Origin of the sequence: Enterobacter roggenkampii (assembly GCF_001729805.1) — a bacterium.
Taxonomy (GTDB): Bacteria; Pseudomonadota; Gammaproteobacteria; order Enterobacterales; family Enterobacteriaceae; genus Enterobacter; species Enterobacter roggenkampii.
The window spans coordinates 4,465,375-4,696,060 of sequence record NZ_CP017184.1 but is presented as its reverse complement, the minus strand read 5'-3'; the positions used below and the strand labels follow the sequence as shown (position 1 = coordinate 4,696,060).

191 protein-coding genes, 11 tRNA genes, 9 rRNA genes, 1 pseudogene and 1 riboswitch (2 of these 213 running past the window's edge) are annotated in these 230,686 nt (G+C 56.1%); of the genes and pseudogenes, 138 read left to right on the top strand and 74 right to left on the bottom strand.

Going from position 1 to position 230,686, the window contains the following annotated elements; translation table 11 throughout:
- Positions 1-1,385 carry the 5' portion of an ATPase RavA gene (gene ravA / locus BFV67_RS22045; RefSeq protein WP_025910786.1) on the bottom strand. Its footprint begins 112 nt before the window's first position, so 1,385 of the gene's 1,497 nt are visible here — the first part of the coding sequence; the start codon lies at positions 1,383-1,385; its stop codon lies beyond the left edge, outside the window.
- 222 nt (positions 1,386-1,607) lie between these two features.
- On the opposite strand from ravA, the gene kup reads away from it, so the two are divergent.
- The 7 genes from kup (at position 1,608) to rbsR (ending at position 9,544) form a co-directional block, all read left to right on the top strand.
- Positions 1,608-3,476: a low affinity potassium transporter Kup gene (kup, locus tag BFV67_RS22040; protein WP_021242659.1), complete on the top strand. Its 1,869-nt coding sequence runs from the start codon at positions 1,608-1,610 to the stop codon at positions 3,474-3,476.
- 215 nt (positions 3,477-3,691) lie between these two features.
- On the top strand, positions 3,692-4,111 hold the full coding sequence (rbsD, locus tag BFV67_RS22035) for a D-ribose pyranase (RefSeq protein WP_008503495.1): 420 nt from the start codon (positions 3,692-3,694) through the stop codon (positions 4,109-4,111).
- 7 nt (positions 4,112-4,118) lie between these two features.
- Positions 4,119-5,624 carry a ribose ABC transporter ATP-binding protein RbsA gene (rbsA, locus tag BFV67_RS22030; RefSeq protein ID WP_021242658.1) on the top strand — a complete coding sequence of 502 codons (1,506 nt, stop codon included), beginning with the start codon at positions 4,119-4,121 and terminating at the stop codon, positions 5,622-5,624.
- Positions 5,625-5,628: 4 nt separating this feature from the next.
- Positions 5,629-6,594 (top strand): ribose ABC transporter permease, encoded by a 966-nt coding sequence (gene rbsC, locus BFV67_RS22025; protein ID WP_021242657.1) that lies wholly within the window; start codon positions 5,629-5,631, stop codon positions 6,592-6,594.
- Positions 6,595-6,621: 27 nt separating this feature from the next.
- Positions 6,622-7,512, top strand: coding sequence for a ribose ABC transporter substrate-binding protein RbsB (rbsB, locus tag BFV67_RS22020; RefSeq protein ID WP_008503498.1), 891 nt, complete (start codon positions 6,622-6,624; stop codon positions 7,510-7,512).
- A 106-nt stretch (positions 7,513-7,618) separates the two neighbouring features.
- Positions 7,619-8,548, top strand: coding sequence for a ribokinase (gene rbsK, locus BFV67_RS22015; protein ID WP_046091982.1), 930 nt, complete (start codon positions 7,619-7,621; stop codon positions 8,546-8,548).
- Positions 8,549-8,551: 3 nt separating this feature from the next.
- Positions 8,552-9,544, top strand: coding sequence for a ribose operon transcriptional repressor RbsR (gene rbsR / locus BFV67_RS22010; protein WP_021242654.1), 993 nt, complete (start codon positions 8,552-8,554; stop codon positions 9,542-9,544).
- Here rbsR and mdtD read toward each other — a convergent pair.
- Together mdtD and BFV67_RS22000 are read right to left on the bottom strand one after the other, a co-directional pair.
- Entirely contained in the window at positions 9,510-10,943 is a 1,434-nt protein-coding gene (gene mdtD, locus BFV67_RS22005; protein ID WP_059359285.1) for a multidrug transporter subunit MdtD, read from the bottom strand. The two genes, rbsR and mdtD, sit on opposite strands and share 35 nt — an antisense overlap.
- Positions 10,940-11,647, bottom strand: a complete 708-nt coding sequence (locus tag BFV67_RS22000) for a FadR/GntR family transcriptional regulator (protein WP_021242652.1) — start codon at positions 11,645-11,647, stop codon at positions 10,940-10,942. Before BFV67_RS22000 ends, mdtD begins: the two co-directional genes overlap by 4 nt.
- Positions 11,648-12,100: 453 nt before the next feature.
- Here BFV67_RS22000 and BFV67_RS21990 point away from each other — a divergent pair.
- The 4 genes from BFV67_RS21990 (at position 12,101) to rrf (BFV67_RS21975) (ending at position 17,069) form a co-directional block, all read left to right on the top strand.
- A 16S ribosomal RNA gene (locus BFV67_RS21990) occupies positions 12,101-13,640 on the top strand.
- An 85-nt stretch (positions 13,641-13,725) separates the two neighbouring features.
- Positions 13,726-13,801 (top strand) — tRNA-Glu (locus BFV67_RS21985).
- Positions 13,802-13,983: 182 nt separating this feature from the next.
- Positions 13,984-16,887: ribosomal RNA gene (locus BFV67_RS21980) — 23S ribosomal RNA — on the top strand.
- 66 nt (positions 16,888-16,953) lie between these two features.
- Positions 16,954-17,069: ribosomal RNA gene (rrf, locus tag BFV67_RS21975) — 5S ribosomal RNA — on the top strand.
- The 16S, 23S and 5S rRNA genes sit together here with 1 tRNA gene alongside, the layout of an rRNA operon.
- 97 nt (positions 17,070-17,166) lie before the next feature.
- On the opposite strand, the gene mobB is transcribed toward rrf (BFV67_RS21975), so the two are convergent.
- Entirely contained in the window at positions 17,167-17,670 is a 504-nt protein-coding gene (gene mobB / locus BFV67_RS21970) for a molybdopterin-guanine dinucleotide biosynthesis protein MobB (protein WP_069598910.1), read from the bottom strand.
- The gene (gene mobA / locus BFV67_RS21965) at positions 17,667-18,251 is read right to left on the bottom strand and encodes a molybdenum cofactor guanylyltransferase MobA (protein WP_039025242.1); all 585 of its coding nucleotides are present in this window, start codon (positions 18,249-18,251) and stop codon (positions 17,667-17,669) included. The genes mobB and mobA overlap by 4 nt, the downstream gene beginning before the upstream one ends.
- Before the next feature lie 68 nt (positions 18,252-18,319).
- On the opposite strand from mobA, the gene BFV67_RS21960 reads away from it, so the two are divergent.
- From BFV67_RS21960 to dsbA, 3 genes and pseudogenes are all read left to right on the top strand, one after another.
- Complete coding sequence (locus BFV67_RS21960; protein WP_008501866.1) at positions 18,320-18,589, top strand: YihD family protein; 270 nt, start codon at positions 18,320-18,322, stop codon at positions 18,587-18,589.
- 75 nt (positions 18,590-18,664) lie between these two features.
- Positions 18,665-19,650, top strand: a pseudogene (locus BFV67_RS21955) (serine/threonine protein kinase).
- Between the two features lie 26 nt (positions 19,651-19,676).
- Positions 19,677-20,300 carry a thiol:disulfide interchange protein DsbA gene (gene dsbA, locus BFV67_RS21950; RefSeq protein ID WP_008501864.1) on the top strand — a complete coding sequence of 208 codons (624 nt, stop codon included), beginning with the start codon at positions 19,677-19,679 and terminating at the stop codon, positions 20,298-20,300.
- A 23-nt stretch (positions 20,301-20,323) separates the two neighbouring features.
- On the opposite strand, the gene BFV67_RS21945 is transcribed toward dsbA, so the two are convergent.
- Complete coding sequence (locus tag BFV67_RS21945; RefSeq protein WP_045408676.1) at positions 20,324-21,232, bottom strand: acyltransferase; 909 nt, start codon at positions 21,230-21,232, stop codon at positions 20,324-20,326.
- Positions 21,233-21,672: 440 nt separating this feature from the next.
- Here BFV67_RS21945 and polA point away from each other — a divergent pair, with 440 nt between their 5' ends.
- Together polA and spfP are read left to right on the top strand one after the other, a co-directional pair.
- Positions 21,673-24,465, top strand: coding sequence for a DNA polymerase I (gene polA / locus BFV67_RS21940; RefSeq protein ID WP_058654059.1), 2,793 nt, complete (start codon positions 21,673-21,675; stop codon positions 24,463-24,465).
- A gap of 166 nt (positions 24,466-24,631) precedes the next feature.
- Positions 24,632-24,679 (top strand): small protein SpfP, encoded by a 48-nt coding sequence (spfP, locus tag BFV67_RS24980; RefSeq protein ID WP_071892919.1) that lies wholly within the window; start codon positions 24,632-24,634, stop codon positions 24,677-24,679.
- A 98-nt stretch (positions 24,680-24,777) separates the two neighbouring features.
- Here spfP and yihA read toward each other — a convergent pair whose 3' ends face one another.
- A complete protein-coding gene (gene yihA / locus BFV67_RS21935; RefSeq protein ID WP_008501861.1) occupies positions 24,778-25,407 on the bottom strand; it encodes a ribosome biogenesis GTP-binding protein YihA/YsxC in 630 nt (209 codons plus the stop codon).
- Positions 25,408-25,987: 580 nt separating this feature from the next.
- Between yihA and yihI the strand changes: the two genes are divergently transcribed.
- Together yihI and hemN are read left to right on the top strand one after the other, a co-directional pair.
- Complete coding sequence (gene yihI, locus BFV67_RS21930) at positions 25,988-26,491, top strand: Der GTPase-activating protein YihI (RefSeq protein ID WP_069598909.1); 504 nt, start codon at positions 25,988-25,990, stop codon at positions 26,489-26,491.
- A 188-nt stretch (positions 26,492-26,679) separates the two neighbouring features.
- Positions 26,680-28,053 (top strand): oxygen-independent coproporphyrinogen III oxidase, encoded by a 1,374-nt coding sequence (hemN, locus tag BFV67_RS21925; RefSeq protein WP_069598908.1) that lies wholly within the window; start codon positions 26,680-26,682, stop codon positions 28,051-28,053.
- Between the two features lie 100 nt (positions 28,054-28,153).
- On the opposite strand, the gene BFV67_RS24310 is transcribed toward hemN, so the two are convergent.
- The 4 genes from BFV67_RS24310 to glnA form a co-directional block, all read right to left on the bottom strand.
- A complete protein-coding gene (locus BFV67_RS24310) occupies positions 28,154-28,264 on the bottom strand; it encodes a YshB family small membrane protein (RefSeq protein WP_032622955.1) in 111 nt (36 codons plus the stop codon).
- 110 nt (positions 28,265-28,374) lie between these two features.
- Positions 28,375-29,787, bottom strand: coding sequence for a nitrogen regulation protein NR(I) (gene glnG / locus BFV67_RS21915; protein ID WP_008501858.1), 1,413 nt, complete (start codon positions 29,785-29,787; stop codon positions 28,375-28,377).
- Positions 29,788-29,798: 11 nt separating this feature from the next.
- A complete protein-coding gene (gene glnL, locus BFV67_RS21910) occupies positions 29,799-30,848 on the bottom strand; it encodes a nitrogen regulation protein NR(II) (protein ID WP_008501857.1) in 1,050 nt (349 codons plus the stop codon).
- 170 nt (positions 30,849-31,018) lie between these two features.
- A complete protein-coding gene (gene glnA, locus BFV67_RS21905) occupies positions 31,019-32,428 on the bottom strand; it encodes a glutamate--ammonia ligase (RefSeq protein ID WP_008501856.1) in 1,410 nt (469 codons plus the stop codon).
- 376 nt (positions 32,429-32,804) lie between these two features.
- On the opposite strand from glnA, the gene typA reads away from it, so the two are divergent.
- Positions 32,805-34,628: a ribosome-dependent GTPase TypA gene (gene typA / locus BFV67_RS21900; RefSeq protein WP_008501854.1), complete on the top strand. Its 1,824-nt coding sequence runs from the start codon at positions 32,805-32,807 to the stop codon at positions 34,626-34,628.
- Positions 34,629-34,708: 80 nt separating this feature from the next.
- Here typA and ompL read toward each other — a convergent pair whose 3' ends face one another.
- The 7 genes from ompL to yihU form a co-directional block, all read right to left on the bottom strand.
- Positions 34,709-35,395 (bottom strand): porin OmpL, encoded by a 687-nt coding sequence (gene ompL, locus BFV67_RS21895; RefSeq protein WP_032635449.1) that lies wholly within the window; start codon positions 35,393-35,395, stop codon positions 34,709-34,711.
- A 74-nt stretch (positions 35,396-35,469) separates the two neighbouring features.
- Positions 35,470-36,894 (bottom strand): MFS transporter, encoded by a 1,425-nt coding sequence (locus tag BFV67_RS21890; RefSeq protein ID WP_008501852.1) that lies wholly within the window; start codon positions 36,892-36,894, stop codon positions 35,470-35,472.
- A gap of 42 nt (positions 36,895-36,936) precedes the next feature.
- On the bottom strand, positions 36,937-38,319 hold the full coding sequence (locus BFV67_RS21885; protein ID WP_025912315.1) for an MFS transporter: 1,383 nt from the start codon (positions 38,317-38,319) through the stop codon (positions 36,937-36,939).
- 45 nt (positions 38,320-38,364) lie between these two features.
- Positions 38,365-40,389: an alpha-glucosidase gene (locus BFV67_RS21880; protein WP_069598907.1), complete on the bottom strand. Its 2,025-nt coding sequence runs from the start codon at positions 40,387-40,389 to the stop codon at positions 38,365-38,367.
- A 16-nt stretch (positions 40,390-40,405) separates the two neighbouring features.
- Positions 40,406-41,647, bottom strand: a complete 1,242-nt coding sequence (gene yihS / locus BFV67_RS21875) for a sulfoquinovose isomerase (protein ID WP_069598906.1) — start codon at positions 41,645-41,647, stop codon at positions 40,406-40,408.
- Positions 41,648-41,661: 14 nt separating this feature from the next.
- Complete coding sequence (gene yihT / locus BFV67_RS21870; RefSeq protein ID WP_069598905.1) at positions 41,662-42,537, bottom strand: sulfofructosephosphate aldolase; 876 nt, start codon at positions 42,535-42,537, stop codon at positions 41,662-41,664.
- Between the two features lie 17 nt (positions 42,538-42,554).
- The gene (gene yihU, locus BFV67_RS21865; protein WP_069598904.1) at positions 42,555-43,445 is read right to left on the bottom strand and encodes a sulfolactaldehyde 3-reductase; all 891 of its coding nucleotides are present in this window, start codon (positions 43,443-43,445) and stop codon (positions 42,555-42,557) included.
- 155 nt (positions 43,446-43,600) lie between these two features.
- On the opposite strand from yihU, the gene BFV67_RS21860 reads away from it, so the two are divergent.
- Positions 43,601-44,497: a sugar kinase gene (locus BFV67_RS21860; protein WP_069598903.1), complete on the top strand. Its 897-nt coding sequence runs from the start codon at positions 43,601-43,603 to the stop codon at positions 44,495-44,497.
- Between the two features lie 34 nt (positions 44,498-44,531).
- Positions 44,532-45,326: a DeoR/GlpR family DNA-binding transcription regulator gene (locus BFV67_RS21855; RefSeq protein WP_069598902.1), complete on the top strand. Its 795-nt coding sequence runs from the start codon at positions 44,532-44,534 to the stop codon at positions 45,324-45,326.
- 40 nt (positions 45,327-45,366) lie between these two features.
- On the opposite strand, the gene BFV67_RS21850 is transcribed toward BFV67_RS21855, so the two are convergent.
- Positions 45,367-48,231, bottom strand: a complete 2,865-nt coding sequence (locus BFV67_RS21850; RefSeq protein WP_069598901.1) for an autotransporter outer membrane beta-barrel domain-containing protein — start codon at positions 48,229-48,231, stop codon at positions 45,367-45,369.
- Positions 48,232-48,302: 71 nt separating this feature from the next.
- Positions 48,303-48,920 carry a hypothetical protein gene (locus BFV67_RS21845; protein ID WP_045352966.1) on the bottom strand — a complete coding sequence of 206 codons (618 nt, stop codon included), beginning with the start codon at positions 48,918-48,920 and terminating at the stop codon, positions 48,303-48,305.
- A gap of 547 nt (positions 48,921-49,467) precedes the next feature.
- Here BFV67_RS21845 and BFV67_RS21840 point away from each other — a divergent pair.
- The 6 genes from BFV67_RS21840 to fabY all read left to right on the top strand — a co-directional run bounded on the left by BFV67_RS21840 (position 49,468) and on the right by fabY (position 53,661).
- Positions 49,468-50,211, top strand: a complete 744-nt coding sequence (locus BFV67_RS21840; RefSeq protein WP_032654221.1) for a winged helix-turn-helix domain-containing protein — start codon at positions 49,468-49,470, stop codon at positions 50,209-50,211.
- A complete protein-coding gene (locus BFV67_RS21835) occupies positions 50,175-50,678 on the top strand; it encodes a hypothetical protein (protein WP_235610611.1) in 504 nt (167 codons plus the stop codon). Before BFV67_RS21840 ends, BFV67_RS21835 begins: the two co-directional genes overlap by 37 nt.
- Positions 50,679-50,766: 88 nt before the next feature.
- Positions 50,767-51,366 carry a glucose-1-phosphatase gene (yihX, locus tag BFV67_RS21830; RefSeq protein ID WP_008501839.1) on the top strand — a complete coding sequence of 200 codons (600 nt, stop codon included), beginning with the start codon at positions 50,767-50,769 and terminating at the stop codon, positions 51,364-51,366.
- Positions 51,360-52,241, top strand: a complete 882-nt coding sequence (locus BFV67_RS21825) for a virulence factor BrkB family protein (RefSeq protein ID WP_021242790.1) — start codon at positions 51,360-51,362, stop codon at positions 52,239-52,241. Before yihX ends, BFV67_RS21825 begins: the two co-directional genes overlap by 7 nt.
- The gene (gene dtd, locus BFV67_RS21820; RefSeq protein WP_008501836.1) at positions 52,238-52,675 is read left to right on the top strand and encodes a D-aminoacyl-tRNA deacylase; all 438 of its coding nucleotides are present in this window, start codon (positions 52,238-52,240) and stop codon (positions 52,673-52,675) included. The genes BFV67_RS21825 and dtd overlap by 4 nt, the downstream gene beginning before the upstream one ends.
- 44 nt (positions 52,676-52,719) lie before the next feature.
- On the top strand, positions 52,720-53,661 hold the full coding sequence (gene fabY / locus BFV67_RS21815; protein ID WP_023326334.1) for a fatty acid biosynthesis protein FabY: 942 nt from the start codon (positions 52,720-52,722) through the stop codon (positions 53,659-53,661).
- A gap of 8 nt (positions 53,662-53,669) precedes the next feature.
- Here the strand turns inward: fabY and BFV67_RS21810 are convergent, their stop codons facing one another.
- From BFV67_RS21810 to fdnG, 5 genes are all read right to left on the bottom strand, one after another.
- Positions 53,670-54,590, bottom strand: coding sequence for an alpha/beta hydrolase (locus BFV67_RS21810; protein WP_069598899.1), 921 nt, complete (start codon positions 54,588-54,590; stop codon positions 53,670-53,672).
- A 219-nt stretch (positions 54,591-54,809) separates the two neighbouring features.
- Positions 54,810-55,739: a formate dehydrogenase accessory protein FdhE gene (gene fdhE, locus BFV67_RS21805; RefSeq protein ID WP_008501833.1), complete on the bottom strand. Its 930-nt coding sequence runs from the start codon at positions 55,737-55,739 to the stop codon at positions 54,810-54,812.
- Positions 55,736-56,371 (bottom strand): formate dehydrogenase cytochrome b556 subunit, encoded by a 636-nt coding sequence (gene fdoI / locus BFV67_RS21800; protein WP_008501832.1) that lies wholly within the window; start codon positions 56,369-56,371, stop codon positions 55,736-55,738. Before fdoI ends, fdhE begins: the two co-directional genes overlap by 4 nt.
- Positions 56,368-57,270, bottom strand: coding sequence for a formate dehydrogenase subunit beta (fdxH, locus tag BFV67_RS21795; RefSeq protein ID WP_008501831.1), 903 nt, complete (start codon positions 57,268-57,270; stop codon positions 56,368-56,370). Before fdxH ends, fdoI begins: the two co-directional genes overlap by 4 nt.
- Positions 57,271-57,282: 12 nt before the next feature.
- Positions 57,283-60,333: a formate dehydrogenase-N subunit alpha gene (gene fdnG / locus BFV67_RS21790; RefSeq protein WP_088728449.1), complete on the bottom strand. Its 3,051-nt coding sequence runs from the start codon at positions 60,331-60,333 to the stop codon at positions 57,283-57,285.
- Between the two features lie 371 nt (positions 60,334-60,704).
- Between fdnG and fdhD the strand changes: the two genes are divergently transcribed.
- On the top strand, positions 60,705-61,541 hold the full coding sequence (gene fdhD, locus BFV67_RS21780) for a formate dehydrogenase accessory sulfurtransferase FdhD (RefSeq protein ID WP_021242794.1): 837 nt from the start codon (positions 60,705-60,707) through the stop codon (positions 61,539-61,541).
- Between the two features lie 114 nt (positions 61,542-61,655).
- Positions 61,656-61,868 (top strand): YdgH/BhsA/McbA family protein, encoded by a 213-nt coding sequence (locus tag BFV67_RS21775; RefSeq protein ID WP_014072382.1) that lies wholly within the window; start codon positions 61,656-61,658, stop codon positions 61,866-61,868.
- Between the two features lie 40 nt (positions 61,869-61,908).
- Here the strand turns inward: BFV67_RS21775 and BFV67_RS21770 are convergent, their stop codons facing one another.
- The gene (locus BFV67_RS21770; RefSeq protein WP_069598898.1) at positions 61,909-62,232 is read right to left on the bottom strand and encodes an AzlD domain-containing protein; all 324 of its coding nucleotides are present in this window, start codon (positions 62,230-62,232) and stop codon (positions 61,909-61,911) included.
- On the bottom strand, positions 62,232-62,891 hold the full coding sequence (locus BFV67_RS21765) for an AzlC family ABC transporter permease (protein WP_023293608.1): 660 nt from the start codon (positions 62,889-62,891) through the stop codon (positions 62,232-62,234). The genes BFV67_RS21770 and BFV67_RS21765 overlap by 1 nt, the downstream gene beginning before the upstream one ends.
- A gap of 102 nt (positions 62,892-62,993) precedes the next feature.
- Here BFV67_RS21765 and BFV67_RS21760 point away from each other — a divergent pair, with 102 nt between their 5' ends.
- The 6 genes from BFV67_RS21760 to yiiM all read left to right on the top strand — a co-directional run bounded on the left by BFV67_RS21760 (position 62,994) and on the right by yiiM (position 69,621).
- Positions 62,994-63,542, top strand: coding sequence for a helix-turn-helix domain-containing protein (locus tag BFV67_RS21760; RefSeq protein ID WP_069598897.1), 549 nt, complete (start codon positions 62,994-62,996; stop codon positions 63,540-63,542).
- A 17-nt stretch (positions 63,543-63,559) separates the two neighbouring features.
- The gene (locus tag BFV67_RS21755) at positions 63,560-64,555 is read left to right on the top strand and encodes a LacI family DNA-binding transcriptional regulator (RefSeq protein WP_059363892.1); all 996 of its coding nucleotides are present in this window, start codon (positions 63,560-63,562) and stop codon (positions 64,553-64,555) included.
- Positions 64,556-64,658: 103 nt separating this feature from the next.
- Entirely contained in the window at positions 64,659-66,782 is a 2,124-nt protein-coding gene (locus BFV67_RS21750; protein WP_069598896.1) for an alpha-galactosidase, read from the top strand.
- Positions 66,783-66,826: 44 nt separating this feature from the next.
- On the top strand, positions 66,827-68,092 hold the full coding sequence (locus tag BFV67_RS21745; RefSeq protein ID WP_045416893.1) for an MFS transporter: 1,266 nt from the start codon (positions 66,827-66,829) through the stop codon (positions 68,090-68,092).
- Between the two features lie 162 nt (positions 68,093-68,254).
- A complete protein-coding gene (sodA, locus tag BFV67_RS21740; protein WP_003861999.1) occupies positions 68,255-68,875 on the top strand; it encodes a superoxide dismutase [Mn] in 621 nt (206 codons plus the stop codon).
- A 71-nt stretch (positions 68,876-68,946) separates the two neighbouring features.
- Complete coding sequence (gene yiiM / locus BFV67_RS21735) at positions 68,947-69,621, top strand: 6-hydroxyaminopurine reductase (RefSeq protein ID WP_069598895.1); 675 nt, start codon at positions 68,947-68,949, stop codon at positions 69,619-69,621.
- Between the two features lie 53 nt (positions 69,622-69,674).
- On the opposite strand, the gene cpxA is transcribed toward yiiM, so the two are convergent.
- Positions 69,675-71,048 carry an envelope stress sensor histidine kinase CpxA gene (gene cpxA / locus BFV67_RS21730; RefSeq protein WP_003862003.1) on the bottom strand — a complete coding sequence of 458 codons (1,374 nt, stop codon included), beginning with the start codon at positions 71,046-71,048 and terminating at the stop codon, positions 69,675-69,677.
- Complete coding sequence (gene cpxR / locus BFV67_RS21725; RefSeq protein ID WP_006179159.1) at positions 71,045-71,743, bottom strand: envelope stress response regulator transcription factor CpxR; 699 nt, start codon at positions 71,741-71,743, stop codon at positions 71,045-71,047. Before cpxR ends, cpxA begins: the two co-directional genes overlap by 4 nt.
- Positions 71,744-71,893: 150 nt before the next feature.
- Here cpxR and cpxP point away from each other — a divergent pair, with 150 nt between their 5' ends.
- The 6 genes from cpxP (at position 71,894) to BFV67_RS21695 (ending at position 78,011) form a co-directional block, all read left to right on the top strand.
- Positions 71,894-72,400 (top strand): cell-envelope stress modulator CpxP, encoded by a 507-nt coding sequence (cpxP, locus tag BFV67_RS21720; RefSeq protein ID WP_008501818.1) that lies wholly within the window; start codon positions 71,894-71,896, stop codon positions 72,398-72,400.
- Positions 72,401-72,552: 152 nt separating this feature from the next.
- The gene (gene fieF / locus BFV67_RS21715) at positions 72,553-73,446 is read left to right on the top strand and encodes a CDF family cation-efflux transporter FieF (protein ID WP_008501817.1); all 894 of its coding nucleotides are present in this window, start codon (positions 72,553-72,555) and stop codon (positions 73,444-73,446) included.
- Positions 73,447-73,620: 174 nt separating this feature from the next.
- A complete protein-coding gene (gene pfkA / locus BFV67_RS21710) occupies positions 73,621-74,583 on the top strand; it encodes a 6-phosphofructokinase (RefSeq protein ID WP_008501816.1) in 963 nt (320 codons plus the stop codon).
- Positions 74,584-74,792: 209 nt separating this feature from the next.
- Positions 74,793-75,782: a sulfate ABC transporter substrate-binding protein gene (locus tag BFV67_RS21705; RefSeq protein WP_069598894.1), complete on the top strand. Its 990-nt coding sequence runs from the start codon at positions 74,793-74,795 to the stop codon at positions 75,780-75,782.
- A 107-nt stretch (positions 75,783-75,889) separates the two neighbouring features.
- Complete coding sequence (locus tag BFV67_RS21700) at positions 75,890-76,633, top strand: CDP-diacylglycerol diphosphatase (protein ID WP_023293602.1); 744 nt, start codon at positions 75,890-75,892, stop codon at positions 76,631-76,633.
- Between the two features lie 73 nt (positions 76,634-76,706).
- Entirely contained in the window at positions 76,707-78,011 is a 1,305-nt protein-coding gene (locus tag BFV67_RS21695) for an SLC13 family permease (RefSeq protein ID WP_045336225.1), read from the top strand.
- An 81-nt stretch (positions 78,012-78,092) separates the two neighbouring features.
- Here the strand turns inward: BFV67_RS21695 and tpiA are convergent, their stop codons facing one another.
- Together tpiA and BFV67_RS21685 are read right to left on the bottom strand one after the other, a co-directional pair.
- A complete protein-coding gene (tpiA, locus tag BFV67_RS21690; RefSeq protein WP_003862019.1) occupies positions 78,093-78,860 on the bottom strand; it encodes a triose-phosphate isomerase in 768 nt (255 codons plus the stop codon).
- Between the two features lie 111 nt (positions 78,861-78,971).
- Entirely contained in the window at positions 78,972-79,568 is a 597-nt protein-coding gene (locus BFV67_RS21685) for a DUF1454 family protein (RefSeq protein WP_008501812.1), read from the bottom strand.
- A 112-nt stretch (positions 79,569-79,680) separates the two neighbouring features.
- Between BFV67_RS21685 and BFV67_RS21680 the strand changes: the two genes are divergently transcribed.
- Positions 79,681-80,100 (top strand): DUF805 domain-containing protein, encoded by a 420-nt coding sequence (locus BFV67_RS21680; protein WP_008501811.1) that lies wholly within the window; start codon positions 79,681-79,683, stop codon positions 80,098-80,100.
- Here the strand turns inward: BFV67_RS21680 and fpr are convergent, their stop codons facing one another.
- From fpr to BFV67_RS21660, 4 genes are all read right to left on the bottom strand, one after another.
- Positions 80,101-80,847, bottom strand: a complete 747-nt coding sequence (gene fpr, locus BFV67_RS21675; protein ID WP_021242807.1) for a ferredoxin--NADP(+) reductase — start codon at positions 80,845-80,847, stop codon at positions 80,101-80,103.
- Positions 80,848-80,943: 96 nt separating this feature from the next.
- Entirely contained in the window at positions 80,944-81,954 is a 1,011-nt protein-coding gene (gene glpX, locus BFV67_RS21670) for a class II fructose-bisphosphatase (RefSeq protein ID WP_023293599.1), read from the bottom strand.
- Positions 81,955-82,072: 118 nt separating this feature from the next.
- Positions 82,073-83,581 (bottom strand): glycerol kinase GlpK, encoded by a 1,509-nt coding sequence (gene glpK / locus BFV67_RS21665; RefSeq protein ID WP_008501808.1) that lies wholly within the window; start codon positions 83,579-83,581, stop codon positions 82,073-82,075.
- A 21-nt stretch (positions 83,582-83,602) separates the two neighbouring features.
- A complete protein-coding gene (locus BFV67_RS21660; RefSeq protein ID WP_014885705.1) occupies positions 83,603-84,448 on the bottom strand; it encodes an MIP/aquaporin family protein in 846 nt (281 codons plus the stop codon).
- A gap of 410 nt (positions 84,449-84,858) precedes the next feature.
- Here BFV67_RS21660 and zapB point away from each other — a divergent pair, with 410 nt between their 5' ends.
- A complete protein-coding gene (gene zapB, locus BFV67_RS21655; protein ID WP_008501806.1) occupies positions 84,859-85,098 on the top strand; it encodes a septal ring assembly protein ZapB in 240 nt (79 codons plus the stop codon).
- A 584-nt stretch (positions 85,099-85,682) separates the two neighbouring features.
- Here zapB and rraA read toward each other — a convergent pair.
- From rraA to priA, 7 genes are all read right to left on the bottom strand, one after another.
- Positions 85,683-86,168, bottom strand: coding sequence for a ribonuclease E activity regulator RraA (gene rraA / locus BFV67_RS21650; protein WP_008501805.1), 486 nt, complete (start codon positions 86,166-86,168; stop codon positions 85,683-85,685).
- Positions 86,169-86,260: 92 nt separating this feature from the next.
- Positions 86,261-87,181, bottom strand: coding sequence for a 1,4-dihydroxy-2-naphthoate polyprenyltransferase (menA, locus tag BFV67_RS21645; RefSeq protein ID WP_008501804.1), 921 nt, complete (start codon positions 87,179-87,181; stop codon positions 86,261-86,263).
- A gap of 68 nt (positions 87,182-87,249) precedes the next feature.
- A complete protein-coding gene (hslU, locus tag BFV67_RS21640; protein ID WP_008501803.1) occupies positions 87,250-88,584 on the bottom strand; it encodes an HslU--HslV peptidase ATPase subunit in 1,335 nt (444 codons plus the stop codon).
- 9 nt (positions 88,585-88,593) lie between these two features.
- Positions 88,594-89,124, bottom strand: coding sequence for an ATP-dependent protease subunit HslV (gene hslV / locus BFV67_RS21635; protein ID WP_008501802.1), 531 nt, complete (start codon positions 89,122-89,124; stop codon positions 88,594-88,596).
- 94 nt (positions 89,125-89,218) lie between these two features.
- Positions 89,219-90,208 carry a cell division protein FtsN gene (ftsN, locus tag BFV67_RS21630; protein ID WP_032675654.1) on the bottom strand — a complete coding sequence of 330 codons (990 nt, stop codon included), beginning with the start codon at positions 90,206-90,208 and terminating at the stop codon, positions 89,219-89,221.
- A gap of 93 nt (positions 90,209-90,301) precedes the next feature.
- Positions 90,302-91,327, bottom strand: coding sequence for a DNA-binding transcriptional regulator CytR (gene cytR / locus BFV67_RS21625; protein ID WP_021242811.1), 1,026 nt, complete (start codon positions 91,325-91,327; stop codon positions 90,302-90,304).
- A gap of 119 nt (positions 91,328-91,446) precedes the next feature.
- On the bottom strand, positions 91,447-93,642 hold the full coding sequence (gene priA / locus BFV67_RS21620) for a primosomal protein N' (protein WP_069598893.1): 2,196 nt from the start codon (positions 93,640-93,642) through the stop codon (positions 91,447-91,449).
- Positions 93,643-93,842: 200 nt separating this feature from the next.
- Between priA and rpmE the strand changes: the two genes are divergently transcribed.
- Positions 93,843-94,055, top strand: coding sequence for a 50S ribosomal protein L31 (gene rpmE, locus BFV67_RS21615; RefSeq protein ID WP_003862040.1), 213 nt, complete (start codon positions 93,843-93,845; stop codon positions 94,053-94,055).
- A 48-nt stretch (positions 94,056-94,103) separates the two neighbouring features.
- Here rpmE and metJ read toward each other — a convergent pair whose 3' ends face one another.
- On the bottom strand, positions 94,104-94,421 hold the full coding sequence (gene metJ, locus BFV67_RS21610; RefSeq protein ID WP_003862042.1) for a met regulon transcriptional regulator MetJ: 318 nt from the start codon (positions 94,419-94,421) through the stop codon (positions 94,104-94,106).
- Between the two features lie 276 nt (positions 94,422-94,697).
- Here metJ and metB point away from each other — a divergent pair, with 276 nt between their 5' ends.
- From metB to katG, 4 genes are all read left to right on the top strand, one after another.
- Positions 94,698-95,858 carry a cystathionine gamma-synthase gene (metB, locus tag BFV67_RS21605; RefSeq protein ID WP_021242813.1) on the top strand — a complete coding sequence of 387 codons (1,161 nt, stop codon included), beginning with the start codon at positions 94,698-94,700 and terminating at the stop codon, positions 95,856-95,858.
- A gap of 2 nt (positions 95,859-95,860) precedes the next feature.
- Positions 95,861-98,293 (top strand): bifunctional aspartate kinase/homoserine dehydrogenase II, encoded by a 2,433-nt coding sequence (locus BFV67_RS21600; protein WP_021242814.1) that lies wholly within the window; start codon positions 95,861-95,863, stop codon positions 98,291-98,293.
- 226 nt (positions 98,294-98,519) lie between these two features.
- A complete protein-coding gene (gene metF, locus BFV67_RS21595) occupies positions 98,520-99,407 on the top strand; it encodes a methylenetetrahydrofolate reductase (protein WP_069598892.1) in 888 nt (295 codons plus the stop codon).
- 147 nt (positions 99,408-99,554) lie between these two features.
- On the top strand, positions 99,555-101,735 hold the full coding sequence (katG, locus tag BFV67_RS21590) for a catalase/peroxidase HPI (protein WP_008501795.1): 2,181 nt from the start codon (positions 99,555-99,557) through the stop codon (positions 101,733-101,735).
- 91 nt (positions 101,736-101,826) lie between these two features.
- On the opposite strand, the gene gldA is transcribed toward katG, so the two are convergent.
- Genes gldA through ptsP form a run of 3 tightly spaced genes read right to left on the bottom strand, consistent with a single transcriptional unit; the run spans position 101,827 to position 106,121 of the window.
- The gene (gldA, locus tag BFV67_RS21585; RefSeq protein ID WP_063618344.1) at positions 101,827-102,930 is read right to left on the bottom strand and encodes a bifunctional L-1,2-propanediol dehydrogenase/glycerol dehydrogenase; all 1,104 of its coding nucleotides are present in this window, start codon (positions 102,928-102,930) and stop codon (positions 101,827-101,829) included.
- Positions 102,931-102,942: 12 nt separating this feature from the next.
- Positions 102,943-103,605 carry a fructose-6-phosphate aldolase gene (gene fsa / locus BFV67_RS21580; protein ID WP_008501793.1) on the bottom strand — a complete coding sequence of 221 codons (663 nt, stop codon included), beginning with the start codon at positions 103,603-103,605 and terminating at the stop codon, positions 102,943-102,945.
- A 14-nt stretch (positions 103,606-103,619) separates the two neighbouring features.
- Positions 103,620-106,121: a phosphoenolpyruvate--protein phosphotransferase gene (gene ptsP / locus BFV67_RS21575; RefSeq protein ID WP_069598891.1), complete on the bottom strand. Its 2,502-nt coding sequence runs from the start codon at positions 106,119-106,121 to the stop codon at positions 103,620-103,622.
- A 305-nt stretch (positions 106,122-106,426) separates the two neighbouring features.
- Between ptsP and BFV67_RS21570 the strand changes: the two genes are divergently transcribed.
- The 5 genes from BFV67_RS21570 to BFV67_RS21550 are packed head-to-tail and all read left to right on the top strand — an operon-like array spanning position 106,427 to position 111,390.
- Positions 106,427-107,506 carry a PTS fructose transporter subunit EIIC gene (locus tag BFV67_RS21570; RefSeq protein WP_069598890.1) on the top strand — a complete coding sequence of 360 codons (1,080 nt, stop codon included), beginning with the start codon at positions 106,427-106,429 and terminating at the stop codon, positions 107,504-107,506.
- A gap of 14 nt (positions 107,507-107,520) precedes the next feature.
- On the top strand, positions 107,521-107,841 hold the full coding sequence (locus BFV67_RS21565; RefSeq protein WP_023326311.1) for a PTS fructose-like transporter subunit IIB: 321 nt from the start codon (positions 107,521-107,523) through the stop codon (positions 107,839-107,841).
- 51 nt (positions 107,842-107,892) lie between these two features.
- On the top strand, positions 107,893-110,190 hold the full coding sequence (locus BFV67_RS21560) for a formate C-acetyltransferase (RefSeq protein WP_069598889.1): 2,298 nt from the start codon (positions 107,893-107,895) through the stop codon (positions 110,188-110,190).
- A complete protein-coding gene (locus tag BFV67_RS21555; protein ID WP_045372028.1) occupies positions 110,156-111,031 on the top strand; it encodes a [formate-C-acetyltransferase]-activating enzyme in 876 nt (291 codons plus the stop codon). The genes BFV67_RS21560 and BFV67_RS21555 overlap by 35 nt, the downstream gene beginning before the upstream one ends.
- 2 nt (positions 111,032-111,033) lie before the next feature.
- Entirely contained in the window at positions 111,034-111,390 is a 357-nt protein-coding gene (locus tag BFV67_RS21550) for a PTS fructose-like transporter subunit IIB (RefSeq protein WP_044597475.1), read from the top strand.
- On the opposite strand, the gene BFV67_RS21545 is transcribed toward BFV67_RS21550, so the two are convergent.
- From BFV67_RS21545 to argE, 3 genes are all read right to left on the bottom strand, one after another.
- Positions 111,377-112,225, bottom strand: coding sequence for a helix-turn-helix transcriptional regulator (locus BFV67_RS21545; protein ID WP_069598888.1), 849 nt, complete (start codon positions 112,223-112,225; stop codon positions 111,377-111,379). The two genes, BFV67_RS21550 and BFV67_RS21545, sit on opposite strands and share 14 nt — an antisense overlap.
- Positions 112,226-112,320: 95 nt before the next feature.
- Positions 112,321-114,972 (bottom strand): phosphoenolpyruvate carboxylase, encoded by a 2,652-nt coding sequence (gene ppc, locus BFV67_RS21540; RefSeq protein WP_008501791.1) that lies wholly within the window; start codon positions 114,970-114,972, stop codon positions 112,321-112,323.
- A gap of 246 nt (positions 114,973-115,218) precedes the next feature.
- Entirely contained in the window at positions 115,219-116,370 is a 1,152-nt protein-coding gene (argE, locus tag BFV67_RS21535) for an acetylornithine deacetylase (RefSeq protein WP_008501790.1), read from the bottom strand.
- 88 nt (positions 116,371-116,458) lie between these two features.
- Between argE and argC the strand changes: the two genes are divergently transcribed.
- The 4 genes from argC to oxyR all read left to right on the top strand — a co-directional run bounded on the left by argC (position 116,459) and on the right by oxyR (position 120,908).
- Positions 116,459-117,463, top strand: coding sequence for an N-acetyl-gamma-glutamyl-phosphate reductase (gene argC / locus BFV67_RS21530; RefSeq protein WP_008501789.1), 1,005 nt, complete (start codon positions 116,459-116,461; stop codon positions 117,461-117,463).
- Between the two features lie 6 nt (positions 117,464-117,469).
- On the top strand, positions 117,470-118,246 hold the full coding sequence (gene argB, locus BFV67_RS21525; protein WP_115423232.1) for an acetylglutamate kinase: 777 nt from the start codon (positions 117,470-117,472) through the stop codon (positions 118,244-118,246).
- A 74-nt stretch (positions 118,247-118,320) separates the two neighbouring features.
- Positions 118,321-119,694, top strand: coding sequence for an argininosuccinate lyase (gene argH, locus BFV67_RS21520; RefSeq protein WP_069598887.1), 1,374 nt, complete (start codon positions 118,321-118,323; stop codon positions 119,692-119,694).
- Positions 119,695-119,990: 296 nt separating this feature from the next.
- Positions 119,991-120,908: a DNA-binding transcriptional regulator OxyR gene (gene oxyR, locus BFV67_RS21515; RefSeq protein WP_023326303.1), complete on the top strand. Its 918-nt coding sequence runs from the start codon at positions 119,991-119,993 to the stop codon at positions 120,906-120,908.
- Here the strand turns inward: oxyR and sthA are convergent.
- Entirely contained in the window at positions 120,891-122,291 is a 1,401-nt protein-coding gene (sthA, locus tag BFV67_RS21510; RefSeq protein ID WP_039265649.1) for a Si-specific NAD(P)(+) transhydrogenase, read from the bottom strand. The genes oxyR and sthA overlap by 18 nt on opposite strands.
- Positions 122,292-122,487: 196 nt before the next feature.
- Between sthA and fabR the strand changes: the two genes are divergently transcribed.
- Complete coding sequence (gene fabR / locus BFV67_RS21505; protein WP_008501784.1) at positions 122,488-123,126, top strand: HTH-type transcriptional repressor FabR; 639 nt, start codon at positions 122,488-122,490, stop codon at positions 123,124-123,126.
- A gap of 9 nt (positions 123,127-123,135) precedes the next feature.
- Positions 123,136-123,495, top strand: a complete 360-nt coding sequence (locus tag BFV67_RS21500; protein WP_008501783.1) for a YijD family membrane protein — start codon at positions 123,136-123,138, stop codon at positions 123,493-123,495.
- A gap of 86 nt (positions 123,496-123,581) precedes the next feature.
- On the opposite strand, the gene trmA is transcribed toward BFV67_RS21500, so the two are convergent.
- A complete protein-coding gene (trmA, locus tag BFV67_RS21495) occupies positions 123,582-124,682 on the bottom strand; it encodes a tRNA (uridine(54)-C5)-methyltransferase TrmA (RefSeq protein WP_069598886.1) in 1,101 nt (366 codons plus the stop codon).
- 104 nt (positions 124,683-124,786) lie between these two features.
- Positions 124,787-124,962, top strand: a riboswitch (cobalamin riboswitch).
- A 66-nt stretch (positions 124,963-125,028) separates the two neighbouring features.
- On the opposite strand from trmA, the gene btuB reads away from it, so the two are divergent.
- The 9 genes from btuB (at position 125,029) to BFV67_RS21445 (ending at position 133,379) form a co-directional block, all read left to right on the top strand.
- The gene (gene btuB, locus BFV67_RS21490) at positions 125,029-126,876 is read left to right on the top strand and encodes a TonB-dependent vitamin B12 receptor BtuB (RefSeq protein WP_047748413.1); all 1,848 of its coding nucleotides are present in this window, start codon (positions 125,029-125,031) and stop codon (positions 126,874-126,876) included.
- The gene (gene murI, locus BFV67_RS21485; RefSeq protein WP_023293583.1) at positions 126,821-127,672 is read left to right on the top strand and encodes a glutamate racemase; all 852 of its coding nucleotides are present in this window, start codon (positions 126,821-126,823) and stop codon (positions 127,670-127,672) included. Before btuB ends, murI begins: the two co-directional genes overlap by 56 nt.
- A 381-nt stretch (positions 127,673-128,053) precedes the next feature.
- Positions 128,054-129,593 (top strand): 16S ribosomal RNA (locus tag BFV67_RS21475).
- Between the two features lie 69 nt (positions 129,594-129,662).
- Positions 129,663-129,739: transfer RNA gene (locus BFV67_RS21470), tRNA-Ile, on the top strand.
- Positions 129,740-129,782: 43 nt separating this feature from the next.
- Positions 129,783-129,858: transfer RNA gene (locus tag BFV67_RS21465), tRNA-Ala, on the top strand.
- Between the two features lie 172 nt (positions 129,859-130,030).
- A 23S ribosomal RNA gene (locus BFV67_RS21460) occupies positions 130,031-132,935 on the top strand.
- A 66-nt stretch (positions 132,936-133,001) separates the two neighbouring features.
- A 5S ribosomal RNA gene (rrf, locus tag BFV67_RS21455) occupies positions 133,002-133,117 on the top strand.
- 56 nt (positions 133,118-133,173) lie between these two features.
- Positions 133,174-133,250, top strand: a tRNA-Asp gene (locus BFV67_RS21450).
- A gap of 53 nt (positions 133,251-133,303) precedes the next feature.
- A tRNA-Trp gene (locus BFV67_RS21445) sits at positions 133,304-133,379 on the top strand.
- A gap of 98 nt (positions 133,380-133,477) precedes the next feature.
- Here BFV67_RS21445 and hdfR read toward each other — a convergent pair.
- Positions 133,478-134,299: an HTH-type transcriptional regulator HdfR gene (hdfR, locus tag BFV67_RS21440; RefSeq protein WP_021242824.1), complete on the bottom strand. Its 822-nt coding sequence runs from the start codon at positions 134,297-134,299 to the stop codon at positions 133,478-133,480.
- A 118-nt stretch (positions 134,300-134,417) separates the two neighbouring features.
- On the opposite strand from hdfR, the gene BFV67_RS21435 reads away from it, so the two are divergent.
- Complete coding sequence (locus BFV67_RS21435; RefSeq protein ID WP_008501577.1) at positions 134,418-134,756, top strand: MaoP family protein; 339 nt, start codon at positions 134,418-134,420, stop codon at positions 134,754-134,756.
- Between the two features lie 30 nt (positions 134,757-134,786).
- Here the strand turns inward: BFV67_RS21435 and BFV67_RS21430 are convergent, their stop codons facing one another.
- Positions 134,787-136,307, bottom strand: a complete 1,521-nt coding sequence (locus BFV67_RS21430) for a YifB family Mg chelatase-like AAA ATPase (protein WP_069598885.1) — start codon at positions 136,305-136,307, stop codon at positions 134,787-134,789.
- A 340-nt stretch (positions 136,308-136,647) separates the two neighbouring features.
- Here BFV67_RS21430 and ilvL point away from each other — a divergent pair, with 340 nt between their 5' ends.
- The 7 genes from ilvL to ilvA all read left to right on the top strand — a co-directional run bounded on the left by ilvL (position 136,648) and on the right by ilvA (position 143,198).
- Positions 136,648-136,746, top strand: a complete 99-nt coding sequence (gene ilvL / locus BFV67_RS23630; RefSeq protein ID WP_001311244.1) for an ilv operon leader peptide — start codon at positions 136,648-136,650, stop codon at positions 136,744-136,746.
- A gap of 86 nt (positions 136,747-136,832) precedes the next feature.
- On the top strand, positions 136,833-136,883 hold the full coding sequence (gene ilvX / locus BFV67_RS24535; protein WP_166792073.1) for a peptide IlvX: 51 nt from the start codon (positions 136,833-136,835) through the stop codon (positions 136,881-136,883).
- 2 nt (positions 136,884-136,885) lie between these two features.
- The gene (gene ilvG / locus BFV67_RS21425; RefSeq protein ID WP_069598884.1) at positions 136,886-138,532 is read left to right on the top strand and encodes an acetolactate synthase 2 catalytic subunit; all 1,647 of its coding nucleotides are present in this window, start codon (positions 136,886-136,888) and stop codon (positions 138,530-138,532) included.
- Positions 138,529-138,792 (top strand): acetolactate synthase 2 small subunit, encoded by a 264-nt coding sequence (gene ilvM, locus BFV67_RS21420; RefSeq protein ID WP_003860184.1) that lies wholly within the window; start codon positions 138,529-138,531, stop codon positions 138,790-138,792. Before ilvG ends, ilvM begins: the two co-directional genes overlap by 4 nt.
- Positions 138,793-138,810: 18 nt before the next feature.
- Positions 138,811-139,740, top strand: coding sequence for a branched-chain-amino-acid transaminase (gene ilvE, locus BFV67_RS21415; protein ID WP_021242827.1), 930 nt, complete (start codon positions 138,811-138,813; stop codon positions 139,738-139,740).
- Between the two features lie 60 nt (positions 139,741-139,800).
- Positions 139,801-141,651: a dihydroxy-acid dehydratase gene (gene ilvD / locus BFV67_RS21410; protein ID WP_069598883.1), complete on the top strand. Its 1,851-nt coding sequence runs from the start codon at positions 139,801-139,803 to the stop codon at positions 141,649-141,651.
- Between the two features lie 2 nt (positions 141,652-141,653).
- A complete protein-coding gene (ilvA, locus tag BFV67_RS21405) occupies positions 141,654-143,198 on the top strand; it encodes a threonine ammonia-lyase, biosynthetic (protein ID WP_039267211.1) in 1,545 nt (514 codons plus the stop codon).
- A 45-nt stretch (positions 143,199-143,243) separates the two neighbouring features.
- On the opposite strand, the gene ilvY is transcribed toward ilvA, so the two are convergent.
- On the bottom strand, positions 143,244-144,134 hold the full coding sequence (gene ilvY, locus BFV67_RS21400; RefSeq protein ID WP_023293577.1) for an HTH-type transcriptional activator IlvY: 891 nt from the start codon (positions 144,132-144,134) through the stop codon (positions 143,244-143,246).
- 152 nt (positions 144,135-144,286) lie between these two features.
- Here ilvY and ilvC point away from each other — a divergent pair, with 152 nt between their 5' ends.
- On the top strand, positions 144,287-145,762 hold the full coding sequence (gene ilvC / locus BFV67_RS21395; RefSeq protein WP_008501571.1) for a ketol-acid reductoisomerase: 1,476 nt from the start codon (positions 144,287-144,289) through the stop codon (positions 145,760-145,762).
- A gap of 85 nt (positions 145,763-145,847) precedes the next feature.
- Here ilvC and ppiC read toward each other — a convergent pair whose 3' ends face one another.
- Positions 145,848-146,129 carry a peptidylprolyl isomerase PpiC gene (gene ppiC / locus BFV67_RS21390; protein ID WP_008501570.1) on the bottom strand — a complete coding sequence of 94 codons (282 nt, stop codon included), beginning with the start codon at positions 146,127-146,129 and terminating at the stop codon, positions 145,848-145,850.
- An 85-nt stretch (positions 146,130-146,214) separates the two neighbouring features.
- Here ppiC and rep point away from each other — a divergent pair, with 85 nt between their 5' ends.
- Positions 146,215-148,239 (top strand): DNA helicase Rep, encoded by a 2,025-nt coding sequence (gene rep / locus BFV67_RS21385; RefSeq protein WP_045353411.1) that lies wholly within the window; start codon positions 146,215-146,217, stop codon positions 148,237-148,239.
- Positions 148,240-148,290: 51 nt separating this feature from the next.
- Here the strand turns inward: rep and gppA are convergent, their stop codons facing one another.
- Positions 148,291-149,775, bottom strand: a complete 1,485-nt coding sequence (gppA, locus tag BFV67_RS21380) for a guanosine-5'-triphosphate,3'-diphosphate diphosphatase (protein ID WP_021242833.1) — start codon at positions 149,773-149,775, stop codon at positions 148,291-148,293.
- A 6-nt stretch (positions 149,776-149,781) separates the two neighbouring features.
- A complete protein-coding gene (rhlB, locus tag BFV67_RS21375) occupies positions 149,782-151,050 on the bottom strand; it encodes an ATP-dependent RNA helicase RhlB (RefSeq protein ID WP_021242834.1) in 1,269 nt (422 codons plus the stop codon).
- Positions 151,051-151,194: 144 nt separating this feature from the next.
- Between rhlB and trxA the strand changes: the two genes are divergently transcribed.
- The 17 genes from trxA to BFV67_RS21290 all read left to right on the top strand — a co-directional run bounded on the left by trxA (position 151,195) and on the right by BFV67_RS21290 (position 166,350).
- The gene (gene trxA / locus BFV67_RS21370) at positions 151,195-151,524 is read left to right on the top strand and encodes a thioredoxin TrxA (RefSeq protein ID WP_006179218.1); all 330 of its coding nucleotides are present in this window, start codon (positions 151,195-151,197) and stop codon (positions 151,522-151,524) included.
- Between the two features lie 345 nt (positions 151,525-151,869).
- Positions 151,870-153,129: a transcription termination factor Rho gene (gene rho / locus BFV67_RS21365; protein WP_008501566.1), complete on the top strand. Its 1,260-nt coding sequence runs from the start codon at positions 151,870-151,872 to the stop codon at positions 153,127-153,129.
- A 238-nt stretch (positions 153,130-153,367) separates the two neighbouring features.
- Positions 153,368-154,471, top strand: a complete 1,104-nt coding sequence (wecA, locus tag BFV67_RS21360) for a UDP-N-acetylglucosamine--undecaprenyl-phosphate N-acetylglucosaminephosphotransferase (RefSeq protein WP_008501564.1) — start codon at positions 153,368-153,370, stop codon at positions 154,469-154,471.
- A gap of 13 nt (positions 154,472-154,484) precedes the next feature.
- Positions 154,485-155,531, top strand: a complete 1,047-nt coding sequence (wzzE, locus tag BFV67_RS21355) for an ECA polysaccharide chain length modulation protein (RefSeq protein ID WP_008501563.1) — start codon at positions 154,485-154,487, stop codon at positions 155,529-155,531.
- 56 nt (positions 155,532-155,587) lie between these two features.
- Positions 155,588-156,718: a non-hydrolyzing UDP-N-acetylglucosamine 2-epimerase gene (wecB, locus tag BFV67_RS21350; protein WP_069598882.1), complete on the top strand. Its 1,131-nt coding sequence runs from the start codon at positions 155,588-155,590 to the stop codon at positions 156,716-156,718.
- On the top strand, positions 156,715-157,977 hold the full coding sequence (wecC, locus tag BFV67_RS21345; protein WP_069598881.1) for a UDP-N-acetyl-D-mannosamine dehydrogenase: 1,263 nt from the start codon (positions 156,715-156,717) through the stop codon (positions 157,975-157,977). The genes wecB and wecC overlap by 4 nt, the downstream gene beginning before the upstream one ends.
- Positions 157,974-158,651: a dTDP-4-amino-4,6-dideoxy-D-galactose acyltransferase gene (gene rffC / locus BFV67_RS21340; protein ID WP_045353404.1), complete on the top strand. Its 678-nt coding sequence runs from the start codon at positions 157,974-157,976 to the stop codon at positions 158,649-158,651. Before wecC ends, rffC begins: the two co-directional genes overlap by 4 nt.
- A gap of 4 nt (positions 158,652-158,655) precedes the next feature.
- Positions 158,656-159,786 (top strand): dTDP-4-amino-4,6-dideoxygalactose transaminase, encoded by a 1,131-nt coding sequence (gene rffA, locus BFV67_RS21335; protein WP_008501559.1) that lies wholly within the window; start codon positions 158,656-158,658, stop codon positions 159,784-159,786.
- Between the two features lies 1 nt (position 159,787).
- Positions 159,788-161,038, top strand: a complete 1,251-nt coding sequence (gene wzxE / locus BFV67_RS21330) for a lipid III flippase WzxE (RefSeq protein WP_008501558.1) — start codon at positions 159,788-159,790, stop codon at positions 161,036-161,038.
- On the top strand, positions 161,035-162,114 hold the full coding sequence (locus tag BFV67_RS21325; protein ID WP_069598880.1) for a TDP-N-acetylfucosamine:lipid II N-acetylfucosaminyltransferase: 1,080 nt from the start codon (positions 161,035-161,037) through the stop codon (positions 162,112-162,114). Before wzxE ends, BFV67_RS21325 begins: the two co-directional genes overlap by 4 nt.
- Complete coding sequence (gene wzyE / locus BFV67_RS21320; RefSeq protein ID WP_008501555.1) at positions 162,111-163,463, top strand: ECA oligosaccharide polymerase; 1,353 nt, start codon at positions 162,111-162,113, stop codon at positions 163,461-163,463. The genes BFV67_RS21325 and wzyE overlap by 4 nt, the downstream gene beginning before the upstream one ends.
- 12 nt (positions 163,464-163,475) lie before the next feature.
- Complete coding sequence (gene wecG / locus BFV67_RS21315; RefSeq protein ID WP_008501554.1) at positions 163,476-164,216, top strand: lipopolysaccharide N-acetylmannosaminouronosyltransferase; 741 nt, start codon at positions 163,476-163,478, stop codon at positions 164,214-164,216.
- Between the two features lie 197 nt (positions 164,217-164,413).
- Positions 164,414-165,799 carry a bifunctional threonine/serine APC transporter ThrP gene (gene thrP / locus BFV67_RS21310; RefSeq protein WP_008501553.1) on the top strand — a complete coding sequence of 462 codons (1,386 nt, stop codon included), beginning with the start codon at positions 164,414-164,416 and terminating at the stop codon, positions 165,797-165,799.
- Positions 165,800-165,901: 102 nt separating this feature from the next.
- Positions 165,902-165,978: transfer RNA gene (locus BFV67_RS21305), tRNA-Arg, on the top strand.
- A 67-nt stretch (positions 165,979-166,045) separates the two neighbouring features.
- Positions 166,046-166,121: transfer RNA gene (locus BFV67_RS21300), tRNA-His, on the top strand.
- Positions 166,122-166,142: 21 nt separating this feature from the next.
- Positions 166,143-166,228: transfer RNA gene (locus tag BFV67_RS21295), tRNA-Leu, on the top strand.
- Positions 166,229-166,273: 45 nt separating this feature from the next.
- A tRNA-Pro gene (locus BFV67_RS21290) sits at positions 166,274-166,350 on the top strand.
- 506 nt (positions 166,351-166,856) lie between these two features.
- Here BFV67_RS21290 and BFV67_RS21285 read toward each other — a convergent pair.
- From BFV67_RS21285 to hemC, 5 genes are all read right to left on the bottom strand, one after another.
- Positions 166,857-168,068 carry an MFS transporter gene (locus BFV67_RS21285; RefSeq protein ID WP_069598879.1) on the bottom strand — a complete coding sequence of 404 codons (1,212 nt, stop codon included), beginning with the start codon at positions 168,066-168,068 and terminating at the stop codon, positions 166,857-166,859.
- Positions 168,069-168,240: 172 nt separating this feature from the next.
- Positions 168,241-169,440, bottom strand: coding sequence for a protoheme IX biogenesis protein HemY (gene hemY, locus BFV67_RS21280; protein ID WP_023293568.1), 1,200 nt, complete (start codon positions 169,438-169,440; stop codon positions 168,241-168,243).
- Positions 169,441-169,442: 2 nt separating this feature from the next.
- Positions 169,443-170,639, bottom strand: a complete 1,197-nt coding sequence (gene hemX, locus BFV67_RS21275) for a uroporphyrinogen-III C-methyltransferase (RefSeq protein ID WP_044597487.1) — start codon at positions 170,637-170,639, stop codon at positions 169,443-169,445.
- 20 nt (positions 170,640-170,659) lie between these two features.
- Positions 170,660-171,400, bottom strand: coding sequence for a uroporphyrinogen-III synthase (gene hemD, locus BFV67_RS21270; RefSeq protein WP_069598878.1), 741 nt, complete (start codon positions 171,398-171,400; stop codon positions 170,660-170,662).
- A complete protein-coding gene (gene hemC, locus BFV67_RS21265; protein WP_045408972.1) occupies positions 171,397-172,338 on the bottom strand; it encodes a hydroxymethylbilane synthase in 942 nt (313 codons plus the stop codon). The genes hemD and hemC overlap by 4 nt, the downstream gene beginning before the upstream one ends.
- A 349-nt stretch (positions 172,339-172,687) precedes the next feature.
- On the opposite strand from hemC, the gene cyaA reads away from it, so the two are divergent.
- Complete coding sequence (cyaA, locus tag BFV67_RS21260) at positions 172,688-175,231, top strand: class I adenylate cyclase (protein WP_008501547.1); 2,544 nt, start codon at positions 172,688-172,690, stop codon at positions 175,229-175,231.
- Positions 175,232-175,320: 89 nt separating this feature from the next.
- Here the strand turns inward: cyaA and cyaY are convergent, their stop codons facing one another.
- Positions 175,321-175,641 carry an iron donor protein CyaY gene (cyaY, locus tag BFV67_RS21255; RefSeq protein WP_025912240.1) on the bottom strand — a complete coding sequence of 107 codons (321 nt, stop codon included), beginning with the start codon at positions 175,639-175,641 and terminating at the stop codon, positions 175,321-175,323.
- 135 nt (positions 175,642-175,776) lie between these two features.
- Here cyaY and lptM point away from each other — a divergent pair, with 135 nt between their 5' ends.
- From lptM to corA, 8 genes are all read left to right on the top strand, one after another.
- Positions 175,777-175,980 (top strand): LPS translocon maturation chaperone LptM, encoded by a 204-nt coding sequence (gene lptM / locus BFV67_RS21250; protein WP_021242847.1) that lies wholly within the window; start codon positions 175,777-175,779, stop codon positions 175,978-175,980.
- Positions 175,981-176,015: 35 nt separating this feature from the next.
- A complete protein-coding gene (dapF, locus tag BFV67_RS21245; RefSeq protein ID WP_008501545.1) occupies positions 176,016-176,840 on the top strand; it encodes a diaminopimelate epimerase in 825 nt (274 codons plus the stop codon).
- On the top strand, positions 176,837-177,544 hold the full coding sequence (locus BFV67_RS21240) for a DUF484 domain-containing protein (protein WP_044597489.1): 708 nt from the start codon (positions 176,837-176,839) through the stop codon (positions 177,542-177,544). The genes dapF and BFV67_RS21240 overlap by 4 nt, the downstream gene beginning before the upstream one ends.
- Positions 177,541-178,443, top strand: a complete 903-nt coding sequence (gene xerC, locus BFV67_RS21235) for a tyrosine recombinase XerC (protein WP_008501543.1) — start codon at positions 177,541-177,543, stop codon at positions 178,441-178,443. The genes BFV67_RS21240 and xerC overlap by 4 nt, the downstream gene beginning before the upstream one ends.
- Positions 178,443-179,159: a 5-amino-6-(5-phospho-D-ribitylamino)uracil phosphatase YigB gene (gene yigB, locus BFV67_RS21230; RefSeq protein ID WP_023293565.1), complete on the top strand. Its 717-nt coding sequence runs from the start codon at positions 178,443-178,445 to the stop codon at positions 179,157-179,159. Before xerC ends, yigB begins: the two co-directional genes overlap by 1 nt.
- Positions 179,160-179,266: 107 nt before the next feature.
- Positions 179,267-181,429: a DNA helicase II gene (gene uvrD / locus BFV67_RS21225; RefSeq protein WP_069598877.1), complete on the top strand. Its 2,163-nt coding sequence runs from the start codon at positions 179,267-179,269 to the stop codon at positions 181,427-181,429.
- Positions 181,430-181,578: 149 nt separating this feature from the next.
- Positions 181,579-181,635, top strand: coding sequence for a YsgD/CorL family protein (gene ysgD / locus BFV67_RS24685; protein WP_212743980.1), 57 nt, complete (start codon positions 181,579-181,581; stop codon positions 181,633-181,635).
- Between the two features lie 150 nt (positions 181,636-181,785).
- Positions 181,786-182,736 (top strand): magnesium/cobalt transporter CorA, encoded by a 951-nt coding sequence (gene corA, locus BFV67_RS21220; RefSeq protein ID WP_008501540.1) that lies wholly within the window; start codon positions 181,786-181,788, stop codon positions 182,734-182,736.
- A gap of 83 nt (positions 182,737-182,819) precedes the next feature.
- On the opposite strand, the gene rarD is transcribed toward corA, so the two are convergent.
- Both rarD and yigI read right to left on the bottom strand, forming a co-directional pair.
- Complete coding sequence (gene rarD, locus BFV67_RS21215) at positions 182,820-183,716, bottom strand: EamA family transporter RarD (RefSeq protein WP_008501539.1); 897 nt, start codon at positions 183,714-183,716, stop codon at positions 182,820-182,822.
- Positions 183,717-183,767: 51 nt separating this feature from the next.
- Positions 183,768-184,235 (bottom strand): acyl-CoA thioesterase YigI, encoded by a 468-nt coding sequence (yigI, locus tag BFV67_RS21210; protein WP_008501538.1) that lies wholly within the window; start codon positions 184,233-184,235, stop codon positions 183,768-183,770.
- A gap of 163 nt (positions 184,236-184,398) precedes the next feature.
- On the opposite strand from yigI, the gene pldA reads away from it, so the two are divergent.
- The 3 genes from pldA (at position 184,399) to rhtC (ending at position 187,870) form a co-directional block, all read left to right on the top strand.
- A complete protein-coding gene (gene pldA / locus BFV67_RS21205) occupies positions 184,399-185,268 on the top strand; it encodes a phospholipase A (protein ID WP_008501537.1) in 870 nt (289 codons plus the stop codon).
- Between the two features lie 90 nt (positions 185,269-185,358).
- The gene (gene recQ / locus BFV67_RS21200) at positions 185,359-187,188 is read left to right on the top strand and encodes an ATP-dependent DNA helicase RecQ (RefSeq protein ID WP_021242852.1); all 1,830 of its coding nucleotides are present in this window, start codon (positions 185,359-185,361) and stop codon (positions 187,186-187,188) included.
- A 61-nt stretch (positions 187,189-187,249) separates the two neighbouring features.
- On the top strand, positions 187,250-187,870 hold the full coding sequence (rhtC, locus tag BFV67_RS21195; protein ID WP_010426287.1) for a threonine export protein RhtC: 621 nt from the start codon (positions 187,250-187,252) through the stop codon (positions 187,868-187,870).
- Here rhtC and rhtB read toward each other — a convergent pair.
- Positions 187,867-188,487 carry a homoserine/homoserine lactone efflux protein gene (gene rhtB / locus BFV67_RS21190; protein ID WP_069598876.1) on the bottom strand — a complete coding sequence of 207 codons (621 nt, stop codon included), beginning with the start codon at positions 188,485-188,487 and terminating at the stop codon, positions 187,867-187,869. The genes rhtC and rhtB overlap by 4 nt on opposite strands.
- A 109-nt stretch (positions 188,488-188,596) precedes the next feature.
- Here rhtB and pldB point away from each other — a divergent pair, with 109 nt between their 5' ends.
- The 3 genes from pldB to BFV67_RS21175 all read left to right on the top strand — a co-directional run bounded on the left by pldB (position 188,597) and on the right by BFV67_RS21175 (position 191,403).
- Positions 188,597-189,589, top strand: a complete 993-nt coding sequence (gene pldB, locus BFV67_RS21185; RefSeq protein WP_008501532.1) for a lysophospholipase L2 — start codon at positions 188,597-188,599, stop codon at positions 189,587-189,589.
- A 31-nt stretch (positions 189,590-189,620) separates the two neighbouring features.
- Positions 189,621-190,421: a sugar/pyridoxal phosphate phosphatase YigL gene (gene yigL, locus BFV67_RS21180; protein WP_021242854.1), complete on the top strand. Its 801-nt coding sequence runs from the start codon at positions 189,621-189,623 to the stop codon at positions 190,419-190,421.
- Between the two features lie 82 nt (positions 190,422-190,503).
- Positions 190,504-191,403 carry a carboxylate/amino acid/amine transporter gene (locus tag BFV67_RS21175; RefSeq protein WP_008501530.1) on the top strand — a complete coding sequence of 300 codons (900 nt, stop codon included), beginning with the start codon at positions 190,504-190,506 and terminating at the stop codon, positions 191,401-191,403.
- Here BFV67_RS21175 and metR read toward each other — a convergent pair.
- Positions 191,291-192,244 carry an HTH-type transcriptional regulator MetR gene (gene metR / locus BFV67_RS21170; protein WP_008501529.1) on the bottom strand — a complete coding sequence of 318 codons (954 nt, stop codon included), beginning with the start codon at positions 192,242-192,244 and terminating at the stop codon, positions 191,291-191,293. The two genes, BFV67_RS21175 and metR, sit on opposite strands and share 113 nt — an antisense overlap.
- Before the next feature lie 115 nt (positions 192,245-192,359).
- On the opposite strand from metR, the gene metE reads away from it, so the two are divergent.
- On the top strand, positions 192,360-194,621 hold the full coding sequence (gene metE / locus BFV67_RS21165; RefSeq protein WP_069598875.1) for a 5-methyltetrahydropteroyltriglutamate--homocysteine S-methyltransferase: 2,262 nt from the start codon (positions 192,360-192,362) through the stop codon (positions 194,619-194,621).
- A 44-nt stretch (positions 194,622-194,665) separates the two neighbouring features.
- Here the strand turns inward: metE and BFV67_RS21160 are convergent, their stop codons facing one another.
- Positions 194,666-195,472, bottom strand: a complete 807-nt coding sequence (locus BFV67_RS21160; protein WP_069598874.1) for a dienelactone hydrolase family protein — start codon at positions 195,470-195,472, stop codon at positions 194,666-194,668.
- A 255-nt stretch (positions 195,473-195,727) separates the two neighbouring features.
- Between BFV67_RS21160 and udp the strand changes: the two genes are divergently transcribed.
- The 9 genes from udp to tatD all read left to right on the top strand — a co-directional run bounded on the left by udp (position 195,728) and on the right by tatD (position 203,639).
- Positions 195,728-196,489 carry a uridine phosphorylase gene (gene udp / locus BFV67_RS21155; RefSeq protein WP_003860792.1) on the top strand — a complete coding sequence of 254 codons (762 nt, stop codon included), beginning with the start codon at positions 195,728-195,730 and terminating at the stop codon, positions 196,487-196,489.
- Positions 196,490-196,629: 140 nt separating this feature from the next.
- Complete coding sequence (gene rmuC, locus BFV67_RS21150; RefSeq protein WP_021242858.1) at positions 196,630-198,087, top strand: DNA recombination protein RmuC; 1,458 nt, start codon at positions 196,630-196,632, stop codon at positions 198,085-198,087.
- Between the two features lie 66 nt (positions 198,088-198,153).
- Positions 198,154-198,909 carry a bifunctional demethylmenaquinone methyltransferase/2-methoxy-6-polyprenyl-1,4-benzoquinol methylase UbiE gene (gene ubiE, locus BFV67_RS21145; protein WP_069598873.1) on the top strand — a complete coding sequence of 252 codons (756 nt, stop codon included), beginning with the start codon at positions 198,154-198,156 and terminating at the stop codon, positions 198,907-198,909.
- Between the two features lie 13 nt (positions 198,910-198,922).
- On the top strand, positions 198,923-199,528 hold the full coding sequence (ubiJ, locus tag BFV67_RS21140) for a ubiquinone biosynthesis protein UbiJ (RefSeq protein ID WP_008501524.1): 606 nt from the start codon (positions 198,923-198,925) through the stop codon (positions 199,526-199,528).
- Positions 199,525-201,165: a ubiquinone biosynthesis regulatory protein kinase UbiB gene (gene ubiB, locus BFV67_RS21135; protein ID WP_008501523.1), complete on the top strand. Its 1,641-nt coding sequence runs from the start codon at positions 199,525-199,527 to the stop codon at positions 201,163-201,165. Before ubiJ ends, ubiB begins: the two co-directional genes overlap by 4 nt.
- Positions 201,166-201,241: 76 nt before the next feature.
- Positions 201,242-201,496: a Sec-independent protein translocase subunit TatA gene (gene tatA, locus BFV67_RS21130; protein WP_008501522.1), complete on the top strand. Its 255-nt coding sequence runs from the start codon at positions 201,242-201,244 to the stop codon at positions 201,494-201,496.
- Positions 201,497-201,499: 3 nt separating this feature from the next.
- Positions 201,500-202,042: a Sec-independent protein translocase protein TatB gene (gene tatB, locus BFV67_RS21125; RefSeq protein ID WP_008501521.1), complete on the top strand. Its 543-nt coding sequence runs from the start codon at positions 201,500-201,502 to the stop codon at positions 202,040-202,042.
- 2 nt (positions 202,043-202,044) lie between these two features.
- Positions 202,045-202,815, top strand: a complete 771-nt coding sequence (gene tatC / locus BFV67_RS21120) for a Sec-independent protein translocase subunit TatC (protein WP_045909218.1) — start codon at positions 202,045-202,047, stop codon at positions 202,813-202,815.
- 41 nt (positions 202,816-202,856) lie between these two features.
- Positions 202,857-203,639, top strand: a complete 783-nt coding sequence (gene tatD, locus BFV67_RS21115; RefSeq protein ID WP_069598872.1) for a 3'-5' ssDNA/RNA exonuclease TatD — start codon at positions 202,857-202,859, stop codon at positions 203,637-203,639.
- On the opposite strand, the gene rfaH is transcribed toward tatD, so the two are convergent.
- Positions 203,636-204,127: a transcription/translation regulatory transformer protein RfaH gene (gene rfaH / locus BFV67_RS21110; RefSeq protein WP_021242861.1), complete on the bottom strand. Its 492-nt coding sequence runs from the start codon at positions 204,125-204,127 to the stop codon at positions 203,636-203,638. The genes tatD and rfaH overlap by 4 nt on opposite strands.
- 170 nt (positions 204,128-204,297) lie before the next feature.
- Between rfaH and ubiD the strand changes: the two genes are divergently transcribed.
- A complete protein-coding gene (gene ubiD / locus BFV67_RS21105) occupies positions 204,298-205,791 on the top strand; it encodes a 4-hydroxy-3-polyprenylbenzoate decarboxylase (protein WP_069598871.1) in 1,494 nt (497 codons plus the stop codon).
- A 42-nt stretch (positions 205,792-205,833) separates the two neighbouring features.
- Positions 205,834-206,535: an NAD(P)H-flavin reductase gene (fre, locus tag BFV67_RS21100; protein ID WP_008501516.1), complete on the top strand. Its 702-nt coding sequence runs from the start codon at positions 205,834-205,836 to the stop codon at positions 206,533-206,535.
- A gap of 161 nt (positions 206,536-206,696) precedes the next feature.
- Here fre and fadA read toward each other — a convergent pair whose 3' ends face one another.
- Positions 206,697-207,860 carry an acetyl-CoA C-acyltransferase FadA gene (gene fadA, locus BFV67_RS21095; protein WP_008501515.1) on the bottom strand — a complete coding sequence of 388 codons (1,164 nt, stop codon included), beginning with the start codon at positions 207,858-207,860 and terminating at the stop codon, positions 206,697-206,699.
- 9 nt (positions 207,861-207,869) lie between these two features.
- A complete protein-coding gene (gene fadB, locus BFV67_RS21090; protein ID WP_039025145.1) occupies positions 207,870-210,059 on the bottom strand; it encodes a fatty acid oxidation complex subunit alpha FadB in 2,190 nt (729 codons plus the stop codon).
- Between the two features lie 189 nt (positions 210,060-210,248).
- Between fadB and pepQ the strand changes: the two genes are divergently transcribed.
- The 12 genes from pepQ (at position 210,249) to BFV67_RS21025 (ending at position 222,780) form a co-directional block, all read left to right on the top strand.
- Complete coding sequence (pepQ, locus tag BFV67_RS21085) at positions 210,249-211,580, top strand: Xaa-Pro dipeptidase (RefSeq protein ID WP_008501513.1); 1,332 nt, start codon at positions 210,249-210,251, stop codon at positions 211,578-211,580.
- A complete protein-coding gene (locus tag BFV67_RS21080; protein ID WP_008501512.1) occupies positions 211,580-212,194 on the top strand; it encodes an IMPACT family protein in 615 nt (204 codons plus the stop codon). Before pepQ ends, BFV67_RS21080 begins: the two co-directional genes overlap by 1 nt.
- Positions 212,195-212,233: 39 nt before the next feature.
- A complete protein-coding gene (gene trkH / locus BFV67_RS21075) occupies positions 212,234-213,685 on the top strand; it encodes a Trk system potassium transporter TrkH (protein ID WP_008501511.1) in 1,452 nt (483 codons plus the stop codon).
- Between the two features lie 10 nt (positions 213,686-213,695).
- A complete protein-coding gene (gene hemG / locus BFV67_RS21070; protein WP_069598870.1) occupies positions 213,696-214,241 on the top strand; it encodes a menaquinone-dependent protoporphyrinogen IX dehydrogenase in 546 nt (181 codons plus the stop codon).
- A gap of 353 nt (positions 214,242-214,594) precedes the next feature.
- Positions 214,595-216,136: ribosomal RNA gene (locus tag BFV67_RS21060) — 16S ribosomal RNA — on the top strand.
- A 69-nt stretch (positions 216,137-216,205) separates the two neighbouring features.
- Positions 216,206-216,282 (top strand) — tRNA-Ile (locus BFV67_RS21055).
- Positions 216,283-216,324: 42 nt separating this feature from the next.
- A tRNA-Ala gene (locus BFV67_RS21050) sits at positions 216,325-216,400 on the top strand.
- Between the two features lie 170 nt (positions 216,401-216,570).
- Positions 216,571-219,474 (top strand): 23S ribosomal RNA (locus BFV67_RS21045).
- A gap of 69 nt (positions 219,475-219,543) precedes the next feature.
- A 5S ribosomal RNA gene (gene rrf / locus BFV67_RS21040) occupies positions 219,544-219,659 on the top strand.
- 124 nt (positions 219,660-219,783) lie between these two features.
- Positions 219,784-220,812: a UDP-N-acetylmuramate dehydrogenase gene (gene murB, locus BFV67_RS21035; protein ID WP_023294773.1), complete on the top strand. Its 1,029-nt coding sequence runs from the start codon at positions 219,784-219,786 to the stop codon at positions 220,810-220,812.
- Positions 220,809-221,771, top strand: a complete 963-nt coding sequence (gene birA, locus BFV67_RS21030; RefSeq protein ID WP_069598869.1) for a bifunctional biotin--[acetyl-CoA-carboxylase] ligase/biotin operon repressor BirA — start codon at positions 220,809-220,811, stop codon at positions 221,769-221,771. Before murB ends, birA begins: the two co-directional genes overlap by 4 nt.
- Positions 221,772-221,787: 16 nt before the next feature.
- Entirely contained in the window at positions 221,788-222,780 is a 993-nt protein-coding gene (locus tag BFV67_RS21025) for a family 8 glycosyl hydrolase (RefSeq protein ID WP_069598868.1), read from the top strand.
- A 54-nt stretch (positions 222,781-222,834) separates the two neighbouring features.
- Here BFV67_RS21025 and bcsG read toward each other — a convergent pair whose 3' ends face one another.
- Genes bcsG through bcsE form a run of 3 tightly spaced genes read right to left on the bottom strand, consistent with a single transcriptional unit; the run spans position 222,835 to position 226,260 of the window.
- Positions 222,835-224,514: a cellulose biosynthesis protein BcsG gene (gene bcsG, locus BFV67_RS21020; RefSeq protein ID WP_008503239.1), complete on the bottom strand. Its 1,680-nt coding sequence runs from the start codon at positions 224,512-224,514 to the stop codon at positions 222,835-222,837.
- A complete protein-coding gene (bcsF, locus tag BFV67_RS21015; protein ID WP_024908822.1) occupies positions 224,507-224,704 on the bottom strand; it encodes a cellulose biosynthesis protein BcsF in 198 nt (65 codons plus the stop codon). The genes bcsG and bcsF overlap by 8 nt, the downstream gene beginning before the upstream one ends.
- Positions 224,698-226,260 (bottom strand): cellulose biosynthesis c-di-GMP-binding protein BcsE, encoded by a 1,563-nt coding sequence (gene bcsE / locus BFV67_RS21010; RefSeq protein ID WP_023326268.1) that lies wholly within the window; start codon positions 226,258-226,260, stop codon positions 224,698-224,700. Before bcsE ends, bcsF begins: the two co-directional genes overlap by 7 nt.
- A 174-nt stretch (positions 226,261-226,434) precedes the next feature.
- Here bcsE and bcsR point away from each other — a divergent pair, with 174 nt between their 5' ends.
- The 4 genes in view from bcsR to bcsB are tightly spaced (at most 11 nt apart) and all read left to right on the top strand, a layout consistent with a single transcriptional unit that may run on beyond the window.
- Positions 226,435-226,623 (top strand): cellulose biosynthesis protein BcsR, encoded by a 189-nt coding sequence (gene bcsR / locus BFV67_RS21005; protein ID WP_008503237.1) that lies wholly within the window; start codon positions 226,435-226,437, stop codon positions 226,621-226,623.
- 11 nt (positions 226,624-226,634) lie between these two features.
- On the top strand, positions 226,635-227,387 hold the full coding sequence (gene bcsQ / locus BFV67_RS21000; protein ID WP_008503236.1) for a cellulose biosynthesis protein BcsQ: 753 nt from the start codon (positions 226,635-226,637) through the stop codon (positions 227,385-227,387).
- Positions 227,384-229,999: a UDP-forming cellulose synthase catalytic subunit gene (gene bcsA, locus BFV67_RS20995; RefSeq protein WP_021242136.1), complete on the top strand. Its 2,616-nt coding sequence runs from the start codon at positions 227,384-227,386 to the stop codon at positions 229,997-229,999. The genes bcsQ and bcsA overlap by 4 nt, the downstream gene beginning before the upstream one ends.
- Before the next feature lie 10 nt (positions 230,000-230,009).
- Positions 230,010-230,686, top strand: partial view of a cellulose biosynthesis cyclic di-GMP-binding regulatory protein BcsB gene (gene bcsB, locus BFV67_RS20990; RefSeq protein WP_069598867.1) — the start only. Its footprint extends 1,744 nt past the window's final position; only the first 677 of its 2,421 coding nucleotides appear in the window; it begins with the start codon at positions 230,010-230,012; its stop codon lies off the right edge, out of view.

Below are 230,686 nucleotides of genomic sequence, written 5' to 3'. Positions count from 1 at the left end.
GTGTGCTGCTGGTGCCATTCGGTGTCCAGCGCGTCCAGCTGCTGCTTAATCTCTTCGGGGACGCTCTCAGAGGCGGTTCCCGGAAGCGCAAGACGCGAGCCCTGCAGGCTGACGTCGCGGATCACCAGGTGCTGGCTGCTGTCTACTTCCATATTCAGCGGCTGCGCAAAACCAATGCCGTTGAGCTTTCCGCGGATCTCTCCGCCCTTATCCAGCCACTGCGCCAGCGCCTCGCGCTCAATCGTCACGTGCACCACCTGCATGTCATGCAGCTTGAGCGGCTGCTGGAGCAGCAGGGTCAGCGTCGTGCTGGTGAGTTCGGCGGGTAATTCATAGTGCGGTTTGCGGGCGAACATCCCCCCCAGGCGATTCACTTTCAGCGCGGTTTTATCACTTTGCTGCTGCTGAAGCTGGATGCGCCGCTGGGCAATCGCCCCCAGCTGATTGAGCATCGCCTGCTGTCCCCAGGCGTGTCCGGTCATCAAAACGTCGAGCTGCTGCTGCATCAGATTCATGCCTTCCGCGTCGTGCCAGAGGCAGTCTTTCAGCAGGATCAGATCGATGGGCGCAACGGCATCGCGACCGCTGAACAGGGCGCTGGCCTGCAGCAGGCGGATCGCTTTTTTCCAGCGGCGATCGGAGACATAGGGGGCAGAGGGCAGTAAATCAAGCTGCTGGCGCAGCATGAAGATCAGCTCGAAGACGGAATCAGGCAGCTTAATTTTACCGATCTCTTCCTGCCACTGGTAATACTCCTCGTCTGATACCTGCAATGACGCTGCTACCGGGTTCTCGTTCTCATCCTGCTGGCTGACCAGCATGGAACGGAAGTTGGACTTATCCTGCACTTTGTCCAGCCACAGGCGGATCAGCATACGGTCATACAGCGCTTCCAGGCTGCTGTCGGCTTCAGGCAGTTCGTTTGAGGCGGCCACCAGCAGGCGCATCGGGATTTTCTCTTCACTGGCGCCGTTGCGGAACCGACGTTCGTTTATCGCCGTGAGCAGGGTGTTCAGAATGGCCGGGCCGGCTTTCCAGATCTCATCAAGGAAGACAATTTCTGCCTCAGGCAGATACCCCGTCGTCAGGCGCTCGTAGCGTCCTTCATCTTTCAGCGCCTGAATGGAAAGGGGGCCAAACACCTCTTCCGGGGTGGAAAAGCGGGTCATCAGGTATTCAAACGCGCGGGCGTTCTTAAAAGCAAACTTAAGCCTGCGGGCAATCAGGCTTTTGGCGATGCCCGGCGGCCCAAGCAGAAACACGCTTTCACCGCTCAATGCTGCCAGTAAACAGAGGCGAATGGCGTGGCTACGCTCGAAAAGGCCTTTCTCCAGCGCGCTGCTGAGGCGGGAAATTCTTTCTGCTAATAAATGTGAGTGAGCCATAATAGTTTTGCATCCTTTCGCCGTCGTGGCGGCCAATTGAAGCGAGTATAGACGTTTCAGTCAGGGCTGGTAATAGGCTGAAGTGCGGCGCAATTTTCTTTGCGCTACATTAATGCGGTTGCATTTAGGGGTACGATTTTGCAATGAATCGTGCATACTGTGCGCTTTTTGTGGGCCAAGGGACCAGGAACACATTTGTTATTTAAACGAAAAGACTAGTCTATGAGCACTGATAATAAGCAATCATTACCCGCAATTACGCTTGCGGCGATCGGGGTTGTCTACGGTGATATCGGCACCAGCCCGCTTTATACGCTTCGTGAATGTTTGTCCGGCCAGTTTGGCTTTGGTGTTGAGCGCGATGCCGTGTTTGGCTTCCTGTCCCTCATCTTCTGGCTGCTGATTCTGGTCGTTTCCGTTAAGTATCTCTCCTTCGTTATGCGCGCTGATAACGCGGGCGAAGGCGGTATCCTGACCCTGATGTCCCTTGCAGGGCGCAACACCTCCGCCAGAATGACCTCCGTTCTGGTGATTATCGGCCTGATTGGCGGCAGCTTCTTCTACGGAGAGGTGGTTATCACGCCCGCGATTTCGGTCCTCTCGGCGATAGAGGGTCTGGAGATTATCGCGCCACAGCTTGATACGTGGGTGGTCCCGCTGGCGATAATCGTGTTGACGCTGCTGTTTGTGATCCAGAAGCACGGTACCGGGCTGGTGGGAAAACTGTTTGCGCCGATTATGCTGGCCTGGTTCCTGATCCTGGCGGCGCTCGGTTTACGCAGCATTATCGCGAACCCGGAAGTGCTGCATGCGCTGAACCCATACTGGGCCGTGCATTTCTTCCTCGAATACAAAGTAGTTTCCTTCGTGGCGCTGGGGGCGGTCGTGCTCTCCATCACCGGTGTGGAAGCGCTGTATGCGGATATGGGTCACTTCGGAAAGCTGCCTATCCGCGTGGCCTGGTTTTTGGTTGTGCTGCCGTCGCTGGTGCTCAACTACTTCGGCCAGGGCGCGCTGTTGCTCAAAAACCCGGAGGCGATCAAGAACCCGTTCTTCCTGCTGGCACCTGACTGGGCGCTGGTGCCGATGCTGATCCTGGCGACGCTGGCGACCGTCATTGCCTCTCAGGCGGTGATTTCCGGCGTGTTTTCTCTGACGCGCCAGGCCGTGCGTCTGGGGTATCTCTCACCGATGCGCATCATTCATACCTCAGAGATGGAGTCGGGCCAGATCTACATCCCGTTCGTTAACTGGCTGCTCTACTTCGCTGTTGTGATTGTTATCGTCAGCTTCGAGCACTCCAGCAACCTGGCGGCGGCGTACGGTATTGCGGTAACCGGCACCATGGTGCTGACATCGCTTCTCTCCACCACGGTGGCGTACCGTAACTGGCACTGGAATAAGTTCCTCGTGGCGATGATTCTGGTGGGCTTCCTGTGTATTGACGTGCCGCTGTTCTCCGCTAACCTCGACAAAATTGTCTCCGGCGGCTGGCTGCCGCTGACGCTGGGTCTGGTGATGTTCATCGTCATGACCACCTGGAAAAGCGAGCGCTTCCGCCTGCTGCGCCGTATGCATGAGCACGGGAATTCTCTGGAGGCGATGATCGCGTCGCTGGAGAAATCCCCGCCGGTCCGCGTGCCCGGCACCGCGGTGTACATGTCTCGCGCCCTGAACGTGATCCCGTTTGCGCTGATGCATAACCTCAAGCACAACAAAGTGCTGCACGAGCGCGTGATCCTGCTGACGCTGCGTACCGAAGATGCGCCATATGTTCACAACGTGCGCCGCGTGCAGATTGAGCAGCTCTCCCCGACCTTCTGGCGCGTGGTGGCAAGCTACGGCTGGCGCGAAACGCCGAACGTGGAAGAGGTGTTCCACCGCTGCGGTCTGGAAGGCTTAAGCTGCCGCATGATGGAGACGTCGTTCTTTATGTCCCACGAGTCGCTGATCATCGGTAAGCGCCCGTGGTACCTGCGCCTGCGCGGCAAGCTGTACCTGATCCTGCAGCGTAACGCCCTGCGCGCGCCTGACCAGTTTGAGATCCCGCCTAACCGCGTGATAGAGCTGGGTACGCAGGTCGAGATTTAAGTCCTTTCCAAAATGCCGGGTGGCGCTGCGCTTACCCGGCCTACCAAACCCGTAGGCCCGCGCAAGCGAAGCGCCGCCGGGCAATTTCTCCCACAATATTTCACTTAGCGAAACGTTTCGACGTCGATCACAAATCTGTTACGTCATGGTGGTTTTCTGAACATTTCTGAGGCTACACTTCTTTTAGCGAAACGTTTCGCTAGTGGAGCAAGAAAATGAAGAAAGGCACTGTACTCAACTCAGAAATTTCGTCGGTTATTTCCCGTCTTGGGCATACCGATACGCTGGTGGTTTGCGATGCAGGCTTACCGGTTCCGCGCAGCACAACCCGTATTGATATGGCGTTAACGCAGGGTGTTCCTTCGTTTATGCAAGTACTGGACGTGGTGACCGCGGAGATGCAGGTTGAGGCGGCCATTCTCGCGGCGGAAATCAAACAACATAATCCGCAGCTCCACGAAACGTTGCTCAGCCATCTTGAGCAGCTGCAACAACACCAGGGAAACACCATCGAAATTCGTTACACAACGCACGAACAATTCAAACAACAAACCGCAGACAGTCAGGCGGTGATTCGCAGCGGGGAGTGTTCCCCGTATGCGAATATCATTCTCTGTGCTGGCGTCACCTTCTGAGGCCATCATGGACGCATTACTGCAACTCAAAGGGATCGATAAGTCGTTCCCGGGCGTAAAAGCCCTCTCCGGCGCGGCGCTGAACGTTTACCCCGGGCGCGTAATGGCGCTGGTGGGCGAAAACGGCGCCGGCAAATCCACCATGATGAAAGTGCTGACCGGTATCTATCAACGCGATGCCGGTTCACTCCTCTGGCTGGGTAAAGAAACCACCTTCACTGGCCCGAAATCTTCTCAGGAAGCGGGTATCGGCATTATTCACCAGGAGCTGAACTTGATCCCGCAGCTCACCATTGCGGAGAACATCTTCCTCGGCCGTGAGTTCGTGAACCGCTTCGGCAAGATCGACTGGAAAACCATGTATGCCGAAGCCGACAAGCTGCTGGCGAAGCTGAACCTGCGCTTTAAGAGCGACCGCCTGGTCGGCGATCTCTCCATCGGCGATCAGCAGATGGTGGAAATCGCGAAGGTGCTGAGCTTTGAGTCGAAGGTCATCATCATGGATGAACCGACAGACGCCCTGACCGATACCGAAACCGAATCCCTGTTCCGCGTTATCCGCGAGCTGAAATCGCAGGGGCGCGGGATTGTCTATATCTCTCACCGTATGAAAGAGATCTTTGAAATCTGCGATGACGTCACCGTTTTCCGCGACGGGCAGTTTATTGCCGAGCGCGAAGTGGCCACGCTGACCGAAGATACGCTCATCGAAATGATGGTGGGACGTAAGCTGGAAGATCAGTATCCGCATCTGGATAAAGCGCCGGGTGAGATCCGCCTGAAGGTGGACAACCTCTGCGGTCCGGGTGTGAACGACGTGACCTTTACCCTGCGCCAGGGCGAGATCCTGGGCGTGGCGGGCCTGATGGGCGCGGGACGAACCGAGCTGATGAAAGTGTTGTACGGCGCACTGCCGCGCACCAGTGGGTATGTCACCCTCGACGGCCATGAAGTGGTCACCCGCTCCCCGCAGGATGGTCTGGCGAACGGCATCGTCTATATCTCCGAAGACCGCAAACGCGACGGCTTAGTGCTGGGCATGTCGGTAAAAGAGAACATGTCCCTGACCGCGCTGCGCTATTTCAGCCATAGCGGCGGCAGCCTGAAGCATAAAGACGAGCAGCAGGCGGTCAGCGATTTTATCCGTCTCTTTAATGTTAAAACGCCGTCGATGGAGCAGGCGATTGGCCTGTTGTCCGGCGGGAATCAGCAGAAAGTGGCGATTGCTCGCGGGCTGATGACGCGCCCGAAAGTGTTGATCCTCGATGAGCCAACCCGCGGCGTGGACGTGGGGGCGAAGAAAGAGATCTATCAGCTGATTAACCAGTTCAAGGCCGACGGTCTGAGCATCATTCTGGTCTCTTCCGAGATGCCAGAAGTATTGGGCATGAGCGATCGCATTATCGTCATGCATGAAGGGCATCTCGGCGGTGAATTCACTCGCGAGCAGGCCACCCAGGAAGTTCTGATGGCTGCCGCTGTGGGCAAGCTTAATCGCGTGAATCAGGAGTAAGAAGATGACTACCCAGGCTGTTTCTGGTCGCCGCTATTTCACAAAGGCGTGGCTGATGGAACAAAAATCGCTCATTGCCCTGCTGGTGCTGATCGCGATTGTGTCGACCATGAGCCCGAATTTCTTCACCGTAAATAACCTGTTCAACATTCTGCAGCAGACGTCGGTGAACGCCATTATGGCGGTCGGCATGACGCTGGTGATTTTGACCTCAGGGATCGATCTGTCCGTCGGTTCCCTGCTGGCCCTCACCGGCGCGATCGCCGCTTCGCTTGTCGGGATTGAAGTCAACGCGCTGGTGGCCGTGGCCGCGGCTCTGGCGGCAGGCGCGGCGATTGGTGCCGTCACCGGCGTGATTGTGGCAAAAGGGCGCGTTCAGGCGTTCATCGCGACGCTGGTGATGATGCTGCTGCTGCGCGGTGTGACCATGGTGTATACCAACGGCAGCCCGGTCAATACCGGCTTCACCGATAACGCCGATCTGTTTGGCTGGTTCGGTATCGGTCGCCCGCTGGGTGTCCCGACCCCGGTCTGGATCATGGCTATCGTCTTCCTGGCGGCGTGGTACATGCTGCACCATACCCGTCTGGGTCGTTATATCTATGCGCTGGGCGGTAACGAAGCGGCAACGCGCTTGTCCGGGATTAGCGTTAATAAAGTCAAAGTTATCGTGTACTCCCTGTGCGGTCTGCTGGCGTCACTGGCGGGCATCATCGAAGTGGCGCGCCTCTCTTCCGCGCAGCCGACGGCGGGTACGGGGTATGAGCTGGATGCTATTGCAGCAGTGGTTCTGGGCGGTACGAGTCTGGCGGGCGGTAAAGGTCGCATTGTTGGGACATTGATCGGCGCACTGATTCTCGGTTTCCTGAATAATGGTTTGAATTTGTTAGGTGTTTCCTCCTATTACCAGATGATCGTTAAGGCAGTGGTGATTTTGCTGGCGGTACTGGTAGACAACAAAAAACAGTAACTGACGACACTACAGGACATCTTAGATATGAACATGAAAAAACTGGCTACCCTGGTTTCCGCTGTCGCGCTGAGCGCAACCGTAAGTGCTAACGCCATGGCGAAAGATACCATCGCGCTGGTTGTCTCTACGCTGAACAACCCGTTCTTCGTCTCCCTGAAGGATGGAGCGCAGAAAGAAGCGGATAAACTGGGCTACAACCTGGTGGTACTGGATTCACAGAACAACCCGGCGAAAGAGCTGGCTAACGTTCAGGACTTAACCGTTCGTGGCACCAAAATTCTGCTGATCAACCCAACCGATTCTGATGCCGTAGGCAACGCCGTGAAGATGGCAAACCAGGCGAAAATCCCGGTGATTACCCTGGACCGTCAGGCAACCAAAGGCGACGTGGTGAGCCATATCGCGTCTGACAACGTGCTGGGCGGCAAAATCGCGGGTGACTACATTGCGAAGAAAGCCGGTGAAGGCGCTAAAGTCATCGAACTGCAGGGGATTGCCGGTACGTCTGCCGCCCGCGAGCGTGGCGAAGGCTTCCAGCAGGCGGTTGCAGCGCACAAATTCAACGTGTTGGCCAGTCAGCCGGCAGACTTCGACCGTACTAAAGGTCTGAACGTCATGCAGAACCTGCTGACCGCACATCCTGACGTGCAGGCGGTATTCGCGCAGAACGACGAAATGGCGCTGGGTGCGCTGCGCGCTCTGCAGACTGCAGGTAAATCTGATGTGATGGTTGTCGGATTTGACGGCACGCCGGATGGTGAAAAAGCAGTAAACGATGGCAAACTGGCTGCGACCATCGCTCAGCTGCCTGAGCAGATTGGCGCGACTGGCGTTGAAACTGCCGACAAAGTGCTGAAGGGCGAAAAAGTTCAGGCTAAATACCCTGTTGACCTGAAACTGGTTATCAAGCAGTAAAAGGCGAATCAGGCCGTCACTGGCGGCCTGAGGGACACCAATAAAGAAAAGTGTGGCATACGCCACCGGGTAACACCGGTGGCGCTCTCAGATGGACAACCCAACCATGAAAACCGCAGGCAACCTCGTCGTCCTTGGCAGTATCAATGCCGATCACATTCTTAACCTTGAATCGTTCCCTACACCGGGCGAAACCGTCACGGGTAACCAGTATCAGGTCGCATTCGGCGGTAAAGGGGCAAACCAGGCCGTCGCTGCCGGTCGCAGCGGGGCGAATATTGCGTTTATCGCCTGCACGGGTGATGACGATACCGGCGAGCGCGTACGCAAGCAGCTGGCGAGCGACAACATCGATATCGCACCGGTCAGCGTTGTTGCAGGGGAATCTACCGGCGTGGCGCTGATTTTCGTCAACGCAGAAGGTGAGAATGTCATCGGTATTCATGCTGGCGCTAACGCAGCGCTGACGACGGAGCGCGTGGAAGCGCAACGTGCAATCATTGGCGGCGCCGAGGCCCTGCTGATGCAGCTGGAGTCGCCGGTTGAAAGCGTGCTGGCCGCGGCCAAAATTGCGCATGAAAATCATACCACTGTCGTACTTAACCCGGCCCCAGCCCGAGTATTATCAGACGAGCTGCTGGCGCTGGTGGATATCATCACGCCGAACGAAACCGAAGCCGAAAAGCTGACGGGCATTCGCGTAGAAAACGATGACGATGCCGCGAGAGCCGCGCGTGCGCTGCACGACAAAGGCATCGGAACCGTGATCATCACCCTGGGCAGCCGTGGGGTATGGGCAAGCGTAAACGGTGAAGGCCGTCGCGTGCCGGGCTTTAAGGTGAAGGCGATTGATACCATCGCAGCGGGAGACACCTTCAATGGTGCGCTGGTGACCGCGCTGCTGGAAGGCAAGAAAATGGATGATGCGATCCGCTTCGCGCATGCCGCTGCCGCGATTGCGGTGACGCGCAAGGGGGCTCAGCCTTCCGTTCCGTGGCGTAAAGAGATCGATGAATTCTTAAGTCAGCAGGGGTAACGCTTGGCCACAATGAAAGATGTCGCCCGCCTGGCGGGCGTTTCTACCTCGACGGTTTCTCACGTCATTAATAACGATCGCTTCGTCAGCGAGGCGATTCGGGAAAAAGTCGAAGCGGCAGTAAAAGATCTCAACTATGCGCCGTCTGCACTGGCGCGCAGCCTTAAGCTCAACCAGACGCGTACGATCGGTATGCTGATCACCGCCAGTACCAACCCCTTTTATTCTGAGCTGGTTCGCGGCGTGGAGCGCAGCTGCTTCGAGCGTGGCTACAGCCTGGTGCTGTGCAATACCGAAGGGGACGAGCAGCGCATGAACCGTAACCTGGAAACGCTGATGCAAAAACGCGTCGACGGGCTACTGCTACTGTGTACCGAAACGCACCAGCCGTCGAAAGAGATTATCCAGCGCTATCCCTCCATTCCCACGGTGATGATGGACTGGGCGCCGTTCGACGGCACCAGCGACCTCATTCAGGATAATTCTCTGCTGGGGGGCGATATGGCCACTCAGTATTTGATCGATAAAGGCTATACCCGCATTGCCTGTATTACCGGTCCGCTGGACAAAACCCCGGCGCGTTTGCGTCTGGAAGGATATCTCGCCGCGATGGCGCGGGCGGGACTTTCCGTGCCGGAAGGGTATCGTATTACCGGTGATTTTGAGTTTCACGGTGGTTTTGAAGCGATGCAGACGCTGCTGGCGCAACCGCAGCGTCCGCAGGCGGTGTTTATCGGCAACGACGCCATGGCGTTTGGCGCCTATCAGGCGTTATATCAGGCCGGTTTGCGCGTTCCCCATGATATGGCGGTAATCGGCTACGATGATATCGAGCTGGCCAGCTATATGACGCCGCCGCTCACCACCATTCATCAGCCAAAAGATGAGCTGGGCGAGCTGGCCATCGATGTGTTGATCCACCGAATGGCTCAGCCCACGCTGCAGCAGCAGCGCCTGCAGCTTACTCCTGTTCTGATGGAACGCGGTTCGGTTTAGCTTTCTCTCTGTGACGCTCTTTAATCAGGTTTCGGCCGTCTTTCGGTTTTAACAGCATAAAGACCAGCGCTGAAACGACGGTGAGTGCGCCCATGGTGATAAAGGTATAGTGGAACTGCTCGACGGTGTTCGCGCTGTCGAAACCTTCATAAAACCGCAGTACCGCCGCGCTCACGGCAACCCCTAAACTGATCGACAGCTGCTGGGTGACTGCCAGCACGCTGTTGCCGCTACTGGCGTTCTCGTCGGTCAGATCCGCAAGGGTGATGGTGTTCATCGATGTGAACTGCGTCGACATCGCCATGCCCAGCACAAACAGCGGCAGGATCAGCATCCAGACGGGAAGCGAGGCGGACTGCAGCGAGAACTGCGCAATCATCAGACCGATAAAGACCGTCACGCCAACCAGCGTTTTGCGATAGCCAAACCAGCGTAGCACCTGCGTCACGGTCGATTTTGCCAGAATCGAGCCCATCGCCGTGGGCGCCATCATGCAGCCGGCAATCAGCGCCGGATAGCCGAAACCAACCTGCAGCATCAGCGGCATCAGGAACGGTACGCAGCCCGTCCCCAGACGCGAGGCAATGTTTCCCGCGATCCCGACGGAAAACGTTCGGGTGTTGAAGAGCCCAAGAGAGATTAACGGCGTCGGATGGCGGCGCGCGTGACGTATATAAAGAAGGAACAACAGAATTCCGGCGAGGATAACGGAGAGCGCGATCCACGTCGCGACGATCTTCTCGCCAAACAGCTCCATCCCGCTGGAGAAGAGCACCAGGCTCAGGCCAAACAGGAAGAAGCCGCCCATATCGAAACTGCGCCTTGGCGTGGTGAAGTTCGGCATATATTTGCGGGCATACAGCAACCCCGCTACGCCAATCGGAATATTAATCAGGAAGATCCAGTGCCAGCTTGCCCAGGTGACAAACACGCCACCGAGTACCGGGCCAAGTATCGGGCCGACCAGTCCCGGCATGGTGACGAAGTTGAGCACGGGAAGCAGTTCGCTTCGCGGGTAGGCTCGCAGCAGGGCAAGACGCGCCACGGGCATCATCATCGCGCCGCCAATGCCCTGTAATACGCGGAAGATAACCAGCTCCGTTAAGGACGAGGAGAGCGCACAGGCCAGCGAACCGAGCGTAAAGAGCGTTACGGCCAGCATGAAAACTCTGCGGGTGCCGAAGCGGTCGGCCAGCCAGCCGCTAACAGGGATCAGCATCGCGACCGTCAGGGTATAGCTGATGATGGCGGACTGCATCGCCAGCGGGGAACGGTTGAGGCTTTGCGCAATAGCGGGAAGCGCGGTGTTGAGGATGGTGGCATCCAGTGCCTGCATAAAAAACGCCATGGCTGCAATCCACGGCAATCCGGCCATGCTGCGCGCTTTTTTCTTTGTCATTTATTTACCTGCTGGTGGGTTGGCGCTGCCAGCAATGCCTGGCACGCACTCAGGGCTCGCTGCCCGTCGCTTTCCTGAATGGCATCCACTATCGCCTGGTGCCATTCCAGTTTTACCACGTCGTCTTGTGTAATAGAGGTAAAGTAAGTGTGGTACACCGAATGGAATAAAGAGGCAAAAGAGGTGAGGAACGGATTGGCGCTCATCATATAGATATGTTCATGCCAGGCCATATCGACCTCAACCCAGCGTTCGCGGTTGAAGTGTTTTTTCAGGAACACCATCTCTTCCATCAACGCATTAAGCTGCGCTTTCTGCTCCGCTGTTCCAAGCGTGGCAGCAAGCAGACATGCCTGAGGCTCAAGGCTACTGCGCATTACCAGAAAGTGATCGATCACCTGATGAAAGTTGTCTTCCGTCATCCACCAGGAGAGCAGCTCCTGATCGAGAAAATTCCAGTTACTTTGTGGCATCACGCGCGTGCCAATACGAGGGCGCGGAAGCACCATACCTTTTGCCGTCAGGGTTTTCACCGCTTCGCGCACGGCGGTACGGCTCACCCCAAACTGCTCACCCAGCTCCATTTCACCCGGCAGGATGCTTCCCGGGGCATATTTACCCGCTAAAATCCGCTGAGCCAGCTTTTCGGCCAGCACATAAGACAGGTTTTTTTGGGCGGCCAGCTGTTGCGCGCTTAATGGCATCGTTTTTATTCCTTAAAGATTCATGCTGATAATTATGCCACCGCGAATGTGATTGTGGTTGCAGATACATCAAATAGAACAATTTGTAGCTTGATTTCACCTCTGTTGGTGAAAAAAAACGCGAATGGAAACTTTTTTTAAATTTCCTCTTGTCACGTCAGAATAACTCCCTATAATGCGCCTCCACTGACACGGAACAACGGCACACACGCCGCCGGGTCAGCAGAGAATAGCGAAAATAAACGCTTGACTCTGAAGCGGGAAAGCGTAATATGCACACCCCGCGCCGCAGCGAAAACGAAGCGGCACTGCTCTTTAACAATTTATCAGACAATCTGTGTGGGCACTCAAAGTGACATGGATTCTTAACGTCCTCGGACGAAAAATGAATACCAAGTCTCTGAGTGAACATGCGTAATTCATTACGAAGTTTAATTCACGAGCATCAAACTTAAATTGAAGAGTTTGATCATGGCTCAGATTGAACGCTGGCGGCAGGCCTAACACATGCAAGTCGAGCGGTAACACAGGGAGCTTGCTCCTGGGTGACGAGCGGCGGACGGGTGAGTAATGTCTGGGAAACTGCCTGATGGAGGGGGATAACTACTGGAAACGGTAGCTAATACCGCATAATGTCGCAAGACCAAAGAGGGGGACCTTCGGGCCTCTTGCCATCAGATGTGCCCAGATGGGATTAGCTAGTAGGTGGGGTAACGGCTCACCTAGGCGACGATCCCTAGCTGGTCTGAGAGGATGACCAGCCACACTGGAACTGAGACACGGTCCAGACTCCTACGGGAGGCAGCAGTGGGGAATATTGCACAATGGGCGCAAGCCTGATGCAGCCATGCCGCGTGTATGAAGAAGGCCTTCGGGTTGTAAAGTACTTTCAGCGGGGAGGAAGGCGTTGAGGTTAATAACCTCAGCGATTGACGTTACCCGCAGAAGAAGCACCGGCTAACTCCGTGCCAGCAGCCGCGGTAATACGGAGGGTGCAAGCGTTAATCGGAATTACTGGGCGTAAAGCGCACGCAGGCGGTCTGTCAAGTCGGATGTGAAATCCCCGGGCTCAACCTGGGAACTGCATTCGAAACTGGCAGGCTAGAGTCTTGTAGAGGGGGGTAGAATTCCAGGTGTAGCGGTGAAATGCGTAGAGATCTGGAGGAATACCGGTGGCGAAGGCGGCCCCCTGGACAAAGACTGACGCTCAGGTGCGAAAGCGTGGGGAGCAAACAGGATTAGATACCCTGGTAGTCCACGCCGTAAACGATGTCGACTTGGAGGTTGTGCCCTTGAGGCGTGGCTTCCGGAGCTAACGCGTTAAGTCGACCGCCTGGGGAGTACGGCCGCAAGGTTAAAACTCAAATGAATTGACGGGGGCCCGCACAAGCGGTGGAGCATGTGGTTTAATTCGATGCAACGCGAAGAACCTTACCTACTCTTGACATCCAGAGAACTTTCCAGAGATGGATTGGTGCCTTCGGGAACTCTGAGACAGGTGCTGCATGGCTGTCGTCAGCTCGTGTTGTGAAATGTTGGGTTAAGTCCCGCAACGAGCGCAACCCTTATCCTTTGTTGCCAGCGGTCCGGCCGGGAACTCAAAGGAGACTGCCAGTGATAAACTGGAGGAAGGTGGGGATGACGTCAAGTCATCATGGCCCTTACGAGTAGGGCTACACACGTGCTACAATGGCGCATACAAAGAGAAGCGACCTCGCGAGAGCAAGCGGACCTCATAAAGTGCGTCGTAGTCCGGATTGGAGTCTGCAACTCGACTCCATGAAGTCGGAATCGCTAGTAATCGTAGATCAGAATGCTACGGTGAATACGTTCCCGGGCCTTGTACACACCGCCCGTCACACCATGGGAGTGGGTTGCAAAAGAAGTAGGTAGCTTAACCTTCGGGAGGGCGCTTACCACTTTGTGATTCATGACTGGGGTGAAGTCGTAACAAGGTAACCGTAGGGGAACCTGCGGTTGGATCACCTCCTTACCTTAAAGAACCTGCCTTTGCAGTGCTCACACAGATTGTCTGATGAAAAGTAAATAGCAAGGCGTCTTGCGATTGAGACTTCAGTGTCCCCTTCGTCTAGAGGCCCAGGACACCGCCCTTTCACGGCGGTAACAGGGGTTCGAATCCCCTAGGGGACGCCACTTGCTGGTTCGTGAGTGAAAGTCACCTGCCGTCATATCTCAAAACTGACTTACGAGTCACGTTTGAAATATTTGCTCTTTAAAAATCTGGATCAAGCTGAAAATTGAAACGACACATCTTAATGGTGTGTTCGAGTCTCTCAAATTTTCGCAATCAGAAGTGAAACATCTTCGGGTTGTGAGGTTAAGCGACTAAGCGTACACGGTGGATGCCCTGGCAGTCAGAGGCGATGAAGGACGTGCTAATCTGCGAAAAGCGCCGGCGAGGTGATATGAACCTTTGACCCGGCGATGTCCGAATGGGGAAACCCAGTGTGATTCGTCACACTATCGTTAACTGAATACATAGGTTAACGAGGCGAACCGGGGGAACTGAAACATCTAAGTACCCCGAGGAAAAGAAATCAACCGAGATTCCCCCAGTAGCGGCGAGCGAACGGGGAGCAGCCCAGAGTCTGAATCAGCTTGTGTGTTAGTGGAAGCGTCTGGAAAGTCGCACGGTACAGGGTGACAGTCCCGTACACGAAAGCACACAGGTTGTGAACTCGAAGAGTAGGGCGGGACACGTGGTATCCTGTCTGAATATGGGGGGACCATCCTCCAAGGCTAAATACTCCTGACTGACCGATAGTGAACCAGTACCGTGAGGGAAAGGCGAAAAGAACCCCGGCGAGGGGAGTGAAATAGAACCTGAAACCGTGTACGTACAAGCAGTGGGAGCACCCTTGTGGTGTGACTGCGTACCTTTTGTATAATGGGTCAGCGACTTATATTCTGTAGCAAGGTTAACCGTATAGGGGAGCCGAAGGGAAACCGAGTCTTAACTGGGCGTTAAGTTGCAGGGTATAGACCCGAAACCCGGTGATCTAGCCATGGGCAGGTTGAAGGTTGGGTAACACTAACTGGAGGACCGAACCGACTAATGTTGAAAAATTAGCGGATGACTTGTGGCTGGGGGTGAAAGGCCAATCAAACCGGGAGATAGCTGGTTCTCCCCGAAAGCTATTTAGGTAGCGCCTCGTGAACTCATCTTCGGGGTAGAGCACTGTTTCGGCTAGGGGGCCATCCCGGCTTACCAACCCGATGCAAACTACGAATACCGAAGAATGTTATCACGGGAGACACACGGCGGGTGCTAACGTCCGTCGTGAAGAGGGAAACAACCCAGACCGCCAGCTAAGGTCCCAAAGTCATGGTTAAGTGGGAAACGATGTGGGAAGGCACAGACAGCCAGGATGTTGGCTTAGAAGCAGCCATCATTTAAAGAAAGCGTAATAGCTCACTGGTCGAGTCGGCCTGCGCGGAAGATGTAACGGGGCTAAACCATGCACCGAAGCTGCGGCAGCGACACTATGTGTTGTTGGGTAGGGGAGCGTTCTGTAAGCCGTTGAAGGTGGCCTGTGAGGGTTGCTGGAGGTATCAGAAGTGCGAATGCTGACATAAGTAACGATAAAGCGGGTGAAAAGCCCGCTCGCCGGAAGACCAAGGGTTCCTGTCCAACGTTAATCGGGGCAGGGTGAGTCGACCCCTAAGGCGAGGCCGAAAGGCGTAGTCGATGGGAAACAGGTTAATATTCCTGTACTTGGTGTTACTGCGAAGGGGGGACGGAGAAGGCTATGTTAGCCGGGCGACGGTTGTCCCGGTTTAAGCATGTAGGCGGAACGATTAGGTAAATCCGGTCGTTTTTTAACGCTGAGGTGTGATGACGAGGCACTACGGTGCTGAAGTAACAAATGCCCTGCTTCCAGGAAAAGCCTCTAAGCATCAGGTAACATCAAATCGTACCCCAAACCGACACAGGTGGTCAGGTAGAGAATACCAAGGCGCTTGAGAGAACTCGGGTGAAGGAACTAGGCAAAATGGTGCCGTAACTTCGGGAGAAGGCACGCTGATATGTAGGTGAAGCCCCTGCGGGTGGAGCTGAAATCAGTCGAAGATACCAGCTGGCTGCAACTGTTTATTAAAAACACAGCACTGTGCAAACACGAAAGTGGACGTATACGGTGTGACGCCTGCCCGGTGCCGGAAGGTTAATTGATGGGGTTAGCGGCAACGCGAAGCTCTTGATCGAAGCCCCGGTAAACGGCGGCCGTAACTATAACGGTCCTAAGGTAGCGAAATTCCTTGTCGGGTAAGTTCCGACCTGCACGAATGGCGTAATGATGGCCAGGCTGTCTCCACCCGAGACTCAGTGAAATTGAACTCGCTGTGAAGATGCAGTGTACCCGCGGCAAGACGGAAAGACCCCGTGAACCTTTACTATAGCTTGACACTGAACACTGGTCCTTGATGTGTAGGATAGGTGGGAGGCTTTGAAGTGTGGACGCCAGTCTGCATGGAGCCGTCCTTGAAATACCACCCTTTAATGGCTGGTGTTCTAACGTAGACCCGTAATCCGGGTTGCGGACAGTGTCTGGTGGGTAGTTTGACTGGGGCGGTCTCCTCCCAAAGAGTAACGGAGGAGCACGAAGGTTAGCTAATCCTGGTCGGACATCAGGAGGTTAGTGCAATGGCATAAGCTAGCTTGACTGCGAGAGTGACGGCTCGAGCAGGTGCGAAAGCAGGTCATAGTGATCCGGTGGTTCTGAATGGAAGGGCCATCGCTCAACGGATAAAAGGTACTCCGGGGATAACAGGCTGATACCGCCCAAGAGTTCATATCGACGGCGGTGTTTGGCACCTCGATGTCGGCTCATCACATCCTGGGGCTGAAGTAGGTCCCAAGGGTATGGCTGTTCGCCATTTAAAGTGGTACGCGAGCTGGGTTTAGAACGTCGTGAGACAGTTCGGTCCCTATCTGCCGTGGGCGCTGGAGAATTGAGGGGGGCTGCTCCTAGTACGAGAGGACCGGAGTGGACGCATCACTGGTGTTCGGGTTGTCATGCCAATGGCACTGCCCGGTAGCTAAATGCGGAAAAGATAAGTGCTGAAAGCATCTAAGCACGAAACTTGCCCCGAGATGAGTTCTCCCTGAGACTTTAAGTCTCCTGAAGGAACGTTGAAGACGACGACGTTGATAGGTCGGGTGTGTAAGCGCAGCGATGCGTTGAGCTAACCGATACTAATGAACCGTGAGGCTTAACCTTACAACGCCGAAGGTGTTTTGGCGAAGAGACAGATTTTCAGCTTTGATACAGATTAAACAGAATTTGCCTGGCGGCTTTAGCGCGGTGGTCCCACCTGACCCCATGCCGAACTCAGAAGTGAAACGCCGTAGCGCCGATGGTAGTGTGGGGTCTCCCCATGTGAGAGTAGGGAACTGCCAGGCATCAAACAAGTGAAGAGGCCATCCGAAAGGATGGCCTTTTTGCGTTTATGCGCCAAAAAACGGTAGGCCGGGTAAGGCAAAGCCGCCACCCGGCAAGTCAGACCGCACTCCACGCCACAATAAACTGCGCAATCCCGTCCACATCATTTAAATCCAGCACCGGAACCTCAAGTTCCACTGCCACATCGCTGGCCACCGCAATCACATGCTCATCCAGTGTTAACTCGCTCATATCATGCCCGGCATCGCTTCTGAAAAGTAAGATCTTAGGCACGGCCTCATGCTTAAATCCCTCAACCAGCACCAGATCCAGCGTGGAGTGATCCATCCGGCTAACCAGATAAGCGAGATTCAGCGGCGCCTCATCCGGCGTTTCTGTCATTAACGCCCAGCGCTGAGGACTTGCTACCATCGTTTGTGCTGCTCCGGCCTTACGCAGCTCATGGCTGTCTTTTCCGGGCGTATCAATGTCCATGTTGTGATGACTATGCTTAATCAAACCAGGGCGAAGCCCTCTGGCACAAAGCGCAGGAATGAGCTTTTTCAACAGCGTGGTTTTCCCGGTCCCACTCCAGGCGGAAATGGCTACAACAGGTATCATCTTTTCTCCTGCATCATCTGCAAATCTTCACTCGTATTTACGTTCACAAACGCTGATTTCACATCGCTAAAATCAACGGAATGGCCGCCAGACTCACGCATAAAGACCATCACTCTGCGCTCTCCCGCGGCCAGGTAGGCCAGCAGAGCAGGTGCAAGCGATCGATGCATCAACGCGACAGCAGGATGGTCACGTTCGCCGTCATGCACCCAAACCACAGGCGCTGTACCACGAAGCAGGAACAGACGCTCGACAAGACAGGACGGAATAAACGGGGTATCGCAGGGGCAGAAGATAAACCACTCACCCTGCGACTGTTGCATGACCGAAAGCATACCGGCAAGCGGGCCCGGGTAATTCTCAAGGCTATCCTGATAAACGGCGTAGCCGCTGCGCCGGTAAGTGTCGATATGCCGGTTAGCGCTGATGGCTATAGTCGTCACCTGACCTGCGAGCGTATCGGCGACATGCTGCCACAAGGGTTTTCCATTAAGAAGCTGAAGCCCCTTATCTTTTCCGCCCATTCGCGTTGCTCTGCCGCCTGCCAGAACGACCCCGATGATTTCCTGGCTAACATTCACGAATATCGCCTCTTTTATTGTGGGATTGACCCTGCTAACGTGTCACTCTAAATGAAAGGAGCACCACCATGAAATGTAAACGTCTGAATGAAGTTATTGAACTCCTCCAGCCCGCCTGGCAAAAAGAGCCAGAGCTCAATCTGATGCAATTTTTACAGAAACTGGCAAAAGAGTCAGGTTTTGACGGCGATCTGGCAGACCTTTCTGACGACATCCTGATCTACCACCTTAAAATGCGCGACTCTGCCAAAGATGCTGTTATTCCTGGTATTCAGAAAGATTATGAGGAAGATTTTAAGACTGCATTGCTGCGCGCCCGAGGCGTAATTAAAGAGTAAAAGCTTGTAAGCGGCGGCACCGAAATCGCCACAAGATGATATCCTGAATCATTCGTATAATTTCCGGATGATCGGATGAACGACCAGGCTTTTACTTTCCAGACATTACACCCGGACACCATTATGGATGCCCTGTTTGAACAGGATATTCGGGTGGATTCCGGGCTAACACCGTTAAACAGCTACGAAAACCGCGTCTATCAATTTCAGGACGAGGATCGTCAGCGCTATGTCGTAAAATTCTATCGTCCTGAACGCTGGTCCGCTGAACAAATTCAGGAAGAGCATCAGTTCGCTCACGATCTGCTGGATGACGATGTCCCCGTTGCCGCACCGCTAAAATTCAATAACCAAACGCTCCTTACGCACGAAGGGTATTACTACGCAGTATTCCCAAGCCTGGGGGACGTCAGTTTGAAGCGGATAATATCGATCAGATGGAGTGGGTTGCCCGCTATCTTGGGCGTATACACCAGACGGGACGCAAAAAAGCCTTTATTGCCCGCCCGACTATGGGGATTCAGGAATACCTTCTTGAACCGCGCACAATATTCGAAACGTCTGCAATGATCCCCGCAGCGCTAAAGTATGATTTCCTCAACGCCACCGATAAGCTTATTGCTGCAGTGAAAACCTGCTGGCGCGATGATATTTCCGTCCTGCGCCTGCATGGCGATTGTCACGCCGGGAATATTCTCTGGCGTGACGGCCCGCTGTTTGTCGATCTTGATGATGCGCGTATGGGGCCAGCGGTTCAGGACCTGTGGATGTTGCTCAATGGCGACAAAGCCGAGCAGCGCATGCAGCTTGAAACCATTATTGAAGCTTATGAAGAATTTAGCCCGTTTAATTCAGACGAAATTGCCCTGATTGAGCCTTTACGTGCGATGCGTTTTGTTTATTATCTCGCATGGTTAATCAGGCGTTGGGACGATCCGGCATTTCCTCGTAATTTCCCGTGGCTTACCGGAGAGGATTACTGGCGTAGCCAGATATCTACATTTACTGAGCAGGTTAAGGTTCTTCAGGAGCCCCCTCTGCAATTAACGCCGATGTATTAATGGACACACCCAGGAGAGAGTTAATCATGAAAAAAATTTGGCTGGCGCTGGCAGGTATGATTCTGGCATTTAGCGCTTCTGCTGCACAGTTTACCGACGGCAAACAGTACATCACGCTGGAGAAGCCGGTCGCTGGCGAGCCACAGGTACTGGAGTTCTTCTCGTTCTATTGCCCACACTGTTACCAGTTCGAGCAGGTGCTGCATGTCTCTGACAACGTGAAGAAAAAGCTGCCGGAAGGCACCAAAATGACCAAGTACCACGTCGAGTTCCTGGGCCCATTGGGTAAAGACCTGACTCAGGCATGGGCGGTGGCGATGGCACTGGGCGTAGAAGATAAGATCACTTCGCCAATGTTTGAAGCCGTACAGAAAACCCAGACCGTTCAGACCACTGCGGATATCCGTAAAGTGTTCGTTGATGCCGGCGTGAAAGGTGAAGAGTACGATGCCGCATGGAACAGCTTCGTGGTGAAATCACTGGTTGCCCAGCAGGAAAAAGCGGCTGCTGACCTCCAGCTTCAGGGCGTTCCGGCGATGTTTGTTAACGGCAAATATCAGCTGAACATGCAGGGCATGGACACCAGCAGCATGGATATTTTCGTACAGCAGTATGCAGATACCGTGAAATACCTGGTTGAGAAGAAGTAATTTCGCTGATGTAAAAACGCCGGTCACTGACCGGCGTTTTTGTATGAAGACTTTATCTTGTCTATCTGTTCGTCTTTCTCTTTCCAGAGCGTATTAAGCCACTGCTGGAAACGACGTTTGAAGTTCTTATCGTTTACGTAATCACCGTGCAGTTCAGCGTCAATCGGGACCAGGTCGACGTGCACGACAATACGCGTCAGTTTGCCGCTGAGCATATCGAAGAACGGCGTCTTATCGTTTTCCGGATAGCAGAGCGTGACGTTAAGAAGTTTATCGAACTGTGCTCCCAGCACGTTAAGCGCCATCGCAATCCCCGCTGCCTTTGGCGGCAACAGATGCTGATAGGGAGAGCGCGTTTGCTGGCGCTTCTCTTCCGTAAACCGGGAGCCTTCAACAAAGTTCACGATGGTCGTTGGATGCGCACGAAACTTTTCACAGGAGCGGCGCGTGGTCTCCACATCCTTACCGCGACGTTCCGGATGACGAATCAAATAGCTGCGCGAATAGCGTTTCATAAACGGCATATCGAGCGCCCAGCAGGCCAGCCCGATAAAAGGCACCCAGGCGAGCTGCTGTTTCAGGAAATATTTGTTCATCGGGATGTGTTTGCGAAAAAGCACGCATAACACCACGATGTCCGCCCAGCTGTGGTGATTGCAGATCAGCAGGTACCAGTTCTTTTTGTTAAGGTTCTCCAGCCCTTTGACATCCCACTTCAGGTGCGGGTTAAGGCGCAACAGGATCGCCAGTCCTTCGCACCAGCAATACATCATGAAATTACAAAATGCGGACACGGCTCGCCACACCACGGATACAGGCAGCAGCAGTTTAATGATCCCGGCGAGAATGATCGGTACGGAACAGGCGATCGTCACCAGGATAGTTAAAATGATGCTTAGCAGTAATGTTATTGCAGCGAGAAATCTCGACATGATGAGCTTTTTCAGGTAGTTAGCTGTAAGTGAGCGACCGGCTAGTCGACGCTGGGCGCTGATTTTACCAGAAAACAGACAAATGAATGGCGCTTTCACAGGGTGATTTGGCGGCTTTTACCCCGGCGCAGAAGATTTCGCTGTCGTTCTGCGTAAATCAAGGCTTATATCCACATAGACCAAACTGCCATCAGTTGGCCATATAGAGGCGATCTCATATCATAACAATCTGATAATTAAGATCTAAATATTGCCTTATATGTAATTTTTACGTCTGTTATTCATATGAAGTGAAAATACTCACAAACTTATCCACAGTTTGATTTTTACGAGCGATCCTCACGATCGCAAAATCTTTTCCTGTATCGGGCCTGAATAACTGATGTTTTCATCCTTCTGTGGCATCCTTTACGCATAAATTGATTAAAGGCACGGACATTATGGTTCAGATCCCAGAAAACCCTCTTATTCTCGTCGATGGCTCTTCTTACCTGTATCGGGCGTACCATGCGTTTCCTCCTCTGACCAACAGCGCAGGGGAACCTACCGGCGCAATGTATGGCGTGCTGAATATGCTGCGCAGCCTGATCCTTCAGTATCAGCCAACCCATGCGGCCGTCGTGTTTGATGCGAAAGGCAAAACGTTCCGCGACGAGTTGTTTGAACATTACAAATCCCACCGTCCGCCAATGCCTGACGATCTGCGTGCGCAGATAGAGCCGCTGCATGCGATGGTGAAAGCGATGGGTCTGCCGCTGCTGGCCGTTTCTGGGGTTGAAGCGGATGACGTCATCGGTACGCTGGCGCGTGAAGCTGAAAAGATGGGTCGTCCGGTACTGATTAGCACCGGTGATAAAGATATGGCGCAGCTGGTGACGCCAGGGATTACCCTGATTAACACCATGACCAACACCATTCTTGGGCCGGAAGAGGTGGTCGCAAAATATGGCGTGCCGCCAGAGCTGATTATCGACTTCCTCGCGTTGATGGGCGACTCCTCGGATAACATTCCTGGTGTCCCTGGCGTCGGTGAGAAAACCGCGCAGGCGCTGCTTCAGGGGCTGGGCGGGCTGGATACGCTCTACGCGGAATCAGACAAAATCGCCAGTCTCTCCTTCCGTGGTGCCAAAACCATGGCTGGGAAGCTGGAAGAGAACAAAGAGGTGGCTTATCTCTCCTATAAGCTGGCCACAATCAAAACCGATGTTGAACTTGAACTGGGCTGTGAACAGCTGGAAGTGCAGCAGCCTTCTGCGGACGAGCTTCTAAGCCTGTTTAAGAAATACGAATTTAAGCGCTGGACCACTGACGTGGAAGCCGGTAAATGGCTGCAGGCAAAAGGGGCAAAACCTTCCACAAAGCCGAAGGAGACGATTGTCGTTGATGCAGAAGAGCAGGCGGAAGAAGAAGCCGTGGCGCTTTCCTTCGACAATTATGAAACTCTTCTTGAAGAGTCACAGCTCATTGCCTGGATCGAGAAACTGAAAAAGGCGCCGGTCTTTGCCTTTGACACCGAAACGGACAGTCTCGATAACATCTCTGCCAATATGGTAGGCCTGTCATTTGCGACAGCGCCAGGTCATGCGGCCTATGTTCCCGTGGCGCACGATTACCTGGATGCGCCGGAACAGATCTCCCGTGAACGCGTGCTTGAACTGCTGAAGCCGATTCTGGAAGACGAAAAGGCGCTCAAGGTTGGGCAAAACCTCAAGTACGACCGCGGCATTCTGCAAAACTACGGCATTGAACTGCGCGGGATCGCCTTCGACACTATGCTTGAATCTTACATTCTGGACAGCGTCGCGGGCCGTCATGATATGGATTCCTTATCTGACCGCTGGCTCAAGCACAAAACCATCACCTTCGAAGAGATTGCCGGCAAAGGGAAAAATCAGCTCACCTTTAACCAGATTTCTCTTGAAGAGGCAGGACGCTACGCGGCGGAAGACGCTGACGTTACGCTGCAGCTCCACCTGAAGATGTGGCCAAAACTGCAAAAGCACGAAGGTCCGCTGAATGTGTTCCAGCATATTGAGATGCCGCTGGTACCCGTGCTGTCCCGCATTGAACGCAACGGCGTGAAAATCGATCCAACGGTGCTGCATAACCACTCCGGGGAGCTGGCGCAGCGCCTGACCGAGCTGGAGCAAAAAGCGCATGAGCTTGCAGGCGAGCCGTTTAACCTCTCTTCACCGAAGCAGCTGCAAACCATTCTGTTTGAAAAGCAGGGCATCAAGCCGCTGAAGAAAACCCCTGGCGGTGCGCCTTCAACCTCTGAAGAGGTGCTGGAAGAGCTGGCGCTGGACTACCCGCTGCCAAAAGTGATTCTGCAGTACCGTGGTCTCGCGAAGCTGAAGTCTACCTACACTGATAAGCTTCCGCTGATGATCAACCCGAAAACGGGCCGCGTGCACACCTCATATCATCAGGCTGTCGCGGCGACCGGTCGTCTCTCGTCAACCGATCCCAACCTGCAGAACATCCCGGTACGTAACGAAGAGGGCCGCCGTATTCGCCAGGCTTTCATCGCACCAGAGGATTATCTGATTGTCTCTGCTGACTACTCGCAAATTGAGCTGCGCATTATGGCGCATCTGTCCCGCGACAAAGGCCTGCTGACCGCGTTTGCCGAAGGGAAGGATATCCACCGGGCAACCGCGGCGGAAGTCTTCGGCTTGCCGCTGGACAGCGTGACCAACGAACAGCGCCGCAGCGCTAAAGCGATCAACTTCGGTCTGATCTACGGCATGAGCGCGTTCGGCCTTTCACGCCAGCTCAATATTCCGCGTAAAGAGTCGCAGAAGTATATGGATCTCTACTTCGAGCGCTACCCGGGCGTGCTGGAATATATGGAACGTACCCGCGCGCAGGCGAAAGAGAAAGGTTACGTTGAAACCCTGGACGGCCGCCGTCTCTACTTACCGGACATCAAATCCAGCAACGCGGCGCGCCGCGCGGGCGCAGAGCGTGCCGCGATCAACGCCCCGATGCAGGGGACCGCGGCGGACATTATTAAGCGTGCAATGATCGCCGTGGATGCCTGGCTCGAGAAAGAGAAACCGCGTGTGAAAATGATCATGCAGGTACACGATGAACTGGTATTTGAAGTGCACAAGGACGACCTCGACGCCGTGTCGAAGAAGATCCACGAACTGATGGAAAGCAGCATGACGCTGGACGTGCCGTTGCTGGTGGAAGTGGGAAGTGGTGAAAACTGGGATCAGGCTCACTAAGGGTTCTTCGCATAACGCGCTTTTTATGTAAGTTTGCAACATGGCAACGCGCGTTTTGTGACGATCATTAGAATTCCCTATGTAAAGAATGAAAAAAAACTACAAAAAGTGCTTTTTCTGCAACACAAAAAGGGGTAGAGTTATCGGCGTAGGGTACAGAGGTAAGATGTTCTATCTTTCAGACCTTTTACTTCACGTAATCGGATTTGGCTGAATATTTTAGCCGCCCCAGTCAGTAATGACTGGGGCGTTTTTTATTGCGGCAAAGAAATGTTCAGGCAAAAAAAAGCGCGGCCATTGCCGCGCTCGGTATTACTCTTCTTCCGCTTCCGTCGCGGGTTCCAGCTCGCTAAACCAGGTGTCGAGCTTCTGACGCAGCTTGTCCACGCCCTGCTTTTTCAGCGAGGAGAACGGCTCAACCTGCACATCACCGTTGAACGCCAGCACCGCTTCGCGAACCATATTCACCTGCGCTTTACGCGCGCCGCTTGCCAGCTTATCGGCTTTCGTCAGCAGCACCAGCACGGCGATATCGCTTGCCACCGCCCAGTCGATCATCTGCTGATCGAGATCTTTCAGCGGATGGCGAATATCCATCAATACCACCAGACCTTTCAGGCACATGCGTTTTTCGAGGTATTCACCCAGCGCACGCTGCCATTTGATTTTCATCTCTTCGGGTACCTGCGCATAACCGTACCCCGGTAAGTCGACCAGGCGTTTGCCCTCTGCGACTTCAAACAGGTTGATCAGCTGGGTACGGCCAGGTGTTTTTGAGGTACGCGCCAGGTTCTTCTGATTGGTCAGCGTATTCAGGGCGCTGGATTTCCCCGCATTAGAGCGGCCAGCAAAGGCCACTTCAATACCGGTATCAGAGGGGAGGTGGCGAATATCGGGCGCACTGGTGACAAAATGCGTCTGTTGGTAGTTCCAGGTAGTCACGTGGTCGTCTCCAAAAATCGTAATCTGAGGGGGATTATACCTGAATGCGGGCAAAAGACTTTTTTCATTGCACTCAGCCTGTAGGCTTAAGCCCTGGCCGCTGTGAGAGATTGGCTATACGTACTATGGGAGATTTCAGAGAAATCGCAGGAGCAAGAAAAAGGCAAACTGTTTTAAATCATCATCTTATTTCCAGGTAATTATCTGAAAATCCGTTTTTGTACCGTTTCGTTGCTTGTTAGTTTAAGCGAACACGGTAAAGTATGCGGCAAGGCGAGGAAGCCAACAGGATGATGACTTAAGGATAAGGGTCAGGAGCGCCAGGAGGCGAAGACGCAGGATTGTCAGGACGACCAGCGCCTGGAGGCGTTTTAACAGGAAATGGAACCGTATCACGGACGGTATTAGCCAAGGGATAAACAGGGTTTGTTGTTGGCAAACATGGAATGTCTGACCCGTTAAGGGTTGTGAGTCAGGAAAAAAGGCGACAGATTGCTCTGTCGCCTTTTTTCTTTGCTTGCTTTCTGCTAGATTTCGCCGCAATTCTATACTGAAGAAAACGACTTAAAGATAAAACATCATGAAAAAACCAACCTCCGCTGCGGGCGCGAAACGCCCTGCAAAAGCACGCCGCAAAACGCGCGAAGAACTGAACCAGGAAGCGCGCGACCGCAAACGCGACAAAAAACATCGCGGTCATGCTGCGGGTAGCCGTGCCAACGGTGGTGGTGCAGCGGGCGCTTCTGCAAAAAGCAAGCAGCAGAAAGATCCTCGTATCGGCAGTAAAACTCCCATTCCACTGGGCGTGACAGACACCCCGGTCACTAAGCAGCACAAACCAAAGAGCGAGAAACCTATGCTTTCACCGCAGGCTGAGCTGGATTTGCTGGAGAACGATGAGCGCCTGGACGCGCTGCTGGAACGTCTTGAAGAGGGTGAAACCCTGACCGCTGAAGAGCAGTCATGGGTGGATGCCAAACTGGATCGCATCGACGAGCTGATGCAGAAGCTGGGTCTGTCTTACGATGACGAAGACGACGAAAAGCAGGAAGATATGATGCGTCTTCTGAAGGGTGGAAACTAACATTTGCACCCGGCAGGCACGATAGTCCTGCTTATAACCCTTCCGGTTATATGTTATCTGGTGTGGTTATTCGTTAAACTACGGCGGTTGTCGCGGCGACAGAAGTGGCTGCGCACCCGAATGATGGCCCGCAATGGGGTCAGAACGGGCCGCCGTATACGAACGCGACACCAACGGAAGGAGTGAGCATGTCAGCACCAACTATCGACTGGGATTTGGCCCTAATCCAGAAATATAATTATTCCGGGCCGCGTTATACGTCATACCCCACCGCGCTGGAGTTCTCCGATGCCTTCGGCGAGGAGGATTTTCAGCAGGCTGTCGCGCGCTATCCTGAGCGTCCGCTGTCGCTCTACGTCCATATTCCGTTCTGCCACAAGCTTTGCTACTTCTGCGGCTGCAATAAAATCGTGACCCGCCAGCAGCATAAAGCTGACCAGTATCTTGACGCGCTCGAACAGGAAATTGTGCATCGCGCGCCGCTGTTTAAAGGCCGTCACGTCAGCCAGCTTCACTGGGGCGGCGGTACGCCAACCTATCTGAACAAAGCGCAGATAAGCCGCCTGATGACCCTGCTGCGCGGCAATTTCAGTTTTAACGACGATGCTGAAATCTCGATCGAAGTCGATCCGCGCGAAATTGAGCTGGATGTGCTGGATCACTTACGCGCAGAAGGCTTCAACCGCCTGAGCATGGGCGTGCAGGACTTCAATAAAGAGGTTCAGCGCCTGGTGAACCGCGAGCAGGACGAAGACTTTATCTTTGCCTTACTCAACCATGCGCGTGACATCGGTTTCACGTCGACCAATATTGACCTGATTTACGGCCTGCCAAAGCAGACGCCGGAAAGCTTCGCCTTTACGCTGAAGCGCGTGGCTGAACTCAGCCCGGACCGCCTCAGCGTCTTTAACTACGCGCACCTGCCGACGCTATTCGCCGCTCAGCGCAAAATCAAAGATGCGGATCTGCCTTCTGCCCAGCAGAAGCTGGATATCCTGCAGGAAACCATCACCTCGCTGACCGAGAGCGGCTATCAGTTTATCGGCATGGATCACTTTGCCCGTCCGGACGACGAGCTGGCCATTGCCCAGCGCGAAGGGGTACTGCACCGCAACTTCCAGGGTTACACCACCCAGGGCGATACCGATCTGCTCGGCATGGGCGTCTCTGCCATCAGCATGATTGGTGACTGCTACGCGCAGAACCAGAAAGAGCTGAAGCTCTACTACCAGCAGGTAGATGAAACCGGCAACGCGCTGTGGCGCGGCATCGCATTAACCCGTGACGACTGCATCCGTCGCGATGTGATTAAGGCGCTTATCTGCAACTTCCGTCTCGATTTCAGGGACGTGGAAGCGCAGTGGGCGCTGAACTTCAGCGATTATTTCGCGGAAGACCTGAAGCTGCTGGCGCCGCTGGCGAAAGACGGGCTGGTGGACGTGTCGGAGAGCGCGATTGAGGTCACGCCGAAAGGACGTCTGTTGATCCGCAATATCTGCATGTGCTTTGACGCATACCTGCGTCAGAAAGCGCGTATGCAGCAGTTCTCGCGGGTGATTTAAACTGCAATGCCGGGTGGCGGCTTCGCCTTACCCGGCCTACAAAAGTGCGAAATGTAGGCCGGGTAAGCGAAGCGCCACCCGGCTTTTCATCGCCAACTCGCTAGCTAAACAGCCCAACCAGCGCCGCGCACAGCACCGCCGCAACGGCGGTTTGTGGCGTGTGGCTTTCAGCGGCTCCGCTAGAGAGCATATTCACGAATGTTTCCAGCATGATGTTCACCCCCAATTTCCGGGCACGATCATACAAAACTCATCGGAACAGTAAAGCGCAAAATAACGGCAATTTGCGCTCAATTAATAACCTTTACACAAGCGCGGATATTACTCCATTCCCAGCTCTTTCAGCTTGCGCGTCAGGGTATTGCGTCCCCATCCTAACAGGCGAGCGGCTTCCTGCTTATGACCCTGGGTATGACGAAGCGCGGTGGTCAACAGCGTACGCTCCATCTCAGGCTGAGCCTCAGACAGCAGGTTTTGATGACCGGAACGCAGCGCGCGGTCGGCCCACTGCGCCAGCAGCGTCGCCCAGCTGTCCGGCAGCGCGTGTCCGCTACTGCTTTCCGGCGCGGTCGCCTCAAACAGCTCGGCCGGTAAATCCTGAATCAGCACTTCCTGACCGGCAGCCATCACGGTTAACCAGCGGCAGGTATTTTCCAGCTGACGCACGTTGCCCGGCCACGCGAGGCGGGTGAGGGCAGCATCGGTTTCCGGGTGAAGCTGCTTGGCTTCTACGCCCAGCTCGCGGGCGGCCACCTGCAGGAAATGACGCGCCAGGCGGGGAATATCTTCCCGGCGTTCACGCAGCGGCGGCAGATGAACGCGAATGACGTTCAGACGATGGAATAAATCCTCCCGGAATTTGCCTTCCTGCACGCGCTGCTCCAGGTTCTGGTGGGTCGCGGCGATAATACGCACGTCCACCTTCACCGGCGCATAACCGCCCACGCGATAAAACTGCCCGTCGGCCAGCACGCGCAGCAGACGGGTCTGAACGTCCAGCGGCATATCGCCGATCTCATCCAGGAACAGCGTGCCGCCGTCAGCCTGTTCGAAGCGCCCCTGGCGAATGGTATTTGCGCCGGTAAACGCCCCTTTTTCGTGCCCGAACAGTTCGGATTCAATCAAGTCCTTCGGGATCGCCGCCATATTCAGGGCGATAAACGGCGCTTTTGCCCGCGGGCTGTGGCGATGCAGGGCATGGGCCACAAGCTCTTTACCGGTCCCCGATTCGCCGTTGATCAAGACGCTGATGGACGAGCGGGACAGACGGCCAATAATGCGAAACACGTCCTGCATCGCCGGCGCTTCGCCGATGATGTCGGTGGTTGGCCCAAAATCGGGCGCGTGGCGCGGCTGCTGCTGCTCCTGGTAATGGCTAATCGCGCGCTCAACCAGCGCCACCGCTTCGTCGATATCAAACGGTTTGGGCAGATAATCGAATGCCCCTTGCTGGTAAGCGCTCACCGCGGCATCCAGATCGGAATGAGCCGTCATTATGATGACCGGAAGCATAGGGTGGCGTTGTTTGATCTGCTTTAACAGCGCCAGCCCGTCCATGCCCGGCATACGGATATCCGACAGCAGAACATCGGGCGTTTTAGTGGTGAGTGCGTCGAGCACTTCGCTGCCGCTCTCAAACGTCGTGCAGCTTAATCCTGCCCCTGTGAGCGCGCGTTCAAGCACCCAACGGATGGAGCTATCGTCATCGACTACCCAGACTATCCCTCGTTGCATAAACGTCACCTTTATTTTTTAATCGGCAGGAAAACCGAAAACTCGGTATGTCCCGGCCAACTGGTAAATTCAATTTTTCCAGAGTGTTGGTCGATCAAACTGCGGGCAATGGATAAGCCCAGGCCGGTTCCGCCTTCGCGGCCGCTGACCATCGGGTAGAACAGAGTGTCCTGAAGATGCGATGGAATACCGGGGCCGTTATCCTCGACGTCGATACGGGCCGCAAGCCGATAGCGCACGCCGTGTAACGTGAGCTGGAAGGCGGTACGGGTGCGTAAAATAATCTCGCCCCCTTCCGGTCCCAGCGCCTGCAGGGCATTGCGCACAATGTTCAACAGGACCTGCTCAATCTGATCCGGGTCATGGGCCAGTTCCGGCAGGCTTGGGTCGTAATCACGCACCAGCGTGACGTTCTCTGGCAGCTCCATCGAGACGAGCTTCACCACCCGCTCGGCCACTTTATGGATGCTTTCTGTGACGTGCATTCCCGGCTGCTGTGGCCCGAGAAGACGGTCAACCAGATTCCGCAGGCGGTCCGCCTGCTCGATGATGACGTTGGTATACTCCGCCAGCGCAGGGTCGGGCAGCGCCTTGGTCAGAAGCTGCGCCGCGCCGCGTAACCCACCCAACGGGTTTTTGATTTCATGCGCCAGGCCGCGCACCAGGTCTCGGGCGGCAATTTGCTGCGCATGCTGAAGCTGCTCCTGGCTCAGGCGACGCTGATTATCCATCGGCGCCATTTCCAGCAGGATCAAGCCTTCGGGAAGACGTTGCGCGGTCAGCGACAGAATGTGCGAGCGCCCGTCGATCACCAGCGTCACTTCGTTATCGGTGAAACCCTGGCCCGCCTGTAAACTTTCCTGCATCAGGCCAATATTCAGCGAAAAATAGCTCAGAAGTTCCGGAAGCGGGGTGCCGAACAGTTTGCGTGCGCTTTGGGCGAGCAGCTGCTGTGCCGCCGGGTTGGCGTAATGAACGGCCAGCTCGTCATCCACCAGCAAAATGCTGTTAATCAAAGAATTGAGGATCTGCCCAGCATCGGGCAGCGTGCCAGTTGCCATTCAGCAGTCTCCTGGAGTCGTTTGCACTAATTTAGTGCAGTATAGCGTTTTCGGCGTCAAAAGCGCGTGAGATCAGGTTGTTGGTGGAGAAAAAAGCCCATCCGGAGATGGGCTAAAAGTTTCCACGGCAACTACTCCCGGCGCTTGTCACGCCGGGTAAAACAACTTAATTAAACGCTGTAGTACAGTTCGAACTCAACCGGATGCGGCGTCATACGCACGCGGTCGTTCTCTTCAGTACGCAGGGCGATGTAAGCATCGATAGCGTCGTCAGTGAATACGCCACCTGCGGTCAGGAACTCACGGTCTGCGTCCAGCGCCTGCAGGGCTTCTTCCAGAGAGCCAGCAACCTGAGGGATCTCTTTCGCTTCTTCTGGCGGCAGGTCGTACAGGTTTTTGTCCATCGCTTCGCCTGGGTGGATCTTGTTCTTGATACCGTCCAGACCGGCCATCAGCAGTGCTGCGAAGCACAGGTATGGGTTAGCCGCTGGATCCGGGAAGCGAACTTCGATACGACGCGCTTTAGGAGACGCCACCACCGGGATACGGATAGAAGCAGAACGGTTACGCGCAGAGTAGGCCAGCATCACTGGCGCTTCGTAGCCCGGGACCAGACGCTTATAGGAGTTGGTGGTTGGGTTCGCCAGGGCGTTGATCGCTTTAGCGTGTTTGATTACGCCGCCAATGTAGTACAGCGCCTGCTCGGACAGACCGGCATATTTGTCACCAGAGAACAGGTTGGTACCGTTCTTGGACAGAGACATGTGGCAGTGCATACCGGAACCGTTGTCGCCAAACATTGGTTTTGGCATGAAGGTCGCAGTTTTACCGAAACGGTGCGCAACGTTGTGCACAACGTATTTGTAGATCTGAATTTCGTCCGCTTTTTTGGTCATGGTGTTGAAGCGGGTAGCCACTTCGTTCTGACCCGCAGTCGCCACTTCGTGGTGGTGAGCTTCAACAACCAGGCCCATCTCTTCCATCACCAGACACATGGTGGAACGAATGTCCTGTGCAGAGTCGACCGGAGGAACCGGGAAGTAACCGCCTTTCACGCCTGGACGGTGACCTTTGTTACCGCCTTCGTATTTGGTGGAGGAGTTCCATGCGCCTTCGATGTCGTCGATAGCCACGTGGGAGCCAGAGATAGAGGCACCAAAACGGATGTCATCGAACAGGAAGAACTCTGGCTCTGGCCCGAACAGAACGGTGTCCGCGATGCCGGTAGAACGCAGGTACTCTTCAGCGCGTTTCGCGATAGAACGTGGGTCGCGGTCGTAGCCCTGCAGCGTGCCTGGCTCGAGGATGTCGCAACGGATGATCAGGGTAGGTTCTTCGAAGAACGGATCAATGACCGCAGTGGTTGCATCTGGCATCAGAACCATGTCGGATTCGTTAATGCCTTTCCAGCCACCAATGGAGGAGCCGTCAAACATTTTGCCTTCTTCAAAGAATTCGGCGTTCACCTGATGAGCAGGGATTGTGACGTGCTGTTCTTTACCTTTGGTGTCGGTGAAGCGGAGATCAACAAACTTCACTTCATGTTCGTTCAGCATCGTCAAAACGTGTTCAGCGGACATACTTAACTCTCCAGATTGGTCATTGTCGTCGTGGTAACGAGGTCTTCAGTTTCTGTTTGTACTGGCTGTTGCCATGTAATTTTTATAAAGCGAAATCTGTGCCAACTTTTAAAACACCCCAAAAAGGCGTTATCATGCGCACCATAGTGCAAAAGGGCTGCACCACAATGGTAATGTTGCACCAGTATAGTGCTTCAGTGTGAACACCGAGCACCATATTGGTGCAATTTTCGTTAAAGTGCCCTTTTTCGCTCCGTGAAAGCGATCACAAAGCATCTCTGCGATACTTGTTTGCGGAGGATGTTTGTGATCCTGTTTTGTAGTGCGATTAATCCGTGTACAATAACGCGCTATTTCTAATGCCTGAGGCAAAGTTGTGATCGAAAATTTGCGTAACATCGCCATCATCGCGCACGTTGACCATGGTAAAACTACCCTGGTTGATAAGCTGCTGCAGCAATCCGGTACGTTTGATGCACGTGCCGAAACTCAAGAGCGTGTGATGGACTCCAACGATTTGGAGAAAGAGCGTGGGATTACTATCCTCGCGAAAAACACCGCTATTAAATGGAATGACTACCGTATCAACATCGTTGATACCCCAGGGCACGCCGACTTCGGTGGTGAAGTTGAGCGCGTGATGTCCATGGTGGATTCCGTGCTGCTGGTGGTTGACGCATTTGACGGCCCAATGCCGCAAACGCGCTTCGTGACCAAAAAAGCATTTGCCCATGGCCTGAAACCAATTGTTGTTATCAACAAGGTTGACCGTCCTGGCGCACGTCCTGACTGGGTTGTTGATCAGGTATTCGACCTGTTCGTTAACCTCGACGCGACCGACGAACAGCTGGACTTCCCTATCATTTACGCTTCGGCGCTGAATGGTATCGCGGGTCTGGACCACGAAGATATGGCGGAAGACATGACCCCGCTGTATCAGGCGATTGTCGATCACGTACCGGCACCGGATGTTGATCTGGATGGTCCACTGCAGATGCAGATCTCCCAGCTGGACTACAACAACTACGTTGGCGTCATCGGTATCGGTCGTATCAAACGCGGTAAAGTGAAGCCAAACCAGCAGGTTACTATCATCGATAGCGAAGGCAAAACCCGCAACGGTAAAGTTGGCAAAGTGCTGACTCACCTGGGTCTGGAGCGTATCGACAGCGATCTGGCTGAAGCGGGCGACATCATCGCGATCACCGGTCTGGGCGAGCTGAACATCTCTGACACCATCTGCGACCCGCAGAACGTGGAAGCGCTGCCAGCCCTGTCTGTTGATGAACCAACCGTTACCATGTTCTTCAACGTCAACACCTCTCCGTTCTGTGGTAAAGAAGGTAAGTTCGTGACCTCTCGTCAGATCCTTGACCGCCTGAACAAAGAGCTGGTGCACAACGTTGCGCTGCGCGTTGAAGAAACCGAAGACGCTGATGCCTTCCGCGTATCCGGTCGTGGTGAGCTGCACCTGTCTGTTCTGATCGAAAACATGCGTCGTGAAGGTTTCGAGATGGCGGTTTCCCGTCCGAAAGTTATCTTCCGCGAAATCGACGGCCGTAAACAAGAGCCGTTCGAAAACGTGACGCTGGACGTTGAAGAGCAGCACCAGGGTTCTGTGATGCAGGCGCTGGGCGAGCGTAAAGGCGACCTGAAAAACATGAATCCAGATGGCAAAGGCCGCGTACGTCTCGACTACGTGATCCCAAGCCGTGGCCTGATCGGCTTCCGTTCTGAGTTCATGACCATGACCTCTGGTACCGGTCTGCTGTACTCCACCTTCAGCCACTACGACGACGTGCGTCCGGGCGAAGTGGGCCAGCGTAACAACGGCGTGCTGATCTCCAACGGTCAGGGTAAAGCGGTTGCGTTTGCGCTGTTCGGTCTGCAGGATCGCGGTAAGCTGTTCCTGGGTCACGGTGCTGAAGTTTACGAAGGCCAGATCATCGGTATTCACAGCCGTTCTAACGACCTGACCGTAAACTGCCTGACCGGTAAGAAACTGACCAACATGCGTGCGTCCGGTACTGACGAAGCAACGGTTCTGGTTCCACCGATCAAGATGACTCTGGAGCAGGCTCTGGAATTCATCGATGACGACGAACTGGTAGAAGTGACTCCGCTGTCTATCCGTATCCGTAAACGTCACCTGACCGAGAACGATCGTAAACGTGCTATGCGCGGTGCGAAAGAAGAGTAATTCGGTTATGCCGTAGGCCGGGTATGCGCATGCGCCACCCGGCAACGAAAAAGCCGCTGAGCGATCGGCGGCTTTTTTTATTAGAACGAATACCGTAGCCCTAAACGGATCCGGTACTGCTCCCGGTTGTAATCATTCCATCGGTCCAGCCACTGCAGTTCGAGGTACGGCAGCCAGTTTCTGTCGATCCTGTAACTGAATTTATTGGTAATTTCCCAGTGATGGTCTTTGCCATTTTTGCTGTGGTAGTCATTCACCCGCTGGAAAAAGTGCGGTTCAAAGGTGTAGAAAAATGCATCCGTTACTTTGAAATTCCAGTAGTTGGCAAATTCGTGCGTGTCGTTCTTATCCATCTGCCCGTTATAGTCCGGCGTATCGTAGTTGTTATGGTTATAGCGATAGCGGAACGTCAGATTAAACCAGTCTGTAAATTTGTAGTTGGTATCTAAATAAACCGCGCCACCCGAACCGGCGCTGCTGTCGTTAATCAACCCGCCGGGCTGGAAGGTGAGTTTATCGGTTGGCTTAAAGAGCGGATACCACCCCTCGATTTCGTTATAGCTGTGCTTAAGTTCATCCCATTTACCCACGTTATAGGCGTTGGTGAACATCAGTCCCGCGCCCATATCGAAGTTATAACCCGCACGCAGGATCACCTCGTGCATCTCTGAGGCCGTATTGTAGGCTTCACGCGTTTCGACATAGGCCCCGGCAAATACCGGGCAGGACACAGACGACACGATCAGTACAGTGATGATTCTTTTCATAATTTGTCCATGTATCAGGTACAGAAAGGCCTCCCTCCTGATAAACAGGAAGGACATAGTGGCCGGATTTATTGTTATAAAGTGACTGCTGACGCTTTATTGTTGGTGGTTATCTCAGGGGTATTCGCGGTTTGTTTCTTCCGTTTTCCAATCTCCTCGATAATAAAGGCGAAGCGCGCTTCGTTGAGTTTATAAAACAGCCCCATGGTCACGGCAGCAACAATCGCCAGGCCGCACGGCCAGAGGAAAATCAGCTGACGCAACCCAAGCAGCGTGCCCGCGCTCTGCACGGCATGGGGAACGTAGCCAATCTGGGTCAGCATAATGCCAGGCAGGAAACCGGCGAGCGCGGCGGAGATTTTGCGCGAGAAGGTATAGCCGGTATACACCGACCCTTCGGCGCGAATGCCGGTTTTCCACTCGCCGTAATCAACGGTATCCGGCACCAGCGCCCAGTTCAGGCTGTTCACAAACGCCGTGCCGAAGAAGGCCATGCAGGAAAACAGCACGAACAGCAGGGAACTGGTCCCCCAGAAGAAATTCAGCACGTCGCCCACCGCCCACAGCGCCAGCCCGCCCAGATAGACCGGTTTCTTGCCAAAGCGCTTTACCGCGCCGGGCACCAGAAACACGCCAATCAGAATGCAGCCCATGCTGAAAAAGCCCATCCACGACAGCAGATGCAGATCGTTCAGCACGTACTGGGTGTAATAGACCTGAATCGCCAGCTTGATGTTGAAGGCGGCGAGGGTACACAGGTTGGCGATGCACAGCACCAGCAGCGGTGGATTGCGGAAAATCGCGCAGAATGATTTCAGAATGCCGGGCTTATGGTGATCGGGTGTGAGCTCCACGTAGCGCTCTTTCACCCCGCTGTAGCACCACCACATGCAGAACAGGCCGCCGGTAACGAACACCAGCGCGGCCACCAGATAGCCGAGTGAGGGCTGGTGGACGAACAGCGCCTGAATCGGCATAAAGCCGACGGTGCAGAGCAACAGTCCTACCGTTGCGCCGCCCTGACGCCACGCCGCCAGCTGCGCGCGCTCGTTCGGGTTTTTGGTGATGGCCGGGACCATCGCACCGTAGGCGCAGTTCATCAGGCTATAGCAGAGGCCAAACATCATGAAGAGCACGGTGGCGAGAGCCGTTTTCACCGTCAGGCTAAAGTCGTTGGCCATAAACTGCGCCGTCGCCACCAGCGCCACCGGAACGGAGGCATAAAGAATGAACGGCCGGAACTTCCCCCGCGCGCCGATGTTACGCCGTGAGTCGAGCAGCACCCCGGTCAGCATGTCGGTAAAGGCGGTGAAAAACTTCGCGACGAGGAAAATAATGCCGCCGTAGAACGCCGGCATGCCCAGTTCATCGGTGTAAAACTTCAGCAGATACAGCGTGCCAATACACAGCATCAAGTTCGAGCCAAAATCGCCCATCCCGTAGGCGCACTTCTCTCGCAGGCTCAATTTCAGGGTTAACGGATCAGTATTATGTGTCATGGTCGATCCTCAAAGCGCCCCGCAGGGCGCTCTATCACGTCATTATGCCGTACGTTTGCGCAGTTCGATCTCTTCGACGATGCGCACATACATCTTCTCGTTGAGGTTGTAGAAGCAGCCCATCGCCACGATGGTGATAACCGCCAGCAGGCTCGGGTAGATAAATATCAGCTGCCGCAGCCCTTCAACCGTGCCACTGGATTGCACCACGTTGGGCACATAGCCGATCTGCGTGAGCATGATCCCCGGGAAGAAGCCCGCCAGCGCCTGGGAGACCTTCCGGAAGAAGGTAAAACCGGTATACACCGTTCCTTCGGAGCGCACGCCGGTGCGCCACTCACCGTACTCCACGGTATCGGACACCAGCGCCCAGTTCAGGCTGTTCACGAACGCGGAGCCGAAAAAGGCCAGGCAGGAGAACGCCACAAAGCTCACCGAGCCGCCGCCGAAGAAGTAGTTGAGCAGATCGCCCGCCACCCAAATCATCAGCCCGCTGATGTAGACCTTTTTCTTGCCGAAGCGCCGCACCGCGCCGGGCATCATAAAGACGCCGATAAAAATGCAGCCCATGCTGAAGAAGCCCATGTACGACAGCAGGATCGGGTCGTTCAGCACGTACTGCGTGTAGTAGACCTGAATGGCGAGTTTGACGTTAAAGGCGCCCAGCGTGCACAGGTTGGCGATGCACAGGATAAACAGCGGACGGTTCCCGGCGATGGCGCGAAACGACTGCAGCAGCCCCGGTTTTTGCGCCGGGTTGGCGGGTTGCGCCTCGACGTAACGCTCGGTCACCCCCTTGTAGCACCACCACATAAAAAACAGTCCGAACAGCGAGAAGAGGGTGGCGGCAAAGATATAGCCAAGCTGGTCATTGCCTTCAATCAGGTTCATCACCGGAACAAAACCCACGGTACAGAGCAGCAGGCCCAGCGTAGCGCCGCCCTGACGCCAGGCGGCCAGCGAGGCGCGCTCGTCCGGGTTTTTGGTAATGGCGGGCACCATCGCGCCGTAGGAGCAGTTCATCATGCTGAAGAACAGGCCGTACAGCATGAACAGCACCGTCGCCATCACCGTTTTACCGGTGATTTCAAACGGCGTGCCAACGAAGTTGGCAATCGCCAGTAAGGTCACCGGGAACGCCGCATAGAGCACGAACGGGCGGAATTTCCCTTTCGGGCCGATCTTGCGCCGGGAGTCGAGCATGATCCCGGTGCCCATATCGGTGAAGGCGGTAAAGAACTTCGCAATCAGGAAGATAATTCCGCCGTAGGTGCCCGGCAGGCCCAGCACGTCTGTGTAAAACTTCAGCAGATAAAGCGTGCCGATATCCAGCAGGATGTTTGAGCCGAGATCGCCCATCCCGTAGGCGAGTTTTTCTTTAAACGGCAGGCGTAGGGTAGCCGGATCGGAAGTATGTTGACTCATTATTGTTCTCCGTCTGCCCGCAGGTTGCCCCGCGGGCGAGCCTTATCAGATATGACGTAAGGTGCTAAACAGATCTGCCCATTCGCTGTGCTGGCGGTAGAAGACCGGCGGCTTGCCGAGCGGGGCATCTACGGTCACGTCACCGCCCCGGCAGATTTCCCCGGTCCACGCATTCACCCAGCTGTCCTGCGGCAGATAGAGCGACCAGTTGCGGCGCCCCTCTTCATGAACCGGCGCTACCAGCAGATCGCGGCCAAACAGGTACTGGTATTTCAGCGTGTAGGCGCGCGCGTCGTCTTCATAGTGCAGGAACAGCGGGCGCATCACCGGCAGGCCGCTTTTCGCGTTCTGCGCGACCGCGGCTTTGATGTACGGCTTCAGGGTGGTGAAGACGGTGGTCATGCGCGCGAAGTGCGCGATGGTTTCCGCGTCGCCGTCGAACTGCCAGTTATCGCCTGGACGGTTGCCCTCATGGGTACGCATCATCGGCGTAAAGGCGCTGAAGTCGCACCAGCGCAGCAGCAGCTCTTTGCTGCGCTTCATCTCGAACAGGGTCGTATAGCCGCCGATGTCGCTGTGGTGCAGGCCGTGCCCGGTCATCGCCAGCGACAGCGCCGCAGGGATGACGGACGCCAGACCGTCGTCCAGGCTCCAGTCGACGTTCTGATCCCCCGCCCACATCATCACCGAGTGCTTCTGGCTGCCGGTATAGCCCGCGCGCATGAAGAACAGGATCTCGCCGAGCTTGCCGGTCTCCTGAAGCGCTTCGTAGTTACATTTGGCCCACAGGGCAGGCCAGGCGTTATGCATGATCTCCGCGCTCACGCCGTTATGCAGGAAGGTGTCGGTCGGCAGGTACTCCCCGAAATCGGCCATCCAGCCGCCGCAGCCCAGTTCGATCAGGTTCTTTTTAATGACCTCTTTGTACCAGTCGTAGGCTGCCGGGTTGGTCAGGTCGATAACGCCCGCGTAGAACTCGCCGAACTCGACGTGGTAGTCCTCGCCGTTGGCGTTTTTGGTCAGATAGCCGCGTTTCGCGGCCTCTTCGCAGAGATCTTTATCGCTGGCGACGTACGGGTTGATATAGGAGAGGAACTGAACCCCTTCCTCTTTCCACTTCGCAATACGCGCATCAAGCTGCGGATAGAGCGCGCTGTTCCACTTCCAGTTCCACATCACGCGTTTGCCAAAGGAGGTCATGCGAATGCCGGACCAGTCCTGCGCCCAGATGCCGTTGACCTTCACGCCGCCCTCGCGCATGGCGTCGAGCTTCTGCTGGCACACCTCGGTGCCGCCCTGAATGCCCAGCGTCACGCCGTCGTACACCCAGTCCGGCAGCTCCGGCTGACGCCCCAGCAGGCCGGTCAGTTTTTCCAGCAGATCGACGTACGTTTGCGCACATTCGAAGCGCAGCGTGGCGTTATCTTCCCAGAACGCCAGCTCGTGGAAGTCCGGGGCGCTGAAGTCAAAGTTCATGTAGCAGCTGTTATCCACGTGGCAGTAGTACTTCTGGGTGCTCACGAAGGTAGGCTGCGGGAAGAAGGTCCAGTAGTAGTCGCCGCCCGCGTTCTCTTTGCAGTCGGCCTGCCAGGTGACGTAGGTCTGCTTATTGCGGCCCACGCCCTGCTCGCTGGTCCACAGCGGGAACGGCTTGCCGCGCAGGTCGAAGTACGAGAACTGCTCGCCGCAGCCGTAGATATGATCTTCCGGCTGAGCTGCCAGCCGCAGCCAGATGCGGTTATGGCTGGCGGCGTCATTTTTCAGCTTCAGCTCCAGACGGCCTTCCGCATCCACGCCCACCAGCAGCGTCGCGCTTACGGCATCGCCGCGGGTAAAGCGGATCGCCCAGCCCGCGCTTTGCTGCGTGACGGTCGCGTCCGTCAGGGCAATCTTTTCGTTGAGCTTGTCTTTGATGCTGAAGTTGCCGCGAAACATCTCGATATCCGCCTCGCCTGCGCCAATCCACAGGCAAGGGGCATCCGCGGTGTGGGATAAAATCAGACGGTCCTGCCAGCGCAGGGTGAAGCCACTTTCGTTATTTTTCAGGTCAATATTGTGTAGGGTACGCATAAACACTCCGTCTTTATTATTTGGCCAGGCTATCCAGTAATCCGGCGGCGACGGCAGGGGCTAAGCCCGGGGCCAGCGGCAGGCGGGGGATCACCAGGCAGTGCAGCAGGTGGTAAATATCCTGCTTGCCGTCCCAGACTTTGGTGGTCACTTCGTTGTTGGTGTCCAGCTCCTGCCACCACGAACCGTTTTCGTAGTCCATCAGGTACTTGATGCAGTAATCCCACCACTTCTGATACCAGGCTTCGTACTGCGCTTCGCCGGTCACGGTATAGAGGGCATAGGCCGTACCCATCGCCTCGACGATTGGCCAGCGCACGCGTTCGCGGACGATTGGCTTGCCGTCCCAGCCCACGGAATAGACAAACCCGTCGGCGCCGTCGGGTGCCCAGGCGTCGCGGATGGTGGCGTGGAACAGGCCTTTTGCATCTTCCAGCAGCCAATCTGGCGGGGTTTCAAAGCGCGCTTCCAGCGCGGCGCGCAGGTGCAGCATCAGGCGGCCCCACTCAATCCAGTGCCCCGGCGTGCCGCCGTAGGCGCGGAAGCGGTGGGCGGGATTATCAATGTTGTAATCGCGGATCGGATTCCAGCTGGTGTCGAAATGCTCGTTAACGCGATACTCCCCTTTGCGCGCCACGTCATGAATAATTACCGACGCGATGCGCAGGGCGCGGTCGAGCCACTTACGATCGTGGGTCACGTCATAGACGATGAGGAAGGCTTCCACGGCGTGCATGTTGGCGTTACCGCCGCGATAGTCTTCCGTTTTGCTGAAGGCTTCATCCCAGGACTCCAGGCACATCTGCTCCTGTTCGCTCCAGAAGTAGCGCTCAATCACCTCGATGGCATCGTCCAGCAGCCTGCGCGCCTGCGGATGGCCAGTAGTGACGGCGCTCGCCGCGCCCAGCAGGACGAAGAAGTGCTGATAGCCCTGCTTGGAGGCGTCAATGACGCCTTCATCGTTTACGCAGGCGTACCAGCCGCCGTGCTGCTTGTCGCGCAGCGGGCCGTTCAGGGCATTAATGCCGTGCTCAACCAGCGCATATGCGCCGGGGCGTCCCATGTTCGCCGCCACCGCGTAAACGTGCAGCATACGCGCGGTGATCCACAGATGCGTGCCCATATCGCTGCGCACCTGGCCGTTATTGCCCAGCCAGCCAAAGCCGGTCGGTACGGCGGCGTTTTTACCGAAATCGAGAATGCGGTCGGTCTCTTGCTCGAGCCAGCGGTTATGGCTCAGGGTGTTAAACCATTTCATGTTCGGGTCCTTTCTTAACGGCGAGCCATCATTTCGTCGACGATCTCACCCAGACGCTGAAGTTTGGGGACGGAGATATCACGTAGCATCAGCTCGGTGTCCGGCAGGCCAATCACAGAGGACCAGACGGCGCGACCGGCTAAAAAGCCCGATGCCCCAGCCTGCATCGCCACGCTCACGGCGCGCGGGAACAGCTTATCGTCCACGCCGGAGGAGAGGATCACCCACGGCATGGCGATGTTCTCGTTCAGCTTCTGCGAGGCCGTCAGCAGTTCCTGCTGCGTGCCCTTACCAAACAGCGGCATCTCCACCTTATAGAGGTCGGCACCGCTGTCGCCCAGCTCTTTCGCCGCATCGATAATCGCCTGTTCGCGGTTAAATTCGGCTCCGCGACGCGGCGGACGCACCACCGGCTCGATAATGCTCAGCAGCCCGTTGTCGTGGCACAGCGTATTGAACGCTTTCACCATCTCCAGGCGCTGCTGCGGATCTTCATCGCTGCGCCACAGCACCAGCAGCTTCAGCGCTTTGCCGCCATCGCGCTTGACCGCCTGCGCGTCGACGTTCTTGTCGATCGCCACGCTGTCGACCGGAATACCGTTCCCCGGAATAAATTCGTCGGCGGCCACAATCATCGCGCAGCTTTTGGCCACGGCCTGCTGCTCGACAATCTGGCGATAGCAGAACTGCTGGTCGACGAGAATGGCCGAGGCGTACGGCGACAGAATTTTTGCCGCGTTGACCTTAAAATCGGTCAGGTGCTGGTCGGTTACCGGCACCGGCGCGCCTGCGGCGGCAAACATCAGGCGCATCGCTTCGCGCTGATCCACGGCCAGCATCGCAAAACCGCCGGAAGGTCGGGTGATATCTTTCAGGGTGTACATCGTCATTCCTCAGTCCTTTCGTATCAGTGTGTTTTTTTCAGCCCGGCAGATGCGCGAACCTGTTCAAGAATGGCCGTCCAGTCTTCGCGCCCGCGCCCGGCGGCGCGTGCCTGGTTGTAAACTTCGCGGGAGGCCGCGCCCAGCGGCATCGGAACGTGGAGCTGGTTGGCCACGTCGAGGGCGATCCCCAGATCTTTATGCGCAAGGTCGATCATGAAGGCGGGAGAAAGATCCCCTTTCAGCACCTTGTTCGGCCAGGATGTTGTGAAGTGGCCTTTACCCGCAGGCGTACCGCTCATGACCTTGAGCGCCACGTCAAAGGAGAGGCCAAGCGCTTCGCACAGCACGGCGGCCTCGGCGGAAAGGGCGTTCAGGGCAATGCTCATGTAGTTATTGATAAGCTTCACGCGGATGCCCATGCCTGGCCCGCCGGCGTTAATCAGCTCATTGCCCATCGCCATTAAGACCGGGGTGGCGCGCTCAACCTGCTGCGCCGTGCCGCCTGTCAGCAGGAGCAGCGTGCCGGCGATGGCATGGTCAGAGGTGCGCCCGACAGGCACGTCCATCAGGCTGAAGCCACGCTCAGCCATGTCGCGGATCAGCGCGTCGGTTTGCAGCGGGTGAATGGTGGACATATCAATCACCAGTGCGTCGCGGGATAACCCTTCGCACACGCCGTGCTCGCCGAACAGGACGCTGCGTACCAGGTCGCCGTTTGGCAGCATGGTGATCACGAATTCGGTGTCCGTTGCTGCCTGCGCGGGCGTTGCCGCCGCCCGAGCGCCGCTCTCTGCCAGCGCCTGAACCGCCTGCGGGTTCACGTCAAAGACGTTAAGCTGGTGGCCTTGCTTCAACAGATTCTTCGCCATTGGCGCGCCCATCTGCCCTAAACCGATAAATGCGATTGCTGACATGCCTTTCTCCTGTCACATCGTGTCAATTTTTGCGCGTTTATGTTGTCTGTTTTTGATCGTATTTGTAATTTATAGTCAAAAAATTGACACGGGTCACTTTTTAAACATTTGGTGAAATTAAAATGAAGGCATCAGAAATCGCAGAAGGAATCACCATGACTCGCATCGTTTGTGTCGGCATTACCGTGCTGGATCGCATCTGGTATCTCGATGATTTACCAAAAGAAGGTGGGAAATATGTCGCAAAGGACTATAAGGAGGTGGGCGGCGGCCCGGCGGCAACGGCGGCAGTGGCGGCGGCGAAACTGGGCGCGGAAGTGGATTTTATTGGCCGGGTGGGTGATGACGATACCGGCAGACGGCTGCTCGCGGAGCTGGAATCCCTGGGGGTGAAGACCCGCTACACGCGCGTGTTTAAGGGTGCCCGATCGTCACAATCGGCGGTGCTGGTGGACGCAGGCGGAGAGCGCGTTATTGCCAACTACCCCAGCCCCGATCTCCCTGCGGCGGCAGACTGGCTGCAAGAAATCGACTTCTCGCAGTGGGATATTGTCTTAGCCGATGTGCGCTGGCATGACGGGGCAAAACAGGCATTTACCCTGGCCCGTCAGCAGGGCGTTCCGACGTTGCTGGATGCGGATGTCACCCCGCAGAACATCGCGGAGCTGATCGCTTTAAGCGATCACGCGGCCTTCTCCGCGCCAGGGCTGCGGCGCCTTACGCAGCGGGACGAAAAAGAAAATGCCCTGAGAAAAGCACAAACGCTCACAAATGGACATGTGTATGTTACGCAGGGGCGAGACGGGTGCTTCTGGCTGGAAAACGGCGCATTGTGTCATCAGCCCGGCTTTGAGGTGAACGTGGTGGATACCACCGGGGCGGGCGACGTGTTCCACGGTGCGCTGGCGGTCAGCCTGGGGCAGCAATTGCCCGCCGCAGACGCCGTGCGTTTTGCCAGCGCCGTCGCAGCGCTGAAATGCACAAAGCCCGGTGGACGCGCGGGTATACCCGACTGTGATCAAACCCGCTCTTTTTTGTCACTTTTTGTATAAAATGCGGGGCGTGATGGTTTTCAGAGGACAGCCCATGAGCCTTACCGAACTGACCGGCAACCCGCGTCACGATCAGCTGCTGACGCTGATTGCCGATCGCGGCTATATGAACATTGATGAACTGGCGCAGCTGCTGGATGTCTCCACGCAAACCGTGCGCCGGGATATCCGTAAGCTCAGCGAGCAGGGGCTGATCACGCGTCATCATGGCGGGGCGGGCAGGGCATCCAGCGTGGTGAACACGGCGTTCGAGCAGCGTGAAGTCTCGCTTACCGAAGAGAAGCGGGCGATTGCCGAAGCCATTGCGGACTATATTCCCGATGGCTCGACTATTTTCATCACCATCGGCACGACCGTAGAGCACGTTGCCCGGGCGCTGCTCAACCATAACCACCTGCGCATTATCACCAACAGCCTGCGGGTGGCGCATATTCTGTATAAGAATCAGCGCTTTGAAGTGATGGTGCCTGGCGGCACGCTGCGCCCGCACAATGGCGGGATTATCGGGCCTGCGGCAACGGCGTTTGTGTCTGGTTTTCGGGCGGATTATCTCGTGACCAGCGTGGGGGCAATTGAGCACGACGGCGCGATGATGGAGTTTGACGTCAATGAAGCCAGCGTGGTGAAAACCATGATCGCCCACGCTCGCCACATTCTGCTCGCAGCCGATCATACGAAATTTACCGCATCCGCGGCGGTAGAGATTGGCAACGTGGCGCAGGCCACGGCACTCTTCACCGATGAGATGCCTGGCTCGGCTCTGCAAACTCACCTGAAATCCAGTAAGGTTGAAATCATCCTGGCCAGTACCAGCGATGATATTGCCTGAAGCAAAAAAAGCCGCTGAGCAAACAGCGGCTTAAATATTTTTATTTGAAGCTGTATTTCACCCCTAACATCCCCTGCGTATCGCTGTAGCCTTTATCGCCTATCTGCTGAGCCACGTTGCCCCATACGCTAAGCTGCGGCGTAATCTGCCCCTCTACGCCGGTCTTGAGTTCACCGATATTGCGCGTACCACGCATGTCATTGCTGATGTCATCCATGCGGATACGCGTGGTCTGGGTGTTGTGGATCCAGTTCGCTTCGATAAACGGCTGGAAGGTCCGTGATTTACCGTCGTCAATCGCGTTATGTCCGCTGATGTAGGCCTTCACGCCGAGACGTGTCATCAGGTTGCCCTGAGTCTCGTCTTTCACCCGCGTGCCGTTGCGCTCGCGATGATCGTCAGCCTGCACGTCCATCCAAACGGCCTGCGCTTTCGGCTGGAACCAGTAGCTGTTGCGGCTGCTTTCGCCCACCTTAACGCTATAGCCCGCTTCGACAGAGGCGGTCACGCCGCTGGAACGATAACTCTCAGTGGCCTGATCCTGTCCCATTACCTTATTGTCGAACCAGTTATACAGCACCCAGCTATCAATGTAGGTGCCACTTTTATCCGCCTCGTTTGCGTACCAGGTACCATACAGACCGACGCTATAGCCATTCACTTCACCGCGTGAGCGATAGCCGGTCAGGCTGGAAGCGCTCCGGCTCTGGCTGTTGCCGTAGCCTGCCATCAGGCCAAGATGCCAACGGTCCAGGCCATCGGTGCTCCACTGGGCGACATCACCACCCAGCTGCAGCACGTAGCGATTGGCGGTGGTTTTTAGCTGGCTGCTGCCGTCGTTAAAACGCGTATGACCGCCGACGTTACGCATCCACAGGCTCGTCACTTTCTGCTCGCCCGTAAGCATGTCGGTGTATTGCGTTTCACCCAGACGATCGTGCAGACGGGTCATAAACAGCGTATTGGCCGCATAGCTGTTTGCCAGATAGCTGCCAAATTCCGGGCGATACTGGTGCTCGCTTTTCGGTGGTGCGGCTGGGGGGACCGGCTCTTGCGGCGGGATCACCGGGTCAACGGGCGGATCTACCGGGTCCACTGGGTCAACAGGTGGATCTACGGGGTCGACCGGTGGGTCTACAGGATCAACGGGCTCGACCAGGCTGGTCAAAAACCAGTTTTTACCTTTTTGCACAACGTTATAGTCATAGCCCCCCGCCACGATACGGCTGGCCTTCTCAAACGTCCCCTCAGAGTTGCCGCCAACGCTGACAATTTCAATCCCTTCTACGGTTTGCGCGCCGGCACCGCCAATGTTGTTCACTTCCACCCCGGTATGACCGGAGGTGTTGCCTTCAACGATCAGTTTGTCCGTTTCCGAAGTGTCGTCAAACAGCACGGTATTGAAGACCAGCTTGCCGCCGTTGCCGATAAAATCATCCTTGATGGTCAGCGTTTGCCACGCCGCGTCCTCTGCATGCTGGAAATTAATCGTGCCGCCCGCATTCAGCGTCAGGCTGGTCAGCGTGGAGCTGTCGCGCAGATTCCAGACGGCATCATTCATCGTCAGTGCGATAGTACCGGTACCCGCGGCGTTGCTCTCAATGAAGGACGCTCCGTTCCACAGGGAGTTGTCATCCATAGTCAGCGTAATGGTACTGTTTTGTGCCGGAAGCGCGCTGGTGGCCGCGACGCCGCCTGCGGAAAGGATATCGCCGTTGAGGATGAACTTGCCTCCTGCGGACGCATCAATCACCCCGCCGTTACTGGCGTTCAGGGCATAGCTACCGCTGTCGCGCTGGCCTGCGGTGGTAATGGTTGCACCACCCGCGAGCGCTATCACGCCGCGCGACCAGGCATACATCCCGTGCGGCGCCTGCGCGGAGCTGCTGGTTTTCTCGCTGCTGTTTACCGCAATGGTGACGTTATCTCCCAGATTCACCGCACCGGTGTACGCGTAGACGCCGTGCGCACTGGCACCGTTGGTCGTAATGGTGGCGCCTTTATCAAGGGTAATGGTTGACGAGCCGGTAGAATAAACCCCGGAGGCACTGGCCGCGTCGGTGGTAATCGTCGCGCTTTTGCCTAGCTCAATTTTTGACGCAGAACCCGCGTACAGGCCATAGGCCGATGTGCCGTACGTTTCGATGGTCGCCTCATCGCCCAGCCGGACGTATGAGCCGCTCTGGTTGGTACGAATTCCCTCAGCGTAAGTCCCGCGCGTCACAATATGCGCACGATCGCCGACGATAACGTTATTTTTTGCCTTTGAGGCATCATTCAGTGCATAAGCGCTAATCCCGCGCCCGGTGCTGCCCGTGGTTTCGATATAGAGATCGTCACCCACATAAATATTGGCGGAGCCGAGAGAACCCTGACTGAAGGAGCTGTACCCGGCATTAATACCGTCACCGCTTTGGCCGTTAACGTAGATATGGGTGCGGTCGCCGGTAATGATAAATACCGGGTTGGCCGGCGTGTTCATCCCGTGGGTACGAATACCGTCGACGTCTTTACCATTATTGGCAGCCACTTTTGACTGGGTGCGAATAGTCAGATCGTCACCAAATATCACCCCCGGGCTGCCGGACGTGGAGTTCTGAATAACGGTAACGGAATGCTCAAAGGCTTCCGCCCCAGGCCCTTCGAGGGTGATCCCATCTCCGTAAATCGGGATATTCCCCGGGCTGTACTGGTAGACATAGTTAGGATCGCCGGTATTTTTGCTAAAGTTCGCGTTTGCCGTTGCGGGTATCAGTGCCTGTATTTCTGCAGGCAAATCCGTTACCGCTCCGGAGGCAGGTAAATTAGCAAAATCTATTACCGCTGCATGTGCGGTAAATAGCGCTGACGTTAACGCCAGCGAAATCGCAGCGGCGACTGGTGAGTGTTTCATTAAATATGGCATGACTGCCCCCTTTCTTTCAGGCGTAGAACATCCTCCACACCATTAGATGTGGGTAGGTAAACAGGTTGAAATTACAAAATAGAAACGAGAACTTTATGAATACTGGTGCCTAACTTCCTCTCAAGTCGTATTTTATGAACATAAATTTTTTTAACATCAATGCCGTCTGATTTTATAATCTCCTGGAGGCAAGCACCTGACAAAAATCTGTTCAGTAACGTAAATTCAACAGCGTTCAACATGCTGCCGCGTCTGCTATTTAACCGTCTCCCGGAGAAAAGATGGCTGATTTTCTCTTTTAATATAAAGTCGTTATCATTCGAATAAATAATTCCCTTTATTTCACTGCGCTGCATGAAAAAATAATTGGCCAATGCTTCCAGCTTGCGGTCTGTGATAATCACGATGTTCATGTTAGTTCTCACCAGACGTTCAATCCATTGCGGATCGGCAAGTACGCGCAGGTTGCAAAACGAAAAGTCAACAAATATAAAGCCGCGTAATAAGTGATTCTTGTTTCCTTGCAATATTTTATTTTCTACTGCAATCTGCAGGAAATGGTTACCACCAGGCCAAACTGCGAATGAGGCATTTCCACAATATTGTGAACGTACTGCGTTATCTGGAAATAACTGACAGGACAATTCACAGCTCATACAGCGGACAACCTTATGCGACGATGTCATCATCCAGTCCACTCCTGTCTTATTTTCACTGTCAATATTTCACTGCCATCCAAATGTGTCAATCTTGAAACATATCCCGTGCCCCTCTCTTGTTTATGATAAATAGTGGTGAAGAATATAAATTCCTGGTGATGTCTATTTTGTCAGGCCGTAGCCATAGCGAAAGGACATACTTTGGCCATCGTATTCCAGGACTATTCTTCAGCCCCTTAAGATTATTCGACAAAAAAAATCCTGGAGGACGATTTACGAAATAGCACTAATAGCTAAAGATTCGTTTCTTAAATCGGCTGTAACGACAGTCTTTTCGCGACTTGGGGCTCAATATAATGAGTGGGCCGGGCGAAGTGTAATGAAATCTCATTATGTCGTTTTAGATGAGAGAAACCTAAGAAAACTGCCTTTTAACTGATTGAAAAACAATATGTTATTCTTAATCTTAGTTGGGGTGGTATCGCGTCCTGATCCTTCTGACCTATACTGTTGTTAAATATACGTATATCTTTCTGGTGTATATAGTTAAGGGTTGTTATTGCTGAGGAAAGGAAAATTGTATCTTATTAACAAATTGGTCGAGTATGATCCAGAAAACAAAAACCTGGTAAATCATATTACCGGGCGCTCGATACAATTGCAGCTTCCTGCCAACCTCTGTTTTCTTTATCTCATCACCCATCCCGGAGAAATAATTTCGCAAAACCAGTTAATGGTGGTGGGATGGGGGGAGCGCAATGACGTCACTACGCCGAATACCTTTTACCAGGCTATTTTGACATTACGTAATGCCCTCGCTGAGGTGGGCTTACCGCGCGATACGGTAAAAACGATTTCGCGTCGCGGGCTTATGCTTTCCGAGGCTACCGAGGTTGAATTATTTGTCCCAACCGCTGAGCCAGTCATAGCCAATAAAGACGTGCTCGTTGCCAAGGGCGCCGCAAGGCAGAGGCCAGCCTGGCTGATAATAACGACCGCAACGCTTTTGTTGATCGCGCTTATCAACGGGGGAATATTATATAAAAAGCACCAGAACATGCCGTTTAGTCACTACATTCCCCTTTCAACGGGCAGCACGACCCAGGCCTGCCAACTTTTTTATGCACCTAACGAACATATTCAGGATCATTACGTGCGCTTGCTAAACAATAATCCCGGTCTGTGTGCCGAAAAACGATACGTTTTTCTCGTCGGCTATAGTAAAACGGAGCGAATCGCGGCGTTTGTCTGTAATAACGATGCGCGAAGGGACGCGACGGCGTTATGTACCACCCATTATTTTTGGGCGCACGAAAAATGATGACTCTCCGGAACCGTATCATTTTGCTGGCGGCATTTCTGGCGGCCGCTGTCAGCAGTGGCTGGTTAGCTTATTCGCATTTATCGAGTACGCCGATACGCTGTACGGGAGATGTGGAATGGACGATTGGTAAAAACCGATTTGTGGGTACGGTTTCCTGGCGGATGCAGCATCGGGAGGGGGCTACGGTTATTAACGGTAAATTATTTGGTCAGACGGTTACTGAAGTTAATCGTACCATCTATTTTCACTACAGTGACCATGAGAACGCGCGCGTGTTAAATAACAATCGTATTGTTAAAACCTTTGCCGATAATGCGGATGAGGCTGATATCAACGCAACGCTACCGGGTTTTTACCGCACGCCGGGTAGGGAGCTGAGCCTGATGATCGATGAGTATCGGGGGGCCTGGATTTTTGCCGCGTCAAACGTCCCTTCGCTTTACTGTCGTAAAAACGCGCCGTAAAAATCGATCGCACACCTTAGACCGCATCCATAGTCAAATCTCTTTATTCCCGCTACAGTTACCTCTCCACGGCGAGCAGGAGATAAACATGCTTTATATCTTTGATTTAGGAAACGTCATCGTCGATATCGATTTTAATCGCGTGTTGGGTGCATGGAGCGATTTTAGCCGCGTGCCGCTGGCGACCTTAAAGCAGAACTTCGCGATGGGCGAGACCTTCCACCAGCATGAGCGCGGTGAAATCAGCGATGAAGCATTCGCTGAACGTTTCTGCCAGGAGATGGGGCTTTCGTTAAGCTATGAACAGTTTTCCCACGGCTGGCAGGCGGTATTTGTGGCGGTTCGCCCTGAGGTGATCGACATCATGCACAAACTGCGCGAGCAGGGGCATCGGGTCGTTGTGCTGTCAAACACCAACCGACTGCACACCACGTTCTGGCCTGAGGAGTACCCTGAAGTTAAGGCGGCGGCAGATAAGATCTACCTCTCGCAGGAGATGGGGATGCGTAAGCCTGAAGCGCGAATCTATCAGGCTGTTCTGCAGGCAGAGGGATTCACCGCGGCCGATGCGGTCTTTTTCGACGACAACGCCGATAATATAGAGGGAGCTAACCAGTTGGGTATTACGTCAATTCTGGTGACCGGAAAAGAGACGATACCAGACTACTTTGCGAAGCAGCTATGCTAAAAACCGTTCATCAAAAAGCCACGCACCATACTCGCCCGCTGCGGGCCTGGCTGAAACTGCTCTGGCATCGGATTGATGAGGACAATATGACCACGCTGGCGGGTAACCTCGCCTACGTGTCGTTGCTCTCATTAGTGCCTCTGGTGGCAGTCATCTTTGCCCTGTTTTCCGCCTTTCCGATGTTTGCGGATGTCAGCCTGCAGCTTCGTCATTTTGTCTTCGCGAATTTCATTCCGGCAACCGGGGATGTCATCCAGAACTACATTGAGCAGTTTGTTGCTAACTCCAGCAAGATGACGGCAGTGGGGGCATGCGGTCTTATTGTCACCGCGCTGCTGTTGATGTACGCCATCGATAACGCGCTGAACACGATCTGGCGGAGTAAAAAAGCGCGGCCAAAGGTCTATTCCTTTGCCGTGTACTGGATGATCCTCACGCTGGGGCCGCTGCTGGCCGGGGCGAGCCTCGCGATCAGTTCGTATCTGCTCTCCCTGCGCTGGGCGAGCGATTTAAACGGCGTGATTGATAATGTGCTTCGCATCTTTCCGTTGATCCTGTCGTGGCTCTCGTTCTGGCTGCTCTATAGCGTGGTGCCGACCACGCGCGTGCCTAACCGCGATGCGGTCGTGGGGGCGCTGGTGGCGGCGTTGCTCTTTGAGCTCGGTAAGAAAGGGTTTGCCCTTTACATCACCATGTTTCCGTCCTATCAGCTGATTTACGGCGTGCTGGCGGTGATCCCCATTTTGTTTGTCTGGGTCTACTGGACCTGGTGTATCGTCTTGCTTGGTGCTGAAATAACTGTCACTCTCGGTGTATACCGCGAACTTAAAAAAGCAGCAGAAGCTGAAAAACAACAAGAAGCAGACCAACCATGATTGCATTGATACAGCGCGTAACCCGTGCCAGCGTCACCGTGGAGGGAGAGGTGACGGGTGAAATTGGCCCAGGACTTTTGGTGTTGTTAGGTGTCGAAAAGGATGATGACGAACAAAAAGCCAACCGCTTGTGTGAGCGCGTGCTGGGCTACCGTATTTTCAGCGATGCGGAAGGCAAGATGAACCTGAACGTCCAGCAGGCGGGCGGCAGCGTGCTGGTGGTTTCCCAGTTTACGCTGGCAGCGGATACCGAGCGCGGCATGCGCCCGAGTTTCTCGAAAGGCGCCGCGCCGGATCGTGCAGAAGCGCTTTACGAGTACTTTGTTGAGCGTTGTCGCCAGCAGGAAATGAATACGCAAACCGGACGATTCGCTGCAGATATGCAGGTATCGCTGGTGAACGATGGCCCCGTCACATTCTGGCTCCAGGTATGAGCATACTTACGGCGTGGCCGCGGGTAACAAGAGAGAGTACAGCTATGTATCACCTTCGAGTACCGCAAACGGAAGAAGAGTTAGAAGCCTATTACCAGTTCCGCTGGGAAATGCTACGCAAGCCATTACATCAGCCAAAAGGCTCTGAGCGCGACGCCTGGGACGCGATGGCCCACCATCAGATGGTGATGGACGAAGAGGGCAACCTTGTGGCCGTCGGGCGTTTGTATATCAACGCCGATAACGAAGCGTCTATTCGCTTTATGGCGGTTCATCCCTCCGTGCAGGACAAAGGTCTGGGGACGCTAATGGCGATGACCCTGGAATCCGTCGCCCGTCAGGAAGGCGTTAAGCGCGTCACCTGTAGCGCCCGCGAAGATGCCGTGGAGTTCTTCGCTAAACTCGGTTTTGTGAATCAGGGTGAAATCACAACCCCGCAAACCACCCCGATTCGTCATTTTTTGATGATCAAACCCATCGCCACGCTGGACGATATTCTGCATCGCGCCGACTGGTGCGGACAGCTGCAGCAGGCCTGGTATCAGCACATTCCGCTTAGTGAAAAAATGGGCGTACGCATTCAGCAGTACACCGGACAAAAATTTATTACCACCATGCCGGAAACCGGCAACCAGAATCCGCACCACACCCTGTTTGCCGGAAGTCTTTTCTCACTGGCCACGCTCACCGGCTGGGGGCTTATCTGGCTGATGCTGCGCGAGCGCCATCTGGGCGGGACCATCATTCTGGCCGATGCCCACATTCGCTATAGCGCGCCGATAAGCGGCAAGCCGACCGCCGTGGCCGATCTGGGATCTCTGGGTGGCGATCTTGACCGTCTGGCACGCGGTCGCAAGGCGCGCGTACAAATGCAGGTTGAACTGTTTGGCGATAAAACGCCGGGCGCGGTGTTTGAAGGCACCTACATTGTTCTTCCGGCGAAGCCTTTTGGCGCGTATGAAGAGGGCGGGAACGAGGAGGAGTAATCTCCTGTTTACGCTCCCCGGGCGTGCTGAATCCGCCCGGCGATATCCCGCATAATATCTCGCGCTGATTTGCTAATTCCACCAAGCTGGAAGAAGCCATGTATTACTCCCAGCCATCGCTGAGCGGTACACGTCACTCCTTGCTCCGTGAGGCGTTGAAACAGTGCCTCGCCTTCATCGCATAACGGATCGTACTCAGCGGTAACGATATGGACAGCTGGCAGGCCGCTGAAGTCTTCTCGCCACAGCGGGCTAACCTCAGGATGCTTACGGTCGGCTCCAGCCAGATATATTTCATAGCCGCTCAGCAGGGTATCGCGAGTTATTACGTAATCCAGGCCGTTGAGGGTATAGCTTTCAAAACTGGCCGTGGCGTCGAGCATGGGGTAGATAAGAATAAGCTGTACAGGCTGCCAGAGCCCTTTAGCCTTAAGCCGCAGCGCCGTTACCAGCGCAAGATGTCCCCCCGCGCTGTCTCCACAAAGTGTAATCCGGTTTTTATCCACGCCCAGTTTGTCCGCATATTGCCAGACCAGATCTGCACCTCTTTCCGCATCGTCATGTGCGGCGGGGAAGGTATGCTCCGGCGCCAGCCTGTATTGAATCGCAACCACCCGGCAATTGCCGTAGCAGGCTAACTGACGGAGCTGGTTGTCATGGGTATCAAAGCCGCCGCTGATAAAGCATCCGCCGTGGTAGTAGATGGCAGCAGGCAATAGTTCAGGCGCATTGAGAGGTGAAAATACCCGAATGGTAAGACCCTCAAGAACAAGCGTCTCCACCTGAACGCGCGTTTCGGTCTCCCCGGCAAGCCCTGTGCTGGCAATATAGCCTGCTCGTCGCACCTCAATGCTCTGGCGACGTGACGAGGGCCGCCCTGCAGCGATAAATCCCTGAACCAGCTGTGCAATACCCTTTTCCAGCGCCATGAATAATCCCTTTTACTGTATGGATGAACAGTTTTATAGCCTGGTTTGATTCAAAAGAAAACAAGAATAGTGTTGAAGGCAACAACCTGGAAAGCGGCTCGCAAAGGCGATAACGCGTCTCTCAACGAGAATGGAGAGTATCTGGCATGAAAGGCGGCGGGTATTGCTGTCGAATTACAGGCCGGGCAAGCACGCGCCGCCCGGCACTGTCACAGGGAATTACTCCCCTTCGCCCGGGAACAGGAACGGGTTAATCGAGCTGCGGGCAAAACCCTCCTGCTCCATCTTCGCGTCCAGAATCAGCGAGGCGAGATCGTCGGCCACCGCTTCGACTTTCGGGTCCTTTTCCTGATAGAGAATCTTCAGGTAGGTGCCGCAGTCGCCGCAGCTTTCGGCTTTCACCGCCGCGTCTTCGTTTTCCAGCGACCAGTAGTTCAGATCGCGGGTCTGCTCGCAGTTGCTGCACTTGATGCGCACCACGTGCCACTCGGTTTCACACAGGTTGCAGTGCAGGTAGCGCAGCCCCTGAGTGGTGCCGATTTGCACCATGCTCGATACCGGCATAGAGCCGCATACCGGGCAGAACTGGCGCGCCTCGCCGTATTCGGCGCGAGCTTTGCCCGGGATCAGGCTGGCCATTTGTGCCCAGTAGAGCGACAGGGCTGCCCAGATAAACGGCGCCTTATCGCTGCTGACCAGCGAGAAGTCGGACGCGAACAGCGCGCTCGCCATCTCTTCAAGCTCTTGTTCGGACGCTTTTTCCAGATTCTCAATGACCGCCAGCGCGGTTCCGCTCATTTCCGGCTTCAGCTCGGCAATCAGCGAATGCAGCAGCTTTTGCCAGTGCTTGTCGCGCGGCAGGACGTGAATGTCCAGCGGCGGCTTGCCCTGCGCGTTGGCTTCTTTGATCCGCGCGGTCAGGTCCATTTGCAGCGGGTGGTCGTACAGCACCACTTCCTGCGCGTGGGCGACCAGCGCGGCAAAACGCAGAAAATCGCCCAGCGGGTTGTTCTCTGCCAGCTCGCGCAGACGCTCTGCGCGGCGGTTGTAGAGGTTCTTGAGTCTGGGGAATAACAACGGCGGAATATAATCCGCCGTGCGTTTCTCGCTCGACCCCAGCTCATCTTGCGGGATTATGCGAATACTCATTCAGATGACTTTTCCTGTTTCTGGCGGACTTCACGGTACCAGCGCGGGTGATGTTTCTTCGCCCACGTGCTGGTGACCCATCCCTCCACCATCGCGGTAATGGTGCCTTTCACCCAGAGGGCGGCGTAGATATGCACCATGATAACCACAATTAACGCCACTGCGGCAAATGAATGCAGCATCAGCGCGAATCGGATCACCGGGATTGAGAAGGCAGGCGCAAAGTACGGACGCCAGATGATCACGCCGCTGACCAGCAACAGGACCAGGAAGATAATCGCCGCCCAGAATACGCATTTCTGGCCGAAGTTATAACGCCCGGTGTCACCCACTTCCTCGTTGACGACGATCTTACGAATATTCTTCGCCCAAAAGATATCATCCCGATTGATTAGGTTATGGTGCCAGTAGCGGAAAAACATGATGATGAACGACGCGAACATGATGACGCCCACAAACGGGTGCAGGATGCGCGCCAGCTGTGGTGTCCCCATGATCTGCATCAGCCAGTTGAAGGACGGGAAGAAGAACCCCAGCCCGCTTATCGCCGCCAGCATGAAGCAGAAGGCGGTGACCCAGTGGTTGATGCGTTCCGGCGCGGTGTAGCGCACGATGGTGTCACGTTTTCTCATTTGCGCACCTCGTCTTTCTCTTCATGCAGGTTGTCGTCTTCCTCTTCCGCGCGGTTCGGACCGACGCCGACGTAGTGGAAGATGCTCGCTGCAAAGGTGGCAGCAAAGCCCACCGCTGCCAGCGGTTTCCAGATGCCTTTCCAGAACTTCACGGTGGCGCTGATTTCCGGGTTCTCCGGCAGGCCGTGATACAGGTTCGGCTTGTCGGCGTGGTGCAGCACGTACATCACGTGCGTACCGCCTACCCCGGCCGGATCGTACAGGCCCGCGTTGTCGTAACCACGGGTTTTCAGCTCGCCCACGCGCTCTGCCGCCAGCGTTTTCATATCCTCTTTAGAACCAAAGTGGATGGCGCCGGTTGGGCAGGTCTTCACGCAGGCAGGCTCCTGGCCGACGGTAACGCGGTCCACGCACAGGGTGCATTTGTAGACGCGGTTGTCTTCCGGGTTCAGGCGCGGTACGTCGAACGGACAGCCCGCGATGCAGTAGCCGCAGCCAATGCACTGCTCGGACTGGAAGTCGACGATGCCGTTGGCATACTGAATGATAGCCCCTTCTGACGGACACGCCTTCAGGCAGCCCGGATCCGCACAGTGCATACAGCCGTCTTTGCGGATAAGCCATTCCAGCTTGTCGTTCTGCTCCACTTCCGAGAAACGCATCACCGTCCAGGACTTGGCGGTCAGGTCCGCCGGGTTGTCGTACACCCCGACGTTGTGACCCACTTCGTCACGCAGGTCGTTCCACTCAGAGCAGGCCACCTGACAGGCTTTACAGCCGATACAGGTGGTCACGTCGATAAGCTTCGCCACTTCCTGCTGGTGGTCCCGCGCCTGAGGCGCGGGCGTGAAACCGTTAGTCGCGGAACGACGGATAATGTCTTGAGATTGATAAGCCATAAGTCGTCTCCGTTACACCTTTTCCACGTTCACGAGGAAGGCCTTAAACTCCGGCGTCTGCGTGTTCGCATCACCGACGAATGGCGTCAGGGTGTTCGCAATAAACCCTTTCTTCGCCACGCCCTCATAGCCCCAGTGAATTGGGATGCCGATGGTATCCACCTGCTGACCGTGAACGTTCAGCGTGCGAATACGCTTGGTCACCACTGCCTTGGCTTTGATATAGCCACGGTTAGAGGAGACCTTCACGGTATCGCCATGGGCAATGCCGAGCTTGTTCGCCAGCTTCTCGCCGATCTCCACAAACTGTTCCGGCTGCGCGATGGCGTTAAGCAGCGCGTGTTTGGTCCAGTAGTGGAAGTGCTCGGTCAGACGGTAAGTGGTGCCCACGTACGGGAACTTGTCCTTTTTACCCAGCGCTTCAAAATCGCTCTTGAAGATACGGGCTGCCGGGTTAGAAACCACGTTCGGGTGCAGCGGGTTGGTGCCCAGCGGCGTCTCAAACGGCTCATAGTGTTCCGGGAACGGACCTTCCGCCATCTTATCGATAGCGAACAGACGCCCCATCCCTTCAGGCTGCATGATAAATGGCCCGACGTCGCTGCCTGGTGCGGCAGTGCTGTAGTCCGGAATATCCACGCCGCCCCATTTCGCACCGTCCCACTTCAGCAGCTGACGCTTCGGATCCCACGGGTTGCCCTGCGGGTCAGCGGACGCGCGGTTATAGAGGATACGGCGGTTGAGCGGCCATGCCCATGCCCAACCCAGCGTATTGCCCAGACCCGACGGGTCGGCGTTATCGCGGTTGGCCATCTGGTTGCCTTTCGGCGTCCAGCTACCGGCAAAGATCCAGCAGCCGCTGGAGGTGGTGCCGTCGTCACGCAGGTGCGCGAAGGTACTGAGCTGATCGCCTTTCTTCGCCAGCACGGTGCCGGTGGCCGGGTCGATAACGTCCGCCAGCGCCTTACCGTTGCTCTCCATCGCCACTTCTTCCGGCGCTGGGTTTTCCGGCGTCGAGTAGTTCCAGGTCATGTTCAGCACAGGCTCAGGGTTCGCGCCGCCTTCAGCCGCATACATCTTACGCAGGCGTAAGAAGATACCGGCCAGGATCTCGCCGTCGTTCATGGCGATGCCCGGGGCGTCCGCGCCTTTCCAGTGCCACTGCAGCCAGCGCCCGGAGTTGACGATAGAGCCGTTCTCTTCCGCAAAGCAGGTCGATGGCAGACGGAACACTTCGGTCTGAATCTTCGACGGATCGACGTCGTTCGATTCACCGTGGTTCTGCCAGAAGGTCGAGGTTTCGGTATTGAGCGGGTCAATCGTCACCAGGAACTTCAGTTTCGACAGCGACTCAACAACCTTGTTCTTGTTCGGGAACGAGGCAACCGGGTTAAAGCCCTGGCACAGATAGCCGTTCACTTTGCCCTGGTGCATCATCTCGAAATACTGCAGAACGTCGTAACCTTTATCCCACTTCGGCAGCCAGTCAAAGCCCCAGCTGTTTTCCGCCGTTGCTTTGTCACCGAAGAACGCTTTCATCATCGAGACGAAGAACTTCGGATAGTTGCCCCAGTAGTTCACCTGGCCTTCAAGCAGCGGTTTAGGCGTGCTGGCCGTCAGGTAGGTTTGCAGGTCGGTCTGTTTCTCGCTTGGCAGGTTCATGTAGCCCGGCAGGCTCTGAGACAGCAGGCCGAGGTCGGTCAGACCCTGAATGTTGGAGTGACCGCGCAGGGCGTTCACGCCGCCGCCTGCCATCCCCATGTTGCCGAGCAGCAGTTGCACCATCGCCATGGTGCGGATGTTCTGCGCGCCGATGGAGTGCTGCGTCCAGCCGAGGGCGTACAGGAACGACGCGGTTTTGTCTTTCGCGCTGGTTTCGGCGATCAGCTCGCACACCTTCAGGAAGTCCGCCTTCGGCGTACCGCAGATGTTTTCGACAACCTCCGGCGTGTAGCGGGAGACGTGCTCTTTCAGCAGGTTCCACACGCAGCGCGGGTGTTGCAACGTGGTGTCACGCTTCGCAAAACCTTTCTCATCCAGCTCGTAGTTCCAGCTGGTTTTGTCGTACTTGCGTTTTTCAGCGTCGTAACCGCTAAACAGACCATCTTCGAAGTGGTAATCCTCACGCACGATCAGGCTGGCGTTGGTATAAGCTTCGGTGTATTCGCGGTTGTATTTTTCGTTGGTCATCAGGTACAGCAGTACGCCTGACAGGAAAGTGATGTCAGTACCTGAACGAATAGGGGTGTAGAAATCCGCCACTGACGCTGTACGCGTGAAGCGGGGATCGATCACAATCAGTTTCGCACCGTTGTGGATTTTGGCTTCCATCGCCCAGCGGAACCCGACAGGGTGCGCTTCAGCGGCGTTACCGCCCATCACCACAATGAGGTTGGCGTTCTTGATGTCGACCCAGTGGTTGGTCATCGCACCGCGACCAAATGTTGGAGCAAGACTTGCTACCGTTGGTCCGTGTCAGACACGCGCCTGGTTGTCGACCGCGAGCATACCGAGTGCGCGCGTAAATTTCTGGGTTAAATAACCGGTTTCGTTGCTGGAGGCAGAGGCACACAGCATCCCGGTGGAGAGCCAGCGGTTGACCGTGACGCCGTCGGCGTTTTTCTCAACAAAGTTGGCATCGCGGTCTTCTTTAATCAGTTTAGCGATGCGGTCAAACGCCTCTTCCCAGCTGATTTGCTGCCATTTGTCGGAACCCGGCGCGCGGTATTCAGGGAATTTCAGGCGGCTTTCGGAGTGGATAAAGTCCACCAGACCGGCCCCTTTCGGGCACAATGCGCCGCGGTTAACCGGGTGATCCGGGTCGCCTTCGATATGGAAAATAGACGCTTTGGCGTTTTTAGCACCGTCGCCGAGGCTATACATCAACAGCCCGCAACCGACAGAGCAGTATGTACAGGTATTACGGGTTTCACGGGTGCGCAGCAGTTTATACTGCCGCGTTTCCGCCAGCGCTACGCCGGGTGCAAAGCCCAGTGCCGCTGCCGTGGTGCCTGCCATACCGCCAGCGCAGATCTTAAAGAACTGCCTTCTGCTGACCTGCATGGGTCACTCCTTGTTTCGACATTGCTTACATATGTAGTTTTGACTTCGCGGTTGAAGAATGACCGCAAAGGAAAAAATTTGCGTTAATCCCTCAATTCCACGAGGGATATCATCAGAATACCACATTGTCGGTACAGCTGTTCTAATGGCGTTAATACAAAGTGAACGTATTATCACCATGTTGATTATAAAGTGTGATATTGATCACGTTAACAGCTCTGCATGTTAAAGCGGTGTAGCCGGTGGCAGGTTGCACCCCTGCTAAATGAGTAGGAGAATGGTTGTCGAAAAGTTGATCCATACTATGCGTACAGCCTGTGGTTTATGCTGCAATAGCACGCTCGCTTCCGTGGTTGTTCAGGAATACCGCTGTGTCTAAACAAAACCGTGATCCCCACTCGTCACCCCTGCCTGCCGGCATTGTGGAACTGTCGGTACACCGACCGCCCCACATAACCGATGCCATACCCGATTTTCTGGCCGAAGAAGTGCCCGTTGCGCTCGTTTACAACGGCATATCGCATGTGGTGATGATGGCGTCTCCGAAAGATCTTGAGCTGTTCGCCATCGGTTTTTCCCTCTCGGAAGGCATCATTGAGCATCCGCAAGATATCTATGGCATGGACGTGGTGCAGGCCTGCAACGGCCTGGAAGTGCAAATCGAGCTCTCCAGCCGCCGCTTTATGGGGCTGAAAGAGCGTCGTCGCGCGCTGGCCGGGCGTACCGGCTGCGGCGTGTGCGGCGTTGAGCAGCTCAACGATATTGGCAAACCTGTTTCACCACTGCCGTTTACTCAGACCTTTAATCTGGCGCACCTCGATCCTGCGCTTGAGCACCTTAACGATGTACAGCCTATCGGCCAGCTCAGCGGCTGCACGCACGCGGCGGCGTGGGTATTGCCGTCGGGAGAGATTGCCGGTGGGCATGAAGACGTGGGCCGCCACGTGGCGCTGGATAAGCTGCTCGGTCGTCGTGCGCGTGAAAGTCAGATCTGGCAGCAGGGCGCGGCGCTCGTTTCCAGCCGGGCCAGCTACGAGATGGTGCAAAAGTCCGCCATGTGCGGTGTGGAAATTTTGTTCGCGGTGTCGGCGGCGACCACGCTGGCGGTAGAGGTAGCGGAGCGCTGTAACCTGACGCTGGTGGGTTTCTGCAAGCCGGGAAGGGCGACGATTTATACCCATCCTCAGCGATTAATAGTTGATCAGTAATTTTGAATGATATTAGCAAATCCTTCCGCTTTTAGTTGTTCGCGATGAGGTCTAGTATTTATCTCATCAAGGCACGGTGCCTTACCTGAACAACTTAATGAAAGGGTTTATATTATGAAAAGCATCAAAACTTTTGTCGCTGTAATCGCTCTGGCTACTTCTTTCGGTTCTTTCGCTGCGCAGACTGTGACCGCAACCGCCTCTACCATTGATGGTGCAGAAGCGAAAATCGCGGCTCAGGCTCAGGAAGCGGGCGCGTCATCGTACAAAATTACCCAGGCATTCTCCGGTAACCGCGTACACATGACTGCTGAACTGAATAAATAAGCGAGTCACACCGTCGAAAGAGCGCCCCCGGGGCGCTTTTTTAGTTTATGCCCGCCACGCGCAGCAATGCCGTCACCACCGCCGCGGCCACAATGACCACGATTAACGGCATTTTCCGCCAGGCCAAAAACACCGCAAACACCACGCCCAGCACGCGCGCCATGCCCGCGAAGTGTTCTCCCTCATAAAAGGTGGTCGCCAGCGCGACGGAGAACAGCAATACCGTTGCCGCATCTGACAGCAGCGCCTGAGAACGCTCCGACAGCGCCAGCCGGTTGCCGAGTTTGGCGCCGCCAAGGCGCATTAAATAGGTTCCGGCAGAAAGAATGGCGATGCCGAGAATAAAGATCGTCATGTTTTCCATTATTTTTTCCTCGCGGCAAGACCGAGTAAAGAGAGCAGTACCGGTAATCCCACCGGGGCAAACGGTACGGCGGCCAGCGATAACACGGCGCCGCTGCAGGCGCGGATCAGCGTGGTACGGTTTTTAAAAGCGGGAACCACTAATGCCAGCAGAATGGCCGGAAATACCGCATCCAGCCCGATGGTTTCTGGGTCCGGCAGCAGCTTGCCGACCATAGCCCCCAGCAGTGCGCCAAGCGGCCAGACGAGGGCGACGCCTAAGCCGCACAGCCAGTAGGCGGCTTTACGCTGCTCGGCGGTTTTTTGCGATAGGCCAAACACCACGCTTTCATCGTTCATGATGTGGCAGCCCAGCAGGCTCAGACCGCGCTTGCCCACCAGCTCTCGCACCGTCACGCCAAACGGCACGTGGCGCGCGTTGACCAGCAAACCTGCCGCCGCGGCCGCCAGCGGATTGCCGCCGCTCGCCACGATGCCGATAAACATGAACTCAGACGCGCCCGCCAGCACGGTAATGGAGAGCACAAACGGCACCCAGACCGGGAAACCGTAGGCCATCGCCAGCGAGCCGTAGGACATCCCGACCACGCCCACCGCCAGGCAGACCAGAATGATTGCTTTTATGGTGTCGCCTTTTAGACAAGAGAGATGATGCTTCATACAATTTTAGCCATATCGAACGTGTATCCATTATAATGAACGCAACGAAACTGATTTTCAAGACGAACGATTCGTTCGTTTTATAGAACAAGAGGCCGTTATATGACGCAGCCGATCAGCCTGATCGCCAAAAGTCTGGTGCGAGAACGCCTGCGAACCGGGCTTTCACTGGCGGAAATTGCCCGCCGTGCCGGGATCGCAAAATCCACGCTTTCCCAGCTGGAGTCCGGCAACGGTAACCCTAGCCTGGAAACGCTGTGGTCGCTCTGCGTGGCGCTGGATATTCCTTTCGCCCGTTTGCTTGAGCCACAGTTGCCGACCACGCAGGTGATCCGCCGTGGAGAAGGGACAAAAGTGGTGGCTGGACAGGCTAACTATGAAGCCATTTTACTGGCGGCATGCCCCCCCGGCGCGCGCCGCGATATCTATCTTCTGATGACCCAACCGGGAGCAGACCGTATTTCACAGCCGCATCCGCCGGGCTCGGTTGAACATATTATTGTGACGCAGGGGCGGGCGCTGGTCGGCCTGCTCGACGCGGCGGAAGAGCTCGGCGCAGGGGATTACATTTGTTATCCCGCCGATCAGCCGCATATCTTCAAGGCCCTGGAGCCAGACACTTACGCGCTGCTGGTGGCGGAACAAAACTAACGAAGATAGGGAAAATCATGTCGCTCAAAGCCATCGCCAAAGAACTGGGGCTCTCTGTTACCACCGTCAGCCGCGCCCTCAACGGATATGACGACGTCTCCGCCGAGACGCGCGCACGCGTGGAAGCAGAGGCCCAGCGCCGTGGTTACCGACCGAACACCTTCGCCCGCCGCCTGAAGATGGGCAAAATTGACGCCGTTGGGCTGGTGTTCCCGGTCCATCCTGTTCCGCTCAATAACAGCGTATTTATGGACATGGTCGGCGAAATTAGCCACGAACTGGCGCGACATGAAATCGATTTGTTGCTGATTGCCGATGACGATCTGGCCGATAAACACAGCTATATGCGCATGGTGCAAAGCCGCCGCGTGGATGCGCTGATCGTGGCACACACGCTGGATCGCGATCCCCGTCTTGAGCAGCTGCAGGCCGCCGGTTTTCCTTTCCTGGCGCTCGGGCGCAGCCATCTCCCGCAGCCGTACGCGTGGTTCGACTTCGACAACTATGCCGGTACGTACAATGCGACCCGCTGGCTGATCGGAAAAGGCCATCAGCGCATTGCCCTGCTGGGCGAAAGCAACAATCAGGCATTCATCACCCAGCGCCGTCAGGGCTATCTGGACGCGTTGCGGGAAGCCGGGCTTTCCAGCGAATGGCTGCGCGCCATGCCCCCTTCACGCCGGGTGGGGTATGCCACCACGAAAGAGCTTCTCTCGCTATCGCAGCCGCCCACGGCCATCATTACCGACTGCAACACCCACGGCGACGGCGCGGCGATGGCGCTGGCGGAGCTGGGCCGCCTGACCGGCGAGAACGCCGTTGCGCTGGTGGTTTATGACGGGCTTCCGCAGGACAGCATCGTCGACGCTGACGTGGCGGCAGTGATCCAGTCCACCCGTCAGGGCGTCGGGAAACAGATTGCCGATATGGTTCGCCAGCTGATCAACGGCGAGGCGATCGAGCAGCTCCAGGTGCTCTGGCAGCCCGAATTCTCTCCCGGCCAGACGGCCTGAATCTCTCCATTTTCTAAACCCGATCACAAATCCGAAACGTTTTGGTTTGTATCCGAAACGTTTCGGATCAAAACTCAAGTCATCCCATGACAGGAGATGTCTGATGCAAGATTCCATTTTACGACTCGAAAGCGCGACGGTGGATGTGGTGATAAAAACGCACCCGTTCGCCGAAATTATTTACTGGGGGCCGCATCTTCAGCACTTTTCGCCGCAGAATGCTGAAACCCTTTCCCGGCCAGTTGCCAACGGCAGGCTGGATGTGGATTCTCCGGTCACGCTGATGGCCGAGCTGGGGCACGGCCTGTTTGGGTCGCCCGGTATTGAAGGGCATCGTCTGGGCCGGGACGGTTCGCCTGTCTTTAGCACCACAGACGTCCAGCAGCAGGGCCAAACCCTGACGATTACGGCAGAAGATGAACATGCGGGCCTGCGGCTGACCAGCGAGCTGGCGCTTGACGCCAGCGGCGTGCTGGCGGTGCGTCACGGCTTAACCAACCTGAAAGCGCAGGCGTGGCAGGTGGACCGTTTTGCCATAACGCTACCCGTGGCCGAACGCGCGCGGGAGGTCCTCGCCTTCCACGGACGCTGGATCCGGGAATTTCAGCCGCACCGCGTGACGCTTGAGCACGACAGCTTTGTGATTGAAAACCGCCGGGGTAAAACCTCCCACGAGCACTTCCCGGCGTTGATTGCCGGTACGCCGTCATTCAGCGAAATGCACGGCGACGTCTGGGGCGTGCATCTGGGCTGGAGCGGCAACCACCGCCTGCGTGCGGAAGCCAAAACCGACGGCCGCCGCTATCTGCAGGCTGAAGCCCTCTACCTGCCGGGCGAAATGGCGATTGAGGAGGGCGACACGCTCTGGACGCCGCGCCTGTATGCAAGCTACTCCGCACGGGGCCTGAACGGCATGAGCCAGCAGTTTCACCATTACCTTCGCGACAACGTTATCCGCTTCCCCGAAAGCAAACCGCGCCCGGTTCACCTCAATACCTGGGAAGGCATCTACTTTAACCACGACCCGGACTACATCATGCGCATGGCCGACGAGGCGGCCGCGCTGGGCGTGGAGCGCTTTATCATCGACGACGGCTGGTTCAAAGGTCGCAACGACGACTACGCCGCGCTGGGTGACTGGTATCTGGACGAGAAGAAGTACCCGAACGGCCTCACGCCGGTCATCAGCCATGTGAAACAGCTCGGCATGGCGTTTGGCATCTGGGTTGAGCCGGAGATGATTAACCCGGATTCCGATCTTTATCGTGCGCATCCCGACTGGGTGCTGGCGTTGCCCGGCTACAGGCAACATACCGGGCGGCACCAGCTGGTGCTTAACCTGAACATTCCGCAGGCGTTTGATTATCTGGTGGAGCGCATGAGCTGGCTTCTGGGTGAACATGAGGTCGACTACGTGAAGTGGGACATGAACCGTGAGCTGGTGCAGCCGGGTCACGACGGGAAGGCCGCCGCCGACGCGCAAACCCGCCAGTTTTATCGCCTGCTGGACGTGCTGGGCAAGCGTTTCCCGCACGTCGAATTTGAATCCTGCTCCTCCGGCGGGGGGCGAATTGATTATGAGGTGCTGACGCGCTGCCACCGCTTCTGGGCCTCGGACAACAACGATGCGCTGGAGCGCAACGCTATCCAGCGCGGCATGAGCTACTTCTTCCCGCCGGAGGTGATGGGGGCGCATATCGGTCATCATAAATGTCACGCCACCTTCCGCCAGCACAGCATTGAATTTCGCGGTCTGACGGCGCTGTTTGGCCATATGGGGCTGGAACTGGATCCCCTTACCGTTGATGAGCAGGAGCGCGAAGGTTATCGCCGTTACGCCGCGCTGTATAAGCAGTGGCGCGAGGTTATCCATCAGGGCACCCACTGGCGCGTGGATATGCCGGATGCCACTACGCTGGCACAGGGTATTGTGAGCGAAGATAAAACGCAGGGACTGTTTATCGTGAGCCAGCTCGCCATGCCGGACTACACGTTGATGATGCCGCTGCGCATGCCGGGGCTTGAGGCCAGCGCGCAGTATCGTATTTCGCTGCTCGATCACCCTGAGATTCGCATCACCGGTGAGGGAGGCCATACCATGCGCAAGCTGCCGGCATGGATGGAGGCCCCGCAAACGGCGAGCGGTGAGTGGCTGATGCAGGCGGGCATTGCGCTGCCGATTCTCGATCCGGAAAGCGCCATCCTGATTGGCGTGGAACGCGTGTAAAGGTGACGGGCCGGGAAACTGGCCCTCCGTTGAGGATAAAAATAATGAACACAACAACCTGTACCCACAAAGACAACCCTAATTTCTGGATTTTCGGGCTGTTCTTCTTTCTCTACTTTTTCATCATGGCCACCTGCTTTCCGTTCCTGCCGATCTGGCTGTCGGATATCATCGGCCTCAATAAAACCCATACCGGCATCGTCTTCTCCTGCATCTCACTCTCGGCCATTGCCTTCCAGCCGGTGCTTGGGGTGATCTCGGATAAACTGGGGCTGAAAAAACACCTGCTGTGGATCATCTCCGTGCTGCTGTTCCTGTTTGCCCCTTTCTTCCTCTACGTCTTTGCGCCATTACTGAAAGCTAACATCTGGCTGGGCGCGCTGAGCGGCGGCATTTATATCGGCTTTGTCTTTTCGGCGGGCTCAGGGGCCATTGAGGCCTACATTGAACGCGTGAGCCGTAACAGTTTCTTTGAGTACGGCAAGGCGCGCATGTTTGGCTGCCTCGGCTGGGGGCTGTGCGCCTCCACGGGCGGGATCCTGTTCGGCATCGATCCGTCGTATGTTTTCTGGATGGGTTCGGCGGCGGCGCTGCTGTTGATGCTGTTGCTGGTGGTCGCAAAGCCAAGACCCAATCAGACGGCGCAGGTGATGAATGCGCTGGGTGCCAACCAGCCGCAGATCACCGCGAAAACGGTCTTTAGCCTGTTCCGTCAGCGCAGAATGTGGATGTTTATTCTGTACGTGATTGGCGTGGCCTGCGTCTACGACGTTTTCGACCAGCAGTTTGCTACCTTCTTCAAAACGTTCTTCACCACGCCGCAGGAGGGCACTCGCGCCTTTGGTTTTGCGACCACTGCCGGGGAAATCTGCAATGCGATCATCATGTTTTGTTCACCGTGGATCATTAACCGCATCGGCGCGAAAAACACGCTGCTGATCGCCGGGGTGATTATGGCGACGCGCATTATCGGCTCGTCGTTTGCCACCACCGCCGTAGAAGTGATTGCCCTGAAGATGCTGCACGCGCTGGAGGTGCCGTTCCTGCTGGTGGGGGCCTTCAAGTACATCACCGGGGTGTTTGATACGCGTCTTTCGGCGACTATCTATCTGATTGGCTTCCAGTTTGCCAAACAGTCGGCGGCAATCTTCCTCTCCGCGTTTGCCGGGAATATGTATGACCGGATCGGTTTTCAGGAGACATACCTGATGCTGGGCTGTTTCGTGCTGGCGATTACGGTGGTGTCGGCGTTTACGCTCAGCAGCAGGGAGGAGATAGCGGCGGGCAATAAGGCGCTAGAAGTCCATTAACACCCTGAACCCATTCACTATTCCGGCGTTGGTCAAAAAATGAATAACCTTATAAAAACTACGGCATTGATAATCATTTTCAATATCATTTAATTAACTATAATGAACCAACTGCTTACGCGGCATTAACAGCTGTGCCGCCCGACAATAATGGAGAGGATTATGAGTTATACACTGCCATCCCTGCCGTATGCCTACGACGCACTGGAACCGCATTTCGACAAGCAGACGATGGAAATCCATCATACTAAACACCACCAGACCTACGTGAACAACGCGAACGCCGCGCTGGAAAGCCTGCCTGAGTTCGCTAACCTGCCTGTTGAAGAGCTGATCACCAAGCTGGACCAGCTGCCAGCGGACAAGAAAACCGTGCTGCGCAACAACGCGGGCGGTCACGCTAACCACAGCCTGTTCTGGAAAGGCCTGAAAACCGGTACTACCCTGCAGGGCGACCTGAAAGCGGCTATCGAGCGCGACTTCGGTTCCGTTGACAACTTCAAAGCGGAGTTCGAGAAAGCCGCTGCAACCCGTTTCGGCTCCGGCTGGGCGTGGCTGGTACTGAAAGGTGACAAACTGGCCGTGGTTTCTACCGCGAACCAGGACTCCCCGCTGATGGGTGAAGCGATCTCTGGCGCATCCGGCTTCCCAATCCTGGGTCTGGACGTGTGGGAACACGCTTACTACCTGAAATTCCAGAACCGTCGCCCAGACTACATTAAAGCGTTCTGGGACGTGGTGAACTGGGACGAAGCAGCAGCGCGTTTCGCCGCTAAAAAATAAGGTTGCATTGACGCCTGTGAGAAGCGAGTCTGATGGCTCGCTTTTTTTGTATCTGCGTAATGGAGGCAGCGATGCATTATCCGGTGAATGTATTTACAGGCAAGGTAAGGGAGTACGACGGCAGCCGCCCGAGCGCCATCGCCAAAATTCAGGTCGACGGTGAGCTGACGTTAACCGACCTCGGGCTTGCGGGTGACGAGCAGGCCGAAAAGAAGATCCACGGTGGGCCCGAGCGCGCGCTGTGCCACTACCCGCGCGAGCACTATCAGTACTGGAAGGCGGAGTTCCCCGAGCAGGCGGATCTCTTCGCTGCTCCCGCGTTTGGTGAAAATCTCTCCACTGAAGGGCTCACCGAAAAGAACGTGTTTATTGGTGATATCTACCGCTGGGGCGATGCCCTGATTCAGGTGACGCAGCCGCGCTCGCCGTGCTTCAAGCTCAACTACCATTTCGGCATTCATGACATGTCGGCTCAGATGCAAAGCGTGGGTAAAACCGGCTGGCTGTACCGGGTGGTGCTGGCTGGGCAGGTTTCAGCGGATGCGCCGCTTGAGCTGGTATCACGCCTGAGTGAGGTGTCTGTTTACGACGCCTGCGCCATTGCGTGGCATATGCCGTTTGATGACGAGCAGTATCATCGCCTCCTGTCGGCGGCGGGGCTGTCGACCAGCTGGACAAGAACGATGCAGAAACGGCGTTTAAGCAGCAAGATCGAGGATAATTCGCGGAGGTTGTGGGGTAAATAGACCTCCGTAAAAAGTAGGCCGGGTAAGGCGAAGCCGCCACCCGGCACTAACAGCTACGAACGCTTATACAACGGTAGCCACAGCGTTAACCGCAGCCCACCCAGCGGGCTGTCGTCGGCTTTCACCCAGCCGCGGTGCTGCTGCATGGCGGTTTCCACAATCGCCAGCCCCAGTCCCGTACCGCCCGATTCCCGGTCGCGCGCCTCGTCGGTGCGGTAGAACGGACGGAAGATCTGCTCGCGGTCTTCCGGGCTGACGCCAGGACCGTCGTCGTCGACGATGACGGTGATCCCGTCTTTATCCACCGAGAACGCTACCTCAATCTTCGTGTGCGAGTAGCGCAGGGCGTTACGCACGATATTTTCCAGCGCGCTTTCCAGCGCGTTGGGGTTACCGTACAGCGGCCACGGGCCCGGCGGGAAGTTAACGGTGAAGGATTTGCCCATCTGCTCCGCTTCGAACGCCGCGTTATCCAGCACTTCATGCCACAGATGATTGGCTTTCACCGTTTCGCTCACCAGCGCGTTTTTCTGCTGATTGCGCGACATGACCAGCAGATCGTTGATCATGCTGTCCAGACGATGCGCTTCGGTTTCGATGCGCTCCAGCTCTTTGCTTTCTCCGCTGCGGCGACGCAGCAGGGCGGTACCCAGCTGTAAGCGCGTGAGCGGGGTACGCAGTTCGTGCGAGATATCCGACAGCAGGCGCTGCTGGGCCGTCATCATGCGATCGAGCGCGCTCACCATCTGGTTGAAACTGGTCCCGGCGGCCAGGAACTCCTGCGGTCCGGACTCCAGTTCCGGGTGCTGCCTCAGGTTGCCCTGCGCCACTTCGTCGGCGGCGTTTTTCAGCTTACGTGCGGGTTTTGCCAGGCTCCACGCCAGCCATAACAGCAGCGGCGAGCTGACCAGCATCGTGACAATCAGCAGCAGGAGAGGGCGGTCAAACAGCAGGTTGATAAAATCGGACTGGGAGCTGCTCGCGGGGCGAATCAGGTAGAGCTGATAGTTATCCTCGCCATCTCTGACGGAGAACGGCCCCACCATCTCTACGCGGCCATATTTTTTCTTCTGGGGGTGATCGGCATTATCTGCCTGGCCAATGAAGTTGCGGATGATCTGCATTTCATTGCGATCGGCGCCAATCACGCGGCCTTCGCTGGTCACCAGCAGCAGGCGTTGTCCGGGCGGCGCCCACTTGTCGATAGCGCGAAATAGCCTGCGCCACCACATCAAATCGTTTGGCGGATCGTTTGCCAGCTCGGCTTCCACGTGCTGCTCGATCATCACGCCCTGACGTTGCTCGCTGTCGAGCAGCTCCGTCATCTGGCGTGAGTCGAGTTTTGGCAACATCAGTACGAGCATTAAAACCAGTGCCAGCGTCAACCAGAAGATGGCGAAGATGCGGGCGGTTAAGCTTCCTATCATGAAGCGGAAACCATCAGATAACCGCGACCACGCAGGGTTTTAAACCATGGGTGACCGTCTTTACGCTCCGGCAGCTTACGGCGCAGGTTAGAGATGTGCATGTCGATGGCGCGGTCAAACGGGGTCAGACGTTTGCCCAGCACTTCCTGACTTAAATGTTCACGCGATACCACCTGGCCGAGGTGCTGCGCCAGCAGATACAGCAGGGTGAACTCGGTGCCGGTGAGTTCGAGCGTCTGGCCATCAAAGCTCGCTTCCTGGCGGCCCGGATTCAGGCTCAGGGAGTCGACTTCAAGGGTCGGTGAACTGTTGTCCGTATTTTGCTGCTGCTCGCTCCAGTGGGAACGACGCAGGATCGCGCGAATACGGGCGACCAGTTCGCGGTCGTTAAACGGCTTCGGTAAATAGTCATCCGCGCCCAGCTCAAGGCCGAGTACGCGGTCGAGTTCGCTGCCGCGCGCGGTCAGCATGATAACGGGAGTCTGGTGTGTCTGGCGAAGCTCTTTCAGCGTATCAATGCCGTTTTTCTTCGGCATCATCACGTCGAGCAAAAGTAAATCGATGCTGTCGTCAAGGAGACTCAGCGCCTGCTCGCCATCATGGGCAACCAGGACGTTGAAACCTTCCATGTCGAGCAACTCCTTTAAAAGAGATGTGAGCTCTCGGTCATCATCAACTAACAGGATTTTATTCATTGTTTAAATACCTCCGAGGCAGAAATTACGACATCAAGGCTGTCTAATCCATGACTTTACGTTGTTTTACACCCCCTGACGCATGTTTGCAGCCTGAATCGTAGACTGTCTCTCGTTGAATCGCGACACGAAAGATTTTGGGAGCAAGTGATGCGCAAAGTTACCGCTGCCGTCATGGCCTCAACGCTGGCGTTCAGTGCGTTTAGCCAGGCTGCTGTAGCTATCATCAGCGATAACGGTTCCTCACAAGAGGGCGCAACGCAGAACAGCAGCCAAAGCCATATGTTTGACGGCATAAGTTTAACCGAACATCAGCGTCAACAGATGCGAGATCTGATGCAGAGGGCGAGACACGACCAGCCCCCTGTTAATGTTAGCGAAATGGAGACAATGCATCGCCTTGTCACCGCAGAAAATTTTGACGAAAGCGCTGTGCGCGCTCAGGCCGAAAAAATGGCACAGGAACAGGTTGCTCGCCAGGTAGAGATGGCGAAGGTCCGCAACCAGATGTTCCACCTGCTAACGCCGGAGCAGCAAGCGGTTTTGAACACCAAACATCAGCAGCGTATGGATCAGCTGCGTGAGGTTGCACGGATGCAGCGAAGCTCAGAAACCTCGTTTTTCAGTAGCAATAGCAGTACCCGTAGTAACCAGTAAACCCTGTTTTCCTTGCCATAGACACCATCCCTGTCTTCCCCCACATGATGTGGGGGTTTTTTTTGCCCCACATTCTGTTTGTTAACCGTTTATTCATCCTTCGACTCCACATGCTTCCGTTATACTAGCGGCATGACATGACAGGAGCGTTTATGAATCAATCCTATGGAAGACTGGTCAGCCGGGCCGCCATCGCGGCGACCGTCATGGCATCCAGCCTGTTACTGATTAAAATCTTTGCCTGGTGGTATACCGGCTCGGTCAGTATTCTGGCGGCGCTGGTGGATTCGCTGATGGACATTGCCGCCTCATTGACCAACCTGCTGGTCGTGCGTTACTCGCTGCAGCCAGCGGATGAAGAGCACACCTTTGGGCACGGCAAAGCGGAGTCGCTGGCCGCATTGGCGCAAAGCATGTTCATATCCGGTTCTGCGCTGTTCCTGTTTCTCACCGGCATTCAGCATCTCGTCTCGCCGACACCGATGAACGATCCCGGCGTCGGCGTCGTTGTGACGGTCGTTGCACTTATTTGCACACTTGTTCTGGTAACGTTCCAGCGCTGGGTCGTTCGCAAAACGCAAAGTCAGGCCGTACGGGCGGATATGCTTCATTATCAATCTGATGTTATGATGAATGGGGCTATTCTTATTGCGCTCGGTCTGGCCTGGTATGGCTGGCATCGGGCCGATGCGTTGTTTGCGTTAGGGATTGGTATCTATATTTTATATAGCGCCCTGCGGATGGGGTATGAAGCAGTGCAATCGCTGCTTGACCGCGCCCTCCCGGACTCAGAACGTAATGAAATTTTTTCTATCGTGACCGCCTGGCCCGGCGTCAGCGGTGCACACGATCTTCGAACGCGGCAGTCAGGGCCGACCCGCTTTATTCAGATTCATATTGAAATGGAAGACAACCTGCCACTGGTTCAGGCTCACGTGATTGCTGAGCAGGTCGAGCAGGCGATTTTGCAGCGTTTTCCTGGTTCAGACGTCATCATTCACCAGGATCCCTGCTCGGTTGTACCCGGACATGTTGGGCTTTCGTAATTCGTTGTAAAAAAGTGAGCCAGGCCAGCATTTTGTGTATAAATTACCGCCATTTGGTCTGACCTGAATCAATTCAGCTGGAAGGGATTGATATACTATTTGCAGTATTCGTTGGTCGATAAGTTTCTTCCGGCAACAGATTTCAATTTTGCATTCCTAAGTTCAGAGGTAGTCATGATTAAGAAAATCGGTGTGTTGACAAGCGGCGGTGATGCGCCGGGCATGAACGCGGCAATTCGTGGGGTTGTCCGCGCGGCGCTGACGGAAGGTCTGGAAGTTTTTGGTATCTATGATGGTTACCTGGGTCTGTATGAAGACCGTATGGTTCAGCTCGACCGTTACAGCGTGTCTGACATGATCAACCGTGGCGGTACCTTCCTTGGGTCTGCGCGCTTCCCGGAATTCCGTGACGAACACGTTCGTGAAGTGGCTATCGAGAACATGAAAAAACGTGGACTGGACGCCCTGGTGGTTATCGGCGGTGACGGCTCGTACATGGGTGCAAAACGTCTGACTGAAATGGGCTTCCCGTGCATCGGCCTGCCGGGCACTATCGACAACGATATCAAAGGCACCGACTACACCATCGGTTACTTCACCGCGCTGGGCACCGTTGTGGAAGCGATTGACCGCCTGCGTGACACCTCTTCTTCCCACCAGCGTATCTCTATCGTTGAAGTGATGGGGCGTTACTGCGGTGACCTGACCCTGGCTGCGGCAATTGCGGGGGGCTGTGAGTTTGTCGTGGTTCCGGAAGTGGAATTCAGCCGTGAAGATCTGGTAGCTGAAATCAAAGCGGGCATCGCGAAAGGCAAAAAACATGCGATCGTGGCTATCACCGAGCACATCTGTGACGTAGACGAGCTGGCGAAGTACATCGAAACCGAAACCAAGCGTGAAACCCGTGCAACCGTACTGGGGCACATCCAGCGTGGCGGTTCCCCTGGCCCGTATGACCGTATTCTGGCGTCCCGTATGGGCGCGTACGCAATCGAACTGCTGCTGCAGGGCCACGGCGGCCGCTGCGTCGGTATTCAGAACGAGAAACTGGTTCACCATGACATCATCGACGCGATTGAAAACATGAAGCGTCCGTTCAAAGGTGACTGGCTGGACTGCGCGAAAAAACTGTACTGATTGGCTCTGTTGCCCGGTGGCGCTGCGCTTACCGGGCCTACAAAAGCACGACTCGTAGGCCGGGTAAGGCGTAGCCGCCACCCGGCTTTTTTATGCGTACACGCTTTTTTATTCCACTACGTTATAGCCAATCTTTTTTTATTCTTTAATCCTCGATTCGCTTTCTGGCACGCTGCATTCATCAAAACACTACACAAGAGAGCTGGGCGATGAATAAATGGGGCGTGGGTTTAACATTATTGCTGGCATCGACCAGCGTTCTGGCTAAGGATATCCAGTTACTGAACGTGTCATACGACCCGACGCGTGAACTGTATGAACAATACAACAAAGCGTTTGCGGCACACTGGAAGCAGGAAACCGGCGACAATGTCGTGGTTCGCCAGTCTCACGGTGGTTCTGGCAAGCAGGCGACCTCCGTCATCAACGGTATTGAAGCCGACGTGGTGACCCTGGCGCTGGCCTACGATGTTGACGCGATCGCCGAGCGTGGCCGTATCGACAAAAACTGGATCAAACGCCTGCCGGATAACTCCGCGCCCTACACCTCGACCATCGTTTTCCTGGTACGTAAAGGCAACCCGAAACAGATCCATGACTGGAATGACCTGATTAAGCCGGGCGTGTCAGTTATTACCCCTAACCCGAAAAGCTCCGGCGGCGCACGCTGGAACTATCTGGCCGCCTGGGGCTATGCACTGCACCACAACAACGGTGACCAGGCTAAAGCCCAGGAGTTCGTGAAAGCGCTGTACAAAAACGTCGAAGTGCTGGACTCCGGCGCGCGCGGTGCAACCAACACCTTCGTGGAGCGCGGCATTGGTGACGTGCTGATTGCGTGGGAAAACGAAGCCCTGCTGGCGACCAACGAACTGGGTAAAGATAAGTTTGAGATCGTGACCCCAAGCGAATCTATTCTGGCTGAGCCGACCGTCTCTGTTGTCGATAAAGTGGTTGAGAAGAAAGACACCAAAGCGGTGGCGGAAGCCTACCTGAAGTACCTCTACTCGCCGGAAGGTCAGGAGATTGCAGCGAAGAACTTCTACCGTCCACGCGATGCGGCTGTGGCGAAGAAATATGACAGCGTATTCCCGAAACTGAAGCTCTTCACCATTGATGATGTTTTCGGTGGCTGGACGAAAGCGCAGAAAGAGCACTTCTCTAACGGCGGCACCTTTGACCAGATTAGCCAGCGCTGAACATAAATAAACGACACGGTGACCCGGCGTGAGAAATCCGCCGGGTTTTTTATTTGGTCATCATTTTGCGTTACTCTTTTGCCTCTATTGAAAACAGGGAACGCGTCGTGAAAAAAATTATCTTATTGATCCTCATTGTCATCGCCCTTGCCGCTGGCGGCTGGTACTGGATGAAAGCGGGTAATCCGAATGCGTTGCGACATATCGTTCTCGACCAGTGCCTGCCGAATCAACTGCAACACCGTAACCCGGCACCGTGTGCGCAGGTGAAGCCTGACGCAGGCTATGTAGTCTTTAAAGACCGCAACGGGCCGCTGCAATACCTGCTGATGCCGACATATCGCATCAACGGCACCGAAAGCCCGCTGTTGACCGAAGCGCATACGCCGAACTTTTTCTGGCTGGCCTGGCAGTCGCGTAGCTTTATGACCCTGAAGCGTGGAAGCGAGGTGCCCGACAGCGCCATTTCACTGACGATTAACTCGCCGACAGGGCGCACGCAAAACCATTTTCACATTCATATCTCCTGCCTGCGCCCGGACGTGCGCGAGAAGCTGAACGCCGCGCAGGGAGAAATCAGCACCCAGTGGCTGCCCCTTCCTGGCGGCCTGGAAGGGCATGAGTATCTTGCTCGTCGGGTGACGGAGAATGAACTGGTGCAGCGCAGCCCGTTCATGATGCTGGCTGAAGAGCTGCCGGAAGCGCGCGACCATATGGGGCGCTTCGCGCTGGCAATGGCGCAGCAGTCAGATGGTTCGTTTGTGTTGCTGGCAACCGAGCGCAACCTGCTGATGCTTAACCGCGCGTCTGCTGAGGAACTGCAGGATCATCAATGCGCTATCCTGAATTGACCCCACCATAAATAGCGTTTACTCGCCCTGCCAGTCGCCGTAGACTTGCTGAAAAATTCTACAGGAGACAGGTATGTCGCTCTGGTCAACGTATCCTCTGTTGCTACCTTCACTGATTGTGGGCGTCACCATCGTACTATGGGCGACGTCGCTATTGCCTGAGTTCATTACCGCGCTGCTGTTCTTCACGGCGGCAATGACCGCGAAGATCGCCCCGCCGGAGACGATCTTCGGTGGTTTTGCCTCGTCGGCTTTCTGGCTGGTCTTCAGCGGATTCGTGCTCGGCGTGGCGATACGTAAAACCGGGCTGGCGGACCGGGCCGCCCGGGCGCTGTCGGCAAAGCTCACCGACTCCTGGGTATTAATGGTAGCGAGCGTGGTGCTGCTGAGCTATGCGCTGGCGTTTGTGATGCCGTCGAATATGGGGCGTATTGCGCTGCTGATGCCGATTGTCGCCGCAATGGCGAAACGCGCCGGTATCGCCGACGGCTCCCGCGCCTGGTTTGGTCTGGCGCTGGCGGTAGGGTTCGGGACGTTCCAGCTTTCGGCGACGATTCTGCCCGCTAACGTGCCTAACCTGGTGATGAGCGGTGCGGCGGAAGGCTCGTACGGCATCCATCTGAACTATGTCCCGTATCTGCTGCTGCACACGCCGGTGCTGGGCATTCTCAAAGGCCTGATCCTGATTGGCCTGATCTGCTGGCTTTTTCCCGGCAGCCCAAAACCGCCGAAGGAACAGGCGCCGTCTGAACCCATGGGCCGGGATGAAAAGCGTCTTGCCTGGCTGCTGGCGATAGTGCTGGGGATGTGGGTGACGGAGAGCTGGCACGGCGTGGGGCCCGCCTGGACCGGGCTGGCGGCGTCGGTCATCGTTATGCTGCCGCGCATCGGTTTTATCACCGGGGAGGAGTTTTCTGCCGGTGTGAATATGCGCACCTGTATCTACGTTGCCGGTATTCTGGGGCTGGCGATCGTCGTGACGCAAACCGGTATCGGCACGGCGGTGGGCGAGGCGTTGCTCCGTATTATGCCGCTCGATGCAGACCGACCGTTCACCAGCTTCCTTGCGCTGACCGGTATTACCACCGCACTCAACTTCATCATGACCGCCAACGGCGTTCCGGCGCTGTATACCACCCTGGCGCAGAGCTTCTCGGATGCGACCGGCTTCCCGCTGCTGTCGGTGATCATGATTCAGGTGCTGGGCTATTCTACGCCGCTGCTGCCGTATCAGGCGTCGCCGATCGTGGTGGCGATGGGGTTAGGAAAAGTGCCTGCCAGGGCGGGGATGGTGCTCTGTCTGGCGCTGGCGGTGGCAACGTATCTGGTGCTGCTGCCGCTGGATTATCTGTGGTTTAGCCTGCTGGGACGGCTGTAAAAAAGCCCGGTGGCGCTGACGCTTACCGGGCCTACAGAACCGTAGGGCGGGTTAGCAAAGCGCCACCCGCCACAAAGGCAATTACGCCTGTTTAGCCGCTTCTGCCGCTTTAACGATCACCGCAAAAGCGTCCGCTTTCAGGGATGCACCGCCAACCAGCGCGCCATCGATGTCTGGCTGGGTGAACAGCTCAGCAGCGTTAGACGCGTTAACGGAACCGCCGTACTGGATGATCACTTGCTCAGCCACTTTGGCGTCAGCTTTCGCAATGTGGTCACGGATGAATTTGTGAACCGCCTGAGCCTGCGCAGGGGTGGCTGATTTGCCGGTACCGATCGCCCAGACTGGCTCGTAAGCGATAACCGCGCCTTCGAACGCTGCTGCGCCCTGCGTTTTCAGCACTGCGTCGATCTGACGTGCGCACACTTCTTCAGTTTTGCCCGCTTCGTTTTCTGCTTCGGTTTCACCGATGCACAGAACCGGGATCAGACCCTGCTCTTTCAGCACGGCGAATTTCTTCGCGATGAACTCGTCGGATTCTTTGTGATAGGTGCGACGCTCGGAGTGGCCGATGATGATGTATTTCGCGCCGATATCTTTCAGCATTTCAGCGGACGTTTCACCGGTGAACGCGCCAGACAGGTTAACGTCAACGTTCTGCGCGCCCAGAATGATGTGGCTGCCGTCAGCGGCACGTTTAGCCAGATCCAGGTACATATCCGGCGGAGCGATAGCAACCGCGCAGCCGGTCACGCCAGCCAGCTCTTTACGCAGGTTCGCAACCAGTTCGTTTACCATGTGGCGGCTGCCGTTCAGTTTCCAGTTACCCATCACTAAAGGATGTCGCATTTCAATTCTCCACGCTCAATAAGCGAATTAAGGAATATGGCCACCCTGTCGGGCAGCATGGTCTGTGAATCAGTATAGAGATTTTCCCTCGAAAGGCTTTGCTTTTTGTCATTAATTCGCCCCGCCGAGAGTGTCAGATAGTGCCAGCTTAATCGGTTCAACAGCGAAGGTCAGTCCTTTTTCGCCGTTGTCCGCCACCACATAGCGGATCGCGCCTTCGGTATCGGCGTAGTAACGCTTATTTTTACCGGCGGTGAGGAGTTTTTGCAGCTTTTGCTGGCTTTGCTTTTTCGTCAGCGCAGGGGTAAACGCCTGCAATACCGCGCTCATGTACTCCAACGCTTTCGCCTTCGCGGCTTTCTGCTCTGGGCCCTGTATTGGCAGCCAGGTGATTTGCATGCTTTTGATTTTTAACGTCCCGCGCTCCAGCGCCGTGGAGGCATACAAATTCTCGTTAATCTTGCTTGCCGCACGGGTCAGGGTAGGCGTGTCGCGGGGGCCATCAATGGCACGAAACTCATCCAGTTGCAGCGTGGGATTGGCCTGATTGAAGGCTTCACGAAACTGGCTGATGGACTGATCGAACGACGGTGCGCCCGCCAGCAGGTACGGTGCTGTGGTCGGGGCTGTGGTTTCGGCGGCGTGCAGGGTAAAACCCGCGCTGAGCAGCGCTAAACACAGGAATAGAGAATGTGCCGAACTTTTCATCAACATTGCCCCTGGCCGTAAGTGCTCATGATTAAAACGATATCTGGTCGGCTTGTCAAAAGGTCACAACTCCAGGGTAAAATGCGGGCTAAACGATAATAAGGAACCTTACATGACCATACAGCAGTGGCTGTTTTCATTCAAAGGGCGTATTGGACGCCGTGATTTCTGGATCTGGATGGTGACGTGGGTTGTCGCCATGCTGCTTCTGTTTTTCGTCGCCTATAACGCGTGGCTGAGCACGCAAACGGCGGCCTTCGCGCTGGTCTGCCTGCTCTGGCCAACGGCGGCAGTCGTGGTGAAACGCCTGCACGATCGCGGCCGCTCCGGCGCGTGGGCATTTCTGATTATTCTGGCGTGGATGCTGGTGGCGGGAAACTGGGCGATGCTTCCGTCCATCCTGCCGTGGGTGGTGGGCAGGCTGCTGCCGTCGGTCATCTTCGTGATGATGGTTGTCGATCTGGGCGCGTTTATTGGCACCCAGAGCGAAAACAAATACGGTAAAGACACCGTTGAGGTGAAATACCGCTGATCACCAGTAGTGTTCGGCGGTCATATGGCCCGGTCGGCGGCGAAGATGTTTCGTCATCTGCCGGGTATCCTTCAGAAGCTGCTGCGTGTCGCGTACCATCTGCGGGTTGCCACACAGCATGACGTGGCTGGTTTCAGCCGTCATCGGTAAACCCACCGCCTCTTCCAGGGCACCATTCTCAATTAACGCCGGCACGCGACCGGTCAGCGTTCCTGCTACGGTTTCGCGGCTGACCACCGTCTGAATCTTTAACTTTCCGCCGTACTGCTGTTCCAGCGCCTGCATCTGCGGCAGGTAGCTCAGGTCTGCGGCGTAGCGCGCAGCGTGAACCAGCACGATGTTTTTAAAACGCTCCAGGTCTTTGCCGTACTGCAAAATAGAGAGATAAGGGCCGATGGCCGTACCGGTTGCCAGCATCCAGAGCGTGTCACAATCCGGGATCTCTTCGAGCACAAAGAAGCCTGCTGCTTCACTCACGATTTGCACGTCGTCGCCGGGCTTGAGGGCGGCAAGGCGCGGGCTGAGTTTACCGTCAGGTACGGTGACCAGATAGAACTCGAGATCCGGGTTATCAGGCGCGTTAACGTAAGAGTAGGCGCGCTGCACGCGCTCGCCGTCGACATCCAGCCCCAGCTTCGCAAATTGCCCGGCTTTAAACGGGTGGACGGGAGCATGCAGGGTGAGACTAAATAGCGCATCGGTCCAGAACTGTATCTTTGTGACTTTACCTGTTACCCAGTCCGCCATGATCTTCTCCTGTGCTGTTTCTCTGTTCTATCTTCCGTACTTAACGGGGAGATTTCCAGCCCATTTGGGCCGGAAAGCTCTATCGATCAAACGGTTTTACAGAATGTGCGTCTGTACGTCCGGGTCTTTGCGGTCGAGATAGTGGATAGACTGGATGCGGCGAATGGTGCGTGATTTTCCGCGGATCAGCAGCGTTTCAGTGGTGGCCATATTGCCCTTGCGGCTGATGCCGTCCAGCAGATCCCCTTTGGTGATACCTGTCGCCGAGAAGACCACGTTATCGCTGCGCGCCATATCATGCAGCGCCAGCACTTTGTTGGCCTCGATGCCCATCGCTTCGCAGCGTGCCAGCTCGTTTTCCCCGATACGGCGGTTCTCTTCGCTGTCGCCTTTCACCTCGTGGCGGGGCAGCAGACGAGCCTGCATATCGCCGTCCAGCGCGCGGATCACTGCCGCAGAGACCACGCCTTCCGGCGCGCCGCCGATGCCGTACAGCACGTCTACTTCGCTGTCCGGCATGCAGGTCAGGATCGAGGCGGCAACGTCACCATCCGGAATGGCAAACACGCGCACGCCGAGCTTTTGCATCTGCGCGATGGTGGCGTCGTGGCGCGGTTTGGCCAGAATGGTGACGGTGAGTTCGCTCAGCGGTTTGTTCAGCGCGCTGGCGACGTTACGCAGGTTCTCTTCCAGCGGCAGGCTAAGGTCGATTGCGCCTTTCGCGCCAGGACCGACAATCAGCTTTTCCATGTACATATCCGGCGCGTTGAGGAAGCAGCCCTTATCGCCCACGGCCAGCACCGCCAGGGCGTTGGCCTGACCCATTGCGGTCATGCGCGTACCTTCGATCGGGTCGACGGCGATATCCACGGCATCACCTTTGCCGGTACCGACTTTTTCACCGATGTAGAGCATTGGCGCTTCGTCGATCTCGCCTTCGCCGATCACGATGGTGCCGTCGATGTTGACCTGGTTAAGCACAATGCGCATGGCATGGACGGCGGCGCCGTCTGCGGTATTTTTGTCACCACGACCCAGCCACTTATAGCCTGCAAGGGCAGCCGCTTCGGTGACGCGGGAAAACTCGATAGCAAGTTCACGTTTCATGAGGTACTCGTACAATCAAAAGGAATTGCACGAAGTTTATCACAGAGTGGGGAGGGGCGAGGGGACCGGTGCGGTCCCCTCGCCCTGACCCTCTCCCCAGGGGAGAGGGAATATATGATTACTCTTCGTGCTCTTCCCACGCCAGGGCGCGTTTCACCGCTTTCTTCCAGCCGCTGTAGCGGAAGTTACGCTCGGTGGTTTCGATGCCCGGGCGGAATTCGCGTTCGATCACCGCTTTTTCCTGCAGCTCGTCCAGGTTCTGCCAGAAGCCTACCGCCAGACCGGCAAGGTACGCCGCGCCCAGCGCCGTGACTTCACGCACTTCAGGACGCTCAACGCGGGTGCCCAGAATGTCGGACTGGAACTGCATCAGGAAGTTATTCGCTACCGCACCGCCGTCCACGCGCAGGGCGTGCAGACGAATGCCGGAGTCCGCCTGCATCGCTTCCAGCACGTCGCGCGTCTGGTAGGCGATGGATTCCAGGGTGGCGCGAATAATGTGGTTAGAGTTAACGCCACGCGTCAGGCCAAAAATTGCGCCGCGTGCATACGGATCCCAGTACGGCGCGCCCAGACCGGTGAATGCAGGCACCACGTACACGCCGTTGGTGTCTTTCACTTTGGTCGCGAAGTACTCGGAGTCGAACGCATCGCTGATCAGCTTCATCTCGTCGCGCAGCCACTGGATAGACGCACCGGCCATGAACACCGCGCCTTCCAGGGCATAGTTCACTTCGCCGCGTGGTCCACAGGCGATGGTGGTCAGCAGGCCGTTTTCTGATTTCACCGCTTTCTCGCCGGTGTTCATCAGCATAAAGCAGCCGGTGCCGTAGGTGTTCTTCGCCATCCCTTCTTTGACGCACAGCTGGCCGAACAGCGCCGCCTGCTGGTCACCGGCAATACCGGCGATAGGAATACGGGTGCCGCCTTTACCGCCGATGTTGGTCTGGCCGTAAACTTCAGAAGACTTGCGCACGTCAGGCAGCATCGCACGTGGGATATCCAGCGCGTCCAGCATCTTGTCATCCCACTCCAGGGTGTTGATGTTGAACAGCATGGTACGCGAGGCGTTGGTGTAGTCGGTGACGTGGACGCGTCCCTGGGTCATCTTCCAGATAAGCCAGGTGTCGACGGTGCCGAACAGCAGCTCGCCGCGTTTTGCACGTTCGCGTGAACCTTCCACGTGGTCGAGGATCCACTTCACTTTTGTGCCGGAGAAATACGGGTCAACCACCAGACCGGTGGCGCTGCGCACGTACTCTTCCATGCCGTCGCGCTTCAGCTGCTCGCAGATCTCAGAGGTACGGCGGCACTGCCAGACGATGGCGTTGTAAATAGGCTTACCGGTTTCACGTTCCCAGACAATCGTCGTTTCACGCTGGTTAGTGATACCAATCGCGGCAATCTCGTCGGAACTGATATCGGCTTTTGCCAGCACTTCGACCAGCGTGGAGCTTTGTGACGCCCAGATCTCCATTGGGTCGTGTTCGACCCAGCCTGGACGAGGATAAATTTGCTCAAATTCGCGCTGTGACACGCTGACGATGTTCGCGTCATGATCCATTACGACAGCGCGGGAGCTGGTAGTGCCCTGGTCGAGCGCAACGATATATTTTTTTTCGGTCATGGTATGTGTCCCGTAGTCAGATTACAGCGAAGCTTTTTGTTGTGCGGTAGAAGTCGTTTCCTTCTCCTCTTCCACACAGGTGTCGCACGGTAAATGGCGACCAATTAATTTGCGGTAGCTGAACGCACCCAGCGCAGCCCCGACAACTGGCGCAAACAGCGGTACCAGGAAGTAAGGAATGTCTTTGCCACCGGTGAAGGCGACGTCGCCCCAGCCTGCGATAAAGGCGAACGCTTTAGGTCCGATATCACGCGCCGGGTTCATCGCGAAGCCGGTCAGCGGGCCCATGGAGGCACCAATCACCGCAATCAGCAGGCCAATCAGCAGTGGGGCCAGCGGGCCGCGCGGAATGCCGTTTCCGTCGTCGGTCAGCGCCAGGATAACGCCCATCAGAATAGCGGTAATCACCATTTCAACTGCGAACGCCTGCACAAAATTGATATGCGGGTTTGGATAGGTTGAGAAGATGCCTGCCAGATCCAGACTTTCGACGCTGCCGCGCACCATATGATGCGTCTGTTCGAAGTCGATGAAAAGATTGTAATAAAGCCCGTAAACTAACGCCGCTGCGCAAAACGCGCCGGCAAACTGAGAAAGAATGAAAGGAACTACTTTGCGTCCGTCGAAGCACGCGAACAGCCACAGTGCGATAGTCACCGCCGGGTTAAGATGTGCACCAGAAACCCCTGCAGTCAGGTAGATGGCCATCGCCACGCCCAGACCCCAGATGATACTGATTTCCCACTGACCAAAACTGGCACCCGCCACTTTCAGTGCAGCGACACAGCCCACTCCGAAGAATATCAACAACCCGGTACCAAGGAACTCGGCAATGCACTGGCCTTTTAAGGTTGATGTCTGACTCATAATCGGAATCCTGAAGAAATTGATGTTTATTGTTAGCATGGCCGCCCGTGACAGCCACGATGCCCTGTAGACATAGTGTTAATTTATCGTTAACGAGCAAAAACGAGAAATATCGAAATCGAAATGTGTGGTCTGTGTCAATAAAATGAGCGTTTTCGCGCCATAAAGCACATTTTTGCAGCAGTACAGGATCAGTACAGGAATGTGAGCTGAATCATTTCATTAACGAATCAGTTAACAATTTAGGGGTATATGACGCGAACGCACCAGGACCAGACCTAAAAGTGTTGCAAACCGCGATCTGCGCGGAGTGTCGCTGGACACAGAGCGCCGCGCTCCATACAATCGACGGTATATGTCGTGCGCGTTTACGTTAAAGCGTCGCCTTGCAATTCAGGAGAGGTAGCATCATGTCTTTAGAAGTGTTTGAGAAACTGGAATCGAAAGTACAGCAGGCGATTGACACCATCACCCTGCTGCAGATGGAAATTGAAGAGCTGAAAGAGAAGAACAACAGCCTGGCGCAGGAAGTACAGAACGCGCAGCACAGCCGCGAAGAACTGGAGCGCGAAAACAACCAGCTGCGCGAACAGCAGAACGGCTGGCAGGATCGCCTGCAGGCGCTGCTGGGACGTATGGAAGAAGTCTGATTCCCACTGGGATGAACTGAACAGGCCGGGTAAGGCGATGCCGCTACCCGGCTTTTTTTATGGTTCTCGCTGACTGACACCCAACCATAAAAAAGGCCGCCAAAGGCGGCCTGAACGCTACTTGTCCTGCGCTATCATAGTAAAAGCAACGAACACATTCGGTTCATCACTCTTTACAACGAGTACGCTGGCGACAATGAACGCGATACATAAATAGCGTTTCATTATGCGGTCCCTGCAGCTAACCGCTCCACCGTTCACCACCGGTGATAAGTCGGTGGACACAAGCCTGATCAAGGGTTGCTTTACGGTTGTGAAGACACCTTTCCCTGGACCGATGCCCATGTGCGAGATGGCGGAAAGGGACGCAGCATCATAGTCAGCAACAGCAGCGTAGTTAAGGTCTGTATAGATAATTAGGAATTTATAAAGGGTCGAGGGGATTACCTGAGATTTGAATCAGGGTAAGATAAAAACCCTGGTCAAAGGTTGCAAGCCTTCCCAACGGACCGCGAATCCCGAGGGACAAAAAAACCGCCACATTGCTGTTGGCGGTTTTTTTATGGTCCACGCTTACGGTTTTATTACTCGATATCCAGCGGATCTTCGGAAAGGATAATGCCGGTATTATCGGCGTAGAGATGGTCGCCGGAGAAGAAGGTCACGCCGCCGAAATTGACGCGCACGTCGCTTTCGCCGATGCCGTCACCTGCCGCCCCTACCGGTATGGCTGCGATGGCCTGAATCCCGATATCCAGGTCTTCCAGATCGTCCACCTGACGCACGGAACCGTACACCACAATGCCTTCCCACTCGTTTTGTGCGGCAATACCGGCCAGCTCAGCATCAATCAATGCGCGGCGTACGGAACCACCGCCATCGACCACCAGTACGCGGCCACGGCCGTTCTGTTCGAGCAGATCGTACAACAACCCGTTATCCTCGAAACATTTCACCGTGACGATCTGTCCGCCAAACGACGACCGCCCACCAAAGTTGGAGAACAGCGGTTCAACGACGTTGACATCTTCCTGGTAGATGTCACAAAGCTCGGAGGTATCGTATTTCATAGGTTTAACGCTCAGTTGCTGCGAATGTGTTCAGTATATCGTGCGAAATGCGTTGTTGGCAAAATCATCAATTGTTAATTGATATTTGTCAGCTAACTGAGCGTCTGGCTTAAGACAATCCCGATGACGAACAACAGGTTAGTCAGCAGCGCGCCTTTTACCGTGCGCTCCAGCATCGGCGGCATGGCGGCCGGGCTGCGTTCACGCATCACAAAACGGGCCTGCTTAATCAGCAGCGGCGCGGCAAGCACAAACAGCCAGCCCCACAGACTGTGCAGGGAAATCAGGTTAAACAGCGCCAGGCAGACCAGAGCACCCATCAGCAGGCAGGCATGGTAGCGACGCGCATTCACCGGCCCCAGACGGACCGCCAGGGTGTTTTTGCCGTTCTCCCGGTCGCTGTCGATGTCGCGCAGGTTGTTGATGTTGAGCACCGCGGTCGCCAGCAGACCGCAGGCGGTCGCAGGCAGGAACAGCGCAGGGATCACCGTATGCGCCTGTAAGTACCAGCTTCCCATCACGCTCAGCCAGCCGAAGAACACCAGTACGGAGATATCCCCGAGCCCAATGTAGCCGTAAGGACGCGTGCCGACGGTGTAGGTGATGGCTGCGATAATGGCCAATAAACCCAGCACCAGGAAGCCAATAAAATCGCTGGGGGTCTTAGACGCCACTGTCACCAGCGCCAGACCCGATAAACAGATCAGCACCACGGTGATAATCAGCGCGCGCTTCATCTGCGCCTGGGTAATCACCCCTTTTTGCATCCCACGCAGCGGCCCGATACGGTCAGGTTTGTCGCTGCCTTTCACCGCGTCGCCATAGTCGTTGGCGAGGTTGGAGAGAATTTGCAGCAGGCCGGCGGTAATCAATGCCAGCGCGGCAACCAGCGGATCGAAATAACCCTGCCACCAGGCAAGCGCCGTACCGACGATAATCGCGGCAAAGGCCAGAGGGAGTGTTTTAGGGCGCAGACTTTCGAGCCACGCCTGAGTACGGCTGATGTCAGTCATAAGTATTTAGCCAATAAAAATGGGGGCATTAGCCCCCATTAAACGTGATGAGAATCCAGTAACCGCGATTATAGGATAAAACGGCTCAGATCTTCATCTGCCACTAACGCATCCAGATGTTTACTCACATATTCTGCGTCAATGGTAACGGTTTGACCGTTCAGATCGCTCGCGTCGTAAGAGATATCTTCCACCAGGCGTTCCAGCACGGTATGCAGACGACGCGCACCGATGTTTTCGGTGGTTTCGTTCACCTGCCATGCGGCCTGGGCAATACGTTTGATACCGTCTTCGGTGAACTCGAGGTTCACGCCTTCGGTCGCCATCAGCGCTTTGTACTGAACGGTTGCAGAGGCGTTTGGCTCGGTCAGGATACGTTCGAAGTCTTCGGTCGTCAGCGCCTGCAGCTCAACGCGGATAGGCAGACGACCCTGCAGTTCGGGGATCAGATCCGACGGGCTGGCTACCTGGAATGCACCGGAAGCGATAAACAGAATGTGGTCCGTTTTCACCATGCCGTGCTTGGTAGAGACGGTGCAGCCTTCAACCAGCGGCAGCAGATCGCGCTGTACGCCTTCACGGGATACGTCCGGACCGGAGCTGTTGCCGCCGCGCTTACAAATTTTGTCGATTTCGTCGATAAACACGATACCGTGCTGCTCAACCGCGTCGATAGCGTCCTGCTTCAGCTCTTCCGGATTCACCAGCTTCGCCGCTTCTTCTTCAATCAGCAGCTTCATCGCGTCTTTGATTTTCAGCTTACGCGTTTTTTGCTTCTGACCGCCCAGGTTCTGGAACATGGACTGCAGCTGGCTGGTCATCTCTTCCATGCCCGGAGGTGCCATGATTTCCACACCCATTGGCGCGGCAGCGAGATCGATCTCAATCTCTTTATCATCCAGCTGGCCTTCACGCAGTTTTTTGCGGAACGCCTGACGCGCAGCGGACGGTTCCGCCTGCTGTTCAGCCTGACCCCAGTTGTTTTTTGCCGGTGGGATCAGCACGTCGAGAATGCGCTCTTCGGCCATCTCTTCCGCACGGTAGCGGTTTTTCTCAATGGCCTGGACGCGCACCATTTTGATCGCCGAGTCGGTCAGATCGCGGATGATGGAGTCCACTTCTTTACCCACATAGCCCACTTCGGTGAACTTGGTGGCTTCAACTTTGATGAACGGTGCGTTGGCCAGCTTCGCCAGACGACGGGCGATTTCGGTTTTACCGACGCCGGTCGGGCCGATCATCAGAATGTTTTTCGGCGTCACTTCGTGGCGCAGCTCTTCGTCAAGCTGCATACGACGCCAGCGGTTACGCAGGGCGATAGCCACGGAACGCTTGGCGTTATCCTGGCCGATAATGTGTTTGTTCAGTTCGCTGACAATTTCGCGTGGGGTCATTTCAGACATGGGAGATCCTTACGCTTTGGAGGTCAATTCTTCGATGGTGTGGTTGTGGTTGGTATAGATGCAGATATCACCTGCAATATCCAACGCCTTCACCGCGATATCACGCGCGTTCATGTCGGTATTTTCCAACAGTGCGCGGGCAGCAGCCTGGGCATAAGGGCCGCCAGAGCCGATGGCAATCAGGTCATTTTCCGGCTGAATCACGTCACCGTTACCGGTGATGATCAGCGAAGCGGTCTCATCGGCGACCGCCAGCAGCGCTTCGAGCTTGCGCAGCATGCGGTCGGTACGCCAGTCTTTTGCCAGCTCAACGGCGGCTTTCACCAGATGACCCTGATGCATTTCCAGTTTGCGTTCAAACAGTTCAAACAGCGTGAAGGCATCCGCCGTGCCGCCTGCAAAGCCGGCGATCACTTTGTCGTTGTAGAGACGACGCACTTTCTTCACGTTGCCTTTCATGACGGTATTACCCAGCGTGGCCTGGCCATCACCGGCGATTACCACATGGCCGTTACGGCGTACACTTACTATTGTTGTCACGAGCAGACCCCCTGGTTACAGAATCGGGAAACAGAAGCCCTGAGCCTGTGCCCAGGGCTGAATTAAATGATAGATGGGGGGGATTTTGGGGGTTTCAACCCCCGGAGGCGAGTCGAATGCAGTTTGTGTGACCGGCGATTTTCAAACGAGAAAGGGTGCCATCGGCATTTTCTTTGCCTTTGACCGGACCAATCACCACGCGATTCCAGCCGTTATTGGTGGTAATACGCGAATCAAACCCTTCAAAGGCCAGCTGCGCGCGCACCGTTTCCGCCTGCTCCGCACCTTTGAACGAACCGCACTGTACCATCCAGCGACGTTCGTCTTTTTTCTCCGCCGTCTGCTTCGGCGCTTCGGTCTCTTTCGTGACCGGCGCGGCCTGCTGCGTTTTCGGCTGCTGCGCAGTGGTGTGCGCTGGCGTCTGGAGCAGATCCTGATACGGCTGAGCCGCCTGCTTCTGCGGCTGCGCTTTAGGCTGCTGCTGGACAGGCTGAGACTGCACCGTACGCGTCGGCTGCTGATACGGCTGTTCCGTTACCCGCGGCTGTGCCTTCGGCTGCTGTACCGGCTGGGTTTGCGCCCACTGCTGTTGCTGCTGAATCTGCTGTTGTGCCTGGCGACGCTGCAGCGTTTGCTGACGCTGTTCCGGCGTCTGCTCATTCCACGGCACTTCGTTCAGCTGCGTAGGCTGCTGGCGCATATCGGCCTGCATTTGTGCCAGCAGCTGACGCTGTTCATCCGTAAGCTGATTCGCATTCTGCACTTCACCACCCGCAGAAGGTTCGGTTGGCGCACGTACCCCAGGCTGACGGCTTTCCAGCTCTTTGATATAGCGCCAGCGCTCTTCAGGCTTCGGAGGGAGGCCATTTCCGGCGACTTTACTGGCCTGAAGCGCCTCAGACTCTTCTTTTTTATGGTGCGTGATAAAGTACAGGCCACCAATAAAGGCGACGACTACAGCCGCAGCAATAGCGACCATTGCTGGCGAGACAGCAGGCAGGTTACGTTGCTTTTTTCTTGAGCTACTCTTTTTGCGTCGCGAAGGTGCCGGCTGGCCGCGACGTACATAATCTCGTTGTGCCACTATCGTTTCGCTGTATTTATTCGTTCGTCAGTCCGCCATGTTACTTAAGCGGCGGGGCTTTGACCAGATAAGGGTATCCGAAAGACGTTTACTTTAAGTCAATGCCTGGGTCGTGCCTCGGACGATCAGTTCGCAGTCCAGCAACCGTGAGCCGCTGCTAACTGTTTGACCGTGAAGCTGATCCAGCAGAAGCAGCATCGCTTCGCGGCCAATTTGGTAGCGCGGCTGAGCGACCGTTGAGAGCGGCGGATCGCAAAATTCCGAAAGCGAAATATTATCGAAACCGATGATGGATAAATCTTTCGGTATGCGAAGGCCGCGGCGTTTGGCATACGATAATGCGCCCAGCGCCATCACGTCGCTGTGGCAAAATACGGCGGTTGGCGGCTCAGGCAGGTCCAGAAGTTTCTCCAGCGCCTGTCCACCCGCAGCGAAGGTAAAATCACCGCGCGCAATGTAGTGCGGATCGACGGTCACGCCGGTACGGCGCAGCGCCTGAACGTAACCCTGCAAACGGTAGTGACACAGCGGCATCTCTTCCGGCCCGGCGATGCAGCCAATACGCTTATGCCCCAGCTCCTGGAGATAGTTTACGGCGTTGAACGCGGCGGTAAGGTTATCGATATGGACCGTCGGCAGCTCCAGCTCTGGCGCAAACTCGTTGGCCATCACCATCGGCGGTAAATTACGCTGCTCTTCGATGCTGGCATCAAACGGCAGGCGAGAGCCAAGCAGCAGCATGCCGTCGATCTGCTTGGTGATGATGAGGTCGATGAAGGTTTTTTCCTGCTGGTTCTGATGGGCGCAGTCGCCAATCAGCACCAGGTACCCCTGTTCCGCCGCGGTGACTTCAATACCGCGGATGATCTCGCTAAAGAAAGGGTCACAGATGTCCGGCACAATCACCAGGATGGTGCGCGACTCGTTGCGTTTGACGTTACGTCCCATTGCCTGCGGAAAATAGCCCACTTCAAGCGCAGCCTGCTCCACCCGGTTACGGGTCGCCTGGGAGACTTTATCCGGGTTCATTAATGCGCGGGATACTGTTGCCGTAGAGACCTGTGCTTTCTGGGCAACGTCTTTCATGGTCGCAGTCGCAACCTCTTTCCTGGACTTCAACGTCTTCTCCTCGCCTGAACACCGAACTTCTGACATCACCATTTTTACAGATAGTTAATGGAATCGGTTACAGAATTTTCATAAAAAGTGTGAGGAGCGTTAAATTTTTCGATCCAGCTTCAGCCTTCGATAGGGTCGACGTCCAGGACCCACTTCACTTTTCGCGCTTCGGGCAGGGTGTTAATCAGCACCAGCGCGCCGCTAACAATATGCTGAAGACGAATGCGCGAGGGGTGCTGGAGCAAGATCTGCCAGCGGAAACGGCCGCCGCGTTTTGGCGCGAGGGCAGGCACCGGGCCCAAAATCCACAGCTGACTATCCACCAGCGGGCTGGCCTGCAGGAGGTTTCTCAGCTGCTGCAGGAAAAGTGGCGCCTGCTGGTTGTTATGATCTTCCGCGCGGATGATGACGTGGCTGGTCCACGGCGGTAGCTGCATGGTCTGGCGTTCGGCCAGCGCCTGCTCGGCAAAGGCGTCATAGCCTTTGTGCAGCAGGGTTTGCAGCAGCGGGTGCTCCGGGTGGTGCGTTTGCAGCACCACTTCGCCCTGTTTACCGGCGCGTCCTGCACGTCCGGCAACCTGGGTGTAAAGCTGGGCGAAGCGCTCGGCGGAGCGGAAATCTGCCGAGAACAGCGCGCCGTCCACGTCCAGCAGGGCGACCAGCGTCACGTCCGGGAAGTGGTGGCCTTTGGCCAGCATCTGGGTGCCAATCAGGATGCGCGCGCCACCGCGATGCACTTCCGCCAGCTGCTGTTCGAGTGCGCCTTTGCGGCTGGTGGTGTCCCGGTCGATACGCGAAATCGGCACGTCCGGGAAAAAGGGCCCAAGCGCCTGCTCCAGCTGTTCCGTCCCCAGACCGACCGGCACAATATGCGTTGAGCCACACGACGGGCACTGGCGCGGCACCGGACGCTGGCTGTCGCAGTGGTGGCAGCGCAGATGACGCTGGGCCTGATGGAAGGTGTAGTAGTGATCGCAGCGCGGGCATTCGGCAATCCAGCCGCAGTCGTGGCACAGCAGGGCGGGTGCAAATCCGCGACGGTTGAGGAACAGAATGACCTGATTCCCCGCCTGCAAATGCTGGCGCATGCGGGTAATAAGCGCGGGCGCTAGCCCCGCCTGGACCTGCTGGCCTTTCAAATCCAGCACGTGCTGAATGGCCGGACGGGCATTCCCCGCGCGACGCGTCAGGCGCAGCATGTGGTATTTACGCTGGCGCACGTTGTGCAGCGTTTCGAGCGCAGGCGTGGCTGATCCCAGAACAATGGGAATTTGCTCGCTGTGCGCGCGGTAGACGGCCAGATCGCGGGCGTGATAGCGCCAGCCTTCCTGCTGTTTATAGGAGCTGTCGTGCTCTTCGTCGATCACGATAACGCCAAGATTTTTAAACGGCGTGAACAGCGACGAGCGGGTGCCGATCACAATCGCCGCTTCGCCGTTTTTCGCTTTCAGCCAGGCGCTGAGTCGCTCGCTGTCGTTCAGGCCTGAGTGCAGCACCTCAACCGGCGCGTTAAAGCGTTCGCGGAATCGGGCGATGGTTTGCGGCGTCAGGCCAATTTCCGGCACCATCACCAGCGCCTGTTTGCCCTGCGCGAGCACGTTTTCCAGCACGCTCAGGTAAACTTCGGTCTTGCCGGAACCGGTGACCCCCGCCAGCAGCCAGGCAGAGAAACGATCGGAGGCGCTATGAATTGCGCCTATCGCGGTGGCCTGCTCGGTATTCAGACGCAGGCGATCCCCTGAAACGGAGAAACTCTCCCGCCAGTCGTTAAGGGCAGGCGCCTCGCTTGCCAGGTCGCTCAGCCCTTTCTTTCTTAATGCCTGTAGCGCCGTTTCGCTGACCTCAAGCTCGTCGACCTGATGCCGCCAGATTTTCCCCTGACGCAGCGCCGCCAGCGCCTGCTGCTGTTTCTGCGAGCGCTTCAGGCTGTTGATGTCGACGGCCTGGCCTTCCTCTGTGGCAAACCAGTACCACATCGGCGCATGGCTGGCGCTCTTGCCTTGACGCAGCATAATTGGCAGGGCGTGGAACAGGACGTCGCCGATGGGGTGATGATAATAATCCGCCGCCCACAGCAGCAGTCGCCAGGTGCTGGTGGAGTAGACGGGCTCGCTGTCCAGCACCTCAACGACCGATTTCAGTTCGTTAAGCGGCAGTTCGCTCTTATCGCTGACGGAGACGACGATCCCCACGCGCTGCTGTTTGCCAAACGGCACGGTCACGCGACAGCCCGCTTTGGCGCTCATGCTGTCGGGCAGCAGATAGTCAAAGGTGCGGGGAAGCGGAACGGGCAGGGCAACGTGAGCGACGGGCATCGAATCTTCCTGACTTGAAAAGTGGCGCGTTAGTATACACATTAGTAAAAGCGGCGTGCGGATCAGTTTGCATACGTTGGTCAAATTCTGTATGATTCGCCGCCTTTGGTGTACTTTACGCCAAAGAACTTACAATCAACATCGCGTGGTGTCTGGCGTTAGGGCTGGAAGAGCGACGCGGCCTTAACTGAGGTTCCCCCATGAAAAAAGATATTCACCCGAAATACGAAATGATTACTGCAAACTGTTCTTGCGGTAACTCTATCCAGATCCGCTCTACCGTGGGTCACGATCTGAACCTGGACGTGTGCGGCAAATGCCACCCGTTCTACACTGGTAAGCAGCGTGATGTTGCAACCGGTGGCCGTGTTGACCGCTTCAACAAGCGTTTCAGCATCCCGGGCGCTAAATAAGTTTCCCGAAAAAAAGGCACCGCAAGGTGCCTTTTTTGTATCCGCTTCTCAGTATTCCCACGTCTCCGGGTCAATACCCAGTTCACGCATGATCACCTTCGCCTCTTCCGGGATTTCGTCACTACGCTCTTTGCGCAGATCGTCATCGTTCGGCAACGGTTGACCGGTAAACGCATGCAGAAACGCTTCGCACAGCAGTTCGCTGTTGGTTGCGTGGCGCAGGTTGTTCACCTGACGACGCGTACGTTCATCGGTGAGGATCTTCAACACCTTCAGAGGAATGGAAACCGTAATTTTCTTTACTTGCTCACTCTTCTTACCGTGCTCAGCGTATGGGCTGATATATTCGCCGCTCCATTCAGCCATGAGATACCTTTAATCCTCTCAGTCATTTATTTAAAGGTGCAAAACCGGTAACCACCCGTTTTGAACCGCAATCTTGCCTAGTTTACCGTAGAGACGATACCGTGGCACGGATATTGCCGCTGCAGCGTGCACTAAAGCATATAATTTTAACGGCTATTTGCGCATTGCTCAATCTATACGCAAAGAAGTTTAGATGTCCAGATGTATTGACGTCCATACTTTCAGTGTTTACTCTGGTGCCTGACTTTTCACCTCATTCGCCAGGAAGCCCTCACCATGACGCGTAAACAGGCCACTATCGCAGTGCGTAGCGGATTAAATGATGACGAGCAGTACGGCTGCGTTGTCCCGCCCATTCATCTTTCCAGTACCTACAACTTCACCGGATTTAATGAACCCCGTGCGCATGATTACTCGCGTCGTGGCAACCCTACGCGTGACGTGACCCAGCGTGCGCTGGCCGAACTGGAAGGTGGCGCAGGCGCCGTATTAACCAATACCGGGATGTCTGCCATTCACCTGGTGACCACGGTGTTCCTGAAGCCGGGCGATCTGCTGGTTGCGCCGCACGATTGCTACGGCGGCAGCTATCGCCTGTTTGATAGCCTGGCAAAACGCGGCTGCTATCGCGTGCTGTTTGTCGATCAAAACGATGAACAGGCGCTGAAACAGGCGCTGGCAGAGAAACCGAAGCTGGTTCTGGTGGAAAGTCCAAGCAATCCATTGTTGCGCGTTGTCGATATTGCGAAAATTTGTCAGCTCGCAAGGGATGCGGGAGCGATAAGTGTAGTGGATAATACGTTCCTCAGTCCGGCCCTTCAGAACCCACTCGCACTGGGTGCCGATCTGGTGTTGCATTCATGCACTAAATATCTGAACGGCCATTCTGACGTGGTGGCAGGTGTGGTGATTGCCAAAGATCCTGACGTTGTCACCGAACTGGCATGGTGGGCCAATAATATTGGCGTCACCGCAGGCGCCTTCGACAGCTACCTGCTGTTGCGCGGCATCCGTACGCTGTCGCCGCGCATGGACGTGGCGCAGCGTAATGCTCAGGCGATTGTCGACTTCCTGAAAACCCAGCCGCTGGTGAAGAAGCTGTATCACCCGTCGCTGCCGGAAAACCAGGGGCACGAGATTGCCGCGCGCCAGCAGAAAGGGTTTGGCGCGATGTTAAGTTTTGAACTGGACGGTGACGAGCAAACGCTGCGTCGCTTCCTGAGCGGGCTGTCATTGTTTACGCTGGCGGAATCCTTAGGTGGGGTTGAAAGCTTGATCTCCCACGCCGCGACCATGACGCACGCAGGTATGGCACCCGAAGCACGTGCCGCCGCCGGGATTTCTGAGACGCTGCTGCGGATCTCAACCGGTATCGAAGATTCTGAAGATTTAATTGCCGATCTGGAAAATGGCTTCCGGGTCGCAGCCAAGGGGTAATCATGAGTGTGATAGCGCAGGCAGGGGCGAAGGGTCGTCAGCTGCACAAGTTTGGTGGTAGTAGTCTTGCTGATGTGAAATGTTACCTGCGTGTCGCAGGGATCATGACGGAATATTCACAGCCGGGTGACATGATGGTTGTCTCGGCGGCGGGCAGCACCACCAACCAGTTGATTAGCTGGCTGAAACTGAGCCAGACCGATCGCCTTTCTGCGCATCAGGTGCAACAGTCATTACGTCGCTATCAGAGCGAATTGATTGCCGGCCTGCTGCCTGCGGACGTGGCGGACGGGCTGATCGGCGCCTTCACGCACGATCTTGAGCGTCTGGCCGCCCTGCTGGACAGCGGCATTACCGATGCGGTGTATGCCGAAGTGGTGGGCCACGGTGAAGTATGGTCCGCGCGCCTGATGGCTGCGGTTCTGCAACACCTGGGTGTGGACGCCGCCTGGCTTGACGCGCGTGATTTCCTGCGTGCCGAACGCGCCGCGCAGCCGCAGGTGGATGAAGGCCTGTCCTACCCGCTGCTGCAGCAGCTGCTGGTGCAGCATCCGGGCAAACGCATTGTGGTCACCGGCTTTATCAGCCGCAGCAACGCGGGTGAAACCGTGCTGCTGGGCCGTAACGGCTCCGACTACTCGGCGACGCAAATCGGTGCTTTGGCGGGCGTGTCCCGCGTCACCATCTGGAGCGACGTGGCCGGTGTTTATAGCGCGGACCCGCGCAAAGTAAAAGATGCCTGCCTGCTGCCGCTGCTGCGCCTGGATGAAGCCAGCGAGCTGGCGCGTCTGGCGGCACCGGTGCTGCACGCCCGTACGCTGCAGCCGGTTTCCGGTAGCGATATTGACCTGCAGCTGCGCTGCAGTTACACCCCGGATCAAGGCTCCACGCGCATTGAGCGCGTGCTGGCCTCCGGTACCGGGGCGCGTATTGTCACCAGCCACGACGACATCTGCCTGATTGAGTTCCAGGTTCCTGCGGGCCAGGACTTCAGGCTGGCACATAAAGAGATCGACACGATCCTGAAACGCGCCCAGGTGCGTCCGCTGGCCGTGGGTGTGCATAATGACCGCCAGCTGCTGCAGTTCTGCTATACCGCAGAAGTGGCGGACAGCGCGCTGAAAATTCTGGATGAAGCGGGCCTGCCGGGCGAGCTTCGCCTGCGTCAGGGGCTGGCGCTGGTGGCGATGGTGGGCGCGGGCGTCACCCGTAACCCGCTGCACTGCCACCGCTTCTGGCAGCAGCTGAAAGGCCAGCCGGTGGAGTTCACCTGGCAGTCGGAAGAGGGCATCAGCCTGGTTGCCGTTCTGCGCAAAGGGCCAACCGAAAGCCTGATTCAGGGTCTGCATACCTCTCTGTTCCGCGCGGAAAAACGCATCGGCCTGGTGCTGTTTGGTAAAGGCAACATCGGTTCCCGCTGGCTGGAGCTGTTCGCCCGCGAACAGGTCACGCTCTCGGCGCGTACCGGGTTCGAATTCATTCTCGCAGGCGTGGTGGACAGCCGCCGCAGCCTGCTGAACTACGAAGGGCTGGATGCCAGCCGCGCGCTTGCCTTCTTTAATGATGAAGCCGTCGAGCAGGATGAAGAGTCGCTGTTCCTGTGGATGCGCGCGCACCCGTACGACGATCTGGTAGTGCTGGACGTGACCGCCAGCGAACAGCTTGCCGATCAGTATCTTGATTTCGCCAGCCACGGTTTCCACGTCATCAGTGCGAACAAACTGGCGGGGGCAAGCAGCACCGATAAATACCGCCAGATCCACGACGCGTTTGAAAAAACCGGCCGTCACTGGCTGTATAACGCCACCGTGGGCGCGGGCCTGCCGGTAAACCACACCGTGCGCGACCTGATTGAAAGCGGTGACAGCATTCTGGCGCTGAGCGGTATCTTCTCCGGTACGCTCTCCTGGCTGTTCCTGCAGTTTGACGGCACCGTGCCGTTCACTGACCTGGTGGATCAGGCGTGGCAGCAGGGCTTAACGGAACCCGATCCGCGCGTTGACCTCTCCGGTAAAGACGTGATGCGTAAGCTGGTGATCCTGGCGCGCGAAGCCGGTTATGACATCGAGCCGGATTCCGTCCGCGTCGAGTCGCTGGTGCCTGCCGGCTGTGAAGAGGGTTCTGTGGATCATTTCTTTGAAAATGGTGAAGAGCTTAACGAGCAGATGGTGCAGCGTCTGGAAGCGGCGAACGAGATGGGGCTGGTGCTGCGCTACGTGGCACGTTTTGAGGCCAACGGAAAAGCGCGCGTCGGTGTCGAGGCGGTGCGTCCTGAACATCCGCTGGCGGCGCTGTTGCCGTGCGATAACGTCTTCGCCATCGAAAGCCGCTGGTACCGCGATAACCCGCTGGTGATCCGCGGCCCGGGCGCCGGGCGCGACGTCACCGCAGGGGCGATCCAGTCCGACATCAACCGTCTGGCTAAGCTGCTGTAAAAACTCAATTTCCCTCTCCCTGTGGGAGAGGGTTAGGGTGAGTGCAGTCTGATGCACTCACCCCCATCATGAATTTCCCTCACATTCCCTGAGCAAACCTCACCGTTATTGTTGATTATTTCTATTGACGTCCCTCCGCTTTTCCGTCATTTTTACATCTGGACGTCTAAACGTATAGAAGTTCACAACACAACAGACAATGACACGCGATTGATAGGGGTAGGGTATGAGCTTTTTTCACGCCAACCAGCGGGAAGCACTGAACCAGAGCCTGGCCGAAGTAAACGGTCAGATTAACGTCTCTTTTGAATTTTTCCCGCCGCGCACCAGTGAAATGGAGCAAACCCTGTGGAGCTCTATCGATCGTCTCAGCAACCTGAAACCAAAGTTTGTCTCCGTGACCTACGGTGCGAACTCTGGCGAGCGTGACCGTACGCACAGCATCATTAAAGGCATCAAAGATCGTACCGGTCTGGAAGCGGCGCCGCACCTCACCTGTATCGACGCTACCCGCGACGAGCTGCGTGCCATCGCCCAGGACTACTGGAATAACGGCATCCGTCATATTGTCGCACTGCGCGGCGACCTCCCGCCCGGCAGCGGCAAGCCAGAGATGTATGCGGCCGACCTGGTTGGGCTGCTGAAAGAGGTGGCAGATTTCGATATCTCCGTGGCTGCTTACCCTGAGGTTCACCCGGAAGCGAAAAGCGCCCAGGCGGATCTGCTTAACCTCAAGCGTAAAGTGGAGGCTGGTGCCAACCGCGCCATTACCCAGTTCTTCTTTGATGTCGAAAGCTACCTGCGCTTCCGTGACCGCTGCGTCTCCGCGGGCATCGACGTTGAAATTATCCCGGGCATTCTGCCGGTCTCTAACTTCAAACAGGCGAAGAAATTCGCCGATATGACCAACGTGCGCATTCCGCTGTGGATGTCCAAAATGTACGAAGGTCTGGATGATGACCCGGAAACCCGCAAGCTGGTGGGGGCCAATATCGCCATGGACATGGTGAAAATCTTAAGCCGTGAAGGGGTGAAAGACTTCCACTTTTACACGCTAAACCGCGCGGAGATGAGCTATGCCATCTGCCATACTCTGGGCGTTCGCCCCGCGTAAAACACCAAAAGCCCTCTTAAATAGAGGGCTTTTTAACAGGGTAAAAAGTTAAAAGGTATCAGCTATCGAATCTGTGGATTAATTCAACTATAACTTATTGCTAGTGGTGTATATCGTAACGGTAACACTGTAAAAGGGAGCATAGCGATGAGCACGTCAGACGAGACCAATAAAGCGGCATCAGTCGGCAAATGCCCGTTCCATCAGGGCGGCGTCGATCACAGCGCGGGCGCAGGTACAGGCAGCCGCGACTGGTGGCCAAAACAACTCCGCATCGATCTTCTTAACCAACATTCCAATCGTTCGAACCCGCTGGGTGAAGACTTCGACTACCGCAAAGAATTCAGCAAGCTTGATTACTCTGCCCTTAAAGGCGACCTCAAAGCACTTTTAACCGACTCTCAACCGTGGTGGCCTGCCGACTGGGGCAGCTATGCGGGCCTGTTTATCCGTATGGCGTGGCACGGTGCGGGTACCTATCGCTCCGTGGACGGGCGCGGTGGGGCAGGACGCGGTCAACAGCGCTTTGCGCCACTGAACTCCTGGCCGGATAACGTAAGCCTGGATAAAGCGCGCCGTCTGCTGTGGCCTATCAAGAAAAAATACGGACAAAAAATCTCCTGGGCCGACCTGTTTATCCTCGCGGGTAACGTGGCGCTGGAGAACTCCGGCTTCCGTACCTTTGGTTTTGGTGCCGGGCGTGAAGACGTCTGGGAACCGGATCTGGACGTGAACTGGGGTGATGAAAAAGCCTGGCTGACCCACCGTGACCCGGAAGCGCTGGCTAAGCGTCCTCTGGCAGCCACCGAAATGGGCCTGATCTACGTGAACCCGGAAGGGCCGAACGCCAGCGGTGAACCGCTGTCAGCGGCGGCAGCGATTCGTGCGACCTTCGGCAACATGGGCATGAACGATGAAGAGACCGTCGCGCTGATTGCAGGCGGCCACACCCTCGGCAAGACTCACGGCGCGGGTGAAGCCACCCACGTGGGTACCGACCCGGAAGCCTCACCGATTGAAGCACAGGGCCTGGGCTGGGCCAGCACGCACGGCACGGGGGTTGGTGCTGATGCCATTACCTCCGGTCTGGAAGTTATCTGGTCACAAACCCCGACCCAGTGGAGCAACTACTTCTTCGAGAACCTGTTCAAATACGAATGGGTACAGACCCGCAGTCCGGCAGGGGCGATTCAGTTTGAAGCCGTGGATGCGCCGGAAATCATGCCCGATCCGTTCGACCCGTCGAAAAAACGCAAGCCTACCATGCTGGTCACCGACCTGACGCTGCGCTTCGATCCGGAATTCGAGAAGATTTCCCGCCGCTTCCTGAACGACCCGCAGGCTTTCAACGAAGCCTTCGCGCGTGCCTGGTTCAAGCTGACCCACCGTGATATGGGGCCAAAATCGCGTTACCTTGGCCCGGAAGTGCCGAAAGAAGATCTGATTTGGCAGGACCCGCTGCCGCAGGCGGTGTTCAATCCGACGAAAGAAGACATTGAAAGCCTGAAGGCGGAAATCGCTGCCTCTGGTCTCTCCGTGAGCGAACTGGTTTCTGTTGCCTGGGCGTCAGCCTCGACCTTCCGCGGTGGCGATAAGCGTGGCGGTGCCAACGGCGCGCGTCTGGCGCTGGCGCCTCAGCGTGACTGGGACGTGAACGCTGCGGCGGTTCGCGCGCTGCCAGCCCTGGAAGCTATCCAGCGCACCACCAACAAAGCCTCCCTGGCCGATATCATCGTGCTGGCGGGCGCGGTAGGCGTTGAGCAGGCCGCAAAAGCGGCAGGTGTGTATGTCACCGTTCCGTTCACCCCGGGCCGCGTAGATGCGCGTCAGGATCAGACGGATATTGAGATGTTTAACCTGCTCGAACCGATTGCCGATGGTTTCCGCAACTACCGTGCGCAGGTGGATGTGTCCACCACGGAGTCTCTGCTGATTGATAAAGCCCAACAGCTGACGCTGACTGCGCCAGAACTGACGGTGCTGATTGGCGGCCTGCGCGTACTGGGTGCCAACTTTGATGGCAGTAAAAACGGCGTGTTCACCAACCGCGAAGGCGTGCTGAGCACTGATTTCTTCGTGAATCTGCTGGATATGAACACGCAGTGGAAGGCGACCGATGAGTCCAATGAGCTGTTTGCCGGAAGCGATCGCACCAGCGGTGAAGTGAAATATACCGCCACCCGCGCCGATCTGGTCTTCGGCTCTAACGCCGTCCTGCGCGCGCTGGCCGAGGTTTACGCCAGCGATGATGCGCATGAGAAGTTTGTCCGCGACTTCGTTGCCGCCTGGGCGAAGGTCATGGATCTGGATCGGTTTGACGTGAAGTAGCCAGTGTGCCGGGTGGCGGCTACGCCTTACCCGGCCTACAAATTAAAGTGCCATGTAGGCCGGGTAAGCGCAGCGCCACCCGGCTTTTTTATTACTCCCACTCCTGCAGGAATCGCTGTCCATACTGGTCTGCCACCAGCAGCGCCGCATACACCTGATCCGGCGTGACGCCTCCCGGCATGTTGTGGATCGTTTCTCCTTCCGCACATGAGGCTTCGGCAATCAGACGCATTTTGGCTGGAATATCCTCTTTGATGTTCAGCTGTGCCAGGGTGATCGGCAGCCCTACGCTGTGGCAAAGCGCCGCGACGGTCTCAATTTCTTCTACCGGCGCGTTTTCCAGCACCAGCTGCGTCAGCGTACCAAACGCCACTTTCTCCCCATGATAGAAGTGATGCGCGTCCGGCACCGCCGTCATGCCGTTATGAATAGCGTGTGCAGCCGCTAGCCCGCCACTTTCAAAGCCGACGCCGCTGAGATAGGTGTTGGCTTCGATAATGCGTTCCAGCGCAGGCGTCACCACATGCTGTTCCGCCGCCAGCATCGCTTTTTCACCCTCTTCAACCAGCGTGTTGTAGCACAGCTCGGCGAGCGCTAATGCCGCCTGTGTGCATTTACCCCCGGCCATAGTGGTCGCGCCGCTGCGCGAGCAGGCGCGTGCTTCAAACCAGGTCGCCAGCGCGTCGCCAATCCCGGCGGCCAGCAGACGTGCAGGCGCACCTGCTACCACTTTCGTATCCACAATGACCATGTTCGGGTTGTGCGGCAGCATCAGGTAGCGATCGAACTCGCCGCTGTCGGTGTAAATAACGGAAAGGGCGCTGCACGGCGCGTCGGTGGACGCGATAGTCGGCGCAATGGCGACCGGCACGTCCATAAAGTGAGCCAGCGCTTTCGCGGTATCAAGCGTTTTACCGCCACCAATACCCAGTACTGCCAGGCAGTCGGCGCTGTCGGCCAGCTTTTTCAGACGATCGATTTCATTTTGCGAACATTCGCCGCCAAACGGCGCAATTTCGGCATGCAGTTCGGCTTTTTTAAAACTCTTGCGCAGGGTCTCTTCGGCAAAACCCAGCACAAACTTATCGCCGACGACCAGCCAGCGGTTTGCCAGGGGTTTCAGATAGTCGCCGAGACGGGTCAGCACATTCGCGCCCTGGATATATTTCCCCGGCGATTGAATGATACGGTCCATAACAGTTCTCCCTTAGAGGTTGAGGTTACCAAACGCGTTTTTCCAGTCCTGCTCGAACTTCTCTATGGCTGACTCTACCGCCGGCGTACCGAGCATGTGTTGCGCTACGTCTAAGGGAAGCGTGATTGCTTCACATCCTGCCAACAGGCAGTCGAGCGCCTGACGCGGCGTTTTGAAGCTGGCGGCCAGTACTTTACTGCCCGGCGCGTGCAGCTCCAGCAGGGACTGCAGTTCCTGAACCATGCGAATGCCGTCACCTCCCTGCGCGTCGACGCGGTTGACGTACGGCGCGACATATTTCGCCCCTGCGAGTGCGGCGAGCAGGCCCTGCGCCGCGCTGTAAACGGCGGTGCCCAGCGTGGTTATCCCCTCTTTTTTCAAGGCCTTAATTGCGATAAGTCCCTGAGCCGTCACCGGGATTTTCACCACAATGCCCGGAATGGCGTTACTCAGACGTTTGGCTTCTGCCACCATGCCTTCGGCATCGCGGCTCATGGTTTGAGCAAACAGCGTGCCTTCCGGCCCGATGGCTTGTTGCAGGCGCGGCAGCACGTCCCAGATGGATTCACGGCTGGCGGCAATGATGCTCGGGTTGGTGGTGACGCCCGCAATGGGAAAAATGCGCGCCAGGCGTTCAACTTCCGCCACGTTGGCGGTATCCAGGTACAGTTCCATCACTCTTCCTCGTTTTACAGTTCTAATTCGTGTTGTAGCAGGGAAGCAATCGCCTCCCCTGAGATGGCGTTAACCAGCGCATTGCGAAAATCCTCATGCATGATGCGGCGTGCCAGGCGGGAAAAAATACGCATATGCTGATCGCCCGCGGCGTGTTTGTTCAGCGTTAGCATGATGATGAATTGTGCTTCTTCATCTCCCCACATGACGGGGGCTTTCAGGCGTGCAACGCTGATGGTGGATTGCTCAATGTGCTCTGATTTGCTGTGCGGAATAGCAAAGCTAAAGCCGAGCCCGGTGGAGAAGACTGCTTCGCGCGCCCACAGATCGGCCTCCAGTTTACGGGGGTATCGGCAACGTCCTGCGAGCAGCAGGTTATCGGTCATTCCTTTCATGACCTCTTCTTTGCTGTTCCAGTCATTGTCCAGTGAAATGCAGCGAGGTGTAACCAGAGGTGTGTCCTGCTGATTCATGCGGAACTGCGCCAGCAGGTGCTCAACTTCAAGTGAGGTGCGACACGCCATGGCCTGATTCAGCAACTGGCGGCAGGCGCGGCTATCAAGCTGAGCCAGACGCGCTTTGGTTGCCGGAATAGTGGGCGACCCCATGCTCAGCTCGTCCAAACCCAGACCCACCAGCAATGGCAACACCGAGCCTTTTGCACCCAGTTCGCCGCACAGGCCAATCCATTTCCCCTGGCGATGAACGGCTTGTACCGCGTAATCCAGCGCCCGCAGGAAGGCCGGGTTCAGGCTGTTGTAATGGCGTGTGACTTTGGCGTTATCGCGATCAACAGCCAGCAGATACTGCGTCAGGTCATTGCTACCGATGCTAAAGAAATCAATCTCTTCGCAACACTGGTCGATGATAAACATCACCGAAGGGACTTCCAGCATGATGCCAAGCGGGATTTTCTCATCAAACGGAATATGCTCAGCGCGGAGCTGTTGTTTCGCTTCGGCAAGTTTCTCTTTCACCCACAGGATCTCTTCCATGGAAGAGATCATCGGGATCATGATCTTCAGACTACCGTGAGCAGAGGCGCGCAGGATCGCCCGAAGCTGGGTGGTGAAAAGCACTGCATACTCTTCGTAAATACGTACGGCGCGGTAGCCGAGGAACGGGTTATTTTCGGCCGGGATCTTCAGGTACTCCACCGGCTTATCGCCGCCGATATCCATGGTCCGCACGATGATGCTGCGCCCGTTTGCACTTTCCAGTGCCTGACAGAAAATGTTGTAGAGCTCGTTTTCACCGGGCGCGCTGCTGCGGTCCATATAAAGCATTTCGGTGCGAAACAGGCCAACGCCCTCGGCGCCGTTCCCAAAGGCTGCCTGCGCTTCCACCGCATGGGCGATGTTCGCGGCAATCTCAACCCGCAGGCCGTCGGCGGTTCTGGCTTCCCGGTCCAGCCAGATGCCCTGCTGCTCGCGTAGTGCCTGTTGTACCCGTGCTTCCTGTCGGTAGTAGCGCGCCACCGCATCGCTGGCATCGACCACGACGGCACCAGCATTGCCATCGATAAATACGGATTGATTGCGCCACTGCAGCAGGCTTTCATTGTCGACGCCCACCAGCGTCGGAATATTAAAGGAACGTGCAAGGATAACGGTATGCGAGGTTGTTCCACCGCTTTTTAACAGCAGCCCTTTTAGCAAGGTTTTATCCAGTTCCAGAAACTGGCCGGGCGTGAGGTCGTCAGCAAGGCAGACGCTCGGCTGCATCAGCTGCCCCGGAGACGGGAAACGCGCTTCACCGTAGATATGCTGTAAAAGCTGATAGCAGACGTCGCGTACGTCCAGCACACGCTCCTGCAAATACGTGCTGCTGGAACGAGAGAACGTATCGCAGAAATGATTCGCCGTGGCGATGATGGCTTGGGCGCAGCTTAAGCCCCGGTTGACCCCTGACAGGAGGTGCTGGCGCAGCGAGGTATCCGTAGCCAGCGAACGATGGGCTTCAAGAATAGCGCCGGCGGTGCTGTCGTTGTCCAGCGCGCGCAGCTCAATGTTTTTCACCAGCAGGGTGAGACCATTATCCAGCGCTAACTGCTCATCTTCTTCGTCTCTCGCTTCGGGTAAATCTGTCAGTGCGTTGAGATCCAGCGAGGTCAGCAAGGTCAATACGCCCTGGGCGCTACCGCTGCAGACGGGCAGGGCGCGGAAAAGCGTTGGATTAAGGCGCGCGAGAGATTCTGGCAGCGGATCGCGCTCAATATTGATGGCTTCTGCGAGAGGCGCATCACAGTGTGGAAACTCTTCCCGGAGCCATTGTTCCAGTTGCTGATGGGCGTTCTGCTCATCTTCACCTTGGATCACCAGACGACAGGCGTCGCCTGCCAGCGTATCGGTGCCAATGACTGCCAGTGCGCTCTTGGCATTCCCTTTACGGTCTGTGCGCAGGTTGTGCCATTCGATTTGCGAGATAAACGTATTGCACAGCGTTTCCACATGACTTGCCGGACGCGCGTGAACACCGTTGGGTAATTCACAGGTAAATTCCACTACGAGAGCCATACACACTCCTGAAATCAATCCTCATTCATTGGGCAACAGCATACGAGTGTGTTGATGACGCGCGCCATGTGACAAATCTGCCAAAAGCTGGATAAATGTAATATCACGTAAAAAGTGAGATTTGACTCACAGGTTGTGGTTCTTTGTCTAATGCGTAACGTCTATCAGAAATGTCGAGGCGGATCGCATTTTTATTTCGACATTACAAAAATCCAGTAAATGGCCTTTTTGTCTCCTGTCCGCCGTCTTCCTGATTGCCTATTGTTTGCCACAACATCTTTATGGTTTTAGGCCAGGAGCGACATATGAAAGCGTTGGTGCATATTCTCAAGAACACGCGGCAGCATCTGATGACCGGGGTGTCGCACATGATCCCGTTTGTGGTCTCGGGCGGCATTCTGCTGGCGGTTTCGGTCATGTTGTATGGCAAAGGCGCGGTGCCCGATGCCGCAACCGATCCCAACCTGAAAAAGCTCTTTGATATCGGCGTGGCGGGGTTAACGCTGATGGTGCCATTCCTCGCCGCCTATATCGGCTACTCCATTGCAGAACGTGCCGCGCTGGCTCCCTGTGCAATTGCAGCCTGGGTGGGCAACAGCTTCGGTGCCGGGTTCTTTGGCGCGATTATCGCCGGGATTTTCGGTGGGATTGTCGTTTGGTACCTGAAAAAACTGCCGGTCCCGAAAGTGCTCCGTTCCGTTATGCCAATTTTCATCATCCCGATTATCGGCACGTTTATCACAGCAGGCATCATGATGTGGGGGCTGGGCGAGCCTGTAGGCGCGCTGACCACCGGCCTCACCCAATGGCTGCAAGGTATGCAGCAGGGCAGCATCGTCGTACTCGCCATCATTCTCGGTCTCATGCTGGCGTTCGATATGGGCGGCCCGGTTAACAAAGTGGCGTATGCCTTCATGCTGATTTGCGTTGCGCAGGGTGTCTATACCGTCGTTGCGATTGCCGCCGTGGCTATTTGCATTCCACCGCTGGGATTAGGGCTGGCAACGCTGATTAATCGCAAGAATTTTACCGGTGAAGAGCGTGAAGCGGGTAAGGCTGCATTAGTGATGGGCTGCGTGGGGGTCACCGAAGGGGCTATTCCGTTCGCCGCTGCCGATCCTCTGCGTGTCATTCCCTCCATCATGCTGGGATCCGCATGTGGCGCAGTGACGGCCGCCGTGATGGGCGCACAATGTTATGCCGGTTGGGGCGGGCTCATCGTTCTCCCTGTGGTGGAGGGCAAGCTGGGCTACATCGTGGCGGTTGCCGTGGGGGCTGTGGTGACGGCCATTAGCGTTAATGTGCTGAAGAGTTTTGCCCACAAGAATGCAAAACAGGTCGAGGAAAAAGAGGACGACCTGGATCTGGATTTCGAAATTAACTGAGTGAGGAAAAGAACATGGCCCGAATTATCGCAGTAACAGCATGTCCGTCAGGCGTTGCCCATACCTACATGGCGGCCGAAGCGCTGGAAAGTGCCGCCAAAGCTAAAGGTTGGGAAGTGAAGGTTGAAACGCAAGGGTCGATTGGCCTGGAGAACGAACTGACGGCAGAAGACGTTGCCGCCGCAGATATGGTGATCCTGACCAAAGATATCGGCATTAAATTCGAAGAGCGCTTTGCCGGGAAAACCATTGTACGCGTCAATATCAGCGACGCGGTAAAACGCGCCGACGCCATCATGAACAAAATTGATGCCCACCTGGCGCAAACCGCCTGACGCTCTCCCGCCCTTCGGGGCGGGCTCGTTTTCCTTTACAGGAGTTCCCTCATGACGAATCGTACCCAGCGTTTGAAAGACGCACTTTTTGCCAGCCCACGTGAAATCTCGCTTGAGCGTGCTTTGCTCTATACCGCCAGCCATCAGCAGACGGAAGGTGAGCCGGTTATCCTCAGGCGTGCAAAAGCCACGGCGTACATTCTTGACCATGTGAACATCGCGATTCGTGATGAGGAACTGATTGCCGGAAACCGGACCGTTAAACCGCGTGCGGGCATCATGTCTCCTGAGATGGATCCGTACTGGCTGCTTAAGGAGCTGGACCAGTTTTCCACGCGTCCGCAGGACCGCTTTGACATCAGCGATGAGGACAAGCAGACCTACCGCGACGTGCTGTACCCCTACTGGGAAAAACGGTCCATGAAGGATTTCATCAACAGCCAGATGACGGATGAGGTGAAAGCCGCTGTAGGGACGCAAATTTTCAGCGTCAACCAGACGGACAAAGGGCAGGGGCATATCATTATTGATTATCCGCGCCTGCTGAATAACGGGCTGGGTGCGCTGGTGGAGCAAATGCGAGAATATTGTGCCCGCGATGCGCAGAACACGTTCTATGCCGCCGCGCTGATTCTGCTTGAAGCCTCCCAGCGCCATATTCTGCGCTATGCTGCGCTGGCTGAAACGCTTGCGATCGGCTGTGATGACGCTTCACGGCGTGAAGAGCTACGAAAGATTGTCGAAATCTCGCGTCACAACGCGCAGCATAAGCCGCAAACGTTCTGGCAGGCGTGTCAGCTGTTCTGGTATATGAACGTCATTTTGCAATACGAATCTAACGCCAGCTCGCTTTCTATCGGGCGCTTCGACCAGTATATGCTGCCCTTTTATCAGGCCTCGCTCTCACAGGGCGAAGATCCCGCGTTCCTGAAAGAGATTCTGGAATCGCTGTGGGTGAAGTGCAATGACGTGGTGCTTTTACGTTCGACGAGTAGTGCACGTTATTTTGCTGGTTTCCCGACGGGTTATACAGCGTTGTTGGGCGGTTTAACGGAGAGCGGTCGTAGCGCAGTGAATGTGCTTTCCTTCCTGTGCCTGGATGCTTACCAGAGCGTTCAGCTTCCTCAACCGAACCTTGGCGTACGGGTTAACGAACTTATCGACCGTCCTTTTCTGCTTAAAACGGCGGAGACGATCCGCCTGGGCACCGGTATCCCGCAGATTTTCAATGACGAAGTGGTGGTGCCTGCTTTCCTGAATCGGGGGGTGTCGCTGGAAGATGCGCGCGACTACGCGGTGGTTGGCTGTGTAGAACTGTCTATTCCGGGTAAAACCTACGGTCTGCATGATATCGCGATGTTTAACCTGCTGAAAGTAATGGAAATCGCGATGCAGGAGAACGAAGGTAATGCTGCGCTGAGTTATGAAGGCTTGCTGGACCATATTCGCGCCAAAATTAATCACTACATTGCGCTGATGGTTGAGGGGAGCAACATCTGCGATATCGGCCATCGAGACTGGGCACCGGTACCGTTACTCTCTTCATTTATCAGCGATTGTCTTGAATCAGGGAAAGATATTACCGACGGCGGGGCGCGGTATAACTTTTCTGGCGTTCAGGGGATCGGGATAGCCAACCTGAGTGATTCACTGCACGCCCTGAAAGGGCTGGTCTTTGAGCAGCAGCGCTTAAGTTTTGATGAGCTCTTAGCCGTGTTGAAAGCGAACTTTGCTACCCCAGAGGGCGAAAAGGTGCGTGCAAGGTTGATCAACCGCTTCGAAAAATACGGCAATGATATCGATGATGTCGACAATATCAGCGCTGAACTGCTGCGCCATTACTGTAAAGAGGTCGAAAAATACCGGAACCCACGCGGCGGACAGTTCACGCCAGGCTCTTATACCGTATCGGCACACGTGCCGCTGGGGGCGGTGGTGGGAGCGACACCGGATGGCCGCTTTGCCGGAGAGCAACTGGCTGACGGTGGGCTCTCGCCGATGCTTGGGCAAGATATGCAGGGCCCAACGGCGGTACTTAAATCGGTAAGCAAGCTGGATAACTATCTGTTATCTAACGGTACGCTGTTAAACGTTAAATTCACCCCTGCGACGCTGGAAGGCGATGCCGGGCTGCAAAAGCTGGCGGATTTCCTTCGCGCTTTCACCCAACTTAAGTTGCAGCATATCCAGTTCAACGTGGTGAACGCGGAAACATTGCGTGAAGCGCAACAGCGCCCGCAGGATTTTGCCGGGCTGGTGGTGCGCGTTGCCGGCTACAGCGCCTTCTTTGTTGAGTTATCGAAGGAGATCCAGGATGACATTATCCGCCGCACAGCGCATCAGCTGTGACGTGGTTGAAACACGCGCTGAGGTGGCGCGTATTTTCAATATCCAGCGCTACTCATTGAATGACGGTCGCGGCATCCGTACGGTGGTCTTTTTTAAAGGTTGTCCTCACCGTTGTCCGTGGTGTGCGAATCCGGAGTCGATTTCACCGAAAATCGAGACGGTGCGTAGAGAAAGTAAATGTCTTCACTGCGCCCCCTGTTTGCGGGACGTCGATGAGTGCCCCTCCGGCGCATTTGAGCCTATCGGGCGGGATGTTACGCTGGAGGAGCTGATAAACGAGGTCATGAAAGACGATGTCTTCTTTCGTTCCTCGGGAGGCGGGGTGACGCTCTCGGGTGGCGAAGTGTTGCTGCAGGCGCCTTTCGCGACACAATTTCTACAGCGATTACGCCGTTTCGGCGTGCATACGGCCATTGAAACGGCAGGCGATGCCCCTTTGTCCCGACTCATGCCGCTGGCTCGCCAGTGTGATGAAGTGTTGTTTGATTTGAAGATTATGGACGCGGATCTGGCCCAATCGATTGTGGCAATGAATCTTCCCAGAGTGCTGGATAATTTCCGCCAGCTGGTGGCTGACGGGATAAACGTGATTCCTCGTGTGCCGCTTATTCCTGGCTATACGCTTAACGAAACGAACATGGCGCGCGTGCTGGCTTTCCTGCTACCTTCAGGAATACGGCAACTGCATTTATTGCCCTTCCATCAGTATGGGGAGCCAAAATACCGTCTGCTGGGACAGGAGTGGGGAATGCGGCAAGCGATCCCTCCGACAGAAGATGAGGTGTCAGCGATGCGTCAACTGGCAGAGCGCGAAGGTTTCAATGTTACCGTGGGAGGCTGAACATGACAGTGATAACGGGACGTCATCTGGTGGCGGTGACCGCGTGCGTCAGTGGCGTTGCACATACCTATATGGCTGCCGAACGGCTGGAAAAGCTCTGCCAGCAGGAGAAGTGGAGCGTTAACATTGAGACGCAGGGAGCGCTGGGCGTTGAGAGCGAGCTTACGGAAGACGACATCCGGCGTGCCGATGTCGTATTGCTCATTACCGATATCGAACTGGCGGGCAGTGAACGTTTCGAGCATACGCGCTACGTGAAGTGCGGTATTAGCGCCTTTTTACGCGACCCACAAAAGGTGATGGGGGCGGTGCGTAAAATGTTAGCCGCTCCGCAGCATACTCAGGTCATTCTGGACTAATCGCCTTCCCGGTGAGCTGGCTGTGATACTGGCGACGGTATTCTGACGGCGAACGTTCGGTGTTCTTACGAAACAACCGGCAGAAATAGTTGCTGTCAACAAATCCGCAGGCATGCGCCACCTCTTTCACTTTCAAATCATATCCTTTCAGCAACTGGCGCGCGTGTTCCAGTCGGGTGTGCGTCAGGTACTCATTGAAACCCACTGCGCCCGTTTTCTGGAACAGATGCGACAGGTAGTTTGGGGAGATATAAAACGCCTGCGCGACGGATTCCCGGGTAAGGGGAGTGGCGTAGTGTTCGTCAATATAGATCCGAATCGCTTCAAACAAAGCCTGGCTGCGGGAGGCGGTTTGGATCTGACTACCCAGCAGGTCGACGCAGTGGCTAAGCAGGCTGGCAATAATCAGCCGCGCGGTTTGTTGCTCATGCGGTTGCATCTGCATTTCATGAAGCGTCTGTAAGAGTAGCGATCCAATACGGGGACCACGACGGGCAACGTGTTGCTTTGTCAGGTTTCGAACGTCTATACCATTCCAGTGCAAAAGGCTAAACCCAAGCTGCTGTTTACCAAACAGGATGCTCAGCGTTGTTGCGGGTGCTTGCCATTGTGGATTATTCCAGCCGCCAGCCGGGACGTATAAAACATCACCCTGCTGTAAAACGCAGCCAGCCTGGTCTTTCATCGAACCTTCGATCGCGATCTCCAGACGTGGAAAATCGACCTGCAAGGCAAGTTCGGGGGCGGAGGTCGCGGAGTTTGCAAAATGCACCTGACGCAGCGGCGTTGTGCCGTTGATCAGGTTAGTCAGGATCTGGGTAATGTCGTGGTGCATGGTGTGGATACCAGGGTATTGCCGGGTGGCGCTAACGCTTACCCGGCCTACTTATCGTAGGCCCGTGCAAGCGCAGCGCCGCCGGGCGTAAAGCATTAGCCGGTGTTACGCATACCCGCCGCAACGCCCGCAATCGTCACCATCAGCGCCTGTTCAACGCGTGGATCCGGCTCTTTCCCTTCTTCTTCCGCCAGACGCGAACGGTGCAGCAGCTCTGCCTGCAGGACGTTCAGCGGGTCGGTGTAGATGTTACGCAGCTGGATAGACTCGGCAATCCACGGCAGGTCCGCCATCAGGTGTGAGTCGTTAGCGATGTCCAGCACCACTTTGATGTCGCCTTCCAGCAGTTCGCGCAGCTCTTTGCCCAGCGCCCACAGCTCGGGCTTCACCAGGCGCTGATCGTAGTATTCCGCCAGCCACAGGTCGGCTTTCGAGAAGACCATCTCCAGCATTCCCAGACGGGTAGAGAAGAACGGCCAGTCGCGGCACATGGTTTCCAGTTCGCTCTGTTTACCGTCTTCCACCACTTTTTGCAGTGCGGCACCGGCACCCAGCCAGGCGGGCAGCATTAAGCGGTTCTGCGTCCAGGCAAAGATCCACGGGATTGCACGCAGGGATTCAACGCCGCCGGTCGGACGACGCTTGGCAGGACGCGAGCCCAGCGGAAGTTTACCCAGCTCCTGCTCAGGCGTGGCTGAACGGAAGTAAGGCACGAAATCTTTGTTTTCACGCACGTAGCCGCGGTACAGATCGCAGGAGATAGCCGACAGCTCGTCCATGATGTGGCACCAGGAGGCTTTCGGCTCCGGCGGTGGCAGCAGGTTGGCTTCGAGGATCGCGCTGGTATAAAGCGACAGGCTGCTGATGGTCACTTCCGGCAGGCCGTACTTGAAGCGGATCATCTCGCCCTGCTCGGTCACGCGCAGGCCGCCTTTCAGGCTTCCCGGCGGCTGTGACAGCAGTGCCGCGTGTGCTGGCGCGCCGCCACGGCCAATGGAGCCACCGCGTCCGTGGAACAGGGTCAGCTCGATACCGGCTTTCTCGCAGGTTTTGATCAGTGCGTCCTGCGCCTGATACTGCGCCCAGGATGCCGCCATTACGCCCGCATCTTTTGCGGAGTCGGAATAGCCGATCATCACCATCTGTTTGCCCTGAATAAAGCCGCGATACCAGTCGATGTTCAGCAGTTGGCTCATCACGTCGTTGGCGTTGTTCAGGTCGTCGAGGGTCTCAAACAGCGGGGCGACAGGCAGGGCGTAGTCGATTCCCGCTTCTTTCAGCAGGAGGTGAACGCCCAGCACGTCGGACGGGGTTTTCGCCATGGAGATCACATAGGCGGCGACCGATCCTTTCGGTGCGTCCACGATCGCTTTACAGGTGTTGAGCACTTCGCGGGTATCGTTGCTTGGCTCCCAGTTGCGCGGCAGCAGAGGGCGCTTGGAGTTCAGCTCGCGGATCAGGAACGCCTGCTTGTCAGCTTCGGACCAGCTTTCATAGTCACCGATGCCGAGATAGCGGGTCAGCTCGCCCAGCGCTTCGGTATGGCGGGTACTTTCCTGACGCACGTCGATACGCACCAGCGGCACGCCGAAACACTTCACGCGACGCAGGGTGTCGAGCAGTTCACCGTTGGCGATGATGCCCATCCCGCAGGCCTGGAGTGATTTATAACAGGCGTAAAGCGGCTCCCAAAGCTGTTCGTTCTGGCTGAGCAGGCCTTCTGGTTTTGGCAGACGCTGGCCTTTCAGGCGCGCTTCCAGCCAGGCCTGAGTGGCCATCAGCTGACCACGCAGTTTTTTCATCAGGAAACGGTACGGCTCGCTGGCGCCTTCTTCACCGGCCAGCGCGCGCAGTTCCGGCGTCGCTTCTACCATCGACAGCTCGGAGATCAGCACCTGAATGTCTTTCAGGAACAGATCGGTCGCTTTCCAGCGGCTCAGCAGCAGGACGTGACGGGTGATTTCTGCGGTGACGTTTGGGTTGCCGTCGCGGTCGCCGCCCATCCAGGAGGTAAAGCGGACCGGCACAAAGTCGACCGGCAGACGGTAGCCCAGGTTCGCTTCCAGCTGTTCGTTCAGCTCGCGCAGGTAGTTCGGTACCCCTTCCCACAGGCTGTTTTCCACCACCGCAAAGCCCCATTTAGCTTCGTCGACCGGGCTTGGGCGATGCTTACGAATTTCATCGGTGTGCCAGGACTGAGCAATCAGCTGGCGCAGGCGGCGCATCAGCTGGTTGCGTTCATAGTCGGCAATGTCTTTGTTATCCAGCTGCTTCAGGCAGTTGTTCACTTCCACCATTTTGTGGATCAGGGTGCGACGGGTGATCTCGGTTGGGTGAGCGGTCAGTACCAGCTCCAGCGAAAGTGACTCCACCGCTTTTTTGATGGTGGCTTCGTTGAGGTCTGGCTGGTCTTTCAGTTTACGAAGGGTGCGGGCAATGACTTCCGGGTTGCTGGCCGCTTCGCCGTTTGGCGAAATGCTGTGGTATTGCTCAGCGGTATTTGCCAGGTTCAGGAACTGGCTGAATGCGCGTGCAACGGGCAGCAGCTCGTCGTTCGAGAGGTTCTGCAAGGTGGTGAGCAGCTCCTGACGACTGGCCTCGTTACCGGCACGGGAAGATTTAGACAGCTTGCGGATGGTTTCAACGCGGTCGAGGATGTTCTCCCCCAACGCATCTTTGATGGTATCTCCAAGCACTTTGCCGAGCATACTGACATTACTACGCAACGCGGAATATTGTTCGTTCATAAAAACCCAGTCACCCCATCATTTTTGTTTATGCCCAGGCGAAAATCTTCTGGACATTATTTTGTCATCTCCCTTTATAAAGCCACGTAAAACCCCCGTCGTCAATTGCTGCGAAAACGGTTCAGCAAACGAATAAATGTGGGCAATTTACGAAATTTAATTCGCATTGCGTCAGATAAGAGATGCTTATGGAAATGTGACGGAGATCGCGGGATTTTCCCCTCTCTTCCGAGAGGGGAAAGGTCATTAATGCCAGCAGAAATGATGTACAACCTGGGTAATCAGTTCGCGGGTGGGCTTGATAAAGCGGGTTTCAAGATACTCATCCGGCTGGTGCGCCTGGTTGATGGAGCCAGGGCCAAGAACCAGCGTCGGGCACAGCGTCTGAATAAACGGCGCTTCGGTGCAGTAATTCACCACGTCAGTTTTTTCACCGAGCAGCTTTTCCACCACTTCGACCAGCTGATGGTCCGGCGGGCATTCATAACCCGGGATCGGCGGGTGCAGTTCCGAGACCGTCAGACGGCCCGGCCAGCGCTCACTCACCGGGGCCAGCGCTTCGTTCAGTAAACCATCCAGATCGCTCAGGGTCATGCCCGGCAGCGGTCGGATGTCCATGTGCAGCTCGCAGCAGGCGCAGATACGGTTCGAGGCATCACCGCCGTGCAGGCTGCCGAGATTGAGCGTTGGATACGGCACGGTGAACGCCTCATAGTGGTAACGCTCTTTCAGATCGTCGCGCAGGGTCATGATGCGGCCGATGGCGTCATGCATCAGCTCAATGGCGTTGACGCCCCGCGCCGGATCGCTGGAGTGGCCGGACTGGCCGAGCACGCGCACGGCGGTAGAGATATGGCCTTTATGTGCGCGAATCGGTTGCAGAGACGTCGGCTCGCCGATGATCGCGCAATCCGGACGAATCGACGTGTTTTCTGAGAAGTAGCGCGCGCCCGCCATGCTGGTTTCTTCATCGGCGGTCGCCAGAATGTAGAGCGGCTTTTTCAGCTTCGTCACGTCCACGTCACGCAGCGCGTCGAGGATAAAGGCGAAGAAGCCTTTCATGTCTGCGGTGCCCAGACCGTAGAGCTTGTTGTCGTGCTCGGTCAGGGTGAACGGATCGCGCGTCCAGCGGCCATCGTCAAACGGCACGGTGTCGGTGTGACCGGCCAGCAGCAGGCCGCCCGCACCGGTTCCGGTACTGGCGAGCAGGTTAAATTTGTGACGAGTGCCGGGGACGGGCTGAACCTCAACGTTAAACCCAAGATCGCTAAACCAACCCGCCAGCAGATTGATTAAAGACTCATTGCTCTGATCCAGCGCTTCTTCCGTTGCGCTGATGGACGGTGTGGCAATCAGGGCGCGGTAGATCTCGATAAATGGCGGTAAGTTCATTTTCATTGTTGACACACCTTAGGTCGTGATAGTATCAATATTCATGCAATAAATGTGAATAAAAATACATTAACGTTGAGCATAAAGGAACCCGATGTTGAATACGCTGATTGTAGGCGCTAGCGGTTATGCGGGCGCAGAGCTTGTAAGCTACGTGAATCGCCATCCACATATGACCATAACCGCTTTGACCGTGTCAGCGCAAAGCAATGATGCAGGAAAGTTAATTTCCGATTTGCATCCGCAGCTTAAGGGCCTGGTCGATCTGCCTTTGCAGCCCATGTCTGACATCAGCGAGTTTACCGACGGCGTCGACGTGGTGTTTTTAGCCACCGCGCACGAGGTCAGCCACGACCTGGCGCCGCAGTTTCTGGCAGCCGGATGCGTGGTCTTCGACCTCTCCGGCGCGTTCCGCGTTAACGACGGCGCGTTCTACGAAAAATATTACGGTTTCACCCATCAGCATCCGGATCTGCTTGAAAAAGCGGTGTACGGCCTGGCGGAGTGGAGCGCAGATAAACTGAAAGAAGCGGATCTGATTGCCGTTCCGGGCTGCTACCCGACGGCGGCGCAGCTTTCCCTGAAGCCGCTGATCGACGCGGGCCTGCTGGATCTGAACCAGTGGCCGGTGATCAACGCCACCAGCGGCGTGAGCGGTGCAGGACGCAAGGCGGCGATCTCCAACAGCTTCTGCGAAGTGAGCCTTCAGCCGTATGGCGTGTTTAACCACCGTCATCATCCTGAAATCACGACGCATCTGGGCGCGGACGTCATTTTCACCCCGCACCTGGGCAGCTTCCCGCGTGGGATCCTCGAAACCATTACCTGCCGCCTGAAGCCGGGCGTGACCAAAGAGCAGGTGAATGAGGTCTTCACGCAGGCGTATGCGGACAAACCGCTGGTGCGCCTGTACGACAAAGGCGTGCCGGCGCTGAAAAATGTGGTCGGCCTGCCGTTCTGCGACATCGGCTTTGCCGTGCAGGGTGAGCATCTCATCGTGGTGGCTGCAGAAGATAACTTACTGAAAGGCGCTGCCGCTCAGGCAATGCAGTGTGCAAATATTCGTTTCGGTTTCCCGGAAACGCAGGCTCTTATTTAAGGTGTGATGATGAACCCATTAATTATCAAACTCGGTGGTGTACTGCTGGACAGCGAAGAAGCGCTGGAGCGTCTGTTTACCGCGCTGGTGAACTATCGCGAATCACACCAACGTCCGCTGGTGATTGTGCACGGCGGCGGCTGCGTGGTGGATGAACTGATGAAAGGGCTCAACCTGCCGGTGATCAAGAAAAACGGCCTGCGCGTGACGCCTGCGGATCAGATTGACATTATCACCGGTGCGCTGGCGGGCACGGCGAACAAAACCCTGCTGTCCTGGGCGAAGAAACACCGCATTGCTTCCGTTGGCCTCTACCTGGGCGATGGCGACAGCGTAAAAGTGACCCAGCTCGACGAAGCGCTCGGTCACGTTGGACTGGCGCAGCCGGGTTCGCCTAAGCTGATTAACACGTTGCTGGAAGGCGGTTTCCTGCCGGTGGTGAGCTCTATCGGCGTGACCGAAGAGGGCGAGCTGATGAACGTTAACGCTGACCAGGCGGCAACCGCGCTGGCGGCAACGCTGGGCGCGGACCTGATCCTGCTTTCCGACGTGAGCGGCATTCTGGACGGTAAAGGCCAGCGCATTGCGGAAATGACGGCTGAGAAAGCCGAGCAGCTGATTGCTCAGGGCATTATTACCGACGGCATGATCGTCAAAGTGAACGCCGCGCTGGATGCGGCGCGCACGCTGGGCCGCCCGGTTGATATCGCCTCCTGGCGTCACGCGGAGCAGCTTCCGGCGCTGTTTAACGGCACGCCGATTGGCACGCGTATTTTAGCGTAAGTTTTTAATGAATGACCGTAGGCCGGGTAAGCGTAGCGCCACCCGGCGGAACTAACGAATAAAGGAACGATGTTATGGCACTTTGGGGTGGGCGTTTTACACAGGCAGCGGATCAGCGGTTCAAACAGTTCAACGACTCTTTGCGCTTCGACTACCGCCTGGCCGAACAGGATATCGTCGGCTCTGTGGCCTGGTCCAAAGCGCTGGTGACGGTGGGCGTGCTGACCCCGGAGGAACAGCTGCAGCTGGAAGAGGCGCTGAACAACCTGCTGGAAGAGGTGCGTCTGGATCCGCAGCAAATCCTGCAGAGCGATGCCGAAGATATTCACAGCTGGGTGGAAGGCAAGCTGATCGACAAAGTCGGCCAGTTGGGTAAAAAGCTGCACACCGGGCGTAGCCGTAACGACCAGGTCGCCACCGACCTGAAGCTGTGGTGTAAAGATACCGTTGGCGAGCTGCTGGCGGCTAACCGTCAGCTGCAGACCGCGCTGGTGGAGACCGCACAGAATAATCAGGACGCGGTGATGCCGGGTTATACCCACCTGCAGCGCGCGCAGCCGGTGACCTTTGCGCACTGGTGTCTGGCCTACGTTGAGATGCTGGCGCGTGACGAAAGCCGTCTGCAGGATACCCTGAAGCGTCTGGACGTCAGCCCGCTGGGCAGCGGCGCGCTGGCGGGTACCGCTTACGAAATCGACCGTGAACAGCTGGCAGGCTGGCTGGGCTTTGCCTCCGCCACCCGTAACAGCCTGGACAGCGTCTCTGACCGTGACCACGTGCTGGAGCTGCTCTCCAATGCGTCTATCGGCATGGTGCACCTGTCGCGCTTTGCTGAAGATCTGATCTTCTTTAACTCCGGCGAAGCGGGCTTCGTTGAGCTGTCCGACCGCGTGACGTCAGGCTCATCCCTGATGCCGCAGAAGAAAAACCCGGACGCGCTGGAGCTGATCCGCGGGAAATGTGGCCGCGTGCAGGGCGCGCTGACCGGCATGATGATGACCCTGAAAGGGCTGCCGCTGGCGTACAACAAAGATATGCAGGAAGACAAAGAGGGGCTGTTCGACGCGCTCGACACCTGGCTCGACTGTCTGCATATGGGCGCGCTGGTGCTGGACGGCATTCAGGTGAAGCGTCCGCGCTGTCAGGAAGCGGCGCAGCAGGGCTATGCGAACGCGACCGAGCTGGCGGATTATCTGGTGGCGAAGGGCGTACCGTTCCGTGAAGCGCACCATATTGTCGGTGAAGCGGTAGTGGAAGCCATTCGTCAGGGTAAACCGCTGGAAGATCTGGCGCTGGCCGACCTGCAAAAATTCAGCGCGGCTATCGGGGATGATGTGTATTCGATTCTGGCGCTGCAGTCCTGCCTGGATAAGCGTGCGGCGAAAGGCGGCGTGTCGCCTAAGCAGGTGGCGCAGGCCATTGCGGAGGCGAAAAACCGCCTGATTTGATGCCTGAAACGTCGGGTGGCGGCTTCGCCTTACCCGACCTACAAAACCCCAGCCCAACCCTGAGTTGGGCTTTTTTACGCAAAAAAAAAGCGGACCACGGGGTCCGCAAAAGTTCACGTTGGCTTTAGTTGTTCGAGTTTTGAGAGAAACTCGCTGACGGTGGCGGGGACGTCAAGGGTCAAACACGTGCCGCCTCGTCTATGTGGTGTATTATTCAACAGAATGCTTGATAGGGATAATCGTTCGTTGCTATGCTATCTATCGCCATGAACTATCGTGGCGACGGAGGATGAATAATGAATATTCGTGATCTTGAATACCTGGTAGCGTTAGCCGAGCATCGTCACTTTCGCCGCGCGGCAGATTCCTGCCACGTCAGCCAGCCCACGCTGAGCGGCCAGATCCGCAAGCTTGAAGACGAGCTGGGCGTGATGCTGCTGGAGCGCACCAGTCGTAAGGTTCTGTTCACACAGGCAGGTCTTCTGCTGGTGGATCAGGCGCGCACCGTGCTGCGCGAGGTCAAAGTGCTCAAGGAAATGGCAAGCCAGCAGGGGGAGGCCATGTCCGGCCCGCTGCATATTGGCCTGATCCCAACCGTTGGCCCGTACCTGTTACCGCACATCATTCCGATGCTGCACCAGACGTTCCCGAAACTCGAAATGTACCTGCATGAAGCGCAGACGCATCAGCTGCTGGCGCAGCTGGACAGCGGCAAGCTCGACTGCGCCATTCTGGCACTGGTAAAAGAGAGTGAAGCCTTTATTGAAGTGCCGCTGTTCGATGAGCCGATGATGCTGGCGATCTATGAAGATCACCCGTGGGCGAACCGCGATCGCGTGCCGATGGCCGATCTGGCGGGTGAAAAGCTGCTGATGCTGGAAGATGGCCACTGCCTGCGCGACCAGGCGATGGGCTTCTGTTTCGAAGCGGGTGCTGATGAAGATACCCACTTCCGCGCAACCAGCCTGGAAACGCTGCGAAATATGGTCGCGGCGGGAAGTGGTATTACGCTGCTGCCTGCGCTGGCGGTGCCGCACGAGCGTAAACGTGATGGCGTGGTCTACTTGCCGTGCATTAAGCCAGAGCCGCGTCGTACAATTGGCCTGGTTTATCGCCCGGGTTCACCGCTGCGCAGCCGCTATGAGCAGCTGGCAGAGGCCATCCGCGGTGCGATGGATGGCCATTTTGACAACGCGTTAAAACAGGCGGTTTAAGCCGTTCAGCGCGGCTACCCGATAGGCTTCCGCCATGGTCGGGTAGTTAAAGGTGGTGTTGACGAAGTACTCAATGGTGTTACCACCACCTTTCTGTTCCATGATCGCCTGGCCGATATGAATGATTTCCGCGGCGCGTTCACCAAAGCAGTGAATCCCAAGGATCTCTTTCGTCTCGCGATGGAAAAGAATTTTCAGCGTACCCACGCTCATCCCCACGATTTGCGCCCGCGCCAGATGTTTAAACTGCGCACGACCCACCTCGTAAGGCACCTTCATTGACGTCAGCTGCTGCTCGGTTTTGCCGACTGAGCTGATTTCCGGGATGGTGTAGATACCCGTCGGGATATCTTCGATCAGATGCGCCGTCGCTTCGCCTTTCACCAGCGCCTGAGCCGCAATGCGTCCCTGGTCGTAAGCGGCGGAGGCCAGGCTTGGGTAGCCAATCACGTCGCCGACCGCGTAAACGTGCGGCAGGGCGGTCTGATACATGCTGTTGACCTTCAGCTGACCGCGGCTGTCGGTCTCAAGCCCGATATTTTCCAGCTTCAGAGAATCGGTGTTGCCGGTACGGCCGTTGGCGTACAGGAGGCAGTCCGCTTTCAGCTTCTTGCCTGACTTGAGGTGCATGATCACCCCGTCGTCGCAGCCTTCGATCTTCTCGTACTCTTCGTTGTGGCGAATCACCACGCCGCTGTTCCAGAAGTGGTAGGAGAGGGAGTCCGACATCTCCTGATCGAGGAAGGCCAGCAGGCGGTCGCGAGTATTGATCAGGTCAACTTTGACGTCCATTCCGCGGAAGATCGACGCATATTCGCAACCAATGACCCCTGCGCCATAGATAATGACGTGGCGGGGTTCATGGTGCAGGCTCAGAATCGAGTCGCTGTCGTAGACGCGCGGGTGCGAGAAGTCCACGTCGGCCGGATGGTACGGGCGTGAACCGCAGGCAATCACAAATTTTTCAGCGGTGATGGTTTCAACCGATCCGTCGTGGCATTCGAGTGCCAGGGTGTGTTCATCCACAAAATGCGCGTTGCCCTGCAAAATTTCACAGTGGTTACGCTCATAAAACCCCTGACGCATGCGCGTCTGCTGGTTAATGACGGTATCCGCGTGATTCAGGATGTCGGCAAAAGAGGAACGAAGAAGTCGGGAGTGGTCGCTGTAAAGAGGATTCTGGTTAAATTCGATAATGCGGCTAACGGCGTGGCGGAGGGCTTTCGAAGGGATGGTGCCCCAGTGGGTGCAACCGCCGCCGACATTATGGTAGCGCTCAATGACCGCTACTCTGGCTCCCTGTTTCACCAGACCCATAGCAGCGCCTTCGCCGCCGGGGCCGGAACCAATAACTATTGCGTCGTAATCGTAGGAATGTGGCATGGTAAGGCTTACCTGTTCTTATACATAAAAGCAACAGAATCATAACATCATTGCCAGAGTAACCCAATTATCGTTGTGCTTTTTTCCGGCAGTGGAGCACAAACCGCACGTAAACAATCATTCACAAAGCCAGGTAAACAGATTAATTTTATTCTCTGGTATAGTGCCATCAGGCCTTTGGAAGGATTCAACTATCGTGATGGGCGTAAGAGCACAACAAAAAGAGAAAACCCGGCGTTCGCTGGTGGAAGCCGCATTCAGTCAACTGAGTGCTGAGCGAAGTTTTGCCAGTTTGAGCCTGCGCGAGGTTGCACGCGAGGCCGGGATTGCGCCAACGTCCTTCTATCGTCACTTCCGTGATGTGGATGAACTGGGCCTGACCATGGTCGACGAGAGCGGTTTGATGCTGCGCCAGCTGATGCGCCAGGCGCGTCAGCGTATCGCCAAAGGCGGCAGCGTGATCCGCACCTCCGTGTCGACGTTTATGGAATTTATCGGCAATAACCCCAACGCGTTTCGTCTGCTTTTGCGCGAGCGTTCGGGCACGTCGGCAGCGTTTCGTGCCGCCGTCGCGCGCGAAATTCAGCACTTCATCGCGGAACTTGCCGACTATCTTGAACTCGAAAACCATATGCCGCGTGCGTTTACCGAAGCACAGGCCGAGGCGATGGTGACGATTGTGTTCAGCGCGGGTGCCGAAGCGCTGGACGTCAGCATTGAACAACGCAAGCAGCTTGAAGAGCGACTGGTATTGCAGCTCAGGATGATCTCCAAAGGCGCGTACTACTGGTATCGCCGTGAACAAGAGAAACTGGCACATCAAACCGAAGAGTGAAGGTGAGTAATGAAACAGTCAGGTCAGGATAAAGGGACGCTGTTGCTGGCATTGATCGCTGGCTTATCCATTAATGGTACGTTCGCCGCTATTTTTAGCTCCATCGTGCCGTTTTCGATTTTCCCGCTGATTGCGCTGGTGCTGACGGTGTACTGCCTGCATCAACGCTACCTGAACCGCACCATGCCGGTGGGGTTACCGGGGCTGGCCGCCGCCTGCTTTATTCTGGGCGTATTGCTGTACAGCACGGTGGTGCGCGCGGAGTATCCGGATATCGGCTCTAACTTCTTCCCTGCGGTACTGTCTGTTGCGCTGGTGTTCTGGATTGGCTCGCGCATGCGTAGCCGCAAGAGCCAGTTACCGGAGTAGAGAAGGGTTTTGTAGGCCGGATAAGCGAAGCGCCATCCGGCTTTTTGGCAGGTGGCGCTTCGCTTACCTGCCCTACAAGGTCTTCATTACTTCGCCGTGAGTAAAACGCCGCACTCCATATGGTGCGTATACGGGAATTGATCGAACAGCGCCAGACGTTCAACCTTGTGCGTCTGGCTTAACGTTTCCAGGTTTTTGCACAGCGTCTCCGGGTTACAGGAGATGTACAAAATACGCGGGTACGCCTGCACCATCTTCTCGGTTTCGCTGTCCAGGCCACTGCGCGGCGGGTCGACAAAAATCGTCTCACACTGGTAGCTCTTCAGATCGATTCCTTCCAGACGGTTAAACTGGCGTACGCCGTTCATTGCCTGCGTGAACTCTTCTGCGGCCATACGAACGATCTGCACGTTGTCGATATGGTTGGCGGCAATGTTGTACTGCGCGGCGGCCACCGACGGTTTGGCGATTTCCGTTGCCAGAACGCGATCGAAGTTACGCGCCATTGCCAGCGAGAAGTTGCCGTTACCGCAGTAGAGTTCAAGCAGATCGCCCTTAGACCCTTCCGTCGCCTTCAGCGCCCACTCCAGCATCTGCACGTTCATCGCGGCATTCGGCTGGGTAAAACTGTTCTCCACCTGACGATAGACCATCTCTTTACCCGCCACCGACAGGCGCTCGTCGACGTAGTCCTGATCCAGCATGATTTTGGTTTTTGTCGCACGGCCAATCAGGTGAACGTTGATGTTCTGCGCACGCAGCGCATCACGCAGGGCTTCGGCCTGCTCGCGCCACTCGTCGTTCAGGGCTTTGTGGTATAGCAGGGAGACAATCGCCTGGTTACTTTGCGTGGTCAGGTAGTCAATCTGGAACAGCTTGTGGCGCAGCACCGGGTTGTTACGCACGCCTTCAACGATCAGCGTCATCAGCTGATTGATAAGCTCGCTCGCTGCCGGGAAGCTGTCCACGCGAATGCGGGATTTCGTCTGCTGATCGAAAATGATGTGGTACAGGTCGTCACCGTCGTGCCAGATGCGGAACTCGGCACGCATGCGGTAGTGGCTGACAGGAGAGCGGAACACCTCGGGAACGGGCGCGTTGAAAGGCGTCATCATACTTTGCAGGCGGACGACTTTCTCTGCCAGCTGCGCGTCGTACTGTTCTGTCGGGAGGTGTTCTGGGGTCATGATGCGTCCTGAGTGATAAAGAATTACGCGGCGATTGTAGGCATTGTTCAGGGGATGTCCAGAGTTAATGGTCAATAGCTGTCTGGACATCCATACGTGTCTAATTGTAGCATTCTGTTTCCGGTCTCCTGAGAGTGAAAAGGGAATCCAGTGTAAATCTGGAGCTGACGCGCAGCGGTAAAGACTGGCGGGATGAGCGTTGTAGACACTGTGAAAATGGGAAGTCTTCATCCTTATATAGCCACCTAGCCCGAAGACCTGCCGGGATCACGTCGCATTTGGTTTCATCATCGCGTGCTATCGATGAGGCCTGCGGCATCCTTCTTATATTGTGGATGCTTTAACAATGATTAAAAAAGTATCGCTGTTGACGGCGCTGTCCGTCACGGCATTTTCGGGCTGGGCGCAGGATAGCGCAGACTCGTTGGTGGTGACGGCAAATCGTTTTGAACAACCTGAAAAAACTATTCTGGCTGCAACCTCGGTTGTGACGCGTGCCGATATTGACCGTTGGCAGTCGACCTCGGTGGTGGACGTTATGCGTCGCCTGCCCGGCGTGGATACGGCGCAAAGTGGTGGGATGGGGCAACTCTCCTCTCTCTTTATCCGTGGCACCAACTCCAGCCACGTCCTGATCCTTGTAGATGGGATCCGCCTTAACCAGGCGGGCGTCACGGGGTCGTCCGATCTCAGCCAGTTCCCAATCTCCCTGGTGCAGCGAATCGAATATGTTCGTGGACCGCGTTCGGCGGTATACGGCTCAGATGCGATTGGTGGTGTCGTAAACATTATTACTACTCGTGCGAAGGACGGTACCACGCTGAATGCTGGCGTAGGCTCACACGGCTACCAGAATTATGGCGGCAGTACTCAGCAAACACTGGGCGACAGCACGCGCGTCACGCTTGCGGGTGATTACACCTATACCAAAGGGTTTGATGTGGTTGCGGACGGCAACAATGGTGGCCTTGCCCAGACCGATCGCGACGGCTTTATGAATAAAACGCTCTACGGCGCACTGGATCACGCATTCTCAGACCAGTGGAGCGGTTTTGTTCGCGGCTTTGGCTACAGCAACCGTACGGCCTACGACGGCTACTACAGCTCCTTTACCCCTGACGTACTGGTCGATACCCGCCAGCTCTATAGCCAGACCTGGGATGCAGGATTGCGCTTCAACGATGACATCTTCCATTCGCAGCTGCTCACCAGCTATAGCCACAGCAAGGACTATAACTACGACCCAAATTTAGGCCGCTACGATTCGACAGCCACGCTGGATGAAATCAAACAGTACAACGTCCAGTGGCTCAACTCCGTTGATGTTGGCCATGGGAACATTGGCGCGGGCGTTGACTGGCAGAAGCAGAGCACCGAGCCGGGTACAAACTACGTGACCAACGGCTACGACCTGCGTAACACCGGCGTCTACCTGACCGGGCTGCAGCAGTTTGGTGACTTCACCCTGGAAGGGGCGGTTCGCAGCGATGACAACTCTCAGTTCGGTCGTCATGGCACCTGGCAAAGCAGTGCGGCCTGGGAGTTCGTGGAGGGTTACCGTTTCGTTGCTTCTTATGGTACGGCCTATAAGGCACCGAATCTGGGTCAACTCTACGGTTTCTATGGCAATGACCATCTTGATCCAGAAGAGAGCAAGCAGTGGGAAGGTGCGTTTGAAGGCCTGACGGCGGGCGTGAGCTGGCGCGTATCCGGCTACCGTAATGACGTTGATAATCTCATCGACTTCGATAATAACCTTCAGCAATATTACAACGTCGGTAAAGCGCGCATTAAAGGTGTGGAAGCGACAGCATCGTTTGATACGGGTCCGTTGACGCATACTGTTGGCTATGACTACGTAGATGCCCGAAATGCCGCAACCAACGAACTTCTGGATCGTCGTGCTAAGCAGCAGGTGAAATATCAGCTCGACACGCAGATCTATGATTTCGACTGGAGTCTGACTTATCACTATCTCGGTACGCGTTACGACACTGACTTTGGTACTTACCCGTCTGAGAAAGTAAAAATGGGCGGTGTAAGCCTGTGGGATGTCGCAGTTTCGTATCCTGTCACCTCACACCTTACAGTTCGTGGTAAAATAGCCAACCTGTTCGATAAAGATTACGAGACAGTTTATGGCTACCAAACTGCAGGACGGGAATACACCTTGTCTGGCAGCTACACCTTCTAATCCGCGCCCTACCGTGCTGGTGTTTGATTCCGGCGTCGGTGGGCTTTCGGTCTATGATGAGATTCGGCATCTCCTGCCGGATCTCCATTACATCTACGCCTTCGATAACGTCGCTTTCCCGTATGGGGAAAAGAGCGAAGATTTTATTGTCGAGCGCGTGGTGGAAATCGTCACTGCGGTACAACAGCGTTATCCCCTTGCGCTGGCCGTTATCGCGTGTAATACGGCGAGCACCGTTTCTCTTCCCGCCCTGCGTGAAAAATTCCAGTTCCCGGTTGTGGGCGTCGTCCCGGCAATAAAGCCTGCCGCGCGTCTGACGGCGAACGGCATTGTGGGCCTGCTGGCCACGCGAGGTACGGTAAAGCGTCCTTATACCCGCGAGCTGATCGACCGTTTCGCCAACGAATGCCAGATTGCGATGCTCGGTTCGGCTGAGCTGGTAGAGATGGCGGAAGCGAAGCTGCATGGCAAGGCGGTATCACTCGACGAGCTGCGTCGTATTCTTCGCCCGTGGCTGCGGATGCCTGAACCCCCGGATACCGTTGTGTTGGGCTGTACCCACTTCCCGCTACTCCAGGAAGAGCTATTAGAGGTGCTGCCGGAGGGGACTCGCCTGGTGGATTCCGGTGCGGCTATCGCCCGTCGTACGGCCTGGTTGCTGGAGCATGAGGCCCCGGATGCGAAATCTACGGATGCGAATATCGCGTTTTGTATGGCGTTAACAAAAGAAACTGAACAACTTTTACCCGTTTTACGCCGTTATGGCTTTGAAACGCTCGAAAAACTGGCGCTGTAGCACGGTTTTGAGCAAAAAAGAGACGGTTGAAAGTTTTTTTTTAAAGAGGGGTTGTCAACGTCTGAGAACTCCCTATAATGCGCCTCCACTGACACGGAACAACGGCTTACAGGCCGCCGGGTTAGCGGGGTTCAGAGATGAACGCCAACAGAGAAAAGCGAAAATAATCACTTGACTCTGAATGAGGAAAACGTAATATACGGGACCTCGCAACGGTGAGCGAAAGCCGCGTTGCACTGCTCTTTAACAATTTATCAGACAATCTGTGTGGGCACTCAAAGTGACATGGATTCTTAATGTCCTCGGACAATAAATGAATACCAAGTCTCTGAGTGAACATACGTAATTCATTACGAAGTTTAATTCACGAGCATCAAACTTAAATTGAAGAGTTTGATCATGGCTCAGATTGAACGCTGGCGGCAGGCCTAACACATGCAAGTCGAGCGGTAACACAGGGAGCTTGCTCCTGGGTGACGAGCGGCGGACGGGTGAGTAATGTCTGGGAAACTGCCTGATGGAGGGGGATAACTACTGGAAACGGTAGCTAATACCGCATAATGTCGCAAGACCAAAGAGGGGGACCTTCGGGCCTCTTGCCATCAGATGTGCCCAGATGGGATTAGCTAGTAGGTGGGGTAACGGCTCACCTAGGCGACGATCCCTAGCTGGTCTGAGAGGATGACCAGCCACACTGGAACTGAGACACGGTCCAGACTCCTACGGGAGGCAGCAGTGGGGAATATTGCACAATGGGCGCAAGCCTGATGCAGCCATGCCGCGTGTATGAAGAAGGCCTTCGGGTTGTAAAGTACTTTCAGCGGGGAGGAAGGCGTTGAGGTTAATAACCTCAGCGATTGACGTTACCCGCAGAAGAAGCACCGGCTAACTCCGTGCCAGCAGCCGCGGTAATACGGAGGGTGCAAGCGTTAATCGGAATTACTGGGCGTAAAGCGCACGCAGGCGGTCTGTCAAGTCGGATGTGAAATCCCCGGGCTCAACCTGGGAACTGCATTCGAAACTGGCAGGCTAGAGTCTTGTAGAGGGGGGTAGAATTCCAGGTGTAGCGGTGAAATGCGTAGAGATCTGGAGGAATACCGGTGGCGAAGGCGGCCCCCTGGACAAAGACTGACGCTCAGGTGCGAAAGCGTGGGGAGCAAACAGGATTAGATACCCTGGTAGTCCACGCCGTAAACGATGTCGACTTGGAGGTTGTGCCCTTGAGGCGTGGCTTCCGGAGCTAACGCGTTAAGTCGACCGCCTGGGGAGTACGGCCGCAAGGTTAAAACTCAAATGAATTGACGGGGGCCCGCACAAGCGGTGGAGCATGTGGTTTAATTCGATGCAACGCGAAGAACCTTACCTACTCTTGACATCCAGAGAACTTTCCAGAGATGGATTGGTGCCTTCGGGAACTCTGAGACAGGTGCTGCATGGCTGTCGTCAGCTCGTGTTGTGAAATGTTGGGTTAAGTCCCGCAACGAGCGCAACCCTTATCCTTTGTTGCCAGCGGTCCGGCCGGGAACTCAAAGGAGACTGCCAGTGATAAACTGGAGGAAGGTGGGGATGACGTCAAGTCATCATGGCCCTTACGAGTAGGGCTACACACGTGCTACAATGGCGCATACAAAGAGAAGCGACCTCGCGAGAGCAAGCGGACCTCATAAAGTGCGTCGTAGTCCGGATTGGAGTCTGCAACTCGACTCCATGAAGTCGGAATCGCTAGTAATCGTAGATCAGAATGCTACGGTGAATACGTTCCCGGGCCTTGTACACACCGCCCGTCACACCATGGGAGTGGGTTGCAAAAGAAGTAGGTAGCTTAACCTTCGGGAGGGCGCTTACCACTTTGTGATTCATGACTGGGGTGAAGTCGTAACAAGGTAACCGTAGGGGAACCTGCGGTTGGATCACCTCCTTACCTTAAAGAACCTGCCTTTGCAGTGCTCACACAGATTGTCTGATGAAAAACAGCAGTAAAAATCTCTGCAGGCTTGTAGCTCAGGTGGTTAGAGCGCACCCCTGATAAGGGTGAGGTCGGTGGTTCAAGTCCACTCAGGCCTACCAAACTCCTTTTAAAGGATGAGCGGTACAGAGATTGCAAAACGATGGGGCTATAGCTCAGCTGGGAGAGCGCCTGCTTTGCACGCAGGAGGTCTGCGGTTCGATCCCGCATAGCTCCACCATCTTTTACTGCGAACCCAAGAAAACTTCAGAGTGAACCTGAAAAGGTGCACTGCGAAGTTTTGCTCTTTAAAAATCTGGATCAAGCTGAAAATTGAAACGACACATCTTAAATGGTGTGTTCGAGTCTCTCAAATTTTCGCAATCATGAAGTGAAACATCTTCGGGTTGTGAGGTTAAGCGACTAAGCGTACACGGTGGATGCCCTGGCAGTCAGAGGCGATGAAGGACGTGCTAATCTGCGAAAAGCGCCGGCGAGGTGATATGAACCTTTGACCCGGCGATGTCCGAATGGGGAAACCCAGTGTGATTCGTCACACTATCGTTAACTGAATACATAGGTTAACGAGGCGAACCGGGGGAACTGAAACATCTAAGTACCCCGAGGAAAAGAAATCAACCGAGATTCCCCCAGTAGCGGCGAGCGAACGGGGAGCAGCCCAGAGTCTGAATCAGCTTGTGTGTTAGTGGAAGCGTCTGGAAAGTCGCACGGTACAGGGTGACAGTCCCGTACACGAAAATGCACAGGTTGTGAACTCGAAGAGTAGGGCGGGACACGTGGTATCCTGTCTGAATATGGGGGGACCATCCTCCAAGGCTAAATACTCCTGACTGACCGATAGTGAACCAGTACCGTGAGGGAAAGGCGAAAAGAACCCCGGCGAGGGGAGTGAAATAGAACCTGAAACCGTGTACGTACAAGCAGTGGGAGCACCTTCGTGGTGTGACTGCGTACCTTTTGTATAATGGGTCAGCGACTTATATTCTGTAGCAAGGTTAACCGTATAGGGGAGCCGAAGGGAAACCGAGTCTTAACTGGGCGTTAAGTTGCAGGGTATAGACCCGAAACCCGGTGATCTAGCCATGGGCAGGTTGAAGGTTGGGTAACACTAACTGGAGGACCGAACCGACTAATGTTGAAAAATTAGCGGATGACTTGTGGCTGGGGGTGAAAGGCCAATCAAACCGGGAGATAGCTGGTTCTCCCCGAAAGCTATTTAGGTAGCGCCTCGTGAACTCATCTTCGGGGGTAGAGCACTGTTTCGGCTAGGGGGCCATCCCGGCTTACCAACCCGATGCAAACTACGAATACCGAAGAATGTTATCACGGGAGACACACGGCGGGTGCTAACGTCCGTCGTGAAGAGGGAAACAACCCAGACCGCCAGCTAAGGTCCCAAAGTCATGGTTAAGTGGGAAACGATGTGGGAAGGCACAGACAGCCAGGATGTTGGCTTAGAAGCAGCCATCATTTAAAGAAAGCGTAATAGCTCACTGGTCGAGTCGGCCTGCGCGGAAGATGTAACGGGGCTAAACCATGCACCGAAGCTGCGGCAGCGACACTATGTGTTGTTGGGTAGGGGAGCGTTCTGTAAGCCGTTGAAGGTGTGCTGTGAGGCATGCTGGAGGTATCAGAAGTGCGAATGCTGACATAAGTAACGATAAAGCGGGTGAAAAGCCCGCTCGCCGGAAGACCAAGGGTTCCTGTCCAACGTTAATCGGGGCAGGGTGAGTCGACCCCTAAGGCGAGGCCGAAAGGCGTAGTCGATGGGAAACAGGTTAATATTCCTGTACTTGGTGTTACTGCGAAGGGGGGACGGAGAAGGCTATGTTAGCCGGGCGACGGTTGTCCCGGTTTAAGCATGTAGGCGGAACGACCAGGTAAATCCGGTCGTTTATTAACGCTGAGGTGTGATGACGAGGCACTACGGTGCTGAAGTAACAAATGCCCTGCTTCCAGGAAAAGCCTCTAAGCATCAGGTAACATCAAATCGTACCCCAAACCGACACAGGTGGTCAGGTAGAGAATACCAAGGCGCTTGAGAGAACTCGGGTGAAGGAACTAGGCAAAATGGTGCCGTAACTTCGGGAGAAGGCACGCTGATATGTAGGTGAAGCCCCTGCGGGTGGAGCTGAAATCAGTCGAAGATACCAGCTGGCTGCAACTGTTTATTAAAAACACAGCACTGTGCAAACACGAAAGTGGACGTATACGGTGTGACGCCTGCCCGGTGCCGGAAGGTTAATTGATGGGGTTAGCGGCAACGCGAAGCTCTTGATCGAAGCCCCGGTAAACGGCGGCCGTAACTATAACGGTCCTAAGGTAGCGAAATTCCTTGTCGGGTAAGTTCCGACCTGCACGAATGGCGTAATGATGGCCAGGCTGTCTCCACCCGAGACTCAGTGAAATTGAACTCGCTGTGAAGATGCAGTGTACCCGCGGCAAGACGGAAAGACCCCGTGAACCTTTACTATAGCTTGACACTGAACACTGGTCCTTGATGTGTAGGATAGGTGGGAGGCTTTGAAGTGTGGACGCCAGTCTGCATGGAGCCGTCCTTGAAATACCACCCTTTAATGGCTGGTGTTCTAACGTAGACCCGTAATCCGGGTTGCGGACAGTGTCTGGTGGGTAGTTTGACTGGGGCGGTCTCCTCCCAAAGAGTAACGGAGGAGCACGAAGGTTAGCTAATCCTGGTCGGACATCAGGAGGTTAGTGCAATGGCATAAGCTAGCTTGACTGCGAGAGTGACGGCTCGAGCAGGTGCGAAAGCAGGTCATAGTGATCCGGTGGTTCTGAATGGAAGGGCCATCGCTCAACGGATAAAAGGTACTCCGGGGATAACAGGCTGATACCGCCCAAGAGTTCATATCGACGGCGGTGTTTGGCACCTCGATGTCGGCTCATCACATCCTGGGGCTGAAGTAGGTCCCAAGGGTATGGCTGTTCGCCATTTAAAGTGGTACGCGAGCTGGGTTTAGAACGTCGTGAGACAGTTCGGTCCCTATCTGCCGTGGGCGCTGGAGAATTGAGGGGGGCTGCTCCTAGTACGAGAGGACCGGAGTGGACGCATCACTGGTGTTCGGGTTGTCATGCCAATGGCACTGCCCGGTAGCTAAATGCGGAAAAGATAAGTGCTGAAAGCATCTAAGCACGAAACTTGCCCCGAGATGAGTTCTCCCTGAGACTTTAAGTCTCCTGAAGGAACGTTGAAGACGACGACGTTGATAGGTCGGGTGTGTAAGCGCAGCGATGCGTTGAGCTAACCGATACTAATGAACCGTGAGGCTTAACCTTACAACGCCGAAGGTGTTTTGGCGAAGAGACAGATTTTCAGCTTTGATACAGATTAAACAGAATTTGCCTGGCGGCTTTAGCGCGGTGGTCCCACCTGACCCCATGCCGAACTCAGAAGTGAAACGCCGTAGCGCCGATGGTAGTGTGGGGTCTCCCCATGTGAGAGTAGGGAACTGCCAGGCATCAAATTTAGTAGTAAGCCGGTGCATTAATCCGGTGGTTACAAGCAGTCTTCGGTGGAGCGGTAGTTCAGTCGGTTAGAATACCTGCCTGTCACGCAGGGGGTCGCGGGTTCGAGTCCCGTCCGTTCCGCCACTTATTAAGACATTAAGCCTGCCTTACTGGCAGGCTTAATGGCAAAAAACTTTAGGGGCGTAGCTCAGTTGGTAGAGCACCGGTCTCCAAAACCGGGTGTCGCGAGTTCGAGTCTCTCCGCCCCTGCCATATAGAATCCTTTGCTTCGGCAAAGGATTTTTTTTGCCTGAAAGACTGTAAAAACGCCTCTTCTTACTATTCAGCCAGCATTCCTGCTGGCTGATGTATCAATCCATTACATTGATTTTTAACAGATCTTTTATCTGCGACTGCTTATCACTGTTTTGCAGCCAAATCGCATACAGCGGTCTGGTAAGCGTGGTGGAATCCATTACGGTATGCAGCCCAGCTTTAGTGTCTGCCCAGCGAACAGGTAACCAGGTACAACCTCTCAGCAAGGGCAGTTGCTGACAGGCGATCTCTGCAGAGCTGGTCGTTAACTGTGGGACGTCATCAGGTGCAATCAAGCCCGTCTCATGCTGCTGAAAATCAGGCCCCCATTCCAGGCGCAAATAGGTCAGGTCTGCCTTCATCATCGAAGGTTCAGAGGCATAAAGCGCCAGGCCAAACTGGCCCACAATCTGGCTGCTAAATTCGTCCATCTTGGGGGCTTCGGTTGTGATAAGAAGATCAAGCTGGCGCTCATGAAGTTGCTTAACCAGCGACTGCCGTTGCGCAATCCTGGCTTCAAATTGCAAGTGGCTATGAGATTGATAAAGCCGGGTAAGCCACTGACTTAGCATACATTCCCACAGGGAAGCGCTGGCCCCTATCGAGAACTCATTATGCCTCGAAGTATGGGCAACCTCTTTGCGTGCCGCCTGCCAGGTATTCATCAGCGTTTCTGCGTACGGCAGTAGTTTTTCGCCGGCGGGCGTGAGGCGGATATTGTTGCGATGGCGGGTAAAAAGATTCACCCCCAGTTGATTTTCCAGCTGTCGAATACGAAAACTGACTGCTGACTGCGTCAGGTAAAGGGCTTCAGCTGCTCGCCCAAAGTGGCGTGTTCTGCTCACTTCAAGGAAAGTTTTAAGCAATTCCGTATCCACATCTTTCTCCGCAAAATTATTTGTCGTTATGATTTAAATGTTTTGTTTTACACTCTGTCAAGCGTAACTAATACTCCGCGCCATAAATAGCTCGGCCAAAGAATTAGGAGCGTGTAGGATGGCGGAAAGCTTTACGACGACTAATCGTTTTTTCGACAATAAACATTATCCGCGCGGGTTCTCTCGTCACGGCGATTTCACCATCAAAGAAGCTCAACTGCTTGAGCGCCATGGTTATGCCTTTAACGAGCTGGATCTGGGCAAGCGTGAGCCTGCTACTGAAGACGAAAAACAGTTTGTTTCTGTTTGCCGTGGTGAGCGTGAGCCGCAGTCTGAAGCGGAACGTGTGTGGATCAAGTATATGGCACGCATTAAGCGTCCAAAGCGCTTCCATACGCTGTCTGGCGGTAAGCCGCAGATGGAAGGTGCAGAAGACTACACCGAGTCTGACGACTAAGATGATAAGAAGGGGCTACGGCCCCTTTTTTTATGCCAGCAACTTCTGCAGGTGCAGCAGCAAACGATCGATAGCGCGATAACTCAGCGCCTCCTGCAAGTGTTTCCTCTCAATGTCAGTACATCCCTCCACGTCAGCAATGGTTCTGGCCACTTTTAGCAAACGTTGCCACGCACGTATAGACAGCCCAAAGCGCGTCAACGTCTCCTCAAGCCATCCTGCATCTTCACTATTAAGCGAACAAAACTGCCGGATCCCGGCATTATCAAGCCGAGCATTCAGCCTGTTTTGGCGGGTGTATTGTCGTGCCTGGGCAGCGATCACCCGCTCGCGCACTTTTGCTGAGCTCTCACCCGTTATGCCCGTCTGCCTGAGCAGGCCCGGCGGCGGAAGGGGGATTTCGAGAGACAAATCGAAACGGTCGAGGAATGGGCCGGAAAGCTTTCCCAGATAGCGCAGCGTCTGCTCTGGCGTACAGCGGTTATGGTTGCCCTGATAATGCCCCGTGGGGCTGGGGTTCATCGCAGCGACCAGTTGAAATTGCGCGGGATAGCTTATTTTGGCCCGCGTGCGCGAGATATGTATTTCACCAGATTCAATAGGTTCTCTCAGTGCATCCAGCACGCGACGCTCAAACTCAGGCAACTCATCAAGAAACAGAATGCCATTGTGTGCCAGTGAGATCTCACCCGGTCCGGGGATAGACCCACCGCCGACCATTGCCGTCAGAGAAGCGCTATGATGTGGGGAACGAAAAGGGCGACGGCGCCACTGTTTTTGTAACGATGCCGAACTGATGAGGCTATATATGGCAGCGCTTTCCAGCGCTTCATGATTATTGAGCGGCGGGAGCAACCCACTCAGCCTGCTCGCCAGCATCGTTTTACCTGTACCAGGCGGGCCAATCAGCAGGAGATTGTGTCCGCCTGCAGCCGTAATCTCCAGCGCCCGTTTACCTTGCTCCTGTCCCATGATCTCACTGAGATCTTCTGGCGCATCTGCTACAGCCTCGTCGCACTCCTCCGGCTCGGACAGTTCATGTCGGCCTTCCAGCCAGGCACACACTTCCTGAAGATGCCCGGCGATGAGACACCCCTTTTCGGCAATAAGACTCACTTCTGATGCGTTTTCATTGGCGACAATGATTTGCCGCCCTGCACGAATGGCTTCCAGCGCTCCCGATATCGCACCGGGAACGCCTCTCAATGCGCCTGTGAGCGCGAGTTCACCCACGAACTCGTACGAGCCTAGCCTGGTCGTAGTAAGCTGCTCAGAAGCCGCGAGAAGCGCAATTGCGATAGGTAAATCGTATCGCCCGCCCTCTTTGGGCAGATCGGCGGGGGCAAGGTTGATGGTGATCTTCTTCGCGGGGAAGGTATAACCGCTATTTATTATTGCGCTGCGAACGCGATCCCTGGCCTCTTTAACCGTCGTTTCAGGTAACCCGACAAGCGTGAGTCCGGGCAGCCCATTACTCAAATGAACCTCTACGGAAACAAGCGGTGCCTTTACCCCGAGAGCCGCACGCGTATAAACAACTGACAGTGACATTTGCACTACCTCCTGGTGTGACTATGCCAGTACGCGTTATGCCTGTTTAGCGCTATTTAGCGAATTTACGCTGCCTGTTCAGGGATTTTAAAAGCACAATGAAACTATTGCACAATCGTGGAACCCTCCTCGCAGAGCGAAAAAAACCTGTTTTGACGGTTAGCGGAGGAGTAAAAAAGTGAAAAATATTCATTTTCTAATTTCCGTATATAAAACAACGATTTTAAGAAATATGATTCGCGGGCTAACCAAATCCGTCATAAATAAATCTTGTGTTTGATTTAAAAACTGTGATAACTCTTTAGGTATTCCTTCGAACAAGATGCAAAAAGAACTGAAAATGACAGCCCTTCTACGAGTGATTAGCCTGGTCGTGATTAGCGTGGTGGTGATTATTATCCCACCGTGCGGGGCTGCACTTGGACGAGGAAAGGCTTAGAAATCAAGCCTTAACGAACTAAGACCCCCGCACCGAAAGGTCCGGGGGTTTTTTTATGACTAAAAAACGTAAATGAGGAGCAGAGAATGACGACTAGCACAAAATTCTGTTTCTCCCGATTTATGACGGGGAACTAACTATGAATGGGGCACAGTGGGTAGTACATGCGTTGCGCGCGCAGGGAGTCGAGACAGTATTCGGTTATCCGGGTGGCGCAATTATGCCGATTTACGATGCACTGTATGACGGCGGCGTGGAGCACCTGTTGTGCCGACACGAGCAGGGCGCAGCGATGGCCGCCATCGGTTATGCTCGTGCCACCGGTAAAACCGGTGTCTGTATGGCGACCTCAGGCCCGGGCGCAACGAACCTGATCACCGGTCTGGCAGACGCGCTGCTGGATTCTGTTCCCGTTGTTGCCATCACCGGGCAGGTGGCGTCTCCGTTCATCGGCACCGACGCGTTCCAGGAAGTCGATGTACTCGGTTTATCGCTGGCCTGCACCAAACACAGTTTTCTCGTTCAGTCTCTGGAAGAGCTGCCGCGCGTAATGGCAGAAGCATTCGAGGTTGCCAGCTCCGGCCGCCCTGGTCCGGTTCTGGTCGATATCCCGAAAGATATCCAGGTCGCACACGGCGAACTGGAGCCGCACTTCTCCACCGTTGGAAACGACGACGCGTTTCCGCATGCGGAAGTCGAAGAGGCCCGTCAGATGCTGACGCAGGCGAAACAGCCGATGCTGTACGTTGGTGGTGGCGTAGGTATGGCGCAGGCGGTTCCTGCCCTGCGCGAATTTATCGCGGCAACGCAAATCCCTGCCACCTGCACGCTGAAAGGGTTGGGTGCGGTAGATGCCGATTACCCCTACTATCTGGGCATGCTGGGGATGCACGGCACCAAAGCGGCAAACCTGGCGGTGCAGGCGTGCGATCTGCTCATCGCCGTAGGCGCCCGTTTTGACGACCGCGTCACCGGTAAGCTGAATACCTTTGCGCCGAACGCCAAAGTTATCCATATGGATATCGACCCGGCGGAAATGAACAAGCTGCGTCAGGCGCACGTCGCGCTGCAGGGCGATCTCAACGCGCTGTTACCGGCATTGCAGCAGCCGCTGGATATCAACGCGTGGCGTCAGCACACCGCAGACATGCGCGCCGAGCACGCCTGGCGTTACGACCATCCCGGCGAGGCCATCTACGCGCCGTTGCTGTTGAAGCAGCTGTCCGACCGTAAGCCCGCCGACAGCGTGGTGACGACCGATGTCGGCCAGCATCAGATGTGGTCCGCCCAGCACATGGCCTACACCCGTCCGGAAAACTTCATTACTTCCAGCGGGTTAGGGACGATGGGCTTCGGTCTGCCAGCCGCGGTTGGCGCACAGGTTGCCCGCCCGAACGATACCGTTATCTGTATCTCCGGTGACGGCTCCTTCATGATGAACGTTCAGGAGCTCGGCACCGTGAAGCGCAAGCAGTTACCGCTGAAGATCGTGTTGCTCGATAACCAGCGTTTAGGGATGGTTCGCCAGTGGCAACAGCTGTTCTTCCAGGAACGTTACAGTGAAACCACCCTGACCGATAACCCCGATTTCCTCACCCTGGCCAGCGCCTTCGGCATTCCTGGCCAGCACATCACCCGTAAAGACCAGGTTGAAGCGGCACTCGACACCATGCTGTCAAGCGAAGGGCCATACCTGCTTCATGTCTCAATCGACGAGCTTGAGAACGTCTGGCCGTTGGTACCGCCCGGTGCCAGTAACTCACAAATGCTGGAGAAATTATCATGATGCAACATCAGGTCGCCGTGCAGGCTCGCTTCAACCCGGAAACATTAGAACGCGTTTTGCGCGTGGTGCGTCATCGTGGTTTTCAGATTTGCTCTATGAATATGGAGACGGCCACCGACGCGCAAAACATCAGTATCGAATTAACCGTTGCCAGCCCGCGGCCGGTCGACTTACTGTTTAGTCAGTTATCAAAGCTGGTAGACGTTGCCCATGTTGCCATCTGCCAGAGCACAACCACATCACAACAAATCCGCGCTTAAGCGTGACAGGACGAAAAAATGACGACAAAAAAAGCTGATTACATTTGGTTCAACGGTGAGATGGTTCGCTGGGAGGACGCGAAGGTCCACGTGATGTCCCACGCGCTGCATTACGGTACCTCCGTTTTTGAAGGCATCCGCTGCTACGATTCTCACAAAGGACCAGTGGTGTTCCGCCATCGCGAACATATGCAGCGTCTGCATGACTCAGCCAAAATTTATCGTTTTCCGGTTTCTCAGAGCGTGGATGAGCTGATGGAAGCCTGCCGCGAGGTGATCCGTAAGAACAACCTGACTAGCGCCTATATTCGTCCGCTGGTCTTCGTGGGTGACGTCGGCATGGGCGTGAACCCGCCAGCAGGCTATACCACTGATGTGATCATTGCCGCGTTCCCGTGGGGGGCTTATCTGGGTGCAGAAGCCCTGGAGCAGGGGATCGACGCAATGGTCTCTTCATGGAACCGCGTTGCACCAAACACCATCCCGACCGCGGCGAAAGCGGGCGGTAACTACCTTTCTTCCCTGCTGGTCGGCAGCGAAGCGCGCCGTCACGGTTACCAGGAAGGTATCGCGCTCGACGTGAATGGCTACATCTCCGAAGGCGCAGGTGAAAACCTGTTTGAAGTGAAAGACGGCATTCTGTTTACGCCGCCATTCACCTCGTCCGCGCTGCCGGGCATCACCCGTGATGCCATCATCAAGCTGGCGAAAGATCTGGGTATCGAAGTGCGCGAGCAGGTGCTGTCCCGCGAATCCCTGTACCTGGCCGATGAAGTGTTCATGTCCGGAACCGCGGCTGAAATTACGCCGGTGCGTAGCGTAGACGGCATTCAGGTGGGCGAAGGCCGCTGTGGCCCGGTCACCAAACGCATTCAGCAAGCGTTCTTTGGCCTCTTCACCGGCGAGACAGAAGATAAATACGGCTGGTTGGATCAGGTTAATCACTAAATATAAATTTGGGACGGCACGCACCGTCCCATTACATAGTCAGACGGGAGTAAATAAAGCATGCCTAAGTATCGTTCAGCCACCACCACCCACGGCCGTAACATGGCCGGTGCCCGCGCGCTGTGGCGCGCCACCGGAATGACCGACGCCGATTTCGGCAAGCCAATTATCGCCGTGGTGAACTCCTTCACCCAGTTCGTACCGGGCCACGTGCACCTGCGCGATCTCGGTAAGCTGGTTGCCGAGCAAATCGAAGCCTCCGGCGGCGTGGCGAAAGAGTTCAACACTATTGCGGTGGATGACGGTATCGCGATGGGCCACGGGGGCATGCTCTATTCACTCCCGTCGCGCGAGCTGATCGCCGACTCGGTAGAGTACATGGTTAACGCCCACTGCGCCGATGCGATGGTCTGTATCTCCAACTGCGACAAAATCACCCCGGGGATGCTGATGGCCTCCCTGCGCCTGAACATTCCGGTGATCTTCGTCTCCGGTGGCCCGATGGAAGCGGGGAAAACCAAGCTTTCCGACAAAATCATCAAGCTCGACCTGGTCGATGCGATGATTCAGGGGGCGGATCCGAAGGTTTCTGACGAGCAGAGTGACCAGGTGGAGCGCTCCGCGTGCCCGACCTGCGGCTCCTGTTCCGGTATGTTCACGGCGAACTCCATGAACTGCCTGACCGAAGCGCTGGGCCTCTCTCAGCCGGGCAACGGCTCGCTGCTGGCGACCCACGCCGACCGTAAGCAGCTGTTCCTCAGTGCCGGTAAACGCATCGTTGAGCTGACTAAGCGCTACTACGAGCAGGACGACACCAGCGCGCTGCCGCGCAGCATCGCCAGCAAAGCGGCGTTCGAGAACGCCATGACCCTGGATATCGCCATGGGCGGTTCCACCAACACCGTTCTGCACCTGCTGGCCGCCGCGCAGGAAGCCGAAATCGACTTCACCATGAGCGACATCGACAGGCTCTCCCGTAAAGTGCCGCAGCTGTGTAAGGTCGCACCGAGTACCCAGAAGTACCATATGGAAGACGTGCATCGCGCGGGTGGCGTCATCGGTATCCTCGGCGAGCTGGATCGCGCCGGGCTGCTGAACCGTGACGTGAAAAACGTGCTTGGCCTGTCGCTGCCTGAGTCGCTGAACCAGTACGACGTGATGCTGACCAAAGACGACGCGGTGAAAAAGATGTTCCGCGCGGGCCCTGCCGGTATTCGTACTACCCAGGCGTTCTCGCAGGACTGCCGCTGGGATACCCTGGACGATGACCGCGCTGAAGGCTGCATCCGCTCGCTGGAGCATGCCTATAGCAAAGACGGCGGCCTGGCCGTGCTGTACGGTAACTTTGCGGAAAATGGCTGCATCGTGAAAACCGCTGGCGTGGACGACAGTATCCTGAAATTCACCGGTCCGGCGAAGGTGTACGAAAGCCAGGATGAAGCGGTAGACGCCATCCTCGGCGGCAAAGTGGTGGAAGGCGACGTGGTGGTCATTCGCTACGAAGGGCCAAAAGGCGGGCCGGGCATGCAGGAGATGCTCTACCCGACCACCTTCCTGAAATCGATGGGCCTCGGTAAAGCCTGTGCGCTGATCACCGACGGTCGTTTCTCCGGCGGCACCTCCGGCCTCTCTATCGGCCACGTCTCGCCGGAAGCGGCAAGCGGCGGCAACATCGCCATCATCGAAGACGGCGACATGATCGACATCGACATTCCGAATCGCGGCATTCAGCTCAAGCTGAGCGACCAGGAGATCGCGGCCCGTCGTGAAGCGCAGGAAGCGCGCGGCGATAAAGCCTGGACGCCGAAAGACCGCCAGCGTGAAGTTTCCTTCGCCCTGCGCGCCTACGCGAGCCTTGCCACCAGTGCAGATAAAGGCGCGGTGCGCGATAAATCGAAACTTGGGGGCTAACGATGGCCGAGTCGCAACCCTTATCCGCCGCCCCTGAGGGGGCGGAATATCTCAGGGCGGTGCTTCGCGCGCCGGTCTATGAAGCCGTGCAGGTCACCCCCCTGCAGAAAATGGAAAAACTCTCTTCGCGCCTGGACAACGTCATCCTGGTGAAGCGCGAAGACCGCCAGCCGGTGCACAGCTTCAAGCTGCGCGGTGCCTACGCGATGATGGCCGGGCTGACCGACGAGCAGAAAGCGCGCGGGGTGATTACCGCATCGGCGGGCAACCACGCGCAGGGCGTGGCGTTCTCGTCTGCCCGTCTGGGGCTGAAAGCGCTGATCGTGATGCCGGTTGCTACCGCCGATATCAAGGTCGACGCGGTGCGCGGTTTCGGCGGCGAAGTCTTGCTCCACGGGGCCAACTTTGACGAAGCAAAAGCCAAAGCGATTGAGCTGGCTCAGCAGCAGGGGTTCACCTGGGTGCCGCCGTTCGACCACCCGATGGTGATTGCCGGGCAGGGCACGCTGGCGCTGGAGCTGCTGCAGCAGGATGCCCATCTCGACCGGGTCTTTGTCCCGGTGGGCGGCGGCGGTTTAGCCGCAGGCGTGGCGGTGCTGATCAAACAGCTGATGCCGCAGATTAAAGTCATTGCCGTGGAAGCGGAAGACTCCGCCTGCCTGAAAGCGGCGCTGGATGCCGGGCATCCGGTCGACCTGCCGCGCGTCGGGCTGTTTGCCGAGGGCGTGGCGGTGAAGCGCATTGGCGACGAAACCTTCCGCCTGTGCCGGGAATATCTCGACGATATCGTCACGGTGGACAGCGACGCCATCTGCGCGGCGATGAAAGATCTGTTCGAAGACGTGCGTGCGGTGGCGGAACCGTCCGGCGCGCTGGCGCTGGCGGGCATGAAAAAATACATCGCGCAGCACAACATCCGCGGCGAGCGTCTGGCGCACGTGCTTTCCGGGGCCAACGTGAACTTCCACGGTCTTCGCTACGTGTCCGAGCGCTGCGAGCTGGGCGAACAGCGTGAAGCGCTGCTGGCGGTGACCATTCCGGAAGAGAAGGGCAGCTTCCTGAAGTTCTGTCAGCTGCTGGGCGGTCGTTCGGTGACGGAGTTTAACTACCGTTTTGCCGATGCTAAAGACGCCTGTATTTTTGTCGGCGTGCGTCTGAGCCGCGGCGTGGAGGAGCGCAAAGAGATCCTCAACCTGCTGCATGAGGGCGGCTATAGCGTGGTCGATCTCTCCGACGACGAGATGGCGAAGCTGCACGTGCGTTACATGGTCGGCGGCCGTCCTTCGAAGCCGCTCAGGGAACGCCTGTTCAGCTTTGAGTTCCCGGAATCGCCGGGCGCGTTGCTCAAGTTCCTGCACACGCTGGGCACGCACTGGAACATCTCTCTGTTCCACTACCGCAGCCACGGCACCGACTACGGCCGCGTGCTGGCGGCGTTCGAACTGGGCGAGCACGAGCCGGATTTCGAAACGCGGCTGAACGAGCTGGGCTACGAGTGCCATGACGAAACCCACAACCCGGCGTTCCGCTTCTTCCTGGCAGGCTAAGGGCTGAGCGGCATGTAGGCCGGGTAAGCGCAGCGCCACCCGGCTTTAGTGGTTCGGCAGTATCGTCCAGAACGCATCAATAAGCGGCTCATGCAGCCGCTTTTTTTGTGCGCACACGCCAAGCTCAAACGGCGTTTTCTCGTCGCTGCGCTCTAAAATCATCACGCGATTGCGCACCGGCTCCGGGCTGTTGTCCAGCACCACTTCCGGCAGCAGCGCCACGCCGCAGCCCAGCGCCACCATCGACACCATCGCCTCATGGCCGCTGACGGTGGCGTAAATCGACGGGTTGCTGATTTTCTGACGGCGGAACCACAGCTCAATGCGGCGGCGAACCGGGCCCTGATCGGCCATGATAAACGGCACCGTGGACCAGTCCGGTTTTTCCACCGACACCTGGTTACGCACCGGGCAGGGCAGCGCGGGGGCAATCAGCACCACCGCCAGATTTTCCAGCATCGAGAACGCTACCGCGCCCGGCAGGGTTTCCGGCTTCCCGGCAATGGCGAGATCCGCTTCGCCCGTCACCACTTTTTCCATCGCGTCGGCAGCGTCGCCGGTAGTGAGCTTAATTTCAACCGACGGATGCGCCGCGCGAAAGCGGTCAAGGATGGGCGGCAGATGGCTGTAGGCGGCGGTCACGGAGCAGAAAATATGCAGCTCACCGGAGAGTGACGGCCCCTGCTGATCGATAGAGTGCCGCAGCTGCTGGTACTGCAACAGCGTCTGCTGGGCAAAAATACGCAGCTCTTCGCCCGCTTCCGTGAGGGTGACGGTGCGGTTATCGCGCACGAACAGCGGCTGGCCGAGGTCTTCCTCAAGGCGCTGGATCTGGCGCGAAAGCGTGGAGGGGCTGACGTGCATCGCCCGGGCGCTGCGGCCAAAGTGACGGCTTTCCGCCAGGTGCAGGAACATTTTCAGATCGCGTAAATCCACCGATTCCACTCCCTCTTTTTACATTGCATAAATTGCAATGTGACGTTGTGAATATATCAATTTCCGCAATAAATTTCCTGTTGTAATGTGGGTACATTCTCGCTGAAACGCGAACCGAACAATAAGACACACAACATCACGAGGTATCACCCATGGCTAACTACTTTAATACACTGAACTTGCGCCAGCAGCTGGCGCAGTTGGGCAAATGCCGCTTCATGGCGCGCGATGAATTTGCCGATGGCGCGAGCTACCTTCAGGGTAAAAAAGTGGTCATCGTCGGCTGTGGCGCACAGGGTCTGAACCAGGGCCTGAACATGCGTGACTCCGGTCTGGATATCTCCTACGCCCTGCGCAAAGAAGCGATTGCCGAGAAGCGTGCCTCCTGGCGCAAAGCGACCGAAAATGGCTTCAAAGTGGGTACCTACGAAGAGCTGATCCCGCAGGCGGATCTGGTGGTTAACCTGACGCCGGACAAGCAGCACTCAGACGTTGTGCGTTCCGTACAGCCGCTGATGAAAGACGGCGCGGCGCTGGGTTACTCCCACGGCTTCAACATCGTTGAAGTGGGCGAGCAGATCCGTAAAGACATCACCGTAGTGATGGTGGCACCGAAGTGCCCGGGTACCGAAGTGCGTGAAGAGTACAAGCGTGGTTTCGGCGTGCCGACGCTGATCGCGGTTCACCCGGAAAACGATCCGAAAGGTGAAGGTATGGCGATTGCCAAAGCATGGGCTGCGGCGACCGGCGGCCACCGTGCGGGCGTGCTGGAATCGTCCTTCGTTGCCGAAGTGAAATCTGACCTGATGGGCGAGCAGACCATTCTGTGCGGTATGCTGCAGGCCGGTTCTCTGCTGTGCTTCGATAAGCTGGTGGAAGAGGGCACCGACCCGGCATACGCGGAAAAACTGATTCAGTTCGGCTGGGAGACCATCACCGAAGCGCTGAAGCAGGGCGGTATTACGCTGATGATGGACCGTCTGTCCAACCCGGCAAAACTGCGTGCTTACGCGCTGTCTGAACAGCTGAAAACCATCATGGCGCCGCTGTTCCAGAAACATATGGACGACATCATCTCCGGCGAGTTCTCTTCCGGCATGATGGCTGACTGGGCGAACGACGATAAGAAACTGCTGACCTGGCGTGAAGAGACCGGTAAGACCGCGTTCGAAACCGCGCCACAGTACGAAGGTAAAATCGGCGAGCAGGAGTACTTCGATAAAGGCGTCCTGATGATTGCGATGGTGAAAGCAGGCGTTGAGCTGGCGTTCGAAACCATGGTGGATTCCGGCATCATTGAAGAGTCTGCGTACTACGAATCACTGCACGAGCTGCCGCTGATCGCGAACACCATCGCCCGTAAGCGTCTGTACGAAATGAACGTGGTTATCTCTGATACTGCAGAATACGGTAACTACCTGTTCTCTTACGCCTGCGTACCGCTGCTGAAAGAGTTTATGACCACTCTGCAGCCGGGCGATCTGGGTAAAGCGATTGCAGAAGGTGCCGTGGACAACGCGCAGCTGCGCGATGTGAACGAAGCGATTCGCAGCCACCAGATCGAGAAAGTGGGCCACAAACTGCGTGGCTACATGACCGACATGAAGCGTATCGCGGTAGCGGGTTAACAACTTTGTCGGGTGGCGCTTCGCTAACCCGACCTACAAAACCGTAAGATGTAGGCCGGGTAGGCGCAGTCGCCACCCGGCTTGTTTATTTGCGGTACAGCACTTTAATCACGTGGTAGCCGAACTGCGTGTGCAGCGGGCCGGTTGGCTCCAGCACCGGGCAGGAGAAGACCACTTTATCGAATGCCGGTACCATCTGACCCTGGCGGAATTCACCCAGATCGCCGCCGCGTTTGCCTGACGGACAGATAGAGTGCTTCTTCGCCAGCTTGCCGAAGTCGGCGCCGTTTTTGATCTGCTCCAGAAGATCCAGAGCCAGTTTCTCTTCTTTAACAAGAATATGCAGTGCTGCTGCTGTTTTTGCCATGATCGTGCCTTGAGTGGTATGGATTAGGCTCGCTATACTACCACGCTGTTATTCTCCCCTCCTGACTTTCATTGAGTGATCATTTATGCGTTTAAACCCCGGACAACAACAAGCCGTCGAATTTGTCACCGGACCGTGTCTGGTGCTGGCGGGTGCAGGATCCGGCAAAACGCGCGTTATCACCAATAAGATTGCGCACCTGATCCGCGGCTGTGGCTATCAGGCCCGGCACATTGCGGCGGTAACCTTTACCAATAAAGCGGCGCGTGAGATGAAAGAGCGTGTCGGCCAGACCCTGGGGCGTAAAGAGGCGCGCGGCCTGATGATCTCCACCTTCCACACGCTGGGGCTGGATATCATTAAACGCGAGTATGCTGCGCTGGGAATGAAGTCCAACTTCTCGCTCTTCGATGACACCGACCAGGTGGCGTTGCTCAAAGAGCTCACCGAGGGGCTGATCGAAGATGACAAGGTGCTGTTGCAGCAGCTGATCTCAACGATCTCAAACTGGAAAAACGATCTGATGACCCCGGCCCAGGCCGCGGCGATCGCCAAAGGCGAACGGGATCGGATCTTTGCCCACTGCTACAGTCTGTACGATGCACATATGAAAGCGTGCAACGTGCTGGACTTTGACGACCTGATTTTGCTGCCCACGCTGCTGCTGCAGCGGAACGAAGAGGTTCGCGAGCGCTGGCAGAACAAAATCCGTTACCTGCTGGTGGATGAGTATCAGGACACCAACACCAGCCAGTACGAGCTGGTGAAGCTGCTGGTGGGGCAGCGCGCGCGTTTCACCGTGGTCGGCGACGACGACCAGTCAATTTACTCCTGGCGCGGCGCGCGTCCGCAAAACCTGGTGCTGCTGAGCAAAGATTTTCCGGCGCTGCAGGTGATTAAGCTGGAGCAAAACTACCGCTCCTCCGGGCGTATCCTGAAGGCAGCAAACATCCTGATTGCCAATAACCCGCACGTGTTTGAGAAGCGTCTCTTCTCCGAGCTGGGTTACGGTACTGAATTGAAGGTGCTCAGCGCCAACAACGAAGAGCATGAGGCGGAGCGCGTGACGGGCGAACTGATCGCCCACCACTTCGTCAATAAAACCGAATATAAGGATTACGCGATCCTCTATCGCGGCAATCACCAGTCGCGCGTCTTTGAAAAGATGCTGATGCAGAACCGCATCCCCTACAAAATTTCGGGCGGTACGTCGTTCTTCTCACGGCCAGAGATTAAAGATCTGCTGGCCTATCTGCGCGTCCTCACGAACCCGGATGACGACAGCGCGTTTCTGCGTATCGTGAATACGCCGAAGCGCGAGATTGGCCCTGCGACGCTGCAAAAGCTGGGCGAGTGGGCGATGACGCGTAATAAAAGCCTTTTTACCGCCAGCTTCGACATGGGGCTGAGCCAGACGTTAACCGGCCGCGGTTACGATTCGTTAACACGATTCACCCACTGGCTCGGCGAAGTGCAGCGTCTCGCGGAGCGCGAGCCGGTGGCGGCGGTGCGCGATCTTATTCACGGCATCGACTATGAGTCCTGGCTGTACGAAACCTCGGCCAGCCCGAAAGCGGCTGAGATGCGGATGAAAAACGTTAACCAGCTCTTCAGCTGGATGACCGAAATGCTGGAAGGCTCTGAAATCGACGAGCCGATGACCCTGACGCAGGTCGTCACCCGCTTTACCCTGCGCGACATGATGGAGCGCGGCGAGAGCGAAGAAGAAGCCGATCAGGTTCAGCTGATGACGCTGCATGCGTCCAAAGGGCTGGAGTTCCCGTATGTGTATCTGGTTGGTATGGAAGAGGGATTGTTACCGCACCAGAGCAGCATTGACGAAGATAACGTCGACGAGGAGCGCCGTCTGGCCTACGTGGGGATCACCCGTGCGCAGAAAGAGCTGACGTTTACGCTGTGTAAAGAGCGCCGTCAGTATGGCGAACTCGTCCGCCCGGAGCCGAGCCGTTTCCTGCTGGAGCTGCCGCAGGACGACCTGATCTGGGAACAGGAACGCAAAGTGATTACCGCAGAAGAGCGGATGCATAAGGGGCAGGCTAACGTGGCGAACATTCGCGCCATGCTGGCAAAAGCCAAAGAGAAAGGATAATGATGAGTAGGCCGGGTAAGGCGAAGCCGCCACCCGGCAATGTTCAGCGTATTACTTCACTTCCAGCACCCAGTGCACATAGCTCTGCCACTGGCACTCCTGCTCGATCATCTCTGCCCCAAGCGGGTGACGTTCAATCCAGTTTTCCGGCAGCGTCAGCGACAGTTTTTCGTCATCGGCCACCAGATTGATTGCAGGCAGCAAATCATCGCGACGGCGGCTGGCAAACAGAATCGCCAGACGCAGCAGGCGGCACAGATGTTCGGCCACGCGCGGCGGAACGGCGTTTTGCTGATGCAAAGATGAAAGATCAACGGCGTTGGTCTGGTTCAGCAGCAGCGTTGCCAGCAGCTTTTTCTGTGCGGGCGTGTAGCCCGGTAAATCCAGGTTGCGAACCAGATACGCTGCGTGAGCGGGGGCCTGCTTAAAATCAATGCTCAGCCCCACTTCATGCAGCGCACAGGCGCTCAGCAATAAATCGCGGCTCAGATGATCAAGATCCCAGACGTTAGCGACCTGATCGGCGAAGCGAGATGCCAGCTGCGATACGCGTCCTGCCTGATCGATATCAACCAGAAAACGACGCTGTACGTTGCGCAGGGTTCGGCTGCGGATATCCTGATCGACCGACAGATGCAGCATCCCGTAGACCAGGCCTTCGCGCAGCGCGCCGCCGGCAAGGGTCATACACTGGATGTTGAGCTCGGTGAAAATGGCGATCAGAATGGCCAGCCCGCTCGGGAAGACCAGCGCGCGTTCCAGCGTCAGGCCTTCAATTTCCAGTTCTTCCAGGCGTCCGCACTGGATGGCGCGCTGTTTTAGCTGCTGAAGTTTGGCAAGCGTAATCCGCTCGTCCATTCCCTGCGCCATCATGATTTCCTGCAGGGCCTGCACGGTCCCCGACGCACCCACGCACACTTTCCAGCCGTGATAGCGCAGTTCGTCCATCACGGGACGTAATACCTCGCGCGCGGCATTTTCTGCCTCGTCGAAGTTCTCTTTACCCAGATTACGATCGGTAAAATAGCGCTCAAGCCAGGTCACGCAGCCCATCGACAGGCTGAACAGCGACGTAGCCTGCGCGCCGGTGCCGGTCACCAGCTCGGTACTGGCTCCGCCGATATCCACCACCAGGCGGCGATCGTCACCCCCCGTAGTGTGTGCAACACCCTGATAAATCAGACGCGCTTCTTCTTCACCGCTGATAACCTGAACCGGGCAACCGAGAATCTCCTGCGCTCTGGCAATAAAATCCACGGCGTTAACCGCCAGGCGGAGTGTCGCAGTGGCGACAACGGTGATTTGGGCGTGCGGGATATCCTGCAGACGCTCGGCAAAGAGTCGCAGGCACTGCCAGCCACGTTCCATGGCTTCAGGCGAGAGGTGATTGTCGCTGCTCAGGCCCGCCGCGAGGCGGACCTTGCGCTTAATGCGCGTCAGCGTTTGTATGCTTCCCGCCACCTCGCGCACAACCAGCATATGAAAACTATTCGAACCGAGATCAATTGCCGCATAAAGCGAGGTGGAGCTGAGCATATTTTCTTAACCTGAACGACGACGATTACGCGGTGCGCCGCCTGAACGACGCGGACCATTGCCGGAGCGTGGGCGGGTAAGACGCTTAGGCGGCGGCAGTTCGCTTAACAGCGCTTCCGGATTGTATTTGCTCTGCGGAATAGAGTGACCGATGTAGGTCTCAATGGCCGGAAGGTTCAGCGCATACTCTTCACACGCAAGGCTAATAGAGTGACCGCTTGCGCCCGCGCGACCGGTACGACCGATACGGTGTACGTAGTCTTCACAGTCGTCTGGCAGATCGTAGTTAAAGACGTGCGTTACGGCTGGAATGTGTAAACCACGTGCAGCCACGTCGGTGGCGACCAGAATATCGAGATCGCCGCGGGTAAACTCTTCGAGAATACGCAGGCGTTTTTTCTGCGCCACGTCGCCGGTCAACAGGCCAACACGGTGACCATCGGCAGCCAGGTGGCCCCAGATGTCTTCACAACGGTGTTTGGTGTTGGCAAAGATGATGGCGCGATCTGGCCACTCTTCTTCAATCAGCGTTTGCAGCAGGCGCATTTTCTCTTCATTAGAAGGATAGAAGAGCTCTTCTTTAATGCGGTGACCCGTTTTCTGCTCCGGTTCCACTTCTACGTATTCGGCGTTGTTCATCTGTTCGAACGCCAGCTCGCGAACGCGGTAGGAGAGGGTTGCAGAGAACAGCATATTCAGGCGCTGATTAGCCGGAGGCATACGGCGGAACAGCCAGCGGATGTCTTTAATGAAGCCCAGATCGTACATGCGGTCAGCTTCATCGAGCACCACAACCTGGATGGCACCGAGGTTAATGTGGTTCTGTTTGGCGTAATCGATAAGACGGCCGGTGGTACCGATCAGGATATCCACACCGCTTTCCAGCACTTTCAGCTGTTTATCGTAGCCGTCGCCGCCATAGGCCAGGCCCAGCTTCAGGCCGGTAGCCTGCGCCAGGGGTTCAGCGTCTGCGTGGATCTGTACCGCCAGTTCTCGCGTCGGGGCCATAATTAGCGCGCGCGGCTGGTTAACTTTGCGGTCTGCAATCGCTGGGTGAGAAAGTAAATAATGAAACGTTGACGTTAAAAACGCCATCGTTTTGCCGGTACCGGTTTGCGCCTGCCCGGCAACATCGCGACCGGCCAGCGTCAGCGGCAGCGCGAGGGCCTGAATGGGCGTGCAGTTATGAAACCCTTTATTTTCAAGGGCTTCAATCACCTTCGGGTGCAGCGCGAAGTCGGAAAACTTCTGTTCTGTTAAATGTGTTTTGCTCATAGTGTGGTAGAATATCAGCTTACTATTGCTTTACGAAAGCGTATCCGGTGAAATAAAGTCAACCTTTAGTTGGTTAATGCGACATCAACGCGTCGTTGGTGGAGACAAAACCAACGTACCAGGCTTATTCCTGTGGAGTTATATATGAGCGATAAAATTATTCACCTGACTGACGACAGTTTTGACACGGACGTACTTAAGGCTGACGGGCTGATCCTCGTCGATTTCTGGGCTGAATGGTGTGGTCCTTGCAAAATGATCGCCCCGATTCTGGATGAGATCGCCGACGAATATCAGGGCAAACTGACCGTTGCCAAGCTGAACATCGACCAGAACCCGGGCACCGCACCAAAATACGGTATCCGTGGTATTCCGACCCTGCTGCTGTTCAAAAACGGCGAAGTGGCGGCGACCAAAGTGGGCGCGCTGTCCAAAGGTCAACTGAAAGAGTTCCTCGACGCTAACCTGGCGTAAGGTTTCTCCGCTGTGCGTTCAGAGCCCCCGGCTAAATGATTCGGAACTCTGGACGCCCGGCTGAAGTCGTGCTAAGTTAGCTATGACTTCGTTTTAAACATATCTTGTTGTTTGAATCTTGTTTTACCCGATACTTCCCGTTGTTAACATGAACAGTGCGTGAAGTGGCTAAATTCCGGGCTTGTCACTCAATCCGTCTTGTCGTTTCAGTTCTGCGTTCTTTCCCTGTGACCAGACAGCGAACAGACATGAGTTGATGGCCGCTAAACAGGCATGGATGACCCTGCCATACCATTCACAACATTAAGTTCGAGAATCACCCCGAGTTTAAGAACCCACACCATTATGAATCTTACCGAATTAAAGAATACGCCGGTTTCTGAGCTGATCACTCTCGGCGAAAATATGGGGCTGGAAAACCAGGCTCGTATGCGCAAGCAGGACATCATTTTCGCCATCCTGAAGCAGCACGCTAAGAGTGGCGAAGATATCTTTGGCGACGGTGTGCTGGAGATATTGCAAGACGGATTTGGTTTCCTCCGCTCTGCAGACAGCTCCTACCTCGCCGGCCCTGACGACATCTACGTATCCCCCAGCCAAATCCGCCGTTTCAACCTCCGCACTGGTGACACCATTTCAGGTAAGATTCGTCCTCCTAAAGAGGGTGAACGCTACTTTGCGCTGTTGAAAGTCAATGAAGTTAACTTCGATAAGCCAGAAAACTCGCGCAATAAGATCCTCTTTGAGAACTTAACGCCGCTGCACGCGAACTCTCGCCTGCGTATGGAGCGTGGTAACGGTTCTACCGAAGACTTAACCGCGCGCGTTCTGGATCTGGCCTCACCAATCGGTCGTGGTCAGCGTGGTCTGATTGTGGCGCCGCCAAAAGCGGGTAAAACCATGCTGCTGCAGAACATCGCGCAGAGCATTGCTTACAACCACCCTGACTGTGTGCTGATGGTGCTGCTGATTGACGAACGTCCGGAAGAAGTGACCGAGATGCAGCGTCTGGTTAAAGGTGAAGTGGTTGCTTCTACCTTCGACGAGCCAGCATCTCGCCACGTTCAGGTTGCGGAAATGGTTATCGAGAAGGCAAAACGCCTGGTTGAGCACAAGAAAGACGTGATCATCCTGCTCGACTCTATCACCCGTCTGGCGCGTGCCTACAACACCGTGGTCCCGGCGTCTGGTAAAGTCCTGACCGGTGGTGTGGATGCTAACGCCCTGCATCGTCCAAAACGTTTCTTCGGTGCTGCACGTAACGTCGAAGAGGGCGGCAGCCTGACCATCATCGCGACCGCGCTGATTGATACCGGCTCCAAAATGGACGAAGTGATTTACGAAGAGTTTAAAGGGACAGGCAACATGGAACTGCACCTCTCTCGTAAGATCGCTGAAAAACGCGTCTTCCCGGCAATCGACTACAACCGTTCCGGTACCCGTAAAGAAGAGCTGCTCACCACCCAGGAAGAGCTGCAGAAAATGTGGATCCTGCGCAAAATCATCCATCCAATGGGTGAAATCGACGCGATGGAGTTCCTCATTAACAAACTGGCAATGACCAAAACCAACGACGATTTCTTCGACATGATGAAACGCTCGTAACGCAAATAAAGCCAGCGAACGCCACGTTTTTACGTGGCGTTTTTCTTTTATGGACTATACGCTAGTACCACCTACTCCCAATTTTGACGTGTAGGTGCGACAATAAGACGATTCGTAGAGTAAAAACATTAATAGCTTGAATAATATACAAATGAGGTCACAAGAGGTTTACTTTTACCTTCGGGCTATGAGCCTTCGTGGTTATACTTCCGAGACTAACATTTGTTGAGAATCCATTGTGAACCTATTCGATACGTTTACTGATCTAACCAGTATTTTTTTATTCACCACCTGTTTTCTGTTTATTGCGCGTAAGGTGGCGAAATACGTGGGGTTAGTGGATAAACCCAACTTCCGGAAGCGTCATCAGGGCATGATCCCCCTGGTGGGTGGTATTTCCGTTTTTGCCGGCATTTGCTATGCCTTCGCAATTGCTAACTACTATGTCCCACATGTCAAATTATATCTGATGTGTTCAACGGTACTGGTCATCGTCGGCGCGCTTGACGATCGTTATGACATCAGCGTTAAAATCCGCGCCTTTGTGCAGGCGGCAGTTGGCATTGCCATGATGGTCTCAGCAAAACTCTACTTGAGTAGCCTGGGCTATATTTTTGGCTCGTGGGAGATGGTGCTCGGCCCGTTCGGCTATTTTCTGACGCTTTTCGCCGTATGGGTTGCTATAAATGCCTTCAACATGGTCGATGGTATTGATGGCTTGCTGGGGGGACTCTCCTGCGTCTCGTTTGCCGCGATCGGTTTTATTTTGTGGTTTGACGGTCAATATAGTCTTGCTATGTGGTGCTTCGCCATGATTGCCGCCATCCTGCCTTATATCCTGTTAAACCTCGGTGCGCTGGGGCGTCGCTATAAAGTCTTTATGGGTGATGCGGGCAGCACACTCATTGGGTTTACCGTCATCTGGATTTTGCTGGAAACGACTCAGGGGCAAGTCCATCCTATCAGCCCTGTCACCGCGTTGTGGATTATCGCAATCCCGTTAATGGATATGGTTGCGATTATGTATCGCCGCTTGCGCAAAGGAATGAGTCCCTTCTCAGCCGACCGACAGCATATTCATCATTTGATCATGCGCGCTGGATTCACCTCCCGGCAGGCATTTGTTTTGATAACCGTGGCGGCCGCCATCCTTGCGGGAGTGGGTGTTGCCGCGGAGTATGCTCATTTTGTGCCAGAATGGGTTATGTTGGCATTATTTTTGCTAGCGTTTTTCCTTTACGGCTACTGCATTAAGCGCGCATGGAAAGTAGCGCGGTTCATTAAACGTATTAAACGCAGGATGCGTCGTAACAGTGGCAAAAACACAACATTAACTAAGTAAAACCGGGACTATGATGACTCAACCGTTGGCGGGAGCGAAATCAGTGGTAACTGAGAATGAACTGGATATTCGGGGTTTGTTTCGCGTGTTATGGGCAGGCAAACTTTGGATTGCGGGGATCGCGCTGGGGTTTGCACTGTTAGCGCTGGCCTATACGTTCTTTGCAAAACAAGAGTGGAGCGCCACGGCAATCACTGACAAACCAACGGTTAACATGCTTGGGGGGTTCTATTCCCAACAGCAATTCCTGCGAAACCTGGATATCAAAGCTAACCTCGCCACGCCGGATCAGGTCTCCGTTATGGATGAGGCCTATAAAGAGTTTGTGATGCAACTGGCTTCGTGGGATACGCGCCGCGACTTCTGGTCCCAGACGGATTACTACAAGCAGCGTCGGGTTGATAACACCAAAGCCGACGCCGCTCTGCTGGACGATCTGATTAACAATATTCAATTTATGCCGGGCGACGCGCTGCGTAACGTGAATGACAGCGTCAAGCTGATTGCAGAAACCGCGCCGGACGCCAACAACCTGCTGCGTCAGTATGTCGCGTTTGCCAGCCAGCGTGCCGCAAGCCATCTTAACGAAGAGCTTAAAGGCGCCTGGTCGGCTCGCACCATCCAGATGAAAGCGCAGGTGAAACGTCAGGAAGAGGTGGCTAAAGCGATTTTCGCTCGCCGTGTACACAATATTGAGCAGGCGCTGAAAATTGCGGAACAGCACAATATTTCCCGTACTGAGACGGACGTGCCGGCTGATGAACTGCCTGATTCAGAGATGTTCCTCCTTGGCCGCCCCATGTTGCAGGCACGTCTGGAAAACCTTCAGGCCGTCGGTCCTGATTTTGACCTCGATTACGACCAAAATCGCGCGATGCTCAATACGCTTAATGTCGGTCCCTCTCTGGACCCGCGTTTTCAGACCTATCGTTATTTGCGAACGCCTGAAGAACCTGTAAAACGCGATAGTCCGCGTCGTGCATTCCTGATGATCATGTGGGGGATTGTAGGCGCACTGACGGGCGCTGGCGTGGCGTTAACGCGTCGTCGCACAAACTAAGAATGCCGTCTACGATGAAGGCTGCGGCCTTCATCGCCTAATCGAAGAGAATCGATGTGAAAGTACTAACCGTATTTGGCACCAGGCCGGAGGCCATTAAGATGGCGCCTCTGGTTCATGCGCTGGCCAGCGATCCTGATATTGAAGCGAAAGTGTGCGTCACGGCTCAGCACCGTGAGATGCTCGATCAGGTTTTAACGCTCTTTTCCATCGTCCCGGATTACGATCTTAATATTATGAAACCGGGGCAAGGGTTGACGGAGATAACCTCTCGCATTCTGCAAGATCTCAAGCCGATCCTGGAGTCATTCAAGCCCGACGTCGTGCTGGTGCATGGTGATACCACAACCACGATGGCAACAAGCCTGGCCGCGTTTTACCAGCGTATTCCCGTCGGCCATGTTGAGGCGGGTCTGCGTACCGGCAATCTCTATTCGCCGTGGCCGGAGGAGGCCAACCGCACGCTTACCGGCCATTTGGCGATGTACCACTTTGCCCCAACGGAAAACTCGCGTCAGAACCTGCTGCGTGAAAATATCGCCGATAACAAAATCTTTGTGACCGGCAATACGGTCATCGATGCGTTGATTTGGGTACGCGATCGCGTCCTCGCAAATGACGAGCTTAAGAACGAACTCGCTGCCCGCTATCCATTCCTGCACAACGGCAAAAAAACCATTCTGGTCACCGGCCACCGTCGCGAAAGCTTTGGCCGGGGTTTTGAGCAAATCTGTCACGCGCTGGCTGAAATCGCGGCGCAGAACGACGACGTGCAGATCGTCTATCCGGTCCATCTCAATCCTAACGTCAGCGAGCCGGTTAACCGCATCCTGGGCCATATCGAAAATGTCCTTCTGATTGAACCTCAGGACTATCTGCCGTTTGTCTGGCTGATGAACCATGCCTGGCTGATCCTTACCGATTCCGGCGGCATTCAGGAAGAAGCGCCTTCTCTTGGCAAACCGGTGCTGGTGATGCGTGAAACCACCGAACGTCCGGAAGCGGTCAAAGCCGGTACGGTGCGTCTGGTCGGCACCAACGCGGAACTGATCGTCGAAGAGGTCACGCGCCTTCTGCATGACGACGAAACGTATCAGGCGATGAGCCGGGCCCATAATCCGTATGGAGACGGGCAGGCTTGTGGCCGTATTTTGCATGCACTTAAAAACAATCGGGTATCGCTATGAGTTTTACTACCATCTCTGTCATTGGTCTTGGCTACATTGGCTTGCCCACCGCGGCGGCGTTTGCCTCTCGTCAGAAACAGGTTGTCGGTGTGGATATCAACGCCCGTGCGGTGGAAACCATTAACCGTGGCGAGATTCATATTGTCGAGCCCGATTTGGATCGCGTAGTGAAAGAGGCGGTAGAGGGCGGCTTCCTGCGCGCCAGTACCACGCCGGTTGAAGCGGATGCCTACCTGATTGCCGTTCCAACGCCCTTTAAAGGCGACCACGAGCCCGACATGGTCTACGTCGAGGCGGCGGCAAAGTCCATTGCCCCTGTGCTGAAGAAAGGGGCGCTGGTGATTCTGGAATCAACCTCTCCGGTCGGTGCTACCGAGCAGATGGCGCAGTGGCTGGCCGACGCGCGCCCTGATTTAAGCTTCCCGCAACAGGCGGGGGAGCAGGCGGATATCAACATCGCCTACTGCCCGGAGCGCGTCCTCCCGGGCCAGGTCATGGTCGAACTGACTAAAAACGACCGCGTCATTGGCGGTATGACGCCCGTCTGTTCCGAGCGTGCCAGCGCGCTGTACAAGATTTTCCTGGAAGGCGAGTGTGTGGTGACAAACTCCCGCACCGCCGAGATGTGCAAGCTGACGGAAAACAGCTTCCGTGACGTTAATATCGCCTTTGCGAACGAACTGTCGCTGATTTGCGCCGATCAGGGGATTAACGTCTGGGAGTTGATTAGCCTGGCGAATCGCCATCCGCGTGTAAACATTCTCCAGCCAGGCCCGGGCGTGGGTGGACACTGCATCGCCGTCGATCCGTGGTTTATTGTGGCTCAGAATCCGGCGCAGGCGCGCCTGATTCGCACCGCGCGTGAAGTGAACGACAGCAAACCTCACTGGGTGCTCAATCAGGTCAAAACCACGGTAGCGGATTGTCTGGCAGAGAGCGGAAAGCGCGCCAGCGAGCTGAAAATTGCCTGCTTTGGTCTGGCCTTCAAACCCAACATTGACGACCTGCGCGAAAGCCCGGCAATGGAAATTGCTCAGATGATTGCCGAATGGCACAAGGGTGAAACGCTGGTGGTTGAGCCGAATATCGATGAGTTGCCGGCAAAACTGGCGGGGCACTGCACGCTGGCTGCGCTGGATGAGGCGCTGGCGACGGCGGACGTGCTGGTGCTGCTGGTGGATCATAAAGCGTTTAAAGCGACGTCCGGTGATGCGGTGCGTCAGAAGTATGTGGTTGATACCAAAGGTGTCTGGCGTTGAACAGCCTGAACGGGGTACTTGAGCCCCTGCAGTGGGAGAGTGCCTTTTTCGGCCTGCCGTCGGCCATTGTGCGTCTGCGCGATGATGCGCCGGTACTGGCTGAATCGGATTTCATCACCTGGCAACGGATTCAGGCGAAGATCCCGGCGGACCGTACCGACCTGCTTGATGCGCTCCAGCAACGCGGCTTCCAGCTGGTGGAAGGTGAGGCAGACCTTTCCATAACCCTCACCCGGCATGATGCACCCGGCGCTGAAATCGCAACCGAACAGGATATTCCCGTGCTGCGTCAGATGGCGGCTCAGGCGTTTGCGCAGAGCCGCTTTCGTGCGCCCTGGTACGCACCTGACGATAGCGGCCGTTTCTATGCCCAGTGGATAGAGAATGCGGTTAAAGGCACCTTTGACCACGTCTGCCTGGTTTTCCGCGCAGGGGACGGTCAACTCCAGGGGTTCGTCTCGCTTCGCAAGCTCAACGTGCGCGAGGCGCGTATTGGCTTATTAGCCGGGCGCGGCATGGGTGAGAAACTTATGCAGGCGGCGCTGCACTGGGCGCAGCAGCAGCAGGTTGAGACGCTGCGGGTGGCGACCCAGGTGGGCAACACCGCCGCGCTTAAACGTTATATTGCGAGTGGTGCCAACATCGACGCCACCGCCTACTGGTTATACAGGTGACAAGATGATTCCATTTAACGCACCACCCGTCGTCGGAACGGAACTCGACTATATGCAGTCTGCCATGGGCAGCGGCAAACTCTGCGGTGACGGCGGTTTCACCCGTCGCTGTCAGCAGTGGATGGAACAGCGTTTTCGCAGCGCCAAAGTACTGCTGACCCCGTCCTGTACGGCATCGCTGGAAATGGCCGCACTGCTGCTGGATATCCAGCCCGGCGATGAAGTGATCATGCCGAGCTACACCTTCGTTTCCACGGCGAATGCGTTTGTCCTGCGCGGGGCGAAAATCGTCTTTGTGGATATCCGCCCGGATACCATGAACATTGATGAGACGCTGATTGAAGCGGCGATCACCGACAAAACGCGCGCGATCGTGCCGGTTCACTACGCAGGTGTGGCCTGTGAAATGGACACCATCATGGCCATCGCCAAAAAACATAACCTGTTTGTGGTGGAAGATGCCGCGCAGGGCGTGATGTCGACCTACAAGGGACGCGCGCTGGGCACCATCGGCCACATCGGCTGCTTTAGCTTCCACGAAACCAAAAACTACACGGCAGGCGGAGAGGGTGGCGCGACGCTGATTAACGACCGGGCGCTCGTGGAGCGTGCGGAAGTGATCCGCGAAAAAGGCACCAACCGCAGCCAGTTCTTCCGCGGCCAGGTAGACAAATACACCTGGCGCGATATTGGCTCCAGCTATCTGATGGCGGATCTGCAGGCCGCGTACCTGTGGGCGCAGCTGGAAGCCGCGGATCGCATCAACCTGCAGCGTCTCTCCCTGTGGCAAACCTATTACGATGCGCTGGAACCTCTGGCAAAAGCCGGGCGTATTGCGCTGCCAACGATTCCGGCGGATTGCGTCCACAACGCACACATGTTCTACATCAAGCTGCGCGATAACGACGACCGCAGCGAGCTCATCGCCTGGCTGAAAGAAGCCGAAATTATGGCGGTGTTCCACTATATCCCGCTGCACTCCAGTCCGGCGGGCGAAGCGTTTGGAACGTTCGCGGGTGAAGACCGTTACACCACCAAAGAAAGTGAGCGTTTGCTTCGTCTGCCACTGTTCTACAACCTCGCGCCAGTTAACCAGCGTACGGTGATTAATACCCTCCTGAGTTATTTCGGCTGATATGTCTCTGGCAAAAGCATCGGTGTGGACCGCCGCGTCCACGCTTGTAAAAATTGGGGCCGGGCTGTTGGTCGTCAAGCTCCTGGCCGTCTCATTTGGCCCGTCAGGAGTGGGACTGGCGGGAAATTTCCGTCAGCTTGTCACCGTCCTTGGCGTGCTGGCCGGTGCCGGTATCTTCAACGGCGTCACCAAATACGTTGCGCAGTATCATGATGATGCGGCCCAGCTTCGGAGGGTCGTGGGCACCTCGTCGGCGATGGTCACGGGTTTTTCGACCCTGATGGCGATTATCTTTCTGCTGGCGGCAGCGCCCATCAGCCAGGGATTATTCGGTCACACCCACTATCAGGGGCTGGTGCGTCTGGTCGCATTGGTTCAGATGGGGATTGCCTGGGCTAACCTGCTGCTGGCGCTGATGAAAGGGTTTCGTGATGCTGCCGGGAACGCGCTTGCGTTGATCCTGGGCAGCGTCATCGGCGTGATTGCCTATTATTTCTGCTATCGCCTGGGTGGCTATGAAGGCGCACTGCTGGGGCTGGCGCTGGTTCCGGCGCTGGTGGTTGTGCCTGCGGCATTTATGCTGATGCGTCGGGGCGTCATTCCGCTGAGCTACCTGAAACCGCAATGGGACTCGATGCTTGCCAGCCAACTGGGTAAATTTACCCTGATGGCGCTCATCACCTCCGTCACGCTGCCGGTGGCCTACGTGATGATGCGAAACCTGCTGGCGGCGCACTATAGCTGGGATGAGGTCGGGATCTGGCAGGGCGTAAGCAGTATTTCCGATGCCTATCTTCAGTTTATTACGGCTTCCTTTAGCGTTTACCTGCTGCCAACCCTGTCGCGTCTGACGTCCAGACAGGACATAACGCGCGAGATTTTCCGATCGCTGCGCTTTGTATTGCCGGCCGTCGCGGCTGCCAGCTTTACCGTCTGGTTATTGCGCGATGTCGCCATCTGGCTGCTGTTCTCGGCGAAGTTCACCGCCATGCGCGATCTCTTTGCCTGGCAGCTGGTGGGTGATGTACTGAAAGTGGGGGCTTACGTTTTCGGCTATCTGGTGATCGCGAAAGCGTCCCTGCGGCTCTATATCCTGGCGGAAATTAGCCAGTTTGTTTTACTGACGGCATTTTCACACTGGCTGATACCCACGCACGGCGCGCTGGGGGCGGCCCAGGCCTACATGGCAACCTATATCGTTTATTTCGCCGCCTGTTGCGGTGTATTTTTATTGTGGCGTAAACGCGCATGACTGCACTGATTCACATCCTGGGATCGGATATCCCACACCATAACCAGACCGTTTTGCGGTTCTTCAACGACGAGCTGGCATCGGGCGATCCTGATGCGCGTGAGTTTATGGTTGCAGGTCAGGATAAGGGCCTGAGCGAGGCGTTTCCGGCACTGACGATTCGCTTCTGGCCGGATAAGGCCTCACTGGCGAAGGCGGTGGTTGCCAAAGCCAAAGCGGATCGTAAGCAACGTTTCTTTTTCCACGGGCAGTTCAATATCGGCCTGTGGCTGGCGCTTCTCAGCGGAGGGATTAAACCCTCCCAGTGCAGCTGGCATATCTGGGGAGCTGATCTTTATGAAGTCTCCCGCGGCTGGAAATTCCGTCTTTTTTATCCCCTGCGCCGCATGGCTCAGGGGCGCGTAGGCTGCGTTTTTGCTACCCGCGGCGATCTCAACTATTTTGCTAAACAGCACCCGAACGTGCGCGGCGAGTTGCTCTATTTCCCCACCCGCATGGATCCGGCGCTGAACGCCATGGCGAATGACGCGGTGCGAGAAGGCAAGCTGACGATTCTGGTGGGGAATTCCGGCGATCGCAGTAACGAACATGTCGCGGCGCTCAGGGCGGTGCATCAGCAGTTTGGCGACACGGTGAACGTGGTGGTGCCGATGGGCTATCCCGCCAACAACAGCGCCTATATCGACGAGGTTCGTCAGCAGGGGCTGGCGCTGTTTAGCGCTGAAAATCTGCACATCCTCAGCGATAAGCTGGAATTTGATGAATATCTTGCGCTGCTGAGAAAATGCGATCTCGGTTATTTCATCTTTGCCCGGCAGCAGGGGATTGGCACGCTGTGCCTGCTGATTCAGGCAGGTGTACCGTGCGTGCTCAACCGCGACAACCCGTTCTGGCAGGACATGGCCGAGCAGCATATTCCGGTGCTGTTTACCTCAGACACGCTGAATGTCGAGGTGGTACGTGAAGCTCAACGTCAGCTCACGCTGGTGGATAAAAACAGCATCGATTTTTTCAGCCCGAATTATCTCACGCCGTGGCACCGCGCGCTGCGTATCGCTGCAGGAGACAAAGCATGAGTCAGTTGCAATTCAGCGGCTTACTGGTTGTCTGGCTTCTGAGCAGCCTGTTCATCGCCACGCTCACCTGGTTTGAATTCCGGCGCGTGCGCTTCAACTTTAACGTCTTCTTCTCGTTACTGTTTCTGCTGACGTTCTTTTTCGGCTTCCCGTTGACCAGCATACTGGTCTTCCGTTTTGACGTGAGCGTCGCGCCGCCGGACATTCTGCTCCAGGCGCTTCTGGCGGCGACCTGCTTCTATGCGGTCTACTACGTCACCTATAAAACGCGTCTGCGTTCAGCGCAGGCTGCAGCCCCACGCCGGGCGCTCTTTACCATGAATCGGGTGGAAACCCACCTGACATGGGTGATGCTGATGACTATCGCCCTGGTCAGCGTTGGCATCTTCTTCATGCATAACGGCTTCCTGCTTTTTAAACTCCACTCCTACAGCCAGATTTTTTCGGCAGAAGTCTCGGGCGTGGCGCTTAAGCGTTTCTTCTACTTCTTCATCCCGGCGATGCTGGTGATCTTCTTCCTGCGCCAGGACAGCAAAGCGTGGCTGTTCTTCCTGGTCAGTACCGTCGCATTTGGCATCCTGACCTACATGATTGTGGGCGGTACGCGCGCGAACATCATCATCGCCTTCGCGATCTTCCTGTTTATCGGCATTATCCGCGGCTGGATTTCGCTCTGGATGCTGGTTGCAGCAGGCGTGTTTGGCATTGTGGGGATGTTCTGGCTGGCGCTGAAGCGCTACGGGATGAACGTGGCGGGTGATGAGGCGTTTTATACGTTCCTTTACCTCACGCGCGATACCTTCTCGCCATGGGAAAACCTGGCACTGCTGCTGCAAAATTACGACAAGATTGATTTCCAGGGGCTGGCGCCGATTGTTCGCGACTTCTACGTCTTTATTCCTTCCTGGCTATGGCCGGACCGTCCTGGCGTGGTGCTGAATACGGCGAATTACTTCACCTGGGAAGTGCTGAACAACCATTCCGGTCTGGCAATTTCACCTACGCTGCTCGGTTCCCTGGTGGTGATGGGCGGGGCATGGTTCATTCTGCCCGGTGCGGTTGCCGTGGGGTTGATTATCAAGTGGTTCGACTGGCTTTACCTGCGTGGCAATGAAGAGACCAACCGCTATAAAGCGGCCATTTTGCACAGTTTCTGCTTTGGTGCCATTTTCAATATGATCGTTCTGGCGCGCGAAGGTCTGGACTCGTTCGTTTCGCGCGTGGTGTTCTTCATGGTCGTTTTCGGCATCTGCCTGTTACTGGCCAAGCTGTTGTACTGGCTGTTTGACAGCGCCGGGCTTGTGCACAGGCGCGAGCGGCAGGGCAGCACAACGCTGTCGCAAGTCTGAGTAAGGATAGTAATGACTGATAGAATTTCTGCACCGCGCTATGCGCTACGTGGTCTGCAGCTGATTGGCTGGCGCGACATGCAGCACGCGCTGGATTTTCTGTTCGCCGACGGCCAGATGAAATCCGGTACGCTGGTGGCCATCAACGCGGAAAAGATGCTGGCGGTTGAGGATAACGCGGAAGTCAAAAGCCTGATAGACGCGGCCGAATTTAAATACGCGGACGGGATCAGCGTGGTTCGCTCTATCCGTAAAAAGTATCCTGACGCTAATGTTTCCCGCGTGGCGGGTGCCGATCTCTGGGAGCAGCTTATGGCCCGTGCAGGCGCGCAGGGAACGCCCGTGTTCCTGATTGGCGGGAAGCCGGAGATACTGGCCCAGACGGAAGAGAAACTGCGTCGTCAATGGAATGTTAATATTGTCGGCAGCCAGGATGGTTACTTCAAACCGGAAGATCGGCAGGCGCTGTTTGAGCGCGTTCGTGACAGCGGGGCGAAGATTGTCACCGTGGCGATGGGGTCCCCGCGCCAGGAGATCCTGATGCGTGACTGTCGTCTGGTCTGCCCGGATGCCCTCTACATGGGCGTTGGCGGCACATATGACGTCTTTACCGGCCACGTCAAGCGTGCGCCAGCGGTCTGGCAACATCTGGGGCTGGAGTGGCTGTATCGCCTGCTATCGCAACCGACACGCATTAAACGACAGATCCGTCTGCTTCGCTACCTCGCCTGGCATTACACCGGGAAAATGTAATCAAAATGTAGCGCGATATGCTATTCGCGCTGCAACTCGCCTGCAAAACTGCTGATAATCTGTGCAATGCATTCATTTTTTTTATGCATCGTTTGCCATTTGGCACATTTTAAGAAACCATTCGCTCCGTATTTTAGTCCCCCTAAAAAACAATACCCGGTCTTAAGTCGGGAAACAGCAAACACAATCGAGGATCTATGGCAGAGAAAAAACCGGAGCTACAGCGTGGGCTGGAAGCTCGTCATATTGAACTGATAGCGCTGGGCGGCACTATCGGCGTGGGCCTGTTTATGGGCTCCGCAAGCACGCTCAAGTGGGCTGGCCCTTCCGTATTACTGGCGTACATTATTGCCGGGCTGTTTGTTTTCTTCATCATGCGTTCCATGGGCGAAATGCTCTTCCTGGAGCCGGTAACCGGCTCCTTCGCCGTTTACGCGCACCGGTATATGAGCCCCTTTTTCGGCTACCTGACAGCCTGGTCATACTGGTTCATGTGGATGGCGGTGGGCATCTCCGAGATCACCGCGATAGGGGTCTACGTCCAGTTCTGGTTCCCGGACATGGCCCAGTGGATACCCGCGCTTATTGCCGTGGGGCTGGTGGCGCTGGCAAACCTGGCCGCCGTGCGTCTATATGGTGAGATCGAGTTCTGGTTCGCGATGATTAAAGTCACCACCATCATCGTGATGATTGTTGTCGGCCTGGGCGTGATTTTCTTCGGATTTGGCAACGGTGGACACGCTATCGGTTTCGGTAACCTGACCGAAAACGGCGGCTTCTTTGCCGGCGGCTGGAAGGGTTTCCTGACGGCGCTGTGTATCGTTGTGGCTTCGTATCAGGGCGTAGAGCTGATCGGTATTACTGCCGGTGAAGCGAAAAATCCTCAGGTCACGCTGCGTAGCGCTGTGGGCAAAGTGCTGTGGCGCATCCTGATTTTCTATGTGGGCGCGATCTTCGTTATCGTAACCATCTTCCCGTGGAACGAAATTGGCACGACGGGCAGCCCGTTTGTTTTAACCTTTGCCAAAATTGGCATCACGGCGGCGGCGGGCATCATTAACTTTGTGGTCCTGACGGCCGCGCTGTCAGGGTGTAACAGCGGGATGTACAGCTGTGGGCGTATGCTCTATGCGCTCTCGAAGAATAACCAGCTGCCTGCGGCGATGAGCAAAGTGTCACGTGCTGGCGTGCCGGTGGCGGGCGTGGCGGTTTCGATTGCGATCCTGCTGATTGGTTCTTGCCTGAATTACATCATTCCCAATCCGCAGCGGGTGTTTGTTTACGTCTACAGCGCCAGCGTCCTGCCGGGCATGGTGCCGTGGTTTGTTATCCTCATCAGCCAGCTGCGTTTCCGTCATGCGCATAAAAAGGCGATTGAAAGCCATCCGTTCCGTTCAATTCTGTTCCCGTATGCGAACTATTTAACGATGGCGTTCCTGATTTGCGTATTAATCGGAATGTACTTTAATGAAGATACCCGCATGTCGCTGTTTGTCGGGATGATCTTCCTGGCCGCTGTAACGGCTGCCTATAAGCTTTTTGGTCTCGGTCGCCGTGCCACCACGCAGAAAGTGGAGGAATAAGCGGCAAAATGTGCAAACGATAACCAAACGCGCATTTTTTTCAAAAAAGCACTAGACAGCGGGGACGGAGGTACGTAATATCCAGCCCCGCAACGGCGCTAAGCGCCCGTAGCTCAGCTGGATAGAGCGCTGCCCTCCGGAGGCAGAGGTCTCAGGTTCGAATCCTGTCGGGCGCGCCATTTTAGTCCCGGCGCTAGAGCTGCGGTGGTCTGAGAAGTAGTCAGTACCGCGTGAAAGAATACAGTGGTGGCTATAGCTCAGTTGGTAGAGCCCTGGATTGTGATTCCAGTTGTCGTGGGTTCGAATCCCATTAGCCACCCCATTATTGAAAGAGTTGTGAATTGCGAAGGTGGCGGAATTGGTAGACGCGCTAGCTTCAGGTGTTAGTGTCCTTAGGATGTGGGGGTTCGAGTCCCCCCCCTCGCACCACGACTTTTTAAATGAATTGAACTAAAAATTCAAAAAGCAGTACATCGGCGAGTAGCGCAGCTTGGTAGCGCAACTGGTTTGGGACCAGTGGGTCGGAGGTTCGAATCCTCTCTCGCCGACCAATTTTGAACCCCGCTTCGGCGGGGTTTTTTGTTTTCTGCCACTTTTCACCCCTGTAGTGATTCCCCGACAGCGCCCTGTTTCATTGTCGCGATTCAGCGACATATAATTCATTGAAAATACACATATTTACTATCCATAGGTTTTGCTGTCTCCTCCTGGCGACATATTTCTGCGTTGACCGATATGTTGTAGCGATTAAGACGACGCTTAACAGCATAATTTCCTTTTATCTTAAAATGTTGCGTCATGTAAAAGTTCTGCGTGTCATGTTGGCACGTTACGTGCAATAATATGCGTGTAGATGCTCATTCCATCTCTTATGTTCGCCTTCGTGCCTCATAAACTCCGGAATGACGCAGAGCCATTTACGGTGCTTATCGTCCACTGACAGATGTCGCTTCGGCCTCATCAGACACCATGGACATAACGTTGAGTGAAGCACCAAATATGTTGTCTTACAGACCTGTTTTAACGCCTGCTTTTATAGCAGGCGTTTTTTTATGCCTTATTCCCGATACCGGCGCACGATCAGGGCAACCATCACCAGGGCCGCTGACGAGACAGCATAGAGTGCGGCTACTGAGCCAAACCCGGCAGCCACTGCCGCTGCGATGCCGGTGAAGAGAGAGGCGCTGAGCGTTTGCCAGCGCCAGGCTTTACCACTGGCCGAAGCGGTTTGCGTAATATGAAAACTACTGAGAACGCTAAACGTCCCGGCCGCGAACAGAACATTCGAAGCCAGATGCGCGATAAAGATCATCCCCAGCGCACATGCCATCCACCCGGACAACAACGGCAGCATTCCATAAGCGGCCAGAAAGATGCCGAGACAAACGATGATGCGTGGCGTGCGAGCGGCAAAGCGCGTCAGGCTCTCTTTTTTTAGCAACATGGGACCGCAAAGCTGTCCCAGGCTCCTGGCGAAAAGCAGCGGCAAAGCAAGGCCCGCCGCATCCTGAGGATGGATTTGCTGTGCCAGTGCCGGAAGCAGTGCCATGGCCGGCGAGCCGACGGCCGCCAGCGCTGGCAGGATGAGCAGACTGCGTTTCTGCCGAACGGTCAACGTCCGCCAGCGTAATGCCGCAGGGGCTTCCTCTTCCTCGAGGGACGGGAGTGATGGCGCAGAAAACCGGCGTCCAGCCAGCCATAGCATGAGCAGTGACCCGAGAAAGCTGGCGGCATCAATGGCCAGAAGGGTAAATACGGATATCTTCTGAAACAGCATCACGCCCAGGCCGGTCCCCAGCAAAACCTGAGAAGCAAAAATCACATTTTCCAGACAGGTCGCAGCAGGCAGCTCCGCTTCGCTGAGACCGCGCTTGAAGAGCAACGTCAGCGCGGGCCAGCTCATCCCGCTGAGCAGCGCTTCGGTGGATTGCACGGCGAGTAACGCGGTAACGCTGTGATAACCCACACCAAGGAGGGGAAAGAGCAGGGCGAGCAATCCCAGCGCCTCGGTCAGTATCAGCAGGGCGATCGGAGAACATCGGGAGCACAGCTTTTCGCCGATCGTACTCCCGATAAACCCCGGCACCGTAGCGAAAAGAAAAGCGAGGGTGAGCAGTGCGGGCGGGGCTGACCATGCTAACAGCAAGCCGAAGACCACGACCTGGGTTAAGCCATTCCCCAGCGAAGAAAAGATAAAAGCACAAGCAAGGAGGCGCAGCCAGCGGTGGCAGCGCAGCGCTTCAATAAGCGCATAGAGAAGCGAGTTCATGACGATTTCCTTTCAAAAACGATTTAATCCACGCTGCAGAATGTGCGCGTGTGTGAGAAAAAGTTAATGAAAAGAGATCGTTACATTGGCGGGCTCGTTTGCGGATGCAGGTGTAAAGAATGTAGCAGCAGAAAGGCGATAAAAAAAGGAGGCCGTCTGGCCTCCTTTTTGATTATTGCTGGGTACCGTTGTTTTGCAGGGTCAGCAACAGCCCGTCACGGCGCATGGCGGCGGCCTCTTCCGGCTTATGCTGCTTGTCCAGCGTATCGGCAAGCCAGGCGTAGTCGAAGGCGTCCGGACGCTGCTTCAGCGCTGCACGGAAGGCGAGGCTCGCCTCCTGCCATTCGCCGTGCTTCATCAACGACTGGCCGAGCGTGCTCCACAGCAGCGGTCGATCGCCGACGGTTTTAATCTGCTGACGCAGCACTTTTTCGATTTGCTCAGGATTGTTGGTTTTCAGGCGCGGGATCACCATCACCAGACGATCGTCGTACTGGCGCTTCAGACCGTCGAGGAGGATCGCCTGAGCCGTGTCGTGATCGTCACATTCGATGAGGTGTTCCGCCATCGCCACCTGCAGAGGAACCTGCTGACGCGTTTTACGGCTCTGATTCTTCCACCACGTTTTCAGACCGTCGCTTCCCAGGTCTGCGCGCGCCTGATCCATCAGGCCAATCCACGCCAGACGCTGAAGCTCATCACGATGTTCATCGTCGCCCACCTCGGCCTTCGCCATCGACGGAATGATGTCCAGCAGTGAGCCCCAGGCGCCGGTACGAATATAGGCCTGCTCGGCAAGGCGCAGCACTTCCGGATGACGCGGCGCGACTTCCAGCAGACGGTCGATGCCGTGGCGAGCCGCGTGATTCTCATTGCGTGCCAGCTGCAGACGAACGCGCGTGATTTCCACCGGAATCGGGTCGCCGTGAGCCAGCTCAGCCGCTCGCTCCAGATGCTGATTAGCGCGGGCTTCATCACCGCGCTGCTGCGCCGCTTCGGCCGCCAGCAGATAGTTCACCACCGGCTGTTCGGCATGGTCGGCGTTTTTCGACATCAGCTTTTCAACCTGCTGATAGTCACCCTCTGCGAGCTTAAGTAGCGCCTGCTCGGTCTGTTTACGGGCGCGACGGCGCTTACGGCCAACGAACCAGCCGCGGGTATGGGCACCGGTACGGAAAATACGGCGCAGGATCCACTCGATCGCAAACAGCACCACCACGCCGAGGATCAGAATGATCGTCAGACCCGTTACGCTGGTTTCAATGTTGTAGTTATCGGTCTGGATCAGGACATAACCCTGATGACCCGCAAGCATAGGTCCCAGGACGATCCCGGCAATCAGCAGGATAAAGAGTAAGAGGACTTTTAGCATCGTTACTCTCCCTGCGGTGCGCTTTCAGGCGCAGGAGCCGGAGCAGGTGCCGCTCCGCCCGTTTGCTCAGCCGGCACGCCCGGCTGCGCCAGCAGGTTACGCACGCGCGTCTGCATCAGTTTCTCCAGAATCGGCTGGCTGGTCAGCTTGTCCGGCACGTTCATGGTGATGTTCTGCTGACTCAGCTTATCAATGTCTTCGAGGAAGGCGGTGGTCGTCGCATCATCGGTGTTGTAGTAAGCGCGTACCCACGTTGAGACGTTATCCAGCGCCTGTTTATAGGTCTCTTCCTGATGACGCGGCACGGCCTGGGCCGCCACCAGCAGGCGGGAACGAATGTTCTCGCGCAGATAGATGTCCTGGTTCGGCGCGAGCAGCGGTACGGCAGTTTCGTCGCGACGGCGGATAGTGATAAAGCTGTCCATAAAGTTCTGCCAGCTTTTCTGCAGGTTTATGCGCCATTCGCTCAGCGAGCTGGAAAGCTCCGTACCGTCGGAATCCATCGGGGAGTCGTCGTCGTTGTTATCCGCCAGCTGCAGGTTATCAATCTGATTCGACAGCTGATTCACTTTAAGGATAATGCCGTCGTAATCCACCTGCGAAACGGCGGAGAGGCTGGCGATGTCTTCGGTAATCGCGCGACGGGCGGTAATGAGGCTCGGGTCGTTCATGTCTGCCAGGCTTGCATCGGCGCTTTTCAGCAGCGCGGCGGCAGTGGTGACGTCCTGATCGCTCCAGAGCTTACGTCCGGCGAGCTTCACCAGGAAGTCAGCCTGCGAGAGCAGCCAGGTTTTGGCATCGGTGCCGGAAATCGTGGCGACTTTCTGCTGTACTTCACCCAGCTGTTTGGTCAGCTCTTCCTGTTTGCTGTTCGCTTCGGCAAGCGCGGCGGCCTGCTGCTTAATCACGGCTTCCAGCTCGGTTTTCTGCGTCTCCTGCTCTTTTTGCAGGGCAGTGAGCTGATTCACCAGCGCATCGCTGGTGGACGTCTGGTTAGCGCTCTGTTGCTTCACCAGCCCGTACAGGCCAACCCCCGCTGCCAGCGCAATGGCGATGGCAATCGCGCTCAGCGTGAGGCTTGTTTTGTTGCTGCCGTTTTTCTTCTCAGCGGTTTTCTCAGTCGTCTCTGGCTGTGGCGTCGTCTCCACAGTCTCCCTGGTCTCTTCAACCACGGCGGAGGATTTGTCGTGTTCCGTCATTATGGCTTCCCATTTGAGAGTTATTGTAATGCGCGCAGCAGCGCATCGTTGTCGGCGTTATCAGCGATCCGAATATCCTGCCAGCCCAGTTCCCGGGCCTGGTTCGCCAGACGCTCACTGACGACCAGAAGCCGACAGCGGAGTAACCAGTTTTCGCGATACCAACGCGGTATCAGCGCCCAAAGCTGTTGTAACATTTCACCGCTGGTGACCACCAGCGTATTGATGCCTCGCGCGTGCCAGCGCATCGCCTCTTCCGCGCCATCGTAGTGTTTTGCACAGCGCTGATAGCACTCAACGAACGTCACGTTCGCACCACGTTCACGCAGCGTTTCGCCCAGCAGCTCGCGCCCCCCATTGCCTCGCAAAATGAGCGCACGCTTTCCGGCAACAGTTTGTAATTCAGGTAATTGTAGCAAGACTTCAGTGATTTCCCGATCTAACGGGTAACGAACGTCCGCGCCGCTTACGGTATGCAGCGCCAGTGCCGTTGTGCGGCCAATCGCGAAATAGCCGGGGGCGGTTGGCCAGGCCATGTCCTGCTGCTGCAGCTGTGCGTGGGCAAATTCCACGGCATGCTGCGACAGCGCAAACAGCAGGTCATCGTCCTGAAGGGTATTCATCTGGTCGGCGAGCGCAGAGAGCTCGCGACCGGGGGAGAATTCAATGAGCGGAAAACTCCAGGCCACCTGCCCCAGTGTGCGCAGACGGCTCACTAACTGCTCTCCTGCGGGAGAAGGGCGGGTGACGAGAATACTCATGCAGGGGGCTCTCCATTATATACGTCAGCCAGGATCTCGCGGGCGCCGTTATCCAGTAACTCTTCCGCCAGCGACACGCCAAGCTTTTCGGCATCTTGCGCGTTACCGCGACGTTCGCCGCGCACCATCTGCGAACCGTCCGGGGCGCCTACCAGCGCGCGCAGCCACAGTTCGCCATTCGTCAATTCAGCATAGCTGCCAATTGGCACCTGGCACCCGCCTTCGAGGCGGGTATTCATCGCCCGCTCCGCTTTTACGCGCGTAGCGGTTTCGTCATGATTCAGTGGGGCAAGCAGCTCGCGGGTACGCGCATCGTCCAGACGGCACTCGATGCCGACGGCACCCTGGCCAACAGCGGGCAGTGAGAGCTCTGGCGGCAGCGCTACGCGAATACGTTCTTCCAGCCCCAGACGCTTCAGGCCGGCAACGGCGAGGATAATGGCATCGTAATCGCCGTTATCCAGCTTGCCCAGACGCGTGCCGACGTTACCGCGCAGCGAGCGGATGATCAGGTCAGGACGACGCTCCGCCAGCTGACACTGACGGCGTAAACTCGACGTACCAACCACGCTACCCGCTGGCAGCGCGTCGAGCGAGTCATAGCGGTTAGAGACAAACGCATCGCGCGGGTCTTCGCGCTCGCAGATGGTCACTAGCCCCAGCCCTTCCGGGAACTCGACGGGCACATCTTTCATCGAATGTACGGCGATATCAGCGCGGTTCTCAAGCAATGCCAGTTCCAGTTCTTTGACAAACAGGCCCTTGCCGCCCACTTTCGCCAGCGGCGTATCGAGGATCACGTCACCGCGCGTGACCATCGGCACCAGCTCGACGCGCAATCCACTGTGGCAGGCTTCCAGGCGCTGCTTCACATAATGTGCCTGCCAGAGCGCGAGAGGGCTTTGGCGTGTGGCAATTCTCAAAACATTGTCTAACATGCTTGTTACCGTCATTATCAATCGCTAACCATCCTAACATTGTTGACTCTGGGATGGCAGTTTTACGGTTGATGAAGAGTGAGAGGGACAAGGCGGCGTATTCGTCAGCCAGAGCCGTATTCAGGAATTTACACGTACAGAACGGTGCTACACTTGTATGTAGCGCATCTTTCTTTACGGTCAATCGGCAAGGTGTTAAATTGATCACGTTTTAGACCATTTTTTCGTCGGTACCACCAAAAATGATAAGGGCGAAAAAGGGTAACGGTTATCTTTTTGAAATACTGCGGGTCCGCTGTTACTCGTGTTTTGAATAGCTGCGACACCCGGAAACATCAGGCGATACGTCTTGTACCTCTATATTGAGACTCTGAAACAGAGACTGGATGCCATAAATCAACTGCGTGTGGATCGCGCGCTTGCTGCTATGGGCCCTGCTTTTCAGCAGGTATACAGTCTGCTGCCGACATTATTGCACTATCACCACCCGCTGATGCCTGGCTACCTTGATGGTAACGTTCCCCAGGGCATTTGCCTTTTCACGCCTGATGAAACCCAACAGCATTATTTGAACGAGCTGGAACTCTACCGGGGCATGCCGCCACAGGAGTCCCCGAAAGGTGAACTGCCGATTACCGGCGTTTACTCTATGGGGAGCACCTCATCGGTAGGGCAAAGCTGTTCTTCTGACCTGGACATCTGGGTCTGTCATCAGTCCTGGCTCGATAACGAAGAGCGTCAGCTGCTGCAGCGTAAATGCAGCCTGCTGGAGAGCTGGGCGGCCTCGCTCGGCGTGGAAGTGAGCTTCTTCCTGATTGATGAAAACCGTTTCCGCCATAACGAAAGCGGCAGTCTGGGTGGTGAGGACTGCGGCTCGACCCAGCACATCTTATTGCTGGATGAATTCTACCGTACTGCCGTTCGCCTGGCCGGGAAACGTATTCTGTGGAATATGGTCCCGTGCGAAGAAGAAGAGCATTACGACGATTACGTCATGTCGCTTTATGCGCAGGGCGTACTGACGCCAAACGAATGGCTGGACCTCGGCGGTCTCAGCTCACTGTCTGCGGAAGAGTATTTCGGCGCAAGCCTCTGGCAGCTCTATAAGAGTATCGACTCACCGTACAAAGCGGTGCTGAAAACGCTGCTGCTTGAAGCCTACTCCTGGGAATACCCGACGCCGCGCCTGCTGGCGAAAGACATCAAACAGCGCCTGCACGACGGGGAGATCGTCTCCTTCGGGCTCGACGCCTACTGCATGATGCTCGAGCGCGTAACCGAATACCTGAAAGCCATTGATGACACCACGCGTCTGGACCTGGTACGTCGATGTTTCTATCTCAAAGTCTGTGAGAAGTTGAGCCGCGAACGCGCCTGCGTGGGCTGGCGTCGTGAAGTGGTCAGCCAGTTAGTAAAAGAGTGGGGATGGGACGACGCGCGTCTGTCCATGCTCGACAACCGGGCCAACTGGAAAATCGATCAGGTGCGTGAAGCGCACAACGAACTGCTCGATGCGATGATGCAAAGCTACCGTAATCTGATTCGCTTTGCGCGCCGCAACAACCTCAGCGTTTCCGCCAGCCCGCAGGACATCGGGGTATTGACCCGTAAGCTGTACGCCGCGTTTGAAGCGCTGCCGGGTAAAGTCACGCTGGTTAACCCGCAGATTTCGCCTGACCTGTCAGAACCGAACCTGACGTTTATCTACGTGCCGCCGGGCCGCGCGAACCGCACCGGGTGGTATCTGTACAACCGTGCGCCAAGCATGGATTCCATCATCAGCCATCAGCCGCTGGAATATAACCGCTATCTGAACAAGCTGGTGGCCTGGGCCTGGTTTAACGGCCTGCTGACCTCGCGCACGCGCCTGTTTATCAAAGGCAACGAGGTGGTCGATCTCGCTAAGCTGCAGGAGATGGTCGCGGATGTGTCGCACCACTTCCCGCTGCGTCTGCCTGCGCCGACGCCAAAAGCGCTCTACAGCCCGTGCGAGATTCGCCATCTGGCGATCATCGTCAACCTGGAATACGACCCGACGGCGGCCTTCCGCAATCAGGTGGTCCATTTTGACTTCCGCAAGCTGGACGTCTTTAGCTTTGGCGAGCAGCAAAACTGCCTGGTGGGCAGCGTGGACCTGCTGTACCGCAACTCGTGGAACGAAGTGCGTACCCTGCACTTCAACGGCGAGCAGGCGATGATCGAAGCGCTGAAAACCATTCTTGGCAAGATGCACCAGGATGCCGCGCCGCCGGACAGCGTGGAAGTGTTCTGCTACAGCCAGCACCTGCGCGGGTTGATTCGTACCCGCGTGCAGCAGCTGGTCTCCGAGTGTATCGAGCTGCGTCTCTCCAGTACCCGTCAGGAAACCGGGCGCTTTAAAGCGCTGCGCGTCTCCGGCCAGACCTGGGGCCTGTTCTTTGAACGTCTCAACGTGTCGGTACAGAAGCTGGAAAACGCCATTGAATTCTACGGCGCGATTTCACATAACAAGCTGCATGGCCTGTCGGTGCAGGTGGAAACCAACCACGTTAAGCTCCCGCAGGTGGTGGACGGCTTTGCCAGTGAAGGGATTATTCAGTTCTTCTTTGAAGAGTCGGGCGACGATGCCGGGTTCAACATCTACATTCTGGATGAGACCAACCGCGCCGAGGTGTATCACCATTGTGAAGGCAGTAAAGAGGAGCTGGTGCGCGACGTCAGCCGCTTCTACTCCTCTTCGCATGACCGCTTTACCTACGGCTCAAGCTTTATCAACTTTAACCTGCCGCAGTTCTACCAGATTGTGAACGTCGATGGCCGGGCGCAGGTGATCCCGTTCCGCACTCAGGCCGTCACGCCTGCCGCGCCTGCCAATCAGGACACCGCGCCGCTGTTGCAGCAGTATTTCTCCTGAGCCTTTTCGCCGGGTGGCTAATGCTTACCCGGCCTACGGTTCGAGCCGTTGTAGGCCCGGTAAGGCGCAGCCGCCACCGGGCAACAAAACTACCTGAAACGCACCGCCTCACCCGCCTGCGCGGTCGCGGCCTGTTCCAGCAGATCCCAGAATGGTACGCCGCTACGGTCGCACACCCACTCATCACCCTTCAGATCGAAGTGATAGCCGCCCTGTTTGGCCGCCAGCCACACCTGGTGAAGCGGCTCCTGACGGTTAATAATAATTTTGCTGCCATTTTCGAAGCTCAGGGTCAGAATACCGCCGTTGATTTCACAATCGATATCGCTGTCGCCGTCCCAGTCGTCAAGACGCTCTTCGATGGTCATCCACAGGTTGTCGGCAAGGCGATGGAATTCACTGTCGTTCATGGTTTTGTTCCTGTTTTTCGTGATGCCGGCAGTATAACCCTAAATAATTCCCGTTGCAGGAAAGCGGCAAACTCTTGCTTTTGTGTCTTCTCCTGCGATGATAGAAACAGATTTGAACTTACGGGCAACTTTATAATGAAAAACGCTTTCCGAACGCTTGCCGTTCTCATCACGCTGTTTAGCCTGACTGGCTGCGGACTGAAGGGACCACTGTACTTTCCGCCTGCGGATAAAACCGCACCGCCGCCGACGAAACCGGTTAACAGCGGCATTGAGTCTTCCACGCCAGATACTAACGACCGTGGCGACAACGGCGGCCCGACTCAGGTTAATCTCTGACGACAACGTTCTGTACCCGCGCAATGGAGCAAATGATGCAGTTCTCTAAAATGCATGGCCTTGGCAACGATTTTATGGTCGTCGACGCGGTAACGCAGAATGTGTTTTTCTCACCGGAACTGATCCGTCGTCTGGCGGATCGGCATCTGGGCGTGGGGTTCGATCAGCTGCTGGTGGTTGAGCCGCCGTACGATCCCGACCTCGATTTCCACTACCGTATTTTTAACGCGGACGGCAGCGAAGTGAACCAGTGCGGCAACGGCGCGCGCTGTTTCGCCCGCTTTGTCCGCCTGAAAGGGCTGACTAACAAGCGTGATATTCGCGTCAGTACAGCCAATGGTCGCATGGTGCTCAGCGTCACCGATGATGAGCTGGTGCGCGTGAACATGGGCGAGCCTAACTTCGAGCCCTCCGTCGTGCCGTTTCGCGCAAACAAAGCGGAAAAGACCTATATTATGCGGGCGGCCGAGCAGACAGTATTGTGCGGCGTCGTCTCTATGGGTAACCCACACTGCGTGATCCAGGTTGATGATGTGGAAACCGCGGCGGTCGAAACGCTCGGCCCGGTGCTGGAAAGCCACGAACGTTTCCCGGAGCGCGCGAACATCGGTTTTATGCAGGTGGTGAAGCGCGAGCACATTCGTCTGCGGGTTTACGAGCGCGGTGCGGGCGAGACGCAGGCCTGCGGAAGCGGAGCCTGTGCGGCAGTGGCCGTGGGCATCTCCCAGGGGTTACTGGCTGAAGAGGTTCGCGTGGAATTACCGGGCGGTCGGCTTGATATCGCCTGGAAAGGACCGGGTCATCCACTGTATATGACGGGCCCGGCGGCACATGTCTATGACGGGTTTATCCATCTATGAAACAACCAGGGGAAGAACTGCAGGAAACAGTGACGGAACTGGACGACAGAGCTGTTGTTGATTATCTGCTGCGCAATCCTGAGTTTTTTATTCGCAATGCGCGCGTCGTCGAACAGATGCGCGTGCCGCATCCGGTTCGCGGGACCGTGTCGCTGGTCGAATGGCACATGGCGCGCTCGCGCAACCACATCAATCAGCTTGAAGAGAACATGACGCTGCTGATGGAGCAGGCCAGCACCAACGAAAGCCTGTTCTATCGTCTGCTGCATCTTCAGGCGCGTCTGGCGTCGGCGCACAGTCTTGACGAGTTCCTCAGCCGCTTCCACCGCTGGGCCCGCGAGCTGGGGCTGGCGGGTGCAACGATTCGTCTTTTCCCTGACCGCTGGCGCATCGGCGCACCGTCGGGATTTACCCATCTGGCACTGAGCCGTCAGGCGTTTGAACCGCTGCGCATTCAGCGTCTGGGCCATGAGCACCACTATCTGGGGCCGCTTAACGGACCTGAGCTGCTGGTGGTGTTACCGGAGGCCAAAGCGATTGGCTCGGTGGCGATGTCGCTGATGGGGCGCGATGGCGATCTGGGCGTCATCTTATTTACCAGCCGCGACGCGCATCACTATGAGCAGGGGCAAGCCACGCACCTGCTGCAGGAGATCGCCCTGATGCTGCCTGAGCTGCTGGAGCGCTGGATTGAGCGCGTATGACGGACGGACTGCTCGCCACTGACGTCTCACGCTTTCTGCGCTATCTCGGCGTGGAACGCCAGCTTAGCCCCATTACGCTGCTTAACTATCAGCGTCAGCTTGATGCCATCATGCAGATCGCCGACGAGATCGGCCTGAAAAGCTGGCAACAATGTGATGCTGCGACGGTACGCGCGTTCGTCGTGCGTAGCCGCAAAAAAAACCTCAGCCCGGCAAGCCTGGCGCTCAGGCTCTCTGCGCTGCGCAGCTTCTTCGACTGGCTGGTCAGCCAGGGCGGCATAAAAGCCAACCCGGCAAAAGGGATCGCCACGCCGAAAGCGCCGCGCCATCTGCCTAAAAATATTGACGTTGACGACGTAAACCGCCTGCTTGATATCGATCTGAACGATCCGCTGGCCGTCCGCGACCGCGCGATGCTGGAGGTGATGTACGGTGCCGGGCTGCGTTTGTCTGAACTCGTCAACCTTGATCTCAAGCATCTCGACCTGGAATCGGGCGAAGTGTGGGTAATGGGGAAGGGCAGCAAAGAGCGCCGCCTGCCGATTGGCCGCAATGCAGTTTCCTGGATTGAGCACTGGCTTGACCTGCGCGGGCTGTTTGGCACCGACGAAGATGCGCTGTTCCTGTCGAAACTCGGCAAGCGGATCTCGGCGCGTAACGTGCAGAAGCGCTTTGCGGAGTGGGGCATTAAGCAGGGGCTGAACAGCCACGTGCATCCGCACAAGCTGCGCCACTCCTTTGCAACACACATGCTTGAGTCAAGCGGCGATCTGCGCGGCGTGCAGGAACTGCTTGGCCACGCGAACCTGTCGACCACACAAATTTATACCCACTTAGACTTCCAACACCTTGCCTCGGTGTATGACGCGGCGCATCCACGCGCCAAACGGGGGAAATAATGCGTTTTTACCGCCCACTCGGTCAGATCTCAGCCCTGACGTTTGACCTTGATGACACTCTTTATGACAACCGCGAGGTGATCCTGCGTACCGAGCAGGAGTCGCTGGCGTTTGTGCAGAACTATCATCCCGCGCTGAAGACGATGCAGAACAAGGACTTCCAGAAGCTGCGTCAGTCCCTGCGGGAGACCGAGCCGGACATTTACCACGACGTGACCGAATGGCGTCGTCGCGCGGTTGAGCAGGCGATGCTGAATGTAGGCCTGAGCGCGCAGGATGCCGCGATTGGGGCGGAAGCGGCCATGGAAAACTTCGCCAAATGGCGCAGCCGTATCGACGTGCCGCAGGAAACCCACGACACGCTGGCGACGCTTGCCGAAAAGTGGCCGCTGGTGGCCATCACCAACGGCAATGCCCAGCCGGAGCTGTTCGGCCTCAGCGATTACTTTGAATTCGTGCTGCGTGCGGGTCCTCACGGGCGCGCGAAGCCGTTCAGTGACATGTACCATCTGGCGGCGGATAAGCTTAACCTGCCGCTGGGTAAGATCCTGCACGTGGGGGATGACCTGACCACAGACGTGGCGGGCGCCATCCGCTGCGGCATGCAGGCCTGCTGGATCAAGCCGGAAAATGCTGACCTGATGATCGCCTCCGATAGCCGTCTTCTGCCGCACGTGGAAATTTCGCGGTTGGCATCCCTCACGACGCTGATATAATCACCAGTAATATTGTATAAATTACCAGGGTTTTGCAGTTGTAGGCCCGGTAAGCGAAGCGCCACCGGGCGTTTTGCTCTGTTCCTAAATACTATGTGACGGTGCCAATGGACGTTTCTTACCTGCTCGACAGCCTTAATGACAAACAGCGTGATGCGGTTGCCGCCTCGCGCACCAACCTGCTGGTGCTGGCTGGAGCGGGCAGTGGTAAGACGCGCGTGCTGGTTCACCGTATCGCCTGGCTGCAGAGCGTGGAAAACTGCTCGCCGTACTCCATCATGGCGGTCACGTTCACCAACAAGGCGGCGGCGGAGATGCGCCACCGCATCGCCCAGCTGATGGGCACCAGCCAGGGCGGCATGTGGGTTGGCACCTTCCACGGTCTGGCGCACCGCCTGCTGCGTGCGCACCACATGGACGCCAACCTGCCGCAGGATTTCCAGATCCTCGACAGCGAAGACCAGCTCCGTCTGCTGAAGCGCCTGATCAAGGCGATGAACCTCGACGAGAAGCAGTGGCCGCCGCGTCAGGCGATGTGGTACATCAACGGCCAGAAAGACGAAGGGCTGCGCCCGCACCATATTCAGAGCTTCGGCAACCCGGTCGAGCAGACCTGGCAGAACGTCTACAAGGCCTATCAGGAAGCCTGCGATCGCGCCGGCCTGGTGGATTTCGCCGAGCTGCTGCTGCGCGCCCACGAGCTGTGGCTCAACAAGCCGCACATCCTGCAGCACTACCGTGAACGCTTCACCAACATTCTGGTGGACGAATTCCAGGATACCAACAACATCCAGTACGCGTGGATCCGCCTGCTGGCCGGCGATACCGGCAAGGTGATGATCGTGGGCGATGACGATCAGTCCATCTACGGCTGGCGAGGCGCGCAGGTGGAAAACATTCAGCGCTTCCTTAACGACTTCCCCGGCGCCGAAACCATCCGTCTGGAGCAGAACTACCGCTCGACCAGCAATATCCTCAGCGCGGCCAACGCCCTGATTGAAAACAACAACGGGCGTCTGGGTAAAAAACTGTGGACCGACGGCGTCGACGGCGAACCGATTTCGATCTACTGCGCCTTCAACGAGCTCGACGAAGCGCGCTTCGTGGTCAACCGCATCAAAACCTGGCAGGACAACGGCGGCGCGCTGGAGCAGTGTGCCATTCTCTATCGCAGCAACGCCCAGTCGCGCGTGCTGGAAGAGGCGCTGCTGCAGGTGGGGATGCCGTACCGCATTTACGGCGGTATGCGCTTCTTCGAACGTCAGGAAATTAAAGATGCGCTCTCGTATCTGCGCCTCATTGCCAACCGTAACGACGACGCGGCGTTTGAACGCGTGGTCAACACGCCGACCCGCGGGATTGGCGACCGCACGCTGGATGTGGTGCGTCAGGCCTCGCGCGACCGTCAGCTGACGCTGTGGCAGGCGTGCCGCGAGCTGCTGCAGGAAAAGGCCCTTGCCGGACGCGCGGCCAGCGCCCTGCAGCGCTTCCTTGAACTGATTGACGCCCTGGCGCAGGAAACCGCCGACATGCCGCTGCACGTGCAGACCGACCGGGTGATTAAAGACTCCGGCCTGCGCACCATGTACGAGCAGGAAAAAGGCGAGAAGGGCCAGACCCGTATTGAGAACTTAGAGGAACTGGTCACGGCAACGCGCCAGTTCAGCTACAACGAAGAAGACGAAGACCTGATGCCGCTGCAGGCGTTCCTCTCCCACGCCGCGCTGGAAGCGGGCGAAGGGCAGGCGGACACCTGGCAGGATGCGGTTCAGCTCATGACGCTGCACTCCGCCAAAGGTCTGGAGTTCCCGCAGGTGTTTATCGTTGGCATGGAAGAGGGGATGTTCCCGAGCCAGATGTCGCTGGATGAAGGCGGACGTCTGGAAGAGGAACGCCGTCTGGCCTACGTGGGCGTGACGCGAGCGATGCAGAAGCTGACGCTGACCTACGCTGAAACCCGCCGTTTGTATGGCAAAGAGGTCTATCACCGTCCGTCGCGCTTTATCGGTGAACTGCCGGAAGAGTGTGTCGAAGAGGTACGTCTGCGGGCGAGCATCAGCCGTCCGGTCAGCCATCAGCGCATGGGCTCGCCGATGGCGGAAACCGACACCGGCTACAAGCTGGGCCAGCGCGTGCGCCATTCGAAGTTTGGCGAAGGCACCATTGTGAATCTGGAAGGCAGCGGCGAGCACAGCCGCCTGCAGGTGGCGTTCCAGGGGCAGGGGATCAAATGGCTGGTGGCCGCCTACGCGAAGCTGGAAACAGTCTAACTTTCAGAAAAATATCATTATTTTGTAATAATCTGCTAGCCTTATACGTTGAAGGTCAATTAATGCCCTTCAGCGTTTCGTTGCGTGTTGACGCCACAGTTATAGCTGGCGTAACATGCGCGCACGATTACGCTAAGAGGACATTCGCCTTGGACACACCCAGTAGATACTGGCTCAATTCCCTGTCATCCAGGAACAACTCCTAAGGCTATCTCCTCTTGCTGATGGCCTTAGTGGTTGTCAGCGACTGCATTATTCCCGTCGCGCTGAGTCAGGCTGTTTAATGGTCTGAAACCCAATTTGTTTCTGTGTGCCCACCGAACTGTCCGATATTTTTTGCATTGGGAGTCCCGGTCATGTTGAGCGCATTTCAACTCGAAAATAACCGACTGACTCGGCTTGAAGCCGAAGAGTCACAGCCCCTCATTGATGCCGTATGGGTGGATCTGGTCGAGCCGGACGACGATGAGCGCCTTCGCGTACAATCTGAGCTGGGGCAAAGCCTGGCAACGCGCCCGGAACTGGAAGACATCGAAGCATCCGCCCGTTTTTTTGAAGACGAAGACGGCCTGCACATTCACTCCTTCTTCTTCTTCGAAGATGCCGAAGACCACGCGGGCAACTCCACCGTGGCATTTACCATTCGCGACGGCCGCCTGTTTACCCTGCGCGAGCGTGAGCTACCGGCATTCCGCCTCTACCGCATGCGCGCCCGCAGCCAGGCGATGGTGGACGGCAACGCCTATGAACTGCTGCTCGATCTGTTCGAGACCAAAATTGAACAGCTGGCAGACGAGATTGAAAACATCTACAGCGATCTGGAAAAGCTGAGCCGCGTGATCATGGAAGGCCATCAGGGCGATGAGTACGACGAAGCGCTCTCCACCCTGGCGGAGCTGGAAGATATCGGCTGGAAGGTGCGTTTGTGTCTGATGGATACCCAGCGCGCGCTGAACTTCCTGGTGCGCAAGGCGCGTCTGCCGGGCGGTCAGCTGGAGCAGGCGCGTGAGATCCTGCGCGATATCGAATCCCTGCTGCCGCACAACGAATCCCTGTTCCAGAAGGTCAACTTCCTGATGCAGGCGGCGATGGGCTTTATCAACATCGAGCAGAACCGCATCATCAAGATCTTCTCGGTGGTGTCCGTGGTGTTCCTGCCGCCGACGCTGGTGGCGTCCAGCTACGGGATGAACTTTGAGTTTATGCCTGAGCTGAAGTGGAGCTTTGGCTACCCGGGGGCGATTATCTTTATGATCCTCGCCGGGCTGGCACCGTATCTGTACTTTAAGCGTCGTAACTGGCTTTGAGAATCCGCCCGGTGGCGCTACGCTTACCGGGCCTACAGATCTTGTAGGCCGGATAAGGCGCAGCCGCCATCCGGCAAAAAGGCCTACAGCCCTTTGCGCCCCCTGCGCTGGGTATAAATCGCATCCGCAACAAAGATCGCCAATGCCACCCAGATAAAGGCGAACGTCACCATCTTATCCGCACCCGGCACTTCGCCGTAAAACACCACTGCCAGCAGGAACATCAGCGTCGGGCCAATGTACTGGAAGAAGCCCAGCGTGGAGAGACGCAGGCGCGTCGCTGCACCGGTGAAGCACAGCAGTGGAATGGTAGTTACCACGCCCGCCGCCATCAGCATCAGGTTCAGCGACCACGGATTGCTGCCCATGTGGCTGGTTGGGCTGTCGGCGATGCCGAAGAGATAAATCGCCGCCACCGGCAGCAGCCACAGGGTTTCAAACAGCATCCCCGTCTGCGCTTCCACCGCAATCTTCTTACGCACCAGGCCGTAGAAGGCAAAGCTGAACGCCAGACCGAGGGCGATAATTGGCAGCGAGCCGAACGTCCACAGCTGCACCAGCACGCCGCAGAAGGCCAGAATCACCGCCACCCACTGCATCCGGCGGAAGCGCTCACCGAGGAAAATCATCCCCAGCACGATGTTCACCAGCGGGTTAATGAAGTACCCCAGGCTCGCTTCGAGCATGTGATGGTTATTCACTGCCCAGATAAACAGCAGCCAGTTACCGCCAATCAGCACGGCAGAGAGCGCCAGCAGGAAGATCTTCTTCGGGGTCTGCAGCAGCGTTTTGACGCCCGACCACTGACGGCTGAGGCTCATCAGCGCAATCATAAAGAAGAACGACCAGATGACGCGGTGAGTGAGGATCTCGTCAGCCGGAACGTAGGCGATTAGCTTGAAGTACGCCGGGGCGATACCCCAAATAAAATAAGCGGCAAGGGCGAGTAAAACGCCCTGCCGCGTCTGTTTAGCATCCATCGGGAAAATCCGTTACAAAAAAGTGAATCAATTTTACCCGATTTTGCCGCCTCAACCCACCATATAAGTGGCGGTTGCGCTGGCGATATAAACCTGTTCTTCGTTGTGTAATTCCACGCGCGCCACGGCAACTTTATTCCCGGCGCGCAGCAGGCTGCTGGTACAGGTGAAGCGGTTTCCGCGCCCCGGGCGAAGATAGTCGACGCGCAAATCAATGGTGCCCATGCGCGCCAGACGCTGGCGAAGTTCGTCTTCGTTGATGGTGTCATGGCGCGTCAGCGTACTGCCCACGCAAACCAGTCCTGCCGCCACGTCCAGCGCGGAGGCAATCACGCCGCCGTGTAAAATACTTTGCGCCCAGTTCCCGACCATCATCGGCTGGTTATTGAAACTCAGCTGGGCAAAATCTTTCTCGTAACGCTCCAGCTCCAGTCCCAGCGCGCGGTTAAACGGCATATGGTAAACAAATATCTCGCCCACGAGTTTTAACACTTCTTCGGCGGTAAGCATGGCTGACATGAGGCATCACATCCTTATTGTTAACGAAATGTTGATTTTATGCCTCAGCAACAAGGAATGCTACTTTCAGAAACGAGGATGCAGCAGTTGTCTCAGAAGTCTGTAGAATGTTCGCCACATAACTATTCAGGTAATTTTACTCTTTTGCAGGAGAACACCACCGATGCGGACGTATCTGGCCTGGTTACTGGCGGCGATTTCGCTGCCCCTCACAGCCTATGCGCAGGAAGCGACAATTAAAGAGGTGCATGATAAGCCTGCCGTGCACGGTAGCATTATCGCGAACCTTCTTCAGGAGCATGACAATCCGTTTACGCTCTATCCGTACGACACCAACTACGTGATTTACACCCAGACCAGCGACCTCAACAAAGAGGCGATAAGCTCCTATAACTGGTCTGATAATGCGCGTAAAGATGAGGTGAAGTTCCAGCTCAGCCTCGCGTTCCCGTTCTGGCGCGGCATTCTGGGGCCGAACTCGGTGCTCGGTGCGTCTTACACGCAGAAGTCCTGGTGGCAGCTCTCTAACAGCGGGGAATCCTCGCCGTTCCGCGAAACCAACTACGAGCCGCAGCTGTTCCTCGGCTTCGCAACGGATTATGAATTCGCCGGCTGGACGCTGCGTGACGTCGAAGTGGGCTTTAACCATGATTCTAACGGCCGTTCCGATCCGACTTCCCGTAGCTGGAACCGCGCCTATACGCGCCTGATGGCGCAGAACGGTAACTGGATGGTGGAAGTGAAGCCGTGGTATGTGGTCGGCAGCACTGATGACAACCCGGACATCACCAAATACATGGGCTACTACCAGCTCAAAGTCGGCTATCAGCTGGGCGATGCCGTACTGAGCGCGAAGGGGCAGTATAACTGGAATACCGGTTACGGCGGCGCGGAAGTGGGCTTAAGCTATCCTATGACGAAGCACGTTCGCATCTATACGCAGGTCTACAGCGGTTACGGCGAGTCGCTTATCGATTACAACTTCAACCAGACCCGCGTCGGCGTGGGCGTGATGCTGAACGATATTCTCTAGGTTGCTCGAATGTTTTTGCGTTAAACGTTGAAGTTTCTCTCTCAGGCGCTGAAAATAGCGCCTGTTTTATTTTTCGCATATGGGGTTAATGTGGCGCAGGCGGAAGTATTGAATCAGGAGTCGCTGGCTAAACAGGTTTTGCATGAAACCTTTGGCTACCAGCAGTTCCGCCCTGGCCAGGAAACCATCATTGAAACGGTGCTGCAAGGCCGCGACTGCCTGGTGGTGATGCCGACCGGCGGCGGTAAGTCCCTCTGTTATCAGGTGCCCGCGCTGGTGCTTAACGGCCTGACGGTCGTGGTATCCCCGCTCATTTCGCTAATGAAAGACCAGGTTGACCAGCTGCTCGCCAACGGCGTCGCGGCGGCCTGTCTGAACTCGACGCAAACCCGGGAGCAGCAGCAAGAGGTGATGGCCGGGTGCCGCACCGGGCAGATCCGCCTGCTGTATATCGCGCCGGAACGCCTGATGCTGGATAACTTCCTCGACCATCTCGCGCACTGGAATCCGGTTCTGCTGGCGGTGGATGAAGCGCACTGTATCTCCCAGTGGGGACACGATTTCCGCCCGGAATACGCCGCCCTCGGCCAGCTGCGTCAGCGCTTCCCCGAGCTGCCGTTTATGGCGCTTACCGCCACGGCGGATGACACCACGCGCCTGGATATCGTTCGCCTGCTGGGGCTGAACGACCCGTATATTCAGGTCAGCAGCTTCGACCGTCCGAACATCCGCTACATGCTGATGGAAAAATTCAAGCCGCTGGATCAGCTCCTGCGCTACGTGCAGGAGCAGCGCGGCAAGTCCGGTATCATCTACTGCAACAGCCGCGCAAAGGTGGAAGACACCGCTGCGCGTCTGCAAAATCGCGGCTTTAGCGCGGCGGCATACCATGCCGGGTTAGAGAACCACATCCGCGCCGACGTGCAGGAAAAATTCCAGCGCGACGACCTGCAAATCGTCGTCGCGACGGTGGCGTTCGGGATGGGGATCAACAAGCCCAACGTGCGCTTTGTGGTGCACTTCGACATTCCGCGCAATATCGAATCCTACTATCAGGAAACCGGTCGCGCCGGGCGTGACGGCTTGCCTGCGGAAGCGATGCTGTTTTACGATCCGGCCGATATGGCGTGGCTGCGCCGCTGTCTGGAAGAGAAGCCGCAGGGCCAGCTGCAGGATATCGAGCGCCACAAGCTCAACGCGATGGGCGCGTTTGCCGAAGCGCAAACCTGCCGTCGTCTGGTGCTACTTAACTACTTTGGTGAAGGGCGACAGGAGCCGTGCGGTAACTGCGATATCTGCCTGGATCCCCCAAAACAGTACGATGGCCTGATGGACGCGCGTAAGGCGCTCTCGACCATTTACCGCGTAAACCAGCGCTTCGGGATGGGCTACGTGGTGGAAGTGCTGCGCGGTGCCAACAACCAGCGTATCCGCGACATGGGCCACGACAAGCTGCCTGTCTACGGTATTGGCAAGGACCAGAGCCACGAGCACTGGGTCAGCATCATTCGCCAGCTGATTCACCTCGGCTTTGCTACGCAGAACATTGCTCAGCACTCCGCGCTACAGCTGACCGAAGCGGCGCGTCCGGTGCTGCGCGGTGACGTTGAACTGAAGCTCGCCGTGCCGCGTGTGGTCGCCCTCAAGCCGCGCGTGATGCAGAAATCCTACGGCGGCAACTACGACCGCAAGCTGTTCGCCAAACTGCGCAAGCTGCGTAAGGCCATCGCTGATGAAGAGAACATCCCGCCATACGTGGTGTTCAACGACGCGACGCTCATTGAGATGGCCGAGCAGATGCCGCTCAGCGCCAGCGAAATGCTCAGCGTTAACGGCGTCGGCACGCGCAAGCTGGAGCGCTTCGGTAAAGAGTTTATGGCGCTCATCCGTTCCCACGTTGATGGTGATGATGAGGAGTAGTCAGCCGGGCGAAAAAGTGCCAGGATGATGACTCACTGAATTATTTCCCCGCGAGCTAATTATGTTAATGCTATTTCTCACCGTGGCGTTAGTGCACATCGTTGCGCTGATGAGCCCGGGACCTGACTTTTTCTTCGTGTCGCAAACGGCCGTCAGCCGCTCCCGCAAGGAGGCGATGATGGGTGTGCTCGGTATCACCATGGGCGTTATGGTCTGGGCGGCGGTTGCGCTGCTCGGTCTGAACCTGATCCTGGCGAAGATGGCCTGGCTGCATAACATCATTATGGTCGGCGGCGGGCTGTACCTGTGCTGGATGGGTTACCAGATGCTGCGCGGGGCGCTGAAAAAAGAAGAGAAAAAACCGGAAGAGCCAAAGGTCGAGCTGGCAACGGGCGGCCGCAGCTTTGTAAAAGGGCTGCTGACCAACCTGGCGAACCCGAAAGCGATTATCTATTTCGGCTCCGTGTTCTCGCTGTTTGTGGGTGATAGCGTCGGTGCGGGCGCACGCTGGGGCATCTTCCTGCTGATCGTCGTTGAAACCTTTGCCTGGTTTACCATCGTGGCCAGTCTGTTCGCCTTACCGGCGATGCGCCGCGGCTACCAGCGTATTGCGAAGTGGATCGACGGCTTCGCCGGCGCGCTGTTCGCCGGCTTCGGCATTCATCTCATCATTTCTCGCTAAGCATGACGCGCTGACGCAAGCAGCGCGCCAACCAGCATAAACAGCGAACCAAAGACTTTATTCAGGGCCTTCATCTGCTTAGGCCCTTTAATCCACGCCGCAATCCGCTGCGCCAGCGTCGCGTAACCAATCATGACGATAATATCGACGATAATGGTGGTCGCGCCCAGCACTACGTACTGCATCACCTGCGGCTGATGCGGCACGATAAACTGCGGGAACAGCGCGGCGAGGAAAACGATGCTCTTCGGGTTGGTCATGTTGACGAAAACCGCACGCTTAAACAGATGACCGCGGTTTTGCGTCTGAGCGAGCGTATTCAGGTTAATGGAGCCTGCCGCGCGCCACTGCTGGATGCCGAGCCAAATCAGATAGGCCGCCCCGGCCCATTTCAGCACTTCAAAGGCCAGTACGGAGCGGGAGAACAGGGTGCCCAGACCAATCCCGACCAGCACGATATGAATGCCCAGCCCGGTCTGCAAACCGGCAATGGACGCCGCCGCGCCGCGATAGCCGTGGTTGATGGAGGTGGTCATGGTGTTAATGGCGCCCGAGCCCGGTGAAAGGCTAAGGATGATGGATGTCAGCAGGTAAGCGAACCACCACTCGAAGGTCATTTGAAACTCCCGAATTGTCTGTTTTTATGCCACAATACGCTATTGTTGAGTCATTTTGTGACCGGTTACGAAAAAACGATATTCCTTGGCTTAGGTGAGTAGAAACCCAATGTTTCAGCAGAAAAAGGACTGGGAAACACGAGAAAACGCATTTGCTGCTTTCTCCATGGGGCCGCTGACCGATTTCTGGCGCCAGCGTGAGGAAGATGAGTTTACGGGCGTCGGCGATATTCCAGTACGCTTTGTGCGTTTTCACGACAAGAAAAATGACCGGGTCATTGTGGTCTGCCCCGGACGTATTGAGAGCTACATCAAATACGCCGAACTGGCCTATGACCTGTTCCATCTGGGCTTCGATGTGCTGATTATCGATCACCGCGGGCAGGGGCTGTCAGGGCGCCTGTTATCGGATACCCATCGCGGCCACGTGGATAACTTCAGCGATTACGTCGACGATCTCGCCGCGTTCTGGCAGCAGGAGGTCGAGCCAGGCCCCTGGCGGAAGCGCTATATTCTGGCGCACTCAATGGGCGGTGCGATTTCAACGCTGTTTTTACAGCGCCACGCTCACCAGTGCGACGCCATTGCGCTCACCGCGCCGATGTATGGCATCGTCATGCGCTTTCCTGACTGGATGGTACGCCATATTCTCGACTGGGCTGAGGGCCATCAGCGCATTCGGGAAGGCTATGCCATCGGGACGGGACGCTGGCGGGCGCTGCCGTTTGCGATGAACGTGCTGACGCACAGTCGCCAGCGCTATCGTCGTAACCTGCGTTTTTATGCCGATGAGCCCCGCCTGCGCGTGGGTGGCCCGACATATCACTGGGTACGGGAAGGCATCCTTGCCGGTGAGCAGGTGCTGGCTGGTGTCGACAACGACGACACGCCAACACTCCTGATTCAGGCGGAAGAAGAGCGTGTGGTGGATAACCGCATGCATGACCGCTATTGTGAACTGCGCGCTGCCGCCGGTCACCCTTGTGAAGGGGGAAAACCGCTGGTCATTAACGGCGCGTACCATGAGATCCTTTTTGAAAAGGACGCTATGCGCTCAGTCGCGCTCAACGCCATTGTTGAATTTTTCAACAGGCATAATTGATTTTTGTTTTCCACCAGAGGTTGAAATCCCTATGTACCAGGTTGTTGCATCTGATTTAGATGGCACGCTGCTTTCCCCTGACCACACGCTGTCGCCTTACGCGAAAGAGACCCTGAAGCTTCTGACCGCCCGTGGCGTGAACTTCGTATTTGCCACCGGCCGCCACCACGTCGACGTGGGGCAGATCCGCGATAATCTTGAGATCAAATCGTACATGATCACCTCCAACGGTGCGCGTGTGCACGATACCGACGGCAACCTGATCTTTACCCACAACCTGGATCGCGATATTGCCGCCGATCTGTTCGGCGTGGTGCACAACAACCCGGCTATCGTTACGAACGTTTACCGCGACGACGACTGGTTCATGAACCGCCACCGCCCGGATGAGATGCGTTTCTTCAAGGAAGCCGTATTCAACTACTCCCTGTACGAGCCAGGCCTGCTTGAGCCGGAGGGGATCAGCAAGGTGTTCTTCACCTGCGACAGCCACGAAGAGCTGCTGCCGCTGGAACAGGCGATCAACGCCCGCTGGGGCGATCGCGTCAACGTCAGCTTCTCAACCCTGACCTGTCTGGAAGTGATGGCGGGAGGCGTCTCCAAAGGGCACGCGCTGGAAGCGGTCGCGAAACGTCTGGGCTTCGAGCTGAAAGACTGTATCGCCTTTGGTGACGGCATGAACGATGCTGAAATGCTGTCGATGGCGGGTAAGGGCTGCATCATGCAGAACGCGCATCAGCGTCTGAAAGATCTGCACCCGGAGCTGGAGGTGATTGGTTCTAACGCTGACAACGCGGTACCGAAATACCTGCGCAAGCTGTTCCTTGAATAATCTTCATTCGGTTGTTTATTGCTCAGTTGTCAACTAAAGAGTTCGCTACAATGCCTGTCCTTCTTTCTGAGAGACAAGCATTGTGGCGCTACTCATTATCACCACTATCCTGTGGGCCTTCTCCTTTAGCCTGATTGGCGAATATCTTGCCGGTTCGGTCGACAGCTACTTCTCGGTGCTGATGCGCGTGGGGCTGGCGGCGCTGGTGTTCCTGCCGTTTCTGCGCACGCGCGGGCAGTCGCTGAAAACGATTGTGCTGTATATGCTGGTGGGGGCGATGCAGCTCGGCATCATGTACCTGTTCAGCTTCCGGGCTTACGTCTACCTGTCCGTCTCGGAATTCCTGCTGTTCACCGTGCTAACACCGCTCTATATCACGCTGATCTACGATTTGCTCAGCAAGCGCCGCCTGCGCTGGGGATATCTGCTGAGTGCGGCGCTGGCGGTGATTGGCGCGGCAATTATTCGCTACGACAAAGTGAGCGATCACTTCTGGACCGGGCTGATGTTCGTCCAGCTCGCCAACATCAGCTTCGCCATCGGCATGGTGGGCTACAAACGCCTGATGGAAACCCGTCCGATGCCGCAGCATAACGCGTTTGCGTGGTTCTACATGGGGGCCGCGATCGTCGCGGTGGCGGCGTGGTTTATGCTGGGTAACCCGCAAAAGCTGCCGACCACCACCGTACAGTGGGGTGTTCTGGTCTGGCTGGGCGTCGTGGCTTCCGGGTTGGGGTACTTCATGTGGAACTACGGCGCGACGCAGGTCGACGCCGGTACGCTCGGGATCATGAACAACGTACATGTTCCTGCAGGGCTGCTGGTCAACCTTGCCATCTGGCAGCAACAGCCGCACTGGCCGAGCTTCCTTATTGGGGGAGCGGTGATCCTGGCTTCGCTGTGGGTCCATCGACGCTGGGTCGCTCCGCGCTCCGCACAAACGGAAGATGGTCGCACGCGTGGTTCCGCGCTGAGCGAATAAACGCCTCCGTAATCGGCTGACGCTGCTCGCCATCGCGCACGGCGGCGTACAGCCGGCTCCACAGTCCTTCACCCAGGGTTTTGGTGACCACCAGGCCCTGGCGTTCAAAACTCTCCACCACCCAGTGCGGCAGCGCCGCGATACCCATGCTGGCCGCCACCATCTGAATCAACAGCAAGGTGTTATCCACGCTTTTCAGCTGCGGGCTAATGCCAGCGGGCTGCAGGAAGTGGCGCCAGATATCCAGACGACTGCGCTGCACCGGGTAAATCAGCAGCGTTTCCGTTGCCAGGTCTTCCGGCGTGATGCGCGTTTTGGTCGCCAGCGGATGGTCCGGTGCCAGCACCAGGCGCACCTCATAATCAAACATCGGCGAATAGTGCAGGCCGCTGCGCGGCAGAATATCGGACGTCATCACCAGATCCAGCTCGCCCTGCTGCAGCGAGGGCTGCGGGTCGAACGTCACGCCGGATTTAAAGTCCATTTCCACCTGCGGCCACTTCTGGCGGAAGTTCTCAAGCGCGGGGGTCAGCCACTGAATACAGCTGTGGCATTCAATGGCGATACGCAGCGTGGTCTGCTGCGGTTCGTTACACGCCTGCAGCGCGCTGGCGATCTGCGGCAGAACCTGATTCGCCAGCTGAAGCAAAATTTCGCCCTGTGGCGTAAAGCGCAGCGGCTGGCTCTTACGCACAAAAAGACGGAAGCCGAGGCGTTGTTCCAGATCGCTGAACTGGTGAGAAAGGGCGGACTGGGTCTGGTGCAGCGTGGCCGCCGCTGCTGCGAGCGATCCGCAGTTCCGCAACGCTTGTAGCGTTTTCAGGTGTTTTATCTCGATCATGAAAGTCCTTCACTTCGCCATGAACATTTTGCGCTTGAGGAATATACAGTACCTGCCAATTATAGAAGTGTAAACATCTGGACGTCTAAATAACGAATTTCACAAGGGGCATACCATGACAATCCGCAATCACACTCTCGGTTTCCCTCGCGTTGGCCTGCGTCGCGAGCTGAAAAAAGCGCAAGAAAGCTACTGGGCGGGGAACGCCACCCGTGAAGAACTGCTGGCAGTGGGGCGCGAGCTGCGCGCCCGTCACTGGGCGCAGCAGAAGCAGGCGGGAATTGACCTGCTGCCGGTGGGCGATTTCGCCTGGTACGACCATGTTCTGACGACCAGCCTGCTGCTTGGCAACGTGCCGGCTCGTCATCAGAACAACGATGGATCGGTAGATATCGATACCCTGTTCCGCATCGGCCGTGGCCGTGCGCCAACGGGTGAGCCAGCGGCAGCGGCGGAAATGACCAAATGGTTTAACACTAACTATCACTATATGGTGCCGGAGTTCGTAAAAGGGCAGCAGTTCAGGCTGACCTGGACGCAGCTTCTGGATGAAGTGGACGAAGCGCTGGCGCTGGGCCACCAGGTGAAACCCGTACTGTTGGGGCCAGTGACCTATCTGTGGTTGGGGAAAGTCAAAGGCGAGCAGTTCGATCGTCTGAGCCTGCTGAAGGACATTCTGCCGGTCTACAAACAGGTGCTGATTGAACTGGGCAAACGCGGCATTCAGTGGGTGCAAATCGACGAGCCCGCGCTGGTGCTTGAGCTGCCGCAGGTTTGGCTTGATGCTTTCAAACCGGCTTACGATGCACTCAACGGGCAGGTGAAGCTGTTGCTTACCACCTACTTTGAAGGTGTGACGCCGAACCTCAGCACCATCACCAGATTGCCGGTGCAGGGTCTGCACGTTGACCTGGTGCACGGCAAAGATGACGTCGCAGAACTGCACAAGCGCCTGCCAGCAGACTGGCTGCTCTCCGCCGGTCTGGTCAACGGCCGTAACGTCTGGCGCGCCGATCTGACCGAGAAATACGCACAAATTAAAGACATCGTTGGCAAACGCGAGCTGTGGGTGGCCTCGTCCTGCTCGCTGCTGCACAGTCCGATCGATCTGAGCGTGGAAACCCGTCTCGACCCTGAAGTAAAAAGCTGGTTTGCCTTCGCCCTGCAAAAATGTGAAGAGCTGGCGCTGCTGCGCGATGCGCTGAACAGCGGCGACACGGCGGCGATTCGCGAATGGAGTGTGCCAATCCAGGCGCGCCGCCACTCGGCTCGCGTGCACAACCCGGCGGTGGAAAAACGCCTGGCGGCCATCACCGCTCAGGACAGCCAGCGCCAGAGCCCGTATGAAGTCCGTGCCGAAGCCCAGCGCGCCCGCTTCAACCTGCCCGCGTGGCCAACCACCACTATCGGTTCCTTCCCGCAGACCACCGAAATCCGCGGCCTGCGTCTGGACTTCAAAAAGGGGAATCTGGATGCGAATCACTACCGCACCGGGATTGCCGAACACATCAAGCAGGCGATTACCGAGCAGGAGCGGCTGGGGCTGGACGTGCTGGTGCACGGAGAGGCCGAGCGTAACGACATGGTGGAATACTTCGGTGAACACCTGGACGGGTTCGTCTTTACCCAGAACGGCTGGGTGCAAAGCTATGGCTCCCGCTGCGTCAAGCCGCCGGTGGTCATCGGTGACGTCAGCCGTCCGGAGCCGATCACGGTTGAGTGGGCGAAGTACGCCCAGTCCCTGACCGACAAGCCGGTAAAAGGCATGCTCACCGGTCCGGTGACCATTCTTTGCTGGTCCTTCCCGCGTGAGGACGTAACCCGCGAGACCATCGCGAAGCAAATCGCGCTGGCGCTGCGTGATGAAGTGGCAGATCTGGAAGCTGCAGGCATAGGCATCATCCAGATTGACGAACCGGCCCTGCGCGAAGGTCTGCCGCTGCGCCGCAGCGACTGGGATGCCTACCTGAAGTGGGGCGTGGAGGCATTCCGCATCAACGCCGCGGTGGCGAAGGACGACACCCAGATCCACACCCACATGTGTTACTGCGAATTCAACGACATCATGGATTCGATTGCCGCGCTGGACGCTGACGTGATCACCATCGAGACCTCGCGTTCAGACATGGAGCTGCTGGAGTCGTTTGAAGAGTTCGACTACCCGAACGAAATCGGTCCGGGGGTGTACGACATCCACTCTCCGAACGTGCCGAGCGTGGAGTGGATTGAGTCGCTGCTGAAAAAAGCGGCCCAGCGCATTCCGGCTGAGCGTCTGTGGGTGAACCCGGACTGCGGCCTGAAAACTCGCGGCTGGCCGGAGACGCGCGCCGCGCTGGCGAACATGGTGAAGGCGGCGCAAAACTTGCGTCAGGCTTGATGATGCGTAGGCCCGGTAAGGCGTAGACGCCACCGGGCTTTTTTTTACGCTTTTTTACCGCCGTACTGGCTGAACCACGCCAGCATTCTCTGCCAGCCGTCTTTGGCTGATTCCGCGTGATAGCTCGGACGATAATCCGCGTTAAACGCGTGCCCGGCATCCGGATACACCACGATCTCCGCCTTCGCATTGGCCGCACGGAGCGCATGGCGCATGGTCTCTACCGAATCCAGCGAAATACCGGTGTCCTGACCGCCATAAAGCCCCAACACAGGCGCATTTAAGTCCGTGGCGATATCCACGGGATGTTTCGGTGAATTGAGCGTTTTTTCACCTACCAGTTTACCGTACCAGGCCACAGCGGCTTTAAGCTGCGGGTTATGCGCGGCATACAGCCAGCTGATGCGTCCGCCCCAGCAGAAACCGGTGACCAGCAGACGATGAGGATCGCCCCCGTTGCGCGCCGCCCAGCTGGCGACGTGGTCGAGATCGGCCAGCACCTGCGCGTCCGGGACTTTGCTGACCAGGTTGCTGAGCAAGGTGGGAATATCGCTGTAGTCGTTCGGATCGCCCTGGCGAAAGTAGAGCTCTGGCGCAACGGCCAGATAGCCTTCCAGCGCCAGCCGGCGGCAGAGGTCGCGAATGTGTTCGTGAACGCCGAAAATTTCCTGAACCACGATCACGATGGGCAGCGGACCGTCTGCCGATTTTGGTCGTGCGTGGTAAGCAGGCATATTCTCTCCCTGCGAGGGAATAGAGGTCTCACCCGCCGTGATGGCCTCTTCAGACGTTGAGACGATGGTTGAGGCATGCGGCGCCGCAGCAGGTGCAAAACCGGTTTTTTCAGTCATGGCATTCTCCGTACCAATGAGTTAGCGCAAAGGTAAATATAGTCACCAGGTTAACAACTCACAGTGCCTTAAACGGTCTATCTTTTGTGCAGCACCTGACGATATAACTTGTTAATGTGATGTAAATCACCTTTTTATGGAAATTCAATGCAATCATTTTCATTCATGGTGAGATGTGTCACGAAATTATGCTTTCCGCTTCTGTAAAGTACCGTTTTACTTCTTCTGACTAACCGACCCACAGAGGAGTCACCTATGTCTAAGTCTGATGTTTTTCATCTCGGCCTCACTAAAAACGATTTACAAGGGGCTACGCTCGCTATCGTCCCTGGCGATCCGGAGCGTGTGGAAAAGATCGCCGCGCTGATGGATAAGCCGGTTAAGCTGGCAGCCCATCGTGAATTCACCACCTGGCGCGCAGAGCTGGATGGTAAAGCCGTGATCGTGTGTTCTACCGGTATCGGTGGCCCGTCTACGTCTATTGCTGTTGAAGAGCTGGCACAGCTGGGCATTCGTACTTTCCTGCGCATCGGTACGACCGGTGCTATTCAGCCGCACATCAACGTGGGCGACGTGCTGGTCACGACCGCGTCCGTGCGTCTGGATGGCGCAAGCCTGCACTTTGCGCCGATGGAATTCCCGGCAGTAGCAGACTTTGAATGTACCACCGCGCTGGTTGAAGCCGCGAAATCCGTTGGCGCGACCACTCACGTGGGTGTAACCGCTTCGTCCGATACCTTCTATCCCGGTCAGGAGCGTTACGACACCTTCTCTGGCCGCGTGGTAAGCCGCTTCAAAGGCTCTATGGAAGAGTGGCAGTCCATGGGCGTGATGAACTACGAAATGGAATCCGCCACGCTGCTGACCATGTGCGCAAGCCAGGGCCTGCGTGCCGGTATGGTGGCGGGCGTTATCGTCAACCGTACTCAGCAGGAGATCCCGAACGCTGAAACCATGAAGCAGACCGAAAGTCATGCGGTGAAAATCGTGGTTGAAGCCGCGCGTCGCCTGATCTAATCCTCTCCTTTCGAAATCAAAGGCCGACACGTTCGGCCTTTATTTTTTGCGTAGCGCCTCGCAGGAAAACCCTTTCAAACTGGACGTTTATACAGCACAATCTTATTTTGTGCGGGTAATACGTTGATGCAGGGGGCATTGTGGATATCTCAGTCCTGATTTATGCGGTGATTGCGCTGGCGGGCGTGGCGATAGGCTGGCTCATTTCCAGCTATCAGCATGCACAGCAGAAGGCCGATCAGCTGGCTGAACGCGAAGAGATCGTCGCCGAATTAAGCGCGGCAAAGCAGCAGCTTGCGCTGAGTGATCACTGGCGAGAGGAGTGCGAGTTACTCAACAACGAGCTGCGCAACCTGAGAGATATCAACACCTCGCTGGAGGCCGATCTCCGCGAAGTGACCACCCGGCTGGAATCCACTCAACTGCATGCGGAAGATAAAATCCGCCAGATGATCAACAGCGAGCAGCGCCTCAGCGAACAGTTTGAAAACCTCGCGAACCGTATTTTTGAGCACAGCAACCGCCGCGTTGACGAGCAGAACCGCCAGAGCCTGAACAGCCTGCTGACGCCCCTACGTGAACAGCTGGACGGCTTCCGCCGCCAGGTACAGGACAGCTTTGGTCAGGAAGCCCGAGAGCGGCACACCCTGGCGCATGAAATCCGCAATCTCCAGCAGCTGAATGCCCAGATGGCGCAGGAGGCGGTCAACCTCACCCGCGCGCTTAAAGGGGATAACAAAACCCAAGGCAACTGGGGAGAAGTGGTGCTGACCCGCGTCCTGGAAGCCTCTGGCCTGCGGGAAGGGTATGAATACGAAACCCAGGTGAGTATCGAAAACGATGCCCGCTCGCGAATGCAGCCGGATGTGATTGTGCGGCTGCCGCAGGGCAAAGATGTGGTGATTGACGCCAAAATGACGCTGGTGGCGTATGAGCGTTACTTCAATGCGGAGGATGACTACACCCGAGAATCGGCGCTGCAGGAGCACATTGCCTCGGTGCGTAATCATATTCGCCTGCTCGGCAGGAAAGACTATCAGCAGCTACCGGGGCTGCGCTCGCTGGACTATGTCCTGATGTTTATTCCGGTAGAGCCCGCGTTTTTGCTGGCACTCGACAGGCAGCCTGAACTCATCACCGAAGCGCTCAAAAATAATATTATGCTGGTCAGCCCCACCACGCTGCTGGTGGCCTTACGCACGATTGCGAACCTGTGGCGCTACGAGCACCAGAGCCGCAACGCGCAGCAGATTGCCGACCGCGCCAGCAAGCTGTACGACAAAATGCGCCTCTTCGTGGACGACATGTCCTCAGTCGGGCAGAGCCTGGACCGCGCGCAGGATAACTACCGTCAGGCGATGAAAAAACTCGCCTCAGGACGTGGCAATCTTCTGGCGCAGGCCGAATCATTCCGCAGCCTGGGGGTTGAGGTGAAACGCGAGATTAATCCGGAATTGGTTGAACAGGCTACCGCCCAGGACGACGAGTTTCGCCTGCGTGAAGGGGCGGACGAACAAAAGACAAACAGTGAAGACAACACGTTAGCGGTGGATTTATCACCAGACGAGACTCCGGCGCGTTTCTTTCGCGGTGGTTGAAACGTAGGGCAATTGCGCCCAATCTGTTACACTTCACGAACATTTTACTGATAAGCAGGCTCTGAGATGGTTGACGATTCACAAGACACAACGCACTTTGGCTTTCAGACTGTCGCCAAAGCGCAGAAAGCTGACATGGTGGCCCACGTATTTCATTCCGTGGCGGCGAAGTACGATGTGATGAATGACCTGATGTCGTTCGGCATTCATCGCTTGTGGAAGCGCTTTACTATCGACTGTAGCGGCGTGCGTCGTGGACAAACGGTGCTGGATTTAGCCGGTGGTACGGGCGATTTAACCGCGAAATTCTCTCGTCTGGTGGGCGAAACCGGGCGCGTTGTCCTCACCGATATTAATGACTCCATGCTCAAAATGGGCCGCGAAAAGCTGCGTAACATCGGCGTGGTGGGGAATGTGGAATATGTGCAGGCAAATGCCGAAGCGCTGCCGTTCCCGGATAATACCTTTGACTGCATCACGATCTCCTTCGGTCTGCGTAACGTGACCGATAAAGAAAAAGCGCTGCGCTCCATGTATCGCGTGCTGAAGCCGGGTGGACGCCTGCTGGTGCTCGAATTCTCCAAACCGATTATCGAGCCGCTGAGCAAAGCTTACGACGCCTATTCATTCCACGTGCTGCCGCGCATCGGTGAGCTGGTGGCTAACGACGCGGAAAGCTATCGCTATCTGGCGGAATCTATCCGTATGCACCCGGATCAAGACACCTTAAAAGCCATGATGCAGGATGCTGAATTCGAGAACGTTGAATATTTCAACCTGACGGCGGGTGTCGTCGCGCTGCATCGCGGTTACAAGTTCTGAGTGGAGGTGTCCCGTGCCCTTTAAACCCTTAGTCTCCGCAGGTATCGAAAACGTACTGAATGCCTTTCTCTATCGTGCGCCAGCGCTGAAAGCTGCGCGTCAGCGGCTAAACGGGAAGGTATTACGCATTGTTTTAAAAGAGTTCTCGACGCCGCTTGTGCTGGTCTTCAGCGAACGCCAGCTTGACGTTCTGGGGGCGTGGGAAGGTGACGCCGACTGCTCGGTCATCACGCACATGAGCGTGCTGCCAAAACTGCGCGATCGCCAGCAATTAACGGCACTTATCCGCAGCGGTGAGCTGGAAGTGGAAGGCGACATTCAGGTCGTGCAGAACTTCGTTGCGCTTACCGATCTGGCGGAGTTTGATCCGGCAGAGCTGCTCGCGCCGTTTATCGGCGACATTGCCGCGGAAGGCATCGGGAAGGTTCTTCATGGTGGCGCGTCCTTTGCGCGTAAAAGCCTGCTACGTCAGCAACGCTATGCGGCGGAAGTACTGACTGAAGAGTGGCGAATGGCCCCCGGACCGCTGGAAGTGGCATGGTTTGCGGAAGAAACCGCTGCTGTTGAACGTGCGGTTGATGCGTTAACCAAACGGCTGGAAAAACTGGAGGGCAAATGACGCCTGGTGAAATTCGGCGCCTCTACTTCATTATTCGTACCTTTTTGAGCTACGGGCTCGACGAGCTTATCCCTAAAATGCGTATCACGCTGCCGCTTCGTATCTGGCGGCGGATGCTGTTCTGGATGCCTAACCGCCATAAAGGTCAGCCGCTTGGCGAACGCCTGCGCCTGGCGCTGCAGGAGCTTGGCCCGGTATGGATTAAGTTCGGGCAGATGCTGTCGACCCGCCGCGATCTCTTTCCGCCGCACATTGCCGATGAACTGGCGATGCTGCAGGACCGTGTTGCCCCGTTTGACGGGGTGAGGGCGAAGAAACAGATCGAAGAGGCGATGGGTAATCTTCCCGTTGAAACCTGGTTTGACGATTTCGAAATAGAACCGCTGGCGTCGGCTTCTATTGCTCAGGTGCACACTGCGCGTCTGAAAGAAAACGGCAAAGAGGTGGTAATTAAGGTGATCCGCCCGGATATTCTGCCGATCATCAAAGCCGACATGAAGCTGATTTACCGTCTGGCCCGTTGGGTTCCGCGTTTATTACCTGATGGCCGCCGACTGCGCCCGATGGAAGTGGTGCGGGAATATGAAAAAACGCTGATTGATGAGCTTAACCTGCTGCGCGAATCGGCAAACGCTATTCAGCTGCGTCGCAACTTTGAAAACAGCCCGATGCTTTATGTCCCTGAAGTCTATTCTGACTACTGCAGCCAGAACATGATGGTGATGGAGCGTATCTACGGTATTCCGGTTTCGGATGTGGTGGCCCTGGAGAAGCAGGGAACGAACATGAAGCTGTTGGCCGAGCGTGGCGTGCAGGTCTTCTTCACCCAGGTGTTCCGCGACAGCTTTTTCCATGCGGACATGCACCCGGGCAATATCTTCGTGAGCTACGAGCACCCTGAGGATCCGAAGTATATCGGTATCGACTGCGGGATTGTGGGGTCGCTGAATAAAGAAGATAAACGGTATCTGGCCGAGAACTTCATCGCGTTCTTCAACCGCGACTACCGTAAGGTGGCCGAGCTGCACGTCGATTCCGGCTGGGTGCCGCCGGATACCAACGTCGAAGAGTTCGAGTTTGCGATCCGGACCGTTTGCGAACCGATTTTTGAAAAACCGCTGGCGGAAATCTCCTTTGGGCATGTGCTGTTGAACCTGTTCAACACGGCTCGCCGCTTTAATATGGAAGTTCAGCCACAGCTAGTTTTACTTCAGAAAACACTACTTTACGTTGAGGGTGTAGGCCGACAGCTCTATCCTCAGTTAGACTTGTGGAAGACCGCGAAACCCTTCCTGGAATCCTGGATTAAGGATCAGGTTGGCATTCCGGCGCTGGTGCGCTCGCTGAAAGAGAAAGGCCCGTTCTGGATAGAAAAAATGCCTGAAATTCCTGAACTGGTTTATGACAGTTTGCGTCAGAGCAAGAACCTTCAGCACAGCATGGATAAAATCGCTCGCGAACTTCAGTCCAGCCGTGTTCGCCAGGGCCAGTCACGCTATCTCTTTGGGATTGGCGCAACGCTGCTGCTGAGCGGCACGCTGCTGCTGATCAACCGCCCGGAGTGGCAGATGATGCCCGCCTGGCTGATGGCCGCCGGGGTGGTTGTCTGGCTTGCCGGATGGCGAAAAACGCGCTGAGTTTGCGTCGCTATCGACAGGTCGCATACGTATAATGCGACCTGACTTATTAATCATCTATCCCTGAGGAACATGTATGGGTGGTATCAGTATCTGGCAATTGTTGATCATTGCCGTCATCGTCGTGCTGCTGTTTGGCACCAAAAAGCTCGGTTCTATTGGTTCCGATCTGGGCGCGTCTATCAAAGGCTTCAAGAAAGCGATGAGCGATGATGAGAGCAAGCAGGATAAAACCAGCCAGGACGCTGACTTTACTGCTAAATCCATCACCGACAAGCAAGAAGAAGCCAAAAAGGAAGACGCTAAACGCCACGATAAAGAGCAGGTGTAAGTCGTGTTCGACATTGGTTTTAGTGAGCTCCTGCTGGTCTTTGTGATTGGCCTGATCGTGCTGGGGCCTCAGCGTCTGCCGGTGGCGGTGAAAACCGTTGCGGGCTGGGTTCGTGCGCTGAGATCGCTGGCATCGACCGTTCAGAATGAACTGGCCCAGGAGCTTAAGCTGCAGGAATTTCAGGAAAGCCTGAAAAAGGTTGAGAAGGCGAGCATGGATAACCTGACGCCGGAACTGAAAGCGTCAATGGATGAGCTGCGCGAAGCGGCGGAATCCATGAAGCGCTCCTATAGCATCAACGATCCTGAAAAAGCGAGCGATGAAGCGAACACCATCCATAACCCGGTGGTGAAGGGCAGCGAAGAACAGCGTGAGGGCGTCACGCCTGCCAGCGCTGAACATCAGGCTGCTGCGCCTGAACAGACGCCGCAGGAAACCGAAGTGAAAAAACAGGTGCAGCCAGAAAAGCCCGTGGTTAACGCTGCCGAGGCAAAGCCCGCCGCGCCCGTTTCCGAATCATCCCCCTCGTCGAGTGATAAAGCGTAAACATGGCTGTAGATGATACTCAACCGCTGATTACGCACCTCATAGAGCTGCGTAAGCGTCTGTTAAACTGCATTATTGCGGTTCTCGTTATTTTTCTATGCCTGGTCTATTTCGCCAACGATATCTACCAGGTGGTTTCTGCGCCGCTGATCAAGCAGATGCCGCTGGGCGCAACGATGATTGCAACCGACGTTGCTTCTCCGTTCTTTACCCCCATCAAGCTGACCTTTTGGGTATCGTTGATTGCCTCTGCGCCCGTCATTCTGTACCAGGTGTGGGCCTTTGTGGCGCCGGCACTGTATAAGCACGAACGCAAGCTGGTCATCCCGCTGCTGGTGTCCAGCTCGCTGCTGTTCTATATCGGCATGGCGTTTGCCTATTTCGTCGTCTTCCCGCTGGCCTTCGGCTTCCTGACGCATACCGCGCCGGAAGGGGTCCAGGTGTCGACGGATATCGCCAGCTACCTCAGCTTCGTGATGGCGCTGTTTATGGCGTTCGGCGTGGCCTTTGAGGTACCGGTGGCCATCGTGCTGCTCTGCTGGGTAGGGGTCACCACGCCGGATGACCTGCGTAAGAAGCGTCCGTATATCCTGGTCGGCGCATTTGTGGTCGGCATGCTGCTGACACCGCCTGATGTGTTCTCTCAGACGCTGCTGGCCATACCGATGTACTGCCTGTTTGAGGTTGGCGTCTTCTTCTCACGGTTCTACGTGGGTAAAGGGCGTCGATCGGATGACGAAGACGCTACGTCCGACAAGACCACTGAAGAGTAAAACCAGCCGCCCGTCAGGGCGGTTGTTACATGGGGATTCGCATGTTTGATATCGGACTCAACCTGACCAGCTCGCAGTTTGCGAAAGATCGTGATGAGGTGGTTGCGCGCGCGTTTGCCGCTGGGGTGAAAGGGCTGCTGCTGACGGGCACCAACCTGCATGAGAGCGAGCAGGCACAGCAGCTGGCGCAACGCTACGAACGCTGTTGGTCTACCGCTGGCGTGCATCCTCACGACAGCAGCCAGTGGACCCCGGAAAGCGGGGAAATCCTGCGCAGGCTGGCGAAGACACCGGAAGTGGTGGCGATTGGCGAATGCGGCCTCGATTTTAACCGTAACTTCTCCACGCCTGAAGAGCAGGAAAAGGCGTTCACTGCTCAGCTTACGGTGGCGGCAGAGCTTGAAATGCCCGTATTTATGCACTGCCGCGACGCGCATGAGCGTTTCCTGGCGCTTCTGGATCCGTGGGTCGAGAAACTGCCCGGCGCGGTGCTGCACTGCTTCACCGGCTCACGGCAGGAGGCGCTGGAGTGCCTGGAGCGCGGGATTTATCTGGGGATTACCGGCTGGGTTTGCGACGAGCGCCGCGGGCTTGAGCTTCGGGAGCTGCTACCGGCGATCCCGGCTGACCGGTTGCTCCTTGAAACGGATGCGCCTTATCTGCTCCCGCGCGATATGCAACCCAAACCGGCATCGCGACGCAATGAGCCCGCTTATCTGGGGCACATAGTTGAGCGCGTCGCGATGTGGCGCGGAGAAGAGCCGCACTGGCTTTCCGCACAGACGGATGACAACGTGCGTAATCTGTTTGGGATAAACGTTTAAAGTTTGCGGAAGTCGGTGTTTTTAACGCTCTGCAGCACCTGCTTGTTCAGCAGATTAAGCAACAGCATAGAGCGCGCTTCCCCGTCCGGCTCGGCAAAAATCGCCTGCAGGCCTTCGAAAGCCCCTTCGGTAATCACGACGCTATCGCCCGTGTAGGGCGTTTCCGGGTCGGTAAGGTCTTCGGGCTGCTGATAAATCGACAGCTGGTGGATGACCGATGGGGGAACCGTCGCGGGGTGGGCGCCGAAGCGAACAAAATGGCTGACGCCGCGCGTGGCGCTGATGGTGGTGGTGTGGATCACCTCCGGATCGAACTCCACGAACAGGTAGTTCGGGAACAACGGCTCGCTAACGGTTGTGCGCTTCCCGCGCTGCATTTTTTCAAGCGTGATCACGGGCGTCAGGCAATTGACTGACTGACGTTCAAGATGTTCCTGCGCGCGCTGAAGTTGCCCGCGTTTGCAATACAGTAAATACCAGGCCTGCATAATCACTCTTTCCCTTAGTTCGGGGCGCAAGCATATCAAAACCCTGGCGGGATCGCTAAGTTGATTATAATGGGCGAAAATGGGACAGAACGCATAACTTCACGCTAATTTAACAAAATTACAGCATCAAGCAGTCTTACGCCGTATAATGAAGCGCTTACAGAGAGGCCATGATTAACTGCATGAAATACCACGATCTCCGCGACTTCCTGACGCTGCTGGAAAAGCAGGGTGAACTCAAACGTATAACACTTCCTGTCGATCCTTATCTGGAGATGACAGAAATTGCTGACCGCACCCTGCGTGCCGGTGGCCCCGCATTACTGTTTGAAAATCCGAAAGGGTACGCCATGCCGGTGCTGTGCAACCTGTTTGGTACACCGCGTCGCGTCGCACTGGGGATGGGGCAGGAAGACGTCACGGCCCTGCGTGAAGTCGGTAAGCTGCTGGCCTTCCTGAAAGAGCCGGAGCCGCCGAAAGGCTTCCGCGATCTGTTCGACAAGCTGCCGCAGTTTAAGCAGGTGCTAAACATGCCCACCAAACGCCTGCGCGGCGCGCCCTGCCAGCAGAAGGTGCTGGAAGGCGATGCGGTTGATTTGACTAAAATCCCTATCATGCAGTGCTGGCCGGAAGATGCCGCGCCGCTGATCACCTGGGGACTGACCGTCACGCGCGGTCCGCACAAAGAGCGCCAGAATCTTGGTATTTACCGCCAGCAGTTGATTGGCAAGAATAAGCTCATCATGCGCTGGCTGTCGCATCGCGGCGGCGCGCTGGATTTTCAGGAGTGGTGTGCAGCGCGTCCGGGTGAACGCTTCCCGGTGTCTGTCGCGCTGGGCGCCGATCCGGCCACCATTCTCGGGGCCGTCACGCCCGTACCGGATACGCTCTCGGAATATGCCTTTGCAGGCCTGCTTCGCGGAACGAAAACGGAAGTCGTGAAGTGTATCTCTAACGATCTTGAAGTCCCGGCCAGTGCAGAAATTGTGCTGGAAGGTTACATTGAGCAGGGTGAACTGGCGCCAGAAGGCCCTTACGGCGACCACACCGGCTATTACAACGAAGTGGATAACTTCCCGGTGTTTACCGTGACGCACATTACGCAGCGTGAAGATGCGATTTATCACTCCACGTATACCGGGCGTCCACCGGATGAACCGGCAGTACTGGGCGTGGCGCTGAATGAAGTGTTTGTGCCGATCCTGCAAAAGCAGTTCCCGGAAATTGTTGATTTTTATCTGCCGCCTGAAGGATGCTCGTATCGCCTGGCAGTGGTCACGATGAAGAAGCAGTATCCTGGTCACGCGAAACGCGTGATGATGGGCGTGTGGTCTTTCCTGCGCCAGTTTATGTATACCAAATTTGTTATTGTCTGCGATGATGACGTTAACGCCCGCGACTGGAATGACGTAATCTGGACTATTACCACGCGAATGGACCCGGCGCGCGATACGGTGTTAGTCGAAAACACGCCGATAGATTACCTGGATTTTGCCTCGCCGGTTTCCGGCCTTGGCTCAAAAATGGGACTGGATGCCACAAATAAATGGCCTGGCGAAACCGATCGTGAATGGGGTCGCCCGATCAAAAAAGATCCTGCTGTGACCGCGCGCATTGATGCGATCTGGGACGAACTGGCCATAATGAATAACGGTAAACCCTGAGCTGACCGTTAAGCCCTATAGACTTCCCGACAGAGAGAGCGAATGACAACCTTAAGCTGTAAAGTGACCTCGGTAGATGCCATCACCGACACCGTATATCGCGTCCGTTTAGTGCCAGAAGCGCCATTCTCTTTCCGCGCGGGTCAGTATCTGATGGTCGTGATGGATGAGCGTGATAAGCGTCCTTTCTCTATGGCCTCAACGCCAGCGGAGCAGGAATTTATTGAGCTTCATATTGGTGCGTCAGAGCTTAACCTGTATGCGATGGCCGTCATGGACCGCATTCTGAAAGAGCGCGAGATCGTGGTGGATATTCCGCACGGTGATGCGTGGCTGCGCGATGATGAAGACCGTCCGCTGATCCTGATTGCCGGTGGTACAGGTTTCTCCTACGTGCGCTCCATTCTGCTGACCGCCCTGGCGCGTAATCCCGACCGTGATATCACCATCTACTGGGGTGGCCGTGAAGAGAAACACCTGTATGACCTGTCCGAACTCGAAGCGCTGAGCGTCACCCATCCTAACCTGCGCATTGAGCCGGTGGTTGAGCAGCCGGAAGAGGGCTGGCGCGGGCGTAGCGGTACGGTACTGACGGCAGTGCTGCAGGATCACGGTACGCTGGCAGGACATGACATCTATATTGCAGGGCGTTTCGAGATGGCGAAAATCGCCCGCGATCTGTTCTGTAACGAACGTGATGCGCGTGAAGACCGCCTGTTTGGCGATGCGTTTGCCTTCATTTAAATAAAAAACCCGCCCCTGACAGGCGGGAAGAACGGCAACTAAACTGTCTCTCTTCGCCAGTGACACGACTGGCGGCGAGGTACCTCTCGTAGGCCGGGAAAGCGCAGCGCCTCCCGGCAAAAGCCCGATGGCGCGATGCTTATCGGGCCTACGTTATAGCCTTACACTCTCTCAAACACCGTCGCGATACCCTGACCCAGACCGATACACATCGTTGCCAGACCAAACTGGGCATCTTTGCGTTCCATCAGGTTGATCAGCGTCGTGCTGATACGCGCCCCGGAACAGCCCAGCGGGTGTCCGAGGGCGATCGCGCCGCCGTTGAGGTTAATCTTCTCGTCGATCTGCTCCATCAGCCCCAGATCTTTAATGCACGGCAGGATCTGCGCGGCGAACGCTTCGTTCATCTCAAACAGATCGATGTCGCTGGCGGTTAAGCCCGCTTTTTTCAGCGCCAGCTTTGAAGCCGGAACCGGGCCGTAGCCCATGATCGACGGATCGCAGCCCACGACCGCCATCGAACGTACCCGAGCACGAGGCGTTAACCCCAGCTCGCGGGCGCGACTTTCGCTCATCACCAGCATCGCGGCGGCGCCGTCGGACAGCGCCGACGAGGTCCCTGCCGTGACCGTACCGGTGACGGGGTCAAACGCCGGACGCAGGGTGGAAAGCGCTTCGACGGTGGTTTCCGGGCGAATGACTTCATCGTAGCTGAACTGCTTCAGAACGCCGTCTGCATCGTGGCCGCCGGTCGGGATGATCTCGTTCTTAAAGGCACCGGACTGCGTGGCGGCCCAGGCGCGAGCGTGAGAGCGCGCGGCAAAGGCATCCTGCATTTCGCGGCTGATGCCGTGCAGGCGGGAGAGCATCTCGGCGGTCAGACCCATCATCCCCGCAGCTTTCGCCACGTTGCGGCTCATCCCCGGGTGGAAATCGACCCCGTGACTCATCGGGACGTGACCCATGTGCTCGACGCCGCCCACCAGGCAAGCCTGCGCATCGCCGGTCATGATCATGCGGGCCGCGTCGTGCAGCGCCTGCATTGACGAACCGCACAGGCGGTTGACGGTGACGGCCGGAACCGAATGCGGGATCTCCGCCAGCAGCGACGCGTTGCGGGCGATGTTGAAGCCCTGCTCCAGGGTCTGCTGCACGCAGCCCCAGTAGATATCGTCCAGCGCAGCCGGATCCAGCGCCGGGTTACGCGCCAGCAGGCTACGCATCAGGTGCGCGGAGAGGTCTTCCGCACGCACGTTACGGAACGCGCCGCCTTTTGAACGGCCCATCGGGGTGCGAATCGCATCAACAATGACAACCTTTTCCATTGTGACTCCTTAAGCCGTTTTCAGCTCGCCAACCGGACGGGCTGGCTCAACTGCGGGATAGTAGGGTTCGTTATGGCGCGCTTTGTTACGCAGCCCTTCCGGCACCTCATACAGCGGGCCGAGGTGCTGATACTGCTGGGCCATATCGAGATAGCGGGCGCTGCCGAGCGTGTCCAGCCAGCGGAACGCGCCGCCGTGGAACGGAGGGAAGCCGAGGCCATACACCAGCGCCATGTCGGCTTCCGCCGGGCTGGCGATAATGCCTTCTTCGAGGCAACGCACCACTTCGTTAATCATCGGGATCATCATCCGGGCGATGATTTCATCGTCGGTGAAGTCGCGTTTTGGCTGACTGACGTCGGCCAGCAGGCCATCCACCGCCGGATCTTCTTCTTTCTTCGGTTTGCCTTTGCTGTCTTCTTTATAGCGCCAGAAACCCAGGCCGTTTTTCTGACCGAAGCGGTTAGCGTCGAACAGCGCGTCAATGGCGTCGCGATAGTCTTTCTGCATGCGCTGCGGGAAACCTGCCGCCATCACCGCCTGGGCGTGGTGGGCGGTATCAATGCCCACAACGTCCAGCAGATACGCCGGGCCCATCGGCCAGCCGAACTGTTTTTCCATCACTTTGTCGATTTTGCGGAAGTCCGCGCCGTCGCGCAGCAGCTGGCTAAAACCGGCGAAGTAAGGGAACAGCACGCGGTTGACGAAGAAGCCCGGGCAGTCGTTAACGACGATCGGCGTTTTGCCCATCTTGCTGGCCCATGCCACCACTTTAGCGATGGTGTCGTCAGAGGTTTTTTCCCCGCGGATCACTTCGACCAGCGGCATACGGTGTACCGGGTTGAAGAAGTGCATACCGCAGAAGTTTTCCGGACGCTTCAGCACGCTCGCCAGTTCGCTGATTGGAATGGTGGAGGTGTTAGAGGCCAGAACGGTACCCGGGCGAACCTTGTCTTCCGTTTCCGCCAGCACCGCTTTTTTCACTTTCGGGTTCTCGACAACGGCTTCGACCACCACGTCGACACGATCGAAACCGCTGTATTCCAGCACGGGCTGAATGGTGGAGATCACGCCTGCGAGCTTCAGTCCGTCAATTTTGCCGCGTTCCAGCTGTTTATTCAGCAGCTTGGCCGCTTCGGTCATGCCCAGCGTCAGGGATTTCTCGTTGATGTCTTTCATCACTACCGGCACGCCTTTCCAGGCAGACTGGTAGGCGATGCCGCCACCCATAATGCCCGCGCCGAGTACCGCCGCATGTTTTGGCGTCTCAACGTTTTTGGTCAGCTGTTTGGCTTTCCCTTTTACGAACTGATCGTTGAGGAAGATACCGACCAGCGCGCGCGCTTCATTGGTGTGCGCCAGCGGGACAAAGCTCTGATTTTCGAGCTTCAGCGCTTCATCGCGCCCGAAACGGGCAGCCGCTTCAATGGTTTTCACCGCCGCGATCGGCGCCGGGTAGTGTTTACCCGCCGTCTGCATCACCATGCCTTTGGCGATGGTGAAGCTCATGGTGGCTTCAATCTTGCTGAGCTTTAACGGCTCCAGCTTCGGCTGGCGTTTGGCCTTCCAGTCGAGCTCGCCGTTAATTGCCTGACGCAGAATGGCGAGTGCGCCTTCAACAAGCTTCTCAGGTTTCACCACGCCGTCGACCAGGCCAATTTTTTGCGCCTGTTCTGCGCCGACGTCTTTACCCGCGGCAATGATCTCCAGCGCGCTGTCGGCGCCCAGCATGCGCGGCATACGGACGGAGCCGCCAAAGCCCGGCATAATGCCCAGCTTGGTTTCCGGCAGGCCGATGCGCAGATCCGGCGTCGCCAGGCGGTAGTCGGTCGCCAGCACGCACTCACAGCCGCCGCCCAGCGCGTAGCCGTTAACGGCGGAAATGGTCGGGACAGGCAGATCTTCCAGACGATTAAAGACGCTATTGGCAAAGTGCAGCCACTGGCTCAGCTGTTCTTCCGGCACCAGGAAGAGCGAAAGGAATTCGGTGATATCGGCACCGACGATAAAGGCCGCTTTGTTCGAGCGCAGCAGCAGCCCTTTTAATTCAGTTTGTTTTTCCAGAACATCCAGCGCCTGGCCAAGACTGGCCACCGTCGCGGTATCGAGCTTATTGACTGAGCCGGGGGCATCGAACACGAGTTCGGCAATGCCATCTTCCAGCCAGTTGAGGTACAGGGTGTCGCCTTTGTAGAGCATGTCAGTCTCCTGAATCCAGCAAGTGGATCTGGTCATACCAGATGAGTCGGAGTGTGGGATTTATGTTAATAAAATGCAAATTACTCATTAAGAAATTGCTGCATTGATCACGGTCGGTGGAAATCACGCAGGCGGAGTGAGGTGTGCTAAGATGCGATGACTTGAGGTCAAAAAACGAAAGGAATAATGATGGACTCACTGGCTTCGCTTTATAAAAATCATATCGTTACCCTACAGGAACGTACCCGCGATGTACTGGCCCGCTTTAAGCTGGATGCGCTGCTGATCCACTCCGGCGAGCTGATGAATACCTTTCTGGATGACCACGCTTATCCGTTTAAGGTGAACCCACAGTTTAAGGCCTGGGTACCAGTGACGCAGGTTCCCAACTGCTGGCTGCTGGTGGATGGTGTGAACAAGCCGAAACTGTGGTTCTACCTGCCGGTCGATTACTGGCACAACGTTGAGCCGCTGCCGACCTCTTTCTGGACGGAGGAAATTGAGGTCATTGCGCTGCCAAAAGCGGACGGCATTGGCGGCCAGCTGCCTGCCGCGCGTGGCAACATCGCTTATATTGGCCCTGTTCCGGAGCGTGCATTAAGCCTGGATATTGCGGCAGACAAGCTCAACCCGAAAGGGGTGCTGGATTACCTCCACTATTACCGCGCGTATAAAACCGACTACGAACTTTACTGCATGCGTGAAGCGCAAAAGACCGCGGTAAACGGTCACCGTGCGGCGCATGAAGCCTTCCAGTCCGGCATGAGCGAGTTCGATATCAACCAGGCGTACCTGACCGCCACCGGTCATCGCGATACCGACGTGCCGTACAGCAACATTGTCGCGCTCAACGAGCACGCGTCCGTCCTGCACTACACCAAACTGGATCACCAGGTTCCTTCAGAAATGCGCAGCTTCCTGCTGGACGCAGGGGCAGAGTACAACGGCTACGCGGCCGATCTGACCCGTACCTGGGCGGCAAATGCGGATACCGATTTTGCACAGCTAATCAAAGACGTGAACGATGAACAGCTGGCGCTGATTGGCACCATGAAGGCGGGAACCAGCTATGTGGACTACCACATCCAGTTCCATCAGCGCATTGCTAAACTGCTGCGTAAGCATCAGATTGTGAAAGACATGAGCGAAGAGGCGATGGTCGAGAACGATCTGACCGGGCCATTTATGCCGCACGGTATCGGCCACCCGCTGGGCCTGCAGGTGCACGACGTTGCGGGCTTTATGCAGGATGATACCGGTACGCACCTGGCGGCACCGTCTAAATATCCTTACCTGCGCTGCACCCGTATTCTGGAGCCGCGCATGGTGTTGACGATTGAACCGGGGATCTACTTTATCGAATCCCTGCTGGCGCCGTGGCGTGAAGGCCAGTTCAGCAAGCACTTCAACTGGGCAAAAATTGACGCGCTGAAGCCGTTTGGCGGCATTCGTATCGAAGATAACGTGGTGATTCACGAAAACGGTATCGAGAATATGACGCGAGACCTGAAGCTGGCCTGATGGAAAGCTGGCTGATACCGGCTGAACCGGTCACCTTTGTTGAGGAAATCAAGAAAAGCCGCTTTATTACCCTGCTGGCGCATACCGACGGCGTAGAGGCGGCAAAAGCGTTTGTCGAGTCCGTCCGGGCTGAGCATCCTGACGCCCGTCACCACTGCGTGGCGTGGGTAGCAGGGCCGCCGGACGATTCGCAGCAGCTGGGGTTTTCCGATGACGGTGAACCGGCGGGCACGGCCGGTAAACCCATGCTCTCGCAGCTGATGGGTAGCGGCGTGGGTGAAATTACCGCCGTGGTGGTGCGCTACTACGGCGGCATCCTGTTAGGTACGGGTGGGCTGGTAAAAGCATATGGCGGCGGCGTTCAGCAGGCACTGAATATCCTGAAGACCACCCGCAAAACGCCTCTCACCGAATATACTTTGTTATGCGATTACGCCCAGCTCTCGGGTATTGAAGCGCTGCTGAGGCAGTTTAACGGTGTCATCGCACACAGTGAATATCAGGCGATGGTGCAATTACGCGTGGCGCTTCCTCAGGCGGAACTGGCTGCTTTTTCAGCAAAACTGGCTGATTTTAGTCGTGGTTCGTTGCAATTGCTGCCGATTGAAGAATAATCCCCACCTCACTTTTGAATACCAAAGGAAGCGGCAGAGATGCATTTTCGTGCCATAACCCGAATCGTTGGACTGCTGGTCATACTCTTTTCCGGGACGATGATTATCCCTGGACTGGTGGCGCTTATCTACCGGGACGGGGCGGGGCGGGCATTTACCCAGACCTTCTTTGTCGCGCTGGCGATCGGCTCCCTGCTGTGGTGGCCGAACCGTCGTCAGAAAGGTGAGCTGAAATCTCGCGAAGGCTTTCTGATTGTGGTCCTGTTCTGGACGGTGCTGGGGAGCGTCGGTTCGCTGCCCTTTATCTTCTCTGAACAGCCTAACCTGAGCATCACGGATGCCTTTTTTGAATCCTTCTCCGGCTTAACGACGACCGGGGCCACGACGCTGGTGGGGCTGGATTCGCTGCCGCACGCGATTCTCTTTTATCGCCAGATGCTGCAGTGGTTTGGCGGTATGGGGATCATCGTCCTGGCGGTGGCCATCCTGCCGATTCTGGGCGTCGGGGGGATGCAGCTCTATCGCGCCGAAATGCCAGGACCGCTGAAAGATAACAAGATGCGGCCGCGTATTGCCGAGACGGCGAAAACCCTGTGGCTGATTTATGTCTTGCTGACGGTAGCCTGTGCGCTGGCGCTATGGTTTGCCGGGATGCCTGCGTTTGATGCTATCGGACACAGTTTTGCGACGATTGCCATCGGCGGGTTCTCCACCCACGATGCCAGCGTGGGCTATTTCGACAGCCCAACGATTAACACTATCATTGCCATTTTCCTGCTGATCTCCGGCTGTAACTACGGCCTGCACTTCTCTTTACTGAGCGGGCGCAGCCTGAAGGTGTACTGGCGTGACCCTGAGTTCCGCATGTTCATTGGGGTCCAGTTGACGCTGGTGATCATTTGTACGCTGGTGCTGTGGTTCCATGATGTCTATAACTCCGCGTTGACCACGCTAAACCAGGCCTTCTTCCAGGTGGTGTCGATGGCGACGACCGCCGGGTTTACCACGGACAGCATCGCCCGTTGGCCGCTGTTCCTGCCGGTGCTTCTGCTCTGTTCCGCGTTTATCGGCGGCTGTGCGGGGTCGACGGGCGGTGGTCTGAAGGTGATCCGTATTCTGCTGCTGTTCAAGCAGGGCAACCGTGAGCTGAAGCGTCTGGTCCACCCCAATGCGGTCTACAGCATTAAGCTGGGGAACCGCGCGCTGCCGGAACGTATCCTCGAAGCGGTGTGGGGATTCTTCTCGGCGTATGCGCTGGTCTTTATCGTCAGTATGCTGGCGATTATCGCGACGGGAGTGGATGATTTCTCCGCCTTTGCGTCCGTCGTCGCAACATTGAATAACCTCGGGCCTGGCCTGGGCGTGGTGGCGGATAACTTTGCCAGTATGAACCCGGTCGCGAAATGGATCCTCATCGCCAATATGCTGTTTGGTCGTCTTGAGGTCTTTACGCTGCTGGTGCTGTTCACCCCTACATTCTGGCGCGAGTAAGGAGCCGTTGATGAAAACACTGATTCTTTTTTCTACGCGAGACGGACAAACGCGTGAGATTGCCGCATACCTTGCATCGGAATTAAAAGAGTTGGGTATTTACTCGGATGTGGTGAACCTGAACCGTGCGGAACAGATTGCCTGGCAGGAATACGACCGCGTGGTGATTGGTGCATCTATTCGTTACGGGCATTTCCATCCGGCGCTGGATCGCTTTGTGAAAAAGCACGCGGCAGTACTCAACAAAATGCCAGGCGCGTTTTACTCGGTCAATCTGGTTGCGCGTAAAGCGGAGAAGCGCACGCCACAGACCAACAGCTACACGCGCAAGTTTTTACTCAGCTCGCCGTGGCAGCCAGACCTGTGCGCCGTTTTTGCCGGCGCGCTGCGCTACCCTCGCTACCGCTGGTATGACCGCTTTATGATCCGTCTAATTATGAAGATGACGGGGGGAGAAACCGATACGCGTAAAGAAGTGGTTTATACCGACTGGTCGCAGGTAGCCAGTTTTGCGCGGGAAATCGCACATTTAACGGGCGATTCGCGACTTAAATAAGCGTTAAGTTTGAAAAGTGAGCGAACGAAAAGTTTTTTGTATTTTGTGCTTGTCACTTCAGAATAACTCCCTATAATGCGCCTCCACTGACACGGAACAACGGCACACACGCCGCCGGGTCAGCAGAGAATAGCGAAAATAAACGCTTGACTCTGAAGCGGGAAAGCGTAATATGCACACCCCGCGCCGCAGCGAAAACGAAGCGGCACTGCTCTTTAACAATTTATCAGACAATCTGTGTGGGCACTCAAAGTGACATGGATTCTTAATGTCCTCGGACAATAAATGAATACCAAGTCTCTGAGTGAACATACGTAATTCATTACGAAGTTTAATTCACGAGCATCAAACTTAAATTGAAGAGTTTGATCATGGCTCAGATTGAACGCTGGCGGCAGGCCTAACACATGCAAGTCGAGCGGCAGCGGAAAGTAGCTTGCTACTTTGCCGGCGAGCGGCGGACGGGTGAGTAATGTCTGGGAAACTGCCTGATGGAGGGGGATAACTACTGGAAACGGTAGCTAATACCGCATAACGTCGCAAGACCAAAGAGGGGGACCTTCGGGCCTCTTGCCATCAGATGTGCCCAGATGGGATTAGCTAGTAGGTGGGGTAACGGCTCACCTAGGCGACGATCCCTAGCTGGTCTGAGAGGATGACCAGCCACACTGGAACTGAGACACGGTCCAGACTCCTACGGGAGGCAGCAGTGGGGAATATTGCACAATGGGCGCAAGCCTGATGCAGCCATGCCGCGTGTATGAAGAAGGCCTTCGGGTTGTAAAGTACTTTCAGCGGGGAGGAAGGCGTTGAGGTTAATAACCTCAGCGATTGACGTTACCCGCAGAAGAAGCACCGGCTAACTCCGTGCCAGCAGCCGCGGTAATACGGAGGGTGCAAGCGTTAATCGGAATTACTGGGCGTAAAGCGCACGCAGGCGGTCTGTCAAGTCGGATGTGAAATCCCCGGGCTCAACCTGGGAACTGCATTCGAAACTGGCAGGCTAGAGTCTTGTAGAGGGGGGTAGAATTCCAGGTGTAGCGGTGAAATGCGTAGAGATCTGGAGGAATACCGGTGGCGAAGGCGGCCCCCTGGACAAAGACTGACGCTCAGGTGCGAAAGCGTGGGGAGCAAACAGGATTAGATACCCTGGTAGTCCACGCCGTAAACGATGTCGACTTGGAGGTTGTGCCCTTGAGGCGTGGCTTCCGGAGCTAACGCGTTAAGTCGACCGCCTGGGGAGTACGGCCGCAAGGTTAAAACTCAAATGAATTGACGGGGGCCCGCACAAGCGGTGGAGCATGTGGTTTAATTCGATGCAACGCGAAGAACCTTACCTACTCTTGACATCCAGAGAACTTTCCAGAGATGGATTGGTGCCTTCGGGAACTCTGAGACAGGTGCTGCATGGCTGTCGTCAGCTCGTGTTGTGAAATGTTGGGTTAAGTCCCGCAACGAGCGCAACCCTTATCCTTTGTTGCCAGCGGTCCGGCCGGGAACTCAAAGGAGACTGCCAGTGATAAACTGGAGGAAGGTGGGGATGACGTCAAGTCATCATGGCCCTTACGAGTAGGGCTACACACGTGCTACAATGGCGCATACAAAGAGAAGCGACCTCGCGAGAGCAAGCGGACCTCATAAAGTGCGTCGTAGTCCGGATTGGAGTCTGCAACTCGACTCCATGAAGTCGGAATCGCTAGTAATCGTAGATCAGAATGCTACGGTGAATACGTTCCCGGGCCTTGTACACACCGCCCGTCACACCATGGGAGTGGGTTGCAAAAGAAGTAGGTAGCTTAACCTTCGGGAGGGCGCTTACCACTTTGTGATTCATGACTGGGGTGAAGTCGTAACAAGGTAACCGTAGGGGAACCTGCGGTTGGATCACCTCCTTACCTTAAAGAACCTGCCTTTGCAGTGCTCACACAGATTGTCTGATGAAAAACAGCAGTAAAAATCTCTGCAGGCTTGTAGCTCAGGTGGTTAGAGCGCACCCCTGATAAGGGTGAGGTCGGTGGTTCAAGTCCACTCAGGCCTACCAAACTCCTTTTAAAGGATGAGCGGTACAGAGATTGCAAACGATGGGGCTATAGCTCAGCTGGGAGAGCGCCTGCTTTGCACGCAGGAGGTCTGCGGTTCGATCCCGCATAGCTCCACCATCTTTTACTGCGAACCCAAGAAAACTTCAGAGTGAACCTGAAAAGGTGCACTGCGAAGTTTTGCTCTTTAAAAATCTGGATCAAGCTGAAAATTGAAACGACACATCTTTAAGGTGTGTTCGAGTCTCTCAAATTTTCGCAATCAGAAGTGAAACATCTTCGGGTTGTGAGGTTAAGCGACTAAGCGTACACGGTGGATGCCCTGGCAGTCAGAGGCGATGAAGGACGTGCTAATCTGCGAAAAGCGCCGGCGAGGTGATATGAACCTTTGACCCGGCGATGTCCGAATGGGGAAACCCAGTGTGATTCGTCACACTATCGTTAACTGAATACATAGGTTAACGAGGCGAACCGGGGGAACTGAAACATCTAAGTACCCCGAGGAAAAGAAATCAACCGAGATTCCCCCAGTAGCGGCGAGCGAACGGGGAGCAGCCCAGAGTCTGAATCAGCTTGTGTGTTAGTGGAAGCGTCTGGAAAGTCGCACGGTACAGGGTGACAGTCCCGTACACGAAAATGCACAGGTTGTGAACTCGAAGAGTAGGGCGGGACACGTGGTATCCTGTCTGAATATGGGGGGACCATCCTCCAAGGCTAAATACTCCTGACTGACCGATAGTGAACCAGTACCGTGAGGGAAAGGCGAAAAGAACCCCGGCGAGGGGAGTGAAATAGAACCTGAAACCGTGTACGTACAAGCAGTGGGAGCACCTTCGTGGTGTGACTGCGTACCTTTTGTATAATGGGTCAGCGACTTATATTCTGTAGCAAGGTTAACCGTATAGGGGAGCCGAAGGGAAACCGAGTCTTAACTGGGCGTTAAGTTGCAGGGTATAGACCCGAAACCCGGTGATCTAGCCATGGGCAGGTTGAAGGTTGGGTAACACTAACTGGAGGACCGAACCGACTAATGTTGAAAAATTAGCGGATGACTTGTGGCTGGGGGTGAAAGGCCAATCAAACCGGGAGATAGCTGGTTCTCCCCGAAAGCTATTTAGGTAGCGCCTCGTGAACTCATCTTCGGGGGTAGAGCACTGTTTCGGCTAGGGGGCCATCCCGGCTTACCAACCCGATGCAAACTACGAATACCGAAGAATGTTATCACGGGAGACACACGGCGGGTGCTAACGTCCGTCGTGAAGAGGGAAACAACCCAGACCGCCAGCTAAGGTCCCAAAGTCATGGTTAAGTGGGAAACGATGTGGGAAGGCACAGACAGCCAGGATGTTGGCTTAGAAGCAGCCATCATTTAAAGAAAGCGTAATAGCTCACTGGTCGAGTCGGCCTGCGCGGAAGATGTAACGGGGCTAAACCATGCACCGAAGCTGCGGCAGCGACACTATGTGTTGTTGGGTAGGGGAGCGTTCTGTAAGCCGTTGAAGGTGTGCTGTGAGGCATGCTGGAGGTATCAGAAGTGCGAATGCTGACATAAGTAACGATAAAGCGGGTGAAAAGCCCGCTCGCCGGAAGACCAAGGGTTCCTGTCCAACGTTAATCGGGGCAGGGTGAGTCGACCCCTAAGGCGAGGCCGAAAGGCGTAGTCGATGGGAAACAGGTTAATATTCCTGTACTTGGTGTTACTGCGAAGGGGGGACGGAGAAGGCTATGTTAGCCGGGCGACGGTTGTCCCGGTTTAAGCATGTAGGCGGAACGACCAGGTAAATCCGGTCGTTTATTAACGCTGAGGTGTGATGACGAGGCACTACGGTGCTGAAGTAACAAATGCCCTGCTTCCAGGAAAAGCCTCTAAGCATCAGGTAACATCAAATCGTACCCCAAACCGACACAGGTGGTCAGGTAGAGAATACCAAGGCGCTTGAGAGAACTCGGGTGAAGGAACTAGGCAAAATGGTGCCGTAACTTCGGGAGAAGGCACGCTGATATGTAGGTGAAGCCCCTGCGGGTGGAGCTGAAATCAGTCGAAGATACCAGCTGGCTGCAACTGTTTATTAAAAACACAGCACTGTGCAAACACGAAAGTGGACGTATACGGTGTGACGCCTGCCCGGTGCCGGAAGGTTAATTGATGGGGTTAGCGGTAACGCGAAGCTCTTGATCGAAGCCCCGGTAAACGGCGGCCGTAACTATAACGGTCCTAAGGTAGCGAAATTCCTTGTCGGGTAAGTTCCGACCTGCACGAATGGCGTAATGATGGCCAGGCTGTCTCCACCCGAGACTCAGTGAAATTGAACTCGCTGTGAAGATGCAGTGTACCCGCGGCAAGACGGAAAGACCCCGTGAACCTTTACTATAGCTTGACACTGAACACTGGTCCTTGATGTGTAGGATAGGTGGGAGGCTTTGAAGTGTGGACGCCAGTCTGCATGGAGCCGTCCTTGAAATACCACCCTTTAATGGCTGGTGTTCTAACGTAGACCCGTAATCCGGGTTGCGGACAGTGTCTGGTGGGTAGTTTGACTGGGGCGGTCTCCTCCCAAAGAGTAACGGAGGAGCACGAAGGTTAGCTAATCCTGGTCGGACATCAGGAGGTTAGTGCAATGGCATAAGCTAGCTTGACTGCGAGAGTGACGGCTCGAGCAGGTGCGAAAGCAGGTCATAGTGATCCGGTGGTTCTGAATGGAAGGGCCATCGCTCAACGGATAAAAGGTACTCCGGGGATAACAGGCTGATACCGCCCAAGAGTTCATATCGACGGCGGTGTTTGGCACCTCGATGTCGGCTCATCACATCCTGGGGCTGAAGTAGGTCCCAAGGGTATGGCTGTTCGCCATTTAAAGTGGTACGCGAGCTGGGTTTAGAACGTCGTGAGACAGTTCGGTCCCTATCTGCCGTGGGCGCTGGAGAATTGAGGGGGCTGCTCCTAGTACGAGAGGACCGGAGTGGACGCATCACTGGTGTTCGGGTTGTCATGCCAATGGCACTGCCCGGTAGCTAAATGCGGAAAAGATAAGTGCTGAAAGCATCTAAGCACGAAACTTGCCCCGAGATGAGTTCTCCCTGAGACTTTAAGTCTCCTGAAGGAACGTTGAAGACGACGACGTTGATAGGTCGGGTGTGTAAGCGCAGCGATGCGTTGAGCTAACCGATACTAATGAACCGTGAGGCTTAACCTTACAACGCCGAAGATGTTTTGGCGAAGAGACAGACACGATTTTCAGCCTGATACAGATTAACAGAATTTGCCTGGCGGCTTTAGCGCGGTGGTCCCACCTGACCCCATGCCGAACTCAGAAGTGAAACGCCGTAGCGCCGATGGTAGTGTGGGGTCTCCCCATGTGAGAGTAGGGAACTGCCAGGCATCAAATAAGTGAAGAGGCCATCCGGAAGGATGGCCTTTTTGCGTTTCTGCGCTGCACAAACAGATCCCCCAACGCCCTGCTTATACGGTAAACTACCTGCGTTTTTGCATCAGGATAGCGTCTATGAACCACTCCCTTAAGCCCTGGAATACCTTTGGCATTCAACGCAATGCTAATCAAATTGTACGTGCCGATACTGCACAGCAGCTGCTGGATGCATGGCAAAGCGCAACAGAAAATAACGAACCCGTACTGATTTTGGGCGAAGGAAGTAATGTCCTGTTTCTCGACGATTTTGCGGGAACGGTGATTATTAACCGCATCATGGGAATTGATGTGGAAGAGCGTGCCGATAGCTGGCATCTGCACGTGGGTGCCGGAGAAAACTGGCATCACCTGGTGCAATTTACCCTCGAAAAAGAGATTCCGGGTCTGGAAAACCTTGCGCTTATTCCAGGCTGCGCCGGCTCGTCACCCATTCAGAACATCGGCGCCTACGGCATCGAACTGAAGCACGTCTGTGACTATGTCGACTGCATCGAATTGGCGACCGGAACGGCCAAGCGTTTAACGGCAGAACAGTGCCGTTTTGGCTATCGTGACAGTATCTTCAAGCATGAATATCAGGATCGCTACGTGATTGTCGCCGTGGGCCTGCGTCTGTCGAAGAACTGGCAGCCCGTATTGACCTACGGGGATTTAACGCGTCTCGATCCGGCTACCGTTACCGCACGCGACGTTTTTGACTCGGTTTGCCATATGCGAATGACCAAACTTCCCGATCCCAAAGTTAACGGAAATGCAGGAAGCTTCTTCAAAAACCCGGTGATCGGCGGCGAAAATGCCCGACGTTTTCTGGAGGAGTGGCCAACCGCGCCACATTACCCTCAGGCGGATGGCAGCGTGAAGCTGGCAGCAGGATGGCTTATCGATCAATGCCAGCTAAAAGGCACTTCAGTCGGCGGGGCAGCCGTTCACCGACAGCAGGCTCTGGTGCTGATTAACCAGCGCGATGCAACCAGCGACGATGTGGTACAGCTGGCTCATTATGTTCGCCAGCGTGTGGGCGAAAAATTTAACGTCTGGCTGGAGCCAGAAGTCCGCTTCATTGGTCGCACAGGTGAAGTCAACGCCGTGGAGACTATCGCATGAAGGACAATACGATCCCGTTAACCCTGATTGGTATCCTGGCGGATGGTGAATTCCATTCCGGCGAGCAGCTGGGTGAACAGCTTGGCATGAGCCGCGCCGCCATTAATAAACATATCCAGACGCTTCGCGACTGGGGGGTTGATGTGTTCACGGTTCCCGGAAAAGGGTACAGCCTGCCGGAGCCGATACAATTATTGAATGAAGACACGATCCGCAGCCAGATTGGACACGGTAATGTGGCGGTGCTGCCGGTGATTGATTCGACGAACCAGTATCTGCTGGATCGTCTGCCTGAGCTGAAATCCGGCGATGCCTGCGTTGCTGAGTATCAGCAGGCCGGTCGCGGCCGTCGTGGCCGCAAGTGGTTTTCCCCCTTTGGTGCCAACCTCTATCTGTCTATGTACTGGCGACTCGATCAGGGCCCGGCCGCAGCCATTGGCCTGAGTCTGGTCATCGGTATCGTTATGGCGGAGGTGCTTCACGATCTGGGGGCGGATCAAGTGCGTGTTAAATGGCCTAACGATCTGTACCTCAACGATCGTAAACTTGCCGGCATTCTGGTCGAACTGACGGGCAAAACGGGCGATGCGGCGCAAATCGTCATTGGCGCGGGCCTCAATATGGTGATGCGCAATGTCCAGAATGATGTGGTTAATCAGGCCTGGACTAACCTCCAGGAGGCGGGGATCGTCATCGATCGTAACACCCTTGCCGTACGTATGATTAAAGAGCTGCGCAGCTCGCTCACGCTTTTTGAGCAGGAAGGGCTGGCACCGTTCCTGTCGCGTTGGGAAAAGCTGGATAACTTTATCAACCGCCCGGTGAAATTGCTGATTGGTGATAAAGAGATCTACGGCACTTCCCGCGGTATTGACGCTCAGGGCGCGCTGCTCCTGGAGCAGGATGGCGTGATCAAACCCTGGATGGGCGGTGAGATTTCCCTGCGGAGTGCCGAATAATCGGATGGAGTGAATGATGCGAAAAACCGTCTGCGCGACGCTGGCCGTCATGATGAGCGTGTTGTTCTCACCCCTCTCTCAGGCGGGTCAGGCCTGGGAGAGTTATAAGGCACGCTTTTTCAAACCGGAAGGCCGCATTGTCGATACCGGCAATGGCGGCGTGTCGCATACGGAAGGTCAGGGATTTGCCATGCTGATGGCAGTGGCCAACGACGATAAGGCCACGTTCGATAAGCTCTGGCAATGGACAAACCGTGAGCTGAAGAACAAAGAGAACGGTCTGTTTTACTGGCGCTATAACCCCGCAGAGTCCAACCCGGTCGCTGACAAAAACAATGCCGCCGATGGCGATGTGCTGATTGCCTGGGCGCTGCTTAAAGCCGATGCCCGCTGGCACGAAAAACGCTACGGTGCCGCATCGGATGCCATTACAAAAGCGCTGGTTGCCCATAGCGTCATCCGCTATGCGGGTTACCGCGTGATGCTGCCCGGCGTCCAGGGATTTAAGCTTGACGGTGAAGCGATCCTTAACCCTTCCTACTTCGTGTTTCCGGCCTGGCAGGCCTTCGCCGGGCGCAGCCATTTACCGGTCTGGCGTGAATTGATCAAGGACGGGAAGCGCCTGCTGGGAAAAATGGGCTCGGGTAAAGCGGATCTGCCCGCTGACTGGGTCTCGCTGGCATCAGATGGCAAGCTGGAACCTGCCAAAAGCTGGCCGCCGCGGATGAGCTATGACGCGATTCGTATTCCGCTGTATCTTGCCTGGTCTGATAAGCAAAGCCCGCTGCTGGCGCCGTGGAAAACCTGGTTTGGGCAATTCCCCCGGGAACAAACGCCCGCCTGGGTTAACGTCATGACCAACGAATATGCGCCCTACATGATGGAAGGCGGGCTGTTGGCTGTACGCGATTTAACGATGGGACAGTCTTCCGGAGAACCCGAAATTACCTCTAAAGACGACTACTATTCGGCAAGTCTGAAAATGCTGGTGCGGATTTCGGCGCAATAACAACGCACTGACTATCCCCTCTCCCTAATGGGGAGAGGGTTAGGGGTAAATCAGTTACTGCGGATACGGTACCCAATCCCCGCCGTTCAGGCGAACGTACGGTTTGTTCTGATACTGAATGACGACCGCGTTGGCGTTCTCAGAGACTTCTGCCGTTTGCGGCAGGTTGCTGGTGAGCTGATCCCAGTTCACGCTATCTTCCACAAACAGCTTCCCGTCAACGGCACGGGCAACCAGTTCAGAGATCGCCAGATAGCTGGTCGGCTGGGTGATTTCAATCGGTGCGCCCTGATGGGGTGCTTTCATACCAAAGAATTTAATGCCAGCAGGCACGTTGGTGATGGACGGGCTTGGGATATCACGCAGACCCGACACCTGCATTCTGTCGCCTTTCAGCGCGCCGCCGTGCTCAGGTACCACAACCACCATCACTTTACGGCCTGATTTTTCCAGCTCCGTGAAGAACGCGTCCAGCTCGTCGAAGAACTTCTGCGCACGCACTTTATAATCTGCCGTTTTGCTCACGCCCGGGAAATGGTTACCGTCGTGGAGCGGCAGGGTATTAAAGAAGGTCGCACTGCGCGGATTACTGTCTTTCTCGATGGTCTGAAGCCAGCGCTGCAGCACGGCGGTATCGTCATAAACCGGCGAGCCGTCGAAGCCCAGCAGAGTAACGGGAAGACCAGTTTGATCCATCAACGGCGCCTGCATACCACCCTGTTCACGCACCTCTTTCAGGAAGTTACCGAACTGGCCGTTATGTCCCAGCATCAGATGCTGCGTAAAGCCCAGTTTGGCGAGGTTATCAAACAGATAACACTGATTGCCGGCAGGCTGATACAGATTCTTATGCGATGCCTGACCGCAGCTTGCACGCAGCAGGCGGATTGCTGCCGGGCCGCTGTACGAGGTGGCAGAGTTAAAATCTTTAAACTGAATGTCGAAATGCGACCACAGCGGATGGGACATCAAACCGGCTGCATCCACGTCGGCCCATGAGAGAGAGCAGATGTTGATCACCAGCAATTCAAACGGCTGAGCATCCGCCGGCAGCGCGTCCGGGAATTTGGTCTGTCGCTTGTCTTCCGCAGTGTAGAAGCTGGAGAGCCAGGCGTTCAGGTTTGTGGAGGTCGGCGGTGCGGTCTGGGTTGGGATATCGCCCACTACAGGCGTATCGCCAGCCGTGGTAACGGTTGCTGCTGCGCTTCCCCCTGTGGTGGTCACCGTGGTGGTCGGTTGACCAGCAGGCCACAGCGAAAAGCCCGGACCAGCCAGCGTCAGCACGTTCAGCCAGATCATAATCGCGACGACGAAGACCGTGATGCGGATCCACTGTGACAGGAACAGCCAGGCAACCAGCAGCACAAATACCGCGCCAATCATCTGCCAGTTAATAAACCGCTCGGTCAGATCGAGGACATAGCTGGCGCTAAAGCCTGCCACCTGCGACCCCTGGCTCATAATGCTGTCCGGCCCCGGTAACCAGGTATCATGCCAGAACAGCGCAAAGCCGACAGGGATGGCTATCCAGTGACGCAAGCGATGCAGCCTGATATTCGGCAGGGGCATCAGCAGGAAGGCCATAAACACCAGGTTAAGAAGGGGATGGAAATTCAGATAGCCTGCCCACAGCAGACCAAACTTCACCAGAAAGTAGAAGTTCCAGCCGGAAAGGCCGCGCCAGTATTGCCAGAGCGGCGAGGGTGACGAAGCGGTATAGGTAGAATTAGTCATGTTTTCGGTCTGCCTTGACGTGTGATGCCCGTGTCAGTGTTCCGGCTGGTTTTACATAGCGAGGTTTTATAAACAGCACTCTGGCCGTATCACGGATACGACGTATGGAATGGCGTGCATAGTAGCCAAGCGGGAAAAAAATCAGCGCACAGAATATAACCAGTTGGATGATATCGCTGATATTCATGATGGTGCGTTCTCCGCGTTGTCCGTTAATAAGCGAAGGGGCTCCGGAACCCGGCGCCAGATATGGCCATCATGTCTGGCATTGAGGATCGGTTTCGCATCGCTCTTAATTGCGAGCGGTTTAGCCCATTGTTCAGGCTGGAGCGCACGCATCTGTACCAGCTCCGCGCTGATCGTATTATCTTCGAACCAAATCATACGGTTCGAGAAAATATCCCCGGTAGGCAGGGGGAAGATATGGTTTAGCGCCGTATCGAGATCGTTGACCCGGCAGAAGGACAAAAACAGTACCAGGCGATTGTCGCCAATGGTCATGATATCTCCCGTACGGTTGGGGCGACACAAGGTGAGCGCCTGTTCAACGCGGATACCCGGTACAGGACGCAGGGCAACCATAACCCCTTTTCCGTCTGCAGGAAGAAGCGTATTGCTCATCATATTGCCGACGGCGTCGCAGAAGGTATCCCATTTTTGATATCCACGCAGCTTCATCGGCTGCGTCATAGAGAGCAGCGTGGAAATGTCTTCCGGTACATGGCGGCTAAACTGCTGGCCCTGAACACTTTCGATCAGCGTCAGGCAGCGTGACAGCGGCGCATTCCACGGAATAACCATATTTGCCCCGCAGCCAAGAAGCAGGCGCTCATCGGTGGCGCGCAGGCTGGTATTGTTTTCGCGCACGATGATTTTTAACGCGCTTCCGCGCTGGCGGCGCAGGGTGTGGATTTGCCTTGCCAGCGTCTCAATCTGGTTATTCTGCATCAATGAGAAAATAAGGGTCGCCGCCTGGGTTGTGCGGGCTTCGTGGAAAAGGTCTTCGTTAGATTCAAACAGCGACCAGTTTTCCGACAGGGCCGGTGCCCCCTCTAAAACCGCGATATGGCTCAGGATACGTTTTTCATCACTGCGCGGTTGCACCACGGTCTCTTCCTGCTGTGCCAGGTGCCACTTACCCTCGATATGTTTCAGCGTAAGTTGTTGTCTGGCGCTCACGCCTTTTTCATTACACCAGAATGCAATATCGTAGAGATAGCTGCCCACCTGGTCACGAACGCTTGCCAGACCGAACAGAGAACGATATTCACCCATTAAAAGTGAGAACAACTTGTCATTATTACTGCCGGGATTGACTATCAGTAGCGTGCAATTTTGAAATTTTGCCCATTTATTGATTTTTTCCAGCCAGGGCAGCAGTTTTTCAGCAGGGATATTTTGCAGGACGTTATTTGCACATTTAAGAATCACTAAATAGTGATCCGGATCAATAGTGCACTGAACGTCGCGGGACAAAAAGTATAGACTATCGGCTTCCGATGTCATGGAAAATAATCGCACCGTCTGAGGGCCGCGATCGTTTTCCAGCGTGATAATTTTCTTCGGATCTTCGCCCATGCTAATGACAGCCACGCGGGAATCCTTATCCTGGGCAGCAATTGTCTGGTTTACCAGACTGATAGCATCTTCATTACGGTCCGTATTAATCCACCAGACTCCTCCGACTGGCATGTGGCTCAATTCGTCCCATAATGACTGGATGCCAATAGAAAATATGGAGTCCACGGTGTCCCTCTTTTCGTCTAATTTATCTGTATCTCAGTTTACTAGCGAAAGCGTAGAAATAAACCTAACATTGAAATTAAAGAACATCAGATTTAGCATGTAAATGAAATTTCATAGGGCAGGATGCCTCGCTACTTCTGAACTGGCGATTTTACGCAAAGGGATGGAAAAAGAATGGATAATAACGAACCCGGAACCCCAGTCGACTCGACCCTGGGTTACACATTCCAAAACGATTTTCTGGCGCTGACGCAGGCCTTTTCTTTACCTGAAATAGATTACACCGATATTTCCCAGCGGGAACAGTTGGCTGCGGCTATTAAACGCTGGCCGTTATTAGCTGAATTCGCCCATCAACAATAAGGGAGCCATTGATGGCCATACTCGGATTACAGGGTGTCCGTGGGGGTGTGGGTACCACATCTGTTACCGCGGCGCTGGCGTGGTCATTACAGCTTTTAGGTGAATCGGTGCTGGTTATTGACGCCTGCGCCGATAATTTGCTGCGTATGTCGTTTAACGTCGACTTTACTCGCGAAGAGGGCTGGGCCCGCGCGCTGCTTGACGATAAAGACTGGCAGGATGCAGGTATGCGCTATACCTCCCTTCTTGACCTGCTGCCGTTTGGTCAACTGACCACCACGGAACGCGAGAATGAAGCCGCGTACCAGCGCCTGTTTTCACAATTCACGCTGGCGCTGCAGAGCCTGAGGGAAAAGGGGCACTACAAGTGGATCTTGCTGGATCTGCCGCACGGTGCCGGCACGCTGACACGACAGCTTATCGCCCAGTGCGATCATGTCCTCTCGATCGTTAACGTCGATGCGAACTGCCATATCCGCCTGCACCAGCAGGGACTGCCTCAAAATGGCCATATCCTGATTAACGATTTGCGCATTGGCAGCCAGATCCAGGACGATCTCTATCAGGTCTGGCTGCAAAGCCAGCGCCGCCTGCTTCCGATTGTCATCCATCGTGATGAGGGAATGGCGGAATGCCTTGCGTCTAAGCAACCGCTCGGTGAATACCGCAGCGATTCACTGGCGGCAGAAGAGATCCTGACGCTGGCTAACTGGTGTCTGCTGAACTTCGCCAACAGGGCGGAGCATGCAGGGAGTGCTGTATGAGTCGTCTCGCCAGCTGGTTACTCATCCCACCGGTCAGTTCGCGTTTGAGCGAACATTACCGGCATTTTCGCCGTCACGGTGCGTCGGCATTTAGCGCCGCGCTCGGCTGTTTCTGGATGATTCTGGCCTGGATGTTTATACCGCTTGAACACCCGCGCTGGCAGCGCATACGTGCCCGGCACAGCGAGCTATATCCGCACATTAATCCTGACCGGCCGCGTCCACTGGATCCGGCGCGCTATCTCATTCAGGCCATCTGGCTGGTGGCGACCTCATCCCGCGCGGAGACAAAAACGCCGCACTGGCGCAGCTTCTCCCGCGTGCAGCAGTTACGTGAACGCTACCATCAGTGGCTGGACAGACTGCCCGACAGCGTAAGCGATAAGACCAGCCATCTGGATAACCATAAAGAGCTCGGGCATCTTCACCCGGGCTTGCGGCGTTTTATCCTCGGCGTAATCGTCGTGTTCTCGCTCATTCTGGCGCTGGTCTGTATTACGCAGCCTTTCAACCCTCTGGCGCAGTTCACTTTCCTGATCCTGCTGTGGGGCGTGGCGCTGCTGGTGCGCCGAATTCCGGGTCGCTTCTCGGCGCTGATGCTGATCGTGTTGTCGCTGACCGTCTCCTGCCGCTACATCTGGTGGCGTTATACCTCGACGCTGAACTGGGACGACCCGGTGAGTCTGGTGTGCGGCCTGGTGCTGCTGTTTGCTGAAACCTATGCCTGGATTGTGCTGGTGCTGGGCTATTTCCAGGTGATTTGGCCGCTCAACCGCCAGCCGGTTCCGTTGCCAAAGGACACCACCCAGTGGCCAACCGTCGATCTCTTTGTGCCGACCTACAACGAAGACCTGAGCGTGGTGAAGAACACCATCTATGCCGCGCTGGGCATCGACTGGCCGAAAGACAAGCTCAAGGTCTGGATCCTGGATGACGGCAACCGTCCGGCGTTCCGCCAGTTCGCGGAGGAGGTCGGCGTCGAATACATCGCCCGTCCGACGCACGAACACGCTAAGGCGGGGAACATCAACAACGCGTTGAAGTATGCCACCGGGGAGTTTGTTTCGATTTTTGACTGCGACCACGTGCCGACGCGCTCGTTCCTGCAGATGACCATGGGCTGGTTCCTGAAGGAGAAAGAGCTGGCGATGATGCAGACGCCGCACCACTTCTTCTCGCCGGACCCGTTTGAACGTAACCTTGGCCGCTTCCGCAAAACTCCGAACGAAGGCACGCTGTTCTATGGCCTGGTACAGGACGGAAACGACATGTGGGACGCCACCTTCTTCTGCGGCTCATGCGCCGTTATCCGCCGTAAGCCGCTGGATGAAATTGGCGGTATCGCCGTCGAGACGGTCACCGAAGATGCGCACACCTCGCTGCGCCTGCACCGTCGTGGCTATACCTCAGCCTATATGCGCATTCCGCAGGCGGCCGGTCTGGCAACCGAGTCACTGTCGGCGCACATTGGCCAGCGTATTCGCTGGGCGCGCGGCATGGTGCAGATTTTCCGTCTCGATAACCCCCTGATCGGGAAAGGACTCAAGCTGGCGCAGCGTCTTTGCTACGTCAACGCCATGTTCCACTTCTTGTCCGGCATTCCGCGGCTGATCTTCCTGACCGCGCCGCTGGCGTTCCTGCTCCTTCACGCTTATATCATCTACGCCCCCGCGCTGATGATTGCGCTGTTTGTTCTGCCGCACATGATCCACGCGAGCCTGACGAACTCGAAGATTCAGGGGAAATACCGCCACTCCTTCTGGAGTGAAATCTACGAAACGGTGCTGGCCTGGTACATCGCGCCGCCGACGATGGTGGCGCTGATTAACCCGCACAAAGGGAAATTCAACGTCACCGCGAAGGGCGGGCTGGTGGAGGAGGAGTACGTCGACTGGGTGATCTCCCGGCCGTATATCTTCCTGGTGCTGCTGAATATCGTGGGCGTCATTGCGGGTATCTGGCGCTACTTCTACGGTCCGGAAAACGAAATCCTGACCGTCTTCGTCAGTATGGCGTGGGTCTTCTACAACCTGATTATCCTCGGCGGCGCGGTGGCGGTGTCGGTGGAGAGCAAACAGGTTCGTCGCGCGCATCGCGTGGAAATCTGCATGCCAGCGGCGATCGCCCGTGAAGATGGCCATCTCTTCTCCTGTACCGTGCACGACTTCTCTGACGGCGGTCTGGGGATCAAAATCAACGGCCAGGCAAAGGTGCTGGAAGGGCAAAAAGTTAACCTGCTGCTTAAGCGCGGCCAGCAGGAGTATGTCTTCCCGACGCAGGTCGTTCGCGTGGTGGGCAATGAAGTCGGCCTGCAGCTGATGCCGTTGACCAAAAAGCAACATATCGATTTTGTGCAGTGTACGTTTGCCCGCGCGGATACGTGGGCTCTCTGGCAGGACAGCTTCCCGGAGGATAAGCCTCTGGAAAGCCTGCTGGATATTCTGAAGCTGGGGTTCCGTGGCTATCGTCACCTTGCAGAATTTGCCCCGTCGTCGGTGAAATTAATTTTCCGGTCACTTACTTCGCTGGTTTCCTGGGTCGTGTCGTTCATTCCTCGTCGTCCTGAGCGGGATGAGGCGAAGCAGGCGGACCCGGTTATGGCTCAACAATGATGATAACGCGATGAAAACAAAACTTTCCTGGTTATGTGCAGTGGCAATGGGGATGAATGCGATCCCCGCAACAATGGCTAACGCAGCCCCGGGTAACGCAGCGGCAACGCCTGCGCCAACCGTACCTGTCGTCGCGCAAGCAACCGATCCGGTTGTCACCGCGGCACCGGGTCAAACTGAAAACATCATGCCGAACCAGCCAACGGAGGGGAACACCCTGCCGGTAGACGGTCAGGTCATCGGGCAGGTGATGCCGGGCGTCCGGGGGGCGAATGCGCCCGTCGTTGCGGACAATGCGCCGTCGCGTGACGTGAAGCTGACCTTCGCGCAAATTGCGCCGCCTCCGGGCAGCATGGTGCTGCGCGGCATCAACCCTAACGGCGGCATTGAATTTGGCATGCGCAGCGACGAGGTCGTCTCTAATGCGGTGCTGAATCTCGAATACACGCCGTCGCCGTCGCTGCTGCCGACCCAGTCTCAGCTGAAAGTCTATCTGAATGACGAGCTGATGGACGTTCTGCCGGTCACGAAAGAGCAGCTCGGCAAGAAAACGCAGGCGCAGGTGCCGATCAACCCGCTGTTCATCACCGACTTTAACCGTATTCGCCTGGAGTTTGTCGGCCACTACCGCGATGTCTGCGAAAACCCGGCCAGCAACACGCTATGGATGGACGTCGGGCGTAACTC

Coding starts and splice junctions, on each gene's coding strand:
- kup (WP_021242659.1), top strand. CDS start 1,608: ATGAGCACTGATAATAAGCAATCATTACCCGCAATTACGCTTGCGGCG.
- rbsD (WP_008503495.1), top strand. CDS start 3,692: ATGAAGAAAGGCACTGTACTCAACTCAGAAATTTCGTCGGTTATTTCC.
- rbsA (WP_021242658.1), top strand. CDS start 4,119: ATGGACGCATTACTGCAACTCAAAGGGATCGATAAGTCGTTCCCGGGC.
- rbsC (WP_021242657.1), top strand. CDS start 5,629: ATGACTACCCAGGCTGTTTCTGGTCGCCGCTATTTCACAAAGGCGTGG.
- rbsB (WP_008503498.1), top strand. CDS start 6,622: ATGAACATGAAAAAACTGGCTACCCTGGTTTCCGCTGTCGCGCTGAGC.
- rbsK (WP_046091982.1), top strand. CDS start 7,619: ATGAAAACCGCAGGCAACCTCGTCGTCCTTGGCAGTATCAATGCCGAT.
- mdtD (WP_059359285.1), bottom strand. CDS start 10,943: ATGACAAAGAAAAAAGCGCGCAGCATGGCCGGATTGCCGTGGATTGCA.
- BFV67_RS22000 (WP_021242652.1), bottom strand. CDS start 11,647: ATGCCATTAAGCGCGCAACAGCTGGCCGCCCAAAAAAACCTGTCTTAT.
- mobB (WP_069598910.1), bottom strand. CDS start 17,670: ATGATACCTGTTGTAGCCATTTCCGCCTGGAGTGGGACCGGGAAAACC.
- BFV67_RS21960 (WP_008501866.1), top strand. CDS start 18,320: ATGAAATGTAAACGTCTGAATGAAGTTATTGAACTCCTCCAGCCCGCC.
- dsbA (WP_008501864.1), top strand. CDS start 19,677: ATGAAAAAAATTTGGCTGGCGCTGGCAGGTATGATTCTGGCATTTAGC.
- BFV67_RS21945 (WP_045408676.1), bottom strand. CDS start 21,232: ATGTCGAGATTTCTCGCTGCAATAACATTACTGCTAAGCATCATTTTA.
- polA (WP_058654059.1), top strand. CDS start 21,673: ATGGTTCAGATCCCAGAAAACCCTCTTATTCTCGTCGATGGCTCTTCT.
- yihI (WP_069598909.1), top strand. CDS start 25,988: ATGAAAAAACCAACCTCCGCTGCGGGCGCGAAACGCCCTGCAAAAGCA.
- hemN (WP_069598908.1), top strand. CDS start 26,680: ATGTCAGCACCAACTATCGACTGGGATTTGGCCCTAATCCAGAAATAT.
- BFV67_RS24310 (WP_032622955.1), bottom strand. CDS start 28,264: ATGCTGGAAACATTCGTGAATATGCTCTCTAGCGGAGCCGCTGAAAGC.
- glnG (WP_008501858.1), bottom strand. CDS start 29,787: ATGCAACGAGGGATAGTCTGGGTAGTCGATGACGATAGCTCCATCCGT.
- glnL (WP_008501857.1), bottom strand. CDS start 30,848: ATGGCAACTGGCACGCTGCCCGATGCTGGGCAGATCCTCAATTCTTTG.
- glnA (WP_008501856.1), bottom strand. CDS start 32,428: ATGTCCGCTGAACACGTTTTGACGATGCTGAACGAACATGAAGTGAAG.
- ompL (WP_032635449.1), bottom strand. CDS start 35,395: ATGAAAAGAATCATCACTGTACTGATCGTGTCGTCTGTGTCCTGCCCG.
- BFV67_RS21890 (WP_008501852.1), bottom strand. CDS start 36,894: ATGACACATAATACTGATCCGTTAACCCTGAAATTGAGCCTGCGAGAG.
- BFV67_RS21885 (WP_025912315.1), bottom strand. CDS start 38,319: ATGAGTCAACATACTTCCGATCCGGCTACCCTACGCCTGCCGTTTAAA.
- BFV67_RS21880 (WP_069598907.1), bottom strand. CDS start 40,389: ATGCGTACCCTACACAATATTGACCTGAAAAATAACGAAAGTGGCTTC.
- yihS (WP_069598906.1), bottom strand. CDS start 41,647: ATGAAATGGTTTAACACCCTGAGCCATAACCGCTGGCTCGAGCAAGAG.
- yihT (WP_069598905.1), bottom strand. CDS start 42,537: ATGACGATGTACACCCTGAAAGATATCACCCGACCTTCCGGCGGTTTT.
- yihU (WP_069598904.1), bottom strand. CDS start 43,445: ATGTCAGCAATCGCATTTATCGGTTTAGGGCAGATGGGCGCGCCAATG.
- BFV67_RS21860 (WP_069598903.1), top strand. CDS start 43,601: ATGACTCGCATCGTTTGTGTCGGCATTACCGTGCTGGATCGCATCTGG.
- BFV67_RS21855 (WP_069598902.1), top strand. CDS start 44,532: ATGAGCCTTACCGAACTGACCGGCAACCCGCGTCACGATCAGCTGCTG.
- BFV67_RS21850 (WP_069598901.1), bottom strand. CDS start 48,231: ATGCCATATTTAATGAAACACTCACCAGTCGCCGCTGCGATTTCGCTG.
- BFV67_RS21845 (WP_045352966.1), bottom strand. CDS start 48,920: ATGATGACATCGTCGCATAAGGTTGTCCGCTGTATGAGCTGTGAATTG.
- BFV67_RS21835 (WP_235610611.1), top strand. CDS start 50,175: ATGTACCACCCATTATTTTTGGGCGCACGAAAAATGATGACTCTCCGG.
- yihX (WP_008501839.1), top strand. CDS start 50,767: ATGCTTTATATCTTTGATTTAGGAAACGTCATCGTCGATATCGATTTT.
- BFV67_RS21825 (WP_021242790.1), top strand. CDS start 51,360: ATGCTAAAAACCGTTCATCAAAAAGCCACGCACCATACTCGCCCGCTG.
- dtd (WP_008501836.1), top strand. CDS start 52,238: ATGATTGCATTGATACAGCGCGTAACCCGTGCCAGCGTCACCGTGGAG.
- fabY (WP_023326334.1), top strand. CDS start 52,720: ATGTATCACCTTCGAGTACCGCAAACGGAAGAAGAGTTAGAAGCCTAT.
- BFV67_RS21810 (WP_069598899.1), bottom strand. CDS start 54,590: ATGGCGCTGGAAAAGGGTATTGCACAGCTGGTTCAGGGATTTATCGCT.
- fdhE (WP_008501833.1), bottom strand. CDS start 55,739: ATGAGTATTCGCATAATCCCGCAAGATGAGCTGGGGTCGAGCGAGAAA.
- fdoI (WP_008501832.1), bottom strand. CDS start 56,371: ATGAGAAAACGTGACACCATCGTGCGCTACACCGCGCCGGAACGCATC.
- fdxH (WP_008501831.1), bottom strand. CDS start 57,270: ATGGCTTATCAATCTCAAGACATTATCCGTCGTTCCGCGACTAACGGT.
- BFV67_RS21775 (WP_014072382.1), top strand. CDS start 61,656: ATGAAAAGCATCAAAACTTTTGTCGCTGTAATCGCTCTGGCTACTTCT.
- BFV67_RS21770 (WP_069598898.1), bottom strand. CDS start 62,232: ATGGAAAACATGACGATCTTTATTCTCGGCATCGCCATTCTTTCTGCC.
- BFV67_RS21765 (WP_023293608.1), bottom strand. CDS start 62,891: ATGAAGCATCATCTCTCTTGTCTAAAAGGCGACACCATAAAAGCAATC.
- BFV67_RS21760 (WP_069598897.1), top strand. CDS start 62,994: ATGACGCAGCCGATCAGCCTGATCGCCAAAAGTCTGGTGCGAGAACGC.
- BFV67_RS21755 (WP_059363892.1), top strand. CDS start 63,560: ATGTCGCTCAAAGCCATCGCCAAAGAACTGGGGCTCTCTGTTACCACC.
- BFV67_RS21750 (WP_069598896.1), top strand. CDS start 64,659: ATGCAAGATTCCATTTTACGACTCGAAAGCGCGACGGTGGATGTGGTG.
- BFV67_RS21745 (WP_045416893.1), top strand. CDS start 66,827: ATGAACACAACAACCTGTACCCACAAAGACAACCCTAATTTCTGGATT.
- sodA (WP_003861999.1), top strand. CDS start 68,255: ATGAGTTATACACTGCCATCCCTGCCGTATGCCTACGACGCACTGGAA.
- yiiM (WP_069598895.1), top strand. CDS start 68,947: ATGCATTATCCGGTGAATGTATTTACAGGCAAGGTAAGGGAGTACGAC.
- cpxA (WP_003862003.1), bottom strand. CDS start 71,048: ATGATAGGAAGCTTAACCGCCCGCATCTTCGCCATCTTCTGGTTGACG.
- cpxR (WP_006179159.1), bottom strand. CDS start 71,743: ATGAATAAAATCCTGTTAGTTGATGATGACCGAGAGCTCACATCTCTT.
- cpxP (WP_008501818.1), top strand. CDS start 71,894: ATGCGCAAAGTTACCGCTGCCGTCATGGCCTCAACGCTGGCGTTCAGT.
- fieF (WP_008501817.1), top strand. CDS start 72,553: ATGAATCAATCCTATGGAAGACTGGTCAGCCGGGCCGCCATCGCGGCG.
- pfkA (WP_008501816.1), top strand. CDS start 73,621: ATGATTAAGAAAATCGGTGTGTTGACAAGCGGCGGTGATGCGCCGGGC.
- BFV67_RS21705 (WP_069598894.1), top strand. CDS start 74,793: ATGAATAAATGGGGCGTGGGTTTAACATTATTGCTGGCATCGACCAGC.
- BFV67_RS21695 (WP_045336225.1), top strand. CDS start 76,707: ATGTCGCTCTGGTCAACGTATCCTCTGTTGCTACCTTCACTGATTGTG.
- tpiA (WP_003862019.1), bottom strand. CDS start 78,860: ATGCGACATCCTTTAGTGATGGGTAACTGGAAACTGAACGGCAGCCGC.
- BFV67_RS21685 (WP_008501812.1), bottom strand. CDS start 79,568: ATGAAAAGTTCGGCACATTCTCTATTCCTGTGTTTAGCGCTGCTCAGC.
- BFV67_RS21680 (WP_008501811.1), top strand. CDS start 79,681: ATGACCATACAGCAGTGGCTGTTTTCATTCAAAGGGCGTATTGGACGC.
- fpr (WP_021242807.1), bottom strand. CDS start 80,847: ATGGCGGACTGGGTAACAGGTAAAGTCACAAAGATACAGTTCTGGACC.
- glpX (WP_023293599.1), bottom strand. CDS start 81,954: ATGAAACGTGAACTTGCTATCGAGTTTTCCCGCGTCACCGAAGCGGCT.
- glpK (WP_008501808.1), bottom strand. CDS start 83,581: ATGACCGAAAAAAAATATATCGTTGCGCTCGACCAGGGCACTACCAGC.
- BFV67_RS21660 (WP_014885705.1), bottom strand. CDS start 84,448: ATGAGTCAGACATCAACCTTAAAAGGCCAGTGCATTGCCGAGTTCCTT.
- zapB (WP_008501806.1), top strand. CDS start 84,859: ATGTCTTTAGAAGTGTTTGAGAAACTGGAATCGAAAGTACAGCAGGCG.
- rraA (WP_008501805.1), bottom strand. CDS start 86,168: ATGAAATACGATACCTCCGAGCTTTGTGACATCTACCAGGAAGATGTC.
- menA (WP_008501804.1), bottom strand. CDS start 87,181: ATGACTGACATCAGCCGTACTCAGGCGTGGCTCGAAAGTCTGCGCCCT.
- hslU (WP_008501803.1), bottom strand. CDS start 88,584: ATGTCTGAAATGACCCCACGCGAAATTGTCAGCGAACTGAACAAACAC.
- priA (WP_069598893.1), bottom strand. CDS start 93,642: ATGCCCGTCGCTCACGTTGCCCTGCCCGTTCCGCTTCCCCGCACCTTT.
- rpmE (WP_003862040.1), top strand. CDS start 93,843: ATGAAAAAAGATATTCACCCGAAATACGAAATGATTACTGCAAACTGT.
- metJ (WP_003862042.1), bottom strand. CDS start 94,421: ATGGCTGAATGGAGCGGCGAATATATCAGCCCATACGCTGAGCACGGT.
- metB (WP_021242813.1), top strand. CDS start 94,698: ATGACGCGTAAACAGGCCACTATCGCAGTGCGTAGCGGATTAAATGAT.
- BFV67_RS21600 (WP_021242814.1), top strand. CDS start 95,861: ATGAGTGTGATAGCGCAGGCAGGGGCGAAGGGTCGTCAGCTGCACAAG.
- metF (WP_069598892.1), top strand. CDS start 98,520: ATGAGCTTTTTTCACGCCAACCAGCGGGAAGCACTGAACCAGAGCCTG.
- katG (WP_008501795.1), top strand. CDS start 99,555: ATGAGCACGTCAGACGAGACCAATAAAGCGGCATCAGTCGGCAAATGC.
- gldA (WP_063618344.1), bottom strand. CDS start 102,930: ATGGACCGTATCATTCAATCGCCGGGGAAATATATCCAGGGCGCGAAT.
- fsa (WP_008501793.1), bottom strand. CDS start 103,605: ATGGAACTGTACCTGGATACCGCCAACGTGGCGGAAGTTGAACGCCTG.
- ptsP (WP_069598891.1), bottom strand. CDS start 106,121: ATGGCTCTCGTAGTGGAATTTACCTGTGAATTACCCAACGGTGTTCAC.
- BFV67_RS21570 (WP_069598890.1), top strand. CDS start 106,427: ATGAAAGCGTTGGTGCATATTCTCAAGAACACGCGGCAGCATCTGATG.
- BFV67_RS21565 (WP_023326311.1), top strand. CDS start 107,521: ATGGCCCGAATTATCGCAGTAACAGCATGTCCGTCAGGCGTTGCCCAT.
- BFV67_RS21560 (WP_069598889.1), top strand. CDS start 107,893: ATGACGAATCGTACCCAGCGTTTGAAAGACGCACTTTTTGCCAGCCCA.
- BFV67_RS21555 (WP_045372028.1), top strand. CDS start 110,156: ATGACATTATCCGCCGCACAGCGCATCAGCTGTGACGTGGTTGAAACA.
- BFV67_RS21550 (WP_044597475.1), top strand. CDS start 111,034: ATGACAGTGATAACGGGACGTCATCTGGTGGCGGTGACCGCGTGCGTC.
- BFV67_RS21545 (WP_069598888.1), bottom strand. CDS start 112,225: ATGCACCACGACATTACCCAGATCCTGACTAACCTGATCAACGGCACA.
- ppc (WP_008501791.1), bottom strand. CDS start 114,972: ATGAACGAACAATATTCCGCGTTGCGTAGTAATGTCAGTATGCTCGGC.
- argE (WP_008501790.1), bottom strand. CDS start 116,370: ATGAAAATGAACTTACCGCCATTTATCGAGATCTACCGCGCCCTGATT.
- argC (WP_008501789.1), top strand. CDS start 116,459: ATGTTGAATACGCTGATTGTAGGCGCTAGCGGTTATGCGGGCGCAGAG.
- argB (WP_115423232.1), top strand. CDS start 117,470: ATGATGAACCCATTAATTATCAAACTCGGTGGTGTACTGCTGGACAGC.
- argH (WP_069598887.1), top strand. CDS start 118,321: ATGGCACTTTGGGGTGGGCGTTTTACACAGGCAGCGGATCAGCGGTTC.
- oxyR (WP_023326303.1), top strand. CDS start 119,991: ATGAATATTCGTGATCTTGAATACCTGGTAGCGTTAGCCGAGCATCGT.
- sthA (WP_039265649.1), bottom strand. CDS start 122,291: ATGCCACATTCCTACGATTACGACGCAATAGTTATTGGTTCCGGCCCC.
- BFV67_RS21500 (WP_008501783.1), top strand. CDS start 123,136: ATGAAACAGTCAGGTCAGGATAAAGGGACGCTGTTGCTGGCATTGATC.
- trmA (WP_069598886.1), bottom strand. CDS start 124,682: ATGACCCCAGAACACCTCCCGACAGAACAGTACGACGCGCAGCTGGCA.
- btuB (WP_047748413.1), top strand. CDS start 125,029: ATGATTAAAAAAGTATCGCTGTTGACGGCGCTGTCCGTCACGGCATTT.
- murI (WP_023293583.1), top strand. CDS start 126,821: ATGGCTACCAAACTGCAGGACGGGAATACACCTTGTCTGGCAGCTACA.
- BFV67_RS21435 (WP_008501577.1), top strand. CDS start 134,418: ATGGCGGAAAGCTTTACGACGACTAATCGTTTTTTCGACAATAAACAT.
- BFV67_RS21430 (WP_069598885.1), bottom strand. CDS start 136,307: ATGTCACTGTCAGTTGTTTATACGCGTGCGGCTCTCGGGGTAAAGGCA.
- ilvL (WP_001311244.1), top strand. CDS start 136,648: ATGACAGCCCTTCTACGAGTGATTAGCCTGGTCGTGATTAGCGTGGTG.
- ilvG (WP_069598884.1), top strand. CDS start 136,886: ATGAATGGGGCACAGTGGGTAGTACATGCGTTGCGCGCGCAGGGAGTC.
- ilvM (WP_003860184.1), top strand. CDS start 138,529: ATGATGCAACATCAGGTCGCCGTGCAGGCTCGCTTCAACCCGGAAACA.
- ilvE (WP_021242827.1), top strand. CDS start 138,811: ATGACGACAAAAAAAGCTGATTACATTTGGTTCAACGGTGAGATGGTT.
- ilvD (WP_069598883.1), top strand. CDS start 139,801: ATGCCTAAGTATCGTTCAGCCACCACCACCCACGGCCGTAACATGGCC.
- ilvA (WP_039267211.1), top strand. CDS start 141,654: ATGGCCGAGTCGCAACCCTTATCCGCCGCCCCTGAGGGGGCGGAATAT.
- ilvC (WP_008501571.1), top strand. CDS start 144,287: ATGGCTAACTACTTTAATACACTGAACTTGCGCCAGCAGCTGGCGCAG.
- ppiC (WP_008501570.1), bottom strand. CDS start 146,129: ATGGCAAAAACAGCAGCAGCACTGCATATTCTTGTTAAAGAAGAGAAA.
- rep (WP_045353411.1), top strand. CDS start 146,215: ATGCGTTTAAACCCCGGACAACAACAAGCCGTCGAATTTGTCACCGGA.
- gppA (WP_021242833.1), bottom strand. CDS start 149,775: ATGCTCAGCTCCACCTCGCTTTATGCGGCAATTGATCTCGGTTCGAAT.
- rhlB (WP_021242834.1), bottom strand. CDS start 151,050: ATGAGCAAAACACATTTAACAGAACAGAAGTTTTCCGACTTCGCGCTG.
- trxA (WP_006179218.1), top strand. CDS start 151,195: ATGAGCGATAAAATTATTCACCTGACTGACGACAGTTTTGACACGGAC.
- rho (WP_008501566.1), top strand. CDS start 151,870: ATGAATCTTACCGAATTAAAGAATACGCCGGTTTCTGAGCTGATCACT.
- wzzE (WP_008501563.1), top strand. CDS start 154,485: ATGACTCAACCGTTGGCGGGAGCGAAATCAGTGGTAACTGAGAATGAA.
- wecC (WP_069598881.1), top strand. CDS start 156,715: ATGAGTTTTACTACCATCTCTGTCATTGGTCTTGGCTACATTGGCTTG.
- rffA (WP_008501559.1), top strand. CDS start 158,656: ATGATTCCATTTAACGCACCACCCGTCGTCGGAACGGAACTCGACTAT.
- wzxE (WP_008501558.1), top strand. CDS start 159,788: ATGTCTCTGGCAAAAGCATCGGTGTGGACCGCCGCGTCCACGCTTGTA.
- BFV67_RS21325 (WP_069598880.1), top strand. CDS start 161,035: ATGACTGCACTGATTCACATCCTGGGATCGGATATCCCACACCATAAC.
- wzyE (WP_008501555.1), top strand. CDS start 162,111: ATGAGTCAGTTGCAATTCAGCGGCTTACTGGTTGTCTGGCTTCTGAGC.
- wecG (WP_008501554.1), top strand. CDS start 163,476: ATGACTGATAGAATTTCTGCACCGCGCTATGCGCTACGTGGTCTGCAG.
- thrP (WP_008501553.1), top strand. CDS start 164,414: ATGGCAGAGAAAAAACCGGAGCTACAGCGTGGGCTGGAAGCTCGTCAT.
- BFV67_RS21285 (WP_069598879.1), bottom strand. CDS start 168,068: ATGAACTCGCTTCTCTATGCGCTTATTGAAGCGCTGCGCTGCCACCGC.
- hemY (WP_023293568.1), bottom strand. CDS start 169,440: ATGCTAAAAGTCCTCTTACTCTTTATCCTGCTGATTGCCGGGATCGTC.
- hemX (WP_044597487.1), bottom strand. CDS start 170,639: ATGACGGAACACGACAAATCCTCCGCCGTGGTTGAAGAGACCAGGGAG.
- hemD (WP_069598878.1), bottom strand. CDS start 171,400: ATGAGTATTCTCGTCACCCGCCCTTCTCCCGCAGGAGAGCAGTTAGTG.
- hemC (WP_045408972.1), bottom strand. CDS start 172,338: ATGTTAGACAATGTTTTGAGAATTGCCACACGCCAAAGCCCTCTCGCG.
- cyaY (WP_025912240.1), bottom strand. CDS start 175,641: ATGAACGACAGTGAATTCCATCGCCTTGCCGACAACCTGTGGATGACC.
- lptM (WP_021242847.1), top strand. CDS start 175,777: ATGAAAAACGCTTTCCGAACGCTTGCCGTTCTCATCACGCTGTTTAGC.
- dapF (WP_008501545.1), top strand. CDS start 176,016: ATGCAGTTCTCTAAAATGCATGGCCTTGGCAACGATTTTATGGTCGTC.
- BFV67_RS21240 (WP_044597489.1), top strand. CDS start 176,837: ATGAAACAACCAGGGGAAGAACTGCAGGAAACAGTGACGGAACTGGAC.
- xerC (WP_008501543.1), top strand. CDS start 177,541: ATGACGGACGGACTGCTCGCCACTGACGTCTCACGCTTTCTGCGCTAT.
- yigB (WP_023293565.1), top strand. CDS start 178,443: ATGCGTTTTTACCGCCCACTCGGTCAGATCTCAGCCCTGACGTTTGAC.
- uvrD (WP_069598877.1), top strand. CDS start 179,267: ATGGACGTTTCTTACCTGCTCGACAGCCTTAATGACAAACAGCGTGAT.
- corA (WP_008501540.1), top strand. CDS start 181,786: ATGTTGAGCGCATTTCAACTCGAAAATAACCGACTGACTCGGCTTGAA.
- rarD (WP_008501539.1), bottom strand. CDS start 183,716: ATGGATGCTAAACAGACGCGGCAGGGCGTTTTACTCGCCCTTGCCGCT.
- yigI (WP_008501538.1), bottom strand. CDS start 184,235: ATGTCAGCCATGCTTACCGCCGAAGAAGTGTTAAAACTCGTGGGCGAG.
- pldA (WP_008501537.1), top strand. CDS start 184,399: ATGCGGACGTATCTGGCCTGGTTACTGGCGGCGATTTCGCTGCCCCTC.
- rhtC (WP_010426287.1), top strand. CDS start 187,250: ATGTTAATGCTATTTCTCACCGTGGCGTTAGTGCACATCGTTGCGCTG.
- rhtB (WP_069598876.1), bottom strand. CDS start 188,487: ATGACCTTCGAGTGGTGGTTCGCTTACCTGCTGACATCCATCATCCTT.
- pldB (WP_008501532.1), top strand. CDS start 188,597: ATGTTTCAGCAGAAAAAGGACTGGGAAACACGAGAAAACGCATTTGCT.
- yigL (WP_021242854.1), top strand. CDS start 189,621: ATGTACCAGGTTGTTGCATCTGATTTAGATGGCACGCTGCTTTCCCCT.
- metR (WP_008501529.1), bottom strand. CDS start 192,244: ATGATCGAGATAAAACACCTGAAAACGCTACAAGCGTTGCGGAACTGC.
- metE (WP_069598875.1), top strand. CDS start 192,360: ATGACAATCCGCAATCACACTCTCGGTTTCCCTCGCGTTGGCCTGCGT.
- BFV67_RS21160 (WP_069598874.1), bottom strand. CDS start 195,472: ATGACTGAAAAAACCGGTTTTGCACCTGCTGCGGCGCCGCATGCCTCA.
- udp (WP_003860792.1), top strand. CDS start 195,728: ATGTCTAAGTCTGATGTTTTTCATCTCGGCCTCACTAAAAACGATTTA.
- ubiE (WP_069598873.1), top strand. CDS start 198,154: ATGGTTGACGATTCACAAGACACAACGCACTTTGGCTTTCAGACTGTC.
- ubiB (WP_008501523.1), top strand. CDS start 199,525: ATGACGCCTGGTGAAATTCGGCGCCTCTACTTCATTATTCGTACCTTT.
- tatA (WP_008501522.1), top strand. CDS start 201,242: ATGGGTGGTATCAGTATCTGGCAATTGTTGATCATTGCCGTCATCGTC.
- tatC (WP_045909218.1), top strand. CDS start 202,045: ATGGCTGTAGATGATACTCAACCGCTGATTACGCACCTCATAGAGCTG.
- tatD (WP_069598872.1), top strand. CDS start 202,857: ATGTTTGATATCGGACTCAACCTGACCAGCTCGCAGTTTGCGAAAGAT.
- rfaH (WP_021242861.1), bottom strand. CDS start 204,127: ATGCAGGCCTGGTATTTACTGTATTGCAAACGCGGGCAACTTCAGCGC.
- ubiD (WP_069598871.1), top strand. CDS start 204,298: ATGATTAACTGCATGAAATACCACGATCTCCGCGACTTCCTGACGCTG.
- fre (WP_008501516.1), top strand. CDS start 205,834: ATGACAACCTTAAGCTGTAAAGTGACCTCGGTAGATGCCATCACCGAC.
- fadA (WP_008501515.1), bottom strand. CDS start 207,860: ATGGAAAAGGTTGTCATTGTTGATGCGATTCGCACCCCGATGGGCCGT.
- fadB (WP_039025145.1), bottom strand. CDS start 210,059: ATGCTCTACAAAGGCGACACCCTGTACCTCAACTGGCTGGAAGATGGC.
- pepQ (WP_008501513.1), top strand. CDS start 210,249: ATGGACTCACTGGCTTCGCTTTATAAAAATCATATCGTTACCCTACAG.
- BFV67_RS21080 (WP_008501512.1), top strand. CDS start 211,580: ATGGAAAGCTGGCTGATACCGGCTGAACCGGTCACCTTTGTTGAGGAA.
- trkH (WP_008501511.1), top strand. CDS start 212,234: ATGCATTTTCGTGCCATAACCCGAATCGTTGGACTGCTGGTCATACTC.
- hemG (WP_069598870.1), top strand. CDS start 213,696: ATGAAAACACTGATTCTTTTTTCTACGCGAGACGGACAAACGCGTGAG.
- murB (WP_023294773.1), top strand. CDS start 219,784: ATGAACCACTCCCTTAAGCCCTGGAATACCTTTGGCATTCAACGCAAT.
- birA (WP_069598869.1), top strand. CDS start 220,809: ATGAAGGACAATACGATCCCGTTAACCCTGATTGGTATCCTGGCGGAT.
- BFV67_RS21025 (WP_069598868.1), top strand. CDS start 221,788: ATGCGAAAAACCGTCTGCGCGACGCTGGCCGTCATGATGAGCGTGTTG.
- bcsG (WP_008503239.1), bottom strand. CDS start 224,514: ATGACTAATTCTACCTATACCGCTTCGTCACCCTCGCCGCTCTGGCAA.
- bcsR (WP_008503237.1), top strand. CDS start 226,435: ATGGATAATAACGAACCCGGAACCCCAGTCGACTCGACCCTGGGTTAC.
- bcsQ (WP_008503236.1), top strand. CDS start 226,635: ATGGCCATACTCGGATTACAGGGTGTCCGTGGGGGTGTGGGTACCACA.
- bcsA (WP_021242136.1), top strand. CDS start 227,384: ATGAGTCGTCTCGCCAGCTGGTTACTCATCCCACCGGTCAGTTCGCGT.